182 protein-coding genes and 2 pseudogenes (1 of these 184 running past the window's edge) are annotated in these 207,601 nt (G+C 57.3%); 95 read left to right on the top strand and 89 right to left on the bottom strand.

Features of this window, described 5'->3' with window-relative positions:
* Window positions 1-185: pseudogene (locus tag ACR0FB_RS13865) on the top strand (hypothetical protein); the annotation flags it as partial.
* 106 nt (window positions 186-291) lie between these two features.
* Here the strand turns inward: ACR0FB_RS13865 and ACR0FB_RS13860 are convergent.
* The 10 genes from ACR0FB_RS13860 to ACR0FB_RS13815 all read right to left on the bottom strand — a co-directional run bounded on the left by ACR0FB_RS13860 (window position 292) and on the right by ACR0FB_RS13815 (window position 9,887).
* Window positions 292-1,266, bottom strand: coding sequence for an aldo/keto reductase (locus ACR0FB_RS13860; RefSeq protein WP_480620898.1), 975 nt, complete (start codon window positions 1,264-1,266; stop codon window positions 292-294).
* Window positions 1,266-2,573, bottom strand: coding sequence for an L-fuconate dehydratase (locus ACR0FB_RS13855; protein ID WP_171630701.1), 1,308 nt, complete (start codon window positions 2,571-2,573; stop codon window positions 1,266-1,268). Before ACR0FB_RS13855 ends, ACR0FB_RS13860 begins: the two co-directional genes overlap by 1 nt.
* Complete coding sequence (locus tag ACR0FB_RS13850; protein WP_171630703.1) at window positions 2,573-3,415, bottom strand: fumarylacetoacetate hydrolase family protein; 843 nt, start codon at window positions 3,413-3,415, stop codon at window positions 2,573-2,575. Before ACR0FB_RS13850 ends, ACR0FB_RS13855 begins: the two co-directional genes overlap by 1 nt.
* A 19-nt stretch (window positions 3,416-3,434) precedes the next feature.
* Window positions 3,435-4,184 carry an SDR family oxidoreductase gene (locus ACR0FB_RS13845; RefSeq protein ID WP_480620901.1) on the bottom strand — a complete coding sequence of 250 codons (750 nt, stop codon included), beginning with the start codon at window positions 4,182-4,184 and terminating at the stop codon, window positions 3,435-3,437.
* A gap of 5 nt (window positions 4,185-4,189) precedes the next feature.
* The gene (locus ACR0FB_RS13840; RefSeq protein WP_245223649.1) at window positions 4,190-4,522 is read right to left on the bottom strand and encodes an L-rhamnose mutarotase; all 333 of its coding nucleotides are present in this window, start codon (window positions 4,520-4,522) and stop codon (window positions 4,190-4,192) included.
* The gene (locus ACR0FB_RS13835) at window positions 4,519-5,628 is read right to left on the bottom strand and encodes a mandelate racemase/muconate lactonizing enzyme family protein (protein WP_480620903.1); all 1,110 of its coding nucleotides are present in this window, start codon (window positions 5,626-5,628) and stop codon (window positions 4,519-4,521) included. The genes ACR0FB_RS13840 and ACR0FB_RS13835 overlap by 4 nt, the downstream gene beginning before the upstream one ends.
* A gap of 2 nt (window positions 5,629-5,630) precedes the next feature.
* On the bottom strand, window positions 5,631-6,722 hold the full coding sequence (locus tag ACR0FB_RS13830) for an ABC transporter ATP-binding protein (RefSeq protein WP_480490889.1): 1,092 nt from the start codon (window positions 6,720-6,722) through the stop codon (window positions 5,631-5,633).
* Between the two features lie 4 nt (window positions 6,723-6,726).
* Window positions 6,727-7,590, bottom strand: a complete 864-nt coding sequence (locus tag ACR0FB_RS13825; protein ID WP_171630711.1) for a carbohydrate ABC transporter permease — start codon at window positions 7,588-7,590, stop codon at window positions 6,727-6,729.
* A gap of 5 nt (window positions 7,591-7,595) precedes the next feature.
* On the bottom strand, window positions 7,596-8,492 hold the full coding sequence (locus ACR0FB_RS13820; RefSeq protein ID WP_171630712.1) for a carbohydrate ABC transporter permease: 897 nt from the start codon (window positions 8,490-8,492) through the stop codon (window positions 7,596-7,598).
* Between the two features lie 72 nt (window positions 8,493-8,564).
* Window positions 8,565-9,887 carry an ABC transporter substrate-binding protein gene (locus ACR0FB_RS13815; protein WP_171630720.1) on the bottom strand — a complete coding sequence of 441 codons (1,323 nt, stop codon included), beginning with the start codon at window positions 9,885-9,887 and terminating at the stop codon, window positions 8,565-8,567.
* A gap of 137 nt (window positions 9,888-10,024) precedes the next feature.
* Here ACR0FB_RS13815 and ACR0FB_RS13810 point away from each other — a divergent pair, with 137 nt between their 5' ends.
* The 3 genes and pseudogenes from ACR0FB_RS13810 to ACR0FB_RS13800 all read left to right on the top strand — a co-directional run.
* Window positions 10,025-10,819: an IclR family transcriptional regulator gene (locus ACR0FB_RS13810; RefSeq protein ID WP_171630722.1), complete on the top strand. Its 795-nt coding sequence runs from the start codon at window positions 10,025-10,027 to the stop codon at window positions 10,817-10,819.
* A 36-nt stretch (window positions 10,820-10,855) separates the two neighbouring features.
* On the top strand, window positions 10,856-11,677 hold the full coding sequence (locus ACR0FB_RS13805; protein WP_480620906.1) for an amidohydrolase family protein: 822 nt from the start codon (window positions 10,856-10,858) through the stop codon (window positions 11,675-11,677).
* A 405-nt stretch (window positions 11,678-12,082) separates the two neighbouring features.
* Window positions 12,083-12,805 (top strand): annotated as a pseudogene (locus ACR0FB_RS13800) (HPP family protein); the annotation flags it as partial.
* Between the two features lie 55 nt (window positions 12,806-12,860).
* On the opposite strand, the gene ACR0FB_RS13795 reads toward ACR0FB_RS13800, so the two are convergent.
* Entirely contained in the window at window positions 12,861-13,562 is a 702-nt protein-coding gene (locus tag ACR0FB_RS13795; RefSeq protein WP_480620908.1) for an IS6 family transposase, read from the bottom strand.
* Window positions 13,563-13,843: 281 nt separating this feature from the next.
* On the opposite strand from ACR0FB_RS13795, the gene ACR0FB_RS13790 reads away from it, so the two are divergent.
* From ACR0FB_RS13790 to ACR0FB_RS13770, 5 genes are all read left to right on the top strand, one after another.
* Entirely contained in the window at window positions 13,844-14,455 is a 612-nt protein-coding gene (locus ACR0FB_RS13790) for a VPLPA-CTERM sorting domain-containing protein (protein ID WP_171724689.1), read from the top strand.
* Between the two features lie 445 nt (window positions 14,456-14,900).
* Window positions 14,901-15,533 (top strand): tyrosine-type recombinase/integrase, encoded by a 633-nt coding sequence (locus ACR0FB_RS13785; RefSeq protein WP_480620910.1) that lies wholly within the window; start codon window positions 14,901-14,903, stop codon window positions 15,531-15,533.
* Window positions 15,534-15,700: 167 nt separating this feature from the next.
* On the top strand, window positions 15,701-16,141 hold the full coding sequence (locus ACR0FB_RS13780) for a hypothetical protein (RefSeq protein ID WP_480620912.1): 441 nt from the start codon (window positions 15,701-15,703) through the stop codon (window positions 16,139-16,141).
* A 206-nt stretch (window positions 16,142-16,347) separates the two neighbouring features.
* The gene (locus ACR0FB_RS13775) at window positions 16,348-17,259 is read left to right on the top strand and encodes a homocysteine S-methyltransferase family protein (RefSeq protein ID WP_480620914.1); all 912 of its coding nucleotides are present in this window, start codon (window positions 16,348-16,350) and stop codon (window positions 17,257-17,259) included.
* Window positions 17,260-17,576: 317 nt separating this feature from the next.
* Window positions 17,577-20,075, top strand: coding sequence for a tetratricopeptide repeat protein (locus ACR0FB_RS13770; RefSeq protein ID WP_480620916.1), 2,499 nt, complete (start codon window positions 17,577-17,579; stop codon window positions 20,073-20,075).
* 99 nt (window positions 20,076-20,174) lie between these two features.
* Here ACR0FB_RS13770 and ACR0FB_RS13765 read toward each other — a convergent pair whose 3' ends face one another.
* The 5 genes from ACR0FB_RS13765 to ACR0FB_RS13745 form a co-directional block, all read right to left on the bottom strand.
* Window positions 20,175-21,101, bottom strand: a complete 927-nt coding sequence (locus tag ACR0FB_RS13765; protein ID WP_171638578.1) for a DMT family transporter — start codon at window positions 21,099-21,101, stop codon at window positions 20,175-20,177.
* Between the two features lie 255 nt (window positions 21,102-21,356).
* Window positions 21,357-21,761, bottom strand: coding sequence for a lipocalin-like domain-containing protein (locus tag ACR0FB_RS13760; protein WP_480620918.1), 405 nt, complete (start codon window positions 21,759-21,761; stop codon window positions 21,357-21,359).
* 182 nt (window positions 21,762-21,943) lie between these two features.
* Entirely contained in the window at window positions 21,944-22,495 is a 552-nt protein-coding gene (locus ACR0FB_RS13755; RefSeq protein WP_480620920.1) for a GNAT family N-acetyltransferase, read from the bottom strand.
* A gap of 314 nt (window positions 22,496-22,809) precedes the next feature.
* Complete coding sequence (locus ACR0FB_RS13750; protein ID WP_480620922.1) at window positions 22,810-23,517, bottom strand: IS6 family transposase; 708 nt, start codon at window positions 23,515-23,517, stop codon at window positions 22,810-22,812.
* Between the two features lie 267 nt (window positions 23,518-23,784).
* Entirely contained in the window at window positions 23,785-24,270 is a 486-nt protein-coding gene (locus ACR0FB_RS13745) for a hypothetical protein (RefSeq protein WP_480620923.1), read from the bottom strand.
* Between the two features lie 269 nt (window positions 24,271-24,539).
* Between ACR0FB_RS13745 and ACR0FB_RS13740 the strand changes: the two genes are divergently transcribed.
* The 9 genes from ACR0FB_RS13740 (at window position 24,540) to ACR0FB_RS13700 (ending at window position 34,533) form a co-directional block, all read left to right on the top strand.
* Window positions 24,540-24,986, top strand: coding sequence for a universal stress protein (locus ACR0FB_RS13740; protein ID WP_058283451.1), 447 nt, complete (start codon window positions 24,540-24,542; stop codon window positions 24,984-24,986).
* Window positions 24,987-25,335: 349 nt separating this feature from the next.
* Window positions 25,336-26,121 carry a formate/nitrite transporter family protein gene (locus tag ACR0FB_RS13735; protein ID WP_058283450.1) on the top strand — a complete coding sequence of 262 codons (786 nt, stop codon included), beginning with the start codon at window positions 25,336-25,338 and terminating at the stop codon, window positions 26,119-26,121.
* 458 nt (window positions 26,122-26,579) lie between these two features.
* Window positions 26,580-26,957 (top strand): SnoaL-like domain-containing protein, encoded by a 378-nt coding sequence (locus tag ACR0FB_RS13730; RefSeq protein WP_425078535.1) that lies wholly within the window; start codon window positions 26,580-26,582, stop codon window positions 26,955-26,957.
* Window positions 26,958-27,304: 347 nt separating this feature from the next.
* The gene (locus ACR0FB_RS13725; RefSeq protein ID WP_058283448.1) at window positions 27,305-28,300 is read left to right on the top strand and encodes an HlyD family secretion protein; all 996 of its coding nucleotides are present in this window, start codon (window positions 27,305-27,307) and stop codon (window positions 28,298-28,300) included.
* Window positions 28,297-30,993 (top strand): ribosome-associated ATPase/putative transporter RbbA, encoded by a 2,697-nt coding sequence (rbbA, locus tag ACR0FB_RS13720; protein ID WP_480620926.1) that lies wholly within the window; start codon window positions 28,297-28,299, stop codon window positions 30,991-30,993. Before ACR0FB_RS13725 ends, rbbA begins: the two co-directional genes overlap by 4 nt.
* Complete coding sequence (locus ACR0FB_RS13715) at window positions 30,994-32,112, top strand: ABC transporter permease (RefSeq protein WP_480620928.1); 1,119 nt, start codon at window positions 30,994-30,996, stop codon at window positions 32,110-32,112.
* Between the two features lie 196 nt (window positions 32,113-32,308).
* Window positions 32,309-32,473 carry a hypothetical protein gene (locus ACR0FB_RS13710; protein ID WP_480620930.1) on the top strand — a complete coding sequence of 55 codons (165 nt, stop codon included), beginning with the start codon at window positions 32,309-32,311 and terminating at the stop codon, window positions 32,471-32,473.
* The gene (locus tag ACR0FB_RS13705) at window positions 32,470-32,808 is read left to right on the top strand and encodes an Hsp20/alpha crystallin family protein (protein WP_480620932.1); all 339 of its coding nucleotides are present in this window, start codon (window positions 32,470-32,472) and stop codon (window positions 32,806-32,808) included. The genes ACR0FB_RS13710 and ACR0FB_RS13705 overlap by 4 nt, the downstream gene beginning before the upstream one ends.
* A gap of 150 nt (window positions 32,809-32,958) precedes the next feature.
* The gene (locus tag ACR0FB_RS13700; protein WP_480686168.1) at window positions 32,959-34,533 is read left to right on the top strand and encodes a trypsin-like peptidase domain-containing protein; all 1,575 of its coding nucleotides are present in this window, start codon (window positions 32,959-32,961) and stop codon (window positions 34,531-34,533) included.
* Between the two features lie 9 nt (window positions 34,534-34,542).
* Here ACR0FB_RS13700 and ACR0FB_RS13695 read toward each other — a convergent pair whose 3' ends face one another.
* Together ACR0FB_RS13695 and ACR0FB_RS13690 are read right to left on the bottom strand one after the other, a co-directional pair.
* Window positions 34,543-36,159 carry an MFS transporter gene (locus ACR0FB_RS13695; RefSeq protein ID WP_480620936.1) on the bottom strand — a complete coding sequence of 539 codons (1,617 nt, stop codon included), beginning with the start codon at window positions 36,157-36,159 and terminating at the stop codon, window positions 34,543-34,545.
* Window positions 36,160-36,207: 48 nt separating this feature from the next.
* A complete protein-coding gene (locus ACR0FB_RS13690) occupies window positions 36,208-37,428 on the bottom strand; it encodes an APC family permease (RefSeq protein WP_480620938.1) in 1,221 nt (406 codons plus the stop codon).
* A 263-nt stretch (window positions 37,429-37,691) separates the two neighbouring features.
* Between ACR0FB_RS13690 and ACR0FB_RS13685 the strand changes: the two genes are divergently transcribed.
* The 3 genes from ACR0FB_RS13685 to ACR0FB_RS13675 all read left to right on the top strand — a co-directional run bounded on the left by ACR0FB_RS13685 (window position 37,692) and on the right by ACR0FB_RS13675 (window position 39,211).
* Window positions 37,692-38,162, top strand: a complete 471-nt coding sequence (locus ACR0FB_RS13685; protein WP_082643718.1) for a c-type cytochrome — start codon at window positions 37,692-37,694, stop codon at window positions 38,160-38,162.
* Between the two features lie 131 nt (window positions 38,163-38,293).
* Window positions 38,294-38,743: a phasin family protein gene (locus ACR0FB_RS13680; RefSeq protein ID WP_058283440.1), complete on the top strand. Its 450-nt coding sequence runs from the start codon at window positions 38,294-38,296 to the stop codon at window positions 38,741-38,743.
* 60 nt (window positions 38,744-38,803) lie between these two features.
* Window positions 38,804-39,211, top strand: a complete 408-nt coding sequence (locus ACR0FB_RS13675) for a universal stress protein (protein ID WP_425078527.1) — start codon at window positions 38,804-38,806, stop codon at window positions 39,209-39,211.
* A 230-nt stretch (window positions 39,212-39,441) separates the two neighbouring features.
* Here ACR0FB_RS13675 and ACR0FB_RS13670 read toward each other — a convergent pair whose 3' ends face one another.
* Together ACR0FB_RS13670 and ygiD are read right to left on the bottom strand one after the other, a co-directional pair.
* A complete protein-coding gene (locus ACR0FB_RS13670) occupies window positions 39,442-39,981 on the bottom strand; it encodes a glutathione S-transferase family protein (protein WP_480620941.1) in 540 nt (179 codons plus the stop codon).
* Window positions 39,982-39,993: 12 nt separating this feature from the next.
* Window positions 39,994-40,815, bottom strand: a complete 822-nt coding sequence (gene ygiD, locus ACR0FB_RS13665; protein ID WP_480620943.1) for a 4,5-DOPA-extradiol-dioxygenase — start codon at window positions 40,813-40,815, stop codon at window positions 39,994-39,996.
* 284 nt (window positions 40,816-41,099) lie between these two features.
* Between ygiD and ACR0FB_RS13660 the strand changes: the two genes are divergently transcribed.
* Window positions 41,100-41,984, top strand: a complete 885-nt coding sequence (locus ACR0FB_RS13660) for a LysR family transcriptional regulator (RefSeq protein WP_480620945.1) — start codon at window positions 41,100-41,102, stop codon at window positions 41,982-41,984.
* Between the two features lie 796 nt (window positions 41,985-42,780).
* Here the strand turns inward: ACR0FB_RS13660 and ACR0FB_RS13655 are convergent.
* Together ACR0FB_RS13655 and ACR0FB_RS13650 are read right to left on the bottom strand one after the other, a co-directional pair.
* A complete protein-coding gene (locus ACR0FB_RS13655) occupies window positions 42,781-43,890 on the bottom strand; it encodes a ParB/RepB/Spo0J family partition protein (protein WP_171636590.1) in 1,110 nt (369 codons plus the stop codon).
* Complete coding sequence (locus ACR0FB_RS13650; RefSeq protein WP_171118234.1) at window positions 43,887-45,194, bottom strand: AAA family ATPase; 1,308 nt, start codon at window positions 45,192-45,194, stop codon at window positions 43,887-43,889. Before ACR0FB_RS13650 ends, ACR0FB_RS13655 begins: the two co-directional genes overlap by 4 nt.
* A 696-nt stretch (window positions 45,195-45,890) precedes the next feature.
* On the opposite strand from ACR0FB_RS13650, the gene ACR0FB_RS13645 reads away from it, so the two are divergent.
* The 3 genes from ACR0FB_RS13645 to ACR0FB_RS13635 all read left to right on the top strand — a co-directional run bounded on the left by ACR0FB_RS13645 (window position 45,891) and on the right by ACR0FB_RS13635 (window position 48,228).
* Window positions 45,891-46,361, top strand: a complete 471-nt coding sequence (locus ACR0FB_RS13645) for a DnaA N-terminal domain-containing protein (protein WP_480490900.1) — start codon at window positions 45,891-45,893, stop codon at window positions 46,359-46,361.
* Between the two features lie 40 nt (window positions 46,362-46,401).
* Window positions 46,402-47,541, top strand: a complete 1,140-nt coding sequence (locus ACR0FB_RS13640; protein WP_480620947.1) for an aminotransferase class I/II-fold pyridoxal phosphate-dependent enzyme — start codon at window positions 46,402-46,404, stop codon at window positions 47,539-47,541.
* Window positions 47,542-47,619: 78 nt separating this feature from the next.
* Window positions 47,620-48,228 carry a helix-turn-helix domain-containing protein gene (locus tag ACR0FB_RS13635; protein WP_480620949.1) on the top strand — a complete coding sequence of 203 codons (609 nt, stop codon included), beginning with the start codon at window positions 47,620-47,622 and terminating at the stop codon, window positions 48,226-48,228.
* Between the two features lie 54 nt (window positions 48,229-48,282).
* On the opposite strand, the gene ACR0FB_RS13630 is transcribed toward ACR0FB_RS13635, so the two are convergent.
* On the bottom strand, window positions 48,283-49,053 hold the full coding sequence (locus ACR0FB_RS13630) for a transporter substrate-binding domain-containing protein (RefSeq protein WP_171636582.1): 771 nt from the start codon (window positions 49,051-49,053) through the stop codon (window positions 48,283-48,285).
* Between the two features lie 122 nt (window positions 49,054-49,175).
* On the opposite strand from ACR0FB_RS13630, the gene ACR0FB_RS13625 reads away from it, so the two are divergent.
* From ACR0FB_RS13625 to ACR0FB_RS13610, 4 genes are read left to right on the top strand one after another with little or no spacing between them, the layout of a single operon-like run.
* Window positions 49,176-49,916, top strand: coding sequence for an amino acid ABC transporter ATP-binding protein (locus ACR0FB_RS13625; RefSeq protein WP_171614720.1), 741 nt, complete (start codon window positions 49,176-49,178; stop codon window positions 49,914-49,916).
* Window positions 49,917-49,925: 9 nt separating this feature from the next.
* Complete coding sequence (locus tag ACR0FB_RS13620) at window positions 49,926-50,684, top strand: amino acid ABC transporter permease (protein WP_171118222.1); 759 nt, start codon at window positions 49,926-49,928, stop codon at window positions 50,682-50,684.
* Window positions 50,685-50,695: 11 nt separating this feature from the next.
* A complete protein-coding gene (locus ACR0FB_RS13615) occupies window positions 50,696-51,031 on the top strand; it encodes a carboxymuconolactone decarboxylase family protein (RefSeq protein WP_171636580.1) in 336 nt (111 codons plus the stop codon).
* 5 nt (window positions 51,032-51,036) lie between these two features.
* Complete coding sequence (locus tag ACR0FB_RS13610) at window positions 51,037-52,086, top strand: aromatic ring-hydroxylating dioxygenase subunit alpha (RefSeq protein WP_171636578.1); 1,050 nt, start codon at window positions 51,037-51,039, stop codon at window positions 52,084-52,086.
* A 3-nt stretch (window positions 52,087-52,089) separates the two neighbouring features.
* Here ACR0FB_RS13610 and ACR0FB_RS13605 read toward each other — a convergent pair whose 3' ends face one another.
* Window positions 52,090-53,193 (bottom strand): hypothetical protein, encoded by a 1,104-nt coding sequence (locus ACR0FB_RS13605; protein WP_480490908.1) that lies wholly within the window; start codon window positions 53,191-53,193, stop codon window positions 52,090-52,092.
* Between the two features lie 152 nt (window positions 53,194-53,345).
* On the opposite strand from ACR0FB_RS13605, the gene ACR0FB_RS13600 reads away from it, so the two are divergent.
* The gene (locus tag ACR0FB_RS13600) at window positions 53,346-53,927 is read left to right on the top strand and encodes a carboxymuconolactone decarboxylase family protein (RefSeq protein ID WP_171636574.1); all 582 of its coding nucleotides are present in this window, start codon (window positions 53,346-53,348) and stop codon (window positions 53,925-53,927) included.
* A gap of 51 nt (window positions 53,928-53,978) precedes the next feature.
* Here the strand turns inward: ACR0FB_RS13600 and ACR0FB_RS13595 are convergent, their stop codons facing one another.
* Window positions 53,979-54,911: a hydrogen peroxide-inducible genes activator gene (locus ACR0FB_RS13595; protein WP_480620951.1), complete on the bottom strand. Its 933-nt coding sequence runs from the start codon at window positions 54,909-54,911 to the stop codon at window positions 53,979-53,981.
* A gap of 107 nt (window positions 54,912-55,018) precedes the next feature.
* Here ACR0FB_RS13595 and katG point away from each other — a divergent pair, with 107 nt between their 5' ends.
* Window positions 55,019-57,199, top strand: coding sequence for a catalase/peroxidase HPI (katG, locus tag ACR0FB_RS13590; protein WP_171724639.1), 2,181 nt, complete (start codon window positions 55,019-55,021; stop codon window positions 57,197-57,199).
* A gap of 87 nt (window positions 57,200-57,286) precedes the next feature.
* On the opposite strand, the gene ACR0FB_RS13585 is transcribed toward katG, so the two are convergent.
* From ACR0FB_RS13585 to ACR0FB_RS13495, 19 genes are all read right to left on the bottom strand, one after another.
* Complete coding sequence (locus ACR0FB_RS13585; protein ID WP_480620954.1) at window positions 57,287-58,801, bottom strand: malonate--CoA ligase; 1,515 nt, start codon at window positions 58,799-58,801, stop codon at window positions 57,287-57,289.
* A 332-nt stretch (window positions 58,802-59,133) separates the two neighbouring features.
* Window positions 59,134-60,648 (bottom strand): aldehyde dehydrogenase (NADP(+)), encoded by a 1,515-nt coding sequence (locus ACR0FB_RS13580; protein WP_480620955.1) that lies wholly within the window; start codon window positions 60,646-60,648, stop codon window positions 59,134-59,136.
* Window positions 60,649-60,720: 72 nt separating this feature from the next.
* Complete coding sequence (locus tag ACR0FB_RS13575) at window positions 60,721-61,401, bottom strand: GntR family transcriptional regulator (RefSeq protein ID WP_171636564.1); 681 nt, start codon at window positions 61,399-61,401, stop codon at window positions 60,721-60,723.
* Between the two features lie 190 nt (window positions 61,402-61,591).
* A complete protein-coding gene (locus tag ACR0FB_RS13570) occupies window positions 61,592-62,617 on the bottom strand; it encodes a trans-3-hydroxy-L-proline dehydratase (protein WP_480620957.1) in 1,026 nt (341 codons plus the stop codon).
* A 7-nt stretch (window positions 62,618-62,624) separates the two neighbouring features.
* Entirely contained in the window at window positions 62,625-63,728 is a 1,104-nt protein-coding gene (locus ACR0FB_RS13565; protein ID WP_480620959.1) for a cis-3-hydroxy-L-proline dehydratase, read from the bottom strand.
* Window positions 63,729-63,743: 15 nt separating this feature from the next.
* Complete coding sequence (locus tag ACR0FB_RS13560) at window positions 63,744-64,994, bottom strand: NAD(P)/FAD-dependent oxidoreductase (RefSeq protein WP_480620961.1); 1,251 nt, start codon at window positions 64,992-64,994, stop codon at window positions 63,744-63,746.
* 66 nt (window positions 64,995-65,060) lie between these two features.
* The gene (locus ACR0FB_RS13555; protein WP_171724633.1) at window positions 65,061-65,993 is read right to left on the bottom strand and encodes a 4-hydroxyproline epimerase; all 933 of its coding nucleotides are present in this window, start codon (window positions 65,991-65,993) and stop codon (window positions 65,061-65,063) included.
* Window positions 65,984-66,943, bottom strand: coding sequence for a dihydrodipicolinate synthase family protein (locus ACR0FB_RS13550; RefSeq protein WP_171118193.1), 960 nt, complete (start codon window positions 66,941-66,943; stop codon window positions 65,984-65,986). Before ACR0FB_RS13550 ends, ACR0FB_RS13555 begins: the two co-directional genes overlap by 10 nt.
* Window positions 66,944-66,982: 39 nt before the next feature.
* Complete coding sequence (locus ACR0FB_RS13545; protein ID WP_480620963.1) at window positions 66,983-67,705, bottom strand: amino acid ABC transporter ATP-binding protein; 723 nt, start codon at window positions 67,703-67,705, stop codon at window positions 66,983-66,985.
* The gene (locus tag ACR0FB_RS13540; protein WP_171636552.1) at window positions 67,702-68,364 is read right to left on the bottom strand and encodes an amino acid ABC transporter permease; all 663 of its coding nucleotides are present in this window, start codon (window positions 68,362-68,364) and stop codon (window positions 67,702-67,704) included. The genes ACR0FB_RS13545 and ACR0FB_RS13540 overlap by 4 nt, the downstream gene beginning before the upstream one ends.
* Window positions 68,365-68,375: 11 nt before the next feature.
* A complete protein-coding gene (locus ACR0FB_RS13535; protein ID WP_171724631.1) occupies window positions 68,376-69,038 on the bottom strand; it encodes an amino acid ABC transporter permease in 663 nt (220 codons plus the stop codon).
* A gap of 69 nt (window positions 69,039-69,107) precedes the next feature.
* Entirely contained in the window at window positions 69,108-69,908 is an 801-nt protein-coding gene (locus ACR0FB_RS13530) for a transporter substrate-binding domain-containing protein (protein WP_480620965.1), read from the bottom strand.
* 435 nt (window positions 69,909-70,343) lie between these two features.
* Window positions 70,344-71,579 (bottom strand): Tm-1-like ATP-binding domain-containing protein, encoded by a 1,236-nt coding sequence (locus ACR0FB_RS13525; protein ID WP_480620967.1) that lies wholly within the window; start codon window positions 71,577-71,579, stop codon window positions 70,344-70,346.
* A gap of 13 nt (window positions 71,580-71,592) precedes the next feature.
* On the bottom strand, window positions 71,593-72,534 hold the full coding sequence (locus ACR0FB_RS13520) for a phosphotransferase enzyme family protein (RefSeq protein WP_480620969.1): 942 nt from the start codon (window positions 72,532-72,534) through the stop codon (window positions 71,593-71,595).
* Entirely contained in the window at window positions 72,531-73,826 is a 1,296-nt protein-coding gene (locus ACR0FB_RS13515; protein ID WP_171724628.1) for an aspartate aminotransferase family protein, read from the bottom strand. Before ACR0FB_RS13515 ends, ACR0FB_RS13520 begins: the two co-directional genes overlap by 4 nt.
* Window positions 73,827-73,841: 15 nt before the next feature.
* On the bottom strand, window positions 73,842-75,326 hold the full coding sequence (locus ACR0FB_RS13510; RefSeq protein ID WP_480620972.1) for an aldehyde dehydrogenase: 1,485 nt from the start codon (window positions 75,324-75,326) through the stop codon (window positions 73,842-73,844).
* A 4-nt stretch (window positions 75,327-75,330) separates the two neighbouring features.
* Window positions 75,331-76,851, bottom strand: a complete 1,521-nt coding sequence (locus ACR0FB_RS13505; protein WP_480620974.1) for a tripartite tricarboxylate transporter permease — start codon at window positions 76,849-76,851, stop codon at window positions 75,331-75,333.
* 7 nt (window positions 76,852-76,858) lie between these two features.
* Window positions 76,859-77,395, bottom strand: a complete 537-nt coding sequence (locus tag ACR0FB_RS13500; protein WP_152460588.1) for a tripartite tricarboxylate transporter TctB family protein — start codon at window positions 77,393-77,395, stop codon at window positions 76,859-76,861.
* A 63-nt stretch (window positions 77,396-77,458) separates the two neighbouring features.
* On the bottom strand, window positions 77,459-78,388 hold the full coding sequence (locus ACR0FB_RS13495; protein WP_171724625.1) for a tripartite tricarboxylate transporter substrate binding protein: 930 nt from the start codon (window positions 78,386-78,388) through the stop codon (window positions 77,459-77,461).
* Between the two features lie 108 nt (window positions 78,389-78,496).
* On the opposite strand from ACR0FB_RS13495, the gene ACR0FB_RS13490 reads away from it, so the two are divergent.
* Together ACR0FB_RS13490 and ACR0FB_RS13485 are read left to right on the top strand one after the other, a co-directional pair.
* Window positions 78,497-79,276, top strand: coding sequence for an IclR family transcriptional regulator (locus ACR0FB_RS13490; protein WP_171636532.1), 780 nt, complete (start codon window positions 78,497-78,499; stop codon window positions 79,274-79,276).
* A gap of 34 nt (window positions 79,277-79,310) precedes the next feature.
* Window positions 79,311-80,663, top strand: coding sequence for an aminotransferase class III-fold pyridoxal phosphate-dependent enzyme (locus ACR0FB_RS13485; RefSeq protein WP_480620976.1), 1,353 nt, complete (start codon window positions 79,311-79,313; stop codon window positions 80,661-80,663).
* Between the two features lie 33 nt (window positions 80,664-80,696).
* Here the strand turns inward: ACR0FB_RS13485 and hpaR are convergent, their stop codons facing one another.
* Window positions 80,697-81,137: a homoprotocatechuate degradation operon regulator HpaR gene (gene hpaR / locus ACR0FB_RS13480; RefSeq protein ID WP_171636528.1), complete on the bottom strand. Its 441-nt coding sequence runs from the start codon at window positions 81,135-81,137 to the stop codon at window positions 80,697-80,699.
* A gap of 105 nt (window positions 81,138-81,242) precedes the next feature.
* On the opposite strand from hpaR, the gene ACR0FB_RS13475 reads away from it, so the two are divergent.
* The 7 genes from ACR0FB_RS13475 to ACR0FB_RS13445 are packed head-to-tail and all read left to right on the top strand — an operon-like array spanning window position 81,243 to window position 88,221.
* Window positions 81,243-81,641, top strand: coding sequence for a 5-carboxymethyl-2-hydroxymuconate Delta-isomerase (locus ACR0FB_RS13475; protein ID WP_480620978.1), 399 nt, complete (start codon window positions 81,243-81,245; stop codon window positions 81,639-81,641).
* Window positions 81,642-81,644: 3 nt separating this feature from the next.
* Window positions 81,645-83,153 (top strand): 5-carboxymethyl-2-hydroxymuconate semialdehyde dehydrogenase, encoded by a 1,509-nt coding sequence (gene hpaE, locus ACR0FB_RS13470; RefSeq protein WP_480620980.1) that lies wholly within the window; start codon window positions 81,645-81,647, stop codon window positions 83,151-83,153.
* A gap of 54 nt (window positions 83,154-83,207) precedes the next feature.
* On the top strand, window positions 83,208-84,050 hold the full coding sequence (gene hpaD / locus ACR0FB_RS13465) for a 3,4-dihydroxyphenylacetate 2,3-dioxygenase (RefSeq protein WP_171636524.1): 843 nt from the start codon (window positions 83,208-83,210) through the stop codon (window positions 84,048-84,050).
* A 58-nt stretch (window positions 84,051-84,108) separates the two neighbouring features.
* Window positions 84,109-85,506 (top strand): pyridoxal phosphate-dependent decarboxylase family protein, encoded by a 1,398-nt coding sequence (locus tag ACR0FB_RS13460; RefSeq protein ID WP_210093469.1) that lies wholly within the window; start codon window positions 84,109-84,111, stop codon window positions 85,504-85,506.
* A complete protein-coding gene (locus ACR0FB_RS13455) occupies window positions 85,503-86,357 on the top strand; it encodes a fumarylacetoacetate hydrolase family protein (protein WP_480620982.1) in 855 nt (284 codons plus the stop codon). Before ACR0FB_RS13460 ends, ACR0FB_RS13455 begins: the two co-directional genes overlap by 4 nt.
* A complete protein-coding gene (gene hpaH / locus ACR0FB_RS13450) occupies window positions 86,354-87,154 on the top strand; it encodes a 2-oxo-hept-4-ene-1,7-dioate hydratase (RefSeq protein WP_171724618.1) in 801 nt (266 codons plus the stop codon). Before ACR0FB_RS13455 ends, hpaH begins: the two co-directional genes overlap by 4 nt.
* An 11-nt stretch (window positions 87,155-87,165) precedes the next feature.
* Entirely contained in the window at window positions 87,166-88,221 is a 1,056-nt protein-coding gene (locus ACR0FB_RS13445) for an aldolase/citrate lyase family protein (protein WP_480620985.1), read from the top strand.
* 99 nt (window positions 88,222-88,320) lie between these two features.
* Here ACR0FB_RS13445 and ACR0FB_RS13440 read toward each other — a convergent pair whose 3' ends face one another.
* From ACR0FB_RS13440 to paaG, 4 genes are read right to left on the bottom strand one after another with little or no spacing between them, the layout of a single operon-like run.
* A complete protein-coding gene (locus ACR0FB_RS13440; protein WP_171636514.1) occupies window positions 88,321-88,917 on the bottom strand; it encodes a TetR-type transcription factor C-terminal domain-containing protein in 597 nt (198 codons plus the stop codon).
* A gap of 3 nt (window positions 88,918-88,920) precedes the next feature.
* Window positions 88,921-90,231 carry a phenylacetate--CoA ligase PaaK gene (gene paaK, locus ACR0FB_RS13435; RefSeq protein ID WP_171636512.1) on the bottom strand — a complete coding sequence of 437 codons (1,311 nt, stop codon included), beginning with the start codon at window positions 90,229-90,231 and terminating at the stop codon, window positions 88,921-88,923.
* A 24-nt stretch (window positions 90,232-90,255) separates the two neighbouring features.
* Entirely contained in the window at window positions 90,256-90,681 is a 426-nt protein-coding gene (gene paaI, locus ACR0FB_RS13430) for a hydroxyphenylacetyl-CoA thioesterase PaaI (protein WP_480621114.1), read from the bottom strand.
* Window positions 90,682-90,683: 2 nt separating this feature from the next.
* Entirely contained in the window at window positions 90,684-91,469 is a 786-nt protein-coding gene (gene paaG / locus ACR0FB_RS13425) for a 2-(1,2-epoxy-1,2-dihydrophenyl)acetyl-CoA isomerase PaaG (RefSeq protein ID WP_171636510.1), read from the bottom strand.
* 103 nt (window positions 91,470-91,572) lie between these two features.
* Between paaG and ACR0FB_RS13420 the strand changes: the two genes are divergently transcribed.
* The 6 genes from ACR0FB_RS13420 to paaZ all read left to right on the top strand — a co-directional run bounded on the left by ACR0FB_RS13420 (window position 91,573) and on the right by paaZ (window position 99,945).
* Window positions 91,573-93,606: an FAD-dependent oxidoreductase gene (locus tag ACR0FB_RS13420; RefSeq protein ID WP_480620987.1), complete on the top strand. Its 2,034-nt coding sequence runs from the start codon at window positions 91,573-91,575 to the stop codon at window positions 93,604-93,606.
* Window positions 93,607-93,676: 70 nt separating this feature from the next.
* On the top strand, window positions 93,677-94,696 hold the full coding sequence (locus ACR0FB_RS13415; protein ID WP_171636506.1) for a TRAP transporter substrate-binding protein: 1,020 nt from the start codon (window positions 93,677-93,679) through the stop codon (window positions 94,694-94,696).
* 57 nt (window positions 94,697-94,753) lie between these two features.
* Window positions 94,754-95,257, top strand: coding sequence for a TRAP transporter small permease (locus tag ACR0FB_RS13410; RefSeq protein ID WP_152460571.1), 504 nt, complete (start codon window positions 94,754-94,756; stop codon window positions 95,255-95,257).
* A complete protein-coding gene (locus ACR0FB_RS13405; protein ID WP_171636504.1) occupies window positions 95,257-96,609 on the top strand; it encodes a TRAP transporter large permease in 1,353 nt (450 codons plus the stop codon). Before ACR0FB_RS13410 ends, ACR0FB_RS13405 begins: the two co-directional genes overlap by 1 nt.
* Window positions 96,609-97,796: a cytochrome P450 gene (locus ACR0FB_RS13400; protein ID WP_480620989.1), complete on the top strand. Its 1,188-nt coding sequence runs from the start codon at window positions 96,609-96,611 to the stop codon at window positions 97,794-97,796. The genes ACR0FB_RS13405 and ACR0FB_RS13400 overlap by 1 nt, the downstream gene beginning before the upstream one ends.
* 118 nt (window positions 97,797-97,914) lie before the next feature.
* A complete protein-coding gene (paaZ, locus tag ACR0FB_RS13395) occupies window positions 97,915-99,945 on the top strand; it encodes a phenylacetic acid degradation bifunctional protein PaaZ (protein WP_480620991.1) in 2,031 nt (676 codons plus the stop codon).
* A 319-nt stretch (window positions 99,946-100,264) separates the two neighbouring features.
* On the opposite strand, the gene ACR0FB_RS13390 is transcribed toward paaZ, so the two are convergent.
* Window positions 100,265-100,717 (bottom strand): Lrp/AsnC family transcriptional regulator, encoded by a 453-nt coding sequence (locus ACR0FB_RS13390; RefSeq protein ID WP_171636498.1) that lies wholly within the window; start codon window positions 100,715-100,717, stop codon window positions 100,265-100,267.
* Window positions 100,718-100,832: 115 nt separating this feature from the next.
* Between ACR0FB_RS13390 and ACR0FB_RS13385 the strand changes: the two genes are divergently transcribed.
* The 10 genes from ACR0FB_RS13385 (at window position 100,833) to ACR0FB_RS13340 (ending at window position 115,921) form a co-directional block, all read left to right on the top strand.
* Window positions 100,833-102,032 carry a methionine gamma-lyase gene (locus ACR0FB_RS13385; protein ID WP_171724612.1) on the top strand — a complete coding sequence of 400 codons (1,200 nt, stop codon included), beginning with the start codon at window positions 100,833-100,835 and terminating at the stop codon, window positions 102,030-102,032.
* 14 nt (window positions 102,033-102,046) lie between these two features.
* Window positions 102,047-104,428 (top strand): 1-deoxy-D-xylulose-5-phosphate synthase N-terminal domain-containing protein, encoded by a 2,382-nt coding sequence (locus tag ACR0FB_RS13380; protein ID WP_480620994.1) that lies wholly within the window; start codon window positions 102,047-102,049, stop codon window positions 104,426-104,428.
* Between the two features lie 387 nt (window positions 104,429-104,815).
* A complete protein-coding gene (locus tag ACR0FB_RS13375) occupies window positions 104,816-106,792 on the top strand; it encodes a DEAD/DEAH box helicase (RefSeq protein WP_480490950.1) in 1,977 nt (658 codons plus the stop codon).
* Between the two features lie 185 nt (window positions 106,793-106,977).
* On the top strand, window positions 106,978-109,035 hold the full coding sequence (locus tag ACR0FB_RS13370) for an adenylate/guanylate cyclase domain-containing protein (protein ID WP_480620996.1): 2,058 nt from the start codon (window positions 106,978-106,980) through the stop codon (window positions 109,033-109,035).
* A gap of 298 nt (window positions 109,036-109,333) precedes the next feature.
* Window positions 109,334-110,917, top strand: coding sequence for an ABC transporter substrate-binding protein (locus ACR0FB_RS13365; RefSeq protein ID WP_480620998.1), 1,584 nt, complete (start codon window positions 109,334-109,336; stop codon window positions 110,915-110,917).
* A 68-nt stretch (window positions 110,918-110,985) separates the two neighbouring features.
* Complete coding sequence (locus ACR0FB_RS13360; RefSeq protein ID WP_480621000.1) at window positions 110,986-112,080, top strand: M24 family metallopeptidase; 1,095 nt, start codon at window positions 110,986-110,988, stop codon at window positions 112,078-112,080.
* On the top strand, window positions 112,080-113,087 hold the full coding sequence (locus tag ACR0FB_RS13355; RefSeq protein WP_170345192.1) for an ABC transporter permease subunit: 1,008 nt from the start codon (window positions 112,080-112,082) through the stop codon (window positions 113,085-113,087). The genes ACR0FB_RS13360 and ACR0FB_RS13355 overlap by 1 nt, the downstream gene beginning before the upstream one ends.
* Complete coding sequence (locus ACR0FB_RS13350) at window positions 113,087-113,989, top strand: ABC transporter permease subunit (protein ID WP_257601120.1); 903 nt, start codon at window positions 113,087-113,089, stop codon at window positions 113,987-113,989. Before ACR0FB_RS13355 ends, ACR0FB_RS13350 begins: the two co-directional genes overlap by 1 nt.
* A gap of 4 nt (window positions 113,990-113,993) precedes the next feature.
* On the top strand, window positions 113,994-114,971 hold the full coding sequence (locus ACR0FB_RS13345) for an ABC transporter ATP-binding protein (RefSeq protein WP_257601119.1): 978 nt from the start codon (window positions 113,994-113,996) through the stop codon (window positions 114,969-114,971).
* The gene (locus ACR0FB_RS13340) at window positions 114,968-115,921 is read left to right on the top strand and encodes an ABC transporter ATP-binding protein (protein ID WP_480621003.1); all 954 of its coding nucleotides are present in this window, start codon (window positions 114,968-114,970) and stop codon (window positions 115,919-115,921) included. The genes ACR0FB_RS13345 and ACR0FB_RS13340 overlap by 4 nt, the downstream gene beginning before the upstream one ends.
* A 353-nt stretch (window positions 115,922-116,274) precedes the next feature.
* Here the strand turns inward: ACR0FB_RS13340 and ACR0FB_RS13335 are convergent, their stop codons facing one another.
* Both ACR0FB_RS13335 and ACR0FB_RS13330 read right to left on the bottom strand, forming a co-directional pair.
* Window positions 116,275-118,059, bottom strand: a complete 1,785-nt coding sequence (locus ACR0FB_RS13335) for an ABC transporter ATP-binding protein (RefSeq protein ID WP_171636480.1) — start codon at window positions 118,057-118,059, stop codon at window positions 116,275-116,277.
* Window positions 118,060-118,503: 444 nt separating this feature from the next.
* The gene (locus tag ACR0FB_RS13330) at window positions 118,504-119,442 is read right to left on the bottom strand and encodes a c-type cytochrome (protein ID WP_171636478.1); all 939 of its coding nucleotides are present in this window, start codon (window positions 119,440-119,442) and stop codon (window positions 118,504-118,506) included.
* Window positions 119,443-119,538: 96 nt separating this feature from the next.
* On the opposite strand from ACR0FB_RS13330, the gene ACR0FB_RS13325 reads away from it, so the two are divergent.
* From ACR0FB_RS13325 to ACR0FB_RS13315, 3 genes are read left to right on the top strand one after another with little or no spacing between them, the layout of a single operon-like run.
* A complete protein-coding gene (locus tag ACR0FB_RS13325; protein ID WP_245218156.1) occupies window positions 119,539-120,063 on the top strand; it encodes an RNA polymerase sigma factor in 525 nt (174 codons plus the stop codon).
* Window positions 120,060-120,797, top strand: coding sequence for a hypothetical protein (locus ACR0FB_RS13320; RefSeq protein ID WP_480488750.1), 738 nt, complete (start codon window positions 120,060-120,062; stop codon window positions 120,795-120,797). Before ACR0FB_RS13325 ends, ACR0FB_RS13320 begins: the two co-directional genes overlap by 4 nt.
* 38 nt (window positions 120,798-120,835) lie before the next feature.
* The gene (locus ACR0FB_RS13315) at window positions 120,836-121,924 is read left to right on the top strand and encodes a helix-turn-helix domain-containing protein (RefSeq protein ID WP_480488752.1); all 1,089 of its coding nucleotides are present in this window, start codon (window positions 120,836-120,838) and stop codon (window positions 121,922-121,924) included.
* On the opposite strand, the gene ACR0FB_RS13310 is transcribed toward ACR0FB_RS13315, so the two are convergent.
* Window positions 121,897-122,787, bottom strand: coding sequence for a LysR substrate-binding domain-containing protein (locus ACR0FB_RS13310; protein ID WP_480621006.1), 891 nt, complete (start codon window positions 122,785-122,787; stop codon window positions 121,897-121,899). The two genes, ACR0FB_RS13315 and ACR0FB_RS13310, sit on opposite strands and share 28 nt — an antisense overlap.
* Window positions 122,788-122,894: 107 nt before the next feature.
* Here ACR0FB_RS13310 and ACR0FB_RS13305 point away from each other — a divergent pair, with 107 nt between their 5' ends.
* The gene (locus ACR0FB_RS13305) at window positions 122,895-123,896 is read left to right on the top strand and encodes a sterol desaturase family protein (RefSeq protein WP_480621008.1); all 1,002 of its coding nucleotides are present in this window, start codon (window positions 122,895-122,897) and stop codon (window positions 123,894-123,896) included.
* 72 nt (window positions 123,897-123,968) lie between these two features.
* On the opposite strand, the gene ACR0FB_RS13300 is transcribed toward ACR0FB_RS13305, so the two are convergent.
* Window positions 123,969-125,273, bottom strand: a complete 1,305-nt coding sequence (locus ACR0FB_RS13300; RefSeq protein ID WP_171636466.1) for a UDP-glucose dehydrogenase family protein — start codon at window positions 125,271-125,273, stop codon at window positions 123,969-123,971.
* Between the two features lie 370 nt (window positions 125,274-125,643).
* Window positions 125,644-126,531 carry a LysR substrate-binding domain-containing protein gene (locus ACR0FB_RS13295; protein WP_480490963.1) on the bottom strand — a complete coding sequence of 296 codons (888 nt, stop codon included), beginning with the start codon at window positions 126,529-126,531 and terminating at the stop codon, window positions 125,644-125,646.
* Window positions 126,532-126,760: 229 nt separating this feature from the next.
* On the opposite strand from ACR0FB_RS13295, the gene ACR0FB_RS13290 reads away from it, so the two are divergent.
* On the top strand, window positions 126,761-128,116 hold the full coding sequence (locus ACR0FB_RS13290; RefSeq protein ID WP_480621009.1) for an MmgE/PrpD family protein: 1,356 nt from the start codon (window positions 126,761-126,763) through the stop codon (window positions 128,114-128,116).
* Between the two features lie 190 nt (window positions 128,117-128,306).
* On the opposite strand, the gene ACR0FB_RS13285 is transcribed toward ACR0FB_RS13290, so the two are convergent.
* The 8 genes from ACR0FB_RS13285 to xdhA form a co-directional block, all read right to left on the bottom strand.
* Window positions 128,307-129,044 carry a maleate cis-trans isomerase family protein gene (locus ACR0FB_RS13285; RefSeq protein ID WP_171724597.1) on the bottom strand — a complete coding sequence of 246 codons (738 nt, stop codon included), beginning with the start codon at window positions 129,042-129,044 and terminating at the stop codon, window positions 128,307-128,309.
* Complete coding sequence (locus ACR0FB_RS13280) at window positions 129,041-130,108, bottom strand: pyridoxal phosphate-dependent aminotransferase (RefSeq protein WP_480621011.1); 1,068 nt, start codon at window positions 130,106-130,108, stop codon at window positions 129,041-129,043. The genes ACR0FB_RS13285 and ACR0FB_RS13280 overlap by 4 nt, the downstream gene beginning before the upstream one ends.
* Window positions 130,105-131,769: a hydantoinase B/oxoprolinase family protein gene (locus ACR0FB_RS13275; protein WP_209835083.1), complete on the bottom strand. Its 1,665-nt coding sequence runs from the start codon at window positions 131,767-131,769 to the stop codon at window positions 130,105-130,107. The genes ACR0FB_RS13280 and ACR0FB_RS13275 overlap by 4 nt, the downstream gene beginning before the upstream one ends.
* Entirely contained in the window at window positions 131,769-133,865 is a 2,097-nt protein-coding gene (locus ACR0FB_RS13270) for a hydantoinase/oxoprolinase family protein (protein ID WP_480621013.1), read from the bottom strand. Before ACR0FB_RS13270 ends, ACR0FB_RS13275 begins: the two co-directional genes overlap by 1 nt.
* Window positions 133,866-134,343: 478 nt before the next feature.
* On the bottom strand, window positions 134,344-135,945 hold the full coding sequence (locus ACR0FB_RS13265; protein WP_480490973.1) for a xanthine/uracil/vitamin C permease: 1,602 nt from the start codon (window positions 135,943-135,945) through the stop codon (window positions 134,344-134,346).
* 43 nt (window positions 135,946-135,988) lie between these two features.
* Window positions 135,989-136,867, bottom strand: a complete 879-nt coding sequence (xdhC, locus tag ACR0FB_RS13260) for a xanthine dehydrogenase accessory protein XdhC (RefSeq protein ID WP_480621015.1) — start codon at window positions 136,865-136,867, stop codon at window positions 135,989-135,991.
* Between the two features lie 3 nt (window positions 136,868-136,870).
* Window positions 136,871-139,189 carry a xanthine dehydrogenase molybdopterin binding subunit gene (xdhB, locus tag ACR0FB_RS13255; protein WP_480621017.1) on the bottom strand — a complete coding sequence of 773 codons (2,319 nt, stop codon included), beginning with the start codon at window positions 139,187-139,189 and terminating at the stop codon, window positions 136,871-136,873.
* A gap of 15 nt (window positions 139,190-139,204) precedes the next feature.
* Window positions 139,205-140,668, bottom strand: coding sequence for a xanthine dehydrogenase small subunit (xdhA, locus tag ACR0FB_RS13250; RefSeq protein WP_480621019.1), 1,464 nt, complete (start codon window positions 140,666-140,668; stop codon window positions 139,205-139,207).
* Between the two features lie 155 nt (window positions 140,669-140,823).
* On the opposite strand from xdhA, the gene ACR0FB_RS13245 reads away from it, so the two are divergent.
* The gene (locus ACR0FB_RS13245) at window positions 140,824-141,726 is read left to right on the top strand and encodes a LysR family transcriptional regulator (protein WP_171724589.1); all 903 of its coding nucleotides are present in this window, start codon (window positions 140,824-140,826) and stop codon (window positions 141,724-141,726) included.
* 54 nt (window positions 141,727-141,780) lie between these two features.
* Here the strand turns inward: ACR0FB_RS13245 and ACR0FB_RS13240 are convergent, their stop codons facing one another.
* The gene (locus ACR0FB_RS13240) at window positions 141,781-143,013 is read right to left on the bottom strand and encodes a urate hydroxylase PuuD (protein ID WP_480621021.1); all 1,233 of its coding nucleotides are present in this window, start codon (window positions 143,011-143,013) and stop codon (window positions 141,781-141,783) included.
* Between the two features lie 101 nt (window positions 143,014-143,114).
* Here ACR0FB_RS13240 and ACR0FB_RS13235 point away from each other — a divergent pair, with 101 nt between their 5' ends.
* On the top strand, window positions 143,115-144,035 hold the full coding sequence (locus ACR0FB_RS13235; protein ID WP_171724587.1) for a LysR family transcriptional regulator: 921 nt from the start codon (window positions 143,115-143,117) through the stop codon (window positions 144,033-144,035).
* Window positions 144,036-144,040: 5 nt separating this feature from the next.
* Here the strand turns inward: ACR0FB_RS13235 and uraH are convergent, their stop codons facing one another.
* On the bottom strand, window positions 144,041-144,394 hold the full coding sequence (uraH, locus tag ACR0FB_RS13230; protein WP_171724586.1) for a hydroxyisourate hydrolase: 354 nt from the start codon (window positions 144,392-144,394) through the stop codon (window positions 144,041-144,043).
* Between the two features lie 146 nt (window positions 144,395-144,540).
* On the opposite strand from uraH, the gene puuE reads away from it, so the two are divergent.
* Genes puuE through ACR0FB_RS13215 form a run of 3 tightly spaced genes read left to right on the top strand, consistent with a single transcriptional unit; the run spans window position 144,541 to window position 147,913 of the window.
* Complete coding sequence (gene puuE / locus ACR0FB_RS13225; RefSeq protein ID WP_371732265.1) at window positions 144,541-145,953, top strand: allantoinase PuuE; 1,413 nt, start codon at window positions 144,541-144,543, stop codon at window positions 145,951-145,953.
* Complete coding sequence (locus ACR0FB_RS13220; protein WP_480621023.1) at window positions 145,950-146,435, top strand: ureidoglycolate lyase; 486 nt, start codon at window positions 145,950-145,952, stop codon at window positions 146,433-146,435. The genes puuE and ACR0FB_RS13220 overlap by 4 nt, the downstream gene beginning before the upstream one ends.
* Window positions 146,436-146,488: 53 nt before the next feature.
* A complete protein-coding gene (locus ACR0FB_RS13215; protein ID WP_480621025.1) occupies window positions 146,489-147,913 on the top strand; it encodes a uracil-xanthine permease family protein in 1,425 nt (474 codons plus the stop codon).
* Between the two features lie 166 nt (window positions 147,914-148,079).
* Here the strand turns inward: ACR0FB_RS13215 and bhcD are convergent, their stop codons facing one another.
* The 4 genes from bhcD to bhcA all read right to left on the bottom strand — a co-directional run bounded on the left by bhcD (window position 148,080) and on the right by bhcA (window position 152,511).
* Window positions 148,080-149,045, bottom strand: coding sequence for an iminosuccinate reductase BhcD (gene bhcD / locus ACR0FB_RS13210; protein ID WP_171724584.1), 966 nt, complete (start codon window positions 149,043-149,045; stop codon window positions 148,080-148,082).
* A gap of 116 nt (window positions 149,046-149,161) precedes the next feature.
* Window positions 149,162-150,325: a 3-hydroxy-D-aspartate aldolase BhcC gene (bhcC, locus tag ACR0FB_RS13205; RefSeq protein ID WP_171724583.1), complete on the bottom strand. Its 1,164-nt coding sequence runs from the start codon at window positions 150,323-150,325 to the stop codon at window positions 149,162-149,164.
* Window positions 150,326-150,352: 27 nt separating this feature from the next.
* Window positions 150,353-151,321, bottom strand: coding sequence for a beta-hydroxyaspartate dehydratase BhcB (bhcB, locus tag ACR0FB_RS13200; RefSeq protein ID WP_209835075.1), 969 nt, complete (start codon window positions 151,319-151,321; stop codon window positions 150,353-150,355).
* Window positions 151,321-152,511, bottom strand: a complete 1,191-nt coding sequence (bhcA, locus tag ACR0FB_RS13195) for an L-aspartate--glyoxylate aminotransferase BhcA (protein ID WP_171233267.1) — start codon at window positions 152,509-152,511, stop codon at window positions 151,321-151,323. Before bhcA ends, bhcB begins: the two co-directional genes overlap by 1 nt.
* Window positions 152,512-152,680: 169 nt before the next feature.
* On the opposite strand from bhcA, the gene bhcR reads away from it, so the two are divergent.
* On the top strand, window positions 152,681-153,529 hold the full coding sequence (bhcR, locus tag ACR0FB_RS13190) for an HTH-type transcriptional regulator BhcR (protein ID WP_209835074.1): 849 nt from the start codon (window positions 152,681-152,683) through the stop codon (window positions 153,527-153,529).
* On the opposite strand, the gene ACR0FB_RS13185 is transcribed toward bhcR, so the two are convergent.
* The 5 genes from ACR0FB_RS13185 to ACR0FB_RS13165 all read right to left on the bottom strand — a co-directional run bounded on the left by ACR0FB_RS13185 (window position 153,507) and on the right by ACR0FB_RS13165 (window position 158,363).
* On the bottom strand, window positions 153,507-154,379 hold the full coding sequence (locus ACR0FB_RS13185) for a bifunctional allantoicase/(S)-ureidoglycine aminohydrolase (protein WP_171724579.1): 873 nt from the start codon (window positions 154,377-154,379) through the stop codon (window positions 153,507-153,509). The two genes, bhcR and ACR0FB_RS13185, sit on opposite strands and share 23 nt — an antisense overlap.
* A gap of 183 nt (window positions 154,380-154,562) precedes the next feature.
* The gene (nagA, locus tag ACR0FB_RS13180) at window positions 154,563-155,696 is read right to left on the bottom strand and encodes an N-acetylglucosamine-6-phosphate deacetylase (protein WP_480621028.1); all 1,134 of its coding nucleotides are present in this window, start codon (window positions 155,694-155,696) and stop codon (window positions 154,563-154,565) included.
* Window positions 155,693-156,721 carry an SIS domain-containing protein gene (locus tag ACR0FB_RS13175; protein ID WP_171724577.1) on the bottom strand — a complete coding sequence of 343 codons (1,029 nt, stop codon included), beginning with the start codon at window positions 156,719-156,721 and terminating at the stop codon, window positions 155,693-155,695. Before ACR0FB_RS13175 ends, nagA begins: the two co-directional genes overlap by 4 nt.
* Before the next feature lie 12 nt (window positions 156,722-156,733).
* Window positions 156,734-157,489, bottom strand: a complete 756-nt coding sequence (locus tag ACR0FB_RS13170) for a GntR family transcriptional regulator (RefSeq protein WP_171636418.1) — start codon at window positions 157,487-157,489, stop codon at window positions 156,734-156,736.
* Window positions 157,476-158,363 carry a glucosamine kinase nucleotide-binding domain-containing protein gene (locus ACR0FB_RS13165; protein ID WP_171724576.1) on the bottom strand — a complete coding sequence of 296 codons (888 nt, stop codon included), beginning with the start codon at window positions 158,361-158,363 and terminating at the stop codon, window positions 157,476-157,478. The genes ACR0FB_RS13170 and ACR0FB_RS13165 overlap by 14 nt, the downstream gene beginning before the upstream one ends.
* Before the next feature lie 158 nt (window positions 158,364-158,521).
* Here ACR0FB_RS13165 and ACR0FB_RS13160 point away from each other — a divergent pair, with 158 nt between their 5' ends.
* The 6 genes from ACR0FB_RS13160 (at window position 158,522) to ACR0FB_RS13135 (ending at window position 164,543) form a co-directional block, all read left to right on the top strand.
* On the top strand, window positions 158,522-159,445 hold the full coding sequence (locus ACR0FB_RS13160) for an N-acetylmuramic acid 6-phosphate etherase (protein ID WP_171724575.1): 924 nt from the start codon (window positions 158,522-158,524) through the stop codon (window positions 159,443-159,445).
* Window positions 159,442-160,692, top strand: coding sequence for an ABC transporter substrate-binding protein (locus ACR0FB_RS13155; protein WP_480490992.1), 1,251 nt, complete (start codon window positions 159,442-159,444; stop codon window positions 160,690-160,692). Before ACR0FB_RS13160 ends, ACR0FB_RS13155 begins: the two co-directional genes overlap by 4 nt.
* A gap of 63 nt (window positions 160,693-160,755) precedes the next feature.
* Entirely contained in the window at window positions 160,756-161,670 is a 915-nt protein-coding gene (locus ACR0FB_RS13150; protein WP_171118044.1) for a carbohydrate ABC transporter permease, read from the top strand.
* A gap of 10 nt (window positions 161,671-161,680) precedes the next feature.
* A complete protein-coding gene (locus ACR0FB_RS13145; protein ID WP_171229417.1) occupies window positions 161,681-162,520 on the top strand; it encodes a carbohydrate ABC transporter permease in 840 nt (279 codons plus the stop codon).
* Window positions 162,517-163,551, top strand: a complete 1,035-nt coding sequence (locus tag ACR0FB_RS13140; RefSeq protein ID WP_171724574.1) for a Gfo/Idh/MocA family protein — start codon at window positions 162,517-162,519, stop codon at window positions 163,549-163,551. Before ACR0FB_RS13145 ends, ACR0FB_RS13140 begins: the two co-directional genes overlap by 4 nt.
* The gene (locus ACR0FB_RS13135; protein ID WP_171636408.1) at window positions 163,548-164,543 is read left to right on the top strand and encodes an ABC transporter ATP-binding protein; all 996 of its coding nucleotides are present in this window, start codon (window positions 163,548-163,550) and stop codon (window positions 164,541-164,543) included. Before ACR0FB_RS13140 ends, ACR0FB_RS13135 begins: the two co-directional genes overlap by 4 nt.
* A gap of 59 nt (window positions 164,544-164,602) precedes the next feature.
* Here ACR0FB_RS13135 and ACR0FB_RS13130 read toward each other — a convergent pair whose 3' ends face one another.
* The gene (locus ACR0FB_RS13130) at window positions 164,603-166,834 is read right to left on the bottom strand and encodes a CHASE2 domain-containing protein (RefSeq protein ID WP_480621032.1); all 2,232 of its coding nucleotides are present in this window, start codon (window positions 166,832-166,834) and stop codon (window positions 164,603-164,605) included.
* 57 nt (window positions 166,835-166,891) lie between these two features.
* Window positions 166,892-167,827, bottom strand: a complete 936-nt coding sequence (locus tag ACR0FB_RS13125; RefSeq protein ID WP_480895084.1) for a FecR family protein — start codon at window positions 167,825-167,827, stop codon at window positions 166,892-166,894.
* Between the two features lie 527 nt (window positions 167,828-168,354).
* Between ACR0FB_RS13125 and ACR0FB_RS13120 the strand changes: the two genes are divergently transcribed.
* The 8 genes from ACR0FB_RS13120 (at window position 168,355) to ACR0FB_RS13085 (ending at window position 175,427) form a co-directional block, all read left to right on the top strand.
* Complete coding sequence (locus tag ACR0FB_RS13120) at window positions 168,355-168,783, top strand: hypothetical protein (protein WP_171636406.1); 429 nt, start codon at window positions 168,355-168,357, stop codon at window positions 168,781-168,783.
* On the top strand, window positions 168,780-169,445 hold the full coding sequence (locus ACR0FB_RS13115) for a MotA/TolQ/ExbB proton channel family protein (RefSeq protein WP_171636404.1): 666 nt from the start codon (window positions 168,780-168,782) through the stop codon (window positions 169,443-169,445). Before ACR0FB_RS13120 ends, ACR0FB_RS13115 begins: the two co-directional genes overlap by 4 nt.
* Window positions 169,446-169,476: 31 nt before the next feature.
* On the top strand, window positions 169,477-169,803 hold the full coding sequence (locus ACR0FB_RS13110; RefSeq protein ID WP_171636402.1) for an ExbD/TolR family protein: 327 nt from the start codon (window positions 169,477-169,479) through the stop codon (window positions 169,801-169,803).
* Window positions 169,804-169,807: 4 nt separating this feature from the next.
* A complete protein-coding gene (locus ACR0FB_RS13105; RefSeq protein ID WP_480621036.1) occupies window positions 169,808-170,185 on the top strand; it encodes an ExbD/TolR family protein in 378 nt (125 codons plus the stop codon).
* Window positions 170,182-171,330 (top strand): energy transducer TonB family protein, encoded by a 1,149-nt coding sequence (locus ACR0FB_RS13100; protein ID WP_480621038.1) that lies wholly within the window; start codon window positions 170,182-170,184, stop codon window positions 171,328-171,330. The genes ACR0FB_RS13105 and ACR0FB_RS13100 overlap by 4 nt, the downstream gene beginning before the upstream one ends.
* A 232-nt stretch (window positions 171,331-171,562) precedes the next feature.
* Window positions 171,563-173,452 (top strand): DUF3604 domain-containing protein, encoded by a 1,890-nt coding sequence (locus tag ACR0FB_RS13095; RefSeq protein ID WP_480621040.1) that lies wholly within the window; start codon window positions 171,563-171,565, stop codon window positions 173,450-173,452.
* Between the two features lie 158 nt (window positions 173,453-173,610).
* The gene (locus tag ACR0FB_RS13090) at window positions 173,611-174,441 is read left to right on the top strand and encodes a peptidyl-prolyl cis-trans isomerase (RefSeq protein WP_480621042.1); all 831 of its coding nucleotides are present in this window, start codon (window positions 173,611-173,613) and stop codon (window positions 174,439-174,441) included.
* Window positions 174,438-175,427, top strand: a complete 990-nt coding sequence (locus ACR0FB_RS13085; protein WP_480621044.1) for a HupE/UreJ family protein — start codon at window positions 174,438-174,440, stop codon at window positions 175,425-175,427. The genes ACR0FB_RS13090 and ACR0FB_RS13085 overlap by 4 nt, the downstream gene beginning before the upstream one ends.
* Before the next feature lie 162 nt (window positions 175,428-175,589).
* Here the strand turns inward: ACR0FB_RS13085 and ACR0FB_RS13080 are convergent, their stop codons facing one another.
* Entirely contained in the window at window positions 175,590-176,537 is a 948-nt protein-coding gene (locus tag ACR0FB_RS13080; protein ID WP_480608983.1) for an AraC family transcriptional regulator, read from the bottom strand.
* A gap of 57 nt (window positions 176,538-176,594) precedes the next feature.
* On the opposite strand from ACR0FB_RS13080, the gene ACR0FB_RS13075 reads away from it, so the two are divergent.
* The 4 genes from ACR0FB_RS13075 to ACR0FB_RS13060 all read left to right on the top strand — a co-directional run bounded on the left by ACR0FB_RS13075 (window position 176,595) and on the right by ACR0FB_RS13060 (window position 180,502).
* Window positions 176,595-176,816, top strand: coding sequence for a hypothetical protein (locus ACR0FB_RS13075; RefSeq protein WP_480491007.1), 222 nt, complete (start codon window positions 176,595-176,597; stop codon window positions 176,814-176,816).
* Between the two features lie 4 nt (window positions 176,817-176,820).
* On the top strand, window positions 176,821-178,485 hold the full coding sequence (locus ACR0FB_RS13070; RefSeq protein ID WP_209835065.1) for a sulfatase-like hydrolase/transferase: 1,665 nt from the start codon (window positions 176,821-176,823) through the stop codon (window positions 178,483-178,485).
* A 143-nt stretch (window positions 178,486-178,628) separates the two neighbouring features.
* Window positions 178,629-179,738, top strand: coding sequence for an HlyD family secretion protein (locus ACR0FB_RS13065; protein ID WP_480621047.1), 1,110 nt, complete (start codon window positions 178,629-178,631; stop codon window positions 179,736-179,738).
* 17 nt (window positions 179,739-179,755) lie between these two features.
* Complete coding sequence (locus ACR0FB_RS13060; RefSeq protein ID WP_480621049.1) at window positions 179,756-180,502, top strand: outer membrane protein; 747 nt, start codon at window positions 179,756-179,758, stop codon at window positions 180,500-180,502.
* 259 nt (window positions 180,503-180,761) lie between these two features.
* On the opposite strand, the gene ACR0FB_RS13055 is transcribed toward ACR0FB_RS13060, so the two are convergent.
* From ACR0FB_RS13055 to ACR0FB_RS13040, 4 genes are all read right to left on the bottom strand, one after another.
* Entirely contained in the window at window positions 180,762-181,832 is a 1,071-nt protein-coding gene (locus ACR0FB_RS13055) for a DUF2793 domain-containing protein (protein WP_480621051.1), read from the bottom strand.
* Window positions 181,833-182,002: 170 nt separating this feature from the next.
* Window positions 182,003-183,442, bottom strand: coding sequence for a mannose-1-phosphate guanylyltransferase/mannose-6-phosphate isomerase (locus ACR0FB_RS13050; protein WP_480491012.1), 1,440 nt, complete (start codon window positions 183,440-183,442; stop codon window positions 182,003-182,005).
* A gap of 69 nt (window positions 183,443-183,511) precedes the next feature.
* Window positions 183,512-184,405 (bottom strand): UTP--glucose-1-phosphate uridylyltransferase, encoded by an 894-nt coding sequence (locus ACR0FB_RS13045; RefSeq protein WP_480621053.1) that lies wholly within the window; start codon window positions 184,403-184,405, stop codon window positions 183,512-183,514.
* Between the two features lie 658 nt (window positions 184,406-185,063).
* On the bottom strand, window positions 185,064-186,305 hold the full coding sequence (locus ACR0FB_RS13040; protein ID WP_171724564.1) for a lytic murein transglycosylase: 1,242 nt from the start codon (window positions 186,303-186,305) through the stop codon (window positions 185,064-185,066).
* Window positions 186,306-186,484: 179 nt separating this feature from the next.
* Between ACR0FB_RS13040 and ACR0FB_RS13035 the strand changes: the two genes are divergently transcribed.
* Genes ACR0FB_RS13035 through ACR0FB_RS13010 form a run of 6 tightly spaced genes read left to right on the top strand, consistent with a single transcriptional unit; the run spans window position 186,485 to window position 193,017 of the window.
* Window positions 186,485-187,444, top strand: coding sequence for a cytochrome ubiquinol oxidase subunit II (locus ACR0FB_RS13035; RefSeq protein WP_253283324.1), 960 nt, complete (start codon window positions 186,485-186,487; stop codon window positions 187,442-187,444).
* Window positions 187,441-189,531, top strand: coding sequence for a cbb3-type cytochrome c oxidase subunit I (locus ACR0FB_RS13030; RefSeq protein WP_480621055.1), 2,091 nt, complete (start codon window positions 187,441-187,443; stop codon window positions 189,529-189,531). The genes ACR0FB_RS13035 and ACR0FB_RS13030 overlap by 4 nt, the downstream gene beginning before the upstream one ends.
* Window positions 189,528-190,160 (top strand): cytochrome c oxidase subunit 3, encoded by a 633-nt coding sequence (locus ACR0FB_RS13025; RefSeq protein WP_171636380.1) that lies wholly within the window; start codon window positions 189,528-189,530, stop codon window positions 190,158-190,160. Before ACR0FB_RS13030 ends, ACR0FB_RS13025 begins: the two co-directional genes overlap by 4 nt.
* Entirely contained in the window at window positions 190,153-190,479 is a 327-nt protein-coding gene (locus ACR0FB_RS13020) for a cytochrome o ubiquinol oxidase subunit IV (protein WP_224856200.1), read from the top strand. Before ACR0FB_RS13025 ends, ACR0FB_RS13020 begins: the two co-directional genes overlap by 8 nt.
* Before the next feature lie 34 nt (window positions 190,480-190,513).
* The gene (locus tag ACR0FB_RS13015; RefSeq protein WP_480621057.1) at window positions 190,514-191,497 is read left to right on the top strand and encodes an HlyD family secretion protein; all 984 of its coding nucleotides are present in this window, start codon (window positions 190,514-190,516) and stop codon (window positions 191,495-191,497) included.
* Window positions 191,494-193,017 (top strand): DHA2 family efflux MFS transporter permease subunit, encoded by a 1,524-nt coding sequence (locus ACR0FB_RS13010; protein ID WP_480621059.1) that lies wholly within the window; start codon window positions 191,494-191,496, stop codon window positions 193,015-193,017. Before ACR0FB_RS13015 ends, ACR0FB_RS13010 begins: the two co-directional genes overlap by 4 nt.
* Here the strand turns inward: ACR0FB_RS13010 and crcB are convergent.
* Both crcB and ACR0FB_RS13000 read right to left on the bottom strand, forming a co-directional pair.
* The gene (gene crcB, locus ACR0FB_RS13005; protein WP_171724559.1) at window positions 193,014-193,376 is read right to left on the bottom strand and encodes a fluoride efflux transporter CrcB; all 363 of its coding nucleotides are present in this window, start codon (window positions 193,374-193,376) and stop codon (window positions 193,014-193,016) included. The genes ACR0FB_RS13010 and crcB overlap by 4 nt on opposite strands.
* A complete protein-coding gene (locus ACR0FB_RS13000; protein ID WP_480621061.1) occupies window positions 193,373-193,741 on the bottom strand; it encodes a fluoride efflux transporter FluC in 369 nt (122 codons plus the stop codon). The genes crcB and ACR0FB_RS13000 overlap by 4 nt, the downstream gene beginning before the upstream one ends.
* A 249-nt stretch (window positions 193,742-193,990) precedes the next feature.
* Between ACR0FB_RS13000 and ACR0FB_RS12995 the strand changes: the two genes are divergently transcribed.
* Window positions 193,991-195,571, top strand: a complete 1,581-nt coding sequence (locus tag ACR0FB_RS12995) for an FMN-binding glutamate synthase family protein (RefSeq protein ID WP_480621063.1) — start codon at window positions 193,991-193,993, stop codon at window positions 195,569-195,571.
* A gap of 83 nt (window positions 195,572-195,654) precedes the next feature.
* Here ACR0FB_RS12995 and ACR0FB_RS12990 read toward each other — a convergent pair whose 3' ends face one another.
* Genes ACR0FB_RS12990 through ACR0FB_RS12975 form a run of 4 tightly spaced genes read right to left on the bottom strand, consistent with a single transcriptional unit; the run spans window position 195,655 to window position 199,571 of the window.
* Entirely contained in the window at window positions 195,655-196,311 is a 657-nt protein-coding gene (locus ACR0FB_RS12990) for an ABC-type transport auxiliary lipoprotein family protein (RefSeq protein WP_171636366.1), read from the bottom strand.
* Complete coding sequence (locus tag ACR0FB_RS12985) at window positions 196,308-197,624, bottom strand: MlaD family protein (protein ID WP_171636364.1); 1,317 nt, start codon at window positions 197,622-197,624, stop codon at window positions 196,308-196,310. The genes ACR0FB_RS12990 and ACR0FB_RS12985 overlap by 4 nt, the downstream gene beginning before the upstream one ends.
* Window positions 197,625-197,629: 5 nt before the next feature.
* Window positions 197,630-198,445 (bottom strand): ABC transporter ATP-binding protein, encoded by an 816-nt coding sequence (locus ACR0FB_RS12980; RefSeq protein ID WP_171636362.1) that lies wholly within the window; start codon window positions 198,443-198,445, stop codon window positions 197,630-197,632.
* 1 nt (window position 198,446) lies between these two features.
* Complete coding sequence (locus tag ACR0FB_RS12975; RefSeq protein ID WP_209835126.1) at window positions 198,447-199,571, bottom strand: ABC transporter permease; 1,125 nt, start codon at window positions 199,569-199,571, stop codon at window positions 198,447-198,449.
* Window positions 199,572-199,832: 261 nt separating this feature from the next.
* On the opposite strand from ACR0FB_RS12975, the gene ACR0FB_RS12970 reads away from it, so the two are divergent.
* From ACR0FB_RS12970 to ACR0FB_RS12960, 3 genes are all read left to right on the top strand, one after another.
* Window positions 199,833-201,365, top strand: coding sequence for an alkaline phosphatase family protein (locus tag ACR0FB_RS12970; RefSeq protein WP_480491024.1), 1,533 nt, complete (start codon window positions 199,833-199,835; stop codon window positions 201,363-201,365).
* A 158-nt stretch (window positions 201,366-201,523) separates the two neighbouring features.
* Window positions 201,524-203,389 (top strand): PAS-domain containing protein, encoded by a 1,866-nt coding sequence (locus ACR0FB_RS12965; RefSeq protein WP_480621117.1) that lies wholly within the window; start codon window positions 201,524-201,526, stop codon window positions 203,387-203,389.
* On the top strand, window positions 203,389-204,090 hold the full coding sequence (locus tag ACR0FB_RS12960; RefSeq protein ID WP_480621065.1) for a response regulator transcription factor: 702 nt from the start codon (window positions 203,389-203,391) through the stop codon (window positions 204,088-204,090). The genes ACR0FB_RS12965 and ACR0FB_RS12960 overlap by 1 nt, the downstream gene beginning before the upstream one ends.
* Window positions 204,091-204,232: 142 nt before the next feature.
* Here the strand turns inward: ACR0FB_RS12960 and ACR0FB_RS12955 are convergent, their stop codons facing one another.
* Together ACR0FB_RS12955 and ACR0FB_RS12950 are read right to left on the bottom strand one after the other, a co-directional pair.
* Window positions 204,233-205,543, bottom strand: coding sequence for an HlyD family type I secretion periplasmic adaptor subunit (locus ACR0FB_RS12955; RefSeq protein WP_480621067.1), 1,311 nt, complete (start codon window positions 205,541-205,543; stop codon window positions 204,233-204,235).
* Window positions 205,527-207,601, bottom strand: the 3' portion of a protein-coding gene (locus tag ACR0FB_RS12950) for a type I secretion system permease/ATPase (RefSeq protein ID WP_480621069.1). It continues 73 nt past the right edge of the window; 2,075 of the gene's 2,148 nt are visible here — the last part of the coding sequence; the start codon falls outside the window, past its right edge — the gene reads right to left on this strand; its stop codon occupies window positions 205,527-205,529. The genes ACR0FB_RS12955 and ACR0FB_RS12950 overlap by 17 nt, the downstream gene beginning before the upstream one ends.

Here is a 207,601-nt window from a genome sequence, read left to right as displayed (position 1 = left end):
CATGTGCATCCCAAGCCGGAAGCAGCCAAAAAAAGCGGTGAAGTACGACAAGCGTCGCTACATAGTCGCACCCCCCCTCTCGTGACATTGCTGTGCAATGCACTGTCGGGCAGTGATACGAGATCATGTTCGGAAGGTTGAAAGATTGGCGACGTGTGGCAACCCGATACGACAGGTGCCCATAGGTCTTCCTCTCAGCCATCGCACAGGCGGCTACCGTCATCTTTTTGGCTTTGAATTCTGACCCTAGGTTATCGGCTAGGCGGATTGCGCCTGTCATCATCTTGCACGTCAAAATCCTCGCCTGAAATGACTGTCAAACTCATCAGGCGTTGGTCCATCCAATGCAGTAAGGTTTCGTTGCAATGACCGCGCGCTAGCTGTTCCCAACAGGACAGAGGCTGCCAACTCATGCCGTTTGGCAAAGTGAAGCGCCGCAGTTGCCAGTTGCAGCCCAAGCACCTCGGCTCTTGTTTGAAGGTTTTTAACCTGCTCGATGACTTCCGGTGATGCCGGGACATAATCATAGGTTGCTCCTTCGACCGGGCCGGTAGCGAGGATGCCCGAATTGAACACGCCGCCCAGTACCAGGCTGGTACCTAGCGCTCGGCATTTGGCGGTGAGCTCCTGTTCTGCCGATCGGTCCAGAAGTGTTAGCCGACCAGCCAACAGGATCACGTCGATGGGGCCATAGTCCATTACGTCGAGACAAATCTGGTTTTCGTTCACGCCCAGCCCGAAAGCCCGGATTTTGCCCTGCTCCTTCAACCTTACCAGCCGTTCATATCCCGACCCGAGGAAGGCTTCCATATGGGCGCTATTGTCCTGTCCGTGAGTGTATTCACCGATATCGTGGACATAGACGATATCTGCGTAGTTGGTATTCAGAAGGCCAAAACTGTGTTCCAGCGAAGCTTCAATCCCGTCGCCTGAATAGTCATAGCGCACCGCGTTGGGCAGCGGATCGACAAAGCCATCGGCCTCGACCATCGCTGATCCGGGTGACAGCACCCGCCCAACCTTGGTTGAAATGACGTATTCGTCGCGGGGATACCGCGTAAGGAAGCGGCCCAGTCGCATTTCGGACAGGCCGCGACCATAATGCGGTGCGGTATCGAAATAACGGATTCCCGCGTCCCAAGCGCATTGCAGCACCTCATCCACCTGCGCGTCGGTCGCTGGGCGGTACAGGTTTCCGATACTCGCACAGCCAAACGATGCCTCGGTCACGCGCACACCGGTATTCCCAATGAGGTTCTGTCGCATCAGGCCGCTCCTTGCTCGGCGGTTTGCGTTGCAGATGGTTGATGTTGATAATCGGCGATCGAGCTTGCCTTCATCTCGATGGAGAACCCCGGCGCCACAGGTGCCTGATAGGCACCGTTCTCCACGATGCAGGGGTCGACGAAATGCTCGTGCAGGTGATCGACAAATTCGATGCGTTTGTCGTCTTTTTCACCGGTGATCGCCACATAATCGATCATCGACAGATGCTGCACATACTCGCACAGGCCCACGCCGCCGGCATGGGGCCAGACCGGCAAGCCAAATTTTGCTGCCATCAGCTGTACCGCAAGCACTTCGTTCAAACCGCCCAGACGACAGCTGTCGATTTGCACGAAATCAATAGCCTCGTTGGCAATGAACTGTTTGAACAGAATGCGGTTCTGGCACATTTCACCCGTCGCCACCTTGATCGGGGCAATTGCCTGACGGATTTTTCTGTGCCCAACCACATCGTCGGGGCTGGTGGGTTCCTCGATGAACAAAGGTCGCGCAAATGATAGTTCCTTGACCCAGTCGATAGCCTGATCGACCTCCCATACCTGATTGGCGTCGATCATGATGTTCATGCCCTCGCCCAGTTCCTCGCGGGCGATAGTCAGGCGGCGGATGTCGTCGGCCAGTTCGCGGCCCACCTTGAACTTGGTATGGGTAAATCCGGCCTCGCGCGCTTCGCGGCACAAGCGGCGCAGCTTATCGTCGGAATAGCCCAGCCATCCTGCCGAGGTGGTATAGCAGGGATAACCTTCGGCCCTCAGCTTTGCGATCCTGTCCGCCTTGCCCGGTTCGGCCCTGCGCAGAATGTCCAGCGCCTCGTCCCTGGTCAGAACATCGGTCATGTAGCGGAAATCGACAAGTTGCACGATTTCCTCGGGCGTCATTTCCCCGACAAGTTGCCAGACGGGCTTGCCAGCCTCTTTCCCCAGCAGATCCCAGACCGCATTGACCACCGCACCGGTGGCCAGATGGATTGCACCCTTGTCCGGCCCGATCCAGCGCAACTGGCTGTCGCCGGTGACATAGCGCCAGAACCGTCCCATGTCTTCGCGCGCCCAATCCAGATCGAGACCGACCAGCAGGTGCCGCATCGCCTCAATAGCGGTAATGCAAATCTCATTCCCTCGCCCGATGGTGAAGGTCAGGCCATGGCCCTGATACGCGCCATCGGTTTCCAGCACCACATAGGCGGCGGAATAATCCGGGTCGGGGTTCATTGCGTCTGACCCGTCCAGCGAGTCTGAGGTCGGGAACCGCAGGTCGAAGGTTTTCAGGTCGGTAATGGTAACCATCAGCCCGCCACCACGTTCTGACGTTGAACACCCAGCCCTTCGATGCCAAGTTCAACAACGTCGCCAGGCTTCAGATAGGTCTGAGGGTTCTGCCCCATACCGACACCCGGAGGCGTACCGGTCGAGATTACATCGCCGGGCTGCAGCGACATGAATTGCGACAGGTGCGAGATAACGGTTGCCACGTCGAAATGCATGGTCCGGGTCGAGCCGTCCTGATAGCGGTGGCCGTTGACCTCTAGGTACATGGGCAGGTTCTGCGGGTCGGCAACCTCGTCCCGTGTCACCAGCCAGGGACCGATCGGGCCGAACGTGTCCGCCGACTTGCCCTTGACCCATTGGCCCGAGCGGTGCAGCTGGAAATCACGCTCGGACAGGTCGTTGATGACGCAATAACCTGCCACATGGTCCAGCGCCTCTTCGACATTGACGTATTTGGTGTGCTTGCCGATCACCACGCCCAACTCGACCTCCCAATCGGTCTTGACCGAGCTGCGCGGGATTTCGGTGTCGTCGTTCGGCCCGCAGATCGAGGAAGTGGCCTTGAAGAAAATCACCGGCTCCTGCGGCAGTTCCATGCCGCTTTCGGCGGCGTGGTCAGCATAGTTCAAGCCGATACAGATGAATTTACCCACCTGGCCCACGCAGGCGCCGATACGCGGGTCGCCATCGACCAACGGCAATGAGTCAGGGTCGATGCCACGCAACTTGTCCAGCGCGGCGTCGCTTAGAGTGTCGCCCGAAACATCATCAACAACACCCGACAGGTCGCGAATGTTCCCTTCGGCATCCAGCAAACCCGGTTTTTCGGACCCGACCGGGCCATAGCGCAACAGTTTCATCTCTCAATTCTCCTGCAAATCAAATGGACCAGCCGCCGTCGATGGCGTGGTTCTGTCCTGTGGTGAAGGCGCTGTCGTCGCTGGCGAGGTACAGCGCCAATGCCGCGATTTCTTCGGCGGTTCCGATGCGGCCCATCGGCTGACGTGCGATGAAGTTCTTCAGTGCCTGTTCATAGTTGCCGGTGGCGCGCAAACGTCCGTGCATCGAGGGGCTGTCAACGGTGCCCGGGCAGATCGCGTTGCAGCGAATGCCACGGGTGACATAGTCAGCGGCCACTGCCTTGGTGATACCGATCACCGCCGCCTTGGACGCGCAATAGGCAAACCGGTTCGGCACGCCCTTGATCGAGGACGCGACCGAGGACATGTTGATGATCGATCCGCCACCGTTGTCCAGCATTCCCGGCAGTGTCAGACGGATCAGCCGATACATCGCCTTGACGTTCAGATCAAAGCTGAAATCCCAGTCCTTTTCGTCACATTCCAGAATGGTGCCGTTCGCCACATAGCCCGCGCAGTTGAACAGAACGTCCAGCGGGCCGATATCTGTAACGGCGGCCTCTACTGCGGCGCCATCGGTCACATCCAGCTTCAGCGCAGTGACACGCGGGATGTTAGCCAATTCCGCCAGCGCATCCTCGTTGATGTCGCTGGCGATGACCTCGCCCCCTTCGGCGGCGAACAGCTCGGCCGTCGCCCGTCCGATGCCCTGGCCTGCGGCGGTGATGAGTGTCTTTTTTCCGGCCAGACGGCCCGTTGTGTCAGTCATAGCTTTTAATCCGTGTGAAATACTTCTTGCATCATCGACCATTGCTCGTCCTCGGCGCGGCTGGCCAGAGGCGACTGGCAGGGGTCGGTATGGGTCCACCATTCCTGAGTCACCGGGTCCTTGGCCATCTTGGCCATATCCGCAGTGAAATCCTCGCCGTGATATTCCCAGTACCCGAACAACAGGTTTTCCGGCTCGCGCAGGAAGATGGTATAGTTGCGAATGTTGCTGTTTCTGATCTGCTTAAGAACCTGCGGCCAGACGGCGGCGTGCAGGCGCTTATATTCTTCGATCATCTCGGGTTTGACCCCGATTACCATGCCCATGCGCTGCATCATGCACCTTCCTTGACGGTTTTGACCTCGGAAAGCCGCGAAATCGCATCCCAATCCCAATCGATACCCAAACCGGGTTCATCAGAAGGGATGGCGTGACCGTCCTCAATCCGGATTGGGCCGTTGGTCACGGTGTCCAATTGCGGGATGTATTCCAGCCATTTTGCGTTAGGGATAGCGCAAACCAGCGGCAGGTGCAGCTCCATCAGGAAATGCGGGCAAACCATGACGTTGAACGCCTCGGCCATGTGCGCCACCTTCAGCCACGGGGTGATGCCACCAATCCGGGCCACATCCACCTGCACGATCGAGGCCGCGCCCATTTGCAGGTAATCCTTGAACTGGCTCAGCGAATACATACTTTCGCCCACCGCAATCGGCACGCTGGTGTGTTGCGCTAGTTGCACATGGCCTGCCACATCATCGGCGGGCAGCGGTTCTTCGAACCAGCCTATCCCGTGCTCCTCGAGAACCCGCGCCCGGCGGATCGCTTCGGACAGAGTAAAGCCCTGATTGCCATCGGTCAAAATCTCGTACCCGCCACCCAGGGCAGACCGGACCGCCCCCAGACGCGCGTCATCTTCGCTCAGGTGATCGCGGCCGATCTTGATCTTTGAGCCGCGAAAGCCCTGTGCCTGCATCAACAGCGCGTCATCGACCAGCGCCTGCGTTTCCAGATGCAACCAGCCGCCCTCGGTGGAATAAAGCGGCACTTTTTCGCGCGATCCCCCGGCGGCTTTCCAAAGCGGAAGACCTTGCTTGCGGCAACGCAGATCCCAAAGCGCGGTGTCGATGGCGGCCAGCGCCAACGAGGTGATTGCGCCCACCGCTGTCGCGTGAGTGGCAAACAGCAGGTCGCGCCAGATGCCTTCGATCCGGTCCGCGTCGCGCCCGATCAGCATCGGGGCCAGCGTGTGTTCCAGCAGCGCCATGACAGATGGCCCACCCGTGCCAATGGTATAGCAATAGCCCGTACCACTGACGCCGTCGCTGTCATAGACAGTAAGGATCGGGGTTTCTTGACTGACAAAGGTCTGAATGGCGTCGACCCGTTTCACCTTGGGCACCAGATCGATCATGCGCAGTTCAATATGAGTGATTGTCGCCATGCTTACCCCCGGATCGCCTTCCCCGATGCCGCGTCAAAGACATGGGTCTTGTCCAGCATCAGGCGGAACTTCATAGCCTCGCCCGGAGCGACGGGGCGCGGGTTGAACATCTTGGCCTGAACCTCGACCCCTGCCAGTTCGGCGAACAGCAGCGTCTCGGTGCCAAGCGGTTCGGTCAGCGTGACGGACAGGTCCAGCTCTGTGATCTCGCCTTCTTCCTCGACCGAGTGGCCGACTGGCATCAGGTTGTCGGCGCGGAAACCGAACCGCACCTTTTGCCTGTCGCGCACAAGCGACCGCGCCGATGCGGGAACAGGCAGCTCGATACCACCCTGCAGCTGCAGGGTGCCGCCGGATACCTCACCATCGACAAGGTTCATCGGCGGCGAGCCGATAAAGGTCGCCACGAAGGTATCTACCGGCGTGTTGAACAGTTCCAGTGGGGTGCCAACCTGCACGATATTGCCGTCGCGCATCAGAACGATACGATCCGCCAGCGTCATCGCCTCGATCTGATCGTGTGTCACGTAGATGATGGTGTTGCCGACCTTCTGGTGCAGCTTCTTGATCTCGACCCGCATCTGGGTGCGCAGCTTGGCGTCAAGGTTCGACAGCGGCTCGTCAAACAGGAACACGTCGGGGTGCCGCACGATGGCGCGGCCCATTGCGACGCGCTGGCGCTGACCGCCCGACAGTTCGGCGGGCTTGCGTTCCATCAGCTCGTCCAGCCCCAGAATGCCCGCTGCCTCGGTCACGGATTTGGCGATTTCATCCTCGGGACGCTTGGCGATCTTCAGGGAAAAACCCAGATTTTCGCGCACGGTCATATGCGGATACAGAGCATAGTTCTGGAACACCATCGAGATGTTACGTTCGCGCGGGGGCAGGTCATTGACGACACGGCCGCCGATGGCGATCTCGCCGCCGGAGATTTCTTCGAGTCCGGCAATCATCCGCAGCGTCGTCGACTTGCCGCAGCCCGAAGGGCCGACCAGCACGACGAACTCTCCGTCATGGATGCCCAGGTCAATGCCGTGCACAGCCTGATGTTTGCCATATTTCTTGACGACATTGGAAAGGGTAACTTCAGTCATTTTCTTATCCTTTGACGCCGCCGAAGGTCAGGCCGGCAATCAGGTGTTTCTGGACGATGAAGGTCAGGACCAGCGCGGGCACGATCATGAGAACCGCAAGCGCGCACATTCCCCCCCAGTTGATGGTAAATTCGGCGGTAAAATCCAAAAGACCCACAGGCATCGTCTTGGACCCGACCGAGCGGGTCAGCTGCGACGCCAGCGCGAATTCGTTCCACGAGGTGAGGAAGGCAAAGATCGCCGCCGAGGCAACGCCCGAGCGCGCCACCGGAAATTCCACCCTCCAGAATGCCTGCCAGCGGGTGCAGCCGTCAATTTCTGCCGCTTCGTGCAGCTCTTTCGGGATCTGGCGGAAGAACCCGTCGGTCAACCAGATGGTGAACGGCACGTTCATCGCCACATAGGCCAGGATCAGGCCGAAATGGGTGTCGATGATGCCGACCCGGGCAAACACGATGAACAGGGGCAGCGACAACGCCACACCGGGAACCGCGCGGAACAGCATCAGCCCGACAAAATAGCCCGATTTGCCCTTGAAGCGATAGCGGGCAAAGGCATAGCCGCCCGACATGCCGATCAGGATCGCGATGAAGGTTGAGACGACCGAAACGATCAGCGAGTTGCGGAAATAGCTGAACACTGGCACACCGCCCTCGCCCGCGCCGCCGAACATGGCGCGGTAGTGGTCTAGCGTAAAGCTGGGGGTCCAGACCGGCGGTTTGGCCATAATCTCGACCGTTGGACGGAACGAGTTGAGAACAATCCAGAGCCCGGGAATGCAAATGATCGACATAATCAGGAACAGCCCGATGAAGTGCGCAGTTTTCAGGGCGCGGCGGCGATTGCGATGTGCTAGATTGCGGTCCATTGGCCCTACCCCGCCATTCCCAGTTCAGCACGTGCGGCGCTGAGCTTGCGGAAGAAATAGATGGTGAAGAGGATCGACAGCAGGATCGAGATATAACCCATCGCGTTCGCCAGCCCCATGCGGGCATCGACATAGCCGGTGCGGCTCATCAACGTCCACAACAGTTCCGTGCGACGGGCAGGGCCGCCGCCTGTCATGATCTGCACGATGTCATAGGCCCGTGCGACGTCCAGCGAGCGGATGGTCATGGCAATAAAAATGAATGGCATCAGGAACGGCAGAGTGATGTGGCGGAAGGTCTGCCAGGCGGTGCAGCCATCGACCTTGGCGGCCTCGAGCGGGTCACGCGGCATGGCGAACAGACCGGCCAGGATCAGAATGGCGAAGACGGATGTGCTCATCCAGATTTCCGCGAACATGATCGAGAACATCGCAAGGTTGCCGTCCACCAGCCACGGCAGCGAGGCATTTTGGAAGCCCACCGATTGCAACACGTTGTTCACCAGCCCGATATTGTCGTTGAAGATGAACTTGAACTGAAAGCCAACAAGAATGGGCGAGAACATCATCGGGAACATCAGGATCGTGCGCAGCGTACGCTGCCCCCATGTGACCTTGTTCATCATCAACGCAATGCCCAGTCCCAACAGCAGTTCCAGATTCAGAACGATGGTCAGGAACAGCACCGTGCGCCCGAACGCCGCCCAGAATTTCGCATCGGTCAGGATTTTTTCGTAATTGAAGAACCCCACCCATTTCCACAGCGTCGAAGGCCGCGTCAGCTTGTACGACGTGAAGCTGGAATAGAGCGAGAAGATGAGAGGGATCAGAACAACTGCGGCAATCACGATGATCGCAGGCAACAGAAGGACTAACCACTCGGGCAAGCGGCGGCGGGTCATGGTGCACCTTTTGGGGGTCTTGGGGGTTCACCCGCAGCGGAACACCCGCCGCGGATACTTGTGGGTCCGGGTTCAGTAGTAACCAGATTCCCGCATCAGCTCGTCCACCGCAGCCGCGGCATCGTCCAGCGCCTGCTGCACAGTCTTGTCGCCAACGATGGCGGCCTGCAGTTCCGGAAAGACCAGGTTTGTGGTCTCGCCCCATTCCGGGATTGGCGGTACCGCAAAGGCGTATTTCGCACCTTCGGCAAACGCGGCCAGAGCTTCGGCGCGGAATGCGTCATCACCAGCTTGCGCCGCAGCGACGTTGGCCTCCCAAACGGCTGTCCGTGTCGGCAGCGAGCCACCAGCGCTTTCGGCCAACTGGCTTTCCTCGCTGGTCAGGAACTGAACAAGCGATACTGCGGCGTCTTTGTTTGCACAGTCACTGGTGACCGAGAACCCGTGATGCCCGGACCAACCGGTCCGCGTCGCCGAACCCATGGGTTGCACAGCAACGCCGACGTTGCCAGCAGCCTTGGACGATTCCGGATCGTTGAAGAACCCGGCCCAGCCCGGCCAGTCCAGGTTCAGCGCCACGGTTCCACTGGCAAAGCCCTGCCCCAGATCGTCCCACACATAGGACGTCGTGCCAGCCGGAACCGCCTTGGCCTCGTACAGGTCTACGAACCACTGCAGCGCGCGCTGACCTGCCTCGGAATTGAAGATTGGTTTCTTGTTTTCGTCCAGATAGTTGCCGCCCTCGGCGACAACCATCTCATAGAACCGACCCACGATGGCCTCATCCTTGCCTGCATACTGAGTGCCGTAGAAATTCGGAGGGTCCGCAAAAAAGATCGCCTGATCTTTGACCTGCTCCCACGTCTCGGGAACAGCCAGATCATAGCCGTATTTTTCCTTGAACGCGGCGGCCTTGTCGGCGTCTTCATAGTTCGACTTCAGGTAATAAAGCACTGAAACGTCAAACTGCGCGCGCGGCAGCATCAAAAGCTGGCCGTCGACCGTCGAGGCGCCAATGTTGCCCGGAACGAATTCGGCAATGGTTTCCGCTGGAACCAGCTCGTTCAGATCAACATAGAGCCCTTCATACTGGGGCGCAAAGGAAGAGTGGTTTGAACCCACGCACCAGCTGGTGGTCCCAGCGGCCATGTCCGACTTGATTTCCTTGTCGATCTCGAAGTGGCTTTTTTTCGAAATAATGTCGACCTTGGCACCGGTCGCAGCTTCCCATTCGGCAATACGGCCATAGAGACCTTCGTATTGTTGTCCGCCGATCAGTTTCGCCTCGATGGTCACGCCATCAAAGTTCCCCCAATCCGACGCACCTGCCGATTCGACGGCCGCGACTATCGCTGTTCCGACCATCAAACCCATTAAAATGCTGGATTTTTTCATCATGTCCTCCCTGATGCAATCAAGCGATGCTTGTTGTTTGTTCGTATTTAAAACATTTATTCATCTATAAATCAATGTTGACTTAGCCTTCCCAATGACTGAAAATCAATCAGGAATATTGCGCGACAGGGCACTGTATGGACGACATCACCGACAAATACCGCGCACCCGCGCTGGAAAAAGGCCTGGATATCATCGAGCTTTTGGCTGACCACGGTGAGGGACTGACCCAGGGAGAGGTCGCAAAGGCGCTGGAACGGTCCCCGTCTGAGATTTACCGGATGCTCTCGACACTGGTACGGCGCGGGTATGTCATCCGGTCCCTGTCAGGCGATCGATATTCACTTGGCCTGAAGATGTTCGCTATTTCGCAGCGACACCCGCCGATTGGACGGGTAATCGAAAGTGCCCTGCCCCGTATGCGCGCGATAACACGAAAAACTTGGCAATCCTGCCATATGGGAATGGAAAGCAACGGTGATATCGTGATCGTGGCCTCAGCGGAGTCTCCGGGCAATTGGGGCCTTGCGCTGAAAACCGGAACCGTCGTGGGGCTGGGGAATACAGGCTCTGGCCGGGTGCTGGCGGCCTTCCGTTCAAATGAAGAAGTCGAGGACCTGATCGAGCAGCACCGCCTTGCCGTAGGTGAACCCCCGCTGGACCGTAGCGAGTTCATGGAGCATATCGCCCGCATCCGACGCTTGGGCTATGAAAAAATGCCGTCTGCAACTGCGATCGGTGTAACCAATGTGGCTTTCCCGATTTTTGGCCCGGGCGGCAGGGCCGCAGCGGTGCTGAGCTGCCCCTATCTGGAACGTGTCGACGATCTGAAAGTCCCCTCTCTGGACGAAATCGTGAATATGCACCGGGAACTGGCCCGGGAACTGACGTTGCTTCACGGTGGATCAACACCGGAATTCGGAGCCGCTTAAGGCGGCTTAACAAAAAACATGATCAGAGGTTTTAGCATGGTCATCGACACGCATCAGCATTTCTGGAAGCTCGATCGAGGCGATTACGGCTGGCTGACACCCGAGCTTGAAACGCTATATCGCGATTTTCTGCCCAAGGATTTGAAACCTTTGCTGGACGAGGCGGGTATCAGTGGAACCATCGCGGTTCAGGCCGCCGATACTGAGGCCGAGACTGAATACCTGCTGTCTCTTGCAGACACGCATGACTGGATACGAGGGGTTGTCGGGTGGGTGGACCTTGCCGCCGAAACGGCACCAGCCTCGATCGCGCGATGGGCGGCCCATCCAAAGCTTCTTGGACTACGCCCGATGATACAAGACATTCCCGATGACGCTTGGATGCTGCGCGATGATCTGCGTCCGGCTATCGCTGCCATGGTCGAAAATGATCTGACATTCGATGCTCTGGTATTGCCCCACCATCTACACCATCTCAAAGCGTTTCTGGCAAAATACCCCGATTTGCGAGTCGTCATTGACCATTGCGCCAAGCCCGAAATCCGCAATGGGGCCTATGAGGGCTGGGCGCAGGACATGGCTGACATTGCCGAAAACACGCAGGTGTTTTGTAAACTGTCGGGCATTGTGACCGAAGCCTCGACCGATTGGAAGCCAAGCAGCCTTGAGCCTTACATTGCCCACATTCTTGGCATTTATGCCCCAGAGAGGCTGCTGTTCGGCAGCGACTGGCCGGTTCTTAACCTCGCCTCGGACTACAAATCGTGGCACGAGATCGCCATGGGTGCCATGGGTGACGCAGCAAAAAGTATCCTCTCGCAAAGTCCGAAAGCGGCCTACCCTCGTTTGTCCAGCTAAAACATAGAAGACAACCCGATTGAGCGGGCCTCAATTGATGTTGACAAAAAGGGCTCAAATCCGCCGACAAACATGCTTCAAGCTTGTATCTGAGAGGGAGCAAATGCACTTTTCACATGCGTCCTGTGTCTTGCGCCGTGCGTGGCAGACCGTTGGAAAGGCTGGGTAGAAAACGACTGGAGCTTTGGTCGCCAAGGGCCAGGCCATCTGCTTTAGCCTTGATGTGCAAAAGAGCAGCCTGATGTGTTGAAAAATTTACCCACTTTCAAGCAGCTTCCAATTCCCATGTCGCCCATCCAATAAAGTGGCAAAGTCGTTGGTCGGCATTCTCTCTGCAACCCTGCGGTTGAACTTTTTGCATTCTGCTGAAACTGTGCGCAGAAGAAGAAGGATGGGGCCTGCGCCGTGTATATTCTCAGATCTCTTGGGCCGGCCGTTTCCCGCGTTTCACCGATTGAAGCGGCTCGTGCGGGTCTGGGTGCTCTTGTCGGTCTTGGGCTGACGGGACTGTTCCTTCTGACTCCGGGTTCCGATCTGGATTTGGGTCTTTATCTTGTAGCACCCTTCGGAGCGACCTCTGTCTTGCTCTTTGCTGTCCCAAATAGCCCGCTCGCGCAGCCTTGGTCCGCCGTTGTCGGCAATACGGTGGCGGCCCTTGTCGGCGTGGCTGTTTGCATGACAATCGCAGACCCGGCGCTACGCGTTGCGCTTGCAGTTGGGCTTGCCATTACCGCAACAATCCTGTGCCGGGCGCTTCATCCGCCGGCAGGAGCCGTCGCCATGACGGCCGCATTGAATCCCGAGGCCATCGCGCAATTGGGGTTCTGGTTTGCGCTTGCACCGATTGCGGTCGGAACCTGTGTCCTTGTCATCCTTGCGACAGTCTATGCCCGGATCACCGGACGTCACTATCCATTCCGGCAATTCGACGATCCGAGCAATAATCAATCGGAAGACAAGAACCCCTCAGAGCGCCTTGGCCTGTCCGAAGAAGAACTTGCAGGTATTCTGGAGCGCTACCGACACTCCTTCAATCTGGGGGTCGAGGATCTGGCACGCCTGATCAGCGCGGCGGAACTGCAGGCGGCAACACACGTGACCGCCCCTTTGACGGCAAAAGATGTCATGCCCTGGTGTTGTCACTTTAACTTCGAACCCGCCAAGAAATTCTGATGATCGGATTTCAAGCTGCTTGAGTGGCGGCAATCCAGGTGTCAAGCGCTTCGAGACGGTGATATCTGATTGTTAAGGCGGAGCGACGGCGAGTTGGAACACTGAAGCAATTCCGAACGGCTGAATGGGTAGCCACAAACCTTTGCAACCCGCCCGGAGACCGATGGCCTTGCATTGTCCGTTCTCGCTTTCGAAACGGTAGATGGCTGTTTTCGGCGCGGTTGTTGAGACCCTTGTGCGACCAGTGATCCAGACCCGGGGCGATCTCCCGCTTGGCGGCGCCATATGAGCGCAGCTTGTCCGTGATAATCCGCTTGGGAATAAAACCATGGCGCTTTATCAGGCAGCGCAACAGCCGTTTTGCGGCCCGTTTGTCCCGTTTCGGTTGGAGTATTTCGTCCAGCACAGCCCCATGTTGATCGACCGCGCGCCAAAGCCAATACTTGCGACCAGAAATTCTCACGACAACCTCATCGAAATGCCAGACATCGCCGGGACGGTCCTGTCGCTGTCGCAATTTGCGAGCGATCTGCGGCCCAAACTTGATGACCCAACGCCGGATAGTCTCGTAAGACGCGTCGATCCCACGCTGCAGCAGCATCTCTTCAACTTCGCGCAGGCTTAAATTGAAACGGGCGTACAACCACACTGCATGGGCGATGATCTGAGGGGGAAATCGGTGACGCTTGTAGCTGATAGGAGATGAATTCATCGATGCCACCTACGTCCTAATCCAGGCAAGAGCAATCGAACGGCAGTTAACGTGACATCACCTTGTCGCAAGATGGCGGCAGGGAAGCGGCATCTCTCGTAGCGAGGAACAAAAAATGACAGCGAGTTCGATAGTATATTATTCGCCATTTGGAAACAAATCGTTTCCACAAAATATGCAAATTATGTCAATGTTTTAATCCCGTGGTCGCAGACTTGAAAAAATTCAATTTCAGAACAGTTTGTGTTATAAAAGTGGTGTTGTCTTGGGGGGTGTGATTCATGAAGTTGTTTGCTGGTGCTTTTTCCAGGGTCCTTGCGGCCACTATGTCGTTGATGCTTTCAGTCACAGCATCAAATGCACTGACTGTGAACATTGTCGATCAATCGTCGGCTTCATTCTCCGTGAATTGTAACTCCTGCGTCGGAATTCTTGAGGACGGAAGTTTGGATTCGATGTTTTCTCACGGGCTGTCTATCGGCAGCGCTAATGAAGCAAATATCGCATCCTATCTAACCAACATCGGGTATTCGAGCGTTTCCTCGGATGTAGTCAAATTTGATTTAGGTGGAGGTGGCCTTGGTGGCACCGGGAACAGCGAAAACTACTCGTTCAATGTGTCCAAAGGGTTGTTTTTTGTTAAGTACGGTACAGCGACCGCATTCTTCCTGTCTTCTGCTTCTGATACGGTTAGTTTCACAAAGTCCGGAAGGGGTCCATTTGCGCTGAGCAACTACGGCACGGTTGCGCCTGCGCCAGTGCCACTACCTACAAGCATTCTGTTGCTCATTGGTGCAGTTGGAACGCTTGGTGCCATGAGGTGGCGGAGCATGAGAATATCTCGCAGTTGCTCAACCGTTTCGCCAAGAACGGTGGCCCCGGCAGTCAGCTAGACAAGACCAAAGTTGCGCATAAGCCCTGTGCTGGGCAAAGTAGACATCTAATCAGCCCTTGCCCAACATTGTCGAGAGACCGCTCCTTCAAACAGGCGGTTTTCTTTGAAAGCAGTGAATTCGCTACTTGAGCGTTCAGTCAACCATTACACGCGCAACCAACTGGAGTGCCCCATTTGATTTGGGCCACCGTTATGTTTGAGAAACGGAGGACCGAGAATGACGAACAAGAGACATAAGCCGGAAGAAATAGTTCAGAAGCTGCGGCAAGTTGATGTGCTTGTCGGCCAGGGAATGATGCGTTTACTGGTCTTTACCACGGGATCCGATTGTCGGCTTTGGGCTCGTTCCAGACCTCAAATGCGGCGCGGCATCCTGTGATATGTTGCATCGGTCAACGTCGGGTTGTCGTTCTGGGAGGGCATGGCGGATCGGAGGATAAGTCATGGACACACCAAACCTACCTGCCATTCGCGCTTTGCGCCCAGCCTGGAACAAAGGCCGCATCGTTGGTCAAAAGCGACCACTAAAGCCAAAACATGTCTGGGCGATCCGCGTCAGGCTCGAACTCGCCGAGAATCATCGCGATCTGGCGCTGTTCAACATGTCGATCGATAGCAAGCTCCGCGGTTGCGATCTGGTGAAGATGAAAGTCGTTGATGTCATGGCGTCCGGTCAGATCAAGGAGCGGGCATCGGTCCTACAGAGCAAAACACAGAAGCCTGTGCGATTTGAGATATCCGAAGGCACACGCGCCTCGGTCGAGAAGTGGATGGAAGACGAGCTCATGGTCGGCTCCGAGTACCTTTGGCCGGGTCGCTTCCATGAGCGGCTGCACATCTCGACCCGTCAATATGCGCGGATCGTCCGCGACTGGGTCACGTCGATCGGTCTAGAAGCAAGCGCCTATGGCACGCATTCGATGCGAAGAACCAAGGTCACTCAGATCTACAAGAAGACCGGAAACCTTCGTGCGGTTCAGCTCCTTTTGGGCCACACCAAAATGGACAGTACGGTCAGATATCTGGGCGTCGAACTCGAGGATGCCCTAGCCATCGCTGAAGCCATTGAAATCTAGTGAAGTTGGGCCGCCTACATGGGGCGGCCCAGAGCTGCCTTCCATCAAAAGTTGTCGGTGCTGCGTCGCGGCTTCCCTTAAGCGGACATTGACCTGCAGTCGATTTCGTTGCGAAGATCTCCATTACTAGCGACCAACCGTATGGAGATTATTTGAGGAGACAGAAATTGACTTCGAGCGAGGAGCAGAAGCACGGCAAACCATGGTTTGAAAAGGCAGAGTTTTACGTGTCGGCGCTCTCGGTGATCATTGCAGCCGCTGCCCTTTGGTATTCTTGGCAGGTTTCGACGACTGAGCGCGAAATCAATCGAGTTGATGCCCGCAATGCCAATTGCACGGCAGTTGCCGGAACCTACTTGGAGCAAGCGAAAGTCTATGGCTGGCCTGAGTACGATAGTGATACAGGGCAATTTCTTCGAACCGTGCTTGATGAAGACAATGCCAACTTTGCAACTACTGCGCTGACCATCGCCCGCGCCGCTCAGTTATGTCGTATTTCCACGGGTGATCTATCAACTTGCATCAAAGAAAGAGTAAACGGAGTGTCCGAGCACTTCGTCAAAGATGTTGGGACAGATGGCGAGATCTACGAAAACCCTGTGTGCTAGAAAACGCGGCCCAAACCGACCATTGGCCGTGGCTTGATGACGCTGCTGTGCAGCCCTCCGAAGGAGACTTTCGCTGCGGTAGAGAGGTGTCCTGAAAATGAGTTCATACTGATGGAATACATCCTGTCGCTGTCCTAAGGTTCACAGGAGGCCCAACACAAAGTAGGTTTCCTGTGAAGAGGTAGCGGCAATAGGCGTGGATCAAAATGGCGCGACAGTTCCCATTCGAAGGTGACAAGACCTTTCTGGTTTATGCCGGCACCGGCACCGACCTGATATTCAATCATGGAGTTGAGTTACCTGGTTTCGCGTCGTTTCCATTGCTGGAAGAACCTGATACCAGGGTAATACTGGCCGGTCAAATGCAGGCACTTGTCGATCTGGCCCGTGAAATGAATGTCGGATGCATCCTTGATGCGCCCACATGGATGGCGAACGCCGACCGGGCAGCGCCCTTGGGGTACGATGCAGAACGGCTCGCCGAAGTAAACAAAGATGCGGTCAGTCTAATGGAAGACCTGCGCCAAGCTTCCGCACGCAATGATGTACTGGTGTCGGCCTGCATCGGTCCAGGTTATGATCCTTACGCCGATATCCCGCCGGTATCCGTCGAAGATGCACGTCAATACCACGCCGCTCAAATGCAAAGCCTGAAAGACACAAGCGTCGATCTGGTCACTGCTTATACATTCAACCGTCCCAGCGAGGCAGCGGGATGCATCCTCGCCGCCCGAGACGCTGATTTGCCAATCATAATGTCTCTGGTTGTTGAGACAGACGGGCGCCTGGCAGACGGAACCAAACTTGTGGACGTAATTGATCAGATCGACGGGGCAACCGACTCCGCGGCGCTGTTTTTCATGGTCAACTGCGCTCATCCGACCCATTTCGCCGGAGCGCTTGGCAACCACCACCGACTTAGAGGCCTGGTGGCTAACGCTTCGAGTTGCTCGCATGCGGAACTTGACGAAGCGGATGAGCTGGACGAAGGCGATCCAATCGAACTTGGCAAACAGATTGCCTCGATTGCGCGACAGAATCCGTCGATTCAAGTATTTGGAGGGTGCTGCGGTACGGACATGCGCCACCTGAAATCGATGGTCGGCGAGTTGGCGTAGCCAACTCGGTTCAATCTACACGTCAACGCTGAAATTTCTGGGGATACCGAGATTTCTTTCCGCAACTTGTTAGGAGCGGCCGAATGCACCCTTGATCGCGTTCAAATGCTCATCGGTATTTTTCTCGTTCAAAGCGGACTTTCACGCACGTTGCAGCCCTTCGGGCTCTATAGGGCAGGTCCAGCCGTCGCGTAGAAAGCTCTGACCGGTCGATTTAAACGCCTTGGTTCAAACTATTGCGTGTGTATCATGTCAGGAAACGGTGCCGCCTTACAGATATACACCTTCCTTGGCCGCACTTCTGCGGAGTGACGTTAATGCCCGCCATCGATGATCTCTCATGGCCTGAAGCATATATCGAGCTTCTGCCACTGATAACTGACAAGTGGTCAGTAGAGAATGAAGTTTACTTTCACCGTCAGCTAAGCGCCGGTAAGTCCGGCGCCCTTGTCTATATTGTCGACATTACATGCGATGGATTCAGTGGTCAGGCCATTCTCAAATTTGACGCCCTTCCCGATCCGGAATGGAAAGAAAAAGCCGAAAACCAAAGGCATCTGGAGGCGTTCGAGGCGGTTCCTGCGTTTGGATCAAAGCATCTGGCACGCATCGTCCATTCTTTGGAACACGACCGTAAGATCGCGATCCTTTCCACGGTCGTGGCGCAAGGACTTGAGTATTCGCTTCCCTGGAACGATTGTGGCTACGAGCTCGCCTTGAACGTTCTTCAGCGGCTGTCGAGAAGTCTCCTTGACGACTGGAACGTCGATTATGAAATGGCACCCGGATTGCACTCGCCCCGGGATCTTCTTTCCGGATGGCTCGGCTACAGACTGGATCCCGATCTAGGTCGTCTACACCAGTTCCTTTCGGATGTTTGCGGTCATGATCCGAACGAACGTTGCCTAATGTTTGAAGGTCATTGGTACCCGAATCCGTTGGCTTTTGCCTGCGACGAGAAACTGCCAGGCCGATTGAGCCTCAGAGCGGCGCAAGGTCGCGTGCATGGGGATCTCCATGGGTACAATGTACTGGTTCGAGCGCACCAAAGCCGCGATCCTGATTATTTTCTGATCGATTTGGCGCTATACGAAGACAACCAGTTTTTGTTTTACGATCATGCGTATTTTGAGTTGGCATACCTGCTGGCACGACGCGGAAACTGTAGTCCTGCTCAATGGGATGCCATCCTTGATGACCTTGGCCTCTTTCATTCAAAACACCACACATTGGGGCTTTGGCAAGATGACGTCGGCATCGTCGAGTTCGTCAGAACTCTCCGACGAGGGGCTATGAGTTGGGTTGAGCGCCACGAAAGCCATCGGCTCAGCTTTATGGAAAGCCAATACTTGCTGGCCCGTGTAGCAGTGGGCCTGAATTTCGCGCACAAGAACCTCAGCGTCGGTGCACGCAGCCACGCATTCTTGTACGCAGCTCACAATCTCAAAGACTACATGACACTCAACAATGTCGAATGGCCCAGGCACGGACCTGTGTTTCGATTTCCGACAACACTGGAACCTTTGTCAGGCTCTCAACCTGAGGCCGAAACCCTTGCACCAATGACCGAGCCTCCAGCCGAAAAAGACCGTCTGTTTGATCAGATGGTCACTCAGCTTCCAACGCCGCAAAAGCCGGTAATCGCAGTGTTGCCATTCGACTGTATCAGTGGGCAAAGTGACGACAATGGATTTGTGGCGGGCATCAACCATGAACTTGTGACCGAATTTGCAAAGGTGGATTGGCTGTCGGTGGTCTCACCCACTTCCACCAAGCTCCTCAAGGATGCTTCACTAGCCGGCGAGGAAATCGCGCAACGTCTCGGGGCGCATTATTTGGTGGAAGGCAGCGTGCGCTATGACGATCAACGCGTTCGCGTAACGGCCCATCTGGTAGATACATCGAATGGGCATGATCTTTGGGCCGATCGCCTGGACCACAAAACGGATGATGTTTTTTCCCTGCAGGAGGAAATCGCTTCGGCCGTTGTTGGGCATATAGATTGGGAGTTGCGGTTCGACTTGCGTGAACAAGCCCGACTAAAACGTGGTGAGGTCAACGTTTGGGACAAAGTTCAAAAAGCACTGTGGCATCTATTCAAATTCACAGATGAAGATACTCAAAAGGCAAAGGATATATTAGCCAGAACCATCGACATGACGCCGGACTATGCGCTTGCGCATGCAGTGATGGCAAATGCCGAGCTTCGGAAACTGTTCTTTGACCAGGTCGATGATCGGGAAGGGGCGAAGGAACGTGCACTCTATCACGCAGAGCGCGCTGTGGCACTGGATGAACAAAGTAGTTTCGCGCATGCCAGCCTCGCCCGTGCATACACCCAGTTTGACAGACACGACACCGCGATAGCAGAGGCAGAACTCGCAGTCAGCCTCAACCCAAGCGCAGCAAACGCACATTTGGTCCTTGGATATGCGCATCTCGCAAATGGGCAGGCGACGCTTGCGTTACCGCATTTTGAGACCGCAACCCGATTTGGCCCATCCGGTCCATATTTCAAGATCAAGTTGTTGGCTAAAGCATTTTGTCTTTATTTTCTCGACAGATTTGACCAGGCCGAGGCTTGTGCGAGAACAGCATTAGAGGGGAAATCGGTTGATCCATTCGGCCGCTATGTGTTGGCGGCAATATTGATACGGGGAAAAGCCACAGACGAGGCGAGACGAATAATTCGCCAGAGCCAGGAAAAACGCCCCGACATGTCTTGTTCGCGCGTCCGTCTGGCGTTCGAAAACCTTCAACAACGCGATCTTGACAAATTTGTCGGTGACCTCATGAAAGCTGGTTTACCGGATTGAGCTTCGCGTCTTGTTGGCTGGGCAGTGCGGTAAAATATTCCATTCAAATCGCGGCACCCAAAAACGATGCCAGATACCGTTCCACTGGCAGCGCACCTATCAATGAGGCGGATGGTCCGTAGCAGCTGGTCGACTGTGCAATCGGGTTGCGATTAGAACACCACCGATAATCAGCACACCGCCGACGCCTTGATAAATCTGAAAGTCCATACCCTTTAGAGCAACGGCTTCGACCGCAACGAGTATCGGTACGAGATATGCAAATAGGGAAGCAGTTGATGCGCCAACTTCGTTTGTCCCGAAATTGAGCAAATGGAGATAGATAGCACCCATGCCAACTCCAATGAACAAGATCGAGCCCCAGACCTGCCAGGAATAGTCTAACGGTTGAACCGTGCCAGCTTCGTGAATCACGACAAACGGCAGCAGAACGACAATTCCAACAATGAAAATCACGAACAAGCCTTCGTCAGGCCTGGGGTGCATGTTCCATTTTTTGAGAAGAACCAAATATAGCCCGCGGCAAGCATTGGACGTTATCATCAACAGGAAGGCGAGATGCGGGTTGAAATTGAATAGGTTTTCTAGATCACCACGAAACGCAAAAACCAGCGCCCCAATGAGTGCAATTATTACGCCCAAATACTGGACAGAACGCAAGCGTTCGTTAAGCAGGAATGCAGAAAACAAGATCGTCAACAAAGGCACACTGGTGTACCCCGCGCCAAGATCTATTAGGTCATTGGATCGGAGCGCTGAATATACAAACCAAGGCGTCGCCACCACACCAATGCAAGCAAGGATTGTAAAGCGGAGCCAACTTCTTTTGAAGTGTTGGAGCGGTTTGCTCCGCCCTCTCATAACAAGAGGAAATACAAACATTGCCGCAATCAAGCAGCGCCAAAAAGTCAGTACAACCGGGTGCACTTCACTAACTGCCAGATTACCGAACAAGAAGTTCCCAGCGCTGATCAGCATTGCAAGCAACAATGCTCCATAGGCCAGCGCGGTTCTATTCATTTTCATGATTGCATCAGAGCATGACCAGCTTTTGAAACAAAGTATCAAACGATGCGGCGTTTGCGTGAAAGTTGTATTAGAAATACTTGTACTGCTTCGACCTTGAAAATCGAATACCGGCCCATTCCTTCTGTTGGCCAAGTGATCAAGATGCCGCGTTCGCAGCCCGCTTTGCGATCATTCGCTGCAAGTGCGAACTCCCGGCTTTGTCGAACTCACACATCGCGGACAAAACGGTCGTTCGCCGATTATCGCTGTCGCCTACCTTTTCAGACGTTCCCAAACCAAAATACCCCGTCCTTGTTTTCCCCCGAAAACGACCCCTTCCGCCGTCAATTCCAAAAGCTCGCCAATTAGCGTCATGGTTCGCAATTTGTCCTGCCCGGCCCAAGATGCCTCGGTCGCAGCATGAACCCGGTGCCGAACGACCGCGCCTTCAAATGACCAATCACCGCAATACGAGAAGTAGCTGGGGTCGTCACTTGTGTTGGTTCCCTCGACATGCATGTCCGGGTTCCAAAGGTGAGCCGACATGAACCCATCGCCCGCGTAGACAATCCGGCCTTGCGGGTTGTCGCCATAGGGCAGGAAAGTGGAGCCGTCGTCAAACTCGGTGACGAAACTCTTCAATACCCATGTTCCGATTATCGAGATGGTCGTCCTCATTCTGACAAGGCTAACCCAGCAAATGGCTGCCCAGCAACGGCTGGGTCGGGCGCGGTCCTGTTATTCTCTGCGCTGGACACGAAAATCAGCAGCTCAGACTTTGCTGCCGATCAACTTCATCATTGTATCGCTTAGCTGCCTCAGCAAGTTATCAACCAAACGATGCGCCCTAGCCAATTAACCTAAAAGGCACCGAGAGAGGGCCAGGACAAATATTCTGGCCCTGGATGACACCAGATTTGCATCGTTCCCAGCACAGGGTGTTGAAAAGGTGCCTCGTATTCTGCGCCCAAACGTTTTGCCAGAGCAAAAGATCGCGGGTTGTCTTCGACAATCAAGCTGATTGCGGTTTTCCAACCGAGAGATGAATACGCAAATTCGCGAGCCGCAAGCGAGGCTTCGAAAGCGATGCCCTTACCCTCGCCACCTTCGAAAACAGACCAAGCTACTTCAGGCTCAGGCCAACCTTCGGGGAACCACAACCCTACCACCCCAAAAGGTTCATCAGATAAGCGGTCGGCGACGATCCAACGACCAAATCCACGCAGAATCCAATGGCCAAACAGTTCACCGAATTGAGCATAGGCCTCTGAGCGTGTGAAAGGACCGCCGACCGTCACCGCCCGCTCGGACATTCGAAACCCGGCGAACGCCTCGAAATCCGAGGCCAGCGGCGCGCGAAGGCGGAGGCGCTGTGTTTCGAGAATTGGGATATTTACTAGTTGCGGTGTCATGTTTTTCAGATGCTAATTGTCTTAGTAACACTCATTTTGAACTACAGGCTATGTCTGCAATGGACTCGGTGCCGTCGTTCGCCAAATTGTGGTGAGTGACCGCTTTGCGTGCCGTTACCCGTGGTGCACCACCGGAATGTGAATGGAGCGGCCTTTGCGCCGATGGGCCTGTCGTTGAGTTGCTACAGAATTGGTGCATGATGGTGCTCAGTTTAACAGCCTTGGGAGATCGATGTGGTTTGGACCAGAAGAAGCTTTTTTGGTGCTGTCAGACAAATTCGAACTAGTCTCAACTAGGCCAGTAGAGCTGTCCTTCATGCCGCGCCAAGTTCGCGCCACTCGGCGAGAGCAGCGGCGCGTGTCAGCTTGAAGGTGCCTCGGCTGGTTAGAGATCGCTCCTGGTTAAAGTGGTTGTAGACGGAGGAGTGGACGGCGGCGAATTTCTGTAAACTTTGCATACGCCTGAATCGCTGCATCGCGCGTTCTCTTCGTCGGAACGGAAGGTGTGAGTTCTCAACCCGGTTGTTAAGCCACCTGCCCGTCTTCTGCTTTTCCGTCGCACCGAGATCTCTGAGCGCGGCTCGGTATGACGCGAAGCGATCGGTGACAACTTCATCCGCAGCACCGTGTCGCCGCATCAATTTCTTGAGAAATTTCAGTGCTGCCTGTTTGTTTCGGCGTTTGGTGACAACGGCTTCAAGCACCTCGCCTTCGTGATCAACGGCGCGCCACAGGTAGTGCCGCCGACCGTTTACCTTTACGAAGACTTCGTCGACATGCCACTTCGACCTTGAGTATGCCCGCAATTGCTGGACCAGTTTTCTGCGAATTTCCGAGGCAAACATCGGACCGAACCTATTCCACCAATATCGGACGGTTTCGTGGCTGACATCAATGCCACGCTCGTTCAGCAGGTCTTCGACATTCCGCAATGAAAGCGGAAAACGGATGTAAAGCATCACCGCCAGGCGAATAATCTCAGGGCTGGTTTTGAAGTATTTGAACGAGACGGGTTTGGTCATTGCCAGAAGCTATGCGACCACCCTGCCCCGCTCAAGCAAAGTTCCTCTGACAAGACCCTCGTGACATCGTTGATAAAACGAGCAATCTTGGCAGTCTGACCTTCAACGGTGCCGTAGGCAATCAGCACTGTCATTTCGATCCTCCCGTAAATCGATCCGAAAAGCGCGCCAACTATGCCGAAACCGTTCGCTTCAGCCCTTGATCTCAATCAAAAGTGACTGTCTTGCCAAGTTTTTTGGACGCGGGTGCGGCGTCGTTTGGTCGGCTCATGCGGTTCTGGAAAGCGCTACAGCTATCGCCAGCCAAAATCCAGTGCGTATGGTCATTGCACCGACGGTTCGCCATTCAAACGGCGTTCCAAACAGTGCCACTAATATCAGAACAGCGAACACAAGTAGTGTAGATAAGCCCATCACCCAGGCAATTCGAGTTGCCCAGGTTGTTGATTTAAAGAGCGCGATTGCACCAAGCAAATAGACAAATCCAGCCAGGAAATTGAACCAAAGCACGAATGGAACTGCATCTCCGACTGCATCTCTGGCAGCAGCACCCCCGAACAGTGCCGTTCCGCCGGAGAAAATAGTAAGAAGACCAAAGAGTGCTGCGGCTATTGCAACTGGGCGAACCCAAGGCGAAGAGGAAGGCATCGTCGTTTTCCTCTGGAATAAGATTGAATTTCGTGTCGTAAGCAATCCGCCGTCATCGCCAAACGAACTGAAACGCACGTCCATAGTAGCAATTTTTCTCGCCATTACCCTTGATCTTTATCGTTGGGCTAAATTGATACCCATTGAAAAAGCAGCGTTTGCAGGAGGTATTTCGCAATAAATATGTGCTGTTTCCTCTTTGGGATGAACCGTTTGCAATTCCAACGATTCTTAAAGTTGGTTCGGTTACCGTGAATCTTCTGGAAACGAACGGACGACAACGCTCGAATTTGCAGCGAAAAGTGTTGATTTGAGTCAATGCTAGTTGCTGCAAGTTCACCCATACTGACCCCTCACAAAGGAGGGAGTGCGACATGTTCAAAATAATTGTGGTTGGCTTGGATGGATCAGAGGCGTCAGAAGCAGCTCTACGCGTTGCCTGTGATATCTCAAGCAAATATGGCTCCCAAATTCACCTTGTCCATACACCTCAGCCGCAAACCGTGGCTTTCGCAATGGGCGCGGTTGCTGGCTATCACGCCGTCACGACAATGCCTTCAGACGAAGAGGTTCAGCAGGCAGCAGACAAGATCATTTCCGCGGGTAAAGAGATTGCCAAAGAATACAATCAGACAGTTTCGCAAACACATACCCAACGCGGTGATCCGGTCGACGAGATCATCGCATGCGCCGAGCAATGCAAAGCTGACCTAATTGTGACGGGCCGCCGCGGATTGGGAAGCATTGGTAGCCTGATTCAAGGGAGCACCTCTCAAGGCATCAGTCGGAATGCCACTTGTGCGGTTTTGACCGTTGCCTAAATTTCAAACTTGGTCCCAATCGGCACAAAAACGATGACGATCAATAAGCTCAGCATTGAAGCCTCGTGACAAAACTAAGGTTCGATGGCTACTACGTGATGCTGAACTCCCGGCCGTGAAAACGGAGTCTGACATCCACTGCTTCATGACGGTGACACGAAAACGGATGCTGAAACCGAGGTCATGGGTGCCTGTGGCGATGACCGGCGACCAAACTGTGTTAGGCGAAACGACCCGAACTGTGGTGGAATAGATAAACTTCCCCTTTTTATTTGTGCTTTGGTTCAAGGTCAGAAGATAGGCTGTACAATCCCTGATACGTAGATCCGTGGTAACTTTGGAGCCCGACATGAACACCCCGTCCCTGTTCGACGCTCATAAACCCTCTGAAATTGCGACATTAGTTGAGACTGCTGGGGTCACAAAGGCAAAGTTGCGAATGGCACCCATGTTCGTTCTTGCGATGCTGGCCGGGGCATTCATAGGGTTTGGCGCAGCGGCCTATACGATGGCGGTTACTGGCGCAGACAGCGCTGCGGGGCCGATCCGCGTTCTGGGTGGCGCGGTGTTTTCCCTGGGCCTTATCCTGGTGATCGCAGGTGGTGCAGAATTATTCACCGGCAATGTTTTGATGGTGATCGCAGCGGTCGACCGCAAGATACCACTGCGACTGCTGTTTCGAAGCTGGGGTATCGTCTACGCCGGAAACTTCGTGGGCGCCCTCGGGCTTGCATTTGCCTTCTCTCTGACCGGCCTGCTCGAGGGGCCGATGGGCAATACCGCCGTGGTGATAGCCGATGCCAAAGCGGGGTTGGAACCGATGGAGGCCTTCGCCCGTGGCGCACTGTGCAACGGGTTGGTATGCCTTGCTGTTTGGCTGTCCTTTGCCGCCCGTAGCGTCGCCGGCAAGGTTCTGGCCGTTTTGTGGCCCGTCACTGCTTTTGTGTTACTGGGGCTCGAGCATTCGATTGCGAACATGTTTTTCTTTCCGCAGGGTTGGGCGGCGGGGGCAACTGTGCCGGTTTTTTCAGTGGCGACCAATCTATTGTGGGTTACCCTGGGCAACATTGTCGGCGGGGCGGGAGGAGTCGCCTTGGCCTACTGGTTTGCTTACCTTGGTGCTACTAAAGGGTAAGACCCACTTCTTCGATCACAGCGCCTGCCAGAGCAAAACGAACGGTTTCAGATGGTTTTGAAGGCGTTGTCTAATTGTGCAGCCCAGATCAAGCTTTTTCTGCACTTAGTAGTCTAAATGCCGGGAGCATGGTTGTCTTCGTGGTCGATATCGGTTGTCGCATGATGGTGCAACACGAGCGGAAGCGGCACAGGCTTGCCTAAGTCCGCTGATTGGGATGCGAGCCGGTTGATCAGTCAGATATGAGAGTTGGATGTGGAGGTAACTCACCGACCTTGAGGCAAGGAGATGGCGCATTGGCTGATGACGGTGCCGGGAATTGGGCCGTTCTTTGCCACTGCACTAGTTGCCCTCTCGTTCCCGAACTGGATTCTTCGCCAACATCTAAATTCATTGATCCTCGTCAAGATTGGAAAAGGCAAGATGTGATACAGTTGATGCCTAAAATGAGGGCTATCATGGAAGAATTAGTCGAGATTGGAAGAACATTTGTTCAGGCGATGCGTGATCGCAGGGGCCTTGCAAATGTTGATGAAATGTATGCCGAGAACGCTCAATCCATAGAAGCGGTTGTGCCTCCGGTTCGACAGTTTCGCATCACCAAAGGCCGTGATGCTATCAAAGGGAAAAGAGAGGATTGGCTGGCAGCTCATGAAATCATCGAATTTGACGTCGATGGCCCCTATGTTCATCCCCCAAACCGCTTCAGTGTGCGATATAAGGCTGACGTAAAGCAGAAGGAAACTGGGCAACGTATCACCTTGAGTGAGATTGCAGTTTATTCAGTAGCAGACGGAAAGATTGTACTGGAAGAGTTCTTCATGTTGCCGAAGTAGGAGCGGCAACCCGCAATACTGACGCAGTGTTGGTTTCATCCGCACGCTGGAAGTATGACTTGTAAGTGCTTTGGCACGATGGATGGACAATTGGGCATTTGTTTCGATCGCGTGATGCTTGCCCATGCGCAACAATTCCGTCAGTTCGGCGCAACCGAAATCTAAAGTCACGCCGTGGAATCCGCATTGAGCTATTGATGCGGGTTAACAATCAGACTGCTGCGCCGGTTTTCTACCCGAGTTTGGCCTGAACAACCCTCTAAAGGGCTCTGTTTGATCCAAAACAAAGCGTTATGCGGGGTTTGAGATAACGTCACCTAGTAGCTCTAACCGCGGTACGCCAGATCATGAAAAAGAATGTGCGCGCAATACTGATCGTCGTAATGCTCCTTCTCGCAGGTGCGGCGTTGTACATATTCGTTTCAGAAGACAGCAGTGAATTGCCAATTGGATTTGTACAGGGCAATGGACGGATAGAGGCCGAACAAGTGGAAATTGCCCCCACCTTCGCAGGGCGGGTTGCACAGGTTTTGTCGGCAGAAGGCAACTTGGTTGTTGTGGGTGAACTGTTGGTCGAGATGGACACCGATGAACTGTCTGCAGCGCTTGATCGCGCCAAAGCCGAAGTAGCATTGGCGCGTCAAGCCAAGGCCGAAGCCGAGGCTGTTGTTGTCCAACGAGAAAGCCAACAGCGTCGCGCGGCGCAGGAACTGGAACGGGCAAAGGCACTGTTGGCCGGTCAAAACATTTCGATGACAGTCTTTGAAGATCGCGAAACCGCATTTCAGGTTGCCGACGCCGTTCTGGGTGCCGCCAAGGCCCGGGTTGCAACCTCGGACAGCCAGATCGCGGCTGCCGAAGCCGAAGTGCGCCGGATCGCCGCCCAGATCGAGGATGCTTCGCTTGTTGCCCCTATGCCAGGGCGCATTCTTTACAGACTGGCTGAGCCCGGTGAAGTTGTTGGCGCAGGGGAGCCGATCCTTACACTTCTCAGCTTAGAGAACGTCTATATGGACGTGTACCTGCCCGCACGCGAAGCGGGGTTGCTGCCCATCGGGGCTGAGGCGCGCATCGTACTTGATGCCTTGCCGGATTTTGCCGTTCCTGCAACCGTCACTTTTGTATCCCCCGAAGCCCAGTTCACTCCGAAGCAGGTAGAGACATTGAGCGAGCGTGAACAGTTGGTCTTTCGCGTTCGGGTTCGCATTCCTGAGGATCTGATCACAGAACGGATCGAACATGTGAAAACCGGCCTTCGCGGTATCGCTGTGATCAGGCTTTCTTCTGACAGTGTATGGCCGGAATATCTGGAAAGGCGGATTCCACCCGAATTGTTCGAATGAATTCCCAGGCGGGCCCATCTGATTTCTGCGTCAGTGGTGTCACGCATAAGTATCGCCAGCGGACAGCACTCGATAACCTGTCGCTTAACCTGCCGTTAGGTCAGCTTATTGGGCTGATCGGGCCTGACGGGGTTGGCAAATCAACGCTTTTGGGATTGATCACCGGCGCGAAGAAGCTTCAATCCGGCACAATCAATGTTCTCGGAGGCCCAATCGACGACCGCGCCCATCGTCACCATATCTGCCCTGCGATCGCATTTATGCCGCAGGGATTGGGCCGTAATCTCTATGCAGAATTGTCGGTGCGCGAGAACCTTGAGTTCTTTTCGCGTTTGTTCGGACAGGGGCAGCAGGAGCGTGACATCCGGATCGCAGCATTGCTGTCGGCAACCGGGCTTGCGCCTTTCTCTGATCGACTGATGGGAAAACTCTCGGGCGGCATGAAACAGAAGCTTGGGCTGTGTTGTGCACTGATCCATGACCCTAAGCTTTTGGTTCTGGATGAGCCGACCACCGGCATCGACCCACTGTCGCGGCGTCAGTTCTGGGCGCTGATCGACGCGGTCCGAGAGGCTACTCCCAACCTCTCCATACTGGTTTCGACAGCTTATATGGAAGAAGCCGAACAATTCGACTTTATCGTCGCGATGGATGCCGGGCGCGTGCTTTTCCATGGTTCTCCGGCAGAATTGAAGGGGGAAGCCAGCGATCTTGAAACGTCCTACCGGCGGTTGCAGGCGCACGGAGATCCCCTGATCGCACCAAGGAAAGCGCCCACACATCACCGTGAGGCAGACCCAGTGATCACGGCACGCGGATTGACGCGGCGCTTTGGCGATTTCACGGCAGTCAATAACGTCGAATTCTCGATTAACCGTGGTGAGATTTTCGGCTTCCTCGGGTCGAACGGCTGCGGCAAGTCGACCACCATGAAAATGCTGACAGGCCTTCTGCCCGCGAGTGACGGTGAGGCGTTACTGTTCGGAAGACCGGTTGATGCACGCGACCTGAGGATGCGTCGCGAGATTGGCTATATGAGTCAGGCATTCTCGCTTTATGGCGAGTTGACCGTTCGGCAGAATCTCCAGCTACATGCCCGCATCTTTGCAATCACGGACCGCGATAGGCGTATCGATGAACTGGCGGAACGCTTTGGCCTGATTGCACAAATGGACATGCTGGCCACGGCGTTGCCACTTGGCATCAAGCAACGTCTTTCCCTGGCCGTCGCTGTGATCCACCGACCTCGCGTGCTGATCCTGGATGAGCCAACCTCGGGGGTGGACCCTGAGGCGCGCGACTCGTTTTGGGCGTTGCTGATTGAGCTTTCGAGAGATGAAGAAGTGACGATTTTCGTCTCGACCCATTTCATGGCCGAAGCAGAGCGCTGTGATCGGGTGTCGTTCATGCACGCGGGCCGTGTTCTGGCTGAGGGAACACCGGATGAGTTGATCGCCGGGGCACAGGTAGACAGTCTGGAAGAAGCATTTGTCACGGTATTGAAGGCAGCTGACCCTCCGGCACCGGTAAAAGCTCCTGAGGCATCGGTTCATGCCCTTGATGACAGCGCTGGCGGGGGTATCAGGCGCACACTGGCATACACGAAGCGTGAAACCATCGAGATTTTGCGCGACCGCGTGCGTTTGGCGTTTGCGTTCCTGGGCTCGGTGATCCTGATGCTGGTCTTTTGCTACGGGATTACGCTGGACATCGAAGAACTGGATTTCGCGGTACTGGATTTGTCACAGGGGCCAGAAAGCCGCGCCTACATTGCAGAGATTTCAGGATCGCGCTACTTCAACCCAACGCAGCCACTGACGAGTATCGATGAGGGCCATGAACGGCTGGCCCGAGGAGATGCCTCGTTGGTTGTCGAACTCCCACCTGACTTTGGGCGCAAGATCCGCTCTGTTGAAGCAACGGACGTGCTTGCAATTGTGGACGGCGCAATTCCGTTCAAAGGCGAGACTGTAGAAGGCTATGTGGCGGGGCTCCACAATACCTTTTTGGCGGCAATGGCCCGCCAAAACGGTGTGCATCCGGTCGAGATCGCCCGTATCGAGCCACGCTTCAGGTACAATCAGAGTTTCGAGAGTATTGCCGCAATGGCCCCGGCCATGCCTGCGATCCTTTTGATAATGTTACCGGCAGTTCTGATGGCGGTTAGCGTCGCACGTGAAAAAGAGTTGGGAACAATCACCAATTTCTATGCAACGCCAACGACGCGGCTTGAGTTTCTGGTTGGCAAGCAAATCCCTTATATCGCAATCGCGTTCGCCAATTTCCTGCTCTTGGCCGGAATGACGGTCCTTGTTTTTGATGTACCGCTCAAAGGCAACCCGGTTCCCCTGGCGATTGGCGCGTTGCTGTATGTCTGGGCGACCACATCTTATGGGCTGCTCATTGCGACCATGACCTCAAGCCAGGTGGCCGCTACCTTCGCGACCGCGATCGCCTCGGTCGTACCGACCATTCAGTTCTCGGGCCTGCTGCAGCCGGTTTCAACGCTTGAAGGCGGTGCGCAGACAATCGGATCGCTCTGGCCGTCATCCTATTTCCTGCACCTGAATGTCGGTGCCTTCACCAAAGGGCTGGGCTGGGATGCGCTTGCCCCCGATCTTCTCGCACTAGCCTGTTTCGGGCCGGTGCTGACGTTGATCGCTGCCCTTTTACTTCGAGCGCAGGAGAAATAAATGCAACGGTTGTCCTGCATCTTCTGGCTTGGCTTGAAAGAAATGATGAGCCTTCGGCGTGATTGGGTGATGATGGCGCTGCTGGTCTGGTCATTCACGCTGGCACCCGTGATGGAGGCGACGGGGGTTTCGAACTCGGTCAACAATGCCTCCATTGGATTTGCCGATGAGGATGGCTCGCCCCTTTCACGGTCTCTTGCCACGGCGTTCTTCCCTCCGGAGTTTCAACCCGTTGTCCAGATCGCACCGGGTACCGGAGCCGAAAATATGGATGCCGGGTATTTCCTGTTTGTGGTCGCGGTGCCACCAGGGTTCGAGAAAGATGTTCGCGCCGGGCACACGCCGGAAATTCAGGTTCTGATTGATGCGACGGCGATGGAACAGGCCGGGATTGGCGCAAACTATATCGTCAATATCCTCAGCGCCGAGATCCGTCGCTTTGCCATTGGTGCGGACCTGGCTGAGTCATTGCCCGTCGATATCATCATGCGCAGTGCGTTCAATCCCAACCGTGATACTGTTCGTTTTGCCGGCATCGTGGCGCTCATCGGCCAGATCATGTGGCTGACCACGATCCTCACCGGTGCCGCGATGATCCGCGAGCGTGAACATGGCACAATCGAACATCTGCTTGCGATGCCGCTTACCCCGTTTGACATTGCGATGGCCAAGATTTGGGCAAACGCAGCGGTGGTTCTTGTCGCGGCCGCCTTATCGCTGACCTTTGTTATGCAAGGTTTCCTGGGGATCAACATCGCGGGGTCGAAGGTGTTGTTTCTTTTTGGCACCGCGCTGTTTCTTTTCACAGCAACCGCACTTGGGGTATTTCTTGCAACGATTGCACGCTCAATGGCGCAATTCGCACTTTTGGTAATGCTGACAGTCCTTCCGATGCTGATGCTGTCGGGAGGTGAGACACCGATCGAGGGGCAGCCCGACTGGCTTCAGGTCGGAACATCGATCCTTCCGTCCCGCCATTACATGTCCGCCAGCCAATCCATCATCTTCAAGGGGGCGAGGTTTGAGACGGTCTGGCCAGAGTTCTTATGGATGGCGTTACTCGGCGCAATCCTTCTGGCGTCCAGCCTGATGCTTTTCAGACGCTCGTTGGCGCAATAGAGTCAGATCAGTTTACCCCTTGGCCTGGACGTATGACCGGTAATGCGCCTTGTTTCATTCGGAATGCCGATACGGCCGGGATGTCCTTTTGGCGCGTTACCGAGGACGCTTGCTTGCGCAAGATCAAGGTAATTAGACGAGTTTTTTGCCATAATGCAGCCTCCCCCCAATCGCACCGAAGGAGGAGGATCAGAAAATGCTTGAAGACAAAAAACCACAACTGTTTGCTGGAACACATCCGCTCTCTGATAATTTTCGACGCGAAATGGAATCCATGATGTCGCGCTTTTTGGGGGCGCAGCGCCATTCCTGCCGCTGGAAACAGCCGCGCAACGCACGGGCTTCCCGTCGTTGGACATGACGGGTGCGATTTCGCCGGCGATTGACATCCACGAAACGGATACAGCGATCGTTCTCACGGCTGAATTGCCGGGTCTCGAAGAAGACGACGTCGAAGTCGAAATCAAAGACCGTAGATTGACGCTGCGGGGCCAGAAGAATGTTACGCATGATGACACAGGCGATCTGCGCGTTAGCGAGAGAAGCTATGGCAGTTTCACTCGGACAATGACGCTGCCTGATGCAGTCGATATCGAGGAGATTTCCGCTGCGTTCGACAAAGGTGTCCTGCACGTCACGATGCCGAAAACCAAACCTCAGGATCCCAGCCGGAAGATCAAGGTCTCATCGAAATAGGCGCAATGGAGGCGCACACGCAACCTTCATGGTCCGGGCAGCATGCGCAGACCCTTGGTGTTCTTAAAACGAGCACACTATTGCCCACCATAGCGGTTTCACTGCTGCGCATGATAATGTGCCAATAGGGCTAGAGTACTGAGATGGACAATGCGGACGCCGGACAAAAGCGATGTGGAAACTGAAACGGGCGATGTCCGTGCATTTCTGGAGAGCTTGACGGGGCCGTCCCGCGGAACCGTTACCTGGCTTGTCGGCAACGCTTTGGCTGCTTCTGTGGGTCCTGATCGTATCCTGAAGTTCAGGCGAAAAGAGGATTTGCCCCCGCATGACGAAGACGTGGCAACGATTCAGTGGTCGCAAGGCGGTTACGCGCTAAACGCTTTGCCTGGCCGGGATATCTGGGTCAATGGTCAAAAAACTGCTTCGGCAGTTCTTGGGCATGGCGACATGATTGAGTTCGGTGCAGAGGGGCCCATGTCGCGCTACAGGGTGTGTGACCACTCATTCCCGGCACATCACACGGTCGAAGATATAATAAGTGACGCTTATGTGTATGCGCGCTCCAGCCGACGACCCTTCGCCAGAAAAATGTCCGGTGCGCTGCGCGAAGGCGGGCGTCGGCTGACATCACAAACCACGGTTTTGTTCAGGGTTACCGTTATCGGTGTGCTTCTTCTGATCTTTGCCTTTGGCTATTTGCTTTTTCAGAACGATCGGAAGCTGGCGGACAGCCTTAAACAGGAGTCTCTCAAGATCGAGGCGGTTGCTGTCATGCTTACGCAGACGCGAGAAGATGCACTGACGGCGGATGATCTGGTCGCGCTCAGAGAAGCGTTTGACAACCAGGTGATTTCCACCGAGCAGCGCCTTGGCACTTTGGAAGAACGCGCTGGTGCGTCAAGGCGAGTTATCACAGCCTCGACGCGATCTATTGCCTTTATCCAGGGTGCTTACGGATTGCGACAGACCGAAAGCGGCAAATTGCTGCGGCATGTGCTTGGCCCGGACGGGGAGAAACTAAAAACTCCATTCGGAAAACCATGGATTGAGCCAGATGCGGAAGGCGCGCCGGCAGAATTTCAGTTCACCGGAACCGGGTTTCTATTGCAGGACACCTCTCTTTTGGTGACCAACCGTCATGTCGCCTTGCCCTGGACGACCGGGGATCGGGCGCAGGCCCTGAAGGCAGCAGGGCTTGAAGCCGAGATACTTAGCCTGCTGGCTTATCTTCCAGAACAATCCAAGCCAATGGAAGCGGTATTGCTTAGGGCAAGCAAAACGGCCGATCTGGCGCTTCTGTCCGTTGATGCGAACCGTGTTCAAGGGCTTGGACTCTCACTGGCACCTCAACCGACGCGAGCAGGTGAAGAAGTTTTCTTGCTTGGATTTCCGACTGGCCTTAAGGCCTTGATTGTGCAGGCTGGGCCGGATTTTCTGAAAACGCTTGAGAGAGACGGCGCCGTCGATTTCTGGACTATTGCAAAACACCTTTCAGAGCAGAACAAAATCAGGCCTCTGGCCAGCCGGGGGATCGTCGCCCAGACCAGCCCCGGTGCAGTCGTTTATGATGCTGAAACCACAACCGGCGGAAGCGGCGGACCTGCCCTTAACCGAAACGGCGAGGTGGTTGCTATCAATGCCGCGATCTTACCCGAATTTGGCGGCTCGAATATTGGCGTTCCGGTGTCACACCTCAAGATACTTCTCGATGAAAGCGATTGATCCGCATATTCAATCGCGCGTCTGATAAGGCGAGTTTTGCACCAAAAAAACCACAGCCAGTGGGATGATGACAGAGATCAAGCCCACGGTAATCAGCAACTTCCCCAAGTGGCTATAGTCAGCGACGGAGGCAACAGTACCCGTTCTGGGATCGGTAACCGCGCGGGTAACGGTAAAGATCTGATTCAGGTATTTTGTACCGAGACTGCTTGCTGACAATGCCATGTTGGTGAAAGACGCCATGACCGCAAAAAAGGTAGCCTTCAGATGTGTTGGGGCGTTGCGCGCGATCCAAGCCAACATTGGGACCATCGCGATCTGACCCAGCGGTGACTCAACGGCTGTGTCAAGAATGGCGATAAACCTTGCATCCACGACCCCACCTGTGCGCGCGGCCGTCCATTCATGCACCCCGTAGTACAAGGCAAGGTTTGGCAGGGACAGCACTCCGGCGGCAATCGTGAGTAACACTACAACCTGCGCAATCGAACGACTTGCCATAAACGGCCTGAGGATAATCAGGCCAAGCAAAGCAAGTAGTGAGGTCAGAAGCGCTAGAATGGCCAGGAACTGTTCGTCAAACCCAAGCTCGTCGATCTCGAACCAGGTCAGGCCCGGTCCTGGCAAGGGAACTGCTCGAAAAACGAAAATGATAGTTGCTGTCCCGATCAGAACTTTGGCCTGTTTCGACTCCAGCTCTCTCAGCAAACGCGACATGAGGTAGAGAATGACCGTGAGCGACACCCCAAAAACGGTCTCTTGCGCGAAGGCAAAATTTGCGGTTCCCAACACTATGCTGAGAACAACAAACGCAAGTCCGCCCAGCAGTATCGGCCACCTGACTTCGGTGGTTTGATCTGGTCTGTGCAGAAGGTGTCCTCGACGAACGAGGCGGCGCTGTATCAGAGCGTGAAGAACCACTCCACTGACAGACAACAGTGGGATAGCCTGGGCAATGAGATAGACCCGACCGTAGAGAACCAAACGATCGGCTTTCTCCAGATTTTCCGCCCCGGAAAAAATCCAGATGTTAACCGCGGCGACCCCTGCAAACCCGGATATGATCGCAATCCTGCCGAGGGTCTGCATGGTGGTGTGTCGGGCACGAACTTCGTCCTGAATAAACGTGCGTCCGTCTCGGTCCGATTGCGGCACTGCTTCGACTGTCATGGCGTCAGCAACGACATCCTGAATGGCATAACCTGAAGGAGCCAACATCAAGGCAACGACGTACCAATCCTCAAGTGGCATAATGCCGGCCATTTGGTCAGGCGCAGCCACAAGCCTGTACATGATGAGCAATGACGCCGTGATAAAGGATGCGCCAACAACAATCAGCAGGGATTTCCAGCGCCAGAACAGGTCAACCAGATGACCCAGCGGCATTTTTAGAATCCATGGCAACCCGGCCCAGAATGCCAATCCCGCAACAAAAGCGGCGGATAGATTCAGATAGTCCTTAAGAAAAAACGCACCGACGACGGATGTTAGCCCCGAAACCCCGGCCGCAAAGTAAACCATCAATGGTGGCAGGTAAGACCATTGCAATTGCGCGATCAGATCGACGAAAGTCCGGTGCCACCAGCCTGAAATCCGCCTTCCAAATGTTGATCGGTCAGTGTTCATGCGTCAGTCGGACCCCGTTCTGGTGACCCTGTGCTGTCGGTTTTCCTCTCAGAGAAATCCGGCACCAAAAAGCAGAGCGCTGGTCAGCACCCCAAGGATTGGTACAACAAGAGGTACGCGGAAATGTTCCCGAGTTGACCCCGGCCGGGACTTCAGCAATATCAGCGAGATGTTGACCAGAACAAACACTCCCAAAACAATCTGGGATGTGCGTTCCGCTAGTATGCCGATTGGCAAAGTTTGCGTCAGCAGAAGAATTATCACAACTACCAACAGGGTTGCGACGACCGGTGTTTGGGTAACCTGCGGGACAGTCGCCAGTATTTTCGGAAGATGATCCCGGTCGGCAAGACCATAGATCACCCGCGACGCCATAATCATCTGGATCAAGACGCCATTGACTGTTGCAACGACTGCGACTGCGGCGAACCCTTGTTTGATTACTTCGGGTGCGTCGAAGAAAACCAGCGTGAGTGGGGCGGCCGAGGTCGACAAGGTATCGATAGGAACAACGAGCAGGACCGTGATCGAGGTCGCTAGATACAAACCCGTCGCCAGAACGAGCGTCAAAAGGATAGCCTTTGGAATTGTGTGGGTTGGGTCTTTTACCTCTTCCGCGACGTTTGCCATGTCTTCAAAGCCGACAAAGGCAAAAAATGCCAGCAGAGATGCCGCCATAATACCGCGCCAGGTACTGAGCTCGAGTCCCGGAATCATCGCACTAATTTCATGGCCTTGCGGTTCCTGAACAGACATGCCCCAGCCAATCACAAAAAGAAGCCCCGCGATCTCGATGACCGTGATCACAGCTGCCACAAATACCGATTGTGTAATGCCCCAGATTGCAATCAGCCCCATGACCGACACAACGCCGATCGTAAGCAATGCGGTGCCAAGCCCCGTCAGGGTGTGAAGGTATGAGGCCGCCCCAATCGCAACAGCGGAGGCTGAAATAATCCCAGACGCAGCAACGGCAAGACCGATTAGAACCGCCATCCAGCCCCTTTGAAATCCCGCTTCAACGTATGCCGCTTCACCCGCGCTTACGGGATAGCGCGTCGCGAGTTCGGCGTACGACAAAGCCGTCAGCGAAACGACGAGCGCTGCAACAAGAAACGAAACTGCAGCATAAGGGCCCGCGGCCTCGGCGGTTGCGCCGACGAGCACATAAATTCCCGCACCGACGGTTACACCGAGCCCATATAAGGTAAGCAACGGAGTGGTGAGAGAACGTCGGAGTTTAGGGGACGGTGGATCAACTGTATGCATTCACCTCACTCCTTGATGGGCAATTGCCGGGTTATCGAAGCTGTGCCGCAAACAAGCACCCCGATGATAAACCAAGGGCTCATCACCGCTCATGCCGAGCTTCTTCTGAAACATTCATACTTTGATATGTAATTCTTTATTTGGCGTTGATCTATATCATCAGGCGCTAAGACTGATCAGAGAGGCGGATCCGAATGCTGCGACCGTCGTTTCGTGATGGTTTTTCCCAGCTGGTACTCAAAGGTTGAATATGAGCGAGATCAATGAAGCATTCATTCGATATCGCGTATTTTCAACTCGAAATGCTGATTTCGGAGGAGGAACAGATGCTAGTTTGTCGCGGACTTCTTTTGTCAATATTTGCTGCAAGTGCTGCACTGGCGCAGGATATTGACCTTCAAAATGGGCACGATCTCTACAGAACTTATTGTTGGCAATGCCATGGTTTTGAGGCCACAGGAGATGGTCCAATGGCGGAGATGCTGGCGATAAGGACACCTGATCTGACGAGGCTCGCGGCCCAAAACGACGGTGTTTTTCCGATTGAGGCGGTGGCGCGTCAAATTGATGGTCGCGCACCATTGCTCGCGCATGGTGGAGAAATGCCCATTTTTGGACCAGCTTTGGATTCGGATCAAAAAGTTGCGCTGACGATGCCTGACGGCCAACCGATGTTCGCAGGTGTGCCGTTGGCGAATGTGATTGCGTATCTTGAGGCTATACAGACTGAATAGGTTGGCACAAAGCCCACCCTTGGATTGCAGGACACCACTACCACGTTTGCCGGCGGTGGTTGATTTACATTAAGGCAAGTTTCCACGATCTCAGTTAATATTCAGCATTTAGAGATGAGGAGGAATCTCCGATGCCTGAAGAGAAGCCAAAATCAAGTTACTCCAACGCACTTGTAGATATTTTCAAGCAGGTGCAGCCGACTACTACAGCCAATCCGTTTCTGGGCGCTCAGCTTGAGCAATTTTGGGACACGCAGGAGAAGTCACTGAAAGAGGCAGAGGCCTTTGCTCAGCATTGGTTTGAGAGGCGTCACGAGGCTGTTCGAACCGCGCTTGAAGCTGCGCGCTCAGCATCTGCTGCAGACCCGACTGATCCAGCAAAAGCACTGCAATCCATAGCTGAGTGGCAGAAGCATTCAGCCGAACGCCTTGTGGCTGACGCTCAGGAATGGTTCGAAACAGTTGCCCGATGTGCAGCATATGCAGCGGAAACCGAAGCCGAAGCTGTGGAAAAGACAATAGACGAAGTTGCAAGCACAGCTAAGAAGGCGGGTAAATCTCCGAAATCCGATCCGGTATAGAGAGCCGTATCACCGCAGAGGTCGAAACGATCGCAGCTGGAGCAATGGAAGGTAGCTCATATGTATAAAAACATTCTGGTACCAGTCGCACTGGACAAAGATCACGATACACAGGCCTCATTTGAAGCTGCTCGTTTGCTGGCAAATGCCGATGCGGAATTCACAGTGCTTCATGTGCAGGAACCGATCCCTGCATATGTGGCATCTCAGATACCCGAGGAAGTTCTGGCAAATACGCGAAAAGAACTTCAAGAAAGCTTACATCTGAATGCTGCGGAGCTATCGGGTGCGAAACCGCGCCTTGTCTCGGGGAGCGCTGGCCGCGCGATCGTTGACTTCGCAAATGAAAATGACATCGATTGCATAGTGCTGGCCTCACACAAGCCGGGGATCGAGAACATTTTTATTGGGTCAACTGCAAACCGGGTCGTTCACCACGCCAATTGTTCTGTCCACGTGATCCGCTGAAACGGTTTCTGGTGAGTGTCGCACGTCGATTATGCGGCCGGTTACTCGATATTGCAGACCTTGGCGCAAACGCGGCGAATTTACCCTTTGTCCCGCGACTCGTTCCTTGCCTGACGAAATCTTGCTGCGCCCGACACGAATGGCGGCTGTTAACACAGCATTGCCGCGCTAAAGATGATGCCTTCGCGGCAAAATCCGTGCTGCAAGCGCTCGCAGCGAGAAAATCAAATTCACGGGTTGGGCTCTTTGTCCTCATTCGCCGCAATCGGGGTATCCGACGGTGCGAGATGCTCGAAGGCGCTGTCCAACATGCGCAGGATGTCCGCGCTTTCGTTGTTCACCATGACATTGCGCTTCATGTCCCAAAGCACAGGCACGGTCGCGCGTCCGGTGAACTGCGGATCGGCACGGGTATAGAGTTCATGTATGTATAGCGCGCCAAATTGCGGGTCCTCGTCGGCACCGGGAAAGCCACCGAAACGCCAACCCTGATCCGTCAGTGTCGGATTGACCACCGTCACCTCGATCAGCTGATCAAGTCCTTTCAGTTTGCGCGCAATCAGAGCGCGCGACGCCCAGGGACAAATCAGTGCGACATAGAGCCGGTAGCGGCTAGGTTCGGCCTCGAACCCGCCCTCCCCTGTCGGCCCGGGACGGCCGTCCGGCGTGATCCAATTGCGAAAGCTGGAGGTCTGCCGTACGAAGCGGCCGACCTTGTCGGCCTTTTGCACCGGCTGCCAGTTTTCCATCCATTTGCCGTCGACAAGCATGTCCCGGTCTCCTCAGTTGGCGTGAAAGATGAAGGACCGCATCGACACCGATCCAAGTTCGATGGCATCGGTCATGAAGGTCGGGTCATCGCGCGTGTCCGACGCGCCAGCGATTGTCAGCGCTGGCAGGTAATGATCCACGGTCGGGTGCGCTGCGGTGAAAAGCGCGCCAAGCTCGTCCGCATCCGCGAGCGCGCCGAAATCCCGGTCCGCGAGATGGTCGGCAAAAAGCGCATCAAACTCCTGCGCGAATTCCTGCGGTGTGCCACCCCGGCGCATGGCGCGCAGGTTATGGACGACATTACCCGAGCCTAAGATCAGAACGCCTCGATCCCGCAGGCCCGATAGGGCACCACCGATCTCCAGTTGATGCTCGAGCCCTCGCCCTATGTCGACCGAAACCTGAAAGACCGGCACATCGGCCTCGGGGTAGAGATACTTTAGGACAGCCCAGGCACCGTGGTCGAGACCCCAAGAATCATCCCCAGCGGCGCGGTGGCTGCCTAGGAGCGACACAACCTCGCGCGCCAGATCGGGCTGGCCGGGTGCCGGATACTGCTGTTGATAAAGCGCCTCTGGGAAGCCATGGAAATCATGGATCGTGCGCGGTATCGCCGAGACATCCACAAGAGTCGTTCCGCGCGTCATCCAATGCGCCGAGACGACGAGGATCGCCTTGGGTCGTGGCAGGCTCTGGCCAAGTGTTGCCCACGACCGGCTGAACGGGCCGCCTTCGATCGCATGCATCGGGCTTCCATGCCCGAGAAAGACGACCGGCATCCGGTCGGAGGGTGCGAACCGTTCCTTGAGCGCTTGCAAACTAAGTGTCTGCATGATGGGACCCTTTCGTCGGTGACCGAGCGGCCGAATGGCCGACCGTGCCGGCAATAGTAAAGTCGCTGATCTTGAGCCATCCATGGGCGAGAAAGAGCGAACCGCTCGCGACGCGAAATGCGAAGGCGGCATAATCAGAGGTCTTTTGCGTGGTCATATCCGTGTCCTTTTGTTGACCTTGGCCAGAAGAACAGCCTGTCTGTGAAAGAACATACGCCTTGCAGATAATGACCAAAATGACGAAAATGTAGAATGACTGCCCACATTTTGTTCTCAATAGAAATATGGACCTTTTCAATCAACTCCGCGCGTTCGTCGCCACCGCACATTCCGGATCCTTCACGGGAGCGGCAACACAGTTGGGCATTTCGAACCGATTGACCTCGAAGTACGTGGCCGAACTCGAGCAGCACCTCGGTGTGCGGCTCTTTCAGCGCACAACCCGCAAAGTCGGGCTGACGCCGGCAGGGTCGGACCTGCTGTCCCGTGCCCCTGCCCTGCTGGACGATCTCGACGACTTGCTGGCCAATGTCTCGGACTCCTCGAAGGGGTTATCAGGCGTTGTGAGAATTTCCGCACCGATCACGTTCGGCGAGGTCTATGTCGCGGGAATGCTGGCGCGGTTCGCAGAACAACACCCAGGGATCACCATCGACCTCAGGCTTAGCGATGCCTTCAGCGATCTTGCCGCAGAAGGGATCGACCTGGCCTTTCGGATTGGTCGCTTCGACATGGCCTCCCTCAAGGTCCAGCGGCTGGGCTCGTTTCAGAGCCTGCCTGTCGCCAGCCCGGCCTACCTCACGCGGGTCGGTCGCCTTGAAACACCAAACGATCTTTCAGAGCATAGTTGCATCGTCGATACCAACCGTAGAAACCCTAAGCGCTGGACCTTCGACCAAAATGGCCTTCAGGTCGTGGTTCAGATCGAGGGCAGGTTCCACGTCAATTCAGCAAGTGCCGCGGTTGATCTAGCGCGCCGCGGTCTTGGAATCGCCTATGTTCCAAGCTTCGCTTTGCGTGGTGCACTCGATAGGGGCGACTTGGTCAGGTTGCTTGAAAGCCATACTGGGGCACGCGGTGACATCGCTGCCGTATACCTTGAAGGCCGCACGCTGCCTCGAAAGGTGCGCGCGTTGATCGACTTTGCGGTTGAGCATGGGCAATTGTAATACTGAGCGCCGATTGTCACGGTGCCCTAAACTGGTGGACGCAGGTGTATTCGAAGCAGAATCTTGGAATTTTAGGCCCCTAATTTCCGGATATCCACAGGTCGCCGAGAATTGATCACCCGTTCCCGTAGCGAAAGCACTATGGGGTCACCTGGCCTGTTCATGCCTGTATGCAACGAAGCTTATCCACAGAACATATCGTCCACGAATTAAGGGCACAGTCCGGCAATTAATAATACAGTCCAGAAATTAACGGCACAATCAAGCACTGATTTTACGCAACTTTTTAAAGCCAGCGTCCAGTAATTAAGGGAACAGTGACAACAATCCCCTACCCGCTTTATGCGCAAAATAGGGATTTTTTGAACTTTACTTTAACGGTATCCGTAAATCACATTTATACCCGATAAGTACCCCTTATCAGACGTGATTGATTTCCCACCGATTTGCGCGCAGAGTGGCCGCCATGTCACCCGTGTTCTCGCGTCACATATTGCAAATTGCAATCTCGAGCCAGAATCGAGGCTCCTACCGTGACCTGATCGTACGAACCCGGACAAGACGCCGTGATGTTAGGCCCCGACAGCACTCCGCGAAACCGACTGTTCCAGAACCAACGTTAATGGCTGACTCCACATGCCTCGACCTCAAGCCCCTGCCCCGCCGGTTTCAGGTCACAGCTTCAAGGCAAGAAGACATATGGCAGGAATCCACTGCTGAGAACGCCCTGGCTTTTGCGACAAGACAAAGGCGCCGGATTCGACCGGCGCCTTTTCTCAGACCCTCAAACCAAACCTTACCCGTGGGTAAGATCGTCTTCCTCGGGAAGAGCATCGATGAAAGCAGCTATTGCCGCCTCAAGTTTGCTGCGATCAACACGCGTAAAGTCCAAATCATATCTCAACTCAATTCGACCACTGGATGCCGAACACTTGGCGATCCCTGCCCGCCCTGATACCTGAAACGTGGTCTTTGCACGTCGTGGTTTATCGGCGCTTTCAACCGGGGCCTTCTTCGCCACGCTTGTTTCCGGCGCGCCCAGAAATGACCTGAGGATAGCAACCTCACGCGCTCCGTCACGGTCCGGCTCGCTCATGACCGCGGCACTCACCTGGCGCACCAAACCGGGCGTTGCATCCAGTTTGCGCTTCAGCTCTACGCCTACGTTGCGCGGAATGTCGTTCGGATGTTTCAGAACCTTGTCCAACATCATCAGCAAACTGGCAAATGACCTAATGTAACTCCGCTTTGTGTAACTGGCGGATTTGAACAGCGTGGACACCGCCTTGTCTACATCCGGGCAATCATTTGCCGGGTCCTCGGCATACGCGCGTGCCAAAGCACCCATTTCCGCAAACGAGATATCCTTGCGGATCAGGTTCTCATCCACCATGCGCCGGTAGCTGCTGTCGAGATCGCCCGCCTCTGAAATTCCCGCTGGAATTCCGGCATAGGACTCATCGCCCGTTTCTTCATATAACGCCCGATAGGCAGACAGGCGCCGCATCCCCTGGATCAGTTCAAATCGTCCATCTGAGCGTCGCTCAAGTCGGATGGGGTTGGACAATCCAATTTCCTGAATTGACGCTTTTAGCTCGTCCAGTTCCGGATCCGGCCCTGGTTTGCGATCCCGCGTCAGCTTTTCAAACAGAATGTCATCCAGTGCTACGCGTTCGGTCACAAGACCTTCGGAACGCAGGCGCACAAGTTCATGCGCAAGACGATCGTTTTCTGCGCGAATGGTTTCTTCCGTCGATTGCTGGTCGCGCAGCGCATCGGCATTTTCCGAAATGGCCGCAGCCATCGGGCCCCGCCGCTTTTCAAGAACCTTGTCCGGAACCTTGCCGACAGGAATGTCATCCATTGCAGGCAGGTCGATATCAAACATTCTGCGCTTGCGGCTCATGCGTCATCCTCCAGCTTGTCCCAGGCAGACAGCATCACTCCCCGGAATTCTTCGTAAACATTGTCGAATGTCGAGCGGGCCCGACGCCAGGTTTCACGGGTCATCTCTCGGTAATCCATCTCGTAAACCGAGCTCAGAAAACGGCCGGATTGTTCGACCGCGCGGGTCATTTCAACAGGGTGCTGGGCGACGTGGTCTCCGAAAACCTTCTGAAACGCGTCGAACATCGCCAGATGCAACGCGTTTCCGGGCTCGTACCGTGTAAGCAGGAATCGCAGCTCGCAGAAGGTTTTGGGAAGACCAATCTTACCCGTGGGTAAGGTTTTGTCGAACCCGTAGGCCAGGTCCTCCAAAGCTTCTGCCAGCTGACCTATAAAGGACGTGGTCGAGTCGTATTCCCAGTATCCCGGTCCGGACGGGATGTACAACATGTCTGCCGCGAACACCGCGTTCATGGACTGATACCCAATGGCCGGCGGGCAATCGAACAGGATCAGGTCATAGGCGTCGTCGGGAATTTGATCCAGATACCGGGACACTGCGGCAAAGAAAGACCATTCAGGGTTCAAGTGGCGATACTGTGCCGAGGCAAATTCGACGAAGGCTGCGTTCGCGCAGGAAGGGATCGCATCGATGGTGGACCAAGACGTCCGTCTGATGAAATCGCTGATCCGCAGATCTCCAAGCCCCATATCGGTGATCGCCGGGGGCAATTCACGGCGGGGCAGGGCAGTGCCGGACTCGGCCGCGGCAGGCCGGTTGTTCATGCGCTCGGTCTCGCGGATCAGGTCACGCGCCATGATCCCCCAGACAGTGTAATCCTCGGCGACATCGGTCAGGCCCATTGAATGGCTCAGCGTGGCCTGCGGGTCGAAGTCAACGACAAGAACACGGTACCCATCAAGCGCGGCGGCATGCGCAAGATGCAATGCCACCGTTGACTTGCCCGCCCCGCCCTTGAAGTTCGCCACGGCTGCACGAATAGCCCGCTTGCCCTCGGGACGCGGCGGCATGAGGGACTTGCGGTTCACCTTGAGCCGCCGCCGCAACTCATTCACCTCTTCCAGGCTGAACCAGCGCTGCCGCCCCTCGGGCTCAACCTCGCCTCCGGGCAGAGACGGATCAGCGGCCAGCTTTCCGCGAAAGGTTGACTGGTTGACCCGGAAGATCAGCTCGGACACTTCCCAGCTCGAAAACCGGCGGAGTGTCTTCTCCATCTCCGGGCTAAAGGTCTGCTGACGAATCCACCCCTGGAGTTTGAGAGATTGATTGCGCAATGCATTCAGGTCTTCGTGCGTGTACATGCCTCATGTCTCTTTGTTTGGAACGTAAATTTATGTTCGTTTCTTATTTACGCCCGATTTGCGCTTTACGCAAAAGAAAATATGATGAAACTCAAATCTTACCCACGGGTAAGAAAACAAGGCCCTGCAAGGCCATCGCCGATTCGGCGGTCCAGAAGAAGAAGGGTGACGATTCGCAACACGTCTTCAACCGTATTTAGGGGGGCATTCTTCCAGGACCGGCGACATATAGGGGGACATAACATGCAAATAAGGGGTCATACAGAATGTCCCCCATCACCAATACTTCACCAGATTTCTTTTATTTTTTGATCTGGATTGGCGCAATTTTCTGACCTGTTTCAGACTCTTCTTGACAGAATCGAAGCTTTGGACGCTAATTAGGCCAAGATGACGAAAAGCGTTGGCAAACAGCGCAAGAACGGCGGGACACACCCGTCTGAGGCAGACAGAGCGGTGAGAACGGGTATGCAGCTGGCTAAACCGGTCGGGCGAAATGCGGCGGCCTTAAAATACGATATACTTTCTGCGCTCACCATATATGCGTTGTCAGGCGACAAGCATCGGCAACGCAGCGTACTTCGTATCATCGCATTGATTACGACACGATATAACTGGCGAAACAACGAAGTATCGATTGGGCGCGAAGAAATTTCGCGCCTTTGGTCAGTGAATGAAAGGACTGTAAAGCGCGAAATGGCCAGATTTCGCGCATTAGGTTGGGTAACGGTCAAACGGCCTGCTGCACGGGGTCGGGTCGCGGTCTATGAAATCGACCTCAAACAGATCATGATCGATACACAGGAGGTCTGGCCGATCATAGGTTCCGATTTCCAGGCCCGGATGACCGAGGATTCTGAGCCCGTTACAAATGTCGTGCCTTTCGCGGCAAAACCCCAGGGGCCAGAAATCGACACCCCCGAAGCCAAGCCCGAGGATGTCTGGTCGCAGGTGCAGTCAATCCTTCACGGGCGCGATCCCGAGTTGTGGGCAAGTTGGTTCCAGCATCTGTCCGAGTCGGAAAGGGCAGGGGGGCGCGTCATTTTGGTTGCCCCCTCGCGGTTCATGGCTGATTACATTGCACAGAAGTGGACGGCACGTTTGCTGGCCGCCTATAGCCGCGTCGATCCCAGTATCAGAACGGTTCATGTAAACGCAGCCGATTGAGGCTGTCAGGTGCGCAGCACGGCCCAGCAAAGGATGCATCATGATCAACCGAAATTTTCAACCATTTCGGGTCGAACAGTTCCTGTCCGAGACGGAACACGGGGTGGTCTTCAATTTCTCGGAAAGCGGCGTTCATCCCATGTCGTTGCAGGGATTGGTAGAACTGGCCGGGATTGATCTCGGCGCTCTGCTGAAGACGATGATCGACTATCCGCAAGTCAATGGAAAGCAATCCCTGCGCGACACCGTCGCAGGCTTGTATCCGGGGGCCTCGGCAGATGGGGTATTGGTCACGGTCGGCGCAACCGAAGCGAACACTCTGGTGGCCAACACCTTGTTGGAGCCCGGCGACAATGTTGTGTGTTTCCGACCGACCTATGAACAGATTTCAGGAAACGCCGCCAATCTAGGCAACGAAGTGCGTTGGGTAGATCTGATCGAATCCGAAGAGTGGGCCATAGACGCAGAGGCGCTTGAGCGGGCGGTCGATGACAGGACCCGCATCATCCATGTGGTGAACCCGAACAATCCAACGGGCCGTATTCTGACCGAAGCGGATCGCGCCCGTATCGTATCGGCTGCCGAGCGCGTTGGCGCCTGGATCGTTTCAGACGAGGTTTATGCCGGAACCGAGCGGGAAGGTGACACAGAAACCCCTTCGTTCTGGGAAAGTACGGACAGGGTTCTTGTGGTGAATTCCATGTCCAAGGCCTATGGGCTTCCGGGGCTGAGGCTGGGATGGCTGGTTGGGCCCGAAGACATCATTCAGCACTGTTGGCGGCGGCACGAATATGCCTCGATCGCGGCATCCATGTTGTCGATGGAGCTGGCGGACAAGGCGCTTGCCGAACCGGCACGGTCCAAGTTGAAGGCCCGCGCGCGCCGTCTGATCCGCACGGGGTTCGACGTTCTGACGGAAGAACTGGCGCGGCATCAGGGGGTGTTTTCCGTTGTACCACCTCAGGCGTCGGCCATGTCGTTCGTGCGGTTCAATCTACCGATCGCATCCGAGGCGTTCAGCATGCGCCTGTTGCGCGAAAAAGATGTGCTGGTCATTCCGGGGTCACGGTTCGGGGTCGAGAACCATTTTCGGTTCAGCTCGGCCCTGCTCGAAGATCATCTGCGCAACGGGTTGGCAAAGTTGAATGATCTTACAGGAGACATCCTGAACGGACGCTGAGAGTTTGCCGCCGAACTGGTGCGAGTGGTTCGGTGACATTTCTTTTGCCTTTTTCATACGTGTCGATAGGCTTCGCAAATGGAAGATTCACCTGTGCTTTCCGCCGAAAAACCGCCGCTGGATCACCTGGTCGGGGCCGCAGTGAAAACGCATCGCGCGCTGGCCGGATTGACTCTGGCCGAACTGTCTCAGCGGTCCGGCGTGTCCACGGCGATGATTTCCAAGATCGAGCGCGGTCAGGTGTCAGCCTCACTGGCGACGCTTGAGGCCCTGGCCGGCGGAATCGGCGTTCCGTTGATCAACTTCTTTGCCGGCACGGTTGAACGCACGGATGTGTCATTTGTGGCTGCGGGTGAAGGTGTAACCGTGCAACGGTTGGGCACCGGTTTCGGGCACAGTTATAAGCTGATCGGTCGGGCGGAAGCGAAACATGTCAGTTTCGAGAGTTTCAGCGTTACATTGGAAGGTACGTTGGACGAACGCCCGCTTTACCAACATCAGGGTGTAGAATTCATCCACGTCACCGCCGGCGAGATGGTCTATGGCTGCGGTGAAGCCGCTTATCACATGCGGCCGGGCGACAGTCTGAGTTTTGATTCAAACGCCACTCATGGGCCGTTGGAGTTGAAAACTGACACGGTCAGCTTTGTCACCGTGGTTGCCAAGGCCGTGTCGGGCGACAACTGAAAAACGCCCGGCGACCGGGCCGGGCGTTTGGGAATCAAGGTGATCCGAGAAGAGTCAGAGACCCCATTTCTTGCGGTTTTCCTCGAAGAACCCTTGCGCCTTTTTGACTTCGATCCAGTTGTTTACATAGTTGATCCACACCTGATCGGCCTGTGGCAGGATCATCGCGATGGGTGACGGCGAACGCGGGCCTGCGTTCTTCACGCGTACCACCGGAAATTTCGCCTCGAGGGTCGAACCTTCGATGTTCGACGTAATGAAGACATCCGCGCGTCCTGCGATTACTTCCTGAAAACCGCGGGCCGGGGCCTCGACCACCTTGATTTCTGCGTTCGGGAACCATTCGCGGACGCGCTTTTCGAACGTTGTGCCCAGGGTGGTCGCGACTTTTACTCCGGGCTGGTTGATCGAGTCATAACCGTCGAATTGGTCGGCCTTGTCCTTGGTCGTATAGGGGAAGAGTTCCACCGAAATATAGCTGTCGGAAAAGCCCGCGACCTTCATGCGCGGTGGCGAAATCGATGCCGATCCGGTCAGGTGATACTTGCCTGCCACCACACCGTTGACCAGTGTTTTCCAGTCGGTGGGGACATATTCGACCTCGACCCCCAGATCGGCGGCCAACTCGTTCATGATGTCGATGTCGTACCCTTTGTAGCTGTTGGTTGCAGGGTCGCGGAGCGACATGGGATTCCAATCGCCCGTGGTGCCCACCTTGAGCACGCCGGAATCCAGCACCTCGTTCAGTGCAGATTGCGCCTGCGCAGCGCCTGACAAGACAAGTCCAAGCGCAGCGGCTGCCGCAGCTTTCCAAAATGTGTTCATCGGTTTCTCCCGTTGGTGGCATTTCTACCTTGTGGCCGTATTCTTCATTGATTTAAGCCCAAAGGGAAAGATAACCTCAAGAAAATATTATACTGGGACTAAAAACAGGGGCAGTTCATCTTATGCCAGACGCCGCAATCGAACTTGTGGGCGTGAACAAGTGGTTCGACACGTTTCACGTTCTCAAGGACATCAATCTGACGGTCAACAGCGGCGAAAAGGTGGTGATTTGCGGGCCTTCCGGGTCAGGAAAATCCACCGTTGTGCGATGTATCAACCAGTTGGAAAAACATCAGAAAGGAACCATCCGCGTAGACGGGATCGAGTTGACGGATGACGAGAAATCCGTGGCCAGGATCCGGTCCGAGGTTGGAATGGTGTTCCAGCAGTTCAACCTGTTCCCGCATCTGACCGTTTTGGAAAACCTGACTTTGGGCCCGATCAAGGCGCGCGGTCTCGGCCGCAAAGAGGCAGAGGAAAAAGCACGTCACTATCTGGACCGGGTGCACATTCCCGATCAGGCCGACAAAAAGCCCATTCAGTTGTCGGGTGGTCAGCAGCAACGCGTCGCCATCGCCCGGTCGCTGTGCATGGAGCCGCGTGTTCTGCTGTTTGACGAGCCGACCTCGGCACTGGACCCCGAGATGATCTCGGAAGTGTTGGACGTGATGGTCGAGTTGGCCAATGAGGGGATGACCATGGTGGTTGTCACGCATGAGATGGGGTTTGCCCGAAAGGTGGCCGACAAGATGATCTTCATGGATGCCGGTGAAATCGTCGAAGAAGGCAACCCCGAACATTTCTTCACCAATCCTCAGTCCGATCGGTGTCGCAAATTCCTGTCCCAGATCCTGCAACACTGAGAGCGGCCGATGAAAAAACTTCTTCTCATATTGCCTCTGCTTCTGCTGGCAGGCTGTTCGTCGTCACAGACCTGGGGCTGGTACGTTATCGATCCGACCACGGCCTCGGGGTGGACCAATGTGAAATTCCTGATCTCGGGGATGGGCGCGACGATCCAGATTTCCCTGATCGCCGCCGTTCTGTCGATCGTCATCGGATTGCTGGTCGCCCTGCCGGGATTGTCCGAAAAACGTGGCTGGCGGGTTGTGAACCGGGTTTACGTGGAGTTCATCCGCGCCATTCCCCTGTTGCCGATGCTGTTCTGGGTGTTTTACGGCTTGCCCATCGTGTTTCAGTCGATGGGTCTGAACATCCCCATCGATCCCTTTTGGGGGGCAATCATAACGCTGGCGATTTCAGACAGCGCCTTTACGGCCGAGATCTATCGCGCAGGTATTCAATCCATTGCGCGTGGACAACGCGAGGCGGCGCAGACCATCGGGCTGAACTATGTGCAGACCATGCGCTATGTGATCCTGCCGCAGGCGATCCGGCGCATTCTGCCGCCTTTGGCAAACCAGTTCATCTACATCGTCAAGATGAGCGCCTTTGCCAGCGTCATCGGGATGCAGGAACTGACCCGCCGTGCGAATGAACTGGTGGTGACGGAATACCGCCCGCTGGAAATCTATACCCTGCTGATTTTTGAATACCTGATCCTGGTTTTGATCATCTCAGCCGGGGTGCGCTGGCTGGAGCGTCGCATGGGCGCGGACGAGCGCGGATAAGGAGTGAAGAAATGAACTGGAAAGATTTCATGGCCGAGACCGAGGCCAATATCGGAACCTTCTCGAAAGAAGTGCCGGAAACCGTGCGCGGCTTTGGCATCATGGGCAAGGCGGCCAAGACTGACGGGGCGCTGAGCGAGAAAACCAAAGAGTTCATGGCGCTCGGCATTGCGATCGCGACCCGCTGCGACAGCTGCATCGGATTCCACGTGCGTTCGCTGGTTCGGCTGGGCGCCACCCGCGAAGAAATGTGCGAGGCGTTGGCCATGGCCACCTATATGGGCGGGGGGCCGTCCTATGCCTACAGCGCCAAGGCGCTCAAGGCTTTTGATGAGTTTTCGGAGTAAGAAACATGCGTCCTGATCTGGCCGGAGCAGAGGGGTTTATTCGCAACAGCTGGTACGTCGCCGGACGGTCCGAGGATTTTGGCCGCAGCCTGAGCGCCGTGCGAATGCTGGGCGATGAGATCGTAATCTATCGTGACACAGCGGGCAAAGCGATCGCGTTGGAGGATGCTTGCCCGCATAGAAAGCTGCCGCTGTCTCGGGGCACCATCGAAGGGGATCATGTGGTTTGCGGCTATCACGGTCTGACATTCGGCTGCGGCGGTGAATGTGTCAGCGCCCCGACACAGCTGGACAATCCTCCGCGCCGCGCCGCCGTGCATGCATACCCGGCCGAAGACCGCTGGGGATTTCTTTGGCTCTGGATGGGGGATTCGGACAAAGCCAGCACAGACGATATCATCGACATCCCTAATTTCGACAGCCCGTCTTGGGGCAAGACCCGGACCGGTGCGATGGAGATGGCGTGCCACTACCTTTACATTATCGATAACCTTCTGGATCCAAGCCATGTGGCCTGGGTGCATCTGACCTCGTTTGCCGGGGCGGGAACCGACAACCGCCCGCTGGATCTTGAAGAAACCGAAAGCGGCGTCATTGTTTCGCGCTGGATCGCGGATGAACCCGCGCCGCCCTACTATGCGCCGATACTGCCGTTCGGGCCAAGTTGCGACCGCAAGCAGCATTACGAATGCCGTCTGCCGTCCACTGCGATCAACATGTCCATTTACACTCCGGCCGGAGAAGGAGGGGCGGACCGGCCGATGTCGCCCAATGCCTTTGTCAATATTTCGTACAACTTCATCACACCGGTCGATGCGGAAACATCGCGGTATTTCTGGTTCCAGCACCGCAACATGCACGCGGATGACACAGCCATGTCGCAGCGCATGTTCGAAGGCGCGGTCATGGCTTTCAACGAGGACAAAGAGGTTCTGGAACACGTTCAAACCGGCATGGCGCGGCGCAAGACCGGCTATATCAACCTCGGGCTGGACGCAGGCGCGATGCGGTTTCGCGCACGGGTTGCAAAGCTGATCGCGCAGCAGGCCGGCTGATCATCAGGCCGACAAGCGCCCGTTCGCGCCCTGGCCCACGTGTCGGGCCGGGGCGTCGAACACCGCTTTGATGCAGGGATACCGGTCGAGAATTTCAGCCCCACCGGGCAACAGATCGGCCCGGAGAACACCGGCATCCCAGATCGCAACGCCATCCACCCGGATCGTCGGGTCCAGAACGTTCAGCGAAATCTCACCCGGCGCGTAATGCCCGCATGTGTGAAAGTGCAGCAGACGCGGATTGCCAAAGGCCGACCCGCTCCAACGTTCAAAATTGCTTCGGGCCGGGGTCGTGTAGGCGCAGCCCGGGTGGATGCCTGCGTGCCAAGAATGCATGGTCAGGGGGTCAAGGTCGAACATCTTGCCGACTTTTTCGTAATGCATCTGTGCGCAATGCACATCCATGGGATGGCCCTCAAAGCCGGTCAGACGGTTGTTTTCGAACCGTATGGTCAGCGGTTCGCGCAGATCACAGCCGTATGGTTCGTAGAATTTCGAACCGGTGCCGACCAGAAACCCGTCCTGAACCAGCACTCCGGAAAACCCCTGCACGGGAACCGGGGCAAAGACCGACATCGGAAAACGCGCCACGCTGACATCCGCGGCACCTGCTGGGGGGAAGGCGGCGCCGGGGCCAGCGAAGTCGGTGCCCAATGGACAGGTTACGTGGATGTGCCCGGCACTGGCCAGCAGCCGGTTGACCGCGTTTTTCAGTTCAACGAACCCGGTGTAGTTGGCGCGCCCAAAACCCGAGGCCAGCATTCCGGCGTCCAGCGCATATGACATGATGGGTCGAACGTCCCTCATTCCCGCGTCGAAACGAATCTGATCGCCGGTGCGGGACAGAAACAAGGTGCGATCCGCCGTTTCCATCGCCGTTTTCAGATCCGCTGGCAGCGATGAACCCATGGGATCAAATGCAAGGGTTCGAACTGCGGTCTTGATCCGGTTTTCCCGGGCGCAGTCCACGATAGCCTCGGTGATCTCGGCATCGTAATACCCGTTGGCGGCATCTTCGCAGACCACAAGCAACTGGTCGCCCGCCGTCAGGCCACCGCATCTGAACAACAGGTTTTCGGCACCCGCCATAAGCTCTGGACTGTGCATTCGCGTCGATCCTCAACAAATCCCTCGCGCTGATATTTTACATCTTTCACGTTTCTGTGATCCAGAAAAATTTCACCTTAAGAAAAAAATTAACTGACATGCCTGTGGGCTTTGTACATAAGCTGAGCCCGAACAGGACAGGAGACACAGCAATGAGCGCTTGGATCGAGATGATCTCGGACGACAAGGCCAACGGCCGCCTGAAAGAGCTGCTGGACAAGGCCCGCACCCCTCATGGCACCGTGGACACGGTTATGCGTGTGCATTCATTGCGGCCCGAAACGATGAACGGGCATGTGACGCTGTACCGTTCGGTCCTGCATTCCGATGACAACCGGTTGCCATTCTGGTTTCTCGAGGTTGTCGCCAGCTATACCTCGATCCTGAACGATTGCACCTATTCACTGACCCATCACTTCATGAACGTGCGCAACCTGCTGAAGGACCAGCCGCGCAGCGACCGGATTTTCGTCGCGCTCAAGGCGCATCGGCCCGAGGATGAATTCGAGGGCAAGGAACTGGCGCTGCTGCGCTATGCCGCCAAGCTGACGACGGATGTTGGCAAAATGGTCAAGTCCGACTTCGAAGCGCTCAAGATTGCAGGCTGTGAGGATGGCGAGATCCTGGAGGTCAATCAGGTCTGCGCCTATTTCAACTATTCAAACCGGTTGCTGAACGGGTTGGGTGCAACGACCGAGAATGATGTGATCGGCTATTACAAAGGTGACGACTGACGGGTTGCGCCGGGTCTGGCCTTCGTGCCGAGGAACATCGTTTCGGGCGGGTCAGCCTGTTATTTCAGGCTGTGGCGGTTTCACGCCCCACGTGTTTTCTTCGGCTGTTTTGCGGATGATCGCACCGATCTTCAACAAGTTTTCGCTGAGCGGGTTGGTCTTTCGCCAGATCAGACCAATCGTCCGTGTCGGCGGCGTGTCCTGAAACCGGGCAATGGACACATCCGCGGATCGGGTTTCCAGCCCGACCGCCATTTCCGGTATCAGGGTCACACCGATGCCGGCGCCGACCATCTGAACCAGTGTGGAAAGCGAACTGCCCTCCATGATGTGCTGCGGTTCGATGTTGCGGATCGAACAGAAGGACAGGGCCTGATCCCTGAAGCAATGCCCTTCTTCCAGCAACAGCAGGCGCATGGTTCTGAGCTGCGAGGAACTTGGCATTGGCAGGTTGGCATCCTGCGCCGGGCGAACCAGCAGAAAATCTTCGTTGAACAGCGAGAACTCTCGGAGTTTGGGTTCCGAGACGGGCAGGGCAACGACACCGAAATCCAGTTTGGAATCCAGAATTTCGCCGATCAACGTCTTGGTTATCGTTTCCTTGGGTTCGATGGTCAGTTGTGGGAAACGCTGCGACAGAGCTTTGATGATCGAGGGCAGCAGATAGGGCGCGACCGTGGGAATGACCCCGATTCTGATGCGGCCGGACAGGGCGCCTGAGGGAGATTGCACCAATTTCCCCAAATCCTCGACCCGGGTCAGGATTTCGCGGCCATGTTTCAGCACGTCTTCGCCAAGTGCTGTCAGGCGGGTTTGCCGGGCCGCGCGTTCGACCAGCGGCCCACCCATGATTGCCTCCAGCTCTTTGATTTGTATGGAAAGCGCGGGCTGCGATATCGCACTGGCCGCAGCCGCTTTGCCAAAGTGGCCATGCGTGGCGAGCGCCTCGAAATAGCGCAGGTGTTTGAGGGTCAGTGTTTTCATATGAAAAACTAATCGCAACGATAGTAATTACAAATTTCCAATTATCGAAGCTGTGCGGTACGAGTCAAGATATCTGAACCCCTAGGTAAATACTCAGGAGATTTACAATGGACGGTACCCCCCACAATCATCAATCCGGCGGCTGCCCCGTCATGCATGGCGGCAATACTGGAACGGGCAATTCCGTCACCAAGTGGTGGCCGGATGCGCTGAACCTGGACATTCTGAGCCAGCACGACACGCGCACCAACCCGATGGATGCGGATTACAATCACCGAGAAGCGGTCAAGGGGCTGGACTTCAAGGCAGTTCGTGCCGATGTCGAGGCGTTGCTGACCGACAGCCAGGACTGGTGGCCGGCTGACTGGGGTCACTATGGCGGGCTGATGATCCGTCTGGCGTGGCACTCGGCCGGGTCTTACCGTCTGGGGGATGGTCGAGGTGGCGCCGGTTCGGGCAACATCCGGTTCGCGCCGCTGAATTCATGGCCGGACAATGCAAGCCTGGACAAAGCCCGCCGTCTGCTGTGGCCGGTGAAAAAGAAATACGGCAACGCGCTGTCCTGGGCCGATCTGATCGTTCTGTCGGGCACGGTGGCCTATGAGTCCATGGGATTGAAGACCTTTGGTTTCGGTTTTGGTCGCGAAGACATCTGGGGCCCCGAGAAAGATGTTTACTGGGGTTCTGAAAACCAGTGGCTGGCCCCGTCCGAGAATCGCTATGGCGATCTGGAAACCCCCGGCACGCTGGAAAACCCTCTGGGTGCGGTGCATATGGGCCTGATCTATGTGAACCCCGAAGGCGTGAACGGCAATCCGGATCCGGCCAAAACCGCGCTGCATATCCGTGAAACCTTTGCGCGTATGGCGATGAATGACGAAGAGACCGCAGCATTGACCTGCGGGGGTCATACCGTCGGCAAAGCCCATGGTGCGATGCCCGGTGACAATATCGGCGCCGAGCCCGAAGCCTGCCCCGTGTCCAGCCAGGGTATGGGATGGGAAAACCCTGATCAGAACGGTAAAGCGGCCAACGCCTTTACCTCGGGGATCGAAGGGGCGTGGACGAAAGAGCCGTTGAAATTTGACATGGGCTATTTCGACTACCTGTTCGGTTACGAGTGGGAACTGGGAAAATCACCCGCAGGTGCCCATCAGTGGCAGCCGGTCGACATGCCCGAAGACGAAAAGCCGGTCGACCCGACCGACCCCACTGTTCGTCGCATGCCGATGATGACCGATGCGGATATGGCGATGAAGGTCGACCCGACCTACAACGCGATTTGTCAGAAATTCATGGCGGATCCGGACTATTTTGCCGATACATTTGCACGTGCCTGGTTCAAGTTGACTCACCGCGACATGGGTCCGCGCGTCAACTATTATGGCCCGGACGTGCCGTCAGAAGATCTGATCTGGCAGGATCCGATCCCGGCTGGTTCGACTGATTACGACATAGATGCCGTCAAGGCCAAGATCGCAGACAGCGGTCTGACCATCGCCGAGATGATCACCACCGCCTGGGACAGTGCCCGAACCTTCCGCGGTTCGGACAAGCGTGGCGGCGCAAATGGGGCGCGCATCCGACTGGCGCCGCAAAAGGACTGGGCGGGCAACGAACCCGAACGTCTGGCGAAAGTGCTGGGTGTGCTGGAGCCGATCGCGGCGGAAACCGGCGCCTCGGTTGCCGACGTGATCGTTCTGGCGGGCAATGTCGGGCTTGAGCGGGCGATCAAGGCCGCAGGCTTTGACGTGGCGGTTCCGTTCTCGGCCGGTCGCGGCGACGCGTCGATCGAGCAGACCGATGTGGACAGCTTCTCGGTACTTGAGCCGCTGGCGGACGGGTTCCGCAACTGGCAGCTGAAGGAATACGCGGTCTCGCCAGAGGCGATGATGCTGGATCGTGCGCAACTGCTGGGTCTGACCGCGGCCGAGATGACCGTTCTGGTCGGTGGTCTGCGTGTGCTGGGTGCCAACCATGGCGGATCGCCGCATGGCGTCTTCACCGACCGGTTGGGCCAACTGACAAACGACTTTTTCGTCAACCTGACGGATATGTCGCTGAGCTGGCATCCGGTTGACGGAGGCACCTTTGAACTGCGCGACCGCGCCTCGGGTGAGGTCAAGTTCACCGCAACCAGCGCAGATCTGGTCTTCGGTTCGAACTCGATCCTGCGCAGCTATGCTGAGGTCTACGCCCAGGACGACAATGCCGAGAAGTTCGTGCGCGACTTTGTGGCGGCATGGACCAAGATCATGAACAACGACCGGTTCGATTTGGTTGCCTGAATCATGTAATAAATCAGGCGGGGACACCCTCGCCTGATTTTCTTTTCAGGGGGTGCATCCGCTGATCCCCGCTTTGCCGAGGCTCGCTCACACGGTCATGAAGAGATCTTTGTATCGGTCACGCAGAATGTTCTTTTGAACCTTGCCCATCGTGTTGCGGGGCAGTTCATCCAGAACGATCAGCTTGCGCGGATGCTTGAACCGGGCCAGACCTTCGCGGACCGCGCCCGATATCGCCTCCGGATCAGGGGTCTGGCCGGGCTCTGCCACGATGACACCAACAACCGTTTCACCGAAATCGGGATGTGGCACGCCGATCACGGCGCTTTCCAGAACACCGGGTTGATCATCGAGAACCATCTCGATCTCTTTTGGATAAATGTTGTATCCGCCCGAAATGATCAGATCCTTGTTGCGACCGACGATATGGACGTACCCATCCTCGTCGATGCGGCCCAGATCACCGGTGATAAAAAAGCCGTTGTCGCGCAGTTCGGCAGCGGTTTTTTCGGGCATCTGCCAATACCCTTTGAAGACGTTGGGCCCGCGCACTTCAATTATGCCGATCTCGCCCGCAGGCAGGGTATTGCCGTCTGAATCACTGATCTTCAGTTCGACCCCGGGCAGCGGGTGCCCGACCGTTCCGGCGCGCCGCTCGCCGTCATATGGGTTTGACGTGTTCATGTTGGTTTCAGTCATGCCATAGCGTTCAAGGATGCGATGACCCGTTCGTTCTTCGAACTGCACATGGGTTTCCGCCCGCAGCGGTGCCGATCCGGAAACGAAAAGGCGCATATGGGTGGCCAGTTCCCTGGTAAAACGCGGGTCGTCCAACAGGCGCGTATAGAAGGTTGGGACGCCCATCATCGACGTGGCACTGGGCAATTTGTCGATGATCTGGTCCAGATCGAATTTCGGCAGCCAGATCATGCATCCACCTGCGGCCAGCATGATATTGGTCGCGACGAACAGCCCGTGCGTGTGAAAGATCGGCAGGGCATGCAGCAGCACATCCTGCGAGGTGAAGCGCCATTCCTTGACCAGTGTCCGTGCGTTCGACAGCAGATTGTTCTGGGTCAGCATGGCGCCCTTGGACCGGCCTGTGGTTCCCGACGTGTAAAGGAACGCTGCCAGATCCTCGCCATCGCGGGCGACGGTTTCGAAACGTGTCGGCATGGTCGCGGCCAAATCTGTCAGAGACCCGGTGCCATCCGCGTTCAGCGTCTCAACCCGGGCGCCCAGCTGCGCGCCGACAGGGGTGAGTTTTCCTTCTCTTTCGGTGTCGCAGATAATCAGCGAGGCCCCGCTGTTTTCGATGAAATAGGTCAATTCATCGACCGTGTAGGCGGTATTCAGCGGCAGGAACACCAGACCGGCCTGGGCGCAGGCAGCATAAAGCGCCAGCGCCTCGGGGGTTTTTTCAACCTGCGCCGCAACGCGGTCACCGGGATTCAGGCCCAGATGCGTGGCCACATGCGCAATCTGCGCCGCTTTGCCGAGGAAATCCTGGTGGGAGATCGTTGTCCCGTCCAGCAACTGCAAAAAAGGTGTGCCTTTGCCGGCGTGGATGCCGAACAGGCCTTCATACAGAGGGTTAGCCATCAGGTTTACCTTTCTTGAGATATGAAAAGAGAGGTGGATGCAGCGAGGAAATTGATCTCGAACGAGGCGATCATCTCATGGGTCGTGGCGAATTGGTCTTGGTACTGGGCAACACGGGTCATTTCATACAGGCAGTTCACCAAAGTGCCAACGGATGGGGCCGTGATTGCGTTGCCCTGAACAGAATGAACAAAAGCACTGTTACCCAAATGAAACTGTGCAATTGAATCCAGAGGCGTGTGCCTCATTCCCCTGAGGCTCGGCAGTTACACCCGCCGACACCCTGCTGCGCATCGTGCTTTTAGAGTATCGGCGCGTGTCGACTGATTTCCCTATGAGAAGTGTTCTGGCAGCAATGCATCCGGCAGATTCTGATAGCAGACAGGACGCAAGAAACGCCGGATCGACAATGTGCCCACGGATGTGGCTCCGAAATTGGTCGAAGCCGGGTAGGGGCCGCCATGGACCATGCTGTCACATACCTCGACCCCTGTGGGGAAGCCATTGGCCAACACGCGCCCGGCTTTGCGTTCAAGGATCGGCAACAGGGACCGCGCCATGCCCATGTCGGCCTCGTCCATATGCAGGGTGCAGGTCAACTGCCCGTGCAATCCGCGCGCGACGTCGTACATTTCGTCGGGTGTCTCGGCGGTCACGATGATGCCCAGCGGGCCGAACACCTCTTCCGCGAGGGATGTGTTGGCCAGCCAGGTTGCGGCGCTTGTTCGGTAAAGGAAAGGGGTCGCATTGCGCTGATCGCATGTCGAAGCCAGAACCTCGTGAACGCCAGCGGTTTCAGCAACACGGGTCTGACCGTTGCGATAGGCTTTGGCGATGCCGTCGGTCAGCATGGTCTGCGCTGGAACTGCGGTCAATGCCGCCTGTGTGATCTCGGCGAAACGGTCCGTTGCTTCACCTGCCGGCATCACGACGACGCCCGGGTTGGTGCAGAACTGACCAGCGCCCATGGTCAGCGAGCCGGCCCAGCCTTTGGCGATATCTTCACACCGGTTTGCCAGTGCCGCATCCAGAATGAACATGGGGTTGACCGATCCAAGCTCACCAAAAAACGGAATCGGTTCGGGGCGCGCGGCGCACAGGTCGAACAGGGCGCGGCCGCCCGCAAGCGATCCGGTGAACCCGACCGCCTTGATCAGAGGGTGCTGCACCAAGGCAGAACCCACAGCCAAGCCGCCGTCCTGGATCAGGCTGAAAACGCCGGGATGAATGTTGCAACGGCGGATGGCCGCAAGGATGGCTTCGGCGATGATCTCGCCGGTGCCCGGATGGGCGCCGTGGCCTTTGACGACGACCGGGCAGCCGGCAGCCAGTGCGGCGGCCGTGTCCCCCCCGGCGGTGGAAAATGCCAGCGGGAAATTTGATGCGCCGAACACAGCGACCGGGCCGATCGGGCGCTGGATCATTTTCAGATCGGGCCGGGGCAGGGGTGCACGGTTCGGCAACGCGCTGTCGTGGCGCCGGTCCAGATAATCGCCGCTGAGGATATGCGTTGCGAACAGCCTCAGCTGCCCCGACGTGCGGCCCCGTTCACCTTGCAGCCGAGCCTCGGGCAGGCCGGTTTCCTGAGTGCCAATCTCGGTGATTTCATCGGCGCGCGCTTCGATCTCGTCGGCAATGGTGTTCAGAAAGACGGCGCGTTCTTCCCGAGTGGAATAGCCATAGCTCCAAAACGCCTCTTCCGCGGCCTGCGCAGCGGCGTCGACGTCTGAAATTCGACCTTTCGAAAAGTCATGCGATGGCCCATGTGCGGGTTGTGATGCAAAGAAATCGTCACCGGCAAGCCAGTTGCCGGCGATCAGATGTTTGCCATGCGGAGTAAAGGTCATTTGGGCCTCGTATTTCGGGATGTCCAGATTAATGGATAATGTATCCAAAATGACAGGACATGCAAGACCGCCCTAGGGTTCGTCTGTCCCGCGCTTCGAGGCGATCATTTCCAGAAGCTGTTCCTTGGTCCGGCGAATATGCTGCGCCAAGACCTCGCAGGCTTTGTCCACATTGCCTTCCCGGGCTAGCCGCAACAGATCACGATGTTCCTTTTTTGCGGGTTCGCGCTGTTTCATCACGCTCAGGTGCATCCTGACATAGCGATCCGATTGCAGGTTGACGCGGTCCAGCAATTCGTTGGTCAGCTTCCGCTGTGACGCCGCATAAAGCGCCGAGTGATACTGATAGTTCAATATCCCCCACTTGCCGACGTCATTTTCATCATATGACGCTTCCATCTGCTTGAGGATTTCGTCGCAACGCGCAAATTCCCTTGGGCCCATATTCGGGATGGCCCGGCGGAACAGATCGACTTCGATCAGGATGCGAAGATCGAAAATTTCACCGATTTCGTCGAGGGAATGCTTGGTCACCGAGCCGCCGCGATTGTTGGCCCATTGCACCAGACCTTCGGCATTCAGGCGTTTCAGCGCCTCGCGGATCGGCATGCGAGAGACATCATATTCCTCGGCCAGTGCTTCCTGCCGGATCGTTTCACCCTCGGCGAGTTCGCCGCTCAGGATACGTTCACGCAGATCATTTGCGATGACGTCCGGTAGGCTTTGTTTCGTGATCGCGCGTTTTCCTGCCATTTCCAATATCCCGCCACGGTTTTTTGGATACAATTACCCGTAATCACCAACTTTTCCAAGCCGAACTTGGATTTCGACCCATGTTCGAATCCTGTCCGAGATTTGGAAAAAGCCTGAATCTGATGATGAAACCGTAACGAGGACGCGTATCTTCAGACTTTTCCGTTTTTGAAAAACGTGCCTGCTGACATCAAACACCCCAGGTGTCAGACAGGCGATATCCACCGGGCCATGGATCTGCGGGGTCCAACATGTGCTGATGAATTCCGGTGATCCAACCGCGACCGCTGATTTCAGGAACGATCGCCGCGCGGCCACCGACCTGCGCAGTGTCAATGATCCGCCCGGTGAATCGTGATCCGATGATCGAGACAGCCTCGAAGGTCTGGCCGGGTTTCATCACCCCCTTGGCCGCCATCAGCGCCATGCGCGCGGACACTGCGGTGCCCGTCGGCGAACGGTCGACCTTACCCGGCTGGATTGCCACGGCGGACTTGCCGCTCAGACCGGTTTCCGTTTCATTCAACGGGCCGCAAAAGGCGCAGAACGATATATGATCCCAGTCCGGGTTCTCGGGATGCGAGAATCCAAGCTGCTCATTGGCGGCGTTTGTGATCTTTACCCCCAGCCGGGCTATGTCGCGGGCCTCGTGGTCGACGATTGTGAACCCAAGCGCCTGCGCATCGACGACCACGAAACTGTCACCGCCATAGGCGGTGTCTACCGTGATCGTGCCCAGTCCGGATACCTCAAGCGGGACGGACAGCTTGTCGGCGAAGCTGGGCAGGTTCTGGACAAAGATGCGTTGTGCCTTGCCATCGCGGCATTCCGCACGTACCCGGACCAGCCCACCCGGTGCCTCGAGCACCATGTGGGTTTCCGGCTCGTGCATTGGAATGATCCCACCATCCAGCAACACGGTTGAGACACAGATCGAGTTGGACCCCGACATGGGCGGCGTGTCTTCGGGTTCCATGATGATCCAGGCGGCGTCTGCCTCGGGGTGTTTTGGCGGAACCAGAAGGTTGACATGCCGGAACACACCGCCGCGTGGTTCGTTCAGAACAAAGTTGCGCAGGGTCTGGTCCCGCGCAATGAAGCTTCGCTGTTCCCAGAGAGTGTCGCCCGGCGGTGGGGCGACACCCCCAACGATGACATCTCCAACCTCACCTTCGGCATGGGCCGAGATCACATGTACGGTTTTTCTGCTGCGCATGTTTACCTCAGCTATATTGCGCGACGGGGGCACCCAGCGCTTCGAAGATCGGTGTCACGCCCAGACCCGGACGATCTGCTGCGGTCATCCGGCCATTGACACGCTTTGGCGCGCCTTCGGCGATGTCCACGGTACCATAGGAATTGAAATCGGTGGCCGAGAACGTGAACTCGGACGGTGTCGACCGCGCCAGATGAGCGATGGCGGCGGTGGTGATATCGCCCCCCCAGGTGTCTTCGATGGTCATCGGGATACCATGCGCGACGCACAGATCGCGCATCAGCCTTGCTTTGCTCAAACCTCCTACCTTGGAGATTTTCAGGTTGATCACGTCCATGGCGTCTTCGGCTATGCCGCGGACCAATGTGTTGGGCGTGTCGATGACCTCATCCATCACGAAGGGCAGCGCGGTGCGCCGGCGGATCGACACGCATTCCTCATAGGTCAAACAGGGTTGTTCCACATAGACATCCATGCCCGCGATGGCGCCTACGACACGCGCGGCCTCGTGCCGGGTCCAGCCAGTGTTGGCATCCGCCACCAGCAGGTCGGTCTTTTTCAGAACCGCGCGGGTGGCGTGAATGCGGTCGATGTCGTCATTGGCGTCGCCGCCCACTTTCAGTTGAAACTTCGTATAGCCTTCGGCCGCATAACCTTCGATCTTTTGCGCCATGATTTCCGGTGCTTCCTGGCTGATCGCGCGATACAGCACCACGTCCTGTTGCGCGTCGCCGCCCAACAGGGTGTAAAGGGGTTGCCCGGTCGCCTTGCCCAGCAGATCCCAGCAGGCAATATCAACAGGCGCCTTGGCATAAGGGTGGCCACGCAGGGCTGCATCCATGGTGCGATTGATCTGGCCGATATTCAGCGGATCCTGCCCGATCAGATGTGGCGACAATTCCGCCAGCCCGGCCCTGACGCCCAGGGCAAAGGACGGAAGATAAGCCGATCCCAGCGGGCAGCATTCGGCATACCCCTTGAGACCTTCATCCGTGATGATCTCGAGAACGGTGCTGTCGAAGACCTCGACATAGTTGCCATTGGACCAGCTGTAGCGGCCTTCCTTCAGCGGCAGATCCACCTGATATACGTTCAGTGCAGTGATTTTCATAAGGTGTTCTCCTGATCAGAAGCGTGTGGATGCGAAAGGCTTCATGTCGAGCGCGGGCTTTGTGTTCGTGACCAGATCCGCGACCAGTTCCGCCGTGCCTGCGGATTGCGTCAGACCCAGATGGCCATGTCCGAAGGCGTAAAATACCTGTGGCGCACGCGCCGAGCGGTCGATCAGCGGCAAACTGTCGGGCAGTGACGGCCGAAAGCCCATCCATTGCGTGCCGCCTTCCAAGTTCAGGCCAGGCATGAAGCGCCCGGCCTTTGCCAGAAGCGCGTCGGCGCGTTTGTAATTGGGTGGCAGTTCCAGCCCGCCCAACTCGACCGCGCCACCGATGCGCACGCCGCCGTTGATCCGCGTCACCACAAAGCCGTGGCCACCGAATGTTAGATGGGTGCGCAGATCAAAGGCCCCTTGGGGCAGGGTCGTGTTGTACCCTCGCTCGGTTTCCAGAGGGATGCGATCGCCCAGGGTTTTCGCCAAGTGATGAGACCACGCCCCGGCAGCCACGGTCACCTGTCTTGCATCAATTTCACCGATCGAAGTCGTCAGGCGAACGCCCGCATCCATGGGCGTGAGCGCGCTGATTGTCGCGATTTCGACCTGACCGCCACGGGCGGTGAACCGGGTGGCCAAATGTCTTGTCCAGCTGGCCGGATCGACCGTGTTCATCCAGGTGGGCGTAAAACCCGCATGGGTAAATCGTCGGTCAAGCCCGGGCTGGATTTCCGCAATCGCGTCGGGGCTGTCCAGCAGGTCAAAGGGGATGCCGTGATCCTTGCGCCTGTCCCATGTGGGCAGACTGGCGCGGAATTCACCTTCACCCTCGAACACCTGCAACTGGCCGTCGCGTTGCATCAGCGCTTGGCCGTCGACATCCGCGATCTGGCGTTCCAGCGCCGTGCGGCTGTGATCCATCAAAGCAGCCTGCGCAGACAAGGCCGCAGCATAGCGATCCTGCCAACTGGCCCGCCAGAACCGCAGCATCCACGGCGCGATGTTCAAAGCGTAGGAGGGTGGAATTGAAAGCGGACCCAGCGGATCAAACAGCCATTTCGGAGCCTTGCGCATGATCCCGGGGGTGGCCAATGGCACGATGTCGGTAAAGGCAAAGGCTCCGGCGTTGCCCTTTGACGCCCCGGCTGCAACGCCTTCGCGATCCAGCACCAGCACGCGCCGGCCGCGTTTTTGCAATTCAAGTGCGGTGCTGATGCCGATGATACCGGCACCGATCACAACGATATCCGTCGGGTTGTCTTGCAGCATGGCCAGATCTTCTCAAACTGTGGCTCGGTTCCGGGGGCTGGATTGCGCCAGTCCCCGATAATTTTGTCAAAGAAGGATCCCACCGCGAAACGGATCGTTCTGCGCGAAAATCAATGTGCCCTCGGCCATGATATGCGCCTGCCCGGTCAGGGTCGGAATGACGCCGCCGTTGGGACCGGGCTGATAGCTCAGCCGGTAAGAGCTGCCGATCACGCTTTCCTGCACGATCTCTTGCCCCGGAACCAGAACCCCATCCGCCGCCAGACAGGCCAGACGCGCCGAACTGCCGGTCCCGCACGGCGATCGGTCATATTGATCGTCCGGGCACAGGACGAAATTCCTGCTGTGAACGTCTTTGTCCGGGGATTTGTCCTGCAAGATCACGTGGTCCACCGGTTCCCCGTTCTCGCCACGCACGTTCTGGTCGATGCAGGCTTTGCGAATTGCAATGGTCAGATCGGTGAGGGCACGGATGTTGCCGGGCGTCACGTCCATCGGGCTGGGATCGACAATGAAGAACCAGTTGCCACCATAGGCCAGATCGCCGGTCACTTTTCCATGGCCTTCGACGTCAACCGACACCGAAGCCTTGACCCGGCGGCTTTCGATATTGGTGACGCGCACCGTATTGGCGTCCAACAGGTCAACCGAGATGACGCCGGCCGGCGTTTCGACCCTGTGCGTCCCAAGACCGATCCGGCCCAGATGGGCCAGAGTGACCCCAAGGCCGATGGTGCCATGACCGCACATGCCGAGAACGGCGTCGGCATCGAAATAGATCACGCCGGTTTCGCAGCCGGACGTTTCCGGGGCGACCAGAAGCGCCCCGACCATGCCGGGTTGACCGCGTGGTTCCAGAAGGACCGATTTGTAGAAAGCCTTGTGCTCGGTGGCCAGGCGTTGCGCGCGCTCGGCCAGCGGGCCCGACCCCAGATCAGGGCCGCCGTTCAGGATGACCCGCGTGGGCATGCCTCCGGTATGGCTGTCGATCACATGCATTCAGCGATGACCCCGCCCTGGCTGGACCAGTCGGCAAACCAGGTGCGGAACAGTTTGTATTGCTGTTCGCAATAGTTGCGCTGGGCATCCGTCAGCTCGTCGGTTTCGTTGAAGTGCAAGCGGTATTCCTCTTCACCGTTCAAGACCAGCAGGTGCTTGTAGTACAGCACCAGATCGGTGCCTTCGTCAAAGCTGGCCAGCACGCCAAAGGCTTCTTCAAGCTCGCGCGCGCGCAGGCGCGCTTCGGCGTGGCCCGCCGCCGCTTTCTGACACAGGGCGGCCAGCAGCAATGCTTCTTTGGGCAGGGCGGTGCCGATACCTGTAATCGAGCCCGTGGCGCCGCAGTTGACGAAGCCATGATAAACCTCGGTGTCCACGCCCACCATCAGCGTGACCTGATCATCTTTCGAGGTGATGTGTTCCGCGGCGTAGCGCAGGTCGCCTTTGCCTCCGAATTCCTTGAACCCGACAAGGTTCGGATGATCTGCACGCAATTCCAGGAACAAATCAGCGCGGGTGGCGAAGCCGTAGACGGGGCTGTTGTATATGATGGCCGGGATATCCGGCGCGGCTGACAGGATTGCCTTGAAGTGGTTGCGCTGTGCCGGGATGGACGATCCGCGCGACAGCACACGTGGGATGACCATAAGCCCTGCCGCGCCGACCTTTTGCGCATGTGCAGCTAGCGCCACGGCAGATTTCGAGTTTATCGCACCAGTGCCGACGACGACAGGAAGGCCGGCGTCGATCAGGCGTTCGACACCTTGCATACGTTCGGCATCCGACAGCAACGGCCAGTCGCCCATCGAACCGCAATACACCACGGCCGACATGCCGGCCTCGATCATTTCCTTGCCCTTTTTCACCAGGGCATCGAAGTCCGGGGTCCGGTCGGCTTTGCACGGGGTCATCAGGGCTGGCATGGTGCCGGTGAAGATATTCTTGGACATGAAGGTGATCTTCCTCGTTGTTTCTGGGGGCCAGTGCACTCAGCGCACGTTGGCCAGGAATTTACGGGTGTGTTCGGATTGCGCAGCACCGAATATCTGCCCGGGCGGGCCGATCTCTTCCATCACGCCCTGATGGAAGAAAGCAACCCGGTCCGACACATCGCGTGCGAAACCCATCTCGTGCGTGACACAGATCATGGTCATCCCTTCTTCGGCCAAAAGGCGCATCGTGTCGAGAACCTCGCCCACCAGTTCGGGATCCAACGCTGACGTCGCCTCATCAAACAGCATGTATTCCGGCTCCATCGCCAGCGCGCGGGCGATGGCCAGACGCTGTTGCTGGCCACCCGAAAGGGCAGATGGGTAGACGCCCAGCTTTTCGCCCAGGCCAACATGGGTCAGTTGGCGGGCGGCGATATCGCGGGCTTCTGATTTTGACAGTCCTTTGACGATCTTGGGGGCCAGCGCGACGTTTTCCAATGCGGTCAGGTGAGGAAAGCTGTTCCATTGCTGAAACACCATTCCCAGCTTTGTGCGCAGCTTGTTGATATCGATGCCTTTGGCATGAACATCTGTGCCATCGACCCTGACCGAGCCTTGCTGGATCGGTTCCAGCCCGTTGATGCAATACAGCAGGGTCGATTTGCCGGAGCCCGATGCGCCGATCACCGACAGGACCTCTCCTTTCTGCACATCCAGATCGATGCCCTTCAGCACATGCAGCGCGCCGAAATACTTGTGCAGGTCGCGAATTTCGATCATTGGGCCCACCTTTTTTCAAGAGACGCGGAATAGCGCGAAATCGGATAGCTGAGCGCGAAATAGAACGCGCCCGCGATTGTCAGGATCAGGAAAGGTTCCTGCGTCCGGGTGATCAGGATCTGACTGGCCTTGAGCAGTTCGACATAGCCCAGCACCGAAACCAACGCGCTGTCCTTCATCACTCCCAGTGCGACACCGACCCAGGCCGGGAACACCGCGCGCCCGCCAATCGGGAAGACGACATAGCGCAGATCCTGCCAATAGGTCATGCCCAGACTGCGCGCGGCACGGCGCATCGGCGCACCGACGGCCTCGATCCCTCCGCGTGCGACATTCGCAACCAAAGCGGCCGTGTAGATCGACAGGATCACCACGCCCGAGGCGAAGGGGTCCAGATTGAGCCCGACAATGGGCGCAAAGTTGTAGAACAGCACCAGTTGGATGATCAGCGGGACGGATCGGAAGACATCCAGAAACGGGGCCACTGTCAGGGCTGCGGCCAGCTTGCCCTCGTACAGGATCCACCCGCATACCACGCCAAGAAGCGTTCCGATGGATATCGACAGAACCGAAATCCAGAGTGTCCGCAGGGCAGCTTCGCCCAGGAACCACAGATCATTGATGGTGAAGCCGCTGAAAAAGCTGACAGTGGGTTGCATCTGTGCCTCCTTCAATAGCGGAAAAGCCGGGACGCCAGCAGGCGCGAGGCAAGAAGGATGATTTTGACGATCACGTAATAAATGACCGCGGTGACGGCGAAATATTCAAAGATGCGGAAGGTGCGCGAGGCAAAGAACTGCGTCTCGCCGGACAGCTCGCGGAAACCGACCAGCATGCCCAGCGAGGACATGAGCACGGCCCAGACCATCTGATTGGTGATCGGGTGATAGACGATGCGAAACACCTGCGGGATCACCACGCGTGTGTAAGCCTGCCACGCAGTCATGCCCAGAGAGCGAGAGGCCCGCAACTGCGTCTCGGGGACGGCCTGAAAACCTCCGCGAAAGTTTTCGGCCAGATAGCCGGCGCAATTGAAGGTCAAACCTGCAAGCACGATGAAGTAAGGCGACAGGTGCAGGCCGAATGCGCCAAGCCCGAAGCCGAAAAAGAACAGCTGAAACAGGGCGGGCGTGTTTCGGGCCAGTTCGACCCAGGCCGAGGCGAACCAGCACAGCGGCCCCTTCAGGTGCAGCCGCGTCAGTGCAAGGCACAGGCCGATGAGGATGCCCAGGATCATCGCCAGAACCGCGACTTGCAGAGTCAGCAGCGATGCCTCAAGCAAGTCCGGCAGGCTTTTCATGACCGGCCGCCAGTGGAAGTTGTAATCGAACACAGGTTTTTTCCGAATTGACCGGCTCTTTCGCCCGGCCGAAACCCGACGAAAGAGCACTGGGGGGTGAAATCAGTACATCACGCCGGGGATGCGCAGCTCGGGTGCTTCGCCTCCGACATATTTGCCCCACAGTTCCTGGTACCGGCCCGAGCGCACCTGATGCGTGACAAACAGGTTCAGGAAATTCAGCCAGGTGACGTCCTGTCGTTTGCCCACCACCGAGGTATAGTCGGTCGTCCAGGGCATACGGGGGCCGGCCAGCACCGTTTCATACTGCTGGGTGATCGGCAGAACAGCGGTGTTGGTGGTGATGCCGATATCGGCCTTGCCCTGCGCGACCGCCAGAAACACCTCGTTTTCCGACTGATAGCCCTGATAATTGCCTTCCTCACCCCATTCGGCGGCAATCTTCAGCCATTCCTGTTCCGGCACGGTGCCAATCGCGGCGGCGACGCGTTTGCCGCGGATGTCTTCGAAGGTTTCGATTCCGCTGTCCGCGTTTACGACGCCCTGCGCATAGTAGATTGCATAAGGAATGGTAAAGCCCACGGTCCGCGCCCGTTCAAGGCTGTCCGAGGTTGCGCCGAACACGACGTCGGCGCGCCCGGTCACGATGATCGGCAGGCGTTCGGCCCAGGTCAAAGGCAGGATTTCCGCCTCGACTTCAAGCGCCGCGGCCAGATCATTGCAGTAATCCACGTCAAAACCCGCCGGTTCGTTGTTAGCGTCGCGATACCCGATCGGCGGAAAGTCCAGAACAACGCCGCAGCGAAGAGTACCGCGATCCACGACATCGTCGAGCGTGTCCGCCATCGCAGGACCTGTTGTGAAAGTGGTGAAGGCCGCCAAAGCGACGAGTTTCTTGAGCATGTGATCCTCCCTGAATCAAAGATGCGATCACGAATAAAGGATATTGGATCCAACATCCATAAAAAAATTCCACCGGCAACCGATACGGGCCCGTACCCGGCTAAAGCATGGATCAATTGTTCAAGAAACGCCCTTGGCTGATTGATCGTCTTGGGGGTGGGGCAAGCCGATGATCCAATCGTTCAAAACGTTGTGGAGACGCTTTTTACGCAACATCCGCATGAAGAACCGGTCATTCTGATCCGGTCCGCGTGGCGCAGCTTGAACCGGGCCAGGATGGACGAAGACAACCCCAACACGTTCTGGAACCGTCCGCCAGAAGACTGGGTGCCCGAGGTTCACGGAACCGACCTGCACAAATCCGGACAGGTGCCACAATTCGCTGTCAGACAAAGCGCAGGGAGATTTTCCGTTTCCCGATGCTGCCAATGGCGTTCAGTCTGTTCGGATGACGCCGGTTTCCACCCACGTGTCAAATCGCGACAGAACAGCTTGACAGAAAGCCGCGTCGTTGATGTGAACATCCAGCTCGGTCATCGGCACCCGGCCGGGCATGACCTTGCGCGCCTCGTCCACCATTTCGGCCAGAGCCTCTGGATCATGCGCCTCTTCGCCTTCCCTGTCCCAGGCCTCGACACCCTGAACGGGCAAAAAGAAATGCACCGGCCCGGTTGCGGCTTCCAGCCGGTTGGCGAGTTCCCGAATCCAGGCGCGCCGTTCGGCGCCGTTGAAGACCGAGCTTTTGATCAGGCGGTTGTGTTCGTGGAACGGGCGATCGGCATATTGTTCGGGGATGTCCTGCCAACCCGCAAAATCCAATAGATCCAGCGCACCGGGTGCCACCATCTGGGGCGTCCCAACGCGCCCGGCATTTGTGACCCGGTCATCGCCGCTGGATACGACAGAGCCCGCCATCAGGTTGCCAAATTCCTGCATGCAGAAGTCCATCACGCAGGCAAACGCGCCTTCGCCCGCCAGTTTTTCATAGGCCATGCCGCCCATGCCGGTAGAGTGGAACACGGCCACTTCAAAGCCGCGGTCTTCCAGTGCCGGTTTCAGAATTTTCATGTAGCGCAGGCAGGACGAACCAAGGCTGGTCATCCCGATCAGAGGTTTGCTGCGATCGGGGGCGGTCGCCGCCCTGGCTGCGCCCACGACGGCCCCGGCAGCTTGGCTGAGCGACGATTTGCAGATCGAATTCATGCCATACAGGCCGCCGGCCCACAGGATCATCTGAACATCCGGCGCCAACCGGTGCGGAGGGATCAGAGGCGAGAAGCTGACCGTTGACACGATATATTTGGGAACCCCCATCGGCAAAGCCTGTGCACAATCAAGTGCAAGGTCTGTGCCCATGGTCCCGCCCGTGGCCAGCAACCCGTCAAATCGACCTTCTGAATAGGCCTGTGCAACAACTTTTGCGGCCCCTGCGGACATCACGCGAAAGGCTTTGTTCTCGTCTCCTTGCGCGATGACCTGTTCTATTGTCATGCCACCGGCAGCGGCAACGTCGTGTTTCGAGATATCCGTCGGTTCGGACGGATCACCCAGAACCGATACATCCATGGTCAGCACGTCAGCGCCCTGCGCTCTGACCGCCTTTTCGATGAACCGCATTTCGGGCTCTTTCGTATCATACGTACCAATCAGCAGGATTGTCTTTTCGGCCATCGGTGCCTCCTGTCTAGATGTGCTGTTGAAGGTATTGGGACATCAACGCCCGGGCGGTTTCAATGAACCGCTCATTGCGTAAGCCCGATCCATCTTCGTTCAGTCGGGATGCAACCCATCCCACATAGGTTACGGCGCGCAGTGCCATGAACAGGTCGAGTTGTTGGGTACAGATCGTTCGTTCAGATCGATACCCCGCCAGCAAAGCACCGCGCAGCCGGTTGAAATCAGGTTCGTGCAGGTTCTTGAGAAGCGTCGTTGCGATATCAAACAGGCGAAAACCGAACCCGGCATCGTCGAAGTCAATCAGCCACAGTTTGTCACCGTCAACCATGACGTTTTCGCGGACAAGATCGGCGTGGATCAGTCCGTAATCCAACTGATTTTCCACGCGCCGAAGGTCACGATCTGCGATATCCCGAAACGCCAGGAAAAGGGCCCGGTCCGTTTTTCCAAGCGTTGGGTTTTCCCAGAAACGACCCCAGACAGGGGCGGCTCCAAGCAGCCCGCTGCGATCCCATGACCAACGCACGAAGCCCTGAGGGGGTGCCCATTGGTCGCTGATGTGGTGCAGCCGTGCCATTTCCCGGCCAATTGAACAAAAGACGCCTGTCCGGTCCTGATGCGTCAAAGCCTTTTCGGTCGCACCCAGAGGGCGGCCCGGCAGCCAGTCGAGCATGTCGACCTGAATGCCGTCCACCAGATGCAGATAGCGCCCATCCGCGGCCGCGACGGGCGTTGGAACCCGGACCCCGTTTTTGCCGAGAACGGCCATCCACTGTAGCTCTGACCGGAGTTCGGCATCCGTTCGCAAGCCCTTGCGATGCAGTCTGAGGGCATAGACGGTCTGGCCTGCCTGAACGCGATAGACACGGTTTTCCCGAGCCGCCACGAGAGACGCCTGGCCATCAGCCAGCCCCCAAAGGGACAGCGCATGTTCCACGATCTGCTTCATGCGACCCGTGGCGTTTCCGCCAACACGTCGTCCAGCGTGTCGAAAAGAAGATCCGCGTTTTCGACAGAGAATGTCATGGGCGGGCGAATTTTCAGAGTATTCTTGTGACGCCCAAGCTTGGAGTGAATGATCCCGCGCTGGCGCATGGCGTTGATGATACGGTCAGTGAATTCACCGGCGGGTTCCTTGCTGTCGTGATCAAGGACCATTTCAGCCCCGAATATCAGCCCCGAGCCGCGTATGTCTCCGATGACGTCATACTTTTCTTTCAAAATATTCAGCCGTTTTCGCGCGTGGTCGCCAACGGATCTGGCATGTGCGACCAGGCTCTGGTCTTCGATCTCTTCCAAAACCGCCATCGCAGCGGCACAGGAAACAGGGTTTCCGCCAAACGTGTTGAAGTACCTATATCCCTTGCGGAATGCCGAAATGATCTCGGAACCTGTGACCACGCCGCCCACTGGATGGCCGTTGGCCATGGGTTTGCCCAAGGTCATGACATCCGGCACAACGCCCAACTTCTGATGCGCCCACATGTGGGTGCCGGTTCGGCCAAAGCCTGATTGCACCTCGTCGCAGATCAACAGGCCCCCGGCCTGGCGGACGACCTTGGCCGTGGGTGCCAGCCAACCGTCCGGGTTGTCGGGAAACCCCTCGTTCAGAAAGTAAGGGCAGAGGATCAATGCGGCAAAACCAATGCCGGCCTTTTCGTGTTCCGCAATCTGTTCCGCCACCGCATCGGCGAATTTTGACCCGTCCGGGTCGGGATGGCGATAGCTGTCGGGCGCGCTGACAAAGCGGAAGTACCGGCCCAGACCGAAGCCGACTGTCGGGATGTTCGATCTGCTCAACTGGCTGACCAGCGCGGTATTGCCGTGATAGGTGGCGTCGGTGCCAATGATCCCTCGTTTTCCGGTCATCGCCTCGGCCATTCGCAGAGCAATGTCATTTGCCTCGGAGCCGGTACAGGTGAGGATGGCCGAATCCAGGGATTCGTCCATCGTTCCGGTCAGTTTTTCCACATAGTCCAGAATCCCGTCATGCAGATACCGGGTGTGCGTGTTGAGTGTGCGCGCCTGACGACAGATCGCCTCGACCACGCGCGGGTTGCAATGCCCCACATGAGGCACGTTGTTGTAGCAATCCAGATATTTGCGCCCGTCCGCATCCCACAGCCAGACGCCTTCCCCTTTCACGAAATGAACGGGTTCGTCATAGAAGGTCGATACATTGGGCCCCAGCAACCGGGCCCTGCGTTCAATGAGTTCCGCGGATTTCGCTGAAAGGGTCATGCGGGCGGCCTTTTCTCAGAGTTTTATCCATGCGGTTTTCAGATCGAAGTATTTCTCGATCGCGTGCAGCGATTTGTCGTGCCCGTTTCCGGATTGGCGAACGCCGCCCAGCGGAACGGTCAGGTCGGCACCGCCATATGTATTGACATGCACAACGCCGGCGCGAATGCCGCCCACCATGCGATGCGCGCGGCTGAGGTTCGAGGTCCAGACACCACCGGCCAGCCCATAAACGGTGGCATTGGCAAGGCGCAGCGCTTCGTCTTCGTCCGCAAAGGGTGTGACGGCCAGAACAGGGCCAAAGACCTCATTCTGGAACAGGGTGTCGGTCTCTTTCACGTTGGCCATTACGGTCGGCGCCATGTAATAGCCTCCGGTCTTTGTCAGGATGCGGTTTCCGCCGGTACGGCGCTCGGCGCCTTCGGCCTCGGCCTTGGTGACGAAATCCAGATTGGCCTGAAGCTCTGGCAGGCTGTGGACCGCACCGATCTGGCTGTTCAGATCCAGCGGGTCGCCGACGCGAAAGCCTTCGGCGTGGCGGCTGATCTCGGTCACGAAGTCCTCGTAGATCTCTTGCTGGACCAACAGGCGCGATCCGGCGACGCAGACCTGACCAGAGTTGCGGAAGATGCCCGCCGCGGAAACCTTGGCCGCTTCGGCCAGATCAGGGGCGTCGGCAAAAACGATGTTCGGGGATTTTCCGCCCAGTTCAAGATAGCAGCGTTTCAGGTTCGACCGCGCCGAATACTCCAGCAGCCGCCGCCCGGTTGTACCCGACCCGGTAAACACCATGATGTCAACATCCATCGACAGGGCCAGCGCCTCACCCACGACCGAGCCACGCCCGGTCACGACGTTGAACACCCCATCGGGCACTCCGGCTTCTGCGGCAAGCTCGGCAATCTTGAGCAGGCTGAGTGAGGCGCTTTCGGCAGGTTTCAGCACGATGGAATTGCCGGCGGCCAGTGCCGGTGCAATTTTCCAGCTGCCGATCATCAGTGGGAAGTTCCAGGGCACGATGGTCCCGACAACCCCGACCGGAGCGTTATGCACAAGACCCAGAACGTCACCGCTTGTCGGGGCGATTTGTCCGTAGATCTTGTCGATCGCCTCGGCATAATACCGGAAAGTGGCCGCCGCCGAGAGCGCCTCGGCCTTGTAGGCCATGGTGATTTCGGTTCCGTTGTCGCGCACGCCCAGCACGGCCAGTTCAAGCGCGCGGGCTTCGATCAGGTCGGCCAGCTTCAGAAGCACTTTCTTGCGGCCGGCGGGGGCCATGCGCGACCATCGCCCGTCCTCGAAAGCACCGCGCGCCGCGCGCACGGCCATGTCGACATCGGCCGGTGTGCCTTCGGCGATCAGCGCCAGAGGTTGGCCGTTGATCGGAGACAGAACCTGATGCCGGGCCCCGGTTTCGCCATCCTGACTGCGGCCGTTTATGAAATGCCCGCGCGGAGCAATGTCCTGCGCACGCAGCGCATCAATCGAGGATTGGTCCATGGGGTTATCCTTGCTGAGTTGAGTCTTCGTCGAGAACCGGCTGCGGTCTGATACGTTCCTTGTGTTCCTTGATCAGTGAGCGAACGTGCAGCAGAAGGATCCCAAGGATCATGATGAAAAGCATTGCGGCAATCGGTCGGTCGATGAAATCAAGTGGCGACTTCACCCGCGCCATGGCGCTGCGCAGTTTGACTTCCATGATCCCGCCCAGAACCATGCCCAGAATGATCGGAACAATGGGCAGGTTCAGGCGCTTCAGGATCAGCCCGAACACGCCGAACCCGGCGGCAATAGCGCAGTCCGTGACTGAGTTGCGCAGGCTGAATACCCCGACAAAGGACAGCGTCAGGATCATGATCCCCAGAAAGCGCGTCGGGATCTGAATGATCTTCAGCAGCAGGTTGGTCGAGAACAAAAGAAAGACCAGAACGATCACGTTGAGCAGGATCAGCGACATGTACAGCGCCATGACAAAATCCATCTGGTCGGCAAAAAGCTGCGGTCCGGGGATCACGTTGTGAACGTAGAAGACGGACAGCATCATCGCGGTCAGCGCCTCGCCCGGAATACCCAGCGCCAGCAGTGGAATCATCGCGGCCCCGGGAACGGCATTGTTGGCCGCCTCGGACGCCACCAGACCTTCGGGTGACCCATCGCCGAATTTGTCCGGGTCCTCAGAGGTTTTCTGTGCATATGTGTATGACAGGAACTGTGATGTGAATTCGCCTGTGCCCGGTATCATGCCCATGAGCACACCCAGCGATGACGAAACCGTCGCGATGCGTTTCAGGCCCAGCAGCTCTTTGAGGCCCGCGAAGATGCTGCCGCGCACATGGGCTTCACCCGGCGCGTGTTCTTTGTCGACCAGCAACAGCAGCGCCTGACTGATGGCGAACAGCCCAAGAACGACCACGATCAGATCGACACCTGACGAAAGCCAGGTTTGGTCAAAGGTAAAACGTTTGGTGTATTTGACGGGTTCCAGACCGACGGTGCTGAGGAAGATGCCGAAGAACGCCAGCATCGCGGCCGAGAAGGTTTGCCCGCGATGGGCCAGGATCACCAGAAGGATGCCCATGAGTGCGGCCAGAAAAATCTCGCGGCTGCCGAAATGCGGGGCAACCCAGGCCAATACGGGCGACAGGATGATCAGACAGAGGATCGAGAAGATGCCGCCGAAAAACGACGCTGAATAGGCCAGCGACAGGGCTCGGTGGCCCTCCCCGCGCTTGGTCATGGGATAGCCGTCATAGGTGGTCAGTGCGTTGACGGCCGTACCGGGCGTGTTGATCAGGATGGCGGGGATTGCGCCGCCATACATGGACGACCCGTAGATGCCCAACAGAAGGGTCAGGCCGACGATGGGCTCGAACGCGAAGGTGGCGGGCAGCAGGATGGCAATTGCGACAGCGGCGCCGACGCCGGGCAACGCGCCGATGATGACCCCGCCCACCGATCCGATGATCAGTGCCACGACGACCTGCCACTGTGCCAGAATTGCAAAGCCGGAAATCAGATTGTCCATCTTGGCCTCACAAGTAGGTCAGCGCAAAGGCGCGCAGCCCGTCGGGCAGATATTCGTATATCCGACCCGCAGGAATGTTCACCTGAAGCAACGCGCGGAAAACGACTGCCACGACCGCGCCGAAGCCAAGTGCAACGCAAAAAGCCCCGGGCAATCGAAACCCCAATCGTATCGTCAGCAGGGCTGCAAAAAGCATGGTCGATGGCAGGTATCCAAGCCACGGAACCGCCACGACATAGATCAGGAAGTAGGCAACGTATTCGAGGGACATCAACCAGAACGTCACCTCTCGCAACCGTCCGGGAATGCGTGGGGACAGGAAGGAGCCCAGCAAGTGGAGGCCGCTGAACAAAACCATGCCCCAGATCGCGATCTTGGGCCAAAGGGCGGGCTGGGCAAACCACTTGGTTCGTTTGACGGCCTGAGTCTCAGCGCCGATCTGGCTGAGAAGGAACAGGGAGAAGCCGAAGAAAAGGAAGGCAAAGACAATATCGCCAGGACGTCGATACCGTCGGAACATGTCTTGCAGCGTCTTTGCTATCATCTTGGCCTCCTGTTTGAATCAAACAGACCCGGCGTTGTTCGATCTGGCCGGGCCTGTTTCGGATTATTCGCCCAGAATCTCTTCGATCTTGGCGAAAGAGGCTTTGTCCTGCTCGATCTGAGCATTCGAAGCGTCCGGGTCCTGCCAGTAGATCAGGGCGCCCGTTTCCTCAGCCAGCTTTTTGGCCTTGTCCGAGGACAACGCTTTCTGCGCGGCAGCCGAGATCTTTTCACGCGCGTCGGCGGGCGTGTCCTTGTGCACGAACAGCCCGTTCCAAAGGGCCAATGGCAGATCCGGATTGAGTTCCACGATCGTCGGCGTATCCGGAACCAGTGAAATCCGCTCGCCGCCGATGCTGGCAAGGACGTTCACCTGATCAAGGCAGGGAAGGATAAGCTGTAGCGTCGTATTGATGACATCCACGTCGCCTGAGGCCAGCGTGTTGCAATCCAGGGCGTCGAAAGCCGCTTCGCTGGCAAAGTCGAACCCGCTGCTGACCGCAGCTGCAAATGTGACCTGAGTGGGGGGCAGAACCGATCCGAAATGGCCAAGCGCTACGTCATTTTCCTTGCCGTGTTCGGCCAGTTCTTCCCAGCTTGAAAACGGCGCGTCTTTGCTGGCCGCGATGACGAAGGGATAGGTCAGGAAGATACCAATTGGATCAAAAGGATTCGGGTTGAGTTCGGGAATTCCGATTTCGGGGCCGATGACAGGTACGCCGATGACGAATGAGCCGATGGTGTAGCCATCCGCCGGAGCGGTTGCCACCTCGACCGCGCCGGGGAATGGGCCGCCTCCGCCGCCGGGTTTGTTCACGACAGCGGCAGGCACACCGTACATGGCCTGGAATTCGTCGGCGATCATCCGGGTAAGGACATCTTCCAGATCACCCGGAGGCCAGGGGACGACAAAACTTACCGGCTTTTCAGGGTATTCAGCCAGTGCGGCAGTGGCCGAAGCCGCAAAAGCGGCGGCTGTTAGAAATTTCTTCATTGACACCTCCCGATACTGGTTCATTAATTGAACCGCGTTAACAATAATAATGTTGCTTTGTTAAGTTAGTTCTGTCAAGTAATACCTGAGCAAGAGGACCACACGCACATGGGTACAGCCCTTAACGCCTTAAAAATGCTGGACTACTTTTCCAATGCCCGCCCAGAGATCGGGTTGAGTCACCTTGCGCGGTTGTCCGGGCTGAACAAAGCAACGGCATTGCGTCACCTGCGCGCGCTTGAGGAGTTCGGGTTGATCGAACAGAATCCGATGACGAAATCCTATGCGATCGGGCCGGCGGCTTTGCGTTTGGCCGCGCTGCGAGAGATCGCCAGGCCCGGCATTGAGGGCGCGCGCCAAAAGATGCAGGCCGCTATGCAGGTGGTCGGTGAATCCCTGCATCTGTCTTTGCTTGAGAAAACGGGGTTGCAGACGGCGCTTGTGGTGGAAACAACGCAGCACAGTGTCCGCGTCAGTCTGGATCCCAGCGAGATGCTTCCGCTCAATGCGACGGCATCAGGTCTTTGCATGCTCAGTTTCGGGCCGGCTCACCTTTTGGAGCAGTTGGATCAGCACGTGCAGGCACGGTTTACGCAAGCGACGCTTACTGATCCGAAGCTTATCAGGGAACGGGTCGCAAAGATCAGAGTTTCAGGCTGGGCCGACAGCCGTGGCAGTTACGAAGAAGGTGTTTTTGGATATGCCGCGCCGATCTTCGGCATCGATCAGGTCGCATTGGGAACCATCGCGATAGCTGTCCCGGAAACCCGGGCAACCAGCGACCGCCTTCCGGCAATACTGTCCACGTTGCATTCACTTTCGGTTGATCTGACTGCTGGTTTTGGCGGCCAGTTGCCCGACTCCTTTCCAACCGGATTCCACCCGTGACCCGGGGCGGATTCAATACTCGGAGACCCGCGACATGAAAGACTCCAACTTTCTGAAGGAAAACAACGCCCGGTATTTCTGGCACCCGATGGCGCACCCCGCCGACAGCCGGAAGAACCCGCCGACCATTCTCAGCGGTGGTGAAGGGGTCAACATCACTGATGTCGATGGTCACACGGCGCTGGACGCCGTAGGGGGGCTGTGGAACGTCAATCTGGGCTATTCCTGTGAACCGGTGAAACAGGCCATAGCGGATCAGCTGAACGCGCTGCCCTATTACTCGACCTTTCGCGGCACCAGCAACGACAAGGCGATCGAGCTGTCCTATGAGCTGGCCCAGTTCTTCGAGGCCGACGGGCTGACCCGTTCATTCTTTACGTCGGGCGGGTCGGATTCCGTCGAAACTGCGCTGAAGCTTGCGCGTCAATATCACAAGGTTCGGGGTGAAGCAGGGCGCACCAAGTTCATCAGCCTGAAGCAGGGTTATCACGGCACCCATTTTGCCGCCGCTTCCGTCAACGGCAACCAGAAATTCCGCGCGGTGTATGAGCCGATGATGCCCGGCTGTTTTCACGTGCCGGCGCCGTGGACCTATCGCAACCCGTTTGACGAAACCGACCCCGAGCGTCTGGCGCAGCTTTGCGTCAAGGCGCTTGAGGCCGAGATCGCTTTTCAAGGTGCAAACACTGTTGCCGCCTTCATCATGGAGCCGGTGTTGGGCGCGGGCGGTGTGATCCCGCCACACAAGAGCTTCATGCCCATGGTGGGCGAGGTCTGTTCGAAACATGGCATCCTGCTGATCTCGGACGAGATCATCACCGCTTTTGGTCGCACCGGCAGCGAAAGCGGTGCGCGGCACTGGGGTGTTCAGCCCGATATCATGACGACGGCCAAGGCGATCACCAACGGGTATTTCCCTTTTGGCGCGGCCATGATTTCCGGTGCGGTCGCTGAGGTATTTGAAAGCGATACCACGGGCCTGGCATCCGTGGATCAGGGGTACACCTATTCTGGCCATCCGGTCGGGGCGGCCGCGGCCTTGGCCGCCCTGTCCGAGATCAACCGGCTGAGGATCTGGGAAAACGCTGCTGCGCGTGGGGATGAGTTGTTTGCCGGCTTGCAAAAGCTGGCCGACAAGCATGACGCTATCGGGGACGTGCGGGGCGGCGAGGGACTGATGTGCGCATTGGAACTGGTTTCGGACCGGGCGACCAAGGCGCCTGTCGCAAAACACCTGCCGCTTCAGGTTCAGAAAGCCGCATATGAAGATGGCGTGATGGTGCGTGTGTCTGGCAACAACATCATTCTATCGCCGCCGCTGATCGTCACTTCGGAAGATGTGGCCAAAATTCTGTCGGCGCTGGATACCGGTCTTGCCACTTTGTAGGCGGTTGAACGACCCCTTCGGAACCTGGCGGGGTCAGACTTTGATAGCTTGCAGATCCTCGAGCAGGTCCAGCAACTGATTCAGTTTCTCCTTGCCCATCTGCGCTTCGATATTGCTGGAGATCGCAAGTGAAGTGGCCAGGTTTTCCCTGAGGATGGTGCGGCCTGCTTCGGTGATCTTGACCATGGTGCGGCGTTTGTCTTCGCTATCCTGACGGCGGGTAATCTGGCCGTCAGCCTCCATCGTGCGCAAAATGCGGGTCACGCTGGGCAGCAACAGGCACGCCTCGTGCGCGATGGTGCTTTGCTCCACTTCGCCCAACTCGTCCAGAACACGCAGGATGCGCCATTTCTGCTCGGTCAGTTGAATGCCTTGCAGCATATCCCGGATCGGAGCCATGACGGTTTCGCGGGCACGCAGCAACGCGATCGGAAGGGACCGGGCAGTGCTTTTGGAGTGGCTTTGAGTGTTCATGCGGCCTTCTAGAACGCCGTTCCGTGAATTGCAAAGATTAACAAAGCAATCTCTTGACAGGGGGTGCATTAAAAACTAAACATGTTAACTAATAAAGGAGAGACCATGCCTCACTTCCATGTCGAATATTCCGGAAATCTTGAAGACAGGATCGACATGGATGGCCTGTGCGAGTGCATTCGGTCAACGGCGGCTGGGATCGAGACCTTTCCCATGCCCGGTATTCGTGTGCGCGCGACACGGGTCGATCATTACGCCATAGCGGACGGCAACCCGGCGCACGGGTTCATTGATATCTCGATCCGCCTGCGGGCGGGCCGATCCGCGGATGTCAAGGAAGATGCGACACAGCGCATATTCGAGGCGGTCAAAACACACCTGGCGCCGGTTCTTTCACAGCATTCCATCGCGCTCTCGCTTGAGATGCGTGACATCGACCCCAAGCTGTCGCCCAAGGCCGGTACGATCCGCGACCACCTGTCGGCGACCACGCAGGAGACCTGACGCATGAGCGCACTGGACACAAACATCGAAAAGCTGAACGGCTTTCTGGACCGGTTCCGGGAAACGGGCATCCACAACCGTATAGCGGGTGAAGACCGGGACGGATCCGCCGGAGTGTTTCAGTCGGTCTCACCCGTCGACAAATCCGTGATTTGTGATGTTGCCCATGGCACGGCAGATGACATCGACGCGGCAGCCAAGGCCGCCCACGCAGCCTTTGCAGAGTGGCGAGACATGCCCGCCACCCAACGCCGTCGCATCTTGTTGAATGTGGCTGATGCCATTGAAGCGCGCGCCGAGGAAATTGCACTGTGCGAGTGCTGGGACACGGGGCAGACCCTGCGTTTCATGTCAAAGGCAGCTTTGCGCGGGGCAGAGAACTTCCGGTATTTCGCGGATCAGGTGATTCAGGCGCGGGATGGGCAGCACCTGAAGTCTCCGACGCTGATGAATGTGACGACCCGTGTGCCGATTGGCCCGGTTGGCGTGATTACCCCGTGGAACACGCCGTTCATGCTGTCGACTTGGAAGATCGCGCCTGCCCTGGCTGCGGGTTGCACGGTGGTTCACAAACCCGCCGAGGATTCCCCTCTGACGGCCCGTCTTCTGGTGGAAATCGCCGAGCAGGCAGGGCTGCCCAAAGGTGTGCTGAATACGGTCAACGGGTTTGGCCCCGACGCTGGCAAGGCTTTGTGCGAGCATTCGCTGATCAAGGCCATTGCCTTTGTGGGCGAAAGCCGTACCGGCAGTCTGATCGTCAAGCAAGGCGCAGATTCCCATAAGCGCAACCATTTGGAACTGGGTGGAAAAAACCCGGTTGTCGTGTTTGATGATGCGGATCTGGACCGTGCTTTGGATGCCGTGATCTTCATGATCTATTCGATCAATGGCGAGCGCTGCACCTCGTCTTCGCGGCTTTTGGTGCAGGACACGATCAAGGAAGACTTCGAAGCCAGATTGATTGAGCGCGTCAACAACATCAAGGTGGGGCACCCCTTGGACCCCGAGACCGAGATCGGGCCGTTGGTGACCGAAGAACACTACACCAAGGTCACGAGCTATTTCGACATCGCCAAGGAAGATGGCGCAACTGTCGCCGCTGGCGGCGTCACGGTGGGGGATGCGGGCTATTTCGTCCGGCCGACCCTGTTCACCAATGCCACCAACCAGATGCGCATTGCGCGTGAAGAGATATTTGGCCCTGTCCTGACCTCGATCCCGTTCTCGACCGAGGATGAGGCGCTGGAGATCGCCAACGACACGCCATATGGCCTGACCGGCTATGTCTGGACCAATGATCTGACCCGCGCGCTTCGGTTCACAGACAGGCTGGAGGCTGGAATGATCTGGGTGAATTCCGAGAACGTGCGTCACCTGCCCACGCCGTTCGGTGGGGTCAAGGCGTCCGGCATTGGCCGGGATGGCGGCGACTGGAGCTTTGAATTCTATATGGAACAGAAACATATCGGCTTTGCCACCGGTCAGCACAAGATCATGCAGTTGGGTAAATAGATCACGTAGGCCGACCCCGGCTGGGGCAAGCCCATTACACGAGGAGGAATTGCCATGGGAAAGATAGTACAGGCCGCAAAGATCACGCATGTACCCAGCATCTGGATGTCCCACACGATGCAAAAGTACAAGGGCATCCGGCAATCCGCCATTGATGGATATGCACGCCTGCGTCAGGACGCGATCGACCGCGGGGTCGAGACGTTCATCGTGTTCGACACCCATTGGATCACCAATCAAGGGTTTCACCTGAACACGAAGGAACATCACAAGGGCCGGTTCATAAGTCACGAACTGCCGCATATGTTGGCGGATATGGAGTTCGACTATCGCGGCGATCATGAACTTGGGGAAACCATCCTTGACGTTCTGCGCGAACGGGGAGAGCGGGCGCTGGGCCATTCGCACCCCGACATGGGCATGGAATACGGCACCCTGCTGCCGATGCATTTCATCAATGATGGCGTGAATGCCCGGGTTTTGCCGGTGGCGGTCAATCAATTCTCGTCGATTGCGGAAAACCGGGCCTGGGGCGAGGCCATTGCCGAGGGTATCCGACGTTCGGACCGCAATGTATCCATTCTGGCGTCCGGCTCGCTCAGCCACGACTTTACGCCGAATGAACGCTCGGTCGACGGGCTGAATGCCGTGAATGGCGAGTTCAACCGCCAGATGGACATGCGCGTTCTTGAGCTGTGGCAGCAGGGCCGATTTGAAGAGTTTCTGGAAATGCTGCCGGACTATGCAAAAAAATGCACCGGTGAATGCGCCATGAATGACACTGCTTTGCTGTTTGGTGCGTTGGGGTGGGGAAGCTACAAGGGTGAGATCGACATTTACACCCCGTATTTCGGCAGCTCTGGCACCGGTCAGGCCAATGTCAGCTTTTCGGTGTGACGCACGCAACGGAACAAAAGGGTTTGGCGGTGATCCCGTCACAAAGGAAAGTCAGCAGATGAACTGGGACACGTTTTCGCATTGGGGTCAGCACATCTCGAAGTGGGCGGCGGATTATCACAAGACACTTGCTGAACGTCCCGTGCGGGCGCAGACCGCGCCGGGGGAAATCGCGGCCCAGCTTGTTGCAACTCCACCCGAGACAGGCGAGCCGATGGACGCCATCATGGCCGATTTCGAACGGATCGTGATGCCGGGCATCACCCATTGGCAGCATCCGCGCTTTTTTGCGTATTTCCCGGCCAACGCTGCACCCCCGTCCATGTTGGCCGAGATGCTGGTGACGACCATCGCGGCCCAATGCATGTTGTGGCAGACCTCGCCTGCCGCGACCGAGGTCGAGGGCGTCATGGTCGACTGGCTGCGGCAGGCCGTCGGATTGCCCGAGGGTATGACCGGCGTCATACAGGACAGCGCCTCTTCGGCCACCTTGTCGGCGGTACTGACCATGCGGGAACGGGCCACCGGCTTTACCGGCAACCGGGAAGGCCTGAACGCCAAGGGGGCGCTGCGGATCTATTGTTCCGATCAGGTGCATTCGTCGATTGACCGGGCATGCTGGGTTGCCGGGATCGGTCAGGACAATCTGGTCAAGTTGCCCACGCAGGGGCCGAATTTCGGGATTGTTCCCTCGGCGCTTGAGGCCGCCATTATGAATGACGTCGCCGCCGGACATATCCCGGCCGGGATTGTTGCAATTACCGGTGGCACAGGTGTGGGGGCCTGCGATGATCTGATGGCCGTGGCTGATATCGCCCAAAAATACGACCTTTACACCCATCTTGACGCCGCCTGGGCGGGTTCGGCCATGATCTGCCCCGAATTCCGCAGGGCTTTGTGGCAGGGCGCCGACCGCTATGACAGCATCGTCTTCAACCCGCACAAGTGGATGGGTGCGCAATTCGATTGTGCGATCCAGTTCCTGAGGGACGCCACGCCGCAGCTCGATACGCTGAAAATCGAGCCGGAATACCTCAAGACGACCGGAGCCGAGGTGACGAATTACTCGGAGTGGACCATCCCGCTGGGCCGCAGGTTCCGGGCGTTGAAAATCTGGTTCCTGTTGCGGTCATACGGGTTGGAGGGATTGCGCGAACGCATCCGCAACCATGTGGCATGGGCCGGTGAACTGGCGGAAAAGATTGGTGCGATCGAGGGGTTCGAGATCACAACCGGCCCTATCCTCAGCCTGTTTTCCTTCCGCTGCCCAGGGGACGATGCTCAGCAGCAGCGTCTGGTGGACGCGCTGAATGACGATGGCCGGATTTACCTGACGCAGGGCATGTTCGACGGCCGCAAGATCATCCGCTTTCAGGTCGGGCAGTTCGATACCACCCGCGACGACGTGTTGATGGCTGCGGACGTGATCCGGGACGTGTGGGAGACCATGAAATGAGGTTTGCCACTTTCGTATCGGGCGAAGAACGTTTCTTCGGGGCAATCACCGACGGTGGTGCTATTGCCTTGAACCAGGAATTCCCGGAACACGACAGCCTTTATGAGGTGATCGCGGCCGGGGCGTTCGATCAACTGGCAGAGGCGGCCGGGGGGAAACCTGTCACCCATCCCGATTTCATCTACGACATGGTGATGCCGGACGCGCGACGTATCCTTTGCGTCGGGGTGAACTTTCCTGACCGGAACGCAGAATACAAAGATGGCAGCGCGCAGCCGAAATACATGTCTCTGTTCCCGCGTTTCGCCAGTGGATTTACCGGCCATGAGCGGCCTCTGATCCGCCCGCCGGAAAACCACACGCTGGATTACGAAGGCGAAGTGGCCATCGTGATTGGCAAGGCTGGCCGCCGCATTCCGCAGCAGGACGCGTATGATCACATCGCCGCGCTGACGCTGTGCAATGAAGGAACCATTCGCGACTGGGTTCGGCACGCCAAGTTCAATGTCACCCAAGGCAAGAACTGGGACCGCTCTGGGGCCATCGGCCCGTGGCTGGTTCCCTTCACGGATGCGGCCCAGTTGGATAACGCTCGTATTCAGACACATGTGAATGGCGAGCTGCGGCAGGATGATACGCTGAACCGCATGATGTTCCCGATCCGGCGCGAGATTGAATACATCTCGACTTTCATGACGCTTCAGCCCGGCGATATCATTGTGACCGGTACACCGACCGGGGCGGGCGCGCGGTTCGATCCGCCGAAATACCTGGCACCCGGTGATGTGGTCGAGGTCTCGGTCGACGGTATCGGTACTCTGCGAAACACGGTTGAGGATGAAATAGTATGACGCCCGAAGACCATGCGCGCGCGGCCGCTGATCTGTTGCAGGCGGAACGAACGCATGAACAGATTGGCCTGCTCAGCCTGCGCCACCCCGAGATAGGCATGGATGACGCTTACGAGGTGCAGAAAGCCATCTGTCGCCAGAAACTGTCCGAAGGGCGCAAGGTGATCGGGTGGAAGATCGGCCTGACTTCGAAAGCCATGCAATACGCGTTGAACATCGATATTCCTGACAGTGGAATTCTGTTTGACGACATGGTGTTTGCACAGGGTGCCACCGTTCCGGCCGGGCGATTCATCCAGCCCCGGATCGAGGCCGAAATTGCCTTTGTCATGAAGTCTGCCATAGGCGGGGACAACGTGTCCCGCGAAGATATCATCGCGGCGACGGAATGCGTCGCGCCGTCCATCGAGATTCTGGATACCCGGATTGAACGCGTGGATCCCGAAACCGGCAAGGCGCGCACGGTCTTTGACACGATCAGTGACAATGCCGCCAATGCCGGTATCGTTTTGGGCAACGACCGCCACAGGGTGGATGCCTTTGATCTGCGCTGGGTCGGGGCACTCACCTTCCGCAATGGCGAGATCGAGGAAACCGGTCTGGGCGCGGGGGTGCTGAACGATCCGGTCGAAAGCGTCGTGTGGCTGGCGCGTCGCATGGCGCAATACGGTCAGAGCATCGCGCCGGGCCAGGTCGTTCTGTCCGGCAGCTTCATCCGCCCGGTCGAATGCCCCTCGGGAACGGAAATCCAAGCTGATTTCGGACCGTTCGGCTCAGTCGATATCCGTTTCGCCTGAAAGGAACGCCAATGCCCGCGCCAAGCAATACGTTCAAGGCCGCGCTGAGGGCGGGAACCCCTTTGATCGGGTGTTGGGTTGGGCTGGCCAATGCCTATACGGCCGAGATCGCCGCAACGGCGCAGTTTGACTGGCTGCTGGTTGACGGAGAGCATGCACCAAACGATCTGCGCTCGATCCTCGAGCAGGTGAGGGTGATTGAAGGATCTGGCAGTACCCCCGTCGCACGCCTGCCGATTGGCGAAACCTGGTTGATCAAGCAATATCTCGATGCCGGTGTGCAGAACATACTGGTGCCGATGGTGGAAAGCGGCGATCAGGCGCGCGAACTGGTGCGGGCCGTGCAGTATCCACCTCGTGGCGTTCGGGGCGTAGGTTCCGCTTTGGCGCGGGCTTCGCGTTTTGCGGCTATCCCGGATTATCTGAAAACGGCGGACGAGCAGATCTGTCTTTTGGTGCAGGTCGAAAACAGGCTTGGGCTGGAGGCGCTGGACGACATACTGGCGACCGACGTCGATGGGGTGTTCGTCGGCCCGTCGGATCTGGCCGCAGATATGGGCCATATCGGCGATGCCGGGCACCCGGACGTGATCGAGGCCGTTCTTGATGCCATCCGGCGCATCGTTGCGGCAGGCAAGCCGGCAGGGATATTGTCACTGGACCCGGTCATGCAGCGAAAATGCCTGGATCTGGGGGCAACATTCGTGGCCACGGACATCGATGTGACTTTGTTCGCCAAGGCAATCCGGGCCGCTGCTACTGATGGGCTCAGCCTGCTGCCCGATCAGGTGGCTTCGGGAAGCGCACAGACAGGCGCGGCGTCGAAATACCTGCAACAGCTTTGCAAACACTGGTCGCGCAAGGCTCAGGTAACATTTGATGAAACGCAAGGCAGCGTGAGCTTTCCGGACGGGAACCGCGTCACGCTTTCGGCAGGTGATACCAGCCTGACCGTAACCGCCGCCACCCGGGCGCGCGGTGATCTGGCCCGATGGCAACAGGTCATCGAGGCTCATCTGGCGCGTTTTGCGTTTCGGGAAGAGTTCCGCATTGATTGGTCAGGATGAGGAAAACACGTTGCGGCCCTGAATTTGGCTCTGTGGCAACAGGACAAAGGCAGGCACACCTGCGTTGGATTTGAAACGGTTTTGCCCGAAAGGCCACAACTAGAGCTTGTGGATACCATGGACGGTCAGCGTACTGACCAGATCGGCATAGTCTTCGCGGGCTTTGGGGCCCGCGCCGGTGTTCCACATGTAATACCAGTTCAGCATCCCAAAAACTGACATCGTGGTGCCGCGCAGCTTGTCCTTGTCATCATTGAAGGCTGTCGGGGCCAGCTCTTTCAGGATGTCGCGCACAAAATTTACCAATTCCAGCTGATACCCGCGCAGAAGTTTCTGCTGTTCCTCGGTCAAGGCGCTCATGCCGCTGATCTGCACCCGGTGTTCGTCATCTGCGCCTTGATAGGCAAACAGGATTTCGCGCACCGCTTTCCGCAGCTTCTGTTCAGACGTAAGACCGTTCAGATCCACATTGCAGATACGGTCGCGAAGCTCGCGCAGGTAGGTTTCTAGGATGTCATACAAGATGGCATCCTTGCTGTCGTAATAGTGGTAGATGTTTGCCTTGGAAATCCCGCACTCTTTTGCCAACAGGGTCATCGAGGCGCGATCAAACCCTTGGTCGGCGAACACTTTGGCGGCCATTTTCAGGATTTGCTTCCGCTTCTGGTCGTGATCTTTGGCGATTGTACGGGCCACGGCTTATTCCTTATCGCGATTGTCGACGACGCGCTTCGCCTTGCCCTGAGAGCGTTCGACGTCGCCGGGGTCACCTACAACAATTTCCGTTGAGACGCCAACGACGTCCTTGATCCGCTTGGTCAGCATCCGTGCCGCGGCCGTCTTGGACAGTTCGTCGGTGGAATCCGGGGACGATTCAACATAAACCCGCATGGCGTCCATGCGGCCAGATTTGTACAGCTCTATCTGATAATAAGGGGCAAGGCCCCCCGTCGCCATGACCTGTTCTTCAATCTGGCTGGGAAAGACGTTGACCCCGCGCAGGATCATCATGTCGTCGCTGCGACCGGTGATTTTGGCCATCCGGCGCATGGATCGTGCTGTCCCCGGCAGCAGGCAGGTCAGATCGCGCGTGCGATAGCGGATCATCGGCAAACCTTCCTTGGTCAGGGTCGTGAACACCAACTCGCCGGTTTCGCCATCGGGCAGGACCTCTCCGGTCGTGGGATCAATGATTTCAGGCAGGAAGTGATCTTCCCAGATCACCGGGCCATCCTTGGTTTCAACGCATTCATTGGCCACCCCGGGCCCCATGATTTCGGACAGGCCATAGATGTCGACCGCATGCATATCAAACGCATCCTCGACTTCGGCGCGCATGGCGTCCGTCCAGGGCTCGGCACCGAACACGCCAACCTTCAGCGAGCTTTCACGCGGGTCGAGCCCGGCCTTGTGGAACTGTTCAAGGATATTGAGCATATAGGAAGGTGTAACCATGATCCCGTCGGGCCGGAAATCGTTGATCAGGTTGACTTGCTTTTCGGTTTGCCCGCCGGACATGGGGACGACGGTCGCGCCAAGCCGCTCGATCCCGTAATGTGCGCCAAGACCGCCGGTGAACAACCCGTAACCATAGGCATTGTGCACCATGTCCCCCTTGCGCAACCCCGATGCGCGCAGGGACCTTGCGCCCAGATCCGCCCAATTGTCGATGTCGTTTTTGGTGTAGCCCACCACCGTCGGCTTGCCCGTCGTACCGGACGAGGCGTGCAGACGAATGATCTGGCTGCGTGGAACGGCGAACAGGCCGAACGGATAGTTGTCACGCAGATCATTCTTGTACGTGAACGGAAACTTCGCCAGATCCGAAAGCTGCTGAAGATCGTCGGGATGCACACCGGATTCGTCAAACCGTTGCTTGTACATCGGAACGTTCTCGTAGGCGTGGCGAACGGACCATTTGAGGCGTTCAAGCTGCGTCGCGCGGATTTCGTCGATCGAGGCGATCTCGATCGGGTCCAGATCCGCTTTGTTTGGGGAAAGGTCTTCCATCGCGTCACTCCTCCAGTCGCGAAGCTATTCCTGAAAATTCTGCCCGCCGACCGCGCGGGACATTCCGCGAAACTCGGCGATCAGGGTGTTGTCTTGGTTGGTGACGTGCACGTCATAGATGCCACTGCGGCCGGTGACGGCAACCTCTGTCGCGGTTGCGGTCAGATGGTCCCCTTTTTTTCCGGGCGCGAGGTAGCTCATCATCGTATGCTGGCCGACGGTTGCCACGTTGCGGCTGTTGCAGGCGAAGGCAAAGGCGCTGTCGGCCAGGGCATGAGTGACGCCCCCGTGGCAAATGCCGTGCCCGTTGCAGTGATGGTCCCCGACTGTCAGGGTCAGAACTGCACGGCCTTCGTCGACTTCGACCAGATTCATCCCGAACCATTTGCTGGCTTGGTCATTCGCCCACATCGCTTCAGCGGATTTCGTGGCACGTTCCTTGGGTGTCATCATCAGCGTCCCTGGAAATTCGGTGTCCGCTTTTCAAGAAAACTGGATACGCCTTCGGCGTAATCCGCGCTTTCCCCGCAGGTCTTCATTGCGTCTGCTTCGATCTCAAGCTGATCCGAGAGCGACGTGGTGGCAGCGGTTTGAATGCACTGTTTTGTCAGCCCGAGCCCGAGGGTTGGGCCGTTTGCCAATTGCGCGGCAAGTGCGCGCGCTTCGGTCATCAATTGATCATCGGCCACCGCCTTCCAGATCAGCCCCCAATCTTCGGCTTGCTTGGCCGGAAGGGGTTGGGCTGTCAGGGCCAGCCCCTTGGCGCGCGCCTCGCCCAACAGGCGCGGCAAGTGCCAACTGCCGCCCGTGTCGGGAATCAGGCCCACCTTGGAAAAGCTCTGAATGAATTTTGCACTTTCCGCGGCCAGAACCATATCACAGGCCAGCGCCAGATTTGCACCCGCCCCGGCGGCTACTCCGTTCACGGCGCAGATCACCGGGATATTCACTGACCGGATCAACCGGACAAGAGGGGCATAGAATCTGCGTACCGTTTTGCTTAAATCCGGCGGGCCATCCATTTTCGACGGGTCGCGATCGCCGAGGTCCTGACCGGCACAAAAGCCTCGTCCGGCACCGGTCAGCAATATCGCGCGGGCCCCGCCGTCGCGCGCGGCTTTCAGCGCATCCTGAAGCGCCAGGTGCATTTCTTCATTGAACGAGTTCAGCTTGTCCGGGCGGTTCAGGGTGATTTCGGCCCAGTTCCCGTTGTCTTGTACAAGAATCGTATCGCTCATGACTGTCTCATCTGGTCTCGTTTCAACTTAATCATTGCATTAACCGAACGGTTGGTCAATATATAAACCCGAACCGAATCTGAACCGATCAAAGGGATTGCAAATGTCGCAGTCGTCGCTGGTGAGCGTTGAATTTAAGGGCGACGTGGCGTGGGTCACCATTGGCAACCCGCCGGTAAACGCGACGTCGACAGGAGTTCGCCAAGGGCTGTCTGACGCCGTTGATGCGGTCAAGGGGGCGCGGGTGGCGGTGCTGTGTTGCGCTGGAAAAACCTTTGTCGCAGGCGGCGACATGTCCGAATTCGATGCGCCGCCGGTCGAGCCGCACTTGCCCGACGTGGTTCAGAAAATCGAAGACAGCGAGGTTCCGTTCATTGCCTGCATGCATGGCAACGTGCTGGGTGGTGGGTTCGAAATCGCCATGGCCTGTGCGTGGCGGATCGCAGCGCCGGGAACGGGTTTTGGTCTGCCGGAAGTCAATGTGGGCTTGATCCCCGGGGCAGGGGGCACACAACGATTGCCGCGTCTTGTCGGGATGCAGGCTGCAATTGACATGGCTTGTTCGGGCAAAATTTTCAAGGCAGAGACACTGGCCGAGCTTGGCGGCGTCGACCGCATCGCCGAAGACCCCAGGGCTGCTGTCCTGGAGTTGATTGCCGACCTGCCCGAACGCCCAATACCTGTCAGCCAGCGTGCTGTGGCGGAATTTTCGCCGGATCTGTTGGAGACGAGCCGCGAGGCTTTGAAGAAACGCGCTAAGGGTCAGAAATCACCGTCGGAAAACCTGACGGCGCTTGGTTGGTCGGTTGAGCCATTTGCCACCGCACAACCGAAAGAGCGCGCGCGCCATCTGGAGTTGCGCCAAAGCCTGGAAAGCCGCGCTTTGCGCTACGCGTTTTTTGCTGAACGTGCCGTGTCCAAACCTTCGTTGATCAAAGGCGTGGCCGCCCGTGACATAACACGGATCGCCGTTGTCGGAGGTGGGTTGATGGGGGCAGGGATCGCAACTGCGGCCCTGAGCGGCGGGCTGTCCGTGACGTTGATCGAGCGAGACGCTGACGCCGCGGCCGCAGCGCACAATCGGGTCGAGGGTCTGCTGCAAGGCGCGGTCAAGAGAGGCAAGATGTCCGAGGCGCAGCTTCGGGATCGCTTTGCTGCGTTTCGTGCGGTGAACAGTTATGCAGGCGCTGCGGATGCCGAACTGGCGATCGAGGCCGTCTTTGAAGACTTGCCCGTCAAGCAACAGGTATTTGACGAGCTGGCAAGGCATATGAGCAGCGATGCGATTTTGGCCACCAATACGTCCTATCTGGACCCGCGCGAAATTTTCGCGGACGTCGGCAATCAGGCCCGATGCATCGGGCTGCATTTCTTCAGCCCGGCCCATGTCATGAAACTGCTCGAGGTCGTGGTAGCTCCGCAAACCTCTGCTGAAGTGGTCGCAACTGCGGTCGCGCTTGGGAAGAAGCTTCGCAAGGTTTCGGTGCTGTCGGGTATCTGCGATGGGTTCATTGGCAACCGCATGTTGGCCGCCTATCGGCGCGCGGCCGATTATCTGCTGGCAGATGGGGCGCTTCCCTATCAGGTGGACCGTGCAATGCGGGCGTTCGGGATGCCCATGGGGCCTTATGAGCTTCAGGATCTGACCGGTCTTCAAATTGCCTGGGCGAACCGCAAACGCAATGCCGCCAACCGCGACCCGAACGAACGTTATGTCACCATCGCGGACCAGCTTTGTCAGCGTGAGCGTTTCGGCCAGCGTGTCGGCAAAGGGTGGTACCGCTACGAAGAGGGCAGTCGTGATCCGGTTCGTGATCCCGAAATTGAGGCATTGATCGAAGCTTATTCCGACCAGCAGGGCATCACCCGCAGGGATTTTTCGGACGAGGAAATCTGTTCGCGGTTGCTGGCGGTCTTGGCCAACGAGGGCGCTTTGATCATTGAAGAGGGGATCGCGGAAAACGCCGAAGCTGTCGATATGGTTCAAATCCATGGATATGGCTTTCCCCGCTGGAGAGGAGGACCGATGAACTATTGCAACGAAATCGGCATCAGCCGGTGCGCCGCAAATATGCTAACCGTAGTGAAAGAAAGCCCAGGTTCGTGGCGCCTCGCGGGCCAATTGGAAAACAATTAACATGTTGATGGTTACAAAAGTGACCATTAACGCATTCTCGAGTCATGTTTCACAGGGAGGAGACAAAACCATGAAGTTCACCAAGTTGAGCACTCTTTTGGCCTCGGCCGCGCTGGCTGTTTCGGGCACAGTGGCGCTGGCGGCGGATTATACGCTGACGATTTCCAGCTGGGCACCGCCGACCCACGGCATCAACGCGAAGATGTGGCCGAAATTCGTGGAAATGGTCGAAGAAGCCACCGACGGCAAAGTCACTGCTGAACTGAAGCTGGGAATTGCCCCGCCGCCGGCGCAGATGGATCTGATCATGGATGGCGCAGCGGATGCGTCGATCATCTTCCATGGTTACCAGCCCGGTCGTTTCGTCACCACCAAGATGATTGAGCTGCCCGGATATGAGGGCTCGGCCGAAGCGGCCTCGGTCGCGTATTGGCGTACATACGACAAGTATCTCAAGGCAGCGGACGAACATCGCGGTGTGAAAGTGATCGCCCTGCACACACACGGCCCGGCACAGCTTCATTCCAGCAGCTCCGTGACCAACCTCGACGAGGTATCAGGCCTCAAGGTGCGTATCCCGGGTGGTGTGGGCGGAGATGTCGGCACGGCGCTGGGCGCAACCGGAATCCAGGTTCCCGCGCCGAAAGTATACGAGACACTCGCGTCGAAAGCTGCTGATGGTGTGGTTATGCCATTTGAATCCCGTAAGGGTTTCAAGCTGACTGAAGTGGCGCAGAACGTATATGAAGTTCCGGGTGGCCTGTATCGCGGTTCATTTGCGTTCATCATGAACGAAGACACTTTTGCGGATCTTCCCGCCGATGTGCAGGCCGCTTTGGAAGAAAAGGTCTTCGGCGAACCGCTGAGCCGCGAAATCGGTAAAATCTGGGATGAGATCGACGCGATCGGCCGTGAGGCGACCGAACAGACCGAGGGCAACGCGATCAATGCAGCCTCTGCTGAAGATCTGGAAAAGTTCAACGCGATCGCTGCCGATGTGCGCGCCAAGGTCATCGAAGAGGTCAATGGCACCGGTGTTGATGCGCAAGCCGCTTATGACATGATCGTTAACGAAATGGCTGCCCAGTAACACAGCCCGGCTGGCGGGGTTGACCCGCCAGCCATCTTCACCCGTTGGGGGCCAATCATGCAATCTATCGTGACCTTCGCGCGTCGCGTCAGTATCATTCCGACGGTGCTGGCCTGTGTGGCGCTGTTCATCCTGATGGTGATGACCTTTTTTGACGTCATCCTACGCTCAGTCTTCAATGCTCCGATCGAGGCGGCAACCGAACTGACACGGATTCTGATGGCGATCCTTGTGTTCTCGGTTCTGCCGATGATTTCGGCCGGGAAAGGGCAAATCGCCGTTGACCTGACCGATGGAATTTTTTCCCGCCTGCGGCTGAGCAGGGCACGCGATGCAATTGTCTATCTGGTGTCTGGCATCATGCTGATCTGGCCGATTCAGCGCGTTTGGGTTCTGGCTGAACGTGCACGGGATTACGGGGACGTCACCGAATACCTGTCGATCCCTGTCTTCTATGTCGGCTGGTTCATCGCCGCCTTCACTGCAATAACGGCCGTTGCGATGGTCATCACCGGTCTTTTGCACATTTTTGCCCCCCAAACCTTGTCGGAGCACGCCTGATGACTGCCGCACTGATCGGTTTCGCCCTTGTCCTGGTTCTTGTGTTGGTACGCTTGCCCATTGTGTTTGCGATGGGCCTCGTGGGGACGCTTGGGTTCGCATATGAACGCGGTGGCAGCATCCTGTCCGAGCGCGGGCTGAAGGCCGCCATGTCGATGGTGGGTCGCCAGATTACGGATACGGCACAGGACTATGGCCTTTCGGTCGTGCCACTGTTCATCCTCATGGGTCTGTTCGTAAACAAGGGCGGGCTCGCGCGCGAATTATACGCGGTCTCAAACGCCTTCCTGGGCCACTTCCGAGGTGGTATCGCCATGGCGACGGTTGCCGCCTGCGGCGGCTTTTCGGCCATTTGCGGTTCCTCGCTGGCAACGGCTGCGACCATGTCCAAAGTCGCGATGCCCGAGATGCGCCGGTACCGCTACGCGGATGAGTTGTCGACCGCGTCGATTGCCGCCGGTGGCACGCTGGGTATCCTGATCCCACCGTCGGTCATTTTGGTGATCTACGGCCTGTTGACCGAAACATCGATCGGCAAACTCTTCGTTGCGGGCATAATTCCCGGTGTACTTGGTATCCTCTTCTATCTGTTCGCGGTGCGCTGGACCGTTTGGCGCAGGCCCGAGGCCGGCCCCGCCGGTGAACGCCACGGCTGGGGCGAACGCCTGTCGGCCCTGCGCTCGGTCTGGGCGGTGTTGCTGTTGTTCTTCCTGGTGATCGGCGGCTTGTACGGAGTGTTCGATTTCCATCCTTTGAACCTGACCTTCAGCCCGACCGAAGCCGCTGGTATGGGCGCGATGGGGGCGTTCCTGATCGCATTGTCGCGCGGCGGGCTGACCCTTAGATCGACCTTTGAAGTGCTGAAGGAAACCAGCTTCACCGCCGCAGCGCTGTTCTCGGTTCTGATCGGCGCGCAGATCTTCTCGAATTTCATCAACCTGGCCGGTCTGCCCGAAGCGTTGATCGCCTTGGTCACCGCATATGAGGTGGAGCCCTTCGTCGTGATCCTGATGATCCTCGGGATCTACATCATTCTGGGATGCGTCTTTGAATCGCTGTCGATGCTGTTGCTGACGGTTCCGATCTTTTTCCCTCTGGTCACGTCACTGGGATACGATCCGATCTGGTTCGGCATCGTTGTCGTCGTCGTGACCGAGATCAGTTTGATCACGCCGCCCGTGGGTCTGAACGTGTTCATTCTGAAAGGCGTGGTCGGGGACGTATCGACCGGAACAATCTTCAAGGGGGTCACACCGTTCTGGGTGGCAGACATCTTCCGTCTGGCTCTCATCGTTCTGGTGCCTTGGCTGGTTCTGGTCCTTCCCGAACAAATGGGAGCGATGGGTCACTGATGTTCTCTCTTACTGCGCTTTCGGACGGGTTTCATGCGGATCCCTATCCAACCTACGCCGCGTTGCGCGAAGACACGCCCGTCTGCTGGCAGCCCGATGGTTCGGTGGTCCTGTCGCGGTATGACGATCTGGATCTGGTGTACCGGGATACCGAGCGTTTCATTTCGGATAAAAAGGCGGTTTTCGGCCCCAAATACGGTATCGATAGCCCGCTGTACGAACACCATACCACCAGCCTTGTGTTCAACGATCCGCCCCTGCATACCCGCGTCCGCAAGGTCATGGTCGGCGCTATGAACCCACGGGCGCTGGCGCAGATGGAACCGGGCCTGATTGAACTTGTGGATGGGCTGCTGGACGAGATGCAGGCCAAGGGCTCGGTAGAGTTGATCGAGGATTTCGCCGGTGCCATCCCGATCGAGATCATCGGCAACCTGCTTGGCATTCCCAGATCGGAACGTGGCCCTTTGCGGGATTGGTCTTTGGCTATTCTGGGCGCTTTGGAACCCCAATTGACGCCCGAGCAGGAAGAGTGGGGCAACCGGTCGGTATCTGATTTCAAGGACTATCTTCGGCATGTCATCGAAGATCGCCGGGCCATCCCCGGAGATCCTGCGACGGATGTCCTGACACGGTTGATGCAGGATGACACCGACGTTGGCTTGACCGAGGTCGAGCTGTACCAGAACTGCATCTTCATTCTGAACGCAGGGCACGAGACCACCACCAACCTGATCGGCAACGCATTGGAACTGTTGGAACGGCACCGCGACAAGCGGGCCGATCTTCTGGCCAATCCGGATCTGATCAACACGGCAGTGGACGAGTTTCTGCGGCTGGAAAGCCCAAATCAGTTTGGCAATCGTCTGACCACCGAAGATGTAACGTTCCACGGTCAGACCATTCCGGCCGGTACGGACATTCACCTGTGTATCGGCGCGGCCAATCGCGATCCGCGGCAGTTTGAACAACCTAATGAGGTTGTATTGGATCGGCGCCCCAACAAGCATCACGCGTTTGCCGGAGGTCCCCATACCTGCGTCGGCCTGACCCTGGCCCGTATGGAGGGGCGCGTGGCCGTCGGACGGTTTCTTACGCGATTCCCGACCTATCGCATCACTGACGGCGCCGAACGGGGCGGGCGCATCCGGTTTCGGGGTTTCGCGCGACTGCCAGCGCAAGTCTGAGATGTGCGGTTTGGGTGACAATTCGCCAATTTATTGACCGACCGTACGGTTTATATTATGATTTCGTGAGACGGGCATATGGCCGCGCGAAGTTCACACAACAAATGAGGAGACGCTCATGACAATCCAACAGATTTCCAGCTTCGCGGCCGGTGAATGGGTTGCGCCCGGTGCGGGTGCCCGCAATATTACAAGCGCAGTCACCGGCGAGGTGATCGCCACGGCCGGCAATGGCGCGTTGGATGTGCAGGGGATGCTGGACTATGCGCGCAATGTCGGCGGGCCGGCGCTGCGGCAGATGACGTTCCACCAGCGGGCCAAGATGCTCAAGGCGTTGTCCGTTCATTTGGGTCAGCACAAACAGGAAATGTATGACCTGTCTTTCAGCACAGGTGCGACCCAGTCCGACCACTTGATCGACATAGACGGTGGTATCGGCACGATGTTCGTCTTCGCTTCGAAAGGTCGACGCGAGATGCCGGACGGATATGTCTATCTGGACGGTGAGGTCGAGCAGTTGTCGCGCAATGGCACTTTTCTGGGGCAGCACATCTGCACCCCGTTGCATGGGGTGGCGGTTCACATCAACGCGTTCAACTTTCCTGTCTGGGGGATGTTGGAAAAGCTGGCTCCAACCCTTCTGGCAGGCGTTCCGGCCATCGTAAAACCGGCGACGAACTCGTGCTACGTCACCGAACTATGCGTCCGGCTGATGCTGGACTCCGGCATTTTGCCTGCAGGCGCGTTGCAGCTGGTTTCGGGTGGTCTGGGCGATATGCTGGACCGTCTGACCATGCAGGACGTGGTCAGTTTCACCGGATCCGCGGAAACGGCGTCGAAACTGCGTTCCAACCCGGTCATCCTGGAGAATTCTGTTCGTTTCGTGGCCGAGCAGGACAGTCTGAACTGCTCGATCCTGGGCCCTGATGCCGAGCCCGGAACGCCGGAATTCGACCTTTTCGTCAAAGAAGTCCAGCGCGAGATGACCACGAAGGCCGGGCAGAAATGTACGGCGATCCGCCGGATCATTGCCCCAGAGCCTCAGGTGCAGGCGGTGATCGAAGCTCTGTCCGCGCGGTTGGCAAAAACGGTCATCGGCGACCCGCGGCTGGAAACCACACGCATGGGCGCGCTGGTCTCGAACGGTCAGAAACGCGATGTTCTGGAAAAGGCGGCAATCATCGGGCAGGAAGCCGAGCGCGTTTTCGGCAACCCTGACGATTTTCAGGTTGATGGGGCGGATGCCGAGAAAGGCGCGTTCCTGCCGCCGATGTTGTACCACTGTGCCAATCCGGATGCGGCCCGACGCGTCCATGACACCGAGGCTTTTGGCCCGGTCAGCACGGTGATGGGGTATCGCGATCTTGACCATGCGATCGATCTGGCGAACCGCGGGCAGGGGTCGCTGGTGGCATCGGTCATAACTCGTGACGCGGATGTGGCGCGGCAAGTTGCCCTTGGGGCCGGGGTCTATCACGGGCGGCTGTATTTCAACAATCGTGACTCGATGAAGGAATCCACCGGCCACGGCTCTCCTCTGCCGCATATGGTTCACGGCGGACCCGGACGCGCTGGTGGCGGCGAGGAGATGGGCGGTGTGCGTGGCGTGAAGCACTACATGCAGAGGACAGCCATTCAGGGGTCACCCGATTTGCTGACCGCGATCGGGAACAAATGGGTTCCCGGCGCGACCGAGGTCGCAGGGCCAGCCCATCCGTTCACGCGCCGGTTCCACGAGCTGGCGATTGGCGAGACCCTCCACACGGCGCCCCGTACAATCACGATGGAAGACATCGAACACTTTGCCAATTTCACCGGCGATACGTTCTACGCGCATATGGATCAGGCAGCGGCGGAACGGAACCCGTTCTTCCCGGGCCGTGTGGCCCATGGGTATCTGCTTTTGTCATTTGCAGCCGGATTGTTTGTTGAACCGAACGAAGGCCCGGTTCTGGCAAACACGGGTCTTGACGGGTTGCGATTCATGAAGCCCGTCCAGGCGGGTGATACCATCAAGGTGCGGTTAACGGTCAAGGCCAAGACCAAACGGAACGAAGAATACGGCGAAGTCCGCTGGCATGTCACCCTGACCCAACAGGATGATGAAATGGTTGCGGAATATGAGCTTTTGACGATGGTCGCCTACTAGGCCCGGAACCCATTGAATTCGGCAGGTCAGCGTGTTCACGGTTCGAAAAACGAGCGGTGAACATGTCTGATCTTCGGGATGCGTGCCAGAATCCGGGGGCGCAAACAGTGCGGGTTGCCTGCAAAGCACGCTAAGCGGCGCAATCGCGTCAAGATATTGTTCGACAGAATCAAGGGCTGGCGGCGCGCCACGACCCTTTGCGATCGAGGCTCAAAGGTCCTCTCGCCCGCGCCGCCATGAGTTGGCTGTGAAACCTTATCCCGGCGCGCGTTAAACATGCACATCAACCTGAGTTCGCAGATTGGCCGGGCGCGTTCCATCAGGGTGGAAAAACGGCGGTCTTCTTTACCGTTCCATAAACAAAGCTGGTGTCGATCGAAGCAATCCCACCGATCGGGTGAATTCTGTTTCGTATGAATTCTTCATATGCCTCGAGATCCGATACCAACACCCGCAGCTGGTAGTCCATTGCCCCGGTCAGCACGTGGCATTCAAGAACTTCGTCGATCATCCGAACGCGTTTTTCGAAATTCTGTACGTCCGTTTCATTGTGTCGCTCCAACCGGACCCGCACAAAAACGGTAATGCCTATGCCGTATGCGGCGGCGTCCACATCTGCGCTGTAACCCTTTATGATCCCGCGCGCTTCGAGGTTCTTGACCCGGCGCAGACACGGCGACGGAGACAGGTTCACCTCGTCGGCAAGGTCCTGGTTCGTCATGCGCCCGTCCTTTTGCAGCGCCCGAATGATCTGTCTGTCTTTATCGTCCATTTCAACCTTAAAATTGGCAGAATCTGCCAATATAGATCGCTGTCTTGATACTATTTGCAAGCACAAGCCCAAAGTAAAGGTGCAAACTGGCGTCAGCTTGAAACAGGAGCTTGCAATGACTCGTTCAACCGGATTTGCCACCCGCGCCATTCACCACGCTTACAACCCTCTGGAAAATGACGGCGCCCTTACTCCACCGCTGCATTTGACGTCCACGTTTACCTTTGAAACCGCAGAGGCTGGTGGAGAGATGTTTGCCGGTGAACGCGCAGGTCATATCTACAGCCGAATTTCTAACCCCACATGTGACCTTCTGGAACAACGCATTGCGGTGCTTGAAGGGGCCGAGGCCGGACTGGCCCTTTCCAGCGGCATGGGGGCGATCACGGCAGTGCTTTGGACCCTGCTGTCGCCGGGGGACGAAGTCATCGTGGACAAAACACTCTATGGCTGCACCTTCGCCTTCATGCGCCATGGACTGGCAAAATGGGGGGTCACGATCACCCATGTCGACATGACAGACCCAGAGAACCTGAAAGCTGCCGTTTCTGACAAAACCCGCGTTGTCTATTTCGAAACTCCGGCCAATCCGAACATGCGCTTGGTGGACATCGCCGCCAGCGCCGAAATTGCGCATTCGGTCGGTGCAACGGCTGTCGTCGACAACACCTATGCCAGCCCCTATCTGACCCGCCCGATCGAGCACGGGGCGGATATCGTTCTGCATTCTGCCACCAAATATCTCGGTGGGCATGGCGACGTGGTCGCTGGTCTGGTTGTCGGCACCGCCGAACAGATCGCCGAAATCCGCCTGGTCGGAATGAAGGATATGACCGGTGCGGTCATGGCCCCTTTCAACGCGATGCTGATCCTGCGTGGTCTAAAAACACTGAACCTGCGTCTGGATCGTCATTGCGCGTCAGCCAAGGTCGTCGCTGATTTCCTCGAGGCGCACCCCGCCGTCGGTGAGGTTTATTTTCCCGGGCTGAAAAGCTTTGCCCAGCATGATGTCGCGCAGCGGCAAATGTCCCAACCCGGCGCCATGATCGCGTTCGAGATCAAGTCCGGCCTGTCCGGTGGGATCGAATTCATGAACCGCCTGAACATGATCCAGCGCGCGGTGTCCTTGGGCGATGCCGAAACGCTGATCCAGCACCCTGCATCCATGACGCATTCGACCTATACCCCGGAAGAACGGGCCGCGCATGGGATCAGCGATGGTTTGATCCGTTTGTCCGTCGGGCTTGAGGATGTCGAAGATATCCTCGCAGACCTGGAGCAAGCTTTGCCGTATCCTGCCCGCAGCGCCGCCTGAACCCGGAGACCGCCATGCACATTGATCCCACTCAGTTGAAGATCGTTGAACAACGTCTGCTATGGTTGTCGCATTGGATGATCCACAATGCCAACCAGATCCGACCAAAGGTGGATGGGATCAAGGTTGGTGGCCATCAGGCGTCGTCTGCTTCGATGGTGTCGATCATGACCGCGCTCTATTTTTCGGCCCTGCGCGCTGAAGACCGGGTGGCGGTCAAACCCCATGCCTCGCCGGTTTTCCATGCGATGCAGTATCTCATGGGCAATCAAACGCGCGAGAAGATGGAAAACTTCCGTGGTTTTGGCGGTGTGCAAAGCTATCCCAGCCGGACCAAGGATATCGACGATGTCGATTTTTCTACCGGGTCTGTGGGTTTGGGTGTCGCGATCACCTCGTTTGCTTCGATCATTCAGGATTACATCAAGGCCAAGCGCTGGGGCTCGGATGCTCCGATGGGGCGGATGGTGGCCCTTGTAGGCGACGCAGAACTGGACGAAGGCAATGTGTACGAGGCTTTGCAGGAAGGCTGGAAGAATGACCTGCGCAATACGTGGTGGATCGTTGACTACAACCGGCAATCCCTGGATGGCATCGTCCGCGAAGGGCTGTTCGAACGGATTGAAAAGATCTTCGATGCGTTCGGTTGGGATGTCGAGCGCGTGAAATATGGGGTTCTGCAACGCGCGGCCTTTGAAGAACCGGGTGGCGATCGCCTGCGCGACTGGATCGATGCGTGCCCCAATCAGGAATATTCGGCTTTGACCTTCATGGGTGGCGCAGTCTGGCGGCAGCGTCTCATGGACGATCTGGGGGATCAGGGGGATGTGACCGCCCTGATCGAACGGCGGACGGATGCAGAGCTGGCTGCCCTGATGGAAAATCTTGGCGGCAATTGCGTCGAGACCATGGCCCGGACATTTGCCGCCATCGATCATGATCGCCCGACCTGTTTCCTGGCCTACACCGTCAAAGGGTGGGGCACCCCCATCGCAGGTCACAAGGACAATCACGGCGGGCTGATGAACAACAGCCAGTTCGCCGCGTGGCAGTCGCATATGGGCGTGCCGAAGGGCGAGGAATGGGAGCCGCTTGCGACAGTGCAGGACCCAGCCGCATTCAAGGATTTTCTGGCAAAGGCACCGTTCTTTGCCAAGGGTCCGCGCCGCTATTTCGATGACAAGCTGGACGTGCCACGGATCGAGGTCGACACCAGCCGTGAAATCTCGACCCAGATGGCGTTTGGCAAGATCCTTGACGATCTGTCAAAAGGTGATGGCCCGTTGACCGAACGCATCGTGACAACCTCTCCGGATGTCACCGGCACGACGAACCTCGGGCCTTGGGTTAACCGGCGCAAGCTGTTTGCCCGATCCATGCAAGCCGATGCCTTCATAGAACATCGGATCCCTTCGACGGCGAAATGGGAGTTCACTCCGGAAGGGCAGCATATCGAGCTTGGTATCGCCGAAATGAACCTGATGCTACTTCTGGGAGCGGCGGGTCTGTCGCATTCCCTGTTTGGCAAACGGTTGATCCCGATCGGCACCGTCTATGACCCCTTTGTCAGTCGCGGCCTCGATGCGCTAAACTATGCCTGTTATCAGGATGCACGCTTTATTCTCGTCGGTACGCCATCGGGCGTGACACTGGCACCTGAAGGCGGAGCGCATCAATCCGTTGGTACCCCCCTGATCGGCATGAGCCAGGACGGGCTGGCCGCATTCGAACCCGCCTTTGCTGATGAACTGGCGGTGATCATGGAATGGGCCTTCGACTATCTGCAACGCGACGGTGAAGGGCAACCGAACGAGCGCACATGGCTGCGCGATGAAACCGGCGGTTCCGTCTATCTGCGTCTGACGACCAACCCGATTGAACAGCCTGGAAAGCGTGTCGACGATGAGTTCCGCCAAGGTGCCATCGATGGGGCCTATTGGTTGCGAAAACCGGGGCCCAATTGCGAAGTTGTAATCGCCTATCAAGGTGCCGTCGCGCCCGAGGCAATCAGGGCCGCCGGTATCATCGGCGAGGGCCGTCGCGATATCGGCGTTTTGGCCGTGACGTCCGCGGATCGGCTGAATGCCGGTTGGACGGCTGCACAACGCGTGCGGTCGCGGGGCAACCCCGCCGCACTTTCCCACATCGAGGCCCTAATGTCTGGCCTGCCGGCGCATTGCAATCTGGTCACCGTGATTGATGGGCATCCTGCAACATTGTCGTGGCTGGGCGCTGTGCGCGGTCATCAGACCATTCCGATGGGGGTCGAACATTTTGGCCAGACAGGAACGATCGGTGATCTCTATCGCCACCACTGCATTGATGCCGATGCCATCATCGAAAAAGTGAATGGTTTGACCCGTGGCAGAGTACTTCATCGGGCAACAAGCGCTTGAGATCGGGCCAACAAGATCAGGAACGAACCCGCTCGGTCTCTTGTTTGACCTATGTCGCATCGACGACGGTCATGTCATCGAAATGATCGGCACGATTGTGTGTGTCCGGTGCGTTTCTCCGACGCCCAACGGCAGGCATCTGCCAGCAAGATGTCGAATTTTGTACCCGCGTCGACCCAGGCTTGACGCGGCCCGGCCCTGGCGGTTGCGTCAGGGTCTGACCTGTCAGGGTGTTCCCTTATTGGAAGCTTTTCGGCGAAAATGCCCGTTTTCCCGTCTATACAACCGGGATGGCAGCCGGTAAGGGGCTGTCTTTACCCTTGGATGATCCGCTGATCGCAATTCCGCACAGCGCCTATCACCTGGCCGATACAAAGAACCACCACCGTGAAACAAACCATTGCAGATGCGCTAGCGCGCAAGGGCTATGATACATTGACCCAAGTTCAGCGAGCCGTCACCCAGCCCGAACTGGAAGGGCGCGACATGTTGGTTTCGGCCCAGACCGGATCAGGGAAGACCATTGGGTTTGGTCTGGCGATAGCACACAGGGTGCTGGGCGATGAAGAAACGCTCGGCAAACCCGAAGCGCCGTTGGCGCTGGTTGTCGCACCGACCCGCGAGCTGGCACTTCAGGTGAAACGGGAACTTGGTTGGTTGTATTCCGGAGCGGGAGCGTTTCTGGCCTCGTGCGTTGGGGGCATGGACATTCGGGATGAACGTCGCGCGTTGGCCCGAGGCGCCCATATCGTTGTGGCCACTCCGGGACGACTTCGCGATCATATCAATCGAGGGTCAATCGATCTGACAGCTATCCGAGCGGTTGTCCTGGACGAAGCGGACGAAATGCTGGATCTGGGGTTCCGCGAGGATCTTGAGTTCATCCTTGATGAAACACCCGCAGATCGTCAGACCTTGTTGTTTTCTGCCACTGTGCCACGCGCAATTGCCAATCTGGCCAAGCGGTATCAGCGCGACGCGGTACGTGTGAGCACGGTCGGCGAACAGACCCAGCACGCGGATATCGAGTATCGGGCCATGACGGTGGCGCCGCGTGATGGTGAAAACGCGATAATCAATGTGCTGCGATATTACGAGGCCCCCAATGCCATCGTTTTCTGCAACACCCGAGCAATGGTTTCGCGCCTGACCGCTCGCCTGTCGAACCGGGGGTTTTCTGTCGTGGCCCTGTCCGGTGAGCTGACCCAGAGCGAACGATCCAACGCGTTGCAGGCCATGCGTGATGGACGGGCCCGGGTCTGTGTCGCAACCGATGTTGCGGCCCGCGGCATCGATCTGCCCAACCTTGATCTGGTGGTCCATGCCGAACTGCCCAACAGCCATGAAACACTGCTGCACCGGTCTGGCCGCACAGGTCGCGCCGGGCGCAAGGGCGTCAGCGCCCTGATCGTCGCGCCATCATCGCGAAAAAAGGCAGAGCGCATTCTGAAATTTGCCAAGCTGACAGCAGAATGGGGATCGGCCCCGTCTGCCGACGAGGTGAACGAGCGTGATCAGGTTCGGATGCTGGCATCAGAGGACTGGCAGGTAGAGATTACGGAAAGCGAACGGCCGTCTGTTGAAAAACTCATTGCTCGCTTCACGCCCGAACAAATCGCGGCCGCTTACCTCAGGCAATACAAACTGCGCCATTCCGCCCCGGAAGAGCTGTCGGCGGTCGATCAGACCACCCCAAGACCACGGGCATCCTTTGGGCCCGGCGTCTGGTTTTCATTGTCCGAAGGGCGCAATCAGAATGCGTCCCCCCGTCATATGCTGCCGATGATCTGCAAGGCGGGCGATCTGACAAAAGACGACATCGGTGCCATTCGGATTGCCGAGGACGTAACTTATTTCGAAATCAGTGAAGCCAGTGTCGACCGCTTTCTGACCGCCATTGGTCCGGAGATGAAAATCGAAGAAACCAAAGACCTTGTGCGGTTGGATAAAGCACCGGATCTGTCGTCAACCGGTCGGTCCGGTCTCAAAAGTAAGTTCAAAGGCAGACCTACGGGACACAAAAAGGAAAACTCTCCGGCTGAGCGGAAAGCCCACCGCCGCCAATCCAAGCCCGAGGCTCAGCCTGCCCAGACCGTGCCCGCGACCGAAACCCGCCGAGCGTCGGATGACGACGCAAAAAGCCAGTTCAGGGCTTCGGGCGCAAAACCTAAAAAGCGCAAGCCCGACAGCGTCGAGCAAAAGAGGGGTCGTTCCAAACAAGCCGGAGACGCGCCGAAAGGTCCGCCGCCGCCGAAGGGCAAGCCAAACAGCAAGAAGAATCGTGCACGCGCGGCGGCCGTCAAATCCGCCAAGGGTGGCAACGCAGTTCCAAAACGTCGCAAACCCGGACCCAAGGGCAGTTGATTTCCGCCACGGACAAGGTTTGTCCTCTGGCCATTGGCAAGTGACCAGGTGCTGTTGATTTCGGTCCCGGCATACACATGTGCTTAACAGTTGCGTGATTTTTAGGGGTTGGAGCAAACTAAGCTTTGCTCTTCTTGCCATCTCAACCGAATACTGTGGTACAGGACATTCTTTTCGGGGTTTTCATGCGGTTCAGTGTCGGCATTGCTGTATCTATGCTGGTCGCCGTATCCATCGGCGTGTCGACCTTTGTTGTTCATTCGCTGTGGTGGACGACCGCGCGGGACAACAGCCGCATGCTTGCCGCTGAGATCAACAGCCAGATTGCAAACGCGGTCCGTATCGAAGTCGGGGCAACCCTCAGATCCGCCGAAGCCGCATGGTCGGCGGTGCGCACGATTTTTGTACAGAATGTCATCGCAACACGGCAGGCCGATAAACGAGAGTTCGTGTTTCTGTCTCAGTTGCAGGCGCAGCCGAATATTTCCTGGATTTTCTTCGGTTGGCCGGACGGCAATTTTTTCGCGTCGCATCGGTTGGGCGACAGCGGGCTTGAGATGATCGAGATCGACAAGGCCATCCGCGACCGGAACCTGCGAACCGATCGATACATTTTTGTTCCCGGGGATATTCAGTTCGAAGAAAGGAGCTTTGTTCCGACCTCTTATGATCCTCGCGATCATGCCTGGTTCAACAATTTCATGTCCCTGGACACAATGGGATGGATCGAAGCGCGCGATCTTCCAGGCAGTGACAAGACCGTATACGCATTTGCGGGGCCGATCGATGTCAACCGGGCACGGCAGGGTGTCCTTGCGGTCGCAATAGAAACCGACCGTTTGTCACGCTTTCTGGCGACGCTTGAGCCCGGCGAATTTGGAGCTGCCTTTATTCTGGATGCTGATGGCAAAGTAATTGCCGTTCCCGACGCAAAAGCGGACGAAGTTACACCGGCGCGCATGGGCGAGGGTGAACTGTACGAGGTTGCCCAGATCTCGGGGGAAAAACTGTTGGGCGATCCGGATGGCAAGACAGCGGGCAGTTCGACGAAGCGCGTGGTGATCGATGGCGTCCCCTATGCGGTGGCCCTGACACCTTTGAGTTTTTACGGGTGGCGCGTCGCTACGGTCATTCCGGAGGCGGCGTTTTTGTCGGGTATCAATGCAACCTTGATAGACCTGATCTATATCCTGATCGGGGTCGTGATCGTCTCAACCGCCCTGGCGATCTGGTTGATCCGTCGAATTGTAGCCAATCCTTTGGCGCGCATTGCCGAGGATCTGAGCAAGATCGAACGCTTCGACGTCGAACGCATTCCACGCCGGCCTTCAAACCTTTCCGAGCTTGCCAATCTGTCTGCGGCAACGGCCAGCATGGCAGCAGGATTGTCCGCGTTCAGAAAATACGTGCCGACCGATCTTGTGAAAATGCTGGTCGCTGAAGGCATCAAAACGCAGCCCGGTGGCGACATGAAGCAGATATCCGTATTGTTTTGCGATGTGACCGGATTCACCGGGTTGTCGGAAAAACTCGGCCCCAAAATCATCCAGTTGATGGAGCCCTTTTTCTCTGCGGCCGCAGCTGCCGTCGCGCGCCATGACGGGACGATCGACAAATTCATGGGTGACGCGGTCATGGCGATCTGGGGGGCACCGCGCAAGGATGCTCTCCATGCCGAAAATGCCTGCCGCGCGGCGCTGGATCTTGTCGCGACCGTGGAAGATGCGGGCATCAAAGACGAGGCCGGAAATTCCCTGCGTGTCAGGATCGGGTTGAACAGCGGTGAAGCTCTGGTTGGCAACATTGGGTCAGAGCAGCGGTTGAACTACACGGCGATCGGTGACGTCGTGAATGTGGCCAGCCGATTGGAAGGGGCCAACAAGGAGTATGGTACGCGTATTCTGATCGGTCCCGAGACCCGGCACGAAGCCGCCGATGCAATTGTCGTCCGAGAGCTGGACACGCTCGCGGTCTTTGGCCGGACCGAGGAGCTGGTGGTCTATGAGCTGATTGCGATGGCCGACGGTCTTGAAGGATCCCTTGATTGGATCGAGACCTACGAACAAGGTCTTGCGCATTATCGTTCCGGCCGGTTCGAGCAGGCGATAGCTGCGTTTGAGGCCGCGGACAAAACGCGGGGCGGGGACCCTGTGTCCGTCGCCATGAAGCTGCGCGCAAACAAGCTTTTGACCAACCCTCCCTCGGGGGATTGGCGCGCGGTTACGCATACGAACAAGACGTGAGAGTGCAGGCAATGAGCGCATGCTAACAGCACCCATTAACAGAAAGGTCTGAGTGCCCGGGAGAGGGTTTCGGGTCGTCGTATCGATTTCGCAGCGAAGATGAGAATGAGATCCGGAAATCAGGGTGCAACGGTAGAAAGACTCCTCAAAGATTTCGGCAGAAAGACACTGTTGACATTAGATATTGTATTTTGGATACATTAGGCAGAGGGATCGCGACGACCTGTGCTGTCACTGAATGCTCTGGCGACAAAGAGCCATGCGATTGTCTTTCAAAGTCCTTTTCTGGGAGAAAATCATGAACCTCAAACTTCTGGCCGCAACCACTGCGATCGCCCTGACGGGCGCCGTGGCGCAGGCAAATACACTTGTATATTGTTCCGAAGGATCGCCTGAAGGGTTCGATCCTGCGCTGTACACCGCGGGGACGACCTTTGATGCGTCTTCACATCCGATCTACAATCGGTTGCTTGAATTTGAAACGGGCACGACCAATGTGGTCCCCGGCCTGGCCGAAAGTGTCGAGGCCAGCGATGATGGTCTGGAATACACTTTCAAGCTGCGCCAGGGCGTCAAGTTCCACTCGAATGACGCGTTCACGCCGACCCGCGATTTCAACGCGGATGACGTGATTTTCTCCTTCATGCGTCAGAAAGACGAAAACCACCCTTATCATCAAGTGTCAGGCGGAACCTGGGAATATTTCCAGGGTATGGGGATGCCTGATCTGGTCGAGTCCATCGAAAAGATCGACGACTACACGGTGAAATTTACCCTGTCCAAGCCCGAAGCACCGTTTGTCGCCAATATGGCGATGGACTTTGCCTCAATCGTGTCGGCGGAATACGCTGCGGCAATGATGGAAGCCGGTACGCCGGAAAAACTGAATACGGCACCCATCGGCACCGGACCTTTCTCGTTCGTGGCATATCAAAAAGACGCGGTGATCCGTTACGCGGCCAATGATGCGTATTGGAACGACCCGGCGCGGGTCGAAAACCTGATCTTTGCCATCACGCCGGATGCGTCTGTGCGCTATCAAAAGCTGAAAGCAGGCGAATGTCATGTGATGCCCTATCCGAACCCTGCCGACATTCAGGCAATGAAGGATGATCCGGACATCAACATGCTGGAACAAGAGGGCCTGAACGTTGGTTATCTGGCCTACAACACCACCATGGCGCCATTCGACAATCCGAAGGTGCGCAAAGCGCTGAACATGGCGATCGACAAGCAGGCGATCATCGACGTGGTCTTCCAGGGCTCGGGCCAGGTGGCCAAGAACCCGATCCCGCCTACCATGTGGGGCTACAACGACGCCATCGTGGACGATCCCTATGATCCCGAAGCGGCCAAGGCGATGCTTGAGGCCGAAGGTGTTTCGGACCTGTCGATGAAAATCTGGGCCATGCCCGTCCAGCGCCCCTACAACCCCAATGCCCGTCGCATGGCCGAATTGATCCAGGCGGATTTCGCCAAGATCGGTGTGGGCGTCGAAATCGTCTCGTACGAATGGGGTGAATACCTGTCCCGCTCGAAAGAACTGAACCGGGACGGTGCCGTTCTGCTGGGCTGGACCGGGGACAATGGCGACCCGGATAACTTCCTGGCGGTTTTGCTGGGCTGTGACGGGGTCGAAGCATCCAACCGGGCGCAATGGTGCCATCAGCCATTCGAAGACCTGATCCTGAAGGCCAAGCAAAGCACGGATCAGGCCGAGCGGACCAAACTGTATGAAGAAGCGCAGGTTGTGTTCAAAGAGCAGGCTCCGTGGGCAACCATCGCGCATTCGGTCGTTTACATGCCCATGAGCAACAAGGTGCAAGGCTATAAGGTGCACCCTCTGGGCGGTCACATCTTCTATGGTGTGAGCGTCGAATAAACCACCACTCACAAACCGGAGCCACCTGATTGGTGGCTCCGGCTTTCTTATTGAGGAGGTCGGGCAGAATGCCGGATTTGTCCGAATACCGCCAATTGGCAATGGATATGTCAGTGGACGCAGTGGCCCTGGTGCCGGGTCCAAATTTCACCCGCGCATTGGGCAAAACCTTCATGAGCCACGAGCGCCCTTTTGTCGTGGTGATTCCGGCCATGGGTGATCCGGCGGCGATCGTGCCCAATCTGGAACTCGCCTCATGGGATCTGGTTGGATTTGAGGGTGCCGTATTCGACTGGCGCGATCAGACCGGCTATGACCGCGCATTTTCCGCGCTGGCAGCGCATAGTCCTATCAGATCGTTGGCCGTCGAAGGTCAGGTGATGCGGGTTTTCGTGTCTGCGGCGTTTACCCGCGCAATTCCGGATCTGCGGATTGTGGACGGTGAACGCGAAATCTCGGGCCTTCGTGCCTTCAAAACTGACGACGATATCGCCGCGTTGCAAGCGGCCATCGATATCTCGGAACGCGCGTTGGAGCGTGTGATTGCTGATGTACGTGCAGGTCAGACCGAAAAACAGGTCGAGCAGGCGCTGATACAGGCCCTCTTCGCAGAAGGAGCGGAGTCGCTGGCCTTTTCCCCCATCGTGGCTGCGGGGGACAATTCAGCGCGACCGCACGGAAAGGCGCGTGCCGACTACCGGATCAGGGCAGGCGACGCGATGTTGTTCGACTTCGGCGCTCGAAAACATGGTTTTGCGGCCGACATCACGCGAACTTTTTTCGTTCAGGACGTCCCGGACGAAGGCAGGGATGTCTACGACACCGTTTTGCGCGCCAACAAAGCCGGGTTCGAAGCCTGCCGCCCCGGCGTGACGGCACATGACATCGACGACGCGGTGACAAGCGTGCTTGAGGCCTCGCCTTTTGCTGATCGTATCCGGACCAAGACAGGTCACGGTCTGGGCCGGGATGTGCATGAGGCACCGTATATCATGCGCGGCAACAGTCAGATAATCCTGCCGGGCATGGTCTGGACCAACGAACCCGGTCTGTATGAATTGGACAAGTTCGGCGTTCGCATCGAAGATGACGTTCTTGTCACCGGGGATGGCTGTCGGTCGCTGACCCGCTTTCCCAAAGAACTTACGATCATAGGTCGCTGATGCTTGGCTATTTCCTTACCCGTCTTGGCCTGTTTGTTCCGACATTCCTGGGCGTGACGCTGATTTCGTTCATGTTCATCCGGGTGCTGCCCGGCGATCCGATCATCGTGATGGCCGGTGAACGCGGCATGACGGAAGAACGTTATCAGGAAATGGTCGAAAAGCTGGGTTTCGACAAACCGGTGTTGCAGCAGTATTGGGATTACCTCACCGGAGTGCTTCAAGGTGATCTGGGCGAAAGCTTTGTCACCAGGAAACCTGTGTGGGACGAGTTCTTTTCGCTGTTTCCCGCAACGCTGGAGTTGTCCCTGTGCGCCATGATCTTTGCCATTGCACTGGGTCTGCCCGCAGGTGTGATCGCGGCGGTGAACCGAGGGAAGTTCTTTGACCGGGCGCTGATGTCCTCGGCGCTGGTCGGGTACTCGATGCCCATCTTCTGGTGGGCGCTGCTGTTGATCATCATATTCTCGGGCAATCTGGGCTGGACACCGGTCTCGGGACGGATCGACCTGTTGTATTACTTTCCCAGCGTCACCGGCTTCATGCTGATCGACAGCCTGTTGTCGGGTCAGGAAGGAGCATTCGGATCAGCCGTGCGCCATCTGATCCTGCCGACGATTGTGCTGGGAACGATTCCGCTGGCGGTCATCGCACGCCAGACCCGGTCGGCGATGCTGGAAGTTCTGGGCGAAGACTACATCCGCACCGCGCGTGCCAAGGGTTTGTCGCCAACGCGGATCAACGGGGTGCACGCGCTGCGTAACGCGCTGATTCCGGTTGTCACGGTGATCGGCCTGTCGGTGGGCACGTTGCTGGCAGGAGCCATCCTGACCGAAACCATCTTCAGCTGGCCGGGCATAGGCAAGTGGATGGTCGACAGCATTTTCCGCCGAGATTACCCGGTTGTTCAGGGCGGATTGCTGATGATCGCGGTGATCGTGATGCTGGTGAACCTGCTGGTCGATGTCCTTTACGGCATCATCAACCCTAAAATTCGGAGGCGGTAATGGCCGAACTATCCGCAACCCCGCCCAAAACGGAAGACCGCCCCAGCGCCCTGCGCGAGTTCTGGTACTACTTCAGCGAAAACCGCGGTGCTGTCATCGGGCTGTGGGTTTTTGCCGCCTTTGTATTCTGCGCCACTTTTGCGCCCCTTCTGGCCCCTTACGACCCGACGGAACAGTTCCGCGACCATATCCTGCAACCGCCTGCATGGCAGGAGGGCGGAAGCTGGGCTTTCCCGTTGGGTACCGATCCGCTGGGTCGGGACATGCTGTCGCGCCTGATCATGGGCTCGCGCTATTCCTTTTTTGTCGGAATCGTCGTCGTCTGTGTGGCCGTGTCGGGCGGCGTGATGATTGGCCTGCTGTCGGGCTTTGCCCCCAAATGGGTCGATACGCTGATCATGCGGGTGATGGATATCGTTCTGGCCTTTCCGTCGCTGCTGTTGGCACTGGTGCTGGTGGCCATCCTTGGCCCGTCGCTGACCAACGCGATGATTGCCATCGCCATCGTTTTCCAGCCCCACTATGTGCGGCTGACCCGCGCATCGGTTCTGGCGGAACGCCAGAAAGACTATGTCACTTCGGCGCGCGTGGCCGGTGCTGGCCGGTCACGCCTGATGTTCATCACCGTGCTGCCCAATTGCCTGGCACCCATCATCGTACAAGCGGCACTGTCCTTCTCGACAGCGATTCTGGACGCAGCCGCCTTGGGCTTTCTGGGCATGGGTGCACAGCCGCCCACGCCGGAATGGGGCACCATGCTGGCCGAAGCGCGCGAATTCATACTGCGCGCCTGGTGGGTGGTTACCTTCCCCGGTCTGGCAATCCTTGTCACCGTACTTGCCATCAACCTGATGGGCGACGGCCTGCGCGATGCGCTGGACCCGAAACTGAAACGGAGCTGATCGCATGAGCCTTTTGCAGATCCGCAACCTGACTGTTGAATTCGCCACAGCCTCGGGCAGGTTCCGCGCCGTGGATGGCGTAGATCTGTCGGTGGACAAGGGTGAGTTGCTGGCTATCGTGGGTGAAAGCGGCTCGGGTAAATCGGTGTCGATGTTGGCGCTGATGGGGTTGTTGCCCTGGACCGCGACGATCACCGCTGACGAGATGCGATTTGAGGGGCTCGATCTTGCCGGCCTTTCGGCCCGTGAACGCCGCAGGATCATCGGCAAGGACATGGCGATGATCTTTCAGGAGCCGATGTCGTCGCTGAACCCCTGTTTCACGGTGGGATTCCAGATCAAAGAGGCCCTGCGCATCCATCTGGGATTGAACCGCAAGGACCGCCACCAGCGCGCGATTGAGCTGTTCGACCAGGTTGGCATCCCGGCCCCGGAAAGCCGCCTGAGCACCTTTCCACACCAGATGTCAGGGGGCATGAACCAGCGCGTCATGATCGCGATGGCCATCGCCTGCAAGCCCAAGCTGCTGATTGCGGACGAACCGACCACTGCGCTGGACGTCACCATTCAGGCGCAGATACTCGACCTGCTGGTTCGATTGCGGGACGAACACGATATGGGCCTTGTGCTGATCACCCATGACATGGGGGTGGTGGCCGAAACCGCCGAACGGGTTCAGGTGCAATATGCCGGACAAAAAGTCGAAGAGCAGCCCGTGCGTGATTTGTTCCGCACGCCGCGTCATCCCTATACATCGGCCCTGCTGAGCGCCTTGCCCGAGCGCGCGACCTCCAAGATCCTCCCGACGATTCCCGGCGTTGTGCCGGGCCAATTCGATCGTCCCGCAGGGTGCCTGTTCAGCCCGCGATGCCGGTTTGCTGATGCAACTTGCGCTGAAATACCACCGACCCCCCATGCCGAAGCCTTCGGCAAGGCACGTTGTCACCACGTAGAAAAAATCGCGGCCGGAGAATTGGCATGACCGACCCCATCGTTCAGGCGAAAGATCTGACCAGGTTTTACACGGTGAAGGGCGGGTTGCTGTCCAAGTCAGCAACGGTGAAGGCCCTTTCGGGGGTGGATTTCGAGCTGAAACCGGGAAAGACTCTGGCCATCGTCGGAGAGTCCGGCTGTGGCAAGTCAACACTGGCGCGATTGGTCACGATGATTGAAGAGCCGACGTCGGGAAGGCTGACGATTGACGGTGTCGACATTACCCCGTCGCAATGGAGCAAGATGCGGGAAACGGTGCAAATCGTGTTCCAGGATCCGTATGGATCGCTGAATCCACGTCAGCGCATCGGCCAGATCTTGCAGGAACCGCTGATCATCAATCGTCCGGACATGTCCGCCGCAGACCGCGAGACACAAGCGCGCGACATGATCGAGATGGTGGGATTACGCCCCGAGCATTATGATCGCTATCCACATATGTTCTCTGGCGGGCAGCGTCAGCGTATCGCCATTGCACGCGCGCTCATGTTGAATCCCAGGGTCCTGGTTCTGGATGAGCCGGTTTCGGCACTCGACGTCTCGATCCAGTCGCAGATCCTGAACCTGCTTGTGGATTTGCAGGAACGGCTTGACCTCGCCTATCTGTTTATTTCGCACGATCTTTCCGTGGTTCGACATTTTGCCGACGACGTGATCGTGATGTATCTGGGGCGCGCTGTTGAAAAGGCGCCCAAAGAACAGCTGTTCGCCGCGCCGCGCCACCCCTATTCCAAGGCGTTGCTGTCCACGACGCCCCGAGCCGACCCTATGGCCCGAAAAGAACGGATCAAGCTTGAGGGCGAACTGCCGTCGCCAATGAATATTCCAAAAGGTTGCGCCTTTGCGCAAAGATGTTGGCTGGCAACCGATCAGTGCAGGGCAACATTGCCTGAACTGGCCGGAGAAACGCATCAGGTCGCGTGTCTGTACCCCTTGTAATGCAAGTAGGTTTTTACGTTGGTGTGAGACGGTGGCAAACAGGGCGGCCTCAAGAAAAGCGACGTTGACTTCTTGTCGGAGAACCTCCGTGCCCAGGCGCTGGCAGGAACGGCGCGCCGGCGTGGGCGACCATGCCACATGTTTGTGTCGCTATCGTCGAGACCGCCATCTTCGAACCCGTACGTAAGACAGGACCGTCTATTTCCCCAAGTGCGGCCCGAGCGGCCATATCCCTTGGGCGGCTTGGGCCTGATGACTTCGATGCACGGACGCGCGTGACAAGAATACTCCGCCCCTCTTCCGGACGGGTCTTGCCCGGAGAAGGGAGGCATGTGCCAGACCGAATGCAGGGGCTACTCTGCCACTTCCGCCGAGGGTTCGTGTTTTTTGAATTGCTGATCGAACAGGTTGCGGAAGGCTCCGTTCTTTTTCATCAACTCGTCCAGATTGCCCTGTTCCACGATCGAGCCATCCTGAACCACGATAATCTTATCCGCTTCCAGAACAGTTGAAAGTCGGTGCGCAATGACGACGACGGTCACATCCTTTGTCAGGGTGTCCAGAGCCTTTTTGACAAGCGATTCCGATTCAGCGTCCAGCGCGCTTGTGGCCTCGTCCAAAAGCAGGATCTCGGAATTTCTCAGTATTGCGCGTGCGATCGCAATTCGCTGTTTCTGACCACCTGACAGGAAGGTTCCGTTTTCGCCGACTTGCGTTTCGTACCCTTCCGGCAGGTCCATGATGAACTCGTGCGCATGTGCGGCTTTGGCCGCGGCAATGACCTCTTCCTCGGTTGCGTCAGGGGCCGAGCAGCGCAGATTGTCCATGATCGACGTCGAAAACAGAAACGTATCCTGACCGACATAAGAGATTTTTTTTCGCAGGGACGCAAAGCTGACCTCGCGCAGATCCTGGCCATCAATCTCGACGCTGCCCTCATCGGGATCGTAGAACCGCATGATCAGCCCGAATATCGTAGACTTGCCACCGCCGGACTGACCAACGAGCGCGGTGGTCTTGCCGGCCTCGAACGTGACGTTCATGTCTTCGATCACAGGTACGGCACCTTGATAGCCGAAAGTCACATCGCGCAACGTTATCTGGCCGGGGCCTTCGATCAGGTCATGGGCTTCGGGGCTTTCCACCATCGTGTCGTCCTGATCCAGCAGGCCGAACAACATGCTGATACCAACCATGCAGGTTTCGATCTGAACGCGCATTTTCGACAGCCGCTTGGCAGGTTCATAGGCCATCAGCAACGCCGTGATAAAGGACATCAACTGGCCAGCGCTGGGTTGTTCCGTACCTGCGATTCCCATCGTGCTGACCACTAGTACACCCGCCACGGCGAGGCCGGCCAGAAACTCCATAAGAGGGCTGGCAATGGACTGCAACTTGGCGATATCGTTCGACCGCTGTTCAACTTTCCGGATGGCGGTGTCCATGCGGTTGATCATCCGGTCTTCGAGCGAGAAGACCTTGATGACCTTGATCCCTGCCGAGGTCTCTTGCAGCACCCTAATGATTTCCGCCAGTGACTTGAATTCGGCCTGCATGATCGTTCGTACGCTCTTCAGCAGATAGCGAACACCCAACAGGGCAATCGGACCCACGACAAAGAACAAGACGGACAGAACGGGCTGCTGATACACCATCACAGCAACCAGCCCGACCAGAGTCAGAGCGTCGCGGACGAACCCGGTGACCAGCACATCGATCAGGTTTCTGGCTGCCTGCGCGCCATGGGTGGTGCGCATCAGAAGGTCCGACGATTCATTGGTCGAAAAGAACGCGACCCCATGTTTGAGCAGTTTGCGGTAAACCTTGTCCTGCTGTTCCGCCACGATCCGATTGCCTGCGCGGGCAAGGTAAATAGCCTGAATATAGGATGCGACCGCTTTGACCAGAAACAGGAGGACAACCCCCAACGCAATTACATGTGCCCAACCCTGCAAGTCGGGGCTGGTCATGGCATCGACAATGTATTCCATCATATATGCGGAGCCGGCCGTGGTGACCGCCACGGCAATCATTGCCAGAACCGCAATACCATACAGCTTGCCTTGCGCGTAAAAGCTTTCACCTACAAGGCGGCCCATATAGCCTGATCGCCACTTGTTCCAGGCGCGCTTTATCATTGCGTTCTCCAAATCGTGAAACTGTGCGCACGCTCAGTTAACCTATATTTTGTCGGGCCTAAAGGACAGATGCCAAGCTGCGGCAGAGCGGCCCATCCCGACTGTCTGAGCTGTACGCCCGCTAAATAATGGCTGGTTGACGATCGGACAAGAGTTGGAAAGCGCAAGGACAACCAGGATTTGCCTCTTTGTACGGGCGCAGGCAGGGTTGGTGGCGTGACAGGATTCGCAAAAAAACGCCGTAAAACACGGGCTTTTTTGCCACAAACGAGTCGTATGTCCGGCATGAACCCGCTAACAAAGGGCTGTATTTCCGGACATTGAACACGTGTTGATCCGAAAACCAGACAGGGAACGGGCACAAGTATCGTATCCGATCCTGTGCGGGGCCGGTTGTTGGAAATCGAAATTCAGCGCTGCGGCCAGGTCTCTCGGGCGTTGCCTTCACCCCTCTTCTTGCAAATATGCAAGAAGGTTAACAATATCTTCGTTCTTTTTCAGGCCGCGAAACTGCATTCGATTGCCCTGAAGATACCTTTTGGGATCCGTCAGGAACGCGCTCAGGGTCTCATGCGTCCAAACGATGTCGGAACTTTCCAGCGCTGTCGAATACTTGTATCCCTCTGCCTGTCCGGCCTTTGTGCCGATAATACCGTGCAGGGACGGGCCAACACCATGGCTGCCTTCTTTCAATTTGTGGCAGGCACTGCATTTGCGAAACACCTTTTTGCCCGCCGTCGCGTCCCCCTGAACATCTGCGGCAGCAACATCCTCTGTGGCTTCCGATGCCGTCGAGGCCTGCTCTTCATCCGTGTTAAAGATCAGCCGGGCCGTAATAGGTACCGTTCGGGTGATGCCGGGCAGGCTTGCCAATTCCATAAGCTTGTCCACGCCGGCGTTCACACCGGCGTCTTCCGTGCTGAGAAACACCATGTCGTTTGTCGAAACAAGCACTGACGTCTCGGACAAGCGTGCGACGAACATTTCCGCGTCAAATTCAACTTCCGTGCCGGCCAGCGAAAGCACGGAAGCAGCTTCCAGAGTGGTGGTTTCACCCACGGCCAGCCCTGAAACCTTCGCCATGTCGAATTCGGCCGTCAGGCGCGCAGTGGGTGCTTGGCGGAATACAAATTCGATCATTCGTTCGTTGCGAATATCTATGTTGGTCTCGACCGAGGACAGGTCGATTTCGATTTCGGCTATGCCCTCCTGTGTCACGTGTCCGCTCAGGCCGGTGAAACTGTTGACCTCGCCCACCGCGTTTTTCTTGATCGTTCCATAGGCCAGATGCGAGTGGTCGGACTCCAGTGTCCAATCTGCTGCCCAAATGGGTGTTGCAACAATTGCCGACGCAAACGTGACTGCCTTCAACAGAAGTTTCATTTCTTTCCTCCGCGGTTTATGTCAGTTTTGGCCCTGCGGGCCGGGTCCGTTTCTGACAAACACACACAGGTCGTGTTTTATTCGATGAGTGCCGAGATGACTTCCGAACAGGCCGTTCGTGACGCCGTACAGATGCACTCAAGACGCGTCTGGCGGTTTGCTCTGGCGTTGTCGGGGGCATCAGATGTGGCGGACGATCTGGTGCAGGCTACATGCCTGCGTGCGCTTGAGCGGCATCATCAGGTAACATCGCATGATCGTCTGGACAGTTGGCTGATGACGATCTGCCGGTCAATCTGGTTGAACGAAGTGCGGTCTCGTTCCGTCCGGCGGGCACAGGCGCTGTCCGTGACCCCGGAAGCGGAACTGGTCGCAACTTTGCCGGATTCAGAAACGAATATTTTTGCGGCTGAAGTGTTTACTCAAGTGATGCAGCTGCCAGAAGCGCAGCGGGAAACGGTCATGCTTGTGTTCGTCGAAGGGTACAGCTATCGCGAAACCGCTGCATTGCTGGACGTTCCCATCGGCACAATCATGAGCCGGCTATCGAATGCCCGGCGGAAACTGAAAACCGTGATGCAGTTTGAGGCGGCAGACACCGCGCGACGGAGTGGCAAATGACGTTTTCCGACGAGACGCTGTTGGCGTATCTGGAAGGCACGCTGGATGAGGCTCAGAGCCGCGCCATCGAGGCCGCGGTTGAGGATGATGTCGAGCTTGAACGCCGCTTGATGGCGCTGGATCCGTTTGCGCCTGTCGTTGGGCAGGTCTTTGAGAAACTGCCCACCGCGGCGCCGAAGGTCGATTTGCCGGAACCCGTGGCGCAAAACACCAATGCTGGGTTTCTGCGCCTTCTGGTCGTGGCCGCGGGCGTCGGGGTTGCAGCCGTCGCCCTGACATTCTGGGCGACGCGTCCGGCGGAACCGGGCTGGGCGCAGCAAGCGGCGATCTATCAGTCGCTTTATGTGCCCGAGACGATTGTCTCGCTGGACAGTTCCGAGGCATCGCTGGACAAGCAGTTCGCGATGGCCGAGGCAGCACTTGGCAGGTCTCTGAACCGTGAAGCGCTGGACTCCCTGCCTGGGCTGGAGTTGAAGCGAGCACAGGTTCTTTCGTTCAAGGGAAAGCCCTTGGTTCAGGTCGTTTTCGCCGATGAGCAGGGTCAACCTTTTGCCTTCTGTGTTATCCGTCAGGGACCGAACGCCCCGAAGGCAGAGGTCAAACAGGCCATTCTGAGCGGTTTGGCAACAGCGACCTGGGCGCAGGATGGCTATGGTTACATGCTGCTGGGCAGCTCTCCGCAGACCGATTTGAGCAGCGAACTGGATGTTCTGACCCGAACCTTTGCGGGCTGACGGAATACCCCTTGTGAACCAACGGGAATGCCCGAAGAATGCGGGGTATGACGTCGAAGAAACCCTTGCCCCTTCCTGAAGACGAGGCCGAAGATCTTGGCCCCGCCAGCATCTATGACGGCGATCCGTCCGAAGAGGACGACCTGTGGTTCTTGCCGCCGGATGAAGTCGAGGAAGACGAGGGATTCTTTTTGCCCGGGCCGCGACGCGAACAGCGCCTGCTGTTCGATCCGCGTGATTGGCGGGCAGCGCAGTCCGACCTTTCTGCGGAACTTGCAGATCTGGCCCTGACTTTTGGCGCGCTGGATGAACGGTTGCGAGCGGGCCCCGAAGGCTGGACGCATCGCTTGGCATTGATGGAGACGTCCGATCTGGGGTGGTGGACCGGAGACCGGATCAGCGTGGATCGATTGGCCTTGTGGACCGGTTTGCGGATCGGCGCGACTCATGATGACGTGCAGGCCCTGTTCCGGGCCGGATGGGCTGTACGACGCCTGAGTTCGGGCGCGCCGCCTGCTGCCGGCGGTTGGGAACGGGGGCTGACCGCGTTTCTTGACCGACTGGCTCAGGGGGCCGACGCGACCCCGGAATCCATCATTGATCTGGCCGAGGTCATGCAAAACGCCGAAGGGCTGCATCCTGTGACGCAGTCGGCAATTGCGTTTCACGCGTGGCGGGCGGTGTCACAAGGCATCGGACAAGACACGGAAGCAGCCGTCATAGCCGCGCGGCATGCGGCCTCCATGGGGCGTGGCGGTGCGCAGTTTATGCCCTTGGCCTTGTCCGGGCCGCGTGCGCTGCGCGGCTCGGGGGATCCGGCGGAAAAACTGAGCGCATGGATCGGCGGCGCAGGGCAGGCAGCCCTTGCAGCGTTGTTGCACCTGGACCGGATCAGCGCGTGGGAGGCGAAAGCCAAAAAGGTCACGCAGGATCTGAGCGGCCGCACCCCGCCGCGCCTGATCACTGCATTGACGGCCTGGCCCATGGTATCCGCGCCTTTGGCAGAAGACCTGACCAAGGCTTCCCGCGCGGCGGTACAGCGCAATTTCGACCTGTTCGCGCAGCGGGGTCTGGTTCGCGAGGTCACCGGGCAGGGGCGTTACCGCGTCTGGACGGCGGCGCTGTAATCCATCAGCCAATCGCGAAACGTACGCGCTGCCGGGCGCAGCGCCGTGCGGGAGGGATAGACCAGATGATAAGCTTCCTGCCCCGGGCAGGAGAAGTTCGGCAGGCAGGGGACCAAGCCCGACAGTTTCATAATGCGATCTGACGCGGGCGCGCGCGCCAAGGCAATGCCGCATCCGCTGGCGCAGAGCTCGGCCGCCATCACCGAATTGTCGGCAAAAAAATACCGTGCCTGGCCTGCTGGCAGCCGCTGGTGTTCGAACCAATGCGGCCAGCTTGCCCGATGGGTCGAAACTTCGATCAAGGTGAAGTCGAACAAGTCCTTTGCCGTCTCGATCCGGGCAGCAATCTCGGGCGGGGCGATGGGATACAGATGTTCGCGCATCAACTCGTCACTTTCCGAGCCGAACAGCGCGGGGTTTCCGAACACGATCTGAAGGTCAGTGAACCGATTGGCAAAATCCGACATGACATTGCCGGTCGAAAGCGAAAGGTTGATCTGAGGATGCGCCGCCTGAAAATCGGGAACACCCCCGGCCAGAATGCCATGTGCAAACAGCAGCACCGACTGCACGTAAAGCCTTTGCTCGCGGGTTTCACCGAACAGACCGGCGGTTGCCGTTTCCAACATGAGCAAGGATTGCTGTACCGACGGCAGATAGGCGCGCCCGGTCTCGGTCAAAGTAACCGCATGCGCGTGACGGTGAAACAAGGGTGTGCCCAGTCTTGTCTCCAGCGCCTTGACCTGCTGGCTGACGGCGGCAGGCGTCATGTTCAACTGGGTCGCGGCGCGGGCAAAGCTTTCGGTTCGGGCCGCAGCCTCGAATACGCGCAGCCAGTTGAGGGAAGGGACGCGGGCGTTCATTCCGACAGGCTAAGCAGAACTTAGCCTCACCGGCAAGACAATTAGGTCTGAGCTTTTGATCCCCCGCCTTAGGCTTGTAATCAGTGAACAGATGAAATGAGCCTTCTATGTCAGACCCCGCCCTGCCGCCACGAGCCAAGCGCAAGATCTGGAATTACACGCCACAGCTGCCGATTCAGACCGCGCCCTATTGGGATTGGCCGATGAAACCTCTGGCCGCGTTGAAATACCTGCTGCAAAGCTGGAACCCGCTTGCATTGCGGGCGCTGCTGCTGGTCTTTGCGGTCATCAGCTGGACCTATCTGACGCCTTCTTTGAGCAGGATCGAGACCTTCGGCTGGGATTGGGTTGCGGAAATCTGGTTCCGCAATTTCTGTATCCTGATGGTGGTCGCAGGCGGTTTGCATCTGGCCCTTTGGAAGTTCCACACGCAGCAGGACGAATACCGCTATGACATGCGCCCGATGATGAAGGGCGCCAAGGTGTTCACATTCAAAAATCAGGTCTGGGACAACATGTTCTGGACCTTGGGCCCGGCATTGACGTTCTGGACGTTCTGGGAATGTCTGATCCTCTATTCCTATGCCAATGGCTGGATCACGATGATCACGTTAGACGGCAACCCGATCTGGTTCATCGCCATGACCGTCTTCGTGCCGATCTGGGCCGGGTTCCATTTCTACTGGCTGCACAGGCTGCTGCATGTGGGTGTGCTTTATACAAAAGTCCACGCTTGGCATCACCGCAACATCAATACCGGCCCTTGGTCGGGGCTTTCGATGCATCCGGTCGAAAGTTTCTTTCTGATGTTCGATACGATGATCTTCTTCCTGCTGCCGTCTCATCCGATCCACGCCATTTTCCTGCTGTTCCATCACGGCATCGGCGCTCCGACCTCTCATGCCGGGTTCGAGCATGTGAAGTTCGGCAACAAGGCCAAGTTCCAGGTCGGGGATTTCTTTCACCAGCTGCATCACCGGTTTTTTGACTGCAATTACGGCACCTGGGAAACCCCTTGGGATGAATGGTTCAACACATTCCACGACGGCACCGATGAAGGCAATGACATGGTCAAGGAACGCCGCCGCAAGATCTGGGCCACCGAATAGCCCGTGAAGGCAGATCCCTGCCGGACCCAAGCGGGTCCGGTGGGCGCGTTTGATCCAACAGGCGGTGTGCGTTCAGCGTCCAACGCCGACATAGGTTTCAAAGCCGGATTTCAGCGCCTGTGACTTTGAATAGATATTGCGCAGATCCACCATTCGGGCAGAGTTCATGGAACCGGCCAGCTGGGTCAGGTTCAACGCGCGGAACTCGTTCCACTCTGTCAGCAACACCACAACGTCAGCCCCTTGAACCGCTGCATAGGGATCGTCGCACCATTCGACTCCGGGCAATAATGCATCGCCTTCCGCTTTGCCCTGCGGATCGACGACGCGCACTTTGGCCCCTCCGCCGATCAAAGCGGGAATAATGGACAGTGATGGCGCGTCGCGCATGTCATCCGTGTTGGGTTTGAAAGTGACACCCAGAACCGCCACCGTCTTGCCGTTAAGGCGGTCGTCGCAGGCGTCGCGGATTTTTTCGATCATCCGCTTCTTGACCTCGTCATTCACCCGAATGACGGTTTCCGTGATCTGCATCGGATATGCATGATCCTGCCCGATCCGCGCCAGCGCGGCGGTATCCTTCGGAAAACAGGACCCACCATAGCCCGGCCCCGCGTGCAGGAATTTGTTGCCAATTCGTCCGTCCAGACCGATGCCGCGGGAAACTTCCTTGACATCCGCACCGACCTTTTCACACAGGCCTGCGATTTCATTAATGAAAGTGATCTTGGTCGCCAGAAACGCGTTGGCGGCGTATTTGATCATCTCGGCGCTTTCCAGATCGGTGGTCAGGATCGGGAAGTCACGCAGATAAAGCGGTCGGTAAATCTCGGCCATCACTTCGGCGGCGCGATCGTTTTCCACACCCACCACGACGCGATCGGGGCGCATGAAGTCATCGATTGCGGCGCCTTCGCGCAGAAATTCAGGGTTCGAGGCCACGTCGAATTCGGCTGCGGGGTTGGCGGCCGCAACGACCTCCTGAACTTTTCTGTTTGTTCCCACCGGCACGGTCGATTTGGTGACAATGACCGTGTAACCGGTAACCGCTTGGGCGATCTCTTCCGCCGCCGCCATCACATAGGTCAAATCCGCGTGGCCGTCTCCTCGTCGGGTCGGAGTTCCGACCGCGATGAAAACCGCATCGGCGCCATCAACTGCTGTTTTCAGATCGGTTGAAAAACTCAGGCGACCAGCAGCAACGTTTTTTGCCATCAGCACATCCAGGCCCGGTTCATAGATCGGCACTTCTCCGGCCTTGAGCATGTCGATCTTTTGCTCAGCCTTGTCGACGCAAATCACGTCATGACCAAAGTCCGAAAAGCATACACCGGACACTAAGCCAACATAACCGGTGCCGATCATTGCAATACGCATCCAAAAATCCTTCTTACCAATTACCACGGACGGCGTGGGCACAATCAAAGAAACTGACGCCGGTTTCAATGGCCGTCAGCAGTTGTGTGGTGCATCCCATAGATTCTTGCGGATATTGAGGCAATAAGAACGCAGACGGTGCAAAGCCCTTCGAAACCGCGACCATGTCCGTTTTGTTTAGCGGAGCCGGGGATCAGGAAGACCGGTTGGTGTTGAAATTCGGTTGAACAGAGGGTGTTGTTGATGGCTGGAATAGCTCCTGCCTTAAGTATTGATGAGACGCGGGGGTGATCGCGCGTTCTCGCCACCAACAAGACGGCGTAAGGGATAAAAGGGGCCGCGTGACATGGCCCGGCAAATGACAGGTCGATCAGCTGTCCATTTCAGCGGCGGCTTGCAACAGCCAATTCTGAAACAGCCGGACCGGTGGCGAAACGGGTTTTTCCTTGAGACGCATGAAATAGGTCCAGGGGCTGTTCAGATCAAACCGGAAAGGCTCGATCAGCAGCCCCCGCTCGACATAGGACCGGGCCAGCGACCGGGGCAGGGCGACGCATCCCAGTGACTTGGCGGCCATTTCCATCGCCAGATTCGAGACATTTGTCCGCAACCCGCCCTTCTGGCTCAGATCGGACAATCCGAAATGCCGCGCCGCGTGCTCCCAATAGGAGGGGCGGCCCAGGATATGGATCAGCGGTGCATTCTGCAATTGCTTGGGGTCGGTCAGTGGCTCGCCATCGACCAGAAAGTCGGGCGCACAGACCAAGGCCAGTTTTTCGACCCACAAACGATGGGCGTCGGGCAACACATCGTCGACATGATTGATCGTCAGCGAGATGTCCGAAACATTTGGTTCGACATCAGCCCAGACAGTGCCGTGAACCGTCAGATCAATATCGGGATGCACCGCGTTGAAACCACGGATCACATCTGGCAACCAGTTCTCGGCCAGACTGACCGGGCAAGATACCACCACTTTGCGGGTATGCGACCGCACGATGACCGATTGCGTGGCAGCGTTGATTTCCTGGAGGGCATGGCGCACTGACGGCAGATAGGCCTCACCCACATCCGTCAGCGACAGCGACCGGGGATGGCGCACGAATAGGGGGCGCTGCAAAAACTCTTCCAACGAGCGGACATGATTGCTGACGGCAGATTGGGTGCAGTTCAACTCTTCGGCTGCAGCGGTAAAGCTCAGGTGCCGTGCCGCTGCTTCGAACGAACGCAGAAAGGTCAGGTGTGGAAGATTCATCATGACGGATGTTTCTCAGGCAAGGCACGTTGCAAAGAACTAATAAGCCCAGGGCTTGCTGTCTTGCCCATGAGCGACTCACACGTATGGTTCTGCCTCGAAACGCGATCTGGTCCTAGTCACAAATAATCCGGGGCCATTGCCCCATGATTGTTTTCGTGCCGCTATGCGCAAATTCACATAGGCTTTTTCTTGTATCCGGAACCCGAAAGAAAAACCTCGACTGGACACCGTGACAGATACCTTTCAGACCGTTGCAGATTTTGCGCTGAAGCATGCCGCGCAGGATTTTCCCGCCACCGCACGCAAGGCAGCGGCGTTGATGCTGCTGGATACGCTGGGGATCACCATAGGATCGGGGCCGATGCAGGCCGGACAGATTGCGCGCGAGAGTGCGGTAGCGCTGTTTGGCGCGGGCGATCCGGGGCTGAGCGCGCGCATGCTTTTCGACGGTCGTCGCGTCAGCGTCGCGGGTGCGGCCTATGCAGCGGCCACACAGACCGACAATTTGGACGGACATGATGGATACAATCCGACCAAAGGCCACATCGGGGTTGTCGTCGTTCCCGCACTGGCGGCACTGGCTGAAACCGTTCAAGATTTTTCAGGCCTCGAAGCGCTGGCGGCGGTGATCGTTGGATACGAGGTCGCGGGACGCGCGGGCATTTCTTTGCATGACACCGTCAGCGATTATCACACATCCGGAGCTTGGAACGCGATTGGCGTGGTGGCCGTGGCGGCGCGTTTGCGCGGTTTGAAGGCCGAACAGATGCGGCAGGCCATGGGGATCGCCGAATACCATGGCCCGCGCAGCCAGATGATGCGCGAGATCGCCAATCCCACCATGCTGCATGACGGTTCGGGCTGGGGCGCTTTGGTTGGCATTTCTTCAGCGGTATTGGCCGAGAAAGGCTTTACCGGGGCACCGGCCATCACCATCGAAGCGGCAGACGTTGCCCCCCATTGGCAAGATCTGGGCGATTTCTGGCAAATGGAGCATCAATATGTCAAACCCTACCCGATCTGCCGTTGGGCCCACGCCGCAATTGATGCCACCCGTGCACTCATGCGTGAAAACGACCTGACTCACCGGGATGTTGCCGCGATTCATGTAAACACGTTTCGGGAAAGCGCCTGCCTTTTCAGGGGCATGCCGGATGATACGTCCAAGGCGCAGTATTCGCTGCCATTTGCCGTCGCGACAATGGTTGCGCATGGCCGGATCGGGGTCGAGAACATCACCGGCGCGGGCCTGGCCGACCCGCTGGTCGCCTCGATCGTCGAGCGTATCTCGGTTGCAGAGGCCGCACGCCATTCTGACCGTTTCCCCGAAAGCCGGTTCGCCGATGTCAGCATCACCCTGACCGACGGGCGGATACTCGAGTCGGGCGACGTACATGCACGCGGCGGACCCGAGGCACCAATGGATGAGACAGAAGTGATCGACAAATTCATGGAATTTGCGACACCATCACTGGGTGCATCCCGTGCTGCCGCAATTCGTGACGCGGTTCTGGGGCTGGGCGCGCCAGGTTCGAAGTTCTCAGACCTTGGCGCGTTGATCTACGCCCCCGCCGACCAGACGTAAAATCTGCCGAAGCTGCCGTATATACGCATTCCGACCGGCACATCCGCACCCTTGATCCTGATGACGGCGCGGCGACGGTCTTGCCGCCTGCTGCAAAGGTTGATTTGGAGCTGGGAACAAGTCTGGGTGATCCAAGACCGGTTCGAGGTGAGTTTGCTCCCTTACACTGTCGCCCTGCGCCCTGATCCGGTCAGAGCAGGTCGAACAATCGCCCCGGCAGCGCGTCGTGACGCGGTAGGTTCAGAGCCCGCATAAGGCAGAACATCATCGCCTGATTTGAGGTGACGACCGGCTTGCCCAGCGTTGCTTCAATTCGGTCGATCGCCTCGACCGAACGCATGTCGGTGCAGCTGAGAATTATGGCCTGTGCCTGCGGGTGATCGGCCTGACAGGCCAGTTCATAAACCTCGTCCGGGGTCAGCTCTCCCTGACCGTAATTGCCCAGCTTTCGGCCAACATCGGTGCATCGAACGGTCTCGATTCCGTTCTGGGCCATGAAATCCATCGCCTGAACGTTTATTTCGCCCAGATAGGGCGAGGAAAAGCCGACCTTTGTGGCCCCCAGTGCCTTGATTGCGGCGATTAATGATCCGGCCGCGGTCAGCGACAGCGCACCGGATTCCGATTTGATCTGTTGCGCCAGCTCAGCGTCGAAAGACGGCCCATGGGTCAGGGTGGCCGAGGTGCAGCCGTACAGCACCACATCGGGCCGCACCCCCGAGATCATCCGCAGATCGTGGCTGATATCCGAAGCACCCAAACCTGCCATTTGATCCGAGCCGGGAATTTCATCCACGTCATAGCCGCCCATGCGCTGGAAATGGATGGTGGTGTTTGGCGGTCGCAGCATCTCCATATCCGGTTCCAGATTGGTGTTGGTGAAGGGCACCAGAACACCGATCTTGGCGGCTGTGCGGGTCTCGGTCATGTCAGCGCTCCTTTCAGGATGTCGCGGGCCTTGTCCATCACCTGGGGCGCACAGATCGTGGCGCGCAAACAGTCCGACAAACCATAGCCGCCCATGCCGCGCATCATCAGGCCCTCCGCCCGCAGGGCCGAGTCGGCGCGCTGTGCTTGCGCGGTCGAGGCAAAGCGGATCAGCACGAAATTGGTGTGGCTTTCCGGCACGCTCAGGCCCAGTTCGCGGCATTCCTGCGCAAACCGGTCCCGAATCTCGGCTGTCCGTGCGACCACGTTGCGCATATAGGCCTGATCGCGCATCGCCGCCGCGGCCGCTGCCTGCGAGGCAATCGAGATATTGTTGGGATTCAAAAGCTTGCGGACCTCGCCCGAGATTTCGCTTGGGAAATAGCCCCAGCCGGCTCGCGCCCCAGCCAGCCCGTAGGCCTTGGAACATGTACGCGTGATCACGGTGTCGCCCCGATCCACCAGCGCAAAGATTTCCGCAGGATCGTTCGTGGCATCGGCAAATTCCGCATAGGCTTGATCCACCACCAGCAGTGTATCGCCAGGCAAATCCGATCGCAGGCGGACAATTTCGTCATTCGGGATCAGCGTGCCGGTGGGGTTGCCCGGATTGCAGACGAACACGATGCGGGTGGCAGGTGTGACAGCGGCCAGAAGCGCGTCCACCGATACGGTCAAATTGACCTCGGGCGCTGCCACATATTCGGCCTGTGCCTGAGCTGTCGCCGAGGCGACAAAGGCATAGCCATATTGTGTGCCCAGCACCTGATCGCCCGGCCCGGCAAAGGCGCGGATCAGACAGCCAATCAGTTCCATCGAGCCCGCCCCACATAAAATGCGCGCGGGGACGAGCCCGTGCACCTCGGCAATGGCCGAGCGCATTTCGGCCCATTCCGGATCGGGATAAAGGGCCAGATCCGCCAGCGCTGCCTGCCCGGCCGCAACGGCGGCGGGGCTTGCGGGAAAGGCGCTTTCGTTCTGCGCCAGTGAAACCGTGTCTGCGCCGTTCGGATCAGCCAGCGCATAAGCGGCCATGGCGCCAATGTAAGGAACCGGTCGGATCATGCGTCACCCGCGTAAATCCTGGCGCCTTGCGCAGTTACCAACCCGCGTTTGATGTCCAGCGCCAACGCATCCGGGTCGCGTTCGGCAGGGTCGCCAAATCCACCGCCGCCCGGTGTATCGAAGATCAGATAATCACCGTGTTCCACCCGCAATTCTCCTTTGCCCGGAATATCGTTTGCGCCGTCCCTGAAACGGATGCGACCGGGCGCGCCGGGTCTGCCGCCCATACGGCCAAGCGCCGGGTATTTCAGCCGTTCGACCGAAAGGAAAACGATAAAGGGAGCACCGTTGGACGAGGTCATCTCGATCCGCTGCCCCAGCCCGCCGCGATACTTGCCCGCGCCGCCGGAATCTGGGCGCAGTTCGCGCCGCCAGATCGTCACGGGTGCGACGCTTTCGGTGATCTCGACCTGACTGCCGAACACCCCGGACGGATAGGCCGTGGCCGACAGTCCATCGGCATGAGGTCGCGCGCCGGTTCCGCCATTGTGTACGGGTTCCACCGCGAATTCGCGACCGCCATCACGAGCCACTTCGGGCGCGTGGCGCATGGGCAGGTCGAACATGCAACTTGCACCTTCGGCCGGGACCGCATCGGGCAGGGCCTGATGCAGGCAGCCCAGAACCAGATCGGGCGTGACCTGACCCAGGGTATGCCGCATCGCAACCGGCACCGGGCGCTGCGCGTTCAGGATGCAGCCCTTTGGCCCGTCAACGGTAAACGGCTCCAGCGATCCCGCATTGTTGGGAATGTCCGCGCCGACAATGCAACGCAAGGCAAACACCGTATAGGCGGTGGCATAGTTCAGCGGCACGTTGATGCCCTTGCGCGAACAGCCCGAAGTGCCCGAGAAATCCACATGCATGCCGTCCTTCCTTACGGTCAGGGTGGCGTGCAGTTCCAGCTCATTCTCATAGCCGTCCATCTTCAGAACATTCTTGTAGACACCTTCGGGTACGTCGGCGATGGCCTCCAGCGTGCCGCGGCGCGACGTGTCGATGATGTACGAGCCGAGCGTCCCTAGATCGTCGAGGCCAAATTCCTCCATCATCGACAGCAGCCTTGCAACCCCGGCTTCGCAGCAGGCGATCAGTGCATAGATGTCGCCATCGTTGGCGACGGGTTCGCGGCTGTTGGCGCGGATGATGTCCAGCAGCAAATCGTTGGGGGTGCCCTGCTCAACCAGCTTGCAGGGCGGGATCAGCAGGCCCTCGTCATAGATGTCGGAACCTTCGGGGCCCATGCCCAACCCACCCAGATCAACGAGATGCGACGTGCAGGAGGTAAAGCCCACCACCTTGCCATCCTTGAATGCGGGCATCATCAGCAGAAAATCGTTCAGGTGCCCCGAGGCAAGCCATGGGTCGTTCGTCATGTAGATGTCGCCCGGCTTCATGGACTGAACCGGGAAAGCCCGGCGCAGGTGCTGCACCGCCTCGGCCATGGTGTTGATGTGCCCCGGCGTGCCGGTCACGGCTTGCGCCAGCATCCGGCCATCGGCGTCAAATATCCCGGCAGAGATGTCGCCGCATTCGCGTACGATCGGGCTGAAGGCGGCGCGGATCAGGGTTTGACCCTGTTCTTCGACCACGGCCAGCAGACGATTCCACATCACCTGCAATCGGGCGGGCGAAAGATCGTGTGAAAGATCGGACGACATCATGCGCCTCCTTTCTGGTCCCGAACGAGGACGAGGTTTCCAATGGCATCCACATGGGCCGAGAAGTCGGCGGACACGAGCGTGGTTGTCTGCGGCTCGGTGATCAATGCGGGGCCGTGAAGGTGGTCGCCGGGCTTCAGATCCGCTCGGGCAACGAAGGCCGCTGGTTTCGACACTCCGTCCACGTCACAGGTGATCGAACGGGTTTCCGGCGCCGAGATTGTCTTCAACCGGGGCGTTTCAGGAACCGCCGGCACGACACTGTCACAGGTCGCGACACGTACCGCCCAATTGAGAATCTCGATCTGCATCCCCGGCACCGGGCGCGAGAATTGCTTGCGGTATTCCTGTTCGAATGCAGCGGTCAGCGGCACGATATCTTCGGCGGTCAGGGGGCGGTCGGGAAGGGTGATCTCGATCTCGTGCCCTTGTCCGTTGTAGCGCATGAAGGCAGTGCGCAGCGTCTGGGTCGGGACATCGCCGGCCCCTTGGAAGACGACCTCTCTAGCCTCGGAAATCATGGCTTCGAACAGCGTGTTGATCCCGTTCAGGTCCATGCTGCCCAGCGACGAATAGCGCGAGCGGACGATCTCGAAAGACACCGGAGCGAACAGGAAGCCGACGGCCGATCCGACACCGGGATCGGGCGGGATCACGATGCGGCTGACCCCGGCGGATCGCGCGACCCGGCTGGCGTGCAATGGCCCGTTTCCCCCAAACGCTATCATTGTTCGTGGGCCAAGGTCCTTGCCGGATTCCACCGCATGCATCCGACCCGCGCTGGCCATGCTTTCGTCGACGATACGGCTGACGCCATCGGCGGCGCCTACGGCATCCAGATCCAGCTTTGACCCGATCACCCGGCTCAGCGCCCGTTTCGAAGCTTCGGGATCAAGCTGAATATGCCCCTCGGCAAACGTGTCGGGTACGATATATCCCAGTGCAATATCACTGTCAGTCACCGTGGGTTCGGTTCCGCCGCGCATGAAGGCGACGGGGCCGGGCTCGGATCCGGCTGATTTTGGCCCTACGGTCAACCGTCCTAGCCGGTCAACCCCGGCAATCGAACCGCCTCCGGCGCCGATCTCGATCATTTCGATGACCGGTATTCGTACCGGCATTCCGGACCCTTTGATAAACCGAGCGGCGCGGGCAATTTCGAACTGGCGCGAGGTCTGGGGACGGGCGTTGTCGATCAGGCATAGTTTGGCGGTGGTACCGCCGACGTCAAAGGACAGAACCTGATCCAGACCGGCGTGGGCGGCGACGCGGGCAGCCAGAATGGCACCACCGGCAGGGCCGGATTCCACCAGCCGGATCGGAAACCGCGCGGCGGTTCGCATGGTGCACATTCCACCACCCGCTGTCATCATCAGGATCGGACAGGTGACGCCCTGGGCCTCGAATTGCCGGACAAACCGGGCCAGATACGTTGCCATCAGAGGCTGGATATAGGCGTTGGCGACGGTCGTGCACAGCCGGTCGAATTCGCGCGCTTCGGGGCTGACGTCCGACGAAATCGAGACGGTCAGATCGGGGCGCCTGTCCGCCAGCGTATCGCGCAGCCTGCGCTCGTGCTCGGGGTTTGCATATGCGTGCATCAGGCAGATGGCGATGGCTTCCGCTCCGCTGGCGTCGATATCCTTCAACAACGCGTCGATGGCTGTGCCTTCCAGCGAAATCAACACCTTGCCATCCGCCGAAACGCGCTCGCGGACCGTCAGCGCGCGCTCACGCGGCACCAGCAGATCAGGTTTCTCCAGATTGATGTCATATTGCGAATAGCGTCGCTCGTAGGCGATTTCCAGAATGTCCCTGAACCCTTCGGTGGTCACGGTTGCCACGACCGCGCCGCGTTTTTCGATCAGCGCGTTGGTGGCCAGCGTGGTGCCGTGAATGAAACCGGTGACTTCGCTCAGACGGTGCCCTGTCTGTTGCATCACGCGCGTTGCGCCTTGCATGGCTCCGTCGGCGGGGTTGTGATGCGTGGTCAGGGTTTTGGTCGAGGCAAGTATCGTCTCTTCGCCAGAGACAAGAACCGTATCCGTGAACGTGCCGCCAATATCGATGGCCAGGCGCAGCGCTTGAGTTGTCATGAGGTTATCCGAAAAATCCGTAATCACAGCGTGATGCATATGGGCCAGAGGCCCTGAGATCAGGCTGGGATCACAAGGTCACAGCCGGTGGCACGGCGGTCCATGGGATTTGGAAAACAACTCTTCATACGTAGGTATTCTTGTTCACACCAGCATAGCGCAACAAGCCGGAAAGCGACAAAAATGCCTGCAAACGACAAAATTCGTCACGCCTGGCCGATTGCGGGGCTTGCAGTTGAGGGTCTTGACCCCTCGCACATCACCTGTGGTCGTCTATTTTGTGTGACCCAGCCGATGCAGATGTGTGGTTCGCAAGGGTGATCCTCTGCAAGACCCATTCGAACCACATGCCGTCACTCTGAGATAGGCGGGAGAAAGATCTGCAAGCGACCGCAGGGCAAACTCTGCCTCTTGAACGGCCACGATTGAACGGGAAGGGATGGTTTCTGGGGCAGCCATGCGACTGCCCCGTTGCCGATCAGGCCTGCTGAGCGGGTGAATCGTCATCGATGAGGTCGGGCTCGTCCGGCACGATGATGCGATGCTCAAGATCCTCTTTGGGGGCGAACACCGGGTAGACGTACAGAAACGCACCGATGATCAGATAGCCGATGGTTATCCCGTCGAACTGAGGCATCTGTAGCGTGTAGGAATGGATGATGCCGATCGAAGACATCAGCCCACCTGCGACAGCAAACGCGCCGGCCATCCGGAAGCGCCCGTCAATCACATCGGCCACGATGGCACCCCAGACCAGACCGGTGATGATCGCCCCCTGGCTCAGGGCAAGGTGCCCCTCGTAATGAGCCCCTTCCATCAGAAGGGCCGAGGTCAGATCAGGATCTCCCAAGGATGGCAGCCCTTCGACACCGCTGCTGCGCAGCGCGTTCATCAACGATCCCCATTTGACCATCAGGAAGGCCGAGATATGGGGCAGGATCGCGAAGGATACCGCAGCCATGTGCATCGGTTTCACAGCCCAGGCCGTGTTGGTGATCAGGCTGACTGATACAAAGACCAGTACCGGTGCGGCTGCGGCGATCGGGATCAGCCCCGCGAGGAAGGACAGGAACCCCAGAAAGGCGGCGGCGGCAATTACAACGGCCACACCGACAATATACCCCGCATGGGCATCCAGCCGTTTATAGGCCGGATGGCCGATGTAGACGGTTGTCGGGAATGGCGAACCAAACAGAGCACCCAGCATCGTGCCTGCGCCGTCCGTCACCTGGCAGAGCCCGACAGGGTAATGGTCGCCTGCCGCTTCGGCGGATTCCACGTTGTTCATCGTTTCGATGAAATTGTAGATCTGCACGGGGATCAGCACCAGGAACAGCTCAGGGTTGGCGAACAGGTATTGCACACCGGCGATCAGGTCACCGAAATACGGGATCGGCGGGTAGAACCCGATGCCGCTGACATCAATTTTGGACTCGCCAAGCAGAAGGGCGATCACGGTACCGGCAGCAATCGCGACAAGGCCGGCCGGAACATTGCCCGGCAGGCGGAAACGGCCGATCAAACCCCAGAGGATGAACAGCAGCGACGTAAAGCCGATGATGGGGTTCTCGAACACTTCGGCCAGCGGCACAGAGCCGATGAAGACCAGGGCAATGCCGCACAGCGTCCCCAGCATCCCCGCACGTGGCGTGATCCGCTTGAGATACGGTCCAACCACGGCGCCCAGAGCCGCGACGATGCCGCCCATGAACCCGGCGCCGATGCCTACTTGCCAGGCTAGCATTGGATCATTTGTCGCCCAATAGATGGGTCCGATCACCCCGAACAGGTAGACGAACATAACCGGCGTCGAGATGCCGTAGGGCAACGCGGTTACGTCTTTGCCCTGCGCGTTTGCCGCCCATTTGGCGAGGTAAGTGTAGACAGCGACACCGGCCAAAATCGCGATGGCAGCGCCGGGAACGATGCGGCCAAAGACGATGTCCGCAGGCATTTGAAACACGAATTGGCAGACCCCGGACAGGATCAGCAGGTTGACAAGGTTGTCGGTAAACAGCGCCCAGAAAGCGCTGAAATCGCTGCGGGTAAACAGCTTGTATTCATAGGTCCTCCCGTCCATGACGGTCTCCTCCTCTGATGTGACCGGTTTGGCCCGACAGGTGTCAGGCCGATCTCCCTTTCCGGTCGTGATGGTGGCCCCGCAGGGGTGCCTGGTTTGCCCCGGTCAGGGCGGTCGCGGCAGTTTCAGAGGTCAATTCAGCCATCACCTCGGCCGCCACGAAGGCGGCGATGACGCTGGGCCGCTTGTCGCGGCTACCGCTAGCCCCGATGGGGCATTTCAAATGTTCGATGGACTGTCCGTCACAGTGTTTCTGCGCCCAGTTCCTGAGCTTTATCCGCTTTGTGGCGGACCCGATCATCCCTACATAAGCGGCATCCTTTCGTTCCAGCGCGGCGGTCGTCAGCAGGAAATCCAGCCCGTGATCATGGGTCAGAACGACAAAGGCGCTGCCCGCAGGCGCACCCCAGATATCCGTCTCGGGGATCGCGCTGACGCGGGTTTCGACATTGGCTGTGCAAAGCTCGACCTCTTCGGGTCGGGTGTCGACGAGGATGCAGCGCACCGGCAGATGCTGAAACTGATTGGCCAAAGCGCGTCCCACGTGGCCCGCGCCCATGACATAGACGTGTGGCAAAGCCTCGTCGCGCTGGGTCGCGCGCTCTGTGGCGGCCCATTTGTCGGACGCACGCATGCGGGTCAGTTTCATCTCGACCCGCCCACCGCAGCACTGGCCGATTTCGGGGCCAAGCGGCACATCCAGATCCTGATGCAACACCCCGTCGCGCAGCATGTCGCGGGCGGCGTTGATGGCCATGAACTCCAATTGGCCACCACCGATGGTTCCCCACAGTGCCCTGGGTGCCACGAACATCTCGGTCCCTTCGTTGCGCGGCGACGACCCGCGCACGCGTGTCAGCGCAATGCAGATCACACTGTGCTGCGTGGACAGGAATTCGCTAAGGGAACCGGGGGCAGTCATGGCTCAGGGCCCCGCTTGCAGCCGCGCAACTGCCATTAGCACACGTTCGGGGGTGGCTGGCGCGTCAAGGCGCGGACATTCGCGGTAGTCAGCTACAGAGGCTACGGCCATCGACAAGGCCTCAAACACCGAAATGCCCAGCATGAACGGCGGCTCGCCGACGGCCTTGGAGCGTTTGATGGTCAGCTCGCGGTTTTCCGACCAATCGGCAAGGTTCACGTTGAAGATGCGCGGGCGGTCTGACGCCAGCGGGATCTTGTATGTCGACGGGGCATGGGTACGCAGGCGGCCGGTATCGTCCCACCAAAGCTCTTCAGTGGTCAGCCATCCCATGCCTTGGATAAAGGCGCCTTCGACCTGACCTTTGTCCAACATTGGGTTCAACGAACGCCCGACGTCATGCAGAACATCCGTGCGATCCACGCGGTATTCACCGGTCAGTGTGTCAATCGTGACTTCTGAACAGGACGCGCCATAGGCGAAGTAATAGAACGGGCGGCCTTGCCCCTTGGCCCGGTCCCAGTGGATTTTTGGTGTCTTGTAGAACCCTGCCGCCGAAAGCTGTACGCGCGCCAGATAGGCCTGTTTGATGAATGCATCGAAGGCCAGAACGTCTTGGCCGATATGCACCTGATTGGCGTGGAAGGACACTTCCTCTGGCGAGACGTTCCAGGTCTCGGCTGCGAACTTCACCAGACGTTCCTTGATCTGTTCGACCGCGTTCAACGCTGCCATGCCATTCAGGTCGGTCCCGCTGGACGCCGCAGTGGCCGAGGTGTTGGGAACTTTTTCAGTTGTCGTCCTGGTGATCTTGATCCGGTTGAAATCGACTTGGAAGGCCTCGGCCACGACCTGAGCAACCTTGGTGTTCAGACCCTGGCCCATTTCGGTGCCACCGTGGTTCAGGTGGATCGACCCGTCGTTATAGACATGCACCAGCGCACCGGCCTGATTGTACCAGGTCGCGGTAAAGGAAATGCCGAACTTGACCGGTGTCAGCGCGATGCCTTTTTTCAGGATTGGCGATGTCTTGTTGAATTCAATTATGTCCTGACGGCGCTGGCGGTATTCCGATGTCTCTTCCAACTCTCCGATCAGCCGGTCGAGAATGCAGTCTTCGACTTCTTGGTGATACGGAGTCACGTTGCGGTCCGTGGTGCCATAGAAATTGGCCTTGCGCACATCCAACGGATCCTGCCCCGTGGCATAGGCGATTTCTTCAATCATCCGTTCCGCCGCGATCACACCCTGCGGGCCGCCAAATCCTCGAAACGCGGTATTCGACACCGTGTTGGTTTTCATTGGATGACTGTTCAGACGGACGTTCGGATAGAAATAGGCGTTGTCCGCGTGAAACAGCGCCCGGTCGGTGACAGGTCCCGACAGGTCTGCCGAGAATCCGCAACGCGCGGCAAAGCTGCCTTCGACTGCTTTAATGCGGCCATCATCGTCAAAGGCGACGTCGTAATCGATCACAAAATCATGGCGCTTACCGGTTGCCGTCATGTCCTGATCCCGGTCAGGGCGGATTTTCACGGCGCGGTTCCACTTTTTGGCGGCCACGGCGGCAACCGCGCAGAACAGGTTCATCTGGCTTTCCTTGCCGCCAAATCCGCCGCCCATGCGGCGAACGTTAACCACAACGGCGTTGGACGGTACCCCAAGGACATGCGCCACCATATGCTGCGCTTCGGACGGGTGCTGGGTGGAGCAATGTACGACCACATCATCGTCTTCACCCGGAATGGCAAAGGCGATGTGACCTTCGAGGTACATGTGGTCCTGACCGCCAACATTCATGCGGCCTTTGATCCGGTTTGGTGCCGCAGTCTGCGCCGGGGCGACGTCGCCGCGTTCCAGCTTGAGGGGGGCTGTGACATGCGGATATCCGGCTTCCTGCGCGGCAATCGGGTCCAGCGCGTGAGGCAGGGTTTCGTAGTTGATCTTTGCCAGTTCTGCGGCCCGGCGCGCGATTTCGCGGGTTTCGGCAACAACGGCAAACAAAGGCTGCCCATGAAACTGAATGGCATCGGTCGGGAAAACCGGTTCATCGTTCAGATGTGTCGGGCTGATATCATTGGCCCCCGGCACATCGTCTGCGGTCAGCACACCGACAACGCCGGGCGTGGCCAGAACGTCGGTGAAATCGATGTCCAAAAGCTTGGCGTGCGCGACGTCAGAGACCCCGAGATACGCGTGCAGCGTGCCTTCTGGCTGAGCAATATCGTCGGTGTAGTCGGCCCGCCCGGTGACATGCTTGATAGCACTGTCATGTTTGACGTTGGTGTAGGCTGATCCGATGATGGAAACGTTATCTTTCATTTTCTCGTCTCCTGATTAGGCGCAAGCCAGTTGAACGGGAGTGTCGGTTTTGGCGTCATTTTCGAGGAAGAACCGACGCAGCAAGTTTTGGCTGGTCAGCATCCGGTAGTCAGACGATGCACGCCAATCGGTCAGAGGTGAGAAATCCTGTGCCAGCGCCTCGGCGGCGGCTTCAAAGCTGTCGCGCGCCCAGGGTTGACCGTTCAGCGCCGCCTCGGCCGCAGCCGCACGCTTGGGCGTGGCGGCCATGCCGCCGAATGCAATGCGCGCATTGCTGATGGTGCCGTCTGTGATCGTCATGTGGATACCCGCAGCGACGGAAGAGATGTCCTCGTCACGCCGCTTGGAAATCTTGTATGCAGCGTCCAGATCGTTGGGTCCGGGCAGAGGCACGCGGATGCTTGCGACAAATTCATCGGGTTGGCGGTCTTGCTTGCCGTAGTCGATGAAGAAGTCAGCCAGAGGCAGGGTTCGGCGTTCGGAACCGCGCCGCAGAGTGATTTCCGCGCCGAGCGCGATGAGAACCGGCGGCGTGTCCCCGATGGGTGAGCCGTTGGCGATATTCCCACCTACGGTTCCCATATTCCGCACCTGCCACCCTGCGATGCGATCCCAGTAGGAGGACAGGTGTGGCAGGTGTTCAGACAGAAGGTCCTGGCAATCGGTGTAGCTGGCGCCGGCACCGATCAGGAGGAGAGACCCCTGTCTTTCGACTGTTTTCAGGTCTTCGAGATGACCGGTGAAAATGGCGGGGCCAATGCCGCGCAGGAACTTGGTCACCCACAGGCCCACATCGGTGGCTCCGGCCACGATCGTGGCGTTTGGATAAGCTTGCAGGCATTCGGCAAGATCATCGACGCTGGATGGCAGAATGCTCAGGTTGTTTTCGGGTCCGGAGACCACGCGCCGCCCGTCCTTCAGGGCCGCCAGACGCGCGGTCATGGTTTCGCGTTCGGTGTTCAGATGATCAGATGACGGGGTGCCGTAGCGGCTGACGGCAATGGCCGCTCGGATGATCGGCTCATACCCGGTGCAGCGGCACAGGTTGCCCTGCAATGCGGTTTCAACCTGTACTTCGGTCGGTTCCGGAGTTTGCATCCAAAGCGCATAAAGGGCCATGACGAAGCCCGGTGTGCAGAACCCGCACTGGCTGCCATGGTGATCGACCATGGCTTGTTGAACCGGGTGCAGCCGGCCTTGAGGCCCAGACAGATGTTCAACCGTCACGACATGACAGCCGTCTACAGAGGCAAGAAACCGGATACAGGCATTGACCGGAGCATAGCGCAGGCCCGAGCGCCCAAGCCGTCCGACAAGCACGGTGCACGCGCCGCAGTCGCCTTCGGCGCAGCCTTCCTTCGTTCCTGTCAGTCGGCGTTCCAGGCGCAGGAAATCAAGAAGTGTCTGGCCTGCCGACACGTCTGGGACGGAGACATCCTTGCCATTGAGGACAAATTGGATGTTGGTGCGATGCGTCATGGAATTCTCCCTCTGCCCCTGCCTTCCGGAGGGTGGTCAGTGGAACCATAGGAGCAAAGATTGAGATGGAAAATCGCTGCAAATGGCAAATACTTTCAACAGATCGTTGAAAAAGATGGGGCTATACCGCATTCTTTCGCTGCTGGGAGGATCCAATGTCTTACATCGAAAGTCTGCGTGTTTTTGTCCGCGTGATGGAGCTGGGCAGCATCACCTCTGGCGGGCGAGATCTTCGGTTGACCCCGGCGGTGGCCAGCAAACGGTTGAAAGAGCTTGAAAACCATCTGGGTGTGCGGCTGTTCAACCGAACCACCCGATCGATGACCCCAACCGAAGTGGGGACGGTTTTCTACGATGAAGCCAAGGCGGTCCTGCTGGCGCTTGATCACGCCGAAGCGCGTGTCGCCAGCTTTTCCGACGCGCCGCGGGGGGCGATCCGCATCACCGCGCCTTTGGGTGTCGGGCGCAGAATCGTTGCGCCTCTGGTGCCGGAATTCTCGGATCGTTACCCGGAAACAGAGATTCGCATGCGCCTGTCCGATCGCAAGGTGGACATTCTGGCTGACGGTCTGGACATCGCCTTTTTCATTGGAGAGCCTGGCGATTCAACCATGAAACTGCGGAAGTTCGCGGATTGTGATCGTGTTCTGTGCGCTTCGCCCGATTACCTGTCGCGGTTTGGGACGCCCAAAACACCGGATGATTTGTTGCACATGCCCCATAACTGCCTGTTGCTGCGTTATCCTAGGTCTCCGGAATACTATTGGACTCTTCGCACTGACATGGGGCCGCGAAAGCTTGAAGTTGGCGGCAAATACGACGCAGACGATGGTGATGTTCTGACCGACTGGGCCTTGTCCGGTCGTGGGATCGTCAACAAGCCGCGCTTTGACGTGCGGGAGTTTCTCGAGGATGGACGGCTGGTCGAGGTCCTGCCCGAGACGCCCCCCTTGCCAACGATTTTCGGGTGTCTTTATCCGCACAAAAAGCTGCAAGATCCCAAGGTGCGCCTGTTCGTCGAACATATCGCACAGCACAGCAAACGCTTTTTCGCATAAAGAAAAACCGGGCATCACGGCCCGGTTCGCTGTCATGGTTTCGCGCGCAGGCGCCTAATGGTTTCTGACTTCACGCACCCATGCGATGATGGTTTGGCGTGCCTCTTCATCCATTTGCACTGCCGATGGTGGCGGCATTGCGTGGCTGATCCCGGCTTGCAGATAGATCTGGTCAGCATGTCGGGCCACATCTCCGGGTGTCTCAAGGTAAACTTTCTTCGGGGCCCATTTCATGGTGCCGTACACCGGCTCGCGGGCGTGGCACATCGAGCAATTGCCCAAGACCGTGTCATAGGCATCTTCGAAGCCCGCGGCGGACGCATATTTCTGCTCGTATAGTGTCAGCTCGCGCGCTTCGGCGTCTTCCCATGTCTCGGTGTTTCTCACCGAAGACAGCCAAGCGATCACGACCATTAGCAGAACCGTCACGCCCCAGGTCCAGTGCGGGCCTTTCCCAGTTGCGTGCATCGTGTTGAAATAGTGACGGATGGTGACGCCCGTCAGAAAGATCAGGCTGGCGATGATCCAGGAATACTCGGTGCCGAAAGCAAGTGGATAGTGGTTCGACAACATCAGGAACACGACCGGCAAAGTCAGATAGTTGTTATGCGTGGATCGTACCTTGGCGATCTTGCCGTATTTGGCATCAGGCGTCCGACCGGCCTTGAGGTCTTCGACCACGATCCGTTGGTTCGGCATGATCTGAAAGAACACGTTGGCCGTCATGATCGTTGCAGTGAAGGCGCCAAGATGCAAAAGCGCAGCACGACCGGTGAAGATCTGGTTGTAACCCCAGGACATGATCACCAGGATCACGAACAACAGCAACATCAGAGCGGTGGGGTGATCGCTCAGCTTGGATTTGCACATCTGATCGTAGAGAAGCCAACCAATGGTCAGCGATCCGCCGGAAATCAGAATCCCCTGCCACAGCGCAAGGTCCACTTTGGTTGGATCAAGCAGGAACAGCTCGCCACCAACCCAGTATATGATCATGAGCAACGCCGCACCAGACAGCCAGGTCGTGTAACTCTGCCATTTGTGCCAGGTCAGGTGCTCGGGCATGCGCGAGGGCGCAACCAGGTATTTGACAGTGTGGTAGAAGCCGCCGCCATGTACTTCCCATTCTTCGCCGTAGGCCCCGTCCGGCAGGGCAGGGTTCGGCTTTAGCATGAGGTCCAGCGCGATAAAGTAGAATGACGCCCCAATCCACGCCATCGCGGTGATCACATGCAGCCAGCGAACGGAAAAGGCGATCCACTCCCACATTACGGCCAAGTCATACATGGCTTTGCTCCTAAGATTCTTTGCTTCCGGTTACTCTATGCGAGTGTGTTTTGTTCTGGTATTGCTGGTAAAGACCAAGCAGTATCAAAAAATGCAAAAAAATGTCCTACCTTGATAACATCAGAACCTTTGTCCGGGTCTATGAATTGGGCAGCATGTCCGCCGCGGGCCGTGATCTGAGGGTTTCGCCAGCCGTCACGTCGGCGCGTATATCGCAACTGGAAGAGCATCTTGGCGTGCGTTTGTTCCAACGCACGACACGCAGCCTGACGCCCACCGAGCAGGGAAAATCTTTCTATCGCGGCGCGGCAGAGATCCTTGAAGCGGTCGAAAGTGCCGAAGCCCAGATCGTCAATCTGACCGAAAACCTGAAAGGGTCACTCTATGTCGCGGCGCCGTTGGGAGTCGGGCGTCGGTTGATTGCGCCGCAGGTCCCGAAGTTTCTTGCCGAGTACCCCGAGGTGAACGTCCGGTTAAGGCTGACCGACCGAAAGGTTGATCTGACAACCGAAGGTCTGGACCTGGCATTTTTTCTTGGTCAGCCAGAGGACAGCAACCTGCGTATTCGCAAGATCGCGGATGTCGAAAGAGTGCTTTGTGCATCCCCGAAATACATCAAAAGGCGCGGGATGCCCGAAAGCGGGGACGCGTTGATCGCTGATGAGCACGAATGTCTCAATTTGCGGTTCCCGGGCGCGACCGAGTTTCAATGGCTTTTGAGGACCGATACGGGGCCAAAACGGTTCCGGGTTTCCGGGCGCTACGAGTCAGACGATGGCGACGTGCTGACAGACTGGGCCCTTGGCGGACATGGTATCGCGTTGAAGCCGATTTTTGAGATCGCTCAACATCTCAAGGCCGGGACATTGGTTCCGGTGGCGGAAAAGACGCCGCCAGAACCGATTCAGATGGCATGTCTGTTTACGCACCGCCGTATGCAGGACCCCAAAACGCGGCTTTTCATGGAATTCATAATCGAACGCATCGGGTCGTCGATTGCGGCGGCAAATACGGCCCGGTAGGTCGCTCAGCTGCCGCGATAGGTCGAGTACCCGAAGGGCGAAAGCAGCAGAGGCACGTGGTAATGCGAATGTTCGGACATTCCAAACCGGATCGGGATGACGTTCAGAAAGCGCGGGTTTTCAGGTGGTGTGCCGCAGGCATCAAGGTAATCCCCGGCATGGAAGACAAGTTCGTAGTCACCTGTTGAAAACTCTGCTTCGGGCAGAATTTGTTCGTTGGTCCTGCCGTCGTCATTGGTGAACAGAGTTTTCAGCAACTGGTGGTCTGCACCTTCAATGCGGAACAGTTCGATTTTCAATCCTTCGGCGGGGCACCCCCGGGCCGTATCCAGAACATGTGTTGTAAGGTAACCGGTCATTTGCGCTACTCCTCAAGTTATACAGTTACTAGTCTGTTTTCGCATCCAGGAGCAAAGGCAGTCTGTGGGAAGCTGCTTTCTGCATTTTTTGAAAAACATCTTTGATTATCTGGGGTATTGATCAATTCAAGAAGAAGGAAACCGATGTGAAGCCTTATCCACGAGACATGACCGGTTACGGTGGGCAAGTTCCCAAAGCAAACTGGCCGAACGACGCCAAAATCGCCATTCAGATCGTGCTGAATTACGAAGAGGGCGGTGAAAACAACGTTCTGCACGGCGATGCCGCATCCGAAGCGTTTCTGTCCGAGATCACCGGCGCCGCCCCTTGGCCGGGGCAACGGCATTGGAACATGGAATCGATCTATGAATACGGCAGCCGCGCGGGGTTCTGGCGCGTGCATCGCCTTTTGCAGGATCTGCCTGTCACCGTCTACGGTGTTGCAACCGCTTTGGCACGTGCACCTGCACAGGTTGCGGCGATGAAGCATGCCGGGTGGGAGATCGCCAGCCACGGTTTGAAGTGGATTGAACACAAGAACATGGGCGCAGAAGAAGAACGTTCCCAGATCCGCGAAGCAATCCGCCTGCACACAGAGGTTACAGGTCAGCCGCCCCGTGGTTGGTATACGGGCCGCTGTTCGATGAATACGGTCGAATTGGCCGCTCAGGAAGGCGACTTTGCCTATATCGCCGACAGCTACGCCGACGATCTGCCATACTGGATCAAGGCAGGGGGCAAGGATCAACTGATCATGCCCTATACACTGGACTGCAACGATATGCGCTTTGCAATTCAGGCGGGGTTCACCAATGGGGAACAGTTTGAAAGCTATCTGAAAGACAGCTTTGACATGCTCTATTCCGAGGGTGAGGCGGGCGCGGCCAAGATGCTCTCGATTGGGTTGCACTGCCGTCTGATCGGTCGCCCCGGTCGCGCCATGGCGCTAAAACGCGCACTTGATTATTTCAGGAAACACGAAGGTGTCTGGTTCGCAACGCGCGAGCAGATTGCCGAACACTGGGCCATTGAACACCCGCCGGTGCAATGTCTGACCCCGTCCAAAATGGATCGACCAACCTTTGTGTCGGAATTCGGCGGCGTGTTCGAGCACAGCCCGTGGATTGCCGAAGGTGCGTATGAACTGGAAATGGGCCCGACGCATGACAATGCCGCTGGTGTCCACAACGCGCTGGCGCGTGTGTTCCGTTCCGCCTCGCCCGAGCAGCGCCTTGGCGTTCTGACAGCCCACCCGGACCTGGCTGGCAAGCTGGCCGCCGCCGGCCGCCTGACCAAGGAAAGCACCGCGGAACAGGCCGGTGCGGGTCTGGACATGCTGACCGATGAAGAACGCGCAACGTTCACGGCGTTGAACGAAGCCTACACGACCAAGTTCGGCTTTCCTTTCATCATTGCCGTCAAAGACAACACCAAGGCCAGCATTCTGGAAGCCTTTCGCCGTCGCATCGACAATGACCGCGACAGCGAATTTGCCGAAGCCTGCCGTCAGGTCGAGCGCATTGCCGAATTGCGTCTGATCGAGAAGTTCGCGCAATGACGGCTGGCTTGAAACTCCGTCCCTTGACGTCAGAGGCATTTGCACCATTTGGCGATATCATCGAGGCGGCTGGCCGGGTGGACAAGCTTATAAATCAGGGCAGATGCGCCCGCTATCACGACCGGGCCGTGTTGGATTTCCACGATGGGCGCGCGGGTATCAGTGTGTTTCAGTCCGAAGCCTTCAGCCTGCCGATCAAGTTGGAAATGGTTGAACGCCATCCGGATGGCAGCCAAGCCTTTTTGCCTTTGTCGGAGAAACCATTTGTCGTGGTTGTGGCCCCGGATGAAAACGGAAAACCCGGTCGGCCCATCGCCTTCAAAACAGCGCCCGGACAGGGAGTGAATTATCATCGCAACACTTGGCATGGCGTTCTGACCCCGCTTCATGCGCCCGGACTTTTTGCGGTGGTCGACCGAATTGGAGCCGGGCCCAACCTCGAAGAGCATTGGTTCGAGGAGGCGTTTGAAATCACAGAATGAGGCGCGTTGCCGGAAGAGGAGCCGGCTGCGAACCTCAAGGGAGGAAAGACCAAATGTCAGATGCATCCATCGGATCGCCGGAACAACTCCGCGATCCGAATTATACTCCGCCGCTGCTTAAGGCGGTGCCGCTTGGAATTCAGCATGTGCTGGCGATGTTCGTGTCCAACGTCACGCCAGCCATTATCGTTTGTGGCGCGGCCGGTTTCGGCTTTGGCTCGAACAGCCCCGATTTCCCGCAGATGATCTACATGATCCAGATGTCGATGTTCTTCGCGGGCGTCGCCACGTTGTTTCAATCTGTTGGCATAGGCCCGGTCGGTGCCCGGCTGCCGATCGTACAGGGAACATCGTTTGCCTTTATCCCGATCATGATTCCACTGGTGGTTGGCAAGGGCGTTGACGCAATTGCCGTCCTGATGGGCGGGGTCGTTGTCGGTGGCTTGTTCCACGCCTGCCTCGGGCTGTTCATAGGGCGCATTCGCTTTGCTCTTCCGCCGCTGGTTACAGGCCTTGTGGTGACCATGATCGGCCTGGCCCTTGTCAAAGTCGGCATTCAATATGCCGCCGGCGGTGTACCCGCCATAGGCACCGAGGAATATGGCTCGGGTCTGAACTGGTTCATGGCAGGAACCGTAATCGTGGTCACGCTTGGCCTGAAATTCTTTGCCCGGGGCATGTTGTCGGTGTCGGCGGTTCTCATCGGACTGCTGGTCGGATACGCCGTGGCCTTCCTGCTTGGCCAGGTGAATCTGGGCAACGTCGGCAACGCGGCATCCTTTGCACTGCCGAACCCCTTGCATTTTGGCCTTGAATTTTCGGTCGCGGCCATCATCGGTTTCTGTGCAATGTCCTTTGTTTCCGCCGTTGAAACCGTTGGGGACGTATCCGGTATCACCAAGGGGGGCGCTGGCCGAGAAGCTACCGACAAGGAAACACAGGGCGCGACCTATGCTGATGGTCTTGGTACTGCGATCTCTGGTCTGTTTGGGGCGCTGCCGAACACGTCGTTCAGCCAGAATGTCGGGTTGATTGCCATGACCGGAGTCATGAGCCGCATGGTCGTGACCATCGGCGCGGTTTTCCTGATCATTTGCGGGCTTATTCCAAAGATCGGGGCGATAATCTCGTCCATTCCGATTGAGGTTCTTGGCGGCGGCGTGATCGTGATGTTCGGCATGGTTGTTGCCGCAGGGGTTTCGATGCTGTCGGACGTGAACTGGAACCGGCGCAACATGGTGATTTTTGCAATCGCCCTAAGCCTTGGACTGGGTTTGCAGCTGGAACCCAACGCGTTGCAATACTTGCCCGGCACATTGAAGGTTCTGGCGACATCAGGAATCCTGCCCGCCGCCGTCATCGCCATTGTATTGAATCTGGTGCTTCCCGAAGAACTTTCCGACGAAGCGACGGAAGAGGTCTCGGGCGGTATGGCCGGACATGGTCTTGGGTCCATCGAGCAAGACGACCACGTCTGATGCGTTCGGCGTGATACACTGATCGTTCTGGAAAAAACATGAAGCGGCGCGCCTAGGCGCGCCGCGTTTCATTGTTTGGTCACCATTGAATGGAGATCTGCTGTCAAAAGCTCTTCGCCCAAAAGGACCGCCGAGACAATGCCCAAGAAGGTGACGCCGTCTGGCTTCAGAAATCGACCTCGATCGCGACCCCTTTCCGAACGGCGAGGTCAACCACGGACGCGGCGACCGCAAGATCTTGAAGGCCCACACCCGTGCCATCGAACAGCGTGATCTGATTGTCCGATATCCGGCCCGGATCGGTGCCGTTGATGACCGCGCCAAGCTGCGCCACGTCGCTTTCCTGGATCAGGCCTTCGGCCACCGCGTGCTGCGCTTCGCCGATGCTGACGGATTGCGCGACTTCGTCCGTGAACACGCTGGCCCTGGCCAGAAGGGCGGCTTCGACTTCCTGTTTTCCTTTGGTGTCCGTGCCCATGCAGGCGATATGAGTTCCGGGGCTTACATGGTTTGCCATCAGCGAGGGCGCAAAGGCCGAAGTGATCGAAATGATCACATCCGCCTCAGTCATTTCGTCAAGCTCGACCGCCTGGAACGGAACGCCGGCTTCATTGGCGACCTTCTCGATATTCGGCAGCATTTCGGGGTGGTAGTTCCAGCCAATGATCTTTTCAAAGGCGCGCTGCTCCAAAGCCGCGCGAAGCTGAAAGGCTGCCTGGTGGCCAGCGCCCATCATGCCTATGACCTTGGCGTCCCTGCGTGCGAGATGCTTGATCGATACCGATGATGCTGCCGCCGTTCGAAGGGCCGTCAGAAGGTTCCCACCGACCATCGCAGATGGCTTGCCGGTGTCGGGGTCGAAAAGAAAAACGGTGGACTGGTGGTTGATCAGCCCGCGTTTTTCCAGATTGTTCGGCCAATAGCCGCCCGCCTTCAGTCCCAGCGTCAGGCCGGCGCGGTCAAACCCCCCTTTGAAGCCGTACAGTGCATCTTCGTGCCCGATGGCTTCACGCACGACAGCGAAGTTGTAGGCGTCGCCGGACGCCATTGCGGCAAAGACCTGTTCGACCGCGTCAAAAGCCGCTTGTCGGGTCATAAGGTCAGCGATCTCACGCTCGGGTACGATCAGCATTTCATTCTCCAATCAAACATTCGTGCGCCCGCGTGCCACCGCCGGAAGGAGAGCATACACGCGGGCGGCTGTCTGGCTGCTTCCGAGCCAGCCCTCCCAAACACGGCAAGTGCGGATCAATAAGCGCGTCCGCGGGCGGATACGGGCCAGACGGTCTCGACCTTGCCGTTGCGAACGCCGACATACCAATCATGTACATTTGCGGTTGGGTCGCAGTGCCCCGGAACCAGCCTGAGCTTGTCGTTGACCTTCAGCACACCGTTCGGGTCCATGACGACGCCGTGTTCGTCCGAACATTTGATGTACTCGACATCATCTCGGCCGAAGATAACGGGCAGACCGCTGTCCACCGATTGCGCCTTGAGGCCCGCATCGACGATCGCCTTGTCCGCCTTGGCGTGGCTCATGACGCTGGTCAGGATGAAGAAGGCGTTTTCCCACTCGCCCTGATCGATCCGGTTGCCGTCCTTGTCCAGGATACGGCCGTAATCGGCATCCATGAAGGCGTAGGACCCGCATTGCAGTTCGTTGTACACGCCCGAGTTGGACTCGAAGTAGTATGAACCGGTGCCACCGCCCGAGACCAATTCGCACTCGATGCCTTCGGCTTTGAGGCCTTCAACCGCGTCCCTTACCATCGCAATTGCGGTGTCGAGCTTTTCCTTGCGCGCCTCATAGCTGTCGAGGTGCTGCATGGCCCCCTGATAGGCCTGAATGCCGGTGAATTTCAGGTTCTCGGCTGCTTCGACCGCTTTGGCGATTTCGATCACGTCGGATGTTGTCGTCACACCGCACCGGCCAGCGCCGCAGTCGATTTCGACGAAGACCTCCAACTGTGTTCCGTGATCCACCGCCGCGCCTGAAAGATCCGCGACATTGTCCAGATCATCGACACAGACGATAATGCGGCTGCCCAGCTTTGGCAGGCTGGCAAGACGGTCGATCTTGGCAGGGTCACGCACCTGGTTCGACACCAGAACGTCCTTGATGCCACCGCGCACGAACACTTCGGCCTCTGAAACTTTCTGGCAGCAGACGCCTACGGCGCCTCCGATCTTCTCCTGCAACTTGGCCACGTCTACCGATTTGTGCATTTTTCCATGCACGCGGTGGCGCATGCCGTGCGCCTTGGCATAGTCGCCCATCTTCTTGATGTTGCGTTCAAGCGCGTCGAGATCCAGCACAAGAGAGGGGGTCTGGATATCTTCTTCATCCATTCCGGGCTTGGCCGGAATGTCAAAGCCTACTTCGAATTCGTCGAGATTGGTCATATCTTTCATTTCCGTATTCCTATGTCGGGATTGATGTCACGCGTTCAGCCAGGGCAGCCTGTCCAGATCGACATTACCCCCGGTTATGATCAGGCCGACACGCTTGCCTTTGAATGCGTCCGGGTTCTTCAGGATCGTGGCCAGCGGAACGGCCGAAGATGGCTCCATCACGATCCGAAGGTGTTTCCACGTCAGCTTCATCGCGTCGATGATCTCTTGCTCTGATGCCGTGTAAATCTCGGATACGTGGTTCGACACGAAATGCCAGGTCAACTCTTTCAGCGGCACCAGCAGCCCGTCGGCGATCGTCTTGGGTGCGTCATCCGCGATGATGTGGCCGGCCTTGAAGCTGCGATAGGCATCGTCGGCCTGCTCCGGTTCCGCCGCGATGATCGCGGTTTCCGGGGCGAGCGTCGAAAGTGTCAGACAGGTGCCGGACACCATGCCGCCGCCGCCGATAGGTGCGACAACCGCATCCAGACCATCGGTCTGCTCGATGAACTCGCGCGAACAGGTGCCTTGCCCGGCAATCACGCGCGGATCGTTGTAGGGATGGACGAAATCCCCGCCCGTTGCGGCCTGAACCTCGGCAAAGGTTGCTTCGCGCGACGAGGTGGAGGGCTCACATTCCGTGATCTTCCCACCATAGCGCCGCACCGTGTCTTTCTTTGCCTGTGGCGCTGTGCGCGGCATGACGACGTTGCACGGTATGCCCCGCTTCATTGCCGCATAGGACAGGCACGAGGCGTGGTTGCCCGAAGAATGGGTTGCGACGCCTTTCCTGGCCTGTTCGTCGTCAAGGCCAAACACGGCGTTTGCAGCGCCGCGAACCTTGAAGGCGCCCGGTTCCTGAAAGTTTTCACATTTGAAGAACAGCTGTGCACCGGATAGCTCGTTCAGATAGTCTGATGTGCGGACCGGTGTGCGGCGGATGAAAGGTTCAATCCGATCATGTGCCGCCAGCATGTCCTCGTAGGTAGGGATATTCATGTTGCAATCCTTCATCACGCGGCGTCCTTTTGAATGGCGCCCGAATGACCGCGATAGTATTCCTGCGCAGCCGCCACGCCCGAGCCCAACTGGATGTTCAGGCCCAGGTCGACCATGCACATTTCAGCGGTGGCAATCCCGGACAGGGCCATGACATCCGTCAGGCTTCCCAGATGCCCGATGCGGAATACCTTGCCCGCGACTTCGCCAAGACCGACACCGAAGGCAACGCCGTATTTTTCGGCCGCGTGCGTGACAATATCGGTGGCGTTGAAACCGTTTGGCGTACGGATCGCGCTGACGGTGTCAGAATAAACCGAAGGGTTCGCCGCGCACAGGTCCAGCCCCCAGGCGCCCACGGCGGCGCGTACGCCTTCGGCAATACGGTGATGCCGGGCAAAGACGTTTTCCAAACCTTCACCCAGCAGCATGTTACAGGCCTGATTGAGGCCATTCATCAAGCCAACCGCAGGTGTGTAAGGGTATGCGCTGTTGGCATAGCCTTTCGCCATGTCGTGCACGTCAAAGAAGGTGCGGGGCAGGGTCCCTGTGCTGGTCGCGTCCATTGCCCGCTGGCTAAACCCGACGATGGCAAGGCCCGCAGGCAACATGAACCCTTTCTGCGAACCCGTGACGGCCACATCAACGCCCCATTCGTCAAAACGGAAATCCATGGATCCGATCGATGAAACACCATCGACGAACAGCATTGCGGGGTGCCCGGCAGCATTCAGAGCCTTGCGTACAGCGGCAATATCCGATTTCACACCGGTTGCCGTTTCGTTATGCGTGGCAAGAACAGCCTTGATTTCGTGGCTTGTGTCGGCGGTCAGAATCTCTTCGTAACGATCGGCTGGCAGCCCTTCGCCCCAAGAGGTTTCGACAATCTCGACATTCAGACCGTGGCGCTGGCACATATCGATCCAGCGATGGCTGAACATGCCGTTGCGCGCCGCCAGAACCTTGTCACCGGCGGACAGGGTGTTGGTCAGCGCGGTCTCCCAGCCTCCGGTTCCGGTCGACGGGAAGATGAAGATTTCGGCGCTGTCGCTTTTCAGAATTTTTTGCACACCCGCGCGGGCTGGGTGCAGAATCTGCCCGAACAGCGGCGAGCGGTGGTCGATCGTGGGCATGTCGCAAGCCTTGCGCAGGCTTTCGGGGATATTGGTCGGGCCCGGAATGAAAACGGGATTTTGAAAGCTCATGGGTGGTCTCCTTCCGTCGTTGACCACACAATAAGTTCTAGCCGCTCTGCCCGATATATTTTTGAAAAAGCCTTTCAAAACACCACGTTTTGAATTTAATTTATAATTGTCAGAGCCTTATATTTTTCATATCATGAATTAGTCTTTCACGAATGATCAAATGGTTTTTATGGATTCTCAAGACAATACTCGCGAAGTCCGCAGAAAAGCCCGTGGAAGACCACGAGGATGGGACGACAAGACAGCGCAAAACACGATCAAATCTCTCGACCGTGCGATGGAAGTTTTTGAGTATTTGAGTGAAGCGCAGGGCAAGGCGTTAACCGCGCTATCCGACGAAATGGGCCAGTCGCCCGCCACAGTTTACCGAATTCTCGTTACACTAGAGGGGAGGGGACTTGTCGAGTTCGATCATGACGAGCAGGTCTGGCACATCGGTCCTCGTGCATTCGTAATCGGCTCGCGCTTCCTGCGTCGCACCAGCCTTGTGGACCGGGCCCGACCCGTGATGCGAAAGCTGATGGAGGCCACCGGCGAGACCGCAAACCTGGGGGTCGAAAAAGAAGGAATGGTGTTGTTCCTGAGCCAGGTTGAAACCCATGCCAGCATCCGGGCGTTTTTCCCACCGGGCACGCTGTCTCCGATGCACGCATCGGGCATCGGGAAAGCTTTGTTGGCATATATGGATGAAGATCGGCTGGACCGGCTGTTGGCCAAGACGGAACTGTGGGCCTTCACGGACCGGTCGATTACCAGCCCGGCCGCGCTGAAAGAAGATCTTGCCATGGTCAGGGCACAGGGCTTCTCGATAGACAACGAAGAAAAAAACGCGGGTATGCGATGTATCGCTGCGCCGGTTTTCGATATCAACCGAGAGGCTGTAGCCGGGATTTCGGTATCCGGACCGACAAGCCGCGTCAGCGAAGCCGAAATCGCGCGCCTAAGCCGCCCCGTCATCGAGGCGGCGCGTCAGTTAACTTTGGCCATCGGCGGGACTATTTCTGCGCCGCTGTCTTGAGGCTCCGGTGCTGCGGATAAGCCGCTGGTCCCGGCCGCAGGGCCATATGACGGTTCACGTCTTTGTACAGCAGGTAACGGAACTTACCCGGTCCGCCCGCATAACAGGCCTGCGGGCAGAACGCGCGCAACCACATGTAATCGCCGGCCTCGACCTCTACCCAATCATTGTTCAGCCTGTAGACGGCCTTTCCCTCAAGAACATACAGACCATGTTCCATCACATGTGTTTCAAGGAAAGGAATGACGGCGCCGGGCTCGAAAGTCACCACGGTCACGTGCATATCGTGCCGCAGGTCACTTGGATCGACAAAGCGCGTCGTGGCCCATTTGCCGTCGGTTCCGGGCATCGGCGTCGGCGTGATCTCATTTTCGTTGAGAACCAGAACGTCCGGGCGGTCAAGCCCTTCCACCGCTTCATAAGCCTTTCGAATCCAATGGAAGCGCAGGGTCTCACCGCCTCGGTTTCGTAAGGTCCAGTTGCATTCAGCGGGCAGGTAGGCATAGCCGCCGGGCGTCAGCTCATGGGTCGTGCCGTCGGCCGTCAAGGTCGCTGTGCCTTCGACCACGAACAAAACGCCTTCGGCTTCGGGATCGGTCTCAGGACGGTCAGAGCCACCGCCGGGCTGAACCTCCATGATGTATTGCGAAAAGGTTTCGGCAAAGCCGCTTAGCGGGCGGGATATCACCCATAAGCGGGTGTCGTCCCAAAACGGCAGAAAACTGGTCACGATATCCCGCATCGTTCCCTTTGGGATCACTGCATAAGCGTCAGTAAATACGGCGCGGTCAGTCAGCAATTGCTCCTGACCAGGGTGCCCACCGTGTGGAGAATAATACTTGGCGGTCATGCATGCTCCTGAAAAATGTCATATGCCTGAAATATGCGCCGTAGGATCGGTGCGGACCACCCGCAAAAAGTTGACAGCTCTATTCGTGAAGATTTGAAAAATCAGAATTTGGCCGTCGTTAAGCGCGCGCAGCATTGGCATCATGCGTGCGCTGCGCAGCCGGTCGGACCAACAAGGATTGGGTCAGGGTTGCACCGGTCTGACCCCGGACAGATCCGGGGCAATCCGTATCATCTGCGACAGGTTAGGTTTCAGTCCTGTGCTTTTACCGGAAATCACCCCAAGCGGAACGCTTGTCGCTGCGGCGAGTGCATCCTGAACGGGGATCCCAGCTTGTTCCGTCAGAACCCGCACCGCTTTTGTCAGGCACAAGTCTGCCCCGGCCAGAGTGCCGTCCTCCAAAGTCAGCCTGCCGTTTTCCCGCCGGATCCGGCGTCCTTCCAACTGAAACTCGGTCAGTGACGTTCCGGCGACCGCCATCGCATCGCTGACAAGGAAAATCCGCCCTGGTCCGCGTTTGGCGGCCCAGGCAATCCGCATCGTATCGGGATGAACGTGGATGCCATCCGCGATCAAGCCCGCCGATAGCGATCCGCAGGATAGCGCCGCGCCGACCAGTCCCGGTTCACGACTGCCGAGCTGGCTCATTGCATTGAACAGATGCGTTGCGCACTGCGCCCCGGCCCTTGAAAACGCCTGGCAGGTTTCAAAAGGCGCGTCCGTATGCCCCAGAGAAACGATGACCCCCGCGCGTTTCAACTCTTCAACCTGTTGCGGGGTTGTGCTTTCAGGTGCCAGCGTGACCATCAATGCAGGCAGGTGTTTTGCAGCGTCGATCAGAATTTCCAGATCGGTTTGCTGCATCGGGCGGATCAGGGCGGCATCATGTGCGCCCTTGCGTCGCACAGACAGGTGCGGACCTTCCAGATGCAGGCCCGCAATGCCGGGAACACCCGTCTGAACGGCCTTGATGGCGGCATCAATCGCGGCCCGGGTTTTCTCGGCCGTGTCCGTGATAAGGGTTGGCAGGATGCGAGTGGCACCCAGCGCGCGATGAGCGCTGGTGATTTGAGTCAGCGTGTGAACCGATGGATCGTCGTTGAACATCACGCCACCGCCGCCGTTGACCTGCAAGTCCGCATAGCCGGGGCTGAGGATGTCGCCATGCAGATCCTCGATCTGGTCATCCTGTGCGATCTGGGCCTCAGGTAGCAACGCATCCAGCACGCCGTTTCTGAACCGTGCGGCATATCCTTCACGCAATTCAGTGCCATCGAAGATCGGGCCGCCCGCAAAGGTAACAGTAGAGGGGGTCATACCGTTTCCGTCACTTTTTTCAGATGGCGCGGTGTGTCCGGGTCGATCCCGCGTTGTGTGGCCACCTTCTCCACCATTCCATAAAACGCAGCGATTGTCGGTATCGGGTCCGTCATCCAATGCGACGTCCGGACATGGGGCAGTTCCGTGGCGTGTTTAACGCGGCCGGTTGTGGCGAAAACCACAGCGCCTTTGGACGCCAGTGCGTCCGCAACTTCGGCCAGATTGTCCTCTGCTGCATCTCCGGACGACAGGGCAAGCACGGGAAAGCCCTGATCCACGATGGAAACCGGGCCGTGCAGAACCTCGGCCGCCGAATAGCTTTCTGCGTGGATCTGGCAGGTTTCCTTGAATTTCAACGCGGCTTCGTTGGAGATTGCCAAAGACAGGCCCCGGCCCAAGGTAAACAAAGAACGCCCATCCACCGCGTCCGCCACGGCGCTCCAGTCGCAGGCGATTGCGGTCGACAAACTGTCCGGCAGCCCATGGATTGCGCGCAACAGGTGATCTTCGCGCTTCACCTGCGCAATCAGCCACAGCCCGGCGACCAGAGACGTCACGAATGTCTTTGTCGCCGCCACGCTCAGTTCGGGGCCCGCGTGAATGGGCAGCGTTGCCGCAGCCGCCTCGGCCAGGGCAGAGGCAGGGTTGTTCGTGATCGCGACCGAGTAAGCCCCGCCGGATGTGAGCGACTGCGTTAGCTGCACGATATCCGGGCTCTGACCGGATTGTGAGACAGAGATGCAGATTGCATCCTCGCAGCGCATGTCGACCCCGTAGATGGATTTCACCGACGGTCCGACCGAAGCCATCGGCAATCCAAGCAGCAGTTCCGAGGCGTATTTCAGAAAGCTGCACGCATGATCCGAGGATCCGCGCGCCACCGAGATCAGGAACCGCGGGTCGCGGGCCCGGATCTCGTCGGCGGTTTGCGCGATCAATTCCGCGCCCTCGGTCAGAAGGCGGTCTACGGCGTCGGGAATCTCATCGATCTCGCGCCGCATCTGAGTGGTTGTGTCAGGCATTTTCCCAGGCTTTCAATTTGACAGGCGCAGTTCGGCCACAAAGTCATAGGCGTCACCGCGGTAGATCGAGCGGGTCAATTCAGCGACCCGCCCGCTTTGCAGATATGAGGTGCGTTGAATCCGAAGCCCGGCCGTACCTTCCGCAACATCCAGAAGCTCTGCCTCGGGCGGTTCGAGGTTGATGGCCGAGATTTTCTGGATCGCGCGCACCGGTCGCAGACCAGATTGTTCAAGAACAGAGTAAAGCGACCCCGTCACGTCGGTGGGGTTCGGCAGGATATCGAGCGGAAGGGCCGCTTTTTCCAACGCCATCGGACGTCCTCCTGCCTCTCGCAGGCGGTAGATACGCGCGACCTGTTCATTTGCCGACAAGCCCAATGCCATCATTTCTTCCGGGGATGGCAGGAAAACCCCGCGCTCCAGCCATGTGGAGGTCGTCTTGAGCCCGCGCCGCTCCATGTCTTCGGTGAACGATGTCAGATGGGACAGCGATTGTTCAACCTTCGCTACGGGTTCGCGAACAAACGACCCAGACCCCTGTCTTTGCTCGATTGCACCTTTGCGCACCAGCTCATGAATCGCCTTGCGTACGGTCACACGGGACAGGTCGGTGATCTCGGCGATTTCTCTTTCAGGGGGCAGCGAACTGTTGGGAGGCAGGATGCCGTCCTTGATCCCTTGTTCAAGGCGTTGACGGAGTTGTACATAGCGCGGGCCCGAGCTGTGCCCCAACCATCCTTCGGGCCGCAGGAAATCAGCTATGTTCATGTTCGATTTCCTCCAGATACGCCTGTGCCAATGCAAGTGCGCCGGACAGTGGATCGCCTGCGGGCTGGACCAGAGCAGATTGCATGTTCGCAGGCAGGTAGGGCGCGTAAAGGGGGCCAATTCCGCCGGTCAGACAAACGGGCAGGCCAACGTTCCAGCCCATTTTCTTCATCACGTCGATCAGATAGCCCGCACCGTCCTGCAGGATGGATCTGGCCAAGTCGTCCCCGCGATTGGAAATCTCGGTCACAAGCGGGGCGAGGGCGCCAAAGTCCGATGGCGTCATGTCAGCGGCGGCCCGTACAATTCCTGCGGCATCGCCAAATCGAGACAGCAGATCCTGCGCCAATGCTGAAGGGCCGGCCGTGCCGTCCGTGTGCTCCAGCGTCTTGGCCAGCGCCCGTTTGCCAACCCATTGCGCGGAAGCCTGATCGCCCAGAACAGGGCCCCACCCGCCGGCAAACTTCATCGTGCCACCCCTTTGCATTGCGACAAAAGAACCGGTACCGCAATGTGCGACAAACCCGTCCATGGCCCCCAATGCGCCGCGCAAAGCTGCTGCGCGATCATCTTCGATCCGGACGTGCCGAAATGGCAATGCCGTCGCAAGTTTCCGGGCAATTGCGTCACCTGTTATCCCGGCCAGGCCCAGATAGGCGGGCGCTTGCGCAAGCTCCTCGGGCGAACGGCCCGCCTGAGCGGCCAGAGCTTCCAGACCGCGCTGCAGCTCGATGCAGGCGGCCTCGAAATCCGTGGACACGTTTGCTGCGCCGACTTCGACTCTGTGTGTTTTGCCATCAACAAAAGCGGCGACGCGGCAACGCGTTCCGCCCCCGTCGGCGGCCAGGAACATGGGTTTTGATGACTTTACCATATACAGACCTTTATAATACCTTTTACGTGTTTTGAAGTCCTAATTGCGACCAAAGCGGTGAATTTCGTGCTATATCGGCCAAAAATATGGAAAAAAATAAATGGTAGACTAATGGTATTTAAAAGGTATGATATCGAGAGTTCTTGGGGGAGAATCACTTGATTACGCCGGCGACAGAACAATTGCATCAGGATGCGCATGGGCTTGATACCCGTCCGCTGGCCGAAGTAGCCGGCCTGCTGGCGCGGTCGCAGGTGTCAGCGGCATCGGCAGTGCTTGATGCGCTTGGCCCGATTTGCAGCGGGGCGACGGCCATGGCCCAGACGATCCGGTCGGGCGGCAAGCTTCGATATCTTGCGGCGGGGTCTTCCGGCCTCATGGCGGCCTCGGACGCGCTTGAGCTTGGCGGAACCTTTTCCATCCCGTCGCAGCAGATCCGCATTCATATGGCGGGTGGAATGCCGATCACGGCAGACATGCCGGGGGATGTAGAGGACGCTGTTGATGGGCTGGCGCAAGAGGTGTCGGATATGGTTGCCAACGATACGCTCATCGCGGTCTCGGCCAGCGGCACCACGCCTTATACCGTCGCTGCCGCAAAACTGGCGCGCGACCGGGGGACGCCCGTGATCGGGATTGCAAACAACGCGGGTTCGCAATTGTTACAACTGGCGGACCATGCCGTTCTGCTTGCGACCCCTCCGGAATTGATCTCGGGATCAACCCGGATGGGGGCCGGCACTGCGCAGAAAATAGCTCTCAACACGTTGTCGACGCTGATGGCCATCGAGCTTGGGCATATTCAGGACGGCATGATGATCAATCTGCGGGCGGACAATGACAAATTGCGCGCACGCGCCAACGGAATCGTGTGCCAGCTTACCGGCGTATCACCGGAACGTGCTGATGATGCCCTGAGGGCCGCGGATGGGAACCTGAAATGCGCGGCACTTGTCGCCGCAGGTGCCGCATCGGCAGAGGATGCACAAAAGCGACTGGCTGAAACGAATGGCCATCTGCGTCATGCGATGAACCGGCTGAATGAAAATAACGAACATAGCAACCTGGGAGAAACCAAATGAAACGCAAAGTTCTGAGCCTAGCTCTGATGAGCACGGCGCTGGTCACAAGCGCCTATGCGCAAGACGCCACGCTGACAATCGAAAGCTGGCGCAACGACGACCTCGCTCTCTGGCAGGAAAAGATCATCCCTGCTTTCGAGGCGGCCAATCCAGGTATCAAAGTTGTTTTCTCGCCTTCAGCCCCGGCGGAGTACAATGCGGTTCTGAATTCGAAACTGGAAGCCGGATCCGCCGGTGATCTGATCACCTGCCGCCCGTTCGATGCTTCTCTGGCGCTGTACGAAGCGGGCCATCTGACCGACCTGTCCGATTTGGATGCGATGGACAATTTCTCGGACGTAGCCAAATCGGCGTGGCAGACAGACGATGGGTCGGCCAGTTTTTGTGTTCCGATGGCATCGGTGATCCACGGTTTTATCTACAACAAGGATGCGTTCAACGAACTGGGTCTGGAGGTTCCGACCACCGAGGCAGAATTCTTTGAGGTGTTGGACGAGATCAAGGAAGACGGCACCTATATTCCGATGGCAATGGGCACCAACGACCAGTGGGAAGCCGCAACGATGGGCTATAACAACATCGGCCCAAACTACTGGAAGGGCGAAGAAGGCCGTCTGGCCTTGATCAAGGGTGAACAGAAGCTGACCGACCCACAGTGGGTTGCACCTTATGCGACACTGGCCAAGTGGGGCGCGTATCTAGGCGACGGGTATGAGGCGCAGACCTATCCCGACAGCCAAAACCTGTTCACGCTGGGCCGCGCTGCGATCTATCCGGCAGGCAGCTGGGAAATCGCAGGTTTCAACACGCAGGCAGATTTTGAGATGGGCGCCTTCAAGCCGCCGGTCCAAAATGCCGGTGACACCTGCTATATCTCGGACCATACCGATATCGGCATCGGTCTGAACGCTGCCAGCGAAAACCAGGAGGCTGCCCGCACGTTCCTGGCCTGGGTCGCAAGCCCGGAATTCGCCAGCATTTTCGGCAATGCGGTTCCCGGTTTCTTCCCTCTGTCCAATACTCCGGTTGAACTGGAAGATCCCCTTGCCAAGGAAATCGTCGGATGGCGGGATGAGTGCGAGAGCACCATCCGTTCGACCTATCAGATCCTGTCACGTGGCACGCCCAACCTCGAAAACGAGACCTGGGGTGCGTCCGTTGCAGCCATCAAGGGCACCGAAAGCCCTGAGGCTTTGGGCAAGAAACTGCAAGACGGGCTGGCCAGCTGGTACGCACCGCATCAGTAAGACCTGAACCACTCTCACCGGACGCGGCCCGTCGCGTCCGGCACCTTTTCCCCGGAGATCCCCATGCAGACCCGCCGCATACGCTGGCACATCGCCGTTTTCCTTGCACCTGCGGTGCTGGTTTACACGGCGGTGATGATCCTGCCCTTGTTCAACACGCTCCGCCTTGCGCTGTTTACCGAAGTCGATCAGGCGCGTGTGTATGTGGGGTTGGAGAATTTCCGAACCTTGTTCCTTGATCCGCTCTGGTCCGAGCAATTCTGGAATGCGCTGGGCAACAACTTCTGGTTCTTCCTGATCCACATGCTGGTGCAGAACCCCATCGGCATCGCTTTGGCCGCGATCCTGTCACACCCGAGGCTGCGCTTTGCCGCACTGTACCGGTCGGCCATTTTCATTCCCACGATCCTGAGCTTCGTGATCGTGGGTTTTGCCTGGAAACTGATCCTGTCTCCGCTTTGGGGGATTGCGCCCTCGATGCTGGACGCGGTTGGCTTGAAATCCCTGTTCGCGCCCTGGCTGGGCAAGGAAGAATACGCGCTGACAACTCTGGCGCTTGTCTCGGTCTGGCAATTTGTCGGCATCCCGATGATGCTGATCTATGCGGCCCTTCTATCGATCCCCGAAGAAATTCTTGAAGCCGGAGAGATCGACGGGATCACCGGAGCTTCGGCTTTCTGGAAAATAAAACTGCCGCTGATCCTGCCTTCGATCGGGATCATCTCGATCCTCACATTCGTGGGCAATTTTAACGCGTTTGACCTGATCTATGTCTCTCAGGGCGCGCTGGCGGGGCCGGATTTTTCGACCGACATCCTGGGCACTTTCATGTACCGCACGTTCTTTGGTTTCCAGCTGCAACTGGGTGATCCGTATATGGGGTCCGCCATTGCCGGCGCCATGTTCGCCATCATCCTTGTGGGTGTTTGCATTTACCTTTTCGGCATCCAAACCCGGATGCGCCGGTATCAGCTGTGAGGGCTCTGCAATGAACAAGGCACGCTCCAATCCACTGAACACCGCCGCAATGCATGGTGCGCTGATCCTTTACACTCTGATCGCGCTGTTCCCGGTTTTCGTGATCATCATCAACAGCTTCAAAACGCGCCGGGCCATCTTTCGCGAGCCGCTTGCCTTGCCTGATGCCGAAAGCTTTTCCTTGATCGGCTACCAGACGGTGATGAAGCAGGGGGATTTCTTTCTCTACTTTCAGAACTCGCTGATCGTCACCGTTGTTTCACTGGCCTTTATCCTGCTGTTCGGCGCCATGGCCGCCTTTGCCCTCAGCGAATACCGGTTCAAGGGCAACATGTTGATGGGCCTGTATCTGGCGCTTGGGATCATGATCCCGATCCGCATCGGCACCGTGGCGATCCTGGAGATGATGGTCGCCACAGGGCTTGTGAACACGCTCTGGGCCCTGATCTTCGTCTACACGGCACAGGGTTTGCCGCTGGCGGTGTTCATCCTGTCCGAGTTCATGCGCCAGGTCAGTGATGACCTGAAGAATGCAGGGCGCATCGATGGGCTTTCGGAATACACGATCTTTTTCCGGTTGGTGCTGCCTCTGGTCCGGCCTGCCATGGCGACCGTCGCCGTGTTCAACATGATCCCGATCTGGAACGATCTCTGGTTCCCCTTGATCCTGGCACCCGCTGAAGAGACCAAAACCCTGACGTTGGGCAGCCAGGTCTTCATCGGCCAGTTTGTGACCGACTGGAACGCGGTTCTGTCCGCGCTCAGCATGGCGATCCTGCCAGTTCTGGTGCTCTACGTCATCTTCTCGCGCCAGCTGATCCGTGGTATCACCTCAGGAGCTGTCAAATGACCCGGGTTCTGATCGCTGGTCTTGGCAACATGGGCCTGAGCCATGCCTTGGCCCATCATCGCCACCCCGACGCACGGATCGTGGGGCTGGTCAACCGCACAGGTCATGTAGATCACCCCGAACTGTCAGGCTATCCGGCCTATTCGGATTTTCAGGCGGCACTGGCCGAGACAAACCCAGATCTGGTCGTCGTCGCAACCTATTCCGACAGCCACGCAGACTTCGCCTGCGCCGCAATGGAAGCAGGTGCGCATGTCTTTGTTGAAAAACCACTGGCCACGACAGTTGCGGACGCCAGACGCGTGGTCGCAAAAGCAGTGGAAACCGGCCGGAAACTGGTGATCGGATATATTCTGCGGCACCACCCGTCATGGATGCGACTGATCTCGGAGGCGCGCGATCTCGGCGGGCCGTATGTCTTTCGTCTGAACCTGAACCAGCAAAGCAGCGGGGTCGAATGGGAAACCCACAAGGCCTTGATGCAGACGACATCGCCTATCGTCGATTGCGGCGTGCATTACGTCGATGTGATGTGCCAGATCACCGATTCCGATCCCGTCCGCGTGCATGGCATGGGCCTGCGGCTGAGCGATGAGATTGCCGAAGACATGTATAACTACGGCCAATTTCAGGTGATCTTCGAAGACGGCTCGGTCGGCTGGTACGAGGCTGGCTGGGGCCCGATGATGTCCGAGACTGCCTTTTTCGTGAAAGATATCGTGTCCCCCAACGGATCGGTATCAATCACCGATGGCAACAAGGGCGCATCCGCGGATATTGACGGCCACACCAAGGTTGGCGGTCTTCTGGTCCACCGCCCTGACGGCGACCGGACGATCGAAATGCCGGATGAGCCCGGCCATCAGGAACTCTGCGACGCTGAACAGGCCTATATGCTGCGCGCCATCGCCGAAGATTTCGATCTGACCCGCCACATGAACGACGCCGTGCAATCGCTGGCCATCTGCCTGGCCGCTGATGAAAGCATCCGTACTGGCCAACCCATTTCGCTGAAAGAGGCACGCACATGACCGCCCTGACGCTGCAAAACGTGAACAAATCCTTCGGCACCGTCGAGGTTCTGAAAGACATCAATATCGAGGTGGAAGACGGCGAATTCGTCGTCTTCGTCGGCCCCTCGGGGTGTGGCAAGTCCACCCTTTTGCGTGTCATCGCGGGGCTCGAGGATGTGACGTCGGGCGAAGTGCGCATCGGCGGAGAGCTCATGAATCTCACCCCGCCTTCGAAACGCGGTATCGCGATGGTGTTCCAGAGTTACGCTCTCTACCCCCACTTGAACGTGCGCAAGAACATGTCATTGGCGCTGAAACAGGAGGGCCAGAGCAGGCAGGTCATCGACGAGCGTGTCGAAAGGGCAAGCAAGATGCTGAACCTCGAACCTTACCTTGACCGGTATCCTTCCGAACTGTCCGGTGGACAGCGCCAGCGCGTCGCCATCGGTCGTGCCATCGTCCGGGAACCAAAGCTGTTCCTGTTCGACGAGCCTCTGTCCAATCTCGATGCGGCTCTGCGTATGAATACAAGGTTGGAAATTGCGAACCTGCACCGGCAGCTTGACGCTTCGATGATCTATGTGACCCACGACCAGACCGAGGCAATGACTCTTGCCGATAAAATCGTCGTTCTGCGCGACGGGTGTGTGGAACAGGTCGGCAGCCCGATGGAGCTTTACAACAATCCCGCCAACCAGTTCGTGGCCGGTTTTCTTGGGGCGCCGTCGATGAATTTCTTTCCTGCCAGCATGATCGGCGAAAGCGCGGACATTACAACGGGTATCCGGCCGGAAGACCTGTTTTTGTCTGACGACGGTCCGGTGGTCGCAAACGTCACCCATGTCGAGCATTTGGGCGGTGACACCAACGTGATTGCCATGATGCAGGATCACCAGATCACCGCGCGCCTGTTCGGGCAGCATCAGGTTGAAGCCGGTCAGAGCATCCGATTTGGATATTCTCCGGGCAGGGTCTATCGCTTCGACGCACAGGGCGCGCGTCTCGCGTGAGACTCACTGACGCAGGGCTCTGGGGGCCGAAGTCAGCCGACTTTTCCATGCAGCGCCGCCTAAACACCACCGGCTATTCTGGTGTTTCGGGTGAACATGACCGGCCCGGATGATGAGGCCGCGCGGAAATCAGCGGCGCGACCCGCCAAAGCGCGATAGAACTGGCGCAATCCGGGTTCGATATCTGCGGCAAGTTCTTCGCAATGCTGACACATGCGCACGATGTCGCCCTGAGGTTTTCGGGTTCTCAATGCTGCAATCAACTTACCGTGCCGTGCAACGAGTTCCTGGAACGCGTCGGTCTTCCGCAAAGCGGAATCTCCAACCAAAACAAAAACGGGCTCTGGGTTGGCTTTGCCTTTCAGGTCAACTTGGCCTGCCTGCAAAAATGCCAGGTCATCTCGCCCGGCTTTATACGCCGCGTCTGAAACGACAATGTCATACTCGACCGTTCGACAGCATTGTTCGATCCGTGCCGAAACATTCACGACGTCTCCAATAACCGTATAGTTGAACCGTTTTTGCGATCCGATGTTGCCGACGCAGGCCTGCCCCGTGGCGACTCCGGTTGCCAGCGCTATCGGCTTTCGGTTCCGCATAATCTCGGATGCATTGAACTGTGCCAAGGCACGCCGCATCCTGAGCGCAGCAAGCCCTGCGCGGCACGGGTGGTCCGCAACAGGTAAAGGCGCGTTCCAGAAGGCCATGATGGCGTCACCGATGAACTTGTCGATCGTACCACGCTCATGCAGGATCTGATCTCCGAGCTTGGAAAACAGCGCGTTCAGCAAGGATACAAGTTCCGTTGCCGACGCGGACTCGGACAGAGCGGTAAATCCCCGGATATCCGAAAACATCACGGTGATTTCCTGACTTTCTCCGCCCAATTGCAGCTGGTGGCCCGAATTCTCCATTTCATCAAGGATTTCCGGGGCCACGTAATGCGAAAAGACTTTTCGAATCTGGCGCTTTTCGCGCTCGGTCGAAACAAAAAGATACCCCGCCAGCAGACCGAAATTTGCGATGCCTCCAATCAGGGGGAAGGTGGCATCGAACAGGATGGATTGGTTTTGAAAAACCAGCCAACTGATGGCAAGAACGGCTGCGGCGGCTATGCCACCGGCGATGAAGGATGCGATGGCACCAAAGCTGGACATGACGGCAATCACCACAAGCCCCAGAAACGCAAAGGCAAGCAGTTCCTGTGCTGCGGTTATGTCAGACCGGCTGAGCATTTCCCCTGTCAGAGTCTGCTCGATCATCTGGGCGTGAATCGAAACACCGGGGACGCTTTCGCCAAGTGCCGTCTGGTGAATATCGAACAAACCGGCAGCGGAAGTTCCGATCAGGATAATTCTTCCTTCGATTTCAGATCGCAGCCCAGGGTCTTCAGTACCTTCCAGAACATCCTTGGCTGAAATGTAAAGGTCGGGGCTGTCCCGCCGGTACTTCAGCCAAAGCTCGCCATTCTCGGTTGTCGGCAAACGGTATCCGGCGATTTCGACGGCCAGCATGATGCCAGCCTCGTCAGGCGCGCCTTCCACAAAAATGCTGGTCTCACCCAGGGCGACCCTGAGTGCTTCGACGGCAAGGCTTGGCAGCGGACCGTCCGGACCGTTCCAAAGAACCGGTGCTCGTCTTACGATGCCGGTCCCACCGATGGGCGAGACATTGACCCCGCCGACACCCGCCGCCGCCCGATCCAATGGTGGCGCGATCGGCGTCCAATGCGGAACCGAGATCAGCCCCTCGGCGGGGCTTTCCCCGAATTCAATGATTCCGGCCTTGGCCGCAATGGGTTCACCTTTGGCTGACAATCGCGCGGCCACGCCCAGCACCACGGGCCAGTAGGCCATTTCCATTCCAAGCAAGACATCGTTGTCCAGCTTTTCGGCATGGCGTTCCACAGTCAGTACGCCCGCCAGCGATGGATCATTCAGAAGGCGAGACGGCGAATACCGGTCAGGTTCGGCAAACAGCATGTCGAACGCAATCGTCGCGGCGCCGTAGTCACCCAGATTTTGAACCAACTGCGCAACCAAAGTGCGGGGCCAGGGCCATTGTCCAAAGCTGGCAAGCGAAGCTTCATCAATATCCACGACGCGCACGGGGAGTTCGGGATTGAACTCCCGCGGGGATAATCTTTGCAAAACGTCGAAATAGATCAGGCGCGTCATTCGAACCGGGTACGGATCCCACGCCCGGATGAAGCAACCCAAAAGGATCAGCCCCAGCCCCACGAGGCGGAAGGCCCATCGCCCGTTCCTGGATTTCCGCACCTTGTCGCTCACACCATCCTCCAGACAAATGGAACTGGAACTGCGTGTTAAACAGCAATTCCCGAGCAATTACGGATCAGTTTCTTCCCGCTCTGGTTCGTCCCGTTCGGGCTCCTCAGGTTCCGGTTCGTCCCGTTCGGGTTCCTCATGTTCAGGTTCTTCCTGCTCCGGTTCTTCTCTGTCGGGCTCTTCCTGCTCAGGTTCTTCGCGTTCGGGTTCCGCAGGGTCCGGTTCTTCTCTTGCCGGTTCATTGTTCGCGGAAGGCGAAGGTCCAGTGACCGTATTCTGCGCTTCACGTTGCTGAGGAGGGTCTCTACGGGCTTCCGACCGGTCTGTCTCGATGCGCCGTATGGGCGCTCCATCACCTGAGCACCCTTCAACGCGTACCTGCAAAGGGGGCAGCAGCCCTTCCTGAGACTGAACGAATGGAAACCCGCTTTTCAGCGCTTGTTCGTATTGCGCCTGATCGGCAGGCCGTCCAACTCCTCCGTCTCCGCTTGTTGCGAACATGTTGCATTGACGCCCCGAAGACCTGCACGCGCCCTGACTGCCGCACATGCGGACCGTACCTTGCAGGACAAGCATCGCGCTTTGCTTTTCCGACACGATCCACATGTCGAAGGTGGTGCCGCGCACGGCCATTGTCGCCGACGGAGTCCTGATCGAGTATGCTTTCTTTCGGCTTTTTCCGGAAATAAACCGAAAACTGCCACCCAAGGCCTGAACGGCAAAGCTCTTGGCTTTGCGGTTACTTCGCAGCATGGACACATCCAGCACCATGCGTGCGTTGGGGCCGATGGCAATCTTGGTGTCATCCACAAAAACGATTTGGATTACGCCAGTCTGATCAGTGCTGAGCGCGTCGCCGGACGCAACCTCCATTCCTGAATAAATGGGTTGTGCTTTTCCCGCGCGAACAACTTGGGCGCCTTGTTTGACGCTAATAATTTTTCCGATGTTGGCGATGGTCTGCGACGGTATGGCCGCGACAACGCAAAGAACCATTACAATCTTTAACAACGACAAACTCGAACCCTTTCCCCCAATGGGCTTTCAAGCACGGAAACCGCGCTGTGCTCGACGCTTGCCTCTCGAAAAGCATGTTATTATTCATATGCATTAAAAATGTAGACAAATATGCATTATTTTTCGCGCTTTTAGCAAGAATTAAGTGAAAACGACGTTCCAAATCCGCTTTGGGGGCGCTTCTGTGCAGCCTTAATCGGGCGCAGTTTCGAACCTTTTGTTGCGGCTTAAGCACCTGTTTGGAAAAAGTGCGACTTTTCAAATTAGATCCGACATCAACTTGCTGGTTGTCCAGATGCGCTGAGCAGCATTGTGTGCAGTTGAAATTCTGATTGCGCAGCGTATGTCTTGCCGTGAACGTACGTATATCAACACGCGCTGACGACCCTTTTACTTTGCCACCCTTCGCGGCTCTTTAATGTGACATGTCCCTCGGGTAGAAACGCAGATGGGCAAGCTGACGGTCGCTGCCCGATTGTTCCAGCGCTGCAACACGGAGTCTGTTCATGCTGTTTCGTCGCATTATGGTCGCGGCCATGTTTTCTGGCTGTTTGCTGTCCACAGCGCCTGCACAATCCGATTCTGCTGCACGGCTCTTTGTGGAGCTGAACTCGGCCGAGAATGTCGCCAACGCGTGCAGGTTGACGTTTCTGGTCAAGAATGAAACCGGGCAGCCGATCGACGGTGCCGTGTTCGAAACCGTCATTTTCGACACCGAAGGTGGTGTTTTGAACCTTTCACTTTTCGACTTTCGTGACTTGCCCGCCGACCGGCCCCGGGTGCGCCAGTTCGACCTTCCCAACAGAACATGTGACACAGTTGGACAAGCCTTGATCAACGGCGCGAACTCCTGCGTCGTGGATGGTTCCGAAAGTGACATATGCGACAGCACCCTCACGCTCAGCAGTAGGGTGGAAATGGAGTTGTTGGGATGAGTCCTGTAGCCGCACTACGTGAGATATTTGACCTCGGCGGGCCGGTGGTGGCGATATTGATCGCCATGTCGGTTTTGACGCTGGCCGTCACCCTCTACAAACTCTGGCAATTTGCAGCCTGCGGTGTCGGGCGGCACAAGGTGCTGTCTGAAGCTCTGGCAGCCTGGGACGCAGGAGATCACAGTGCCGCGCGCGCAAGGCTGGCGGACAGCAGCAGCTATCTTGCCCCTATTGTGGGCGCGGCGATGAACGCATCTGGTGTTCCGGGGGCCGATGACCGGCTGGATGCCGAAGCGGGTTTGGCGCTTGCCGGGCTGGAACGTGGTTTTCGTTTGCTGGACACCGTGGCGCAGCTGGCGCCTTTGCTGGGTCTTTTTGGTACGGTTCTGGGTATGATCAGTGCTTTCCAAAGCTTGCAAACCGCTGGATCATCGGTTGATCCGTCTCTTTTGGCCGGCGGGATCTGGGTGGCCCTGATCACCACGGCCGTTGGTCTGGCCGTTGCGATGCCAACGTCGATGGTTTTGTCCTGGCTTGAAAGCCGAACCGCACGCGAGCGTGTTTTTGCGGACAAGGCTTTGCGTACGGTTCTGGTTCCCGGTCATTCCATCCAAAGTACAGAGGCAGCGGCACAGGCCCCGGTCGCCCCAGAACATGCGTAACACTGCGCCTTTTGTGCGGCGGCGCATGTCGATGACACCCCTTATCGACGTGATCTTTCTGCTGTTGCTGTTTTTCATGCTGTCCTCAACGTTTTCGCGGTTTAGCGAGATCGAGTTGAGCAGCGCCGCCACAGGCGGGAATGCCGACGCAACGCCGCCCGAACGCCTTTTCGTGCAACTTGGCCCCACACGTGTTGTCCTGAACGGTCAACCCCTGTCGCTTGAGGAATTGTTCGATCAGGTCCAAGCCGGTCAGGTGCTGGTGAGCCTTGATCCGGAGACAACTGCGCAACGTCTTGTGGACCTGCTTGTCCCATTGCGTGGGCGCGAAGGTTTGACGGTCAGGGTGTTGGAGTGAGGCAATGATCCGTTACATCCGACCCGGTCGAAATCGTGATTCCACCATTCCGCTGATCAACGTCGTCTTTCTGATCCTGATCTTTTTTCTGATTACGGGTACGATTGCACCGCCATTGGATCCCGATCTGGATCTGGTGAATACAGCGGACCTTGACGGACGCGAGCCGCCGGATGCGCTTGTTCTTCATCGGGACGGGACATTGAGCTTTCGCGGCAATCCGATCGAGGCGGAAGCTTTCATGGCCGCGCATGACTCGGGGCCTGTGCGGATCGTTCCGGACAGGAATGCGTCGGCCTCTCGATTGATGGAGATCACCAACAGTTTGCGCCGGTTGGGTGCGCCAACCGTTTTTCTGGTGACCGAACAGGCCCTAGAATGATCAGGCGGTCCATTTCTGTTGCAATCATTGCAATTTCGATTTCCGTATTGGTACATCTGATCGGCCTGATTGTCACGGTGCCAGAGTTGTCAGATCCGGGTTCCGGGGAACCCGGTACCGACACAATCGAACTCAGCAACGCGTTCGAAGAGTTGGCCGATACCAGGATCGAACCCGTACCGCCCGCGCCGGATGAACCACCAACCCCTCCGGTGGAACCGCGAACCCAGCCGCAGGAGGCAGAAGTTCCGACAAGTGATGCCCGCGTGGCCTCGCCGAATCCGCAAGAGACGTTCACGCCCGATACCGGGGATTCAACGATTATCCAGCCGAGGGCGCCGGATGAGGTTGTTGTGGACCCTGTAGACCAGAACCTGGAGGACGAAGGCGAAGCCGCCGAAGCCGAAGGCGCAGCGTCGGCAAGGCCTGAAGCGTTGGCCGAAACACCCGAGGTGCCTAAGGAAGAGGCGGTTGCTCCGGTTGAGCCTTCTTCTGCCGAAGAACCGGTGTCCGAGGAACAGCAACAGATCGCCGCGTTACCAGTCGAGGTGGCTCCGGTTGTTCCGGAAAACACGTCCCCACTTGAACCTGTGATACCGGAAGAAGCGTCAGAACCTCTGGATAGAGACGCCGAATTGACCGTACCCGATGCCAGCGTGGACGGATCCGAACAGGCCGTAGCCACGTCATTGCGGCCTCGCCTTCCAGACCGACGCCCGCAACCCACCCTGCGAGGTGCGTTGGATCCGTCAAGCAACTTTGACGCTCTGAGATTTCCGGAACAGACGATTGAATCACCGCTGGCGACGTATCAAAGAGAGGGTGTCGACGCCTTCCGACAAAACCGGGGCGGCACACGTTCAGGCGGGCGGGGGCCGGGAAATTCAGACACCACGAACTATGCAGGTCAGGTTCTTGTTCATCTGAACAGGGCGCCAATCGTTTACGTTGCCGGTCGTGGCTATGCGCGTGTTTTTTTTCAGATTGACCCGGATGGTTCATTGGCCTGGGTTGATGTCGTCGAAAGCTCTGGCTCGCCGGAAATAGAGCGCGCAGCCAAAGAACAGGTTCGAACCGCCGCACCTTTCCCGCGCCCACCTGGGGGCGTCAGCCGGAAGCTTTCATTTTACTATCAGATAAGATGATCCGACGGGTCTTGTCAGGTGAACACGATTAGCGATCACCCTAAGGGCTTTCGCCGAATTCCCTGATTGCGCGGGTTTGCAGCTCTGAGATTAAAAATACCCTTTGGCCGATAGAATATGATATAAGAAAATGGGAATATAATCATGGCGCGATGAAATTCGCCCTCATAGCTAAGTATTCCTGAACTGGGAGGTCACTTTGTTTCGGAAATCTGCTTGCATAATCTCACTCATGTTGGTCCCCGCTGTTGTTGGTGCCGACGCCGTACCCAGCGAAGATGCTGCCGAGGGATTGTTTTCTGATCAGCCGTATTCCCCTTACGCCCAACGCACATTTCCTGAACGTCCATTATGGGGGGACACTCACCTTCACACCGGGCTTTCGCTGGATGCGGGTGCTTTCGGGAACACCTTGCTGCCGGATGAGGCGTGGCGTTTCGCCAAGGGTGAGCAAGTCATTTCTTCAACGGGCCAGCCTGTAAGACTGTCACGACCATTGGATTGGATGGTTCTCACGGATCACACGGACCTGATGGGGTTCGCGCCGGATTTGCAGGCTGGCAAGCCGGGCGTTCTTTCTGATCCCAAAGGACTGGAGTGGTACAAGGGGTACAAGGCCGGCGGGGAAGAAGCCGGTAAAGCGGCTTTCGACATCATCACCAATTTTTCGCAAATGACACTGCCGGAAATCCTGTTGGAATCGTACAGCCCCGGTGCCGATGCATTTGCCTTTACCTGGGAAAGCATCGTTCTGGCGGCAGAGCGGCACAATGACCCCGGCACTTTTACCGCTTTCATCGGCTTTGAATGGACCTCGGTACCGAAAGGGTTCAACTTGCACCGTAATGTCATGCTGCGGGATGGGCCAATCAGGGCGCTTCAAATGGTGCCGCCGGTCACGCAACCGCCCTACGGTGATACGGATCCAAAGGCGCTTTATGCCTGGCTTGAAGAGTATCAGGAAAAAACGGGGGGGCGTGCAGTTGCCTTTGCCCATAACGGGAACCTGTCGAATGGGTGGATGTTCCCAACCGAAGACACCTATCACGGCGGCAAGGTTGACGAGGAATATGTCGCGGCCCGCGCAAAATGGGAGCCCCATTACGAAGTCACCCAGATCAAGGGTGACGGTGAAGCGCATCCTTTCCTGAGCCCGGATGATGAATTTGCCGATTACGAGAACTGGGACGTCGGCAATCTGGACATAACCGAGTTGAAAACCGATGACATGCTGGCCGGAGAATACGCCCGAGAGGCATTGAAACGCGGATTGATGCTGGAAGAAAAGTTTGGCGTGAACCCCTATAAATTCGGCATGGGGGGTGCGACGGACAGCCATACCTCTTTGGCCACGGCCGAAGAAGACAACTTCTTTGGAAAATCCGTCAGCGTCGAGCCCTCAGCCTCGCGTATCAAGCATCCGTTCATAGCCAATGACCTTGGTGAAATTCCCGGCGACCTGCTTGTCGCCTCCGGATACACGGCTGTCTGGGCTACTGAGAATACACGCGCGGCGATCTTTGACGCGTTCAAGCGCCGGGAAACCTATGCAACGACCGGGCCAAGGATCGGCCTGCGGTTCTTTGGCGGATGGGATTTCAGTGAAGCTGATGTTGAAACCCGTTTTCTGGCCAATGTTGGCTATACCAAAGGGGTGCCAATGGGTTCGGACCTGCGCCCGCGCGAGGGTGAGGCTGCGCCAAGCTTCCTGATCGCCGCTCTGCGCGACCCGGTTGGTGCCAATCTTGACCGTGTTCAAGTGATAAAGGGATGGCTCGATTCTGAAGGTGCCTTGCAGGAAAAGGTCTACGACGTCGCATGGTCGGATAACCGCGAGGTCGATCAAAACGGCAAAGTCCCTGCGGTTGGAAACACTGTGGACGTGGATACTGCCAGCTGGACCAACACAATCGGAACGGCCGAACTTGTCACCGTATGGTCAGACCCGGATTTCGATCCGAATGCGCGCGCATTTTACTACGTCCGCGCCATCGAAATTCCAACGCCGCGTTGGATCCTGTATGACAAGTTGAGATATGGCATCGAATTGCCCGAGGATGCAGTGCTTACGCATCAGGAACGCGCCTATTCGTCCCCGATCTGGTACACCCCGGCAGAGTGATCCGTTCTGCGATTGGAACACAAGCCGAGTTAATGACCTTACCTCGGTGCGTCCTCCGCGTTACTGTAACACGCGGAGGGCATCATCATGCAAAAACCCGACCCGATGACGCCAACATCTGAACAAACAATCTGGCCACGTTTCACGCAGGAGGCTTGATGCGAGTACTGAAAGAACCTCTGCTCCATTTTTTTTTGATAGGAGCGGCAATTTTTGTTTGGTTCCATATTGTAGCGCCGGAAAGCGAGAACGTTGAATATCTTGAGAAAATAACACTCGACCAGGATGACGTTGCGCTTTTGTCCGCTCGTTTCGAAGCGCAGTGGAAACGCCCTCCAAGCGATGCGGAACTGAAGGCTTTGGTCGACGCATCCATTCGTGAAGAGGTTCTGGTCCGGGAGGCAAGACAACTTGGTCTGGATCGCGGAGATCCCTTGATAAGGACCCGGCTGAGCCAAAAAATGGATTATCTGACCGAAGCCATTGCCACTTCCATCGTTCCGAATGACGAAGATCTGGAGGTTTTTCTTCAGGAAAACGCGGAACGCTATGCAACGCCTGTCATGGTGGCTTTTAATCAGGCCTTTCTTGGAGAGGAGCCCGGAGAGGCCGAAATCGAGAAAGCCCTGGCCACCCTGCGCGCCAAGCAAGACATCTCCGATCTGGGCGGTTCGACCTTGCTGCCGGCATCAATGCCTTTGTCCGCGACGCGGGTTGTCGAGTCGGTCTTTGGAGGAGGGTTTTCGCAAAGCATAACAGAGGTCGAAACAGGTCAGTGGACGGGTCCGATCCGGTCAGGTTACGGTATCCACCTTGTCGAGGTCGTTGCGGTCGAGCCCAGCCGAACACCGCCACTTGCTGAAATTCACAATACGGTGCTGCGGGACTGGCGCCGCGCGATGAGTGAAGATCTGGCGCAAGCGCAATATCAGTCTCTGGCCGAAAAATACGAGATTGTGGCCCCCGATCTTTCAGGCCCGGCTAAATGAGAGCTTTGATCTGCTTCCTGTTTGCGCTGCTGTTTGTGTGGCCTGCAAATTTCGCTGCTGCGCACGCGCTTGATCCGGGATTTCTGGAAATTCGTCAGATTGCCTCTGACACCTGGAGCGTTCATTGGCGAAAGCCCGACGTGAATGGCCAACCGATGGCGATTGACGCAGTTTTGCCAGATGGCTGCACTCCGGCGCGTGGCCCGGATCCCATATCCGACGGTCGAGGGTGGGTTTCGTCCTGGGTCGTCGAATGCCAGGCGGGTATCGCGGGCCAACCCATTGCCATTGAGGGCCTTGAGACTCAGAGAAACGACGTGCTGGCGCGTGTGTATCCCCAGGATGCGCAACCTACTACGTTTCGTTTTACACCGGATATCAATGTTCAAATCATACCTTCTGAACAGTCGACATGGTCAGTGTTTGCCGCATATTCCCAGTTGGGATTTGAACACATACTGGAAGGTTGGGATCACCTTCTGTTTGTCTTTGCGCTGTTTGTTCTGGTCCGCGATCCATGGAAACTTGTCGGAGCCGTAACAGCGTTCACACTTGCGCATTCAATAACCTTGGCGCTGGCAACAATGGGCGTTTTGAATGTTCCCGGACCACCGGTCGAGGCCGTTATCGCACTGTCCATCGTTTTTCTGGCGATGGAGATCGTCAAAGGTGGCGAAGGACGGTTCCGGCTTTCAAAACAGAAACCCTGGATCGTATGCTTCGGGTTCGGGCTTTTGCACGGCCTAGGTTTTGCAGGGGCATTGGCTGATATCGGGTTGCCCCCTAACGATATTCCCGCGGCATTGCTGGCCTTCAACCTCGGTGTCGAAGCCGGGCAGCTGAGTTTTATTGCTGCCTTGGCTCTTCTGATGGCGACCTGGCGGCTGATCGCGTTTCCGGTTGGCAAACATGCCACGGTCTTGACCGCGTATGGGATCGGCTCAGTGTCAATGTACTGGCTGATAGAACGCATAAGCGGTTTTTGAACCGTGGCGAAGTCGCGAGAGTTGAGCAAAATTTTGTGGATCATGACGGCGCATGTGCCTGAAATGGAATGCGGCCCGAGCCTGACCTGCTGAGCTTTTGCGCGGTTTCGATTTTGCTTCCATGAAAGGCCATGGTCACAAACAGCACAAAGCCAAGTGTTTTCAATCGACAGTGGCCGATGGCAATTCGCCGAAACACTTTTTGTAATCTTGTGAGAACTGCCCGATATGCCAAAAGCCATATCGGTTTGCGGCGTCAGAAATTGACAGATCTTTGCCTTGTTCTGCAAGCAGGCTGCGAACCCTGTTAAGGCGGAACCTTGTGTAATAGGCCTTTGGGCCGATACCGAATTTTTCGTTGAACGCGCGTTCCAATGTGCGCAATGACACACTGATATCCCCGCAGATCTCGCTGATGGGGACGTTTTCGTCCGGGGTCGCCGTCATCCGATCAATGGCCGCAGCAAGTGCCAGAGCTTTTCGGTTTATCCGCGGTTCCCTGCGATCCGCCCCGCCCCCCAAAGCGATCCGCAGTATCTCTTCGATCAAATGGGTTTCGCCCTGTTCTGACGAATTTGGGTTCGCCAACAAAGTCTGAATGTCGTTCAAAAGCGCAGCCGAGCGATCAGGTGGCGTTGCAGGTAACAAAAATGCCCGGAATTCCGTATCAGAAACTGCGATCCCCAGCTTCTCGCCTATTTTCATCGCATTCTCAGTTTCAACGGTCATCGTATATCCGCCGAACCCGCTGTCGCTGATACAGTCGAACTCATCGCCGCTGCCGAAGGACAGAAACGGTGGCGTTTCGATGCTGGTACCGTTCCAGTCCGTCAGTCTTGAATGGGTAGGGATGCCAAATGTGATGTGCCCCTTCGGAGACGCGCCGATCTGGTGCACACGCCGCGAGAAACCAAACTTCATAACGGAAATAAGCGGGCCGGATCTAACCTTGAAATCAGCCTGCATTTCGCCGTCTTCGATCTGACGGAAATCCATATCCCATTTGGATATTGCGGCGATCTGGTTCGGATCACGGAAAGTGGCCGCAAAAAACCGGGGCGCTTCGGGCGGGGCCAAGTCTAGTTTTGTCGATTTTTTGATGCGGTGCAAAATATCTCCCCTGTAGTTTGCATGAAAAGCTTAGTCGAAACATAGGAATATGTTCAAATGAAATTGCCCGATCCGCTTTCCGCGCCCAAACGTGGTCGCCCTCCGCTTCCGAAAGCAGAAGTGCGGTCGGAACGGATCGTGACCCTTCTTACACCCTCACAGCGTCACAGGCTTACGCGTCTTGCGGATTTAACCGGTCAGACACTTTCCAGTGTCGCCCACGATCTTATCGCACAGGGTCTGGAGCGAGAAGAAAACCCAAGGAAAAAGGAAACCTAAAGAAATGGATCTCAAGTTGTTTTTGCTGGGTTCTCTGGCGATCAGCGCACCTGCCTACGCGCAGGATGCACCCATTGCGCATGATTCCGAGTTTTATATCCTTCAGGCCCAGAACAAGGATGCCTGGGAACAGGACGATACAGCCGTTGATCAGGCTCTCGCGGCATTTCGAGACGAGAACGGTGGCAACCCCCCGAACATCATCAGTATTCTGGTCGATGACATCGGTTTTGGGGATATGGGTATCCCAGAATTGAACGCGGTACGCGGCATCAGTACCCCAAACATCAACGATTTTTCTGACGAAGCGATGCGCATGGTGCGCATGTATACAGAGCCATCCTGCACCCCGACACGTGTGGCCCAGACGACCGGTCGTCTGCCGGTTCGGATCGGAATGGGTGATACGACCGTCGACATCGCCGGTTTCGGTCTGCCCGGAGAGGAAGTGACGCTTGCCGAGGTTCTGAAGGCCGAAGGATATGCAACCTCGCATGTCGGGAAGTGGCACATGGGTGACATTGCCGAGAGCTGGGCAATGAACCAGGGGTTCGACTATGCGCAGCACGCCGTTCATCAACAGGGTCAGCTGACGATTTTCAATGACGATGCAATCCGCGAGCAGGTTTCTGTTGGTATCGCAGATTTTGTCGACGATTACACGATCGACGACTGGTTCCGCCCCGATGCATCGGCCATGGCCACGGTGATCGAAGGAAATGCCGGCGGACCTGTTCGTGAGATCCGAATGGAGCCGGGTGAGCGTTGGAACGCAGCCAAATATGATGAGATGAACCAAGCTTTTCAGGACAAAACCCTGAGTGAACTGGAACGCTTGGCCGGCGGTACTGAGCCTTTCTTCCTACAGTATTGGCCGATGATCCCGCTGGACAACACGCGGGCCGGGCGTGACGGGCCGGAAAGCGTCAATGGAGGTCTGTACGCCGACAAACTGCAAGAGCTGGATACGTATTTGGGCGAAATCTTCACTCGCATGGACGAGCTTGGCGTGGCGGATAATACGATTGTCGTGTTGATGGGCGATAACGGCCACTTCACCAAGTATTCACCGGCATCTGGTTTTACGCCAATGGTCTATCGCGGAGGCAAAGGCGATACGACCGAGGGCGGCGTTCGCGTGGACGCTTTCATAAGGTGGCCGGCTCTGATTGAACCAGACAGCATGATCAACAACATTATTCATGTGTCTGATCTTTATACGACGCTGGCTCGTTTCGGCGGCGCGGTTCAGCATATTCCCCGAGACCGGTTGATTGATGGCGTGGATCAATCTGCCTCGATCCTGTTTCAAGATGAAAGCAAAGGTCGGCGTGATCACGTGATCATCTATTCGGTGAATACCCCAAAGGCGGTCGTCAAGGACAAGCTGAAGCTCAACCTGCCCGGGCCGGGTCAAAACGCGATCATTGCAGATTTCTTTGATGTGATGCGCGACACGCACGAAAAGTACCCGGTTTCGACCGAAGTTGGTGCTTGGGGCGGGCAGGAGTTCGTCCGCATACTGGGACGCCACATGGCGAGAAAAGAGCTGTTCCCCGATACTGGCCCGGCCACAGGAATGCCGTATGAAGGAATTGAAAACCTGCGGCCGGAAACGCAACAGGCAGTCGAGGCTTTCATGGTCAAACGATCTTCGGCGCAACAATGAAACAAGGCCGCGCGCGTCAACAGAAATGCGCGGCCGCGAAATCGACACGCAAATAGGGCAAGCGTTGGCGTACTTCTTGGCCGCATCCGAAACCAATCTTGCGCCCCGCTGGTATCAGCAGCTCTGCGCAATGGAGTAAACATATGCTTATTGTCTTAGGTCTCTATTTCGGAGTGATCTGGGTGGTGTTTTCCAAGCTGGGGCTGCTTCCATGGAACCGGTTCTGGAAATCTGTCGTCTATGGGGGTGCCGCAATCATTGCTCTGGTTGTAATCGGTGCCCTCAACCACACCACACCGACAGGGCCTGTTTCGGTGCAAGGCGTTGCCACCAACATTGCCCCCAATGTGTCAGGTACTGTTGTTGACGTTTCGGTTCGCCCCAATGAGCGGGTTGCGAAAGGGGATCCGCTGTTCCGGATTGACGATACACCCTTTCGGATCGAAGTCGCCCGGCTGACAGCCAGTCTTGAAACTGCGCGTTCTGCGGCAGATCAGTTCCAGTCCGATCTGGCAGCGGCGGAAGCCGACATTGAATCCCTCACCGCGCAATTGACCTTTGGCGTCCAGCGCCGTGACGACATTGTCGATCTTGAGAAGCGGGGGGCATCGACGACCTTCCAGTTGCAGGAAGCCGTGTCTGCCATCGATCAATTGTCCGCAAGCCTGCGCGCGGCCGAGGCGCGCAAAGCCGGTCTGGAGCGGCGGATTGCCGCCAAGATCGACGGCATTGATGCCGGCGTGGTCGAGGCTGAGCAGGCTTTGGCGCGGGCGCTTTGGAATCTGGAACAAACAGTCGTGCGCGCGCCGGAAGACGGCTTTGTCACCGCCGTTTCTCTGCGTCCAGGAAATCGTGTATCTATCGCACAGGGGGCGATCTCTTTTGTTGTCCCCGATGACCGCCATCTGATCGCAAGTTTGCCCCAATCAAGTCGCATGAACGTTTCCGTCGGCGACCAGATCCGCCTTGCGCTGCGAATCCAGCCGGGCGGCGAAATACCTGGGACCGTCATATCGTTGCCCGTGGGAACGGCAGAGGGCGTTGTTGACTCGCGCACGGGCCTTCCTTCACTGCGCGATCTGGCTGGCGTGTCCAGCTATCCGGTGCAAATCGCAGTTCCGGACCAGATCAATATCGAAGATTTTCCGTTCGGGACTTCCGGCACTGCGCTGGTGGTTACGGACAAGGCGGGCGCAATCGGTGTGTTGGCGGAAATCCTGTTCTGGATCACCAAAATGCTGAATTACATCTGAAATATTGGAGGGACGAGATGAAAACAGAACTGGCAATAAAAGGCGCGGGTTTGGCCTTGGTTGCGGCGTATGGCACAACCGCTTCCGCGCAGCAAAGCGATTGGTCCCATGAAGCGACGATTTACCTTTTCATGCCTGAAACGGAAACGTCTATCGAGACCCCGTCAGGAACATTGGACGGCACGTTGAGTTTTTCTGACGCTCTGAGCAACCTGGATTTCGCCTTTATGGGCGCGTTTGCGGCATCCAATGGGCGTTGGAGCCTGCTGGCTGACTACAATTATACAAATTTATCCTTCAGCAACAGTGGTGCCGGTCCGTCTGGATCCACTCTCGATACATCATTCACCACCCAGTTCCTAAGTGGGTACGTGGCCTATCGGGTCTATGAAGATCCTTCCGTTCAACTGGACATTGCCGGTGGTTTCAGATGGTTCAGCACCGAAACCAATTTCACACTGACGTCCGGTTCGGCACCTGGGCGCACGACCGTTGTGGACGACGATTGGGTAGACCCGGTCATTGGCGCAAGAATACGTTACGTTTTTTCCGACAAATGGACGGGAACCGGGTTCGTTGATTATGGCGGCTTCCGCAGTGACAGCGAAACGTGGCAGGTTCTGTTGACGGCAGATTATGCTATCAATGACAGATGGGTGATCCGTGGCGGATATCGCTATATCGCCTTCGACCATGAGATTGGCGGCAATGATTTCGAGTTCCATCAGTCCGGGCCGGTGATCGGGGCGACCTACCGATTCTGATTGATTGTAAACGAATATTGTCTTCGGCTTTGACTTGGTACGAGACGTCAGTCGGGGAGGCGTGCATGTTTGGTCGGTGCAAACTTTTTCTTACAAGTTGTTTGCTGCGTTCCGTGAGCGGGCGCTCCACCAACCATCCTGCTTTTGCCGGTGTGATGAAGGGCTGCAAATCTGGTGGCGCGGGTAAACGCGGAACGGGTCGCAACCGATCTGCTGTCGGATTGGCCGCCTGATTCCGGTATCCAGGCGGCCCTGCCTGTCAGAACCAGCGACCAATGGCCGTGACGGATGGCGCCAAGGCTGCCGCATCCGAGATCGCCGAGAAGACAATGAATGTCGATTGGGACGACGAAGGTGTATCAAACCCGGTAAAACGGGTTGCAATACCTCCGGTACCGTTCAGGTTCGGGGGCGTCGAAAAGTCAGCCGGAAAATCCCAGGTTATTGGGCCGTTTTTGAAAAGAGCACCCTCAGCAGTCGTGCAGGCCACGGGCGCAAGAGTGGCCGTACAGATCTGAGTGCCGTCGGCAAACCGCACATAATCTCCGTTGGCATTGCTGCCGCGCTCAATGACAGCGCCGGTCGGAACACCTGCGTTTTCCGCCACTGTTCCAAGAAGGTTTCCAGGGCCGTATCCGTAGTCGGCGCGCATCAGTCGGCCCGAAGTCGTGTCGCTGGCGTCCGCCTGAACAGCTGCCCCCGACACGGTTCCGGCTACGGGATCAAAGGTCATCGCTTCAGTCCAATTGCCGCCGTCAGGAGACACTTTGATGGAAAATCCGGTTGTGCCAGACAGTCCCATTTCCGCGTGACCCGTCCAGTTCGATTGGAACAACAGCGACGCGGTATCACCTGTGCTGGCTTTGTTGATCTTCAGCTGATGCCCGCCGCCTTCGTGGCTCAGCAAGGTCGCCGGGCTGCGAACGGATAAACGGTTCGTACTGTCTGAATTGGTCGCGACCCCGACTCCGTCCAGGTTCTGCGTGCTGACTGGAAGGGGGGCCCAGGCTGTTCCTGTCCAGTATTTCAGATCTCCGGCCGCTTCATCCCAGGCGCGCCAGCCAATGTCGGGGGTCACAAAATGCCAGGCGTTGTCCAGCCAGGCGGCAAGTTCACCGGCATGTCCTGTCCAGTCCCCGGTCGGGTTGGCTCCAAGGGCATGAACTTCGCCTTGCTCGGGGACAACAGGAGGTGTCCCGGAATCTGTGGACCGTACCGAGAGTTGCACGACCAGATCGAGCTGTCTCAGGGCTTCGTTGTGGGTAACGTGTTTTTGCGCTTGTGCCGGTTGCAGCAAAGGCAGGTTCAATCGGGGGGATGTTTGTGACACGGGGGGTCCTCCTGTGGCGTCGGTCCGAAGCTTCGGTTGCGCGCTACCCTGCCGCAAAGCGCGTCAATCCTGTCTGACCGGGCCGACCGCCCAGGGAAGATTTTGGTAAGATTCTGATGTCTGCGGAGAACCCTCCGATAGGCGTTCCCGTGCAGAGCAATGCCCGGGAATCAATCTCGGGCGTAGATGTCGTCGTATCGGATGATGTCGTCTTCACCCAGATAGGTGCCAGTCTGAACTTCGATCAAAACCATGGGAACTTTCCCGGGGTTTTCCATTCGGTGTGTCGCTCCCAGTGGGATATAGACGGATTGGTTTTCGGTTACCAAACGCTCCTGATCATCGATAGTGACCTTGGCCGTGCCTTCAACCACGATCCAATGCTCGGAACGATGATGGTGAGATTGCAGGCTGAGCGACGCACCGGGATGCACATGGATGCGTTTGACCTGAAACCTGTCTCCGATCACAAGGCTTTCGAACCAGCCCCACGGACGATGATCCACCGGCAGGGATTCTGCCTGCTTCGCCCCCTTGGCCTTCAGCGCTGCAACGGCCTGTTTCACGTCCTGGGCCTTGTCCATGCTCGCGACCAGAACCGCATCGGGCATCGCAATGGCAATTACGTTTTCCAAACCCATTGCCACGACTTCCTGTGCTGGAGACTCGGACCGTATCAGTGCATTGCGGCAGTCGATTGCTGTTACTTCTCCGTTGGTCGCCACACCGTCTTCATCGGGGTTCGACAGCTCTTGGACCGCGGTCCAGCTTCCGACATCGGACCAGCCAGCGGAATAAGGCACCACGCTCAGGTTCAGGGCCTTTTCCATCACTGCATAGTCTATCGAAATGTCTTCCACACCTGCCCATGCCGCCGGGTCCAGTCGAAGAAATCCCAAATCCGTTTTTGCCTCGGCTACGGCCTTTTGAACCGGCGGGATCAGTTCGCTCGCGTGCTGTTCAAAAGCTGCAAGGATATCGCGAACTGCAAACAGGAAGATCCCCGAGTTCCAAAGATAGCTGCCATCCGACAGCATAGCCTCGGCCGTTTTCCGGTCAGGTTTTTCCACAAAACGATCCAATGGAACAGCTTCTTGGGACGTATCCGGCGGATGGCGGAGTTTGAGATAGCCGTATCCGGTTTCCGGGTGCGTTGGAGTGATGCCGAAAGTTACCAGATCGCGCCGTTCACTTATTGCCCGTACGCCTTCGGCGACGGCTTGATGAAAGGCGTCCATGTCCGGAACCACGTGATCAGACGGCGCCACCAGCATGATGCCATCCGGATCTCGCGCCGCCAGATACAAGGCTGCAGCAAGAACAGCGGGGGCGGTGTTTCGACCTTCGGGCTCGATCAGAATTGGGCCGGGGTCAATTCCGACGGCCATCAATTGTTCCGGGACAATAAAGCGAAAAGCCTCGTTGGTCAGAACAAGTGGCTTTGCATACGGGGCCTGAGAAGGGCCGAGCATCCGTTCCGCGCAATTCTGCAACAGGCTTGTTTCACCGACCAGAGGAACGAATTGCTTGGGATAGCTTTTGCGCGACAGGGGCCACAAACGTGTTCCCGAACCACCGCAAAGAATGACGGGGTAGACTGTATTGGTCATGCACGTGCCTTCGAATTGCGGGTGACTGACAGTATTGCCATGTTTTTGGTCAAGTAAAACAATCTGTGACTACTGAGCAGCTTTCCCCGTGGCGACAATGTCATTCAGATATTGGCTCAGATCATCGCGCAGGTCTTCGCGGGCAAGAGCAAAAGCAACGGTGGCTTGCAAAAAGCCTGATTTTGAACCGCAATCAAAACGCTGACCATCGAATTTATAGCCGTAGGCCGGCACTCCGGCGGCAATGTCCTGGGCGATGGCGTCGGTCAGCTGGATTTCGCCACCGCTTCCGGTTTTTTTTGCGTTGAGGTTGTTCAAAACGGACGGCCGAAGCACGTACCGGCCGATGACTGCCAAATTGGATGGCGCTTCTGATGGGTCAGGCTTTTCAACCATGCCTCGGGTGGGGACGACGGACCCGATATTGTCGCCAACATCGAGCACGCCGTAAGAGCTGGTCTTTTCCTTCGGAACTTCCATCGCCGCGACCATGTTGCCACCGGTGTCTCCGTAGGCCTCGATCATCTGTTGCAGACAGGGTTTGTCGGCGGCGATGACGTCGTCAGGCAGCATGACGGCAAATGGTTCATCGCCGATCAGCCGCCGGGCGCACCAGACCGCGTGTCCAAGCCCCAGAGCTTTGTGCTGGCGGATATAAGCGATCGCGCCGCTTTCCATATTCGTTTTGTTCAGCACGTCCAGAAGTTTGTTTTTGCCTTTGGCTTTCAGCTCCTGCTCCAGCACCAGGTTGTGGTCGAAATAGTCTTCCAGCGCGGATTTCCCGCGTGACGTTACAAAAATGAATTCCTTGATCCCGGCTGCACGGGCTTCGTCAATTGCGTATTGCACCAATGGACGATCCACCAGCGTCATGATTTCTTTTGGAACGGATTTTGTCGCTGGCAAAAAACGCGTTCCCATGCCCGCTACAGGAAAAACCGCTTTGGTAACTTTGCGTGTCATGGTGCCTCTCAATTATCAAGTTTTGCCAGCAGAGCAGGAAATGTCCGGAATGTCCTCATAGGCCGCAATGCCCTGTCAATCAATGATGCCTGATGGATCAGGCTGCTATCAGTCAAATCGTGCCACCTTGCCAGGGAGGAGTCAAAAGTCCGCTCTGATGCGGTATCCATACTGAATTTGCGTACCATGTGCTTGGATCATTGGCTGACTGCACGGTGAAGAGCGGGATATATCGCATTGGTCCATCACGAAAAATTCATAGGCTTGTTCTTCGCGGCGTATCTTGCAGATCACGAGGTTCCCCGAACCGACCCGACTGTGTTGCCGCACCGCGTATCGTGTTATTTTTGCGTGGTTTTCCCAACCGGAAACCGCGACCCGCCCAAAGCAGCCCACAACCCTCATTTTCGGAAGCACGGGGTCTGAAGGACATACCGCGTCAAAGGGTGCAGACGGACAGAGTTTCTTACTTCCACAAGGGCGGCTGACCGCCTTGTTCAACGCATCCGAGTTTTTGATTTTCCCTTTTAGAGTTTGTTTTCGAATGGGCAACAATTGTTACGAGGTTCCGTTGATAGGTTCTGGAAGCGCCTGATTGTTGCACATTGGATCGATGAGCCGGCCGGGTGTCAGAGTCGGCTGAACAACTTGGTTTGCCTCACGGGGCCAGGCTTGTTTTCATCAGCGCATCCGGAAAGCAGGTCTGTTCGATGCCCAGGGTCTCTTGCCATCGACCTATCGAACGACGCGTTTTGAACCCCGGCAGCCCATCGACCCCTCCGACATCATGCCCTTTTTGTTCCAACGCCTGCTGCATCTTGGCGATATCAGATCTGTACAGCCCGCCGACCTTTCCCCAAGCACCATTGAAATCTCCGATACCGTATTGAATACGGTCGCCAACATGGCCGACAAACAAGGCATACAGGTCGCTTTTGTTGTATTCCTTCAGAACGTAGAAGTTTGGCGTGACCAGAAATGCCGGACCATGTCGTCCTGCGGGCATCATCAAGTACCCGTCACCACGCAGCTCATGGGCTGGAAAGGGTTTGCCCGAGACGCGACGTACACCCATCTCAACCCAGTCCTGAATAGGTCGCCCCTGATCGGGGCCTTCCAAAGCGCAAGAGACATTTTGGGGTACGACAACCTCGAATCCCCAATCCCGTGCAGGAACCCAGCCGTGTTTCATGAGGTAGTTTCCGATTGACGCAATCGTATCTTCGGGTGACCCCCAAATATCAGCCGCTCCGTCGCCGTTGCCGTCGGCAGCATAGGACAAATAGTTGGACGGCATGAACTGAGGCTGACCCAAAGCGCCAGCCCAACTGCTTTTCATTTGCCGGGCGGGCTGGTGCCCTGCTTCTGCGATTTGCAGCGCGGCAACAAGCTCGGCTGTGAAATAGTCTGCCCGGGTGCTCATGAAAGCCTTGGTCGACAGTACCCGGAAAGCATCATGCCGGATCGGAACCTGTCCGTATCCGCTCTCTCTTCCCCAGATCGCCAGAATAATGCGGGCAGGAACGCCGGTTTCGGCTTCGACCGCCGCCAGAGTTGCGGCATGGCGCCGTGCCATTTTCCGTCCTGCCGATGTTGCGCCTTGTACCGACCCCGGATTGAAATAGCGACCGGGTGAGCCAAACTCGGCCTGCTTCTGGACCTTGGGCGTTTTGCGCGCGCTTCCCGGAGGCACCAGATCAGGCAATTTCCAGTCAAGGGTCACGCCGGAAAGGGCTGCTTGCATCGTCTCGCGTGTCACACCTTTGGCCTTTGCCCGAGGCCAAATGGTTTCTTGCAACCACGACTGAAACTGGCGTTCGATCGCCGCACGATCCTGTGCCAACAAGGGCTGAAAGAGCAGGATGAACCCGAAAGAGAATACCAGAATACGCATCGTCATTTTGTCTGTCCCGGTTGGGATTGCAAGTCAACGGGAAGATGCCGCAATGGCTTGGGCCCATTTACCCGAAGTTGAATCGGGATAGACTTGGGCAATTGGTGGTTTGAAAAACTCTTGAGAAAATTCACGCACTTGTCGATAGTCGAATGATATTTTGTTTGAGGAAGGGGCAGTCAGTCATGGCACATGTAAAAACGCCCAATCCAATCCCTTTGCTTGCGATGGCGGTGATCCTGTTTGTGTCGATGCCGCACATGGTTTCCGCCAGCGACAGTTTCATGGATCCGCAAGGACCCATTGCCGCCATCCAGAAAACGCATCTGCTGCGGGCGACCGCTTTGATCATGGTGGCTGTTATCCCTGTGCTGATACTGGTACCGTTGATCGCGTTTCGTTATCGCCGCAGAAGGAACAGTCACGCAGCTTACCGACCGGATTGGGATTTTTCCGCGAAACTGGAATTCCTCATGTGGGGTGTGCCCGTTGTGATTGTGGCGCTCCTGTCGTTCTACCTTTGGAAGGCCACCCATCGGCTTGATCCATACGCGTCGGCGTTTGGTGAAGATCCGGCCTTGCGCGTGCAGGTTGTCGGGCTGGATTGGAAGTGGCTGTTCATCTATCCCGATCTTGGTATTGCCAGTGTGGGCGAGTTCGGCATTCCCACCAAAAAGCAAGTGGCTATGACGCTGACCACCGATACCGTCATGCAATCCTTCATGATCCCTGCGCTGGCGGGCCAGATTTACGCGATGCCGGGAATGACCACCCAACTGCATCTGGTCGCGGACGTCCCCGAGGTCATGCAAGGCGAGAACACGCAGTACAACGGGCGGGGTTTTACCAAACAGAAATTTCGTACCGTTGCCATGAACAGTGATGAATTTGAAAGCTGGGCCCAGAAAGTGCGCGAAAATGGTATCCGACTGGACCCGGAAACGTATCAGATGCTCGCGATGCGGACAGACAGGGATGAGGTGCAGGCGGCGCTGGGCACCGACAAGATGCCAAAGGACGCGCTGTACTTCACGATGGAACAAGATTTGTTTCAAACGATCCTGCACCGCTATCACAGCGGCAAAGCGCTGCCGGTTGATCAACAGCCGGGAACGGCATCCTTCGGGCAGGTGGTGCAGCAATGACGCCGTCCCATTCAGGATTCCTTGGCCGCCTCGACTGGGATGCGCTTCCGATCACAGGGTTGATCCAGAACCCGAACGCAAATGAGATCGTTGCCAACGCCGCGGCCGCAATCGTCTTGGTTGGCGTTGTCGTCGTGGTCAGCCTGCTCAGCTGGTTTCGGTTGTGGACGCCCCTCTGGCGCGATTGGCTGACCAGTGTTGATCACAAGAAGATAGGGATCATGTATGTCGTCTTTGCCATCGTCATGCTGGCGCGCGGCGTGTTGGAAGGCGTTGTCATGCGCGCGCAGCAAGCCGCGGGCCCGGGCGACGGGTTCCTGGAAGCCGAACATTTCGCCGAGCTGTTCAGCACCCATGGCACGATCATGATTTTCTTTGTCGCGGTGCCTTTTGTCTTTGGTATCGCGAACTATGTCGTTCCGCTGATGATCGGGGCGCGGGATGTGGCGTTCCCTCGCTTGAACCAGATCAGTCTGGGCCTGACGGTGTCTTCCGGTATGATGCTTATGGTTTCGCTGGTCGTGGGGCGGTTCTCGACCGGTGGCTGGACGGCCTACCCACCGTATACCGGGGCCGCCTTCAATCCGGGCGTTGGGCCGGACTACTGGATCTGGGCGATCGTTGTATCGGGTATCGGCACGACGCTTACCGGTATCAATTTTGCCGTTACGATCTACAAGATGCGCGCGCCGGGCATGACCTTCATGCGGCTGCCGATGTATTGCTGGACCATCATATGCAGTTCGATCCTGATCGTCTTTGCCATGCCGCCGCTGGGCGTCGCGGCGCTTTTGCTGGCCGCGGACCGCTATTTGGACTTCCACTTTTTCACCAATGACCTCGGCGGCAACATGATGAACTATGCCAATCTGTTCTGGCTGTTCGGCCACCCCGAGGTTTACCTGCTGGTTCTGCCTGCCTACGGCATCTACTCCGAAGTTTTTGCGACTTTTTCGGCCAAGAGGCTCTACGGCTACAACTCGCTCGTCATCGCCACGATGTCGATCGCGGTTCTGTCGTTTACCGTCTGGCTGCACCACTTCTTCACCATGGGGCAGAGCGCCCTGATCAACGCCGTTTTTGGTATCGCAACCATGCTGATCGCCATTCCCACCGGTGTAAAAGTCTATGACTGGATGGCGACTTTGTGGCGGGGGCGCATCCGGTTCTCGGTGCCGATGCTGTATGGTTTGGCATTTTTGATGTTGTTCGTGATTGGTGGCCTGAGCGGGGTGATCCTGGCCAATCCGACCGTGGATTATCAGGTACACAATACGCTGTTCCTGGTGGCCCACTTCCACAACGTACTGTTGCCGGGTGTGCTGTTCGGACTTTTGGCCGCCTACAACTACTGGTTCCCCAAGGCATTCGGATTTCGCCTGAACGAATTCTGGGGCCGCGTCACGGTTGCCCTCTGGACCATAGGATTTTTGCTGACCTTCATGCCGCTTTATTTCGTCGGACTGATGGGGATGCCGCGCCGTTCTTTCAGCTATGATGACCCATCTTTCCATCCCTTCATGATGGTGGCGATCGTCGGGGCGCTGGTGATTACCTGCGCGTTGTTCTCGGTTCTGATCCAACTTTGGGTCAGCATCCGTGACCGCGAAAAGACCCGCGTTCCCGTTGGAGATCCATGGGATGGACGGACGTTGGAATGGTCTGTTCCGTCGCCGCCGCCGCCGTACAACTTTGCGATCATCCCAACCGTTACGGACCGGGATGATTTTGCGGCAGCAAAGGAAAAGGGGGCAGCCTACCCAACGCCCGACGCCTATGAAGATATCGATTTGCCGCGCAATACAGGCATTGGGTTCGTTCTGTGTGTCATGAGTGGTATCTGGATGTTCGCGCTGGTCTGGTGGATCTGGTGGTTGGCTGCATTGATGACGGTTCTGATGATCCTGGCGGTGATCGTCTGGACGTTCGACGACAGTACCGAGCTGACCATACCGGCGGAAGAAGTGCGCAAGGATCACGAAGCCTGGCTTGCATTGGTTCACGGTGAAAAGGCGGTGGATCGCGATTTCGAGACGTCTTCGGAAAATCGCGGCCTCGCCCGCCCCGATCTGGAGGCGGTGACATGAAGCGCGCGCCCACCCACAGCTATCCGGGTATCAACCTGGGGGAACGTCACGCGAGTGCTGACAAGGCGACCGAGGTCGTCACCTTCGGGTTCTGGGTCTTTTTGATGAGCGACCTGGTCTATTTCGGCCTGATGTTTGCGATTTACATCACGATGATCGATGCACAGGCCGGTGGTCCCGGCCCGCACGAGCTGTTTGATCTCAAAAGCGTCTTTGCGCAGACGCTCATCCTGTTGACAAGCAGTCTGACGGTTGGCCTTGCCATGCTGGCGCTGAAATACAATCTGCCGCGCGCTCGCATTGTCTTGTGGTTTGGCGTCACGCTTTTTCTGGGCATCAGCTTCCTAGTGCTAGAGGTGCGTGATTTCATGGCCATGGCGGAACAAGGTGGCATTCCGCAGCGCAGCGGTTTCTTGTCGGCTTTCTTCGGACTGGTTCCGCTGCATGGCTTGCACGTCGCCGCTGGGTGCTTGTGGCTGATCGTTCTGGGTATCCAGTTGCGCGTGAAAGGGATGACGGACGTCATTATCTCGCGCGTGGTTCGGTTGGCCCTGTTCTGGCATTTTCTGGACCTGATCTGGATCGGGATCATCACCATCGTTTATTTCGGAGGTCTGACCTATGGATAAGCGCTCTGAAATGCACCGTCGCGAGCGTCGGCGCTATGTGATCGGATACGGTGGTTCGCTGCTGTTGACTTTTGCGACCTTCGGCGTGGCCCATCTGTTTGGGATCGAAACCCCCGGTGTTTACCTGACAATTGGATTGCTGGGTCTGGCCCAACTTGTTCTGCAACTTGTTTATTTCCTGCACATCGATCGCCGGCGCAGCAGCCGCGAAGACCTGCATCTGGTTCTGTTTTCCACGATGGTTCTGTTGATCATGATTTTTGGAACGGTCTGGGTGCTGGGCAATCTGGCAATTCGAATGCACATGCATGTGATGTGATGCGCATGGGGCGCGTGCAGAAAGGGATATGAGAATGAAGCCACTCAAAATCGCAGCCGTGGCTTTGATACTTGCAGCAATTGCAGTCGGTCTTGTTCTGTTCTGGAGGCACGAAGAGCGCTACCCGTCCACTCAGGATGCATATCTGGGCGCGAACATCATCTATGTCGCTGCACAGGTGACAGGGCAGGTGGCCGATGTACATGTGATCGAAAACCAGCCCGTGAAAAACGGCGATCTGCTTTTCACGATCGACGACACTCAATTCAAGGCTTCTGTGGATGCAGCTAAAGCCAATCTGGATAGTGCGATACAACAGGCCAAATCCTATTCCACACAGATTGCGGCGGCAGAGGCTTCGGTGGACAGCGCCCAATCGGCCTACGATACTGCATTGAAGAGTTTTGAACGTGCAAAAGCCCTGTTCGCATCAGGCGATATCGCGCAGGCATCGCTGGATCAGACGGCATCGGATTTCGCCCAAGCCTCTGCAAGGTTGACGACCAGCCAGTCCAGCCTTTTGGCACTGAATAGCGGGTTGCAGGCAAAACAGGATGATATCCTGTCTGCGCGGGCACAACTTGAAATTGCGCAAACCAACCTTGCCTGGACCAAGATCCATGCTGCGGCCGACGGATGGATCGCCAATCTGACTCTTCGACCAGGATCCTCGGTGTCCGCCAATGCCCCGCAATTCTCGATTGTCGAATCGTCCGATTGGTGGGTGGACGCGAACTTCAAAGAGACCGCATTGGCGCGCATTCGTCCGGGGCAGCCGGTCACAATACGTGTCGATATGCTCCGCGGAACGACGCTCACAGGTAAGGTGGCGTCAATCGGGCGAGGGTCTGGGGACACGTTTTCCTTGTTGCCCTCGGAAAACGCGAGCGGGAATTGGGTCAAGGTCACCCGGCGATTTCCGGTTCGGATCGCGCTTGACCCGACCGATGCGCCCTTGCGTGTCGGAGGCAGCAGCAAAGTTGTCGTAGATACAACAGGTCCGGTGGACGGCAAATGACCCCTGTGGCGTCCGGCCATGTGAACATGGTGACCGTGATCGCCGTTGTTCTCAGCGCCATTCTGGAAGTCCTGGACAGTACGATTGTCAATGTGGCGTTGCCGCATATCCAGGCCGCATTCGGGGCGACGACCGATCAGGCGACATGGATTCTGACCAGCTATATCGTTTCCGCGGTGGTCATCATGCCGTTGACAGGGTTCGTCGCCCGACGCGTGGGCCGACGACGGTTGATCCTGACGGCGGTGACTGGTTTTGCCGTCATGTCGATGATGTGCGGCATGTCCTGGAGCCTTGAGGTCATCGTTGCCTTTCGGTTGGCTCAGGGCATGTTCGGCGCTTTCCTGATCCCTTTGTCCCAGTCCATTCTATTTGATGCCTTCCCGCGGGAAAAGCGCGGACAGGCAATGGCCATCTTCGGTCTGGGCGTCGTGGTGGCGCCGGTACTGGGGCCAACGGTCGGTGCAATCCTGACCGAATATTTTTCCTGGCGGATGGTCTTCTTTGTCAATGTTCCTGTGGCGGCCCTTGCGCTGCTTCTGCTGGCCGGAGAATTGCCGGAAGACAAAACCGAGGAGGTTCAGATCGATTGGAAAGGCCTTGCTCTGCTGGCTCTTGGGATCGGGTGCCTTCAATTCGTTCTGGATCAAGGCGAGACACTGGACTGGATGTCGTCCCGCGTCATCCAGGTGGCTGTGATCGCAGCAATTCTCGGGGCGTTTGGTTTCATTTTTCACGCGTTGACCTCTCGCAATTCGGTTGTGGACCTGCGTCTGTTCGCAGACCGAAACTTTGCCCTGTGCAATCTGATCATCGCGGGTTTTGCCGTGTCTCTGTTCGGGGGCATCGCGATTTTGCCGACGCTTGTTCAAAGTCTGCTGGATTTCCCAGTCATCGCGTCGGGCCATCTGTTCATTCCGCGTGGCCTGACCGCAGGGCTGTCCATGGTTCTGACCGGCGCAGTTCTGGTAAACCGCTTCGATCCGCGCCTGCTGGCGGGCATCGGCCTGTTGCTGACAGCAATAGGGAATTTCATGATGGGGGCCATCAACCTCAATGCCGGTTTTTGGGAGCTCGCATGGCCGGGGGCCATCAGCGGCCTCGGGATGGGTCTTGTGTTCGTGCCCATGTCGATACTGGCTTTCGAGAGCATCAGTAAAGGCCGGCAGGACGAAGCTTCTGGTCTGTTCAACGTGACAAGGCAACTGGGGTCGTCGGTTGGCATCTCGCTGGTCGGCACCTGGGTTGTACGCGGGTTGCAGACCAATACGGCGGTGCTCAGCCAGAATGTGACGCCCTACAACCCCGCGGCCCAGGCGTATCTGAGCCCGCTTGGCCTTGCGCCGGACAGCGCTGAAGGTGCTGCCATTCTGGGCCAGGAAATCATGAAGCAGGCCGAGATGATTTCCTATTTGACCGTTTTCAACAATCTGGGTCTGCTTGCCTTGGCGACAATTCCATTGCTTTTCTTTTGTCGCGCTCCGAAGCCCGGGTCACATGTTGCCGCTCATGTGCATTAGCGCGTCAAGGTCAGCCCAAGCCACAGGGCGAACCAGCACAGCACCAGGCTGATCAGGATATTGCCAGCTGCCAGAACCAGAGTCCGCTCGCGCCGAAGTTCAAGAGATTGATAGGCAAAGCTGGAAAAGGTGGTGAACCCGCCGCAGAATCCAAAGACCAGCCGTCTTTGATCCTCGGGGATGTCGACAGGGCCGCCCAGATAGCCGATCCAGATCCCCAGCAGCAGGCTGCCCAATACATTGACGATCAACGTCGAAAAGGGCAAATCGTGCCGCACTTTCAAAGCCAGCCAATGACGCAGGACCGCCCCCAGGCCTCCGCCCAGTCCGAACATCGCATGAAGATAGAGGTCATTCATGACGGTGACCTCTCGGAATGAAAATGGTTGCCCAGCTTCTCTCCGACCAGGGCAGCGCCAATGCCTAACGCGACTTCCAACCCGACAGCAAGCGGCACGGCCCAAAGATCACTTTCGGCAATACGTTCCAGATCAGCTACAAAAGATGAAAAGGTGGACAACCCACCACAAAATCCGACCGCGCCCAGATGCAGAACATGCGCGTGCACCTTGTGACGTATTGAATACAGCCACCCCAAGACGAAACAGGCCGCCACGTTAATGCCGAAGGTCGACGTGAGGAAACTGAGGCCGGGGATTTCCAGCGCGAAAACTTCGCGCAACAACGATCCCAGCGCCCCTCCGACAAAGACGGCGAGAAACATAAGGCTCTTTCGGTCGCGTCGGGGTTGGGAATGCGTCTTTGTCAAGTGTATGCCTGTCGCCTTCTGGTATGCGTGGCATATCCACTGGCGACACCCTGTTCAACTGTTGAGCCACCGTAACGCACTTTCACGTTTTCGTCTTTGGGCGGATAAATTCCCGCGAAAGCTTGCAATTAAAAATCAATCTGTTTCACGTTGAGTGCTGTTGGAACGCGCAACCACCGGTCGGAAACATGAGGAGACAGGAACATGATTGTACGCAGGATCTACTATTTTCTGAGCTATGTCTGCCTGCCGTTCGTGTTGCTGTTGGGGTTCTTCTGGCCACCCGTACATTGGCTTTTGGTCATCTTGGTGCCCTACGCGGTCATCGGCCTTTATGATGTTTTGACTACCAAGCACAATGTGCTGAACAACTATCCGGTTCTGGGGCATTTCCGGTACATGCTTGAATTCGTCAGCCCGGAAATTCGACAGTATTTCGTTGAAACCAACGAAAGCGGCCGACCTTATAACCGGATCGTACGCGGCCTGGTTTATTCCCGCGCCAAGGGCCAGATGGATACGCAGGCCTTCGGAACGCAATACGACATAAACGAGGTCGGATATCACCGCGCAAATCATTCGCTTGCGCCCAAGCACGTGGACAAAAGCGAAGATCGCGTCATGTTGGGCGGGCCACAATGCACAAAGCCTTACAGCGCCTCGCGTCTCAATGTTTCGGCCATGAGCTTCGGCGCCCTGAGCGCCAACGCCGTCCGCGCGCTGAACGGCGGGGCAAAAGACGGAGGTTTCGCCCACAATACCGGTGAAGGCGGGTTGTCTCCTCACCATCTGGCCGAAGGCGGCGATATCATCTGGCAGATTGGGACGGGCTATTTTGGATGTCGAACGCCGGAAGGCGGGTTTGACAAGGACAAGTTCGCCGAAAAGGCCACAAAGGATGTGGTCAAGGCAATCGAGATCAAGTTGTCCCAAGGTGCCAAGCCTGCGCATGGGGGCGTTCTGCCCGCTGCCAAGGTCGATGCCGAAATTGCCGAAATCCGCGGGGTGCCCGAGCATCAGGATGTGATTTCCCCCCCAACTCACAGCGCTTTTGACGGGCCCTCGGGGTTGATGCACTTCGTTCAAGATCTTCGCGAAATGTCCGGCGGCAAACCTGTCGGCTTCAAATTGTGTATTGGCAAACCTTCCGAGTTCATGTCGATCTGCAAGGCCATGCTCGAGACAGGGATTTTGCCGGACTTCATCACCATTGATGGATCAGAAGGGGGTACAGGCGCGGCCCCGGTCGAGTTCACCAACCGTCTGGGTATGCCCCTGAACGAGGCGCTGATTTTCGCAAACAATTGCCTGCGTGGCGTTGGGCTGCGCGACAAGATCCGGATCATTTGCGCGGGCAAAGTGGCGACCGGATACGACATGGTCGAGAAATTCGCGCTTGGTGCGGATATGTGCAACGCGGCACGGGCGATGATGTTCGCGGTGGGCTGCATTCAGGCTTTGCATTGCAACACCAACCGTTGCCCGTCCGGGGTCGCCACCCAGGATCCCGTGCGCGGGCGCGCTGTGAACATCCCGCAAAAGCGGCGGCGCGTTCACCGGTATCACGACGCAACACTCGAAAGTTTCCGCGAACTCTTGGGTGCGATGGGAAAGGAAAAAGTGTCCGAGCTGCATCCACGCGACATTTTGCGGCGCACGGCGGACGAGCATGAGCGAACCTATGGTGACCTCTACACCTATCTGGAGGATGGTGCGCTGCTAGCAGGTGTTGTGCCCGAGGAATTCGCGGCGGATTGGGAACGCGCTTCGGCATCTCGTTTCTGAGACCCGATCCGTTAACAACCGTTTACCCAGAACAGGTGTGGGCGAACTGCGCCCGCACTTACTGTTTTGACATGTGGCTTAACTCAACTGGGGTTCGATCTGGGATTGTTGGCCACATGCGTGCTGATCCTGCGAATGCTCCATTCAACAGAATCTCGCATCGCGCGCCCCAAGGCCAAATCAAACGCTTTGATCAGATCTGATGTCTGGTCGCTTGCGGCAACGACATTTTCCTGAAACGAATTCGAAGCGATGATCTTGTCGTCGTATTCATCGATGACCTTGATGTTCATGCGCACTTCGATACGGATTTTATCTCCGTTCTCGGGGTCCGCGACAACAATCCCCTGAAACTCGCGCAGGTCCGGTGCGATCACGTAATCAGCACGCAGACCGACCGTTGACCGGCCAACGGCAGCGACTTTGCCAGAATTCTCAAAGCTTTCGATCAACAGCGTCTGAACGATCAGGGGTGCGCGATCCACCCAACGTGCCCGCGGCAAATACTGAACCTGTAACGGGGTGGGCTGAATGGCGATCTGATCCGTATTCACAGCGGCGGTTGCTGTTGGTTCTTCAACTACGATCTGTTTTTGTATTCGCGGCAACGCCGACGAAAATGTGCTTTTGGGTGTCAACAGATACAGATCGTTGGGTTTCGCGGCTTGTTTCAAAGTGCCCAAACCGGCACATCCACCGACCAATGCAAACGTCAGAATTGCAATTGCAGGCTTGATCATTGACGGAACTCCGATGCTTGGGTGCCCAGCAGAAACCGCGCAGGATCACGTTCGACCTTGTCCACCAGACGGTCGAGGCTGATTACCAGGCGTTGGGATTCTTCGACGAAGCGAATAAATTGCGGCAGACCCACCCGCAAGAAGTCTGACACCTGCCGGCGGTTGGTCTGAACGATGCCGTCAATTGTCCCCAGCAGCTCTGACGCAGAGTTCGAAGCGCTCAGGACATCGTCTGAAATCTGATCGATCTTACCGGTGATGTTCGAGACTGTTTCGGTGACCTGGTTGGCCGCCTTCCGGATATCTTCCGCTACGGGCGCCACGTCTTCTTCCATGACGCGGTTGGCCGATTCAAAGGCCGTTTCCGCCGAAGACAGCGCACCTTTGGCCGTGTCCATTGCAGATGTGATCGAACCAAGTGTCGTGTTGGCGTTCAACACGGTCTCGTTCACGATCCCCAGCGTGACGCTGCCTTCGTCCGACAAGAGGGTCAACCGTTCGGCCAGTTGCGACCCGCGTTCGATGAAAGGTCGAACGTCCTGCTGCAAGATGCGGTCTGCCGTTTCGATCGTCGTTTTCGCTTCGTCCAGCGCAGCCCTGGCTGACTCGGACGCGGACTTGACCGAATTGAGCGTGTCCGTGCCGGTCTTGAGGGTCGTATCCGCCGTTTCGATCAAAGGGTCCAGACGTTTTGAAAATTCACCAATATCCTTGGCTGCACTGCCTATGTCGCTGGCCACGGATTCAAAGCTTGTCAATGTTTTGTCCAGCCGGCCAGTCGCAGAGGCAAGGTTGTCCAGAATGCTGCTCACGGCTTGCCGGTTCTTGTCGTCGACGACCTTGTTCAGGCTTTCCAGAAGTGTAACGGCCTCGTCCAGCACTTTTGGTGCGCCTTCAAATAATGACTGGATGGTGCTGCGCTTGCTTTTGATCACGCTGTCCTGCGGCAATCTTTCGGCAGTAGGCGACCCGCCAGTAAGTTCAACGTAACCGACGCCGGTAACACCCAGCGATTGAAGCTGGGCGATCGTTTCTTCGGTGATCGGAATATCTGCATCCACTTCTATTCGCACGCGAACCTTGGACGGATCGTCCTCGTCCAGGTTCAGAGAGATCACCTGCCCAACAGGAAGGCCGTTGAAATTCACCCCGCCCGCCGCCGAAAGCCCCGAGACGTTATCGAACAATACATCGTAGTAAGCGTATTGCCGGGTCACTTCGAATTTCGCCAACCACAGGAAAAAGCCGAATACGCCCAACAGTCCCGCAAGGGTGAACGCGCCGATCAGGATGTAATTTGCTCTGGTTTCCATCGCCTTTACCTGTCCTGACCCTTCTGTTGCGCCGCGCGGGCGCGGGGGCCTGTGAAATATTCCTGCACCCAAGGATGATCCACTTTGGTCATATCCTCAATCGGACCTTCAACCAGCACGCGTTTTTCTGCAAGCACTGCAATTCGGTCACAGATGGCGTAAAGGCTGTCCAGATCATGGGTGACCATGAAAACAGTCAACCCAAGTGCCTGCTGCAATTCGCCGATCAACTCATCATACGCAGCCGCGCCAATCGGGTCTAATCCGGCAGTCGGTTCATCCAGAAAAACGATTTCGGGATCAAGCGCCAGTGCCCGTGCAAGCGCCGCGCGCTTTCGCATGCCGCCTGACAGCTCCGATGGAAATTTGCCGCAACTCAGCTGGGGCAGACCCACAAGGCTGATCTTCAACGCACCCAGAGATTCCATCAGTTTTTCACTGATGCCCGTATGTTCTCGCAGTGGGGCCATCACGTTTTGCAATACGGTCAGCGATGAAAACAGCGCACCGTCTTGAAAGGCCACGCCCCAGTGGCGTTCGATCCTGCGGCGTTCCTCTTCGGGACCGTTCAGGACATCCACTCCCAACACTTCTATACTGCCAGCAGCAGGTTTGTTCAGACCCACAATTGTACGTAGCAAGACGGATTTTCCGGTTCCGGACCCGCCAACAATGCCCAGAACCTCGCCGCGCCAGACATCAAGGTTCAGATCGTCATGAACCACCTGCGTTCCGAATTGGTTTCTGAGACCGCGAACGCGGATCACGGCGTCACGCTGCGCTGCGTTCTGTTCCGTTTCGTGTTGCGTGCTATCGTTCATGTCAGATTCCGATTTCGGAAAAGAAAATCGAAAACAATGCGTCGATTGCAATCACCATGAAAATGGATTGCACAACCGAGGCTGTTGTACGCTGCCCCACACTCTGGGCCGACCCTTTGACCTGCAAGGCCTGCCAGCATGCTGTGACCCCGATGACCAGCGCAAAGAATGGTGCCTTGATCAACCCAACCGCAAGTTGCCAGACATCGGTGTTTTCTTTCAAACGGGTGACAAACATGCCAGGGCTTACGCCCAGATCGATCCAGCTCATCAGCGCGCCGCCGAAGAGGCCGGCAACATCTGCGACAAAGCCAAGAATGGGCAGCATGATCAGCAACGCCAAAACACGTGGAATGACAAGAACCTCGATCGGGTCAAGGCCCAGCGTCCGCATGGCGTCGATCTCTTCCTGTACTTTCATCGAACCGATCGAGGCCGTGAATGCCGAACCCGAGCGGCCGGCAACAATAATCGCGGTCAGCAAAATTCCCAGCTCTCGCAGAATCGAGATTGAAATCAGTTCGACCACGAAGATCTCGGCCCCGAACTGTTTCAGTTGTGTCGCACCCTGAAAGGCCAGCACGACACCGATCAGAAAACCCATCAGGGCCACGATGGGAAGGGCTTTGACCCCGGTTTCCTCCATATGAGTGACAAGGGCCGCTTTGCGCAGACGCCACGGCATGACCAGGGTCCGAAACAAGCGGTGCAGGGTGAGGCCCAGAAATTCGAGAATCGACAGGGTATCCTTCCAGGCTCCGAATGTGCCCTGACCCACATGTGCGACCCAGTCCAGAAATCCACGAGGGTCCTCAAGCTTGCCGGGTTTGTCCGGGATGCTGCGTGTCACCGTGTCTATCAGTGTCGCATGTGCGGGTTTCACACCTTGAAACTCCAGCGTGGCACCGTTTGACGTGAACCTCCGGCCCAGGTCCGCAACCAGCCAGGCTCCGCCCGTATCCAATGCTTCTATACCGGACAGGTCAATAACGACTTTGCCCCCGCAAGGTTGGACCGCAGCAAAATCACGCTCCACGGTTTGCAGGGATTGTGTGAGCAACTCACCAGAAATGCGCACTTGATTGCCGCTGGCGTCGCGCTCTGATGTGATCGTTGGCTGCGTCATGGTGCCATGTGAAGTAAAACATTCAATGTCTGCAATGACTTTGTGCCCTTTGACGTGGTTTTTGCCGCACAGGATGACCTTGGCGTCACGCCGGACCATGAGTTGAAGCAAGCGTAACTGTAAACAGGGGTGTTACTTTTCTCGACTCAAGTCAGGCCGGAAAAGAAAACGCAGGGCTGTTCGACTAATCGGTTGCGCGAAAAACGGAAGCGGGACACATTCCGCTGCGGAACCCTGGGTGCGGAATTCGGAGAAGTCGGTATGCATCACGCCAAGAACGTTCTGTTCATCATCATCGATCAATTGAGGGCAGATTGCCTGAACGGCGCTCTGGCCGAGCACGTGCAGCTACCGAACCTTCGGGCTTTCATGGACGAGGCGGTAAGTTTTACGCGCCACTTCTCTGTCACCAATCCCTGTGGGCCATCCCGCGCATCGATTTTGACCGGCCAATACGCGATGAACCACCGTTCCGTGCGAAATGGTACTCCGCTGCGTCATGACACGCCGAACATCGCCACGGAAATGCGAAAGGCGGGTTATATGCCGATGCTGTTCGGGTACACCGATACGTCTGCCGATCCCCGAGTCCATGATCCCAACGATCCCGTGCTCAAATCTTACGAGCAATCGATGAACGGGTTCCTTGAAGTTGTCGAAATGCGCCTGGAAGAGTCATACCCCTGGCGATCATATTTAATGAAAAATGGCTATACGTTCGATACATATTGGGATGTTTACAAGCCTGTCTCACCGGATGGTCAAACGCCCAAGCTGAACGACCCGGCCATGTATCGGGCAGAACACAGCGACACAGCCTTCCTGACCGATGCGTTTCTGGACGGGATTGCACCTCATCAAGGCGAGGGATGGTTTGCTCATCTGACTTACATCCGTCCTCATCCACCTTTGGTTGCGCCTGCCCCGTATAACGACATGTACGATCCGGCGGAAATCCCTCTGCCGAAACGCCTGCCAAGCGAAGCCGCTGAAAAGGCACTGCATCCGTTTTTCGGACCAAAGCTGGACGCCTATACGGCAGAAAAGTTCGTTCATGGCTTTGCTGACGTTGAGCCAACGGATGAAAACATCCGCACTTTGCGCGCCGTTTATCTGGGATTGGCGACCGAGGTCGATCACCATATCGGGCGCGTCGTTCAGTATCTCAAGGACAGTGGGCAATACGACGATACCATGCTGGTCATAACGGCTGATCATGGCGAAATGCTGGGCGACAGGTACAGCTGGGGCAAAATGACTGTGTACGACGCGGCCTATCACACACCGTTGATGATACGTCTGCCGGGGAACGAGGCCATGGCCGGCGCGAAAGTGACCGTTCCTACCGAGTCGATTGATGTCACGCCGACTATCCTTGATTGGATTGGGCAGACTGTTCCAAACGCTATGGATGGCAGGTCTTTGTTGCCCTTGTTGCAAGGCGACGTTCCCGGTGATTGGCGCAGCTATTCCTTCAGCGAGCTGGATTTTTCGGAACCCGAAGAACCGACCCTCTGGCAGCGGCGGTTGGGAACGGGCAACAGTGATTCCTGTCTGGGAATATTGCGGGACGAACGATTCACGTTGATCGAATTTGCAGCCGACCTGCCGCCGATCCTGTTTGATCACCAGGGACAAGGAGAATTCGAAAACCTTGCGGATAACCCCGCGTTTGCGGCTGATCTTGCCCGGTTGGGCAGACAGATGCTGCGCCATCGGATGCGAAACATGGATCATACCTTGTCGTTGCACTCCATCACTTCCGAAGGCGCGAAGTCCCGTTCCAGATATTAGGATTACTGCACGCTTTCGCGCTCTTTTCAGTTAGATCATGGAAGTTGCATGAGAAGTTTTGTCGTTCATCAATTCCACTACCGGCGCATCAATTCTGATGGTACCCATGGGGCGTGGAGAAGACGAACCTGGACATCACCGAACAGCGCATAAAGGCGATGACGACTGCCGGACTGAATCTCATCGGTCAGGCGCTTTCGATCTATGACAGCAACCTGAAACTGGTGCTGAGCAATCGTCGGTTCAAGGAAATGTTCGACCTGCCGGACGAGCTGGTCGAACGCGGAGCCTTGTTTCGGGATACCATCCATTTTCTCGCCAGCCGTGGCGAATACGGTGACGAAGAAAGTGTGGAAAAAATGGTGAACCTGCGCGTCGAGCAGGCTTTGGCTTTCGAGCCTCATTACATGGAACGCGTAAGGCCCAACGGGCAGGTTATCTCGATAGAAGGCGCGCCGTTGCCACAGGGCGGATGGGTTGCGGTTTACACTGACATTACCGGCACCCGGCGTGCAGAAAACCTGCTGCGGGCGCGATCGGAAGAATTGTCGGAACAATTACTCGGCCACGCCGAAGAACTGTCTGCAACCAACCGAAAGCTTGCGGCCACGATCAAGGCATTGGAAGAGGCCAAACGCGAGCTGACCGAAATCGAAGCCCGCACACGCATGATGACCGAAATGATGCCGGCTCATATCGCGCATTTGGATAGCACTGGTCGATATGACTACTCCAACCGCCGTTTGAGCGCGGTCCTTCCCGGACGTCCGTCGGAGGTTCTTGGGCTTCACATATCCGAAGCTCTTGGTGCCGCCGCGTATCGGCGGGTCAAAGCGCATCTGGCAAAAGCATATGACGGAGAAACCTCCGTATTCGAGTTCACCGAGGATCAGGATTCCCGCCGTATCCGCGTTTCATTCACGCCCGATGACGCCGGTGGCGTCTATGTAATGTCGGTTGATATCACCGAAGAAACGCAGGCGCGCGTCGTTTTGCAGCAAACGCGTCGGCGGGCTATGGCCGCCCAGATGACCAGTGGATTGGCCCATGACTTCTCCAACTTGCTGACGATCATCCTTGGGATGCAGTCCAAACTGAACAAAATGGACCTGTCGGATGAAGCACATGAGCTGGTTGCCGCGACACAGCAAACGGCGCGTCGGGGTGGGCAATTGCTGAACCGGATTGCGGATATGACCGGGAACCGAACGCCACATCCTCAGGCCACGGACATGAAGGCGCTGTTGGAAGACCTGAGAATATTGGCCTCGCCTTCCTTGCCGCGCGGCGTCGGTTTGTCGGTGGTCAACACTTTGCCCGACCGGGCTTTGATGCTGGACCCGGGAATGGTGCAGGATGCGTTGCTGAACCTAGTGCTGAATGCGCGGGATGCCTGCGGCAGTTCGGGTCAGATTACAATCAGCGCGCATACCATCGGAGAAATCTGGGTTGAAATCACCGTATCGGACACTGGCCCGGGCTTTACTCCAGAGGCGCTGGAAAAGGCGCTGAACCCGTTCTTTACCACCAAGGGAAGCGACGGGTCGGGGCTTGGTCTGCCCATGGTGTATGACACTGTCAAGCTGGCCGGGGGCGATCTGAATCTCAAGAACACGGTATCAGGCGCGTCCGTCGTTTTGCGGTTGCCCTATCGGCCAGCTCCGCCCGTGCAAGACGGTCTGGTACTTCTGGTCGAAGACAGCGAAGATTTGCGGGGGCAGTTTCGGGATATGCTGGTAGAGCTGGGCTTCGCCGTCATCGAGGCCAATTCGGTAGATGAGGCGCTGGCGTTGATTAACAGCGTTGAAGACATTTCTCTTGTCCTGTCCGATATCCGTCTCGAAGGAAGTGGTACCGGTCTGGACATTTTGCGGCAGGTGAAGCCGGGATTGCCATGTATCCTTATGACGTCGCTGCCCAGTTCGGACCCGTTGTACCAGCGCGCCCTTGCGTTGGCCCCGGTGTTGCGTAAACCGTTTTCGCAGGCTCAATTGTCAGCCCTGATCCAAACCGAGGCCGCCTGATGACGCAACCGCTGGTTACCATCCTCGACGACGAACCCGAAATCCGGCGCATCCTGACGGACGCTCTGGAGGATGCCGGTTTCCGTACGCAGAGTTTTTCCCGCGCACGAGAGTTCGAGGCTGCGCTCAACCGTGTGACGCCCGATGTCTGTCTGGTCGACCTGTCATTGCCGGATACGGATGGGCTGGCGTTGGTTCATCGTCTGGCGTTGGAACAAGGCGCGGCAGTGATCATCATTTCGGGGCGCGCGCAGGTGCAGGACCGTGTTACGGGGCTGGAACTTGGGGCAGACGATTATATTACAAAACCGTTTGACCCTGCGGAAGTCGTGGCGCGGATCAGGGCAAGATTAAGAACACCTCGCACTCAGACCTCTCGTTCGGATACGGCGGAATTCAACGGCTGGACCGCACATTTTGACCGATACGTCCTTGAAAGTGAATCAGGTGACGAAACGCCTTTCAGCCATGCAGAGGGGGAAGTCCTGCGGCTGTTTCTGGAAAGCCCCAAGCGGCTGATCAGCAGAGGGCAAATGCAGGAGTCCCTGGGTGGCGCAGCCGGAGACAGTTTTGACAGGGCGATGGACGTTCGGATTTCCAGGTTGCGCACCAAGCTGGGAGAAGATCCTAAGAACCCGCGGTTGATCAAGACGATCTATGGGGCGGGGTATATATTCTTGGGTGATGTCGGTTGGAAGTAGTCGCAGATCCAACCGGCCGAGACTTGGTCAGATGAGTTGTTTTCCATGTTTGTTTGACCCTTTCGAGCCTTCCGTGCTGAAGCTGCTGACACCGAGATTTCCGTATCGGAAGTGACACGTCTGTCCCCAATTGCCCCATCGCTCATTCGCGCAATGCCTGATCCTTTATCTTCACAACCGGTTGCAGAATATAGTCCAGCACTGTTTTGCGACCCGACAGAATGTCGACTTCGGCGATCATTCCAGGTATGATTTCGACTGCTATGCCATTCCCATCAAGCATGGTGCTTTTGGTTCGAATCTCGACCACAAAGACCTCTTCGTCATTACGCTCAGATCGAGTGACCGTGTCTGCTCCGATGCGGATGATTTCCCCATCCAACGCTCCGTATCGTGCAAAATCATAAGCCGTGATTTTGACCTTCACAGGCTGACCAGAATGCAGAAACGCAATGTCCTCGGGCTTTACATAGGCTTCAACCAGCAATGTGTCGTCCAGCGGCACGATTTCAACAAGGTCCTCTCCACTGCGGGCAAGACCGCCAATGGTAGAGCGATGAATCCGGTTTACAATGCCGCGTACCGGAGACCGAACCTGCGCCCTTGAGGCCCGGTCGCGCAAAGCGGGCAGGGCGGGTTGCAAGGCAGCCAGCTCGGCAGTGGCAAGCGCCAGGTCCGTCAGCGCGGCGCTGCGAAACCGGCTTCGCACCGCTTGAATTCGATCGTCGATTTCGTCCAAGCCCGTTTGCAATCTGTTGGTTACGGCTTCTGCCCGCACCTTGCGACCGCGCCATTCGGCTTCACTTCGTCGCAACGCAAGCAATGTTGTTGCAGGCTCTATTTGACGCTCGACCAGCGGCGCCATGATCGCCCTTTCTTCAGCCAGGACCAGCAAGGTTTCCTCTGCCGTCACTTGATCGACCAGGCCTTCCTCAAATTCTCGCTGTTTTTGCTGACGCTGACGCTCCAAGATGGCTATTTCTGCCTCCAACTCGGCCCGCCGGCCTTGGTACAGTGCAGTTTCAGATTGCACGACGGTAGGCGCGCCGTTGATCAGTTGAACATCGAAATCCAGTTGTGTCCCATCAATTTCGGACCGAAGGCGTTGGATGCGCGCCATCAGCCCGAACGCGCGTTGCTGTTCCTGACTGAGCTGACTGTCAATTTGGGTTGTTTCCAGTTCCATAAGCAGAGAACCTTTTTCGACCAGTTGGCCTTCGCGCACATGCAACGACTGCAATACGCCGGGCTCGGTGGCTTCGATCAGCTGGATGTCTCCGGAAGGCACGATCCGGCCGTCCACGCGCGTGACATCGTCCAGTTCAGTCAGGTGCGCCCACAATAGGGCGGCGATCAGGCAGAGCAAAATCACCAAAAGCAGCAAGGAACTCCGAACAGGAGAGCGTCCCTGCATCTCGCGCGCCAGGGTGGCCAGATCAGGATGCTGCGACATTCAGGTGCCTCCCTGTCCGGCGAACATGTTGCGTCAGCATGCTTTTGGGGCCATCCGCCGCGATTTTCCCGTGTTCAAGGATGATGACTCTGTCAACAAGCTCCAACAGGCTGGTTCTGTGTGTAATGACAACCATGGTGGACTCTGCCGTGCATTCTTTCAGACGTTGGATAACCTGGGCTTCGGTTTTGACATCCATCGCGCTTGTTGGTTCATCCAGCAAGAGAACCGGCGGACGGCCTATTAGTGCCCTTGCCAGGGCAATGGCTTGACGCTGTCCGCCAGAGAGGCCTTCGCCGCGTTCCGCGAGTTGAAGATCGTAACCCCCGGGATGGATGGCCACGAAATCCTCAACCCCGGCGGCGCGGCCTGCTTCGATCAGTTCGTGATCTTTTGGCCGGATTGCACCGCTTGCGATATTGTCCCGGACTGATCCGGAAAAGAGCCATATGTCCTGTAAGACGGATCCGATATTGCGGCGCAGATCGCCAGGATCGATCTGGCGGATATCAAGACCGTCGAACGTAACAGATCCAACACGCGGCGCGTACAATCCCAGCATCAGACGTGCGATGGTGCTTTTACCGCAGCCAATCTGACCAAGGATCGCCACTTTTTCACCCGGTTTGATCGTGAATGAAACGCCTTGCAGGGTATCTTCCCCTTGGTCAGGGTAGGAAAAATACACGTTGTTGAAGGCGATCGCTCCTTTGAAATGGGGCCGGTTCACCCATGTTCGGCCTAGTGGGCGTTCGCTTTCCGCCATCATCAGCGCGTTGAGATTTCGGTATGCACTTCGGGCTTGGTTAAGCCTTGCCAACGTCTGCGCTAACTGCCCCAAGGGTGCCAGGGCCCGCCCTGTCAGCATTACCGAGGCAACCAAAGCGCCCATGCTGGTCTGGCCGTCTGTGATCAGAAAAACACCATAAAATACGATCAACACCTGTGCCGCTTGTTGCGTAAAACCGGTCAGGTTGAGAGCAAATTGTGTAACGGCCCGGCTCTGAGCACCGTGCGAGGATTGTCGTTCTATCGCCTGCTCCCATCGGGAACGCATTTGCCGGCCCGCTGCTGTTGTCTTTATCGTTTCAAGGCCCGAGACGGCTTCTACGAGGACCGACTGTTTGGATTGCCCGTCGGACAGGCTCTTTTCTGCCATGCGCGACAGAAGCGGCTGTACGGCCAAACCTGTCAGCAGAACCACAGGCACGGCCAGAGCCGGGACCAATGCCAGTTGTCCGCCGACCAGGTAAATCACAAATACGAACAACCCGATGAACGGCAGATCCACGACGGCAACAAGCGTTGCGGATGTGAAGAACTCACGCAGGGTCTCGAAGTCACGGATGGTACTGGTCATGGCGCCGGTGGAACCCGCGCGTGACTTCATCTGGATGTTCAGAACGTGGTCGAAAATTCGCCGCCCCATGAACAAGTCGGCTTTTTGCCCGGCCTTGTCGATAAACGCCGCTCGCAGCAATTTCAGCACGAAGTCAAATAGCAGCGCCAGAGCTACGCCCGCCGTCAAGGCAATAAGCGATTCGGTTGCCTCATTGGGCAACACGCGATCATAGACAACCATGATGAAAACTGAGGTCGACAAGCCAAGAAGGTTTGCCAGAGCCGCAGCGAGAGCAACCTGTATGTAAGTCCATCGATTGGCGGACAACGCCGCGCGAAACCAATGACCTCGGTTACCCGTGTGACCGGCGTCCAGTTCATCTGTATGATTTCGCCGAAACAAGACCGCGAAACCGGTGTATGAATTGGCCAGCTGTTCTTCTGAAACTTCGCCGATTCCTTCACCAAGTTCCGGGTCATAGATCAGCAAGGCACCGTTTTTTGCGCGGCCATGGTACACAACAGCCTTGTTTTCGGTCATCAGCAACAAGGCCGGGGCCAATGCTTCGTCAAAACTCGCGATGCGCCGCTCGCCATAGCCCGCCTGTAGACCTGTGTTTTCCGCCACCGAGAGGATGTCACGAACAGTCAGATCCCCGTCCGAACCGGTCTGCGACGCCTGGATCGTTGCAAGGGTCAGAGGGCGTTCAAGCGTCG

It is taken from the genome of Ruegeria sp. P10, from assembly GCF_056534925.1.
Note: the sequence above shows the minus strand (reverse complement) of the source record. Positions and strands in the feature narration are given on the sequence as shown.

What these genes read in the sequence shown, in the direction of transcription:
- ACR0FB_RS13860 (WP_480620898.1), bottom strand. Translation starts at nt 1,266, where the DNA reads ATGCGACAGAACCTCATTGGGAATACCGGTGTGCGCGTGACCGAGGCA.
- ACR0FB_RS13855 (WP_171630701.1), bottom strand. Translation starts at nt 2,573, where the DNA reads ATGGTTACCATTACCGACCTGAAAACCTTCGACCTGCGGTTCCCGACC.
- ACR0FB_RS13850 (WP_171630703.1), bottom strand. Translation starts at nt 3,415, where the DNA reads ATGAAACTGTTGCGCTATGGCCCGGTCGGGTCCGAAAAACCGGGTTTG.
- ACR0FB_RS13845 (WP_480620901.1), bottom strand. Translation starts at nt 4,184, where the DNA reads ATGACTGACACAACGGGCCGTCTGGCCGGAAAAAAGACACTCATCACC.
- ACR0FB_RS13840 (WP_245223649.1), bottom strand. Translation starts at nt 4,522, where the DNA reads ATGATGCAGCGCATGGGCATGGTAATCGGGGTCAAACCCGAGATGATC.
- ACR0FB_RS13835 (WP_480620903.1), bottom strand. Translation starts at nt 5,628, where the DNA reads ATGGCGACAATCACTCATATTGAACTGCGCATGATCGATCTGGTGCCC.
- ACR0FB_RS13830 (WP_480490889.1), bottom strand. Translation starts at nt 6,722, where the DNA reads ATGACTGAAGTTACCCTTTCCAATGTCGTCAAGAAATATGGCAAACAT.
- ACR0FB_RS13825 (WP_171630711.1), bottom strand. Translation starts at nt 7,590, where the DNA reads ATGGACCGCAATCTAGCACATCGCAATCGCCGCCGCGCCCTGAAAACT.
- ACR0FB_RS13820 (WP_171630712.1), bottom strand. Translation starts at nt 8,492, where the DNA reads ATGACCCGCCGCCGCTTGCCCGAGTGGTTAGTCCTTCTGTTGCCTGCG.
- ACR0FB_RS13815 (WP_171630720.1), bottom strand. Translation starts at nt 9,887, where the DNA reads ATGAAAAAATCCAGCATTTTAATGGGTTTGATGGTCGGAACAGCGATA.
- ACR0FB_RS13810 (WP_171630722.1), top strand. Translation starts at nt 10,025, where the DNA reads ATGGACGACATCACCGACAAATACCGCGCACCCGCGCTGGAAAAAGGC.
- ACR0FB_RS13805 (WP_480620906.1), top strand. Translation starts at nt 10,856, where the DNA reads ATGGTCATCGACACGCATCAGCATTTCTGGAAGCTCGATCGAGGCGAT.
- ACR0FB_RS13795 (WP_480620908.1), bottom strand. Translation starts at nt 13,562, where the DNA reads ATGAATTCATCTCCTATCAGCTACAAGCGTCACCGATTTCCCCCTCAG.
- ACR0FB_RS13790 (WP_171724689.1), top strand. Translation starts at nt 13,844, where the DNA reads ATGAAGTTGTTTGCTGGTGCTTTTTCCAGGGTCCTTGCGGCCACTATG.
- ACR0FB_RS13785 (WP_480620910.1), top strand. Translation starts at nt 14,901, where the DNA reads ATGGACACACCAAACCTACCTGCCATTCGCGCTTTGCGCCCAGCCTGG.
- ACR0FB_RS13775 (WP_480620914.1), top strand. Translation starts at nt 16,348, where the DNA reads ATGGCGCGACAGTTCCCATTCGAAGGTGACAAGACCTTTCTGGTTTAT.
- ACR0FB_RS13770 (WP_480620916.1), top strand. Translation starts at nt 17,577, where the DNA reads ATGCCCGCCATCGATGATCTCTCATGGCCTGAAGCATATATCGAGCTT.
- ACR0FB_RS13765 (WP_171638578.1), bottom strand. Translation starts at nt 21,101, where the DNA reads ATGAAAATGAATAGAACCGCGCTGGCCTATGGAGCATTGTTGCTTGCA.
- ACR0FB_RS13760 (WP_480620918.1), bottom strand. Translation starts at nt 21,761, where the DNA reads ATGAGGACGACCATCTCGATAATCGGAACATGGGTATTGAAGAGTTTC.
- ACR0FB_RS13755 (WP_480620920.1), bottom strand. Translation starts at nt 22,495, where the DNA reads ATGACACCGCAACTAGTAAATATCCCAATTCTCGAAACACAGCGCCTC.
- ACR0FB_RS13750 (WP_480620922.1), bottom strand. Translation starts at nt 23,517, where the DNA reads ATGACCAAACCCGTCTCGTTCAAATACTTCAAAACCAGCCCTGAGATT.
- ACR0FB_RS13745 (WP_480620923.1), bottom strand. Translation starts at nt 24,270, where the DNA reads ATGGCGAGAAAAATTGCTACTATGGACGTGCGTTTCAGTTCGTTTGGC.
- ACR0FB_RS13740 (WP_058283451.1), top strand. Translation starts at nt 24,540, where the DNA reads ATGTTCAAAATAATTGTGGTTGGCTTGGATGGATCAGAGGCGTCAGAA.
- ACR0FB_RS13735 (WP_058283450.1), top strand. Translation starts at nt 25,336, where the DNA reads ATGAACACCCCGTCCCTGTTCGACGCTCATAAACCCTCTGAAATTGCG.
- ACR0FB_RS13730 (WP_425078535.1), top strand. Translation starts at nt 26,580, where the DNA reads ATGGAAGAATTAGTCGAGATTGGAAGAACATTTGTTCAGGCGATGCGT.
- ACR0FB_RS13725 (WP_058283448.1), top strand. Translation starts at nt 27,305, where the DNA reads ATGAAAAAGAATGTGCGCGCAATACTGATCGTCGTAATGCTCCTTCTC.
- rbbA (WP_480620926.1), top strand. Translation starts at nt 28,297, where the DNA reads ATGAATTCCCAGGCGGGCCCATCTGATTTCTGCGTCAGTGGTGTCACG.
- ACR0FB_RS13715 (WP_480620928.1), top strand. Translation starts at nt 30,994, where the DNA reads ATGCAACGGTTGTCCTGCATCTTCTGGCTTGGCTTGAAAGAAATGATG.
- ACR0FB_RS13710 (WP_480620930.1), top strand. Translation starts at nt 32,309, where the DNA reads ATGCTTGAAGACAAAAAACCACAACTGTTTGCTGGAACACATCCGCTC.
- ACR0FB_RS13705 (WP_480620932.1), top strand. Translation starts at nt 32,470, where the DNA reads ATGACGGGTGCGATTTCGCCGGCGATTGACATCCACGAAACGGATACA.
- ACR0FB_RS13700 (WP_480686168.1), top strand. Translation starts at nt 32,959, where the DNA reads ATGCGGACGCCGGACAAAAGCGATGTGGAAACTGAAACGGGCGATGTC.
- ACR0FB_RS13695 (WP_480620936.1), bottom strand. Translation starts at nt 36,159, where the DNA reads ATGAACACTGACCGATCAACATTTGGAAGGCGGATTTCAGGCTGGTGG.
- ACR0FB_RS13690 (WP_480620938.1), bottom strand. Translation starts at nt 37,428, where the DNA reads ATGCATACAGTTGATCCACCGTCCCCTAAACTCCGACGTTCTCTCACC.
- ACR0FB_RS13685 (WP_082643718.1), top strand. Translation starts at nt 37,692, where the DNA reads ATGAAGCATTCATTCGATATCGCGTATTTTCAACTCGAAATGCTGATT.
- ACR0FB_RS13680 (WP_058283440.1), top strand. Translation starts at nt 38,294, where the DNA reads ATGCCTGAAGAGAAGCCAAAATCAAGTTACTCCAACGCACTTGTAGAT.
- ACR0FB_RS13675 (WP_425078527.1), top strand. Translation starts at nt 38,804, where the DNA reads ATGTATAAAAACATTCTGGTACCAGTCGCACTGGACAAAGATCACGAT.
- ACR0FB_RS13670 (WP_480620941.1), bottom strand. Translation starts at nt 39,981, where the DNA reads ATGCTTGTCGACGGCAAATGGATGGAAAACTGGCAGCCGGTGCAAAAG.
- ygiD (WP_480620943.1), bottom strand. Translation starts at nt 40,815, where the DNA reads ATGCAGACACTTAGTTTGCAAGCGCTCAAGGAACGGTTCGCACCCTCC.
- ACR0FB_RS13660 (WP_480620945.1), top strand. Translation starts at nt 41,100, where the DNA reads ATGGACCTTTTCAATCAACTCCGCGCGTTCGTCGCCACCGCACATTCC.
- ACR0FB_RS13655 (WP_171636590.1), bottom strand. Translation starts at nt 43,890, where the DNA reads ATGAGCCGCAAGCGCAGAATGTTTGATATCGACCTGCCTGCAATGGAT.
- ACR0FB_RS13650 (WP_171118234.1), bottom strand. Translation starts at nt 45,194, where the DNA reads ATGTACACGCACGAAGACCTGAATGCATTGCGCAATCAATCTCTCAAA.
- ACR0FB_RS13645 (WP_480490900.1), top strand. Translation starts at nt 45,891, where the DNA reads ATGGCCAGATTTCGCGCATTAGGTTGGGTAACGGTCAAACGGCCTGCT.
- ACR0FB_RS13640 (WP_480620947.1), top strand. Translation starts at nt 46,402, where the DNA reads ATGATCAACCGAAATTTTCAACCATTTCGGGTCGAACAGTTCCTGTCC.
- ACR0FB_RS13635 (WP_480620949.1), top strand. Translation starts at nt 47,620, where the DNA reads ATGGAAGATTCACCTGTGCTTTCCGCCGAAAAACCGCCGCTGGATCAC.
- ACR0FB_RS13630 (WP_171636582.1), bottom strand. Translation starts at nt 49,053, where the DNA reads ATGAACACATTTTGGAAAGCTGCGGCAGCCGCTGCGCTTGGACTTGTC.
- ACR0FB_RS13625 (WP_171614720.1), top strand. Translation starts at nt 49,176, where the DNA reads ATGCCAGACGCCGCAATCGAACTTGTGGGCGTGAACAAGTGGTTCGAC.
- ACR0FB_RS13620 (WP_171118222.1), top strand. Translation starts at nt 49,926, where the DNA reads ATGAAAAAACTTCTTCTCATATTGCCTCTGCTTCTGCTGGCAGGCTGT.
- ACR0FB_RS13615 (WP_171636580.1), top strand. Translation starts at nt 50,696, where the DNA reads ATGAACTGGAAAGATTTCATGGCCGAGACCGAGGCCAATATCGGAACC.
- ACR0FB_RS13610 (WP_171636578.1), top strand. Translation starts at nt 51,037, where the DNA reads ATGCGTCCTGATCTGGCCGGAGCAGAGGGGTTTATTCGCAACAGCTGG.
- ACR0FB_RS13605 (WP_480490908.1), bottom strand. Translation starts at nt 53,193, where the DNA reads ATGCACAGTCCAGAGCTTATGGCGGGTGCCGAAAACCTGTTGTTCAGA.
- ACR0FB_RS13600 (WP_171636574.1), top strand. Translation starts at nt 53,346, where the DNA reads ATGAGCGCTTGGATCGAGATGATCTCGGACGACAAGGCCAACGGCCGC.
- ACR0FB_RS13595 (WP_480620951.1), bottom strand. Translation starts at nt 54,911, where the DNA reads ATGAAAACACTGACCCTCAAACACCTGCGCTATTTCGAGGCGCTCGCC.
- katG (WP_171724639.1), top strand. Translation starts at nt 55,019, where the DNA reads ATGGACGGTACCCCCCACAATCATCAATCCGGCGGCTGCCCCGTCATG.
- ACR0FB_RS13585 (WP_480620954.1), bottom strand. Translation starts at nt 58,801, where the DNA reads ATGGCTAACCCTCTGTATGAAGGCCTGTTCGGCATCCACGCCGGCAAA.
- ACR0FB_RS13580 (WP_480620955.1), bottom strand. Translation starts at nt 60,648, where the DNA reads ATGACCTTTACTCCGCATGGCAAACATCTGATCGCCGGCAACTGGCTT.
- ACR0FB_RS13575 (WP_171636564.1), bottom strand. Translation starts at nt 61,401, where the DNA reads ATGGCAGGAAAACGCGCGATCACGAAACAAAGCCTACCGGACGTCATC.
- ACR0FB_RS13570 (WP_480620957.1), bottom strand. Translation starts at nt 62,617, where the DNA reads ATGCGCAGCAGAAAAACCGTACATGTGATCTCGGCCCATGCCGAAGGT.
- ACR0FB_RS13565 (WP_480620959.1), bottom strand. Translation starts at nt 63,728, where the DNA reads ATGAAAATCACTGCACTGAACGTATATCAGGTGGATCTGCCGCTGAAG.
- ACR0FB_RS13560 (WP_480620961.1), bottom strand. Translation starts at nt 64,994, where the DNA reads ATGCTGCAAGACAACCCGACGGATATCGTTGTGATCGGTGCCGGTATC.
- ACR0FB_RS13555 (WP_171724633.1), bottom strand. Translation starts at nt 65,993, where the DNA reads ATGCATGTGATCGACAGCCATACCGGAGGCATGCCCACGCGGGTCATC.
- ACR0FB_RS13550 (WP_171118193.1), bottom strand. Translation starts at nt 66,943, where the DNA reads ATGTCCAAGAATATCTTCACCGGCACCATGCCAGCCCTGATGACCCCG.
- ACR0FB_RS13545 (WP_480620963.1), bottom strand. Translation starts at nt 67,705, where the DNA reads ATGATCGAAATTCGCGACCTGCACAAGTATTTCGGCGCGCTGCATGTG.
- ACR0FB_RS13540 (WP_171636552.1), bottom strand. Translation starts at nt 68,364, where the DNA reads ATGCAACCCACTGTCAGCTTTTTCAGCGGCTTCACCATCAATGATCTG.
- ACR0FB_RS13530 (WP_480620965.1), bottom strand. Translation starts at nt 69,908, where the DNA reads ATGCTCAAGAAACTCGTCGCTTTGGCGGCCTTCACCACTTTCACAACA.
- ACR0FB_RS13525 (WP_480620967.1), bottom strand. Translation starts at nt 71,579, where the DNA reads ATGGCCGAAAAGACAATCCTGCTGATTGGTACGTATGATACGAAAGAG.
- ACR0FB_RS13520 (WP_480620969.1), bottom strand. Translation starts at nt 72,534, where the DNA reads ATGAAGCAGATCGTGGAACATGCGCTGTCCCTTTGGGGGCTGGCTGAT.
- ACR0FB_RS13515 (WP_171724628.1), bottom strand. Translation starts at nt 73,826, where the DNA reads ATGACCCTTTCAGCGAAATCCGCGGAACTCATTGAACGCAGGGCCCGG.
- ACR0FB_RS13510 (WP_480620972.1), bottom strand. Translation starts at nt 75,326, where the DNA reads ATGGACCAATCCTCGATTGATGCGCTGCGTGCGCAGGACATTGCTCCG.
- ACR0FB_RS13505 (WP_480620974.1), bottom strand. Translation starts at nt 76,851, where the DNA reads ATGGACAATCTGATTTCCGGCTTTGCAATTCTGGCACAGTGGCAGGTC.
- ACR0FB_RS13500 (WP_152460588.1), bottom strand. Translation starts at nt 77,395, where the DNA reads ATGATAGCAAAGACGCTGCAAGACATGTTCCGACGGTATCGACGTCCT.
- ACR0FB_RS13495 (WP_171724625.1), bottom strand. Translation starts at nt 78,388, where the DNA reads ATGAAGAAATTTCTAACAGCCGCCGCTTTTGCGGCTTCGGCCACTGCC.
- ACR0FB_RS13490 (WP_171636532.1), top strand. Translation starts at nt 78,497, where the DNA reads ATGGGTACAGCCCTTAACGCCTTAAAAATGCTGGACTACTTTTCCAAT.
- ACR0FB_RS13485 (WP_480620976.1), top strand. Translation starts at nt 79,311, where the DNA reads ATGAAAGACTCCAACTTTCTGAAGGAAAACAACGCCCGGTATTTCTGG.
- hpaR (WP_171636528.1), bottom strand. Translation starts at nt 81,137, where the DNA reads ATGAACACTCAAAGCCACTCCAAAAGCACTGCCCGGTCCCTTCCGATC.
- ACR0FB_RS13475 (WP_480620978.1), top strand. Translation starts at nt 81,243, where the DNA reads ATGCCTCACTTCCATGTCGAATATTCCGGAAATCTTGAAGACAGGATC.
- hpaE (WP_480620980.1), top strand. Translation starts at nt 81,645, where the DNA reads ATGAGCGCACTGGACACAAACATCGAAAAGCTGAACGGCTTTCTGGAC.
- hpaD (WP_171636524.1), top strand. Translation starts at nt 83,208, where the DNA reads ATGGGAAAGATAGTACAGGCCGCAAAGATCACGCATGTACCCAGCATC.
- ACR0FB_RS13460 (WP_210093469.1), top strand. Translation starts at nt 84,109, where the DNA reads ATGAACTGGGACACGTTTTCGCATTGGGGTCAGCACATCTCGAAGTGG.
- ACR0FB_RS13455 (WP_480620982.1), top strand. Translation starts at nt 85,503, where the DNA reads ATGAGGTTTGCCACTTTCGTATCGGGCGAAGAACGTTTCTTCGGGGCA.
- hpaH (WP_171724618.1), top strand. Translation starts at nt 86,354, where the DNA reads ATGACGCCCGAAGACCATGCGCGCGCGGCCGCTGATCTGTTGCAGGCG.
- ACR0FB_RS13445 (WP_480620985.1), top strand. Translation starts at nt 87,166, where the DNA reads ATGCCCGCGCCAAGCAATACGTTCAAGGCCGCGCTGAGGGCGGGAACC.
- paaK (WP_171636512.1), bottom strand. Translation starts at nt 90,231, where the DNA reads ATGGAAGACCTTTCCCCAAACAAAGCGGATCTGGACCCGATCGAGATC.
- paaI (WP_480621114.1), bottom strand. Translation starts at nt 90,681, where the DNA reads ATGACACCCAAGGAACGTGCCACGAAATCCGCTGAAGCGATGTGGGCG.
- paaG (WP_171636510.1), bottom strand. Translation starts at nt 91,469, where the DNA reads ATGAGCGATACGATTCTTGTACAAGACAACGGGAACTGGGCCGAAATC.
- ACR0FB_RS13420 (WP_480620987.1), top strand. Translation starts at nt 91,573, where the DNA reads ATGTCGCAGTCGTCGCTGGTGAGCGTTGAATTTAAGGGCGACGTGGCG.
- ACR0FB_RS13415 (WP_171636506.1), top strand. Translation starts at nt 93,677, where the DNA reads ATGAAGTTCACCAAGTTGAGCACTCTTTTGGCCTCGGCCGCGCTGGCT.
- ACR0FB_RS13410 (WP_152460571.1), top strand. Translation starts at nt 94,754, where the DNA reads ATGCAATCTATCGTGACCTTCGCGCGTCGCGTCAGTATCATTCCGACG.
- ACR0FB_RS13405 (WP_171636504.1), top strand. Translation starts at nt 95,257, where the DNA reads ATGACTGCCGCACTGATCGGTTTCGCCCTTGTCCTGGTTCTTGTGTTG.
- ACR0FB_RS13400 (WP_480620989.1), top strand. Translation starts at nt 96,609, where the DNA reads ATGTTCTCTCTTACTGCGCTTTCGGACGGGTTTCATGCGGATCCCTAT.
- paaZ (WP_480620991.1), top strand. Translation starts at nt 97,915, where the DNA reads ATGACAATCCAACAGATTTCCAGCTTCGCGGCCGGTGAATGGGTTGCG.
- ACR0FB_RS13390 (WP_171636498.1), bottom strand. Translation starts at nt 100,717, where the DNA reads ATGGACGATAAAGACAGACAGATCATTCGGGCGCTGCAAAAGGACGGG.
- ACR0FB_RS13385 (WP_171724612.1), top strand. Translation starts at nt 100,833, where the DNA reads ATGACTCGTTCAACCGGATTTGCCACCCGCGCCATTCACCACGCTTAC.
- ACR0FB_RS13380 (WP_480620994.1), top strand. Translation starts at nt 102,047, where the DNA reads ATGCACATTGATCCCACTCAGTTGAAGATCGTTGAACAACGTCTGCTA.
- ACR0FB_RS13370 (WP_480620996.1), top strand. Translation starts at nt 106,978, where the DNA reads ATGCGGTTCAGTGTCGGCATTGCTGTATCTATGCTGGTCGCCGTATCC.
- ACR0FB_RS13365 (WP_480620998.1), top strand. Translation starts at nt 109,334, where the DNA reads ATGAACCTCAAACTTCTGGCCGCAACCACTGCGATCGCCCTGACGGGC.
- ACR0FB_RS13360 (WP_480621000.1), top strand. Translation starts at nt 110,986, where the DNA reads ATGCCGGATTTGTCCGAATACCGCCAATTGGCAATGGATATGTCAGTG.
- ACR0FB_RS13355 (WP_170345192.1), top strand. Translation starts at nt 112,080, where the DNA reads ATGCTTGGCTATTTCCTTACCCGTCTTGGCCTGTTTGTTCCGACATTC.
- ACR0FB_RS13350 (WP_257601120.1), top strand. Translation starts at nt 113,087, where the DNA reads ATGGCCGAACTATCCGCAACCCCGCCCAAAACGGAAGACCGCCCCAGC.
- ACR0FB_RS13345 (WP_257601119.1), top strand. Translation starts at nt 113,994, where the DNA reads ATGAGCCTTTTGCAGATCCGCAACCTGACTGTTGAATTCGCCACAGCC.
- ACR0FB_RS13340 (WP_480621003.1), top strand. Translation starts at nt 114,968, where the DNA reads ATGACCGACCCCATCGTTCAGGCGAAAGATCTGACCAGGTTTTACACG.
- ACR0FB_RS13335 (WP_171636480.1), bottom strand. Translation starts at nt 118,059, where the DNA reads ATGATAAAGCGCGCCTGGAACAAGTGGCGATCAGGCTATATGGGCCGC.
- ACR0FB_RS13330 (WP_171636478.1), bottom strand. Translation starts at nt 119,442, where the DNA reads ATGAAACTTCTGTTGAAGGCAGTCACGTTTGCGTCGGCAATTGTTGCA.
- ACR0FB_RS13325 (WP_245218156.1), top strand. Translation starts at nt 119,539, where the DNA reads ATGACTTCCGAACAGGCCGTTCGTGACGCCGTACAGATGCACTCAAGA.
- ACR0FB_RS13320 (WP_480488750.1), top strand. Translation starts at nt 120,060, where the DNA reads ATGACGTTTTCCGACGAGACGCTGTTGGCGTATCTGGAAGGCACGCTG.
- ACR0FB_RS13315 (WP_480488752.1), top strand. Translation starts at nt 120,836, where the DNA reads ATGCGGGGTATGACGTCGAAGAAACCCTTGCCCCTTCCTGAAGACGAG.
- ACR0FB_RS13310 (WP_480621006.1), bottom strand. Translation starts at nt 122,787, where the DNA reads ATGAACGCCCGCGTCCCTTCCCTCAACTGGCTGCGCGTATTCGAGGCT.
- ACR0FB_RS13305 (WP_480621008.1), top strand. Translation starts at nt 122,895, where the DNA reads ATGTCAGACCCCGCCCTGCCGCCACGAGCCAAGCGCAAGATCTGGAAT.
- ACR0FB_RS13300 (WP_171636466.1), bottom strand. Translation starts at nt 125,273, where the DNA reads ATGCGTATTGCAATGATCGGCACCGGTTATGTTGGCTTAGTGTCCGGT.
- ACR0FB_RS13295 (WP_480490963.1), bottom strand. Translation starts at nt 126,531, where the DNA reads ATGATGAATCTTCCACACCTGACCTTTCTGCGTTCGTTCGAAGCAGCG.
- ACR0FB_RS13285 (WP_171724597.1), bottom strand. Translation starts at nt 129,044, where the DNA reads ATGACCGAGACCCGCACAGCCGCCAAGATCGGTGTTCTGGTGCCCTTC.
- ACR0FB_RS13280 (WP_480621011.1), bottom strand. Translation starts at nt 130,108, where the DNA reads ATGATCCGACCGGTTCCTTACATTGGCGCCATGGCCGCTTATGCGCTG.
- ACR0FB_RS13275 (WP_209835083.1), bottom strand. Translation starts at nt 131,769, where the DNA reads ATGTCGTCCGATCTTTCACACGATCTTTCGCCCGCCCGATTGCAGGTG.
- ACR0FB_RS13270 (WP_480621013.1), bottom strand. Translation starts at nt 133,865, where the DNA reads ATGACAACTCAAGCGCTGCGCCTGGCCATCGATATTGGCGGCACGTTC.
- ACR0FB_RS13265 (WP_480490973.1), bottom strand. Translation starts at nt 135,945, where the DNA reads ATGGACGGGAGGACCTATGAATACAAGCTGTTTACCCGCAGCGATTTC.
- xdhC (WP_480621015.1), bottom strand. Translation starts at nt 136,867, where the DNA reads ATGACTGCCCCCGGTTCCCTTAGCGAATTCCTGTCCACGCAGCACAGT.
- xdhB (WP_480621017.1), bottom strand. Translation starts at nt 139,189, where the DNA reads ATGAAAGATAACGTTTCCATCATCGGATCAGCCTACACCAACGTCAAA.
- xdhA (WP_480621019.1), bottom strand. Translation starts at nt 140,668, where the DNA reads ATGACGCATCGCACCAACATCCAATTTGTCCTCAATGGCAAGGATGTC.
- ACR0FB_RS13245 (WP_171724589.1), top strand. Translation starts at nt 140,824, where the DNA reads ATGTCTTACATCGAAAGTCTGCGTGTTTTTGTCCGCGTGATGGAGCTG.
- ACR0FB_RS13240 (WP_480621021.1), bottom strand. Translation starts at nt 143,013, where the DNA reads ATGTATGACTTGGCCGTAATGTGGGAGTGGATCGCCTTTTCCGTTCGC.
- ACR0FB_RS13235 (WP_171724587.1), top strand. Translation starts at nt 143,115, where the DNA reads ATGTCCTACCTTGATAACATCAGAACCTTTGTCCGGGTCTATGAATTG.
- uraH (WP_171724586.1), bottom strand. Translation starts at nt 144,394, where the DNA reads ATGACCGGTTACCTTACAACACATGTTCTGGATACGGCCCGGGGGTGC.
- ACR0FB_RS13220 (WP_480621023.1), top strand. Translation starts at nt 145,950, where the DNA reads ATGACGGCTGGCTTGAAACTCCGTCCCTTGACGTCAGAGGCATTTGCA.
- ACR0FB_RS13215 (WP_480621025.1), top strand. Translation starts at nt 146,489, where the DNA reads ATGTCAGATGCATCCATCGGATCGCCGGAACAACTCCGCGATCCGAAT.
- bhcD (WP_171724584.1), bottom strand. Translation starts at nt 149,045, where the DNA reads ATGCTGATCGTACCCGAGCGTGAGATCGCTGACCTTATGACCCGACAA.
- bhcC (WP_171724583.1), bottom strand. Translation starts at nt 150,325, where the DNA reads ATGAAAGATATGACCAATCTCGACGAATTCGAAGTAGGCTTTGACATT.
- bhcB (WP_209835075.1), bottom strand. Translation starts at nt 151,321, where the DNA reads ATGAAGGATTGCAACATGAATATCCCTACCTACGAGGACATGCTGGCG.
- bhcA (WP_171233267.1), bottom strand. Translation starts at nt 152,511, where the DNA reads ATGAGCTTTCAAAATCCCGTTTTCATTCCGGGCCCGACCAATATCCCC.
- bhcR (WP_209835074.1), top strand. Translation starts at nt 152,681, where the DNA reads ATGGATTCTCAAGACAATACTCGCGAAGTCCGCAGAAAAGCCCGTGGA.
- ACR0FB_RS13185 (WP_171724579.1), bottom strand. Translation starts at nt 154,379, where the DNA reads ATGACCGCCAAGTATTATTCTCCACACGGTGGGCACCCTGGTCAGGAG.
- nagA (WP_480621028.1), bottom strand. Translation starts at nt 155,696, where the DNA reads ATGACCCCCTCTACTGTTACCTTTGCGGGCGGCCCGATCTTCGATGGC.
- ACR0FB_RS13175 (WP_171724577.1), bottom strand. Translation starts at nt 156,721, where the DNA reads ATGCCTGACACAACCACTCAGATGCGGCGCGAGATCGATGAGATTCCC.
- ACR0FB_RS13170 (WP_171636418.1), bottom strand. Translation starts at nt 157,489, where the DNA reads ATGAACATAGCTGATTTCCTGCGGCCCGAAGGATGGTTGGGGCACAGC.
- ACR0FB_RS13165 (WP_171724576.1), bottom strand. Translation starts at nt 158,363, where the DNA reads ATGGTAAAGTCATCAAAACCCATGTTCCTGGCCGCCGACGGGGGCGGA.
- ACR0FB_RS13155 (WP_480490992.1), top strand. Translation starts at nt 159,442, where the DNA reads ATGAAACGCAAAGTTCTGAGCCTAGCTCTGATGAGCACGGCGCTGGTC.
- ACR0FB_RS13150 (WP_171118044.1), top strand. Translation starts at nt 160,756, where the DNA reads ATGCAGACCCGCCGCATACGCTGGCACATCGCCGTTTTCCTTGCACCT.
- ACR0FB_RS13145 (WP_171229417.1), top strand. Translation starts at nt 161,681, where the DNA reads ATGAACAAGGCACGCTCCAATCCACTGAACACCGCCGCAATGCATGGT.
- ACR0FB_RS13140 (WP_171724574.1), top strand. Translation starts at nt 162,517, where the DNA reads ATGACCCGGGTTCTGATCGCTGGTCTTGGCAACATGGGCCTGAGCCAT.
- ACR0FB_RS13135 (WP_171636408.1), top strand. Translation starts at nt 163,548, where the DNA reads ATGACCGCCCTGACGCTGCAAAACGTGAACAAATCCTTCGGCACCGTC.
- ACR0FB_RS13125 (WP_480895084.1), bottom strand. Translation starts at nt 167,827, where the DNA reads ATGGTTCTTTGCGTTGTCGCGGCCATACCGTCGCAGACCATCGCCAAC.
- ACR0FB_RS13120 (WP_171636406.1), top strand. Translation starts at nt 168,355, where the DNA reads ATGCTGTTTCGTCGCATTATGGTCGCGGCCATGTTTTCTGGCTGTTTG.
- ACR0FB_RS13115 (WP_171636404.1), top strand. Translation starts at nt 168,780, where the DNA reads ATGAGTCCTGTAGCCGCACTACGTGAGATATTTGACCTCGGCGGGCCG.
- ACR0FB_RS13110 (WP_171636402.1), top strand. Translation starts at nt 169,477, where the DNA reads ATGACACCCCTTATCGACGTGATCTTTCTGCTGTTGCTGTTTTTCATG.
- ACR0FB_RS13105 (WP_480621036.1), top strand. Translation starts at nt 169,808, where the DNA reads ATGATCCGTTACATCCGACCCGGTCGAAATCGTGATTCCACCATTCCG.
- ACR0FB_RS13100 (WP_480621038.1), top strand. Translation starts at nt 170,182, where the DNA reads ATGATCAGGCGGTCCATTTCTGTTGCAATCATTGCAATTTCGATTTCC.
- ACR0FB_RS13095 (WP_480621040.1), top strand. Translation starts at nt 171,563, where the DNA reads ATGTTGGTCCCCGCTGTTGTTGGTGCCGACGCCGTACCCAGCGAAGAT.
- ACR0FB_RS13090 (WP_480621042.1), top strand. Translation starts at nt 173,611, where the DNA reads ATGCGAGTACTGAAAGAACCTCTGCTCCATTTTTTTTTGATAGGAGCG.
- ACR0FB_RS13085 (WP_480621044.1), top strand. Translation starts at nt 174,438, where the DNA reads ATGAGAGCTTTGATCTGCTTCCTGTTTGCGCTGCTGTTTGTGTGGCCT.
- ACR0FB_RS13075 (WP_480491007.1), top strand. Translation starts at nt 176,595, where the DNA reads ATGAAATTGCCCGATCCGCTTTCCGCGCCCAAACGTGGTCGCCCTCCG.
- ACR0FB_RS13070 (WP_209835065.1), top strand. Translation starts at nt 176,821, where the DNA reads ATGGATCTCAAGTTGTTTTTGCTGGGTTCTCTGGCGATCAGCGCACCT.
- ACR0FB_RS13065 (WP_480621047.1), top strand. Translation starts at nt 178,629, where the DNA reads ATGCTTATTGTCTTAGGTCTCTATTTCGGAGTGATCTGGGTGGTGTTT.
- ACR0FB_RS13060 (WP_480621049.1), top strand. Translation starts at nt 179,756, where the DNA reads ATGAAAACAGAACTGGCAATAAAAGGCGCGGGTTTGGCCTTGGTTGCG.
- ACR0FB_RS13050 (WP_480491012.1), bottom strand. Translation starts at nt 183,442, where the DNA reads ATGACCAATACAGTCTACCCCGTCATTCTTTGCGGTGGTTCGGGAACA.
- ACR0FB_RS13045 (WP_480621053.1), bottom strand. Translation starts at nt 184,405, where the DNA reads ATGACACGCAAAGTTACCAAAGCGGTTTTTCCTGTAGCGGGCATGGGA.
- ACR0FB_RS13040 (WP_171724564.1), bottom strand. Translation starts at nt 186,305, where the DNA reads ATGACGATGCGTATTCTGGTATTCTCTTTCGGGTTCATCCTGCTCTTT.
- ACR0FB_RS13035 (WP_253283324.1), top strand. Translation starts at nt 186,485, where the DNA reads ATGGCACATGTAAAAACGCCCAATCCAATCCCTTTGCTTGCGATGGCG.
- ACR0FB_RS13030 (WP_480621055.1), top strand. Translation starts at nt 187,441, where the DNA reads ATGACGCCGTCCCATTCAGGATTCCTTGGCCGCCTCGACTGGGATGCG.
- ACR0FB_RS13025 (WP_171636380.1), top strand. Translation starts at nt 189,528, where the DNA reads ATGAAGCGCGCGCCCACCCACAGCTATCCGGGTATCAACCTGGGGGAA.
- ACR0FB_RS13020 (WP_224856200.1), top strand. Translation starts at nt 190,153, where the DNA reads ATGGATAAGCGCTCTGAAATGCACCGTCGCGAGCGTCGGCGCTATGTG.
- ACR0FB_RS13015 (WP_480621057.1), top strand. Translation starts at nt 190,514, where the DNA reads ATGAAGCCACTCAAAATCGCAGCCGTGGCTTTGATACTTGCAGCAATT.
- ACR0FB_RS13010 (WP_480621059.1), top strand. Translation starts at nt 191,494, where the DNA reads ATGACCCCTGTGGCGTCCGGCCATGTGAACATGGTGACCGTGATCGCC.
- crcB (WP_171724559.1), bottom strand. Translation starts at nt 193,376, where the DNA reads ATGAATGACCTCTATCTTCATGCGATGTTCGGACTGGGCGGAGGCCTG.
- ACR0FB_RS13000 (WP_480621061.1), bottom strand. Translation starts at nt 193,741, where the DNA reads ATGTTTCTCGCCGTCTTTGTCGGAGGGGCGCTGGGATCGTTGTTGCGC.
- ACR0FB_RS12995 (WP_480621063.1), top strand. Translation starts at nt 193,991, where the DNA reads ATGATTGTACGCAGGATCTACTATTTTCTGAGCTATGTCTGCCTGCCG.
- ACR0FB_RS12990 (WP_171636366.1), bottom strand. Translation starts at nt 196,311, where the DNA reads ATGATCAAGCCTGCAATTGCAATTCTGACGTTTGCATTGGTCGGTGGA.
- ACR0FB_RS12985 (WP_171636364.1), bottom strand. Translation starts at nt 197,624, where the DNA reads ATGGAAACCAGAGCAAATTACATCCTGATCGGCGCGTTCACCCTTGCG.
- ACR0FB_RS12980 (WP_171636362.1), bottom strand. Translation starts at nt 198,445, where the DNA reads ATGAACGATAGCACGCAACACGAAACGGAACAGAACGCAGCGCAGCGT.
- ACR0FB_RS12975 (WP_209835126.1), bottom strand. Translation starts at nt 199,571, where the DNA reads ATGACGCAGCCAACGATCACATCAGAGCGCGACGCCAGCGGCAATCAA.
- ACR0FB_RS12970 (WP_480491024.1), top strand. Translation starts at nt 199,833, where the DNA reads ATGCATCACGCCAAGAACGTTCTGTTCATCATCATCGATCAATTGAGG.
- ACR0FB_RS12965 (WP_480621117.1), top strand. Translation starts at nt 201,524, where the DNA reads ATGACGACTGCCGGACTGAATCTCATCGGTCAGGCGCTTTCGATCTAT.
- ACR0FB_RS12960 (WP_480621065.1), top strand. Translation starts at nt 203,389, where the DNA reads ATGACGCAACCGCTGGTTACCATCCTCGACGACGAACCCGAAATCCGG.
- ACR0FB_RS12955 (WP_480621067.1), bottom strand. Translation starts at nt 205,543, where the DNA reads ATGTCGCAGCATCCTGATCTGGCCACCCTGGCGCGCGAGATGCAGGGA.